We start from the raw sequence: 228,911 nt of genomic DNA on the forward strand, positions 1-228,911 counted from the left end.
CGCCGGATGGCTGCAGATGGCGGATGTGATCGCGCAGTTCGAGACCGCCGACGACGTGCGGCTCGCGCCAGCGGTCCGCGGACTTCTGAACGCGATCTGCGACGGCCTCGCGGAGCGGTTCCCGTATTCGCTCGAGGCCTGAGGGCTCGACTGGGGGATCCGGCGGGTTTACACCGCACGCGGTATCTGCGCAGGTCGCCGACTGTCATGATCGCGGCGTGACGTCTTTCAAACCGCTCGTCCTGGTCGCGGCAGCCCTGGTGCTCACCGGCTGTTCGCAGACCTCGACGGACGCGGTCGAGCCCGCGGGGAGCTCGGCCGCGGCGGGCGCCGATTCGGGTTCGGCGCCCGCGCCCGAGGCGGGGTCGGGCACGGGCGACGCATGCGCGCTCGTGCCCTCCGCCGATATCGCCGCGGCGCTCGGTGTCGATGCGATCGAGGGGGTCGCCGCGGAAGGTCAGCAGGGTCTGCAGCAGTGCACCTGGACGTACGCCGACACACATAGCGCAATCGCTCAATACACCGCCGACGCCGACGCCTTCCTGCCGGCCGAGCTCTATCCCCAAGGCGCGAACGCACAGCCGATCCCGGGTGTCACACGCGGCTGGGCCGATGCCTCCATCGGCACGATCCTCGTCGTCAAGGGCAACGAAGGGCTGCTGCTCGTCGACATCGATCCGGGCGGGTCTGGCGCCGACCCGGCGTTGTGGACGAGTCTCGGGCAGACCATCGCGGGCCGGTTCTGACGCTGTTCGCTGCGGGTTTCGGCGGATTCCGCATCCGGTTCGTATCGCGTCAGGTCCCCTGCGTGGCACGATTCCCCCGGAACAGGCAGAGGGGCGGATCGCGTGGGCGATGACGTCGAGGGCAGCGCCGAAGCGTGGCAATTCGCCACGGGCATCCTGCTGCGCGTCTTCGGCGGGGATGCGGCCGCCGAACTCGAGGGTGTCTCGGCGCGCTCGGAAGCGGCTACGCACCGCGCCGACCGCGCGCTCTTCCGGGTCGCCGCGACGATCGCCGCGGTGATCGCCTGCCGCTTCCCGGATGCGGCCGCGCACGCCCGTCGCGCACTGGACGAGAGCGATGGGTGCGCGCCGCCCGTCGTGCGCCTCGCGTCGGCGGCGCTGTTGGCCGCGGATGCCATGGCGGGCGCCGATCACGGTCAGCGCCCCGGCGTGGATGCGGCCGCCGTCGCCGCCGCCCTCACCGAGCCGGGCGAGGGCGCGCTGCTGACGCGATACCTGCTGGCCGAAGCGGCGCTCAGCTCGGGCGGCTTCGACGCCGCCGACGCGTTGATCCGCGGTGCGGAACTCGCCCCCGGACAGGTGACGACGGGCGACACCGAGCGGGCCGATCCGTCCGCGCTGGCCCTGCAGCTGCTCGCCGCGCGCAGCGGCGCGTTCCACGGGCGCCGCGACGAAGTGAGAGCGATCGCAGAGGGATTGTTCCGCAGCGCCTCGATCGTGCCGCCGCGGGCGCTCGTGGTGCTCCAGGCCATCGGCAGCTACGGGGCCGCGGTCGCCGGCGACCGGAACCGGTTCTTCACCCTCGCGGATGCGGTGATCGCGCGCACGCGCCGCGACGAGAACTATCTCTCCGTGGGCTCGTCGCTCTACGTGGCCTGGGGCTTCCGCGCGGTGGGGCAGTTGCAGCGTGCCGCGGCGTTGCTCGTGTCGGCAGCGGGCGCCGACCTGTCGCGCTGCAAGGTGTGGGACCGTGCCTTCGCCACGGAAGTGCTCGTCGAGGCGGCGCTGTCGCGGGGGGACACCTATCGCGCCGGCGTCCTGTTGCGTAGCAGCGGGGCTCTGGCCCGCCATCGCGTGGCGGCCTCGTCACTCATTCGCGCTCGTGGTGCGATCGCTCTGTCGCAGGGGCAGGCGGCGGATGCGGAGGCGCTGGCGGCGGCATCCGTGCGCATCGATGAAGCCGCGGGAGCGGCGACCGAGGTGCTGCGAGGCGAGCTCGTGCGTGCGGACGCGCTCGCCGCCGCCGAACCCGCGCCGGCGTTGGAGCTGTTGCTGCGCCTCGCGCGCCAGGCGGATGCCGTGGGCTACGAACGCCACCGCCTGCTCGCCGCCCGCCGCTGGCGCGAGCTTGCCGCGCGGGTCGGCGGCGCGCGGGGCGACCTGGCGGTCATGACCGAGAAACAGCGCGAGGTGGCGGTGCTTCTCGCGGAGGGAAACACGAACGCGGCGATCGCGCAGGTGCTCTACCTCTCGCCGCGCACCGTCCAGAGCCACGTCGAGGACATCCTGCGGATCACGGGAGCGCCGACGCGTGGTCGCGCGGCCGCCCTCCTCGGTCCGCGGCGAGGGCTGGATCTGGGGCAGCTGAGCCCGCGTCAGCGCCAGATCGCCGCGCTCGCCGCGGCGGGAAGCCGCAACGCCGAGATCGCCGCATCCGTCGGTCTCAGCGTGAAGACCGTCGAGCACCACCTCGCCGAGGCCCTGCATCGGCTCGGGCTCCCCTCGCGAGCGGGCCTCGCCACGGTCTCCTTCGAGCCGATGACCTCAACCGCGGTTGCCCCGGCGCCGTATCCCGGCACCGACCACCAGCGCCCCGCCCCCGAGGAGAGCGCCGAGCGCGCCTATCGCCGCACCTGACGCATCCGCTGCGCCGCTCGCAGCCAGTCGCTCCGGGCCGGTCGCAGCGCCCGCGGTCGGCGCCGTCGGGGAGGTGGGCTCGGTCGCCGCGTCGATCGCCAGAGCGATCGCGGTCGCCAGGATCGTGCCGTCAGAGGCAGACGCGGTGATCGTGTACGTCTGCGACGGCTGCGCGGCGAGCGGCGTCCCCGAGATCGTGCCGGTCGCGGCGTCGAGTGCGAGGCCCGCAGGGAGCGCGGGTGACACGGTGAACGTGGGCGCGATGTCGAACGCGGATGCGGTCACGGTCGCTGTGAACGGCGCGCCGACGGTCCCCGCGCCGCCGGTCGCCGCGGTGAGCGCGGCACGCGAGAGCAGGCCGACTGCGCCGGAGGCGCGGTTGCCGACCCAGACGCGGTTGCCGCTGGGGGAGACGAGCGCGGCGGCCGCATCCGTCGTATCGATGGCCGTCGTCTCGGTCACGCCGCCGGTCGCGACCTCGAGCGTCGACAGGTTGTTGGCGCCCACCACGAGCAGGTTCGTCCCGTCGGGCGAGAAGGCGGCCGCCGCCGCATCGTGCGGCACGGTCGCGGTGCGCACGATCGTGCCGTAGGTAGCGGATGAGGCGTCGATGTCGATGAGGAACACCCGCTGCGCGCTCGGCGCGGTCACCGCGGCCAGCGTGCCGGCGGGGTTCACTGCGATCTGACCGGCCGAGGCCGCGCCGGGTAGGAGGATCGTGGCGGATTGACCTGCCAGCGCGAAAGGATCGTTGAAGAGGTACACGACGCCGGCGCCCGCGGCGGTCCCCGCGACGAGAACGTTGTTGTCCGAACCGTTGCCTGGGCCCGCGGCGATGTCCGAGAGCGCGGAAGGGCGAGGGGTGCCCGGCGCGTCCGCGGCGAAGTCGATACCGCTCACGCTGCTCACGCCGATGTTGAAACGGAGGATCCGGGTGGGGTCGGCCGCCGAGGGCGCGGCCACCACGGTCTCGCCCGCGGCCGCGATCGAGAGTGCGCCGAGGCCCGTGCCCGGTAGGGCGATCTGAGAGGTCAGCGCACCCGAAGCGTCCAACCGCACCACCCATCCGGCCGTCGTGGACACATCGACCTCGGAGCCGTCGGGGCTGATCGCCACATCCGTCGGAAGGCCGAAACCCTCGACCGCGAAGTCGATCGAGTGCGCCACGACCGCGCTCGTAGCCGTGTCGAAGATCGCGAGGCGTGGCGAGCCGTCGACGATGTAACCGGTCGACCCGCCCGGGGAGAGTGCGAGACGCTGCACACTGCCACCCGTGCCGACGACGCCGGTGACGGTCTGCAGAGGTTCCGCAGCCTGGGCGGGCAGGGCGAGGAGTGTCGCAGCGCCCGCGGCGATCAGAGCGAGAGGGAGAAGACGGCGGCGCATGACGGTCCTTCGGTGTGGGGCCTCCCGGCACGGGGGAGCAACCGAAGTCTGGCGAGCGACCGTCGGGGGCGCCATAGGGGAATCGGCCCAGATGCGCCGATTCCCCCCTGACGCGCTCAGCGCGCGACCGGCTCCTTCTCCGCCTCGGCGACCGCGCGGCGCGTGCGCCGACGGGCCACGACGCGCCCACGCACCGAGAACACCAGGACGGCGGCGAGCAGCACGTAGAGCGTGATGGTGATCGGGCTGTGCACCAGCACCGAGAAGTCGCCGTTCGCGCTCATCGCCGCGTCCCGCAGGCTCGTCTCGGCCAGCGGGCCCAGCACCATCCCGATGATGAGCGGGGCGAGCGGGAAGTCCATCGCCCGCATCAGGAAGCCCAGGATGCCGATGCCGAGCAGCATGAGCAGATCGAACGTCGACCCGGAGGTGGCGTAGATGCCCAGCGCGCAGAACACCGTGATGCCGGCGTACAGGTAGGGGCGGGGGATCAACAGCAGCTTCGCCCACAGCATCGCGAACGGCAGGTTGAGGATCAGCAGCACGACCATCGCGATGAAGAAGCTCGCCAGAAGTGCCCAGACGAGCTCGGGGGCGCGGTCGAACAGCAGCGGTCCGGGCTGCAGGCCGTACTGGCGGAACGCGGCGAGCATGATCGCGGCCGTCGCGGAGATCGGCAGGCCCAGTGCGAGCAGGGCGCCCATCGCCATCCCCGTCGTGGCGTTTCCGGCCGCCTCCGGAGCCGCGAGACCGCGGATGGCCCCGCGCCCGAACTGCGGCTTCTTGCGCCGGGCGTCCAGCCGCTTCTCCAACCCGTAGGCGAGGAACGTCGGGATCTCGGATCCGCCCGCGGGCACGACGCCGAACGGCAGGCCGATCGCGGTGCCGCGCAGCCATGCCGGCGTCGCCTCCTTCAGCTCCTTCCGACTCAGCCACGGCCGACCGGTGGGCCTGATGATCTTCTTCGCGGTGTCGTGACGCGCGAGGCACGCGACGAAGATCACCTCGCCGAGCGCCAGGATGGCGACCGTCACGGTGACCAGCGAGATGCCGTCGAACAGCTGCGGCGACTCCATCGTGAAACGCGGTGCTCCCGAGACCCCGTCGATGCCGATCACGGCGATGCCGAGACCGATGAACAGCGACGTCAGTCCCTTGATGACGTTGTCCGTGACGACGGACGACGTCGCGGCGAACGCGAAGACGGCCAGGGCGAAGAACTCCGCCGGCCCGAACCTGCTCGAGAAGTCCGCGAGAGCGGGGGCGAGGAACACCACCACGATCGACGCGACGAAACCGCCGATGAAGGCACCGATGGCGGCGGTGGCCAGCGCCTGGGCGGCGCGGCCGTTCAGCGCCATCTTGTGACCCTCGAACGTGGAGGCGATGGCGGAGGCCTGCCCCGGAGTGTTCATGAGGATCCCCATGGTCGAATCGCCGAACAATCCGCCGAAGTAGACGCCGGCGAACATGATGAACGCCGCGGTGGGATCGAGCGAGAAGGTGATCGGCAGCAGGAGAGCGACGGCCATCGAGGAGCCGAGGCCGGGCAGGACGCCCACGGCGGTGCCGAGGAGGCAGCCGACGAGAACCCAGAGCAGATTCTCCGGGGTGAAGGCGCCCGCGAAGCCCTGTGCCAGAAGTTGCAGAGCATCCATGTCAGAACCCCCCGAGGATGCCGGACGGGAGCGGCATCCCGAGCAGCATGTCGAATCCGATGTAGGCGAGCGAGCTCACCGTCGCGCCGACCGCGAGCATCTGGATGGGCTTGGACGCCCCGAATCCGCGGGCGATGCACCAGAAGAGCAGGGTCGCCGCGATGATCCAACCGAGCAGATCGAGCAGCACGGCGAAGGCGAAGAACGAGACCAGCACCCACGCCAGCGAGCGGACGTCCACGCGTACCGGCCGCGGGGGCGGCGGATCATCGTCGCCGGCCTCGGCCGCCAGCAGCTCCGCCGTCAGGGGGTCGGGCATGGCCCGGATCTCCCGCACCGCCGTGATGGCGAGCGAGACAGTGAACACGTACAGGCCGGCGGTGACGATGCCGGGGAAGAACTGCGGCCCTGGGAAGGCAGCACCCTCGGGCACGCGCATCGTCAGGATGCCGATCAGGAGGTACGTCGCGAACGCCGCCACGATGACGGGCATCGTCAAGCCTTTCAGCAGTGCGGCGATGCCGGGGCCGGAGACGAGTCGCAGGCGTTCGCCGAGGACGGCGGAGGTGGCGGTGGGATTGGCGGGGAAGGTCACAGGCCCATCTCCTCGTAGAGCGTGCGGATGCGGGACTCCTCGTCGTCGAGGAAGCCGGTGAGCTCGTCCCCGGTGATGACGCGCTCGGTCCAGCGGTAGCGTTCGACGGCGTCCTGCCACTGGGTAGTTTCGACGGAGTCGAGGATGAGCTGCGTGAGCTGATCCACCTCGTCGTCGGTCAGCCCGGCGGGCGCGGCGAGCATGCGCCAGTTGGTGAGCGAGATGTCATAGCCCTGGTCGGCGGCGGTGGGGATGTCGATCCCCTCGATCGGCTCCTTGGCGACGAGGGCGAGCGCGCGCAGGCGCCCGGCCTCGATCTGGTCGATGTTGTCGGGGTATCCGCCCGCCGCGGCTTTCGCGGTGCCGTTGAGCAGCGCCTGGATCGCCTCGCCGCCGCCGTCGGACGAGATGTAGGTCGTCTCGACCGGGTCGATCCCCGCGGCGAGGGCGAGGTCGGTCACGACGAGCTGGTCGAACGAGCCGCCGCCCGTCCACGGCAGCGCCTTCGGGTTCTCCTGCCACGCCTCGACCAGGTCGTCGAGGCTCTCGTAGGGGGAGTCCGCCGGGACGACGATGACGTCGTACTCCTCGACGACGACGGCCAAGGGCGTGACGTCGGCGAGGGTCGCGGCGGAGTTGAACTGGATCGTCGCGGCCAGCAGCCCCGTGCCGCCGACGAGCAGATTGTTCGCCTGGCCGTTGAGCACCGACACGTTGCCGAGGGCGATCGTGCCGCCGGCTCCCGGCATGTTGACGACCTGCACGTTGTTGACGAGGCCGTTCGCCTTCTGCGCCTGCTGCAGCTCGCGCGCGACCCCGTCCCACCCGCCGCCGGCGGCGGCGGGGGCGACGATGGTCATCGAGGCGCTGATCTCCTGTCCGGCGGCCGCCGAGCTGATCGAGCCGAACGCGGCGACGCCGACCGCGGCGGCGGTCACGACGCCGCCGATCACGCGGCCGATCACATTCCTGGTGGTGGTCTTCGTCCGGGGGGCGGACTCGTCCGAGGGGGTGGTCATCATTGCTCCATTCGCGCGGACATCGTCGTCGCCGCGAGATCGACCTAGGATGGCAGCGCGCGAGACGGCCGGGCCGGTCGCGCCGATTTGTTCCCATAAACGCGCACGCGGCGACGTGGCCGCGCGGCGAGGAAGCGAGCACGATGGCGTTCGGGCACCGGCAGCGCGCCGTCCGGCTCGCCATGCTCGTGCTGCCCTCGGTCGTCACCCTGGCCGCCCTCGGCGTCACGACGACGGTCGCCCTCGCGCTGCAGGAGAGCCGCATCCGTGACGCGACGGCGGAGCGCGTGCAGGAGGTGGCCACGAGCCTCGCCGCCCTGAGCGAGGTGAGGAAGACCGTCGCATCCGTCTCCGACGCGGGATCACCGGATGACCTCGCCGATGCGGCGGATCTCGCTCCCGCAACAGCGGCCCTGCAGCCGATCGCGGAACTGGTCGCCCGCGCTGCGGGCGTGTACTACGTGGTCGTGACCGACGACGAGGGCGTGCGCATCACGCATCCGCTCGCGTCCGAGCGTGGCGTGCAGGTGTCGACCACGAACGCCTCGGTGCTCGCGGGCACCCCGTTCCTCGGTACCGAGACGGGGCCGTCGGGGCCGTCGCTGCGGGCGAAGGTTCCGGTCGTCGACGAGGGCCGCGTGGTGGGCATGGTCGCGGTCGGAGTGCTCGAGTCCGACATCGCCGCCGAACGCGAGCAGGCCCTGAGCGCACTGCTGCCGTGGGCCGTGGGGGCGCTCATCGTCGCGACCCTTGCCAGCTCCGCGCTCACGGCGGCGGTCGAGCGCCGCTTCCGCCGCCTCGACGAACTGGCCCTCGAACACGCGCAGATGGGGCGGACGGCGGCGGCGCTGCGCGAGCAGTCCCACGAATTCACGACGCGCCTGCACGTCGTGCACGGGCTCGTCTCCCGGGGTGATGCGGACGAGGCGCTCGCCTACATCGAGGATCTCGTGCCTGTCTCGGGCGGTCGGCACGATGAACAGGATGCGGGCATGCCGCTGCGCGATGCCGCCGTTCACGCCGTGCGTTCCGACGTGCTCGCCCACGGCGCGCAGGTCGAGTTCGACGTCGCCGTCGCGCGCGACATCGATGAAGAGGTCGTGACCGTGCTCACCAACCTCGGTCGCAACGCCGCGGAAGCGGGGGCCGGCCGCATCCGGTGCACGCTGCGTGAGCACGGCGACCTGCTCGCCGGGGCGGTGGAGGACGACGGACCGGGCGTGGACCCGCGCCAGGCGACGCGGATCTTCGCCCTCGGGTTCTCCTCGAAGTCGGATGCCTCGGGCAGTGGACGAGGCATCGGGCTCGACCTGGTGCGCCGACTGGTCACCGCGCGCGGGGGAACGATCGAAGTGGGCACCTCGACGCTCGGCGGCGCCCGGTTCTCCTTCGAGATGGCGAGGCGTCCGTGAACGGCAACATCCGGGTGCTCGTCGTCGACGACGACAGGGGAGCCCGCGCGCTGCACAGCCGCTTCGTCGCGGCGACGAGCGGTTTCACCGTCGTGGGCACCGCCGCGAGCGGGCGGGAGGCGCTGGGGTTCGCGGGCGACGCGGTCGATCTCATCCTGCTCGACATGCGACTTCCCGACATCAGCGGCATCGAGGTGCTGCACCGTCTCCGCACGATCGGCGGGTCGGAGGTGGACGTGATCGTCATCAGCTCCTCGCAGGACCAGACGACCGTGCGTCAAGCGCTCGCCGCGCACGTGGTCGGGTACCTGATCAAACCCTTCACCGAATCCGCGCTGCGCGCCCAGCTCGAGCAGTATCGGAACCGTCGTCAGCAGGCGCAGCAGGATGCGCGCGAGCGTCCGCTGAGCCAGGGCGAGATCGACCGGCTGCTGGCCACGGGAGGCATCCGCACCGGAACGCACGCCGCGGTGGCACCCGCTGCCGCCCTCGCACTGCCGAAGGGCCTGGCGCAGCCCACGCTCGATCGGGTGGCGGCGGCACTCGACCCCGTCGTCGCCCGGTCGGGAGCCGACGTCGCCACCGCGTGCGACCTGTCGCGAACCACGGCGCACCGCTATCTGACGCATCTCGTCGACCTCGGCCTCGTCGACCGCGCCCACCGCTACGGCAAGCGCGGCCGTCCCGAAGTCCTCTACCGGCTCGCACCGGCGCATGCGCCGGACGCGACGACCCGCTGAGAGTCCTCGCCCTCGACGGGCGAGTCGTGATTGTGTGGGCGCACGCGAACCCACGTCCGGAGGCAGCAATGAACGCTCGTCGAGGTCCCCACCGTCCGCCCGCCGGAAGCGATGACCGGCTGAGTATCAATCCCGTGTTCGTGCGGCCCGGGGAGGCCACGGAGTTCGACCGCTATCGGCTTCCGGCAGGACCGAGCCTTCCCGAGACGGCGTACCAGATCGTGCACGACGAGGCGATCCTCGACGGCAACTCGCGCCTGAACCTCGCCACCTTCGTCACGACGTGGATGGACGACCACGGGCAGCGGCTGTATCGCGAGGCCTTCGACAAGAACATGATCGACAAGGACGAGTACCCGGCGACCGCCGAGATCGAAGAGCGGTGCTGGCGGATGCTGGCCGACCTCTGGCACGCACCGGACGACGCCGACGCGATCGGCACCTCGACGATCGGCTCGTCGGAGGCTTGCATGCTCGGCGGGCTCGCGCTCAAGCGGCTGTGGCAGGAGCGTCGCAGGGTCGACGGCAAGCCGACCGATCGGCCCAACCTGGTCATGTCGGCTGCGGTCCAGGTGGTGTGGGAGAAGTTCTGCAACTACTGGGAGATCGAACCGCGGTACGTGCCGGTCTCCCCGGAACACCTTGTGCTGGACGGCGAAGGTCTGGAGCGGTACGTCGACGAGAACACGATCGGCGTCGTCGCGGTGCTGGGGCAGACCTTCACCGGGCTGTACGACCCGGTCGCGGCCATTGCGGCGAAGCTCGACGAGATCGAGGCCGCGACCGGTTTCGACGTCCGCATCCATGTCGACGGCGCCTCCGGAGCCATGATCGCCCCCTTCTGCCAGCCCGAGCTGGACTGGGACTTCCGCATCCCGCGCGTCAACTCGATCAGCACCTCGGGGCACAAGTACGGACTCGTCTATCCCGGAGTCGGCTGGGTCGTCTGGCGGGATCCGTCGGTGCTGCCGGAGAGCCTCGTGTTCCACGTCAGCTACCTCGGCGGCGACATGCCGACCCTCGCCCTCAACTTCTCCCGGCCGGGCGCGCAGGTGCTGCTGCAGTACTACCAGTTCCTCCGGCTCGGGCGTGAGGGCTACCGCGCCGTGCAGCAGAACTCGCTCGACGTGGCGCAGTTCCTCTCGGGTGAGATCGGACGGATGGGACCGTTCGATCTCGTGAGCCGAGGAGACACCATCCCGGTCTTCGCCTGGACCCTGAAGCCCGGCCACACGGACGTCTGGAACCTCTACGACCTGGCGGACCGCCTGCGGATGAAGGGGTGGCTCGTGCCGGCCTATCCGATGGCCGACGACATGAGCGACACGGTACTGCAGCGCATCGTGGTGAAGGTCGGTCTCAGCCGCGACCTCGCGGCGTCGCTCATCGAGGACATCCGCGCCGAGGTGGGCTTCCTCGACCGCCTCGATGCGCCGTTGCCCCGCGAGCGCACCACGGGTTCCGGTTTCCACCACTGAGACCAGGGCACGGATCACGGAAGACGGCGATTGGCGATCAATGATGGCAACCGGTTGCGGCAACCGATTGCATCGTCTATCGTGATGCGCAGCACACACGACGTGCCGCCGCGCCGGACATCCCGACGGCCGGTACGAGCCGCCGCGAGTGCCCTTCTCCAATGGTGTCCAGAAGGGACAGACAATGAAGTTCACAGCACGCGTGAGCGCGCTCGGCGCCCTGGGCGTCGCGGCCGCGCTCGCCATCGCCGGCTGCTCGGCCGGCGGCTCGACCCCCGCCAACTCCGGTGGCTCCGGCCACGGCGGCACCCTCACCCTCGGCATCATCGCCGAGCCGACTTCCTGGGATCCTTCGCAGGCTCATGTCGGGCACGGTCTACAGCCGTTCCAGGTGACCTACGACTCCTTGCTGCTGCGAGGACCGGACGGGACCCTACAGCCCATGCTCGCCACCTCATGGGAGTACAACGATGACAACACCGCGCTGACGCTCGACCTGCGCGACGACGTCACCTTCAGCGATGGCGCCGCCTTCGACGCGGAGGCCGTGAAGGCCAACCTCGAGAACTTCAAATCCGGCAACGGGCGTCAGGCATCCCAACTCGCGGCCCTGGCCAGTGTCGACGTCGTCGACGACGACACGGTCACCCTCAACCTCAGCCAGCCCGACCCCGCGCTCGAGTTCTATCTCTCGCAGGCCGCCGGGCTCATGGGCGGCCCCGGCTCGATCGGCACCGAGAGCATCATCTCCACGCCGGTCGGGTCCGGCCCCTACGTCATGGACACCGCGTCATCGGTGCCTGGCTCGCAACTCGTCTTCACGGCGCGGGAGGGCTACTGGAACCCCGACCTGCAGAAGTACGACAAGATCGTGCTGAAGTCCTACCAGGAGACGACCGCGCGACTGAACGCGATCCTCTCCGGCCAGGTCGATGCGACGATCCTCGACGCGCCGACCGCCGCCCAGGCGAAGTCGGCGAACCTCGCGCAGATCGAGGACTACCGCGTCGACTGGCAGGGCCTCGTGCTGATGGACCGCGACGGCTCCATCGTGCCGGCGCTCGCCGACAAGCGGGTGCGTCAGGCCATCAACTATGCGCTCGATCGAGACACGCTGCTCGATTCCATCCTCCTCGGGTACGGGAAGTCGACGGACCAGGTGTTCGGCCCGGACAGCGGTGCATACGTCGACGACCTTGACGGCACCTACGATTACGACCCCGCGAAGGCGAAGGAGCTTCTGGCGGACGCGGGTTATCCGGATGGCTTCGAGCTGCCGTTGCCCGCGATCCCCGGGTTCGAGACACCGCTCGCCGCTCTCACCCAGCAGCTCGCCGACGTCGGCATCCGCGTCCAGTCCGAGCCCGTCTCGACCTCGACGTTCCTCGCCGACCTCGCCGCGGGCAAGTTCCCGGCGGTGTACTTCAACTACTTCCAGGGCGAGCCCTGGGTCGCCATCAACCAGCTGATCTCGACGAACGCGCTCTACAACCCGTTCAAGACGACGACGCCGGAGCTGCAGCAGCTCATCGACGCGGTGCAGACGGGCGGCGCGGAGTCGTCCGAGCTGGCGAAGAAGGTCAACGAGTACGTCACGGATGAGGCATGGTTCGCGCCCGTCTACCGCATCGATCAGATCTACGTGTACAAGTCGGACGTGGTCTCGGTCGAGAAGCAGATCCAGTCCGCCGTGCCGGCGATCTACAACTACACCCCGGCTGGCTGACACCCGGATGCGGGGGCTCCGGCCCCCGCATCCATCCCCGGACATTGGAGTCTTCTCGATGATCTCCTTCATCATCCGACGGCTGATCTCAGGCGTGATCCTGCTGGTCGTCATCTGCGCGCTCGCCTACTCGCTGCTCTTCTTCAACGGCAGCAGCATCGCGCGCAACATCCTGGGCGACCAGGCGAGTCCCGAACAGGTGGCGCTCAAGGAGCAGCAGCTGGGCCTGGACCAGCCGCTGCCCGTCCGCTTCTTCCACTGGGCGACCGGTGCTCTGACCGGCGACCTCGGTCGGAGCTGGTTCGGCACGCTCACGGTGTCCGACGCCCTCGTCACCCGCGTGCCCGTGACGCTGACCCTCGTGATCTCATCGATCGTGCTCGTCGCGGTCTTCGCCACCATCCTGGGTACCGCGGCCGCGATCAAGCGCGGATGGGTCGACCGTCTGGTGCAGGTGGGGGCGATCGTCGGTGACGCGATCCCGGGCTTCGTGCTCGCCATCGCCCTGGTCACGATCTTCGCCGTGCAACTGAAGCTCTTTCCTGCCGTCAGCAGCATCAGCCCCGGCGCCGGCGTCGACGCATGGGTCGCTTCGCTCACCCTTCCGGTGGTCGCCATCGTGCTGAACTATGTGACCGCGAGCGCTCAACAGATCCGATCCGCCGTCATCGTCCAGCGCGAGCGGGACTTCGTGCGCACCCTCCGCAGCCGCGGATTGGGTGAGCGGGAGATCCTCCTCAAGCATGTCCTGCGAGGGGCGGCCCCCGCCGGGCTCACGGTGCTCAGCCTGCAATTCGTCGGGCTGCTAGGCGGAGCGGTCATCATCGAGCGCATCTTCGCCATCCCCGGCATCGGACAGCTCGCCGTGGACGCGACGGTGAACGGCGACATCCCCATCGTCATGGGCGTCGTGCTCTACACCGTTGTGATCGTCATCATCGTCAATCTGCTGGTCGATCTCGCCAACGGCTGGCTCAACCCGAAGGTGCGCACCTCATGAGCTCCACGGTCGCGATCGCACTCGCTCCGCATTCCCCTCGTCGGCGACCCGTCATCGTGCGGGTGCTCACCAATCCACTCGGCGCCGTATCGCTGGTCGTTCTCGTCGCCGTCACCGTTCTCGCGGTGCTCGCCGGAGTGCTCGCGCCGTACGGGCCGAACTTCGCCGAGGTCGGCAACACCCTCGCGCAGCCGGGTGCCGACCACCTGCTCGGCACCGACTCTGCCGGTCGCGACGTATACAGCCGCCTTCTCTGGGGTGCCCAGCTCACCCTCCTGTCGGCCTTGCTCTGCGCCGCGGTGGCGATCGCGATCGGCCTCCCGGCCGGTCTTCTCGCCGGCTACTACGGACGCTGGTTCGACACGGCGTCGAACTGGACGGCCAACCTGCTGCTGAGCCTGCCCGCCATCATCGTGCTGCTCTCGGTGCGCACGGCACTCGGGCCCTCCGTCTGGCTCGCGATGGTCGTCTTCGGCATCCTGATCTCTCCCGGCTACTACCGGCTGACCCGCACCGCCGTGCAGTCGGTTCGCAACGAGCTCTACGTGGATGCGGCCCGCGTGTCCGGCCTGAGTGATGCGCGGATCATCGGGCGCCACGTCATGTCCGTCGTGCGTGCGCCGATCATCATCCAGACCGCCTTGGTCGCCGGCGTCGCGATCGCGATCCAGTCGGGCGTCGAGTTCCTCGGTCTCGGCAATCCCCAGGAGGTCACCTGGGGAGCCATGCTCAGCGAGGGGTTCCGGAACATCTACATCGCGCCGGGCCTCATCGTCTGGCCCGCCGTCGCCATCGGCGTCACGGTCGGCGCGTTCGTGCTGCTGGGAAACGCGCTGCGCGATGCGCTCGAGGACGCCCCCAAGGTCAAGGTGAACCGCAAAGCCGTCGAAGCCGCGCTCCAGACGGGTATCGTGACGGATGCGGTCGCCGGCACGAACCTCGTCCTGCCGGCCCCGGAGACCCCGGAGGCGCCCGCCGCGGTGCCCACGACGGCCTCGGCATCCTCACCGGCGCCCGAGGTGCAGAGCGGGGCTCACCTGCTGGAGGTGCGTGACCTCGCGATCGGATACCCGACACCTTCCGGCACGATCACGCGCGTCGTCGAGGGCGTCACACTCCATGTCGATCGCGGGGAGGTGCTGAGCATCGTGGGCGAGTCCGGGTCGGGAAAGAGCCAGACCGCCTTCGCGATCCTCGGCCTGTTGCCCGATGCCGCACGTATCGTCGCCGGCTCGATCGTCATCGACGGCGTCGAGACGGTCACCTCCGGCAGCGGCGCGGTCTCGCAGAAGCGCATCGCCGCCCTCCGCGGGCGACGGGTCTCCTACATCCCGCAAGAGCCCATGTCCAACCTCGATCCGGCGTACACGATCGGTCACCAGCTGAGCCGCCCGATGGTCAAGCTCTTGGGCATCGGCAAGTCCGAGGCGAAGAAGCGCGTGCTCGAACTGCTCGAGCGGGTCGGCATCGCTGATCCCGCCCGCACCTTCGACCTGTACCCGCACGAGATCTCGGGCGGCATGGCCCAGCGCGTGCTCATCGCGGGAGCGGTGAGCTGCGGCCCGGACCTCATCATCGCGGACGAGCCCACGACGGCGCTGGATGTGACGGTTCAGGCGGAGGTGCTCGAACTCCTCCGCGAGATGCGGGACGAGCTCGGTGTGGCCATCGTTCTCGTCACCCACAACTTCGGCGTCGTCTCGGACCTGGCCGACCGGGTGGCGGTCATGCGACACGGGCGGTTGATCGAGACGGGTGCGGTGCGCGACGTGCTGCGCGCTCCGCGCGAGGAGTACACCCGCACCCTGCTGGACTCGATGCTCGAGGGCAAGGAGCCTCTCCAGATGCTGACGAAGGAGGCCCGCGGATGAGCGGCGCACTGTTGGAGGTCGACTCGCTCGTCGTCTCCTATCCGGGCAAGGGCTGGCGAAAGCCCGCGAGCGAGATCCTGCACGGCGTCTCGCTCGAGATCGCCGAGGGTCGCACGCTGGGTCTCGTCGGGGAGTCCGGGTCGGGCAAGACGACGATCGGCCGCGCCATCCTCGGGCTCGCGCCCGTGACAGCGGGATCCATCCGCTTCGAGGGAACCGAGATCTCCGCGGCCGGGCGTCGTCAGCGCCGCCGTCTGGCGCGCGACATCCAGGTCGTCTTCCAGGATCCGTACTCGTCTCTGAATCCGGCGATGGAGGTGGGGGACATCCTCGCCGAGCCCCTGGTCACCCAGGCGCTGAGTAGGCGCGAGAGCGCGTCGCGGGTGCGGACGCTGCTCGATCGTGTCGGCCTTCCCGCCGATGCCATCGGACGCCTGCCGCGCGAGTTCTCGGGCGGGCAGCGCCAGCGCATCGCCATCGCGCGCGCGCTTGCTCTTCAGCCGAAGCTCATCGTCTGCGACGAGCCGGTGAGCGCGCTCGATCTGACGACCCAGGCGAAGGTGCTGGATCTCTTCCTCGAAATCCAGCAGGACACGGGTGTGTCCTACCTCTTCGTCTCGCATGACCTCGATGTCGTTCGCCACATCAGCCACGACGTCGCGGTTCTGTACCGGGGCGACATCGTCGAACACGGCCCCGCCGCCCAGGTCACCACGGAGCCGTCGCATCCGTACACTCGACGCCTCCTGCTGGCTTCGCCCTCGCCGGATCCCGACGTTCAGCGCGAGCGGCGGGCACTCCGTCAGGCCGCGCGCGCGAGTGCGGATGCAGCATGATCCGCCGCTGGCCTAGGCTGAGGAACGGGGTGCCCAGATGAGCGCGCAGACAGAGGCTGACGAACCCCGTCCCGGGGGCCGCAGCACCGGTGCGCCGACGATCTACGACATCGCGAAGATCGCGGGGGTCGCTCCTTCCACGGTGTCGCGCGCGTTCAGCCAGCCCGCGCGCGTGAACACCAAGACGGCGGAGCGCATCCACGAGGCGGCGCGCGAGCTGGGCTTCCGACTCAATCCGCTGGCCCGCGCCCTCCCGACCGGGCGCACGCACACGCTGGCGCTGCTGGTGGCCGACATCACGAACCCTGTGGTGTTCGACATCATCCGCGGCGCGGCGCGCGAGGCGTCGGTCCACGACTACACGCTCATCATCTCCGAATCGGAGGAGTCGAGCGAGCGCGAGCTCGTCGACGCCCAGCGCCTGCTGCCCTCGGTGGACGGCATCATCCTCGCGACGACGCGACTCGACCCGCCCTCGATCCGCGCCCTCGCGAAGTCCAAGCGTCTGGTCACGATCAACCGCGACGTCGGCGAAGCGGTGGCGAGTGTGCTTCCCGATCTCAGCACCGGCGTCGACGAGGCGGTGGCGCATCTCGCCGGCCTCGGCCACGCGGTGATCGGCTACGTACCCGGTCCGACGTCATCCTGGATCAGCGAGCGTCGTGCCGCGGCGATCGCGCGGGCGGCGGATGCCCACGGCATCGAACTGGTCGAATTCGCGAACACGGTGCCCACCCGTGAGGGCGGCGCGGCGATCCTCGACGACCTTCTGGCATCGGCGGCCACGGCGATCATGGGCTACAACGACCTCATGATGTTGGGCGTGCTTCAAGCAGCGACCGCGCGAGGTGTGTCGATTCCGGGTGAGCTGAGTCTCGTGGGCTTCGACGACATCTTCGGAAGCGACTTCACCGTGCCCGCGCTGACGACTATCCGCTCACCGCTCGCCGAGGCGGGCAGACGCGCCGTGCGAGCCGTCCTCGGCCTCGAGGACCCCCACGATCTCCTTCCCACCGAGCTCGTCGTGCGCGACTCCACGGGCGCGCGCGCCTGACTCGTCCCCCCATCTCCGGTCGCCTCCGACACGACGGATGGCAACCGGTTGTACTCCGAGAGATTTCGAATGACAGACTTCACCGAGGATCGCCTGCTCCCTGTGGATCCGACGGCGCGCGCCATCGCCCGCGACCTCTACGCGTCGGTTCGCGAACTGCCGATCATCTCGCCCCACGGTCACGTGGACGCCGGGATGATCCGGCGCGACGACGCGTGGACGGACCCGACGCAGCTGCTGATCACATCGGACCACTACATGACACGGCTGCTCCATGCCGGCGGCGTGGGCTACGAAGCGCTCGGATTGCACACCGGGCGGAGTCCAGGCATCGAGGGGTGGCGTACCTTCGTCGACCACTGGCTCTCGTTCGCCGGAACGGCATCCGGCTACTGGATCGAGCAGACGCTGCGCTCGGTGTTCGGCATCGAGGAGCCGTTGTCACCCGAGAACGGCGACGCCGCGTACGCGCGGATCGCCCAGCGCCTCGCTGAGCCCCGGTTCGCTCCGCGTGCACTGTTCGAGGATTTCGACATCGATGCGCTCGCGACGACCGACGACCCGCTCGACGACCTCGCTGACCACGCCGCGCTCGCTGCGGATCCGTCCTTCCGCGGACGGGTCCTGCCGACCTTCCGTCCGGACCGCTACCTGGACCCTGAAGCTGCAGACTTCGAGGCGGCGGCGACCGCGCTCACCTCCACCGCCGGCGCGACCACGTTCGCCTCGTACCTCGAGGCGTTCCGGATGCGGCGCGAGCATTTCATCGCTCACGGTGCGGTCTCGGCGGACCACGGAGTGACGGAGCTGCTGACCATCGATCTCGGTGACGACGCGCCGGCCTTCTTCGATCGTGCGCTGCGCGGCAGTCTCTCGCCGTACGAGAGCCAGCTCTTCCGCGGGCACATGCTGCTCGAGATGGGGCGCATGAGCGCACGCGACGGACTGGTCATGACCATCCACCCGGGCGTGCGCCGCAACCATCACACGGGGGCGTTCCAGAGATTCGGCGCCGACCGCGGACACGACATCCCCCTTGCGACGCGGTTCACGGACGAGCTCCGACCGCTGCTGCAGGAGGTCGGTCTCGTTCCGGGTATGCACATCGTGCTCTTCGCCGTCGACGAGACGGCATACTCCCGCGAGATCGCCCCGCTGGCAGGCTTCTACCCCTCCGTGTTCATCGGCGCCCCATGGTGGTTCCTGGACGCGCCGGATGCGGGGATGCGCTTCCGGGAAGCGGTCACGGAGACAGCCGGATTCTCTCGGAACTCCGGCTTCATCGACGACACGCGCGCCTTCCTTTCGATCCCGGCGCGTCACGACATGTCGCGCCGGCTCGACGCGGCATTCCTGGCACGGCTCGTCGTGCAGGGGCGCGTGCGCCAGGCGGCCGCGTTCCAGATCATCCGGGATCAGGTCATCGCGCAGCCGCGGAAGGTGTTCAAGCTGTGAGCGTGCGTCTGAGCAGAGGCGCGACGGGCGCGCAGGCCAGGCCCGTCCGCATGGTGCATCTGGGGCTCGGCGCCTTCCACCGCGCACATCAGGCATGGTTCACCGCGATGGCGTCGGACGCGCCCGATTGGGGGATCGCCGCGTTCTCGGGGCGCCGCCCCGAGGCGGCCGATGTCCTCGCCGCGCAGGATGGCCTGTACACCTTGATCGAGCGCGCCGCAGAGGGGGATCGTGCTCGCATCATGGATCCGCTCTCTCGGGCGTACGACGGCGCCGATGTCGCGGCCCTCGCCGGGCTGGTCGCCAACCCGGGCGTGTCGATCGTGACGTTGACCATCACGGAGGTGGGATACGGTGCGAGCCGCACGAAGCTGACCGACACGCTACGTCAGGATCGCGACATCCTCCGGGCGCGGTTCGCCGACGCGCACCTGCGCGGTGACGCCGACCCTCGCACCGCTCTCGGACGGCTCGCCCTCGGGCTCGAAGCACGTCGGCGAGCGGACGGGGGCGGGATCACGATCGTCTCGTGCGACAACCTGCCCGACAACGGCGGCGTCACACGTGATGTGCTGCGGATGCTGCTGGAGCCGGCGGGCGGTGCTGCGCTGGATCAGTTCGACGAGCTCGTCGGTGTCGCGTCGGCATCCGTGGACCGCATCACGCCCCGCGCGACGGATGCAGACAGGGCGGACGCGCTGCGGCTCACCGGCTACTCGGACGCCGCACCGGTGGTCACAGAACCCTTCGCCGACTGGGTCATCGCGAACGCCTTCCAGGCTCCGCGCCCGGATTGGGAGTCCGCGGGTGTGCGGATCGTCGAGGACCTCGAGCCGTTCGAGCGGCGCAAGCTCTGGATGCTCAACGGTGCGCATACGCTGCTCGCCACCGCGGGTCGGGCGCGCGGCCACGAGACCGTCGATGCGGCGATGAACGACTCCGTCGTCAGCGGCTGGGTGGAGCAGCTGTGGGATGACGCGATCCGCCATCTTCCCGCCGAGCTCGACGCCGAGGAGTACCGCACCCGCCTGCGCTCGCGCTTCGCGAACGGCAGGATCCGGCACCTGCTCGATCAGATCGCGCTGGACACCGAGACGAAGCTGCGCATGCGCGTGATCCCCCTCGTCCGTGCGGAACGCGCCGAAGGTCGATATGCGGAAGCTGCGACTCGCGCGATCGCATCGTGGGTCGCTGCATCTGCGGCCGAGCACGATGCCGGGCCCGAGGGGGCGCGGGCGGCGCTGGCCACGCTCGATGCCGAGCTCGCGGACGACGAGACATACGTGGCGGTGCTCGCCGAGGTGGTACGCGAAGAGCGCGCCGCCGGGCAGGCCGCCGGAGCCCGGATGGTCGCTCGATGAGCGACGTTGTGACAACGACGAGAGGAAAGACGACATGCTGACACCGCGTTCGAGTCGAAGCCGCGACCTGCGGTCGCTGGATGGACTGTGGGCTTTCGCGCTCGACACCGAAGTGGGGGAGCGCCCGTGGGAGGCTCCGTTGCCCGTGACCCGCGTGGCGCCCGTGCCCGCCAGCTACAACGACATCTTCCTCGAGCCGGAGATCCGCAACCACGTGGGCGTGGTCTGGTATCAGCAGCGCATCGACGTTCCCGCAGGCTGGGAGGGGCGACGCATCGCGCTGCGGGTCGACGCCGCCACCCACACCGGCACCGTCTACGTCGACGGGCGCCGTCTCGCCCACCACGAAGGCGGCTACACGCCGTTCGAGGTGGAGCTGACAGAGGTCGTCGCCCCGGGGACGTCGGCGCTTGTGACGATCGCCGTCGACAACCGGCTCACGCAGGCCACCATCCCGCCCGGAGTCGTCGGAGAGGGACCGGACGGGCGCGAGACGCAGCGCTATCGGCACGACTTCTTCAACTACGCCGGCCTCGCCCGCAGCGTGCGGCTGATCTCGACGCCACGTGAGTACATCGCGGATATCGTCGCGGTCACCGACGTGCAGGGCTCCGACGCGAGCGTCGACTACACGGTGGCCGTCGCCGGCGGGCGATCCGAGGTGCACGTGGAGGTGGTCGACGAGGACGGCGTCGTCGTCGCGGCGTCCGAGGGAGCCAGCGGCCGTCTCGAGATCGCCGATGTGCATCTGTGGCAGCCGGGGGCCGCCTACCTGTACCGGATGCGTGTGCGTCTGGGGGACGACGGTGACGTCTACGAGCAGCCCATCGGCGTGCGCACCGTCGAAGTCGTCGGGCAGCGGTTCCTCATCAACGGCGCACCGTTCTACTTCACCGGGTTCGGCAAGCACGAGGATTCGCCCATCCGGGGCAAGGGGCATGACGCCGCCGTCCTGGTGCACGACTTCCAGCTCATGCGCTGGATCGGTGCGAACTCGTTCCGGACCTCTCACTATCCCTACGCCGAGGAGTGGCTGGACTACGCCGACCGGCACGGCATCGTCGTGATCGACGAGACGGCTGCGGTGGGTCTCAACATCAACATGGTGGCGGGATTCAACGGAGACCGGCCAGAGCCGACGTTCTCGCCGGACGCGATGAACGACCGCACGCAGGCCACGCACGCCGCCGCCATCCGGGAGCTGATCGCGCGCGACAAGAACCATCCCTGCGTCGTGATGTGGTGCATCGCCAACGAGCCGGCCTCGAGCGAGGAAGGCTCTCGCGGCTACTTCGAGCCCCTGGTCGCACTGACGCGTGAGCTCGATCCGACCCGCCCGGTGACCTTCGCGAACCAGGGTGCGGCGCGCTTCGACAACGACAAGATCGTCGACCTCTTCGACATCGTCTGCCTGAACCGCTACTACGGCTGGTACGAGATGACCGGCGACCTGAGCGCGGCGGAGCAGGCGCTCGAGACCGAGTTGCGTGGTTGGCAGAGCACCTGGGACAAGCCGATCATCATGACCGAGTACGGCGTGGACACGATGGCGGGCCTGCACTCCGCGCATCCCGGCCCGTGGAGCGAGGAGTACCAGATCGACTTCCTCGCGATGTACCACCGTGTCTTCGATCGCGTCCCGGCGGTCGTCGGAGAGCAGATCTGGAACTTCGCGGACTTCCAGACCACCAGTGGCGTGGTTCGCGTCGACGGCAACAAGAAGGGCGTGTTCACCCGCGATCGCCGCCCCAAATCGGTGGCGCGAAGCCTCCGGGAGCGGTGGACGGCCATCGGAACGACCCACGACAAGAAGGAGAGCGGCGCATGATCATCGAGAAGGCCGAAGTCATCGTCACCAGCCCCGACCGGAACTTCGTCACCCTGAAACTGACGACGGACGAGGGGATCACCGGTCTCGGCGATGCGACGCTGAACGGGCGCGAGCTCGCGGTCGTCGCCTACCTCCGCGATCATGTGGCGCAGTTGCTCATCGGACGCGATGCGTCGCGGATCGAGGACACCTGGCAGTTCCTGTACCGGTCGGCGTATTGGCGGCGCGGACCCGTCACCATGGCAGCCATCGCCGCGGTCGACATGGCGCTGTGGGACATCAAGGGCAAGCAGGCCGGGCTCCCCGTCTACCAGCTGCTCGGCGGCGCATCCCGCAACGGCCTGCTCGCCTACGGGCACGCCTCCGGAAAGACCACCGATGAGCTGTTCGACTCGGTGCGCGCGCACCAGGAGCAGGGTTACCGTGCCATCCGCATCCAGACCGGCGTCCCCGGCCTCACGTCGATCTACGGCATCGCCTCGAACGCCACGTACGAGGCGAACACCGGGGTGCGCTATGACCATGAGCCCGCTCAGCGCGGCGCGCTGCCCAACGAGGAGGACTGGGACACCCGCAGCTACCTGCGCCACGTGCCGACGGTGTTCGAAGCCGTCCGCAACGAGTTCGGCCCCGAGCTGCCGCTCCTGCACGACGCGCATCACCGCCTGACCCCGATCCAGGCCGCGAAGCTCGGCAAGTCGCTTGAGCCCTACGACCTGTTCTGGCTGGAGGACGTGTCCCCGGCCGAGAACCAGGAGGCGCTGCGTCTGGTGCGTCAGCACACGACGACGCCGCTGGCGATCGGAGAGATCTTCAACACCGTCTGGGACTACCAGCAGATCATCCGCGAGCAGCTCATCGACTACGTGCGCTCCGCCGTCACCCACACCGGGGGCATCAGCCACCTCAAGAAGGTGCTCGACTACGCAGCCCAGTACCAGATCAAGTCGGGGATGCACGGGCCCACCGACATCTCGCCGGTCGGGATGGCGGCCGCGATGCACCTCGGCCTGTCGATCCACAACTTCGGCATCCAGGAGTACATGAAGCACGGCGCGAAGACCGACGCGACCTTCGAGCAGTCCTTCACCTGGCAGGACGGCTTCCTGCACCCCGGTGACAAGCCGGGGCTCGGAGTGGAGCTGAACCTCGACGAGGCGGGGAAGTACCCGTACGAGCAGGCATACCTGCCGTACAACCGCCTCGCCGACGGCACCGTCCACGATTGGTGAGCAAGACTCCGCTCCCGCGGCGGATCTGCGTGATGGGGGTCTCCGGCGCGGGGAAGACGACCACGGCGATGGCGCTCGCGTCGCGCCTGGGTGCCGTCTTCCTCGACGCCGACGATCTGCATCCGGCGGCGAATGTCGCGAAGATGGCGGCGGGTGTCGCGCTCGACGACGAAGACCGCGCGCCGTGGTTGCGGGCGGTCGGGGAGACGGTGGCCGGGCACGAGCATGTCGTCGTCGCCTGCTCGGCGCTCAAGCACCGCTACCGCGACCTGCTTCGTGACACGGCGCCGGATCTCATCTTCGTGCTGCTCGTGCCGTCGGACGACGAGCTCGCCCGACGGCTCGCCGCGCGCGAAGGACACTTCATGCCGGCGAGTCTGCTGCGCTCGCAGCTCGCCACGCTCGAACCGCTGGGACCGGATGAGGCGGGCGTCACGGTGGACGTGTCGGGCGCCGGTCTCGACGCTCTCATCGCCGCCGTCGTCGATGGGCTGGGAGCGGCGGACTCGGGCGGGGTTACGCTCGGCGGGTGAGCGCGATCCTCGACGACCTCGTCTTCCGTCCGGCCCGTGTGGAGGACGTCGCCCGCATCCTCGCGTTCTGGGCGGAGGCCGCCGAGAACGACGCTCGCCCAGCCGACGACGCCGCGACGGTGGAGGCGCTGGTTCTCCGGGACGCAGCGGCTCTCGACATCGCCGTGCAGCAGGAGCGCGTGGTCGGCACGGTCATCTCCGGGTGGGACGGATGGCGCGCGCATCTCTATCGTCTCGCCGTCCACCCGGATCTGCGCGGCCGGGGAATCGCGGGTGAGCTGCTTCGTCGCGCCGAGGACCGGCTCGTCCGCCTGGGGGCGCGGCGGCTCGACGCCATGGTGCTGGAGCAGAACGGGCTGGGGCAGTCGTTCTGGGCCGCCACGGGATTCAGCCCTCAGGACGAGTGGCGGCGGTGGGTGCGCGCTGTCGAATGAGCACCCGTTCGCCGGGTGGGGTTCCGATCGGATGCTCACTCGGCAGACGGATGCGCGCTCGCGGAGGCCGGGCTCAGTCGCGCGCCGACGGGAGGAACACGATCTTCCCGTGCACGTCACCGACCTCCGCGCGTTCGTGCACCCGCGGCAGATCCTCGAGCGGAAGACGCTCGGCGATGTCCACGTGGAGCTCGCTGCGATCGATGAGCGACACCAGTCCCGCGAGCTCGTCGGCATCGGAACGGACGAAGATCGTCACGGCCCGGACACCGCGCGCCTCGTCACCCGGGGTCGGCACCGTCGGCGTGGTCGAGACCACGACGCCGCCGTCGCGCACCAGCGGGACGAGCGACGCGAAGCCCTCCGCCGTCACAGGTGCGAGGTTCAGCAGCACGTCGACCGGCTCGGTCACGGCGTCCCGCAGTGATGTGACGGTGTGATCCACGATCTCGTGGGCGCCCGCAGCCTCGACCCGGCCGCGGCTGCGGGCGCTCGCGGTGGCGATCACGTGCGCTCCGGCGCGTCGGGCGAGCTGGACGGCATAGCCGCCGACCGGCCCGCCGGCCCCGTTGATGAGCACGCGCTGCCCGGCGCCGAGACCTGCCCCCTCGAAGAGGGCCTGGGATGCGGTGAGTCCCACCGAGGGCAGGCCCGCCGCGTCCGCCAGCGAAATCGTGAGTGGGGCCTTCACGAGGACGGCTGCCGGTGCCACCACGTACTCGGCGGCCGCTCCGTCCGACTCCATGGGGATCAGTCCGATGACGCTGTCGCCGATCTCCAGATCGTCGACGCCCTCGCCCAGTGCATCGACGGTGCCTGCGACGTCGTACCCGGGGGTGTGCGGAAGCGAGATCGGGATGGGGAGGAAGCCGCCGCGCATGCCGCCGTCGGCCGGGTTGTAGGCGACGCCGGCGACGCGGATGCGTACCTGGCCGCGGGTGGGCGCGGGAACCGGCGCGTCCTCGTAGCGCAGCACCTCGGGGCCGCCCGTCTCGTGGAACCGTACTGCCTTCATGATCTCTCCTCAGATAAGTGCTTCGGATTCGAAGCATGCCGCCGACGATAACAGTGATTCGAGTTCGAAGCAACTGTTTCGAATCGGTAGCACTGTTACGCTCGCGACATGGGTTCTTCTCAGCCGGGTCCGAGTGCCGTCCAGCTCGCCGCATACTTCGGTCTGATCGAGGTCAGCAGCCTTCTGCGCCATGCCGTCGAGCAGCAGCTCAAAGAGGCGGCTGATCTGAGCTATGTCCAGTTCCAGCTGCTCGCGACGCTCGGTGATGCCCCGGACGGCTCCCTGCGGATGACGGATCTCGCCGACGGAGTCGTCTACAGCCGCAGCGGCCTGACCTACCAGGCTCAGGTTCTCGAGAAGCGAGGGCTCCTCGCCCGATCGACGTCGCCCGAGGATGAACGCAGCGTCGCGGTGACCCTGACCGCGGAGGGCCGGGAGGTGCTCGGACGGGTCTTCCCCGGGCACATCGCGATCCTGCAGGATCTCCTTTTCGCGCGGCTTTCGGCCGGCGACGTCGATGCCCTCGCTGACATCCTCGGCCGGGTGCGCGACCACATGAGGCACACGCCGCCGCGCTCGGCAGCCGCCCGGCGTCGGCGCGCAGCGACCGAGGGGGATGCCGCATGATCGAGGTCGATGCCGTGCGCGTCGTCTCCGGTGATGTCACGCTGCTCGACACGATCACCTGTCGTGTGGATGCGGGCTCGGCGCTGGCCGTGCGGGGCGGCAACGGTTCCGGGAAGACGACGCTCCTGCGTGTCCTGGCCGGGATGCAGGCGCCCTCCACCGGTTCGGCGCGCATCGCCGGCGTGGCCATCTCGCAGCGTGATCGCACCTACCGCCGGCGCGTCGCTGCGATGATCGGGCTGCCGCCCTTCGCGCCCGATCTCACCGTGCTCGAGCATGTCCGGCTCGTCGCGGTGACGTGGTTCACGCCGGACGAGGCCGATGCCCGTGCGCACGCTGTGCTCCGCGAGCTCGGGTTGCAGACGCTGCACGAGCGCTTCCCCCATGAGCTGTCGTCGGGGCAGACGCAGCTCTTCGGCCTGGCGCTCGTGCTCGTGCGTCCCGCCGAGGTGCTGATTCTCGACGAACCCGAGCAGCGCCTCGACCCCGAACACGTGGAGGCGGTCATCGCCGCCCTGCGGGCGCGGCGGGATGCGGGAGTCACTCTCGTCATCGCGACGCACCACCCGCGCCTGGCGGAGGTCGTCGCCGACGAGACGGTGCATCTGGAGCGCGTCGCGTGAGCGGCAGTGTGCGTACCGCCGTCGCCCTGTGGCGCCAGCGGGGCACCCGGAGCGGCGGGGAGCGGGCCTTCACGCTCTACCTGCTCGTCCTGGTCGCCCTCGTGGCGGTGGCGCCGGCCGTGCGTGCGGTCTGGCTGGGGGCGTCAGGGCCCGGTGGACTCGCGCTGTTCGCAGACCCGCGCGCACCGCGCGTGATCGCGCTGGCCGCCTCGGTGATCTGGGCCGCTGCGCTGGCAGGGGGCCCCTCGCGCGGTCCGGCTCTGCGCCCACTCGTTCTCGCATACGCGCTCGGTGCGAGCGCCCTTCCTCGATCGCGCGCCTTTCTCGGGCCGGTGCTGGCAGCGGGCCTCGTCTCGATCGGCCTGTGGACCGTGACGGCGGTGCTGGCGGGCGGGAGCCTCGCGGTGAACGGGATGGCTTCTGCTGCCGCTGTCATCGGGTTCGCGGCGACGGGTGCGCTGGGCGGCATGGTCACGATCTGTGCCTGGCTGCTCGGGCAGGCCCTGCCGCGCCTCGCCCTCCCGGCGGCGGGTCTCGTGCTCGGCCTGGGAGTGGTGGCGGTCGCCGTTCCCTCGGTGAGCATCGTGACGCCCATGGGCTGGGTCGAGGCCGCGTATCCGCTCGGCGGCGGGACGAACGGCCTCATCCCGCTGACGGCTCTCGCGCTCGCGCTCGCGGCGGTGGTCCCGTGGCTGCTGGACCGGCTGCACACGGACGAGCTGATCGCGCACGCCGCGCGTGCGGATGCGGCGCAGACGTCGGCGGCCGGGTTGGATCTCGGACAGGCAGCGGATGTCTACCGTGCCCGACCCGCGCACGGCCGGCGCCTTGGCGCCCTCGCTCCACGCGGGCCGCTGTGGTTGCTCATCCTGCGCCGGGACGCCGTCGGGTCCTTGCGCACACCGCTGCGGCTCGCGCTCGGTGCGGCGGGGCTGGTGCTCTCCGGAGTCTTGGCGGTGCTCGCGCTCGTCCCCGGCACGCCGACACTTCTGCTCGGCGCCGCCGCCGGAGTGCTCTCCTTCGCGGGCCTCGGCCCGGTGACCGACGGCATCCGTCATGCCGCGAGTGCTGCCGTCGATGTTCCGCTGTACGGGGTGGCTGACGCCTCGCTCGTCGCACTTCACGCGCTGTTCCCGCTCGTTGCCACCATGGCCCTGGCGACGATCGCCGCCGGGTTCGCCACGGCGGTCTCGGGAGTCGGGGCTGCGGTGGTGCTGGTGGTAGCACTCCTGGCGCTGATGACGCTCGCCCTTCGCCTCGCGAGCGCGCTGAAGGGGCCGATGCCGGTCGCGCTGCTCGCTCCCGTCTCGACGCCGATGGGTGACCCGATGGCGGGCGTGCGTCTCGTGTGGGCGCTGGATGCGGTCCTGCTCGCCGCGGCTTCGGGAGCGGCGATCGTGCTCCTTGCCGGGGCCCCGGTCGCCGCCTGCGCGGTGGCGGGCGTGATAGCCGTCATGATCGCGGTGCGCTGGCGCGGCCGGCGCTGAGCCCCGCCTCGCGGCGACTGCGCACCGCGTAGGCTCGAGAGCTATGGCTGCCGGCGCGACGATGTACACGTTCGATGTGACGCTGTCGGATGTGGACCGCGGGGTGTACGAGCAGTTCACGCTGCGGGCGGCCCGGCATCCCTCCGAGACGGACGCGTTCATGCTGACCCGTGTGCTCGCGTTCTGCCTGGAGCACGAGGAAGGCATCGCGTTCAGCGAGGGGATCTCACAGTCCGAAGAGCCCGCAGTGCTCGTGCGGGATGCGACGGGCGCGATCACGGCCTGGATCGAGGTGGGGGCGCCGGATGCGGCGCGGCTGCACTTCGGCAGCAAGCTCGCCGACCGGGTGGTCGTCTACACCCACCGTGACCCGGCGAAGGTCGCCGCTTCCTGGGGCGGCAAGAAGATCCACCGGGGCGACGCGATCCGCCTCATCAGCTTCACGCCCGGGTTCATCGACGAGGCGCGCCCTGCTCTCGAACGCCGCAACACCGCGACGGTCTCCATCGTGGAATCCCGGGTCTACCTGGAGCTGAACGGCACGTCCGTCGACGCCGAGGTACTCGCGCAGCCCGCGCAGTAGCACCGCTCAGCGCGCCGCGAGCACGCGGGCCAGGCGATCGGAGAGGCCCGGCGCGGAGTCGGGCGGCAGCGCCGCCACCGGCCACCACGCCACCGCATCCGATTCGTCGCTGACGACGAGCGGAGCGGTCGGGTCTGAAACACGGGCAACCACTCCGATGTCGAGGTGCGACGCGCACCGGCCGAATCCGCCGCCCAGCGTGTGATGATCCAGATCCGCCACCGCGATGCCCTGGAGCAGCGTGGGGGACACCCCGGTCTCCTCCTGCAGCTCGCGCAGCGCAGCGCCCTCCACAGAGGTGTCGCCCGCCTCGAGGTGCCCGCCGGGCTGCACCCAGAACCTGCCCTTGCCGTGGAAGCACAGCAGCACGTGTGCCGCATCCTCGTCGAACACGAAGGCGCTCGCGGTGACGTGTGTCGGTGGACCCGAGCGTTCGAGGGCTGCCTGGCCGTGATCGCGAAGCGCCTCGACGAAGCCCGCGTGCGCGGTCTCCTCCGCCCGGTCGCGGGCGCGCCATCGGTCGACGACGGTCGTGACGGATGCGAGGAGCGGACTCATCCCTCGACGGTAGGCGATCCGCGTACTCCTCGGCGCCGTCCGGGTCAAGGTTCGGTCGCCGTGCGCGGCGCGGGAGTAGGAAGGTCGGCGGCAGGGGCAGTGGTGCCGCCTGCGGAAGGAGTGCGTTATGTCGCAGCAGCCCACCGAGATCAGATCCCTCGTTCCCGCTCGCATGGACCGCCTGCCGTGGTCGAGATTCCACTGGATGATCGTGGTGGGCCTCGGCTTCTCCTGGATCCTCGACGGGCTCGAAGTGCAGATCGTCGCGGCGACCGGTTATGCGGCCACCCTCGGCATGGGCTCGTTCGAGGTGGGGCTTGCGGCCACGTTCTATCTGCTGGGCCAGGTCACCGGCGCTCTCGTCTTCGGACGCCTGACCGACAAGCTCGGGCGCAAGAACCTCTTCCTCATCTCCCTCGCGATCTATCTCGTCGGCAGCGCCGTGGCCGGTCTCGCCTTCGCGCCCTGGTTCTTCTACATCTGGCGCTTCGTCGCCGGCGCGGGGATCGGCGGGGAGTACGCGGCCATCAACTCGGCCATCGACGAGATCATCCCCGCGAAGTACCGCGGACGCGTCGACATCGCCATCAACGGCACCTACTGGGGTGGCGCGGCCCTCGGTGCCGTGGCCAGCTCCTTCTTCCTGAACCAGGACATCTTCGCGGAGGACTTCGGCTGGCGGCTGAGCTTCTTCGTGGGCCCCGTGCTGGGCATCCTCATCATCTGGCTGCGCCGCCACATTCCGGAGAGCCCGCGCTGGCAGATGACGCACGGGCGCGAGGAGGAGGCCGAGCGCGGGGTCGACGAGATCGAGGAGCGCATCCGCAAGGAGGGCAAGCAGATCCCGCCGGTCGATGAGAGCAAGGCGATCGTCGTGAAGGAGTACGGACGCGTGCCGTTCCTCGTGATCGCCAAGGTGCTCTTCCGGCAGTACCCGCGGCGCACCCTGGTCGGGGTGACGATGATGGTGACCCAGTCGTTCCTGTACAACGCGATCTTCTTCACCTACGCGCTCGTGCTCGAGAACTTCTACGACGTGCCGCCCGCATCCGCGTCGCAGTACTTCATCGTCTTCGCCCTGGGCAACCTCGCCGGTGCGCTCGTGCTGGGCCACTTCTTCGACACGTGGGGTCGGCGACGGATGCTGTTCGGCACGTACGTGCTGGCCGGCCTCATCCTGTTGGCGAGCGCGCTCCTGTTCCACGTCGGCGCCTTGGATGCGGTGACGCACACGATCTTCTGGTGCGCATCGTTCTTCTTCGCCTCGGCCGGCGCCTCGGCGGCCTACCTGACGGTGAGCGAGATCTTCCCACTGGAGCTGCGCAGCCAGGTGATCTCGTACGTCTTCTCGATCGGACAGCTCGTCGGAGCCGGCGCCCCCGCCCTCTACGGCGCCCTGATCGGAGACGGATCGGATCGCGGCCCGCTCTTCTGGGGGTACGTGCTCGGTTCGGCCGTGATGATGATCGGCGGTGTGGTGTGCGGCGTCTTCGGCGTCAGCGCCGCGGGAAAGTCGCTCGAGGACATCGCCGATCCGCTCTCGCTCGTCGACGCGAAGGGCGAAGAGCGATCGTGACGCGGGGTATTCAGCCGTCCTGGCGGCGCAGCGCCCGCAGGCGCGGGAAGCTGTCGCGCCAGGACGCGCGTGCAGCGGGGATGTCGCCGACGAGCACGATGGCAGCACGGGAGCGCGTGTCTCCCAGCGCGTAGCCTTCGGGGAGATCGTCCACGAGCTGCCCGGCTCGGGGTCCGCCGTCCAGCATGTACATCCCGGCAGGATAGCGCGCGGCGATATCGAGACGCCGAGGGGTTGCGCAAAACCGTGTGGTCGTTGTTAGTCCCCGGGTTGTGGTCGTCTCTCCGGTCGGCGAGGATGTTCGCTAGAGAGACTAGTAGTTAACCTGTGAGCGGAGCGACATGGCGGGCAGTACGGCGGAGCAACGCACCATCGATCCGGCCGTCTCGGCCATCGAACGACTGAGGCTCGCCGAGGCGAGTCTCAGTCGCCGTCGTCAGACCGCCTGCGGCCCGAGCGAGAACGCCCGCGCCGCGATGCGTCTCATCCTCGAGCGCGCGGATGCGAGGGAGGACCTCACTCCCGGTGACATCGCGGAGTACCTGGGCGTCTCGCCCGCAGCCGTCAGCGGCATCCTCGACAAACTCCATGCCGGCGGGCTCGTCACCTTCCGCACCAATCCCGATGATCGGCGCAGCAAGCTCGTCGTGCCGTTCGATCGCGACACCGACATCGACGACCTCGACCCTGTGGGTGCCCGCATCCGTCAGGCGGTCGGGGAGCTCGACCCGGACGTGTCGGCCGCCGTCGTGCAGCTGATGGAGAAGATCACGCAGGCTGTCGATGCGGAGTGTCGCTGACCGCCGGCTCGGGCGACAGCGTCAAGCCGTGCGGGCCGTTGGCCTCGGCCATCATGGCGTCCAGCCACTCCCGGTTCAGGGCGGGATTGCGACTGCCGTAGAACGAGAACACCAGGGAAATGCCCGGGTGCACCCAGAGGCTGCGGGTGCCGATGCCGCTCGTGTCGGCGAGGTGCAGGAGGAACGGCTCCCCGCGGCGCAGCTTGTTCATGAAGACGAGGCGCAGATGTGCGAGGGCCCGGTCATCGATGTCGAAAGACTGGCTCCCGCCGTCGTAAAGCAATTGGCCCATTGCCCTAAGGTAACCCGGGGATGGCGCTTAACTAATTCCCTTTAACTAGCTTAACTACTGTGGGTCTCGCGTCGGAACCGGCGCGGCAGCACGACCCAGAGCGCCACGACCAGCACAGCGCCCCCGATCAGGGCGACTGCTCCTGCCGTCCGGCCGAGCGCGACATCCACGATGAGAGCCGTGACGCCGACGCTGAGCAGGGCGATGACGGCGAGATCGATCGCGACGATCCGCGCAGCCATCCGCACGAGAGCCGGCTTCATCCGACGGGCGAACACACTCCGGTGCAGGGTGACAGGGGCCAGGGCGAGAAGGGTCGAGAGACCCGCGAGGACGACGAGCGAGATGTAGAGCGCGACCTGGAGAGCGTCGAGGTCGGTGAAGCGGGGCTGGAAGGCGACCGCGAGCAGGAACCCCGTGAGGATCTGCGTACCGGTCTGCATGACACGAAGCTCCTGCATGAGCTCGTCCCAGTTGCGGTCCGCCCGTTCGTTCGCGCTCTCGTCGCGGCCGTCACCCGGTACGGCATCCCGTGCGTCCTCCGACATGTCGCCTCCTGCCCGTATCCGTGACTAGCAGATCGGCCGCTTCCCTGCCAGGGGCGCCCGGATGTCGGAGGGTCGACGCAGACTCTCGGATGTGGAAGCTCACACGATGATCCAGCAGGTGCCCGATGGGGCTCCGCGGGCACTGTGGGTGCAGGTCGAACACGGTCTCCACGTCGCCAGCACCGCGTCCGCCTTCGTCGGCACCGTGACCGAGAAGGCGAACGGTTTCGAAGCCGTCGACGGGCTCGGCACCTGCCGAGGTGTCTTCGCGCGCCTCGACGACGCCAAGGCAGTGCTCGAGGCGGCGGCCTACGCCGACGCCATCATCTGAGGCGTCAGGCGATCGTCACCGCCGTGCCGTAGGCGCAGACCTCGACGCCGCCCGTGTCGCCGTAGTCGTTCGTCTCGAACCGGAACGCCACGACGGCATTGGCGCCCTTCTGCTGCGCCTCTGCGGCGAGGCGCGACAGCGCCTCGGTGCGGGTCTGCTGCAACAGCTCGGTGATGCCCTTCAGCTCGCCGCCGGCGAGGGCCTTGAACGAGGCGCCGATGTTCGAGCCGATGTGACGCGAGCGCACGGTGAGGCCGAAGACCTCGCCGTGAACATCGGTGATCGTGCGACCGGGGACGTCGTTCGTCGTGACGATGATCATGCGCCACACCCTAGGGCACGCCGTCCCGCCCCGACAGGGGTGTCGGCGCGGGCGCGCCCCGGGGTGAGGAGGGTGTGAGGATCCGAACGCCGACCGTTCGGATTCCGTAAGGGCGACGGGACGCGCCCTGGCGGAGGCGTTCGATCGACGAGTGCCCCGAGCGGGGCGCCCGCGCCGACCGCGCGGCATGTCCTCTGGAGAGTCCCCGTGCTCGATCTCGTCTACGTTCTCGCGACGCTCGCGCTGTTCGCGCTCGTCGCCCTCGTGCTCAAGGGCGTCGACGCCCTGCAGGCGCGCGACCGCGCGTCGACCCGCCCCGCCGCCGTCACCCGGAGCGAGCGCGCATGATCGTCGTCTCCCTCGTCGCCGCGGCCCTGGCGGTCGCGGCCGTCGTCTACCTCGTGATCGCGCTCGTGCGCCCGGAGAAGTTCTGATGGATGCGGAATCGATCACCTTCGGCATCCTCCAGATCGCGACCCTGCTGCTGGCGCTGGGGCTCGCCTACCGGCCGCTCGGCGATCTCGTCGCCTTCGTCTTCACCTCGCCCCGGCACGCCCGCATCGAACGCGGCGTCTATCGCGTGATCGGCGTCGACGCCGAGGCGGAGCAGAGCTGGCGGGCGTACGCCCGCGGCGTCCTGATCTTCTCCGCCGTCGGCGTGCTTCTGGTGTACGTCCTGCAGCGCACGCAGCAGTTCCTCCCCTACGCCCTGGGCCTTCCGGCGGTGCCGGAAGGGCTCGCGTTCAACACCGCCGTCTCCTTCGTCACCAACACGAACTGGCAGTCGTACTCGCCCGAGGCCACCCTCGGGTACACCGTGCAGTTCGCAGGACTGGCTGTGCAGAACTTCCTCTCGGCGGCCGTCGGGCTCGCCGTCGCCGTCGCCCTCGTGCGCGGTTTCGCGCGGCGTGGGTCCGGAACGATCGGCAACTTCTGGGTCGACCTCGTGCGCGGTGTCGGCCGCATCCTGCTGCCCCTCGCGATCGTCGCGGCGATCGTGCTGATCGTCGGCGGCGTCGTGCAGAACGTTTCGGGCTTCACCCCCGTCGACACCATCGGCGGGGCCGCGCAGAACCTGCCCGGCGGCCCGGTGGCCTCGCAGGAGGCCATCAAGGAGCTCGGCACCAACGGCGGCGGCTTCTTCAACGCCAACGCGGCGCATCCGTTCGAGAACCCGACACCGTGGACCAACCTCTTCGAGATCTTCCTGATGCTCGTGATCCCCGTCTCGCTGCCCCGCGCCTTCGGCCGTATGGTGGGCGACGACCGCCAGGGCTACGCGATCCTCGCGGTGATGGGGACCCTGTTCGCCGTCTCGCTCTCGCTGCTCACCTGGTTCGAGGTGCAGGGCTTCGGCAGTGCGCCGCAACTCGCCGGCGGCGCGATGGAAGGCAAAGAGACCCGGTTCGGCATCTGGGCCTCCACCCTCTTCGCCACCTCCACGACCGTCACCTCCACCGGTGCCGTCGACTCGATGCACGACTCCTTCACGGCAGGCGGCGGCGCCATGACCATGATCAACATGATGCTCGGCGAGGTTGCGCCCGGCGGTGTCGGATCGGGCCTGTACGGGATGCTGATCCTCGCCGTGATCGCGGTGTTCATCGGAGGACTCCTCGTGGGCCGCACCCCCGAATACCTCGGCAAGAGGATCGGTCCCGGTGAGATCAAACTCGCGAGCCTGTACATCCTCGTGACGCCCGTGCTCGTGCTCTCCGGCACCGCGCTGAGCTTCGCGCTGCCGGGCGTGCGCGACGACATCGCATCCACCTCGATCCTCAATCCCGGGCTGCACGGGTTCAGCGAGGTGCTCTATGCGTTCACCTCGGCGGCCAACAACAACGGCTCCGCGTTCGCGGGGCTCACCGCGAACACGCCCTGGCTGAACACCGCACTGGGAGTCGTGATGCTGCTCGGACGCTTCATCCCGATCGTGCTGGTGCTGGCGCTCGCGGGCTCCCTCGCCGCGCAGGAGCGCGTTCCCGGCACCTCCGGCACCCTTCCGACCCACCGGCCGCAGTTCGTCGGCCTTCTCGTGGTCGTGAGCGTGCTCGTCACCGCACTCACCTATTTCCCCGTTCTCACGCTGGGTCCCCTGGCGGAAGGGCTTCTGTGACCATGTCCCGACTTCCCGCATCCCCCGATCTCACCGGTCCGACCGAGCCCCCGGCCTCCGGCGGTGCGCAGGACCCCCGTCGCGCCTTCAGCGCCGCGCAGATCGCCGCGGCGCTGCCCGGCGCGCTCGCCAAGCTCAACCCGGCAGCGCTGTGGCGCAACCCGGTCATGTTCCTCGTGTGGGTCGGTGCCGCTCTCACGACCCTCATCGCGATCGCGGAGCCCCTCCTCGGCGGCCCCGGGAGCACCGGCGGCTCGCCCGTGCCGTTCGTGTTCACCTGGGGCATCGCGCTCTGGCTGTGGCTGACCGTGATCTTCGCGAACCTCGCCGAGGCCGTCGCCGAGGGGCGCGGCAAGGCGCAGGCGCAGGCGCTGCGTTCGACGCGCACGAGCACGATGGCCCGCCGGCTCCTCGCCTACGATCCCGAGCGCGACCGCACGGCCGAGAAGGCGGCGACGACCCAGGTGGCCTCGAGCGAGCTGACCCTCGGCGATGTCGTCGTGGTCGCCGCGGGCGAGCTCATCCCCGGCGACGGCGACATCGTGTGGGGGATCGCCACGGTCGACGAGTCGGCCATCACGGGCGAGTCCGCGCCGGTGGTCCGCGAATCCGGCGGCGACCGCAGCGCCGTCACCGGCGGCACGCGGGTGCTCAGCGACCGCATCGTCGTGCGCATCACCTCTCGCCCCGGAGAGACCTTCGTCGACCGCATGATCGCGCTCGTCGAGGGTGCCTCGCGGCAGAAGACCCCCAACGAGATCGCCCTGAACATCCTGCTCGCGAGCCTCTCGATCGTCTTCGTGATCGTCGTGCTGACGCTGAACCCGATCGCGTCATACGCCGCAGCCCCCGTCTCGGTGCCCGTTCTCGTGGCGCTGCTGGTCTGCCTCATCCCGACCACGATCGGAGCGCTCCTCTCGGCGATCGGAATCGCCGGCATGGACCGTCTCGTGCAGCGCAACGTGCTCGCGATGTCGGGTCGCGCGGTCGAGGCCGCCGGCGACGTGACGACGCTGTTGCTGGACAAGACCGGCACCATCACCTACGGCAACCGTCGCGCCACTGCGTTCGTCGCGCTGCGGCAGGTCGATGCCGAGGAGCTGGCCCGCACCGCTGCCCTCTCCTCGCTCGCCGACCCGACGCCCGAGGGCACCTCGGTCGTCGACCTCGCCCGCACGCAGGGGATCGACGCGGCCGAGCCCGAGGGGGCGGTCGTCGTCCCCTTCACCGCGCAGACCCGGATGAGCGGGCTCGACCTCCCTGACGGAACGCGCATCCGCAAGGGCGCCGGCTCCGCGATCACCGCGTGGGTCGAGGCGGAGGGGGTGGCGATCGCCACGGCGACCAGGGCGCAGCTGACCAGCGAGGTCGAGACGATCTCCTCCGCCGGCGGCACCCCGCTCGTCGTCGCCGTGGCGGATGCCGCCAGCACCCGCATCCTGGGTGTCATCCACCTCAAGGACATCGTCAAGGAGGGGCTGCGCGAACGGTTCGACGAGCTGCGGGCCATGGGCATCCGCACCGTGATGATCACGGGCGACAACCCGCTCACCGCCCGCGCGATCGCCGCCGAGGCCGGCGTCGACGACTACCTCGCCGAGGCCACCCCCGAGGACAAGGTGGCGCTCATCCGCAAGGAGCAGGCCGGCGGCAACCTCGTCGCCATGACCGGTGACGGCACGAACGACGCGCCCGCTCTCGCGCAGGCGGATGTGGGGGTTGCGATGAACACGGGCACGTCGGCCGCGAAGGAGGCGGGCAACATGGTCGACCTCGACAGCGACCCCACCAAGCTGATCGACATCGTGCGCATCGGCAAGCAGCTGCTCATCACCCGCGGTGCCCTCACCACGTTCTCGCTCGCGAACGACGTCGCCAAGTACTTCGCGATCATCCCGGCGATGTTCATGGGGGTATTCCCCGGCCTCGCGGCGCTGAACATCATGCAGCTCAGCTCGCCCGCATCCGCCGTCACGAGCGCGATCATCTTCAATGCGATCGTGATCGTCTTCCTCATCCCGCTGGCCCTGCGCGGCGTGAGGTACCGGCCGGCCTCCGCGTCGCAGGTGCTCAGCCGCAACCTCCTCATCTACGGGCTGGGCGGCGTGATCGCCCCGTTCGTCGGCATCAAGCTCATCGACCTGGTCGTGAGCCTCATCCCGGGCTTCTGAGCCCTTCCTGGAGACGACACCATGTCCCTTCGTTCCGCCCTCCGCCAGTCCGGCGTCGCCGTGCGTGCCCTGCTCGTGGCGACCCTCGTCCTCGGCGTCGGCTACACCGCCCTCCTCACGGGCATCGGCCAGCTCGCCCTGCCCACGCAGGCGAACGGTTCGCTCGTGACGGATGCCGCGGGCACGGTCGTCGGCAGCGCCCTGATCGGCCAGTCGTTCACGGATGCCGACGGCGCCGCTCTTCCGCAGTACTTCCAGTCGCGCCCGTCGGCCGCCGGCGACGGCTACGACGCGAGTGCCTCCTCCGGGTCCAACCTGGGTCCCGAGAACCCCGACCTGATCGCGTCGATCGCCGAGCGCCGACGGGCGGTCGCCGAGCTCGAGGGTGTCGACCCCGCATCCGTGCCGGTCGACGCGCTCACCGCATCGGGGTCCGGGCTCGACCCGCACATCAGCCCCGCCTACGCGGCGCTGCAGGTGGCCCGCGTGGCCCACGTGCGCGGCCTCGACGAGGCGGAGGTGCGTGCGCTCGTCGCAGCGCACACCACCGGCTCCGACCTCGGGTATCTGGGCGAGCCGCGGGTGAACGTGCTCGAGCTGAACCTCGCCCTCGACGCGCTGAAGCCGTGACCCGGCCATGAGCGGTCCTGCTCGCCTGTCACAGATCGACGCTCGCAGCTCGATCTGTGACAGGCGAGCGGGCGGGGGTCATGCTCCCCTGTCACAGATCCACGGCCAGGGCTCGATCTGTGACAGGGGAAGCGGCAGTTCGCCGAGCGCGGGGAGATCAGCAGGCGGCGCAGAGAAGATTAGGGTGAGGGCATGAAGCGCGGGAGGCTGCGCGTGCTGCTGGGCGCGGCGCCGGGCGTCGGCAAGACGTTCCAGATGCTGCGCGAGGGCGCGAGACTCGCCCAGGAGGGCGGCGACGTCCTCATCGCCGTCGTCGAGACCCACGGTCGGTCAGCCACCGCGCAGCAGGCCGAGGCGCTCGCGCAGATCCCGCGACGGCGGTGGGCGCACCGCGGCGTCGAGCTCGACGAGATGGACGTGGATGCGGTCATCGCGCGGCATCCCGACGTCGCCCTCATCGACGAGCTCGCCCACACGAACGCCCCGGGTTCGCGGAACGACAAGCGCTGGCAGGACGTCGAGGAGGTGCTGGCGGCCGGGATCGACGTGATCACCACGGTCAACGTGCAGCACATCGCCTCGCTCGGCGACGTGGTGGAGCAGATCACCGGCGTCGCACAGCGCGAGACCGTCCCCGACACCGTCGTGCGCGGCGCCGATCAGGTCGAGGTGGTCGACCTGGCGCCGCAGTCGCTGCGGGACCGCCTGTCGGCCGGACTCGTCTATCCCGCCGAACGCGTGGATGCGGCGCTGTCCAACTACTTCCGCCTCGGCAACCTCACGGCGCTGCGCGAGCTCGCGCTGCTGTGGCTCGCCGACGAGGTCGACAGCGCCCTCAAGGACTACCGGAGCGCGCACGACATCCGCGGCACGTGGCAGACGCGCGAGCGGGTGGTCGTCGCGCTCACCGGGGGTCCGGAGGGGGAGACGCTGCTTCGGCGAGGCGCCCGGATCGCGGCGCGCTCGGCCGGGGGGGAACTTCTGGCGGTGCACGTGTCCAGCGCGGAGGGCCTGCGCCGCGCGACGCCGGGCGCGCTCGCACGCCAGCGCGCGCTGGTCGAATCCCTCGGCGGCACGTACCACCAGCTCGTCGGCGATGACGTCCCCCGCGCCCTCGTCGACTTCGCCCGCTCCGTCAACGCGAGCCAGCTCGTCATCGGCGTCAGTCGACGCTCCCGGTGGGCTGCAGCGGTCACCGGTCCCGGCATCGGGGCCACCGTCATCCGGCTCTCGGGCGACATCGACGTGCACATCGTGAGCCACGCGGCCGCCGCCGGTGGACGGATGCGACTGCCCTCGGTGCAGCGGGGAGCGCTGAGCGTGAAGCGCCGCATCCTCGGCTTCGTGATCGCGCTGACCATGGGCCCGCTGCTGTCGGCGGTGCTGTTCGCCTTCCGCAGCGATGAGTCGATCACCTCCGATGTGCTCGCCTTCCAGCTGCTCGTCGTGGTGGTCGCCCTCGTGGGCGGCATCTGGCCGGCGCTGTTCGCCGCAGTCCTGTCGGGGCTGACGCTGGACTTCCTCTTCGTCGCGCCGACCTTCACCGTCTCGATCGCGCATCCCCTGCATGCGCTCGCCCTGGGTCTCTACGTCGTGATCGCGATCCTCGTCAGCTACATCGTCGACCAGGCGGCTCGACGCACGCGCCGTGCGGAACGAGCCGCGGCGGAGTCGGAGCTGCTGGCAACGGTGGCCGGTTCCGTGCTGCGCGGCGAGAGCGCGGTGCCCGCCCTCATCACGCGCACGCGCGAGGCGTTCGGCCTCGCGGGGGTGCGCCTGGTCGCCGCCGACGGCGAGGCCATCGCCACCGACGGCGAACCGGTGCGCGGTGGCGCGGTCACGATGCTGCCGGTCGGCGACGCGGTGCTCGAGCTGCACGGCCCCGGCCCGGATGCGTCGGCTCGGCGCCTGCTCGAGGTGATCGTCGCGCAGCTCGCCGCCGCCCTCGAGCACACCGGCCTGTCGGCGGCGGCGCGAGAGGTCGACGCGCTCGCCGCCACCGACCAGGTGCGCACGGCCCTGCTCTCCGCGGTCAGCCACGACCTCCGCCGTCCGCTGGCCGCTGCGGTCGCGGCCATCGGCGGCCTCCGCGCCGCGGGAGCGCACCTGAGCCCCGCCGATCGGCGCGAGCTGCTCGACACCGCCGAGGAGAGCCTCGCGACCCTGTCGACGCTCGTGACCGATCTGCTCGACGTGAGCCGCGTGGAGGCCGGCGTGCTCGCGGTCGCGCTCGCACCGGTGGATGCCGCGGGCTCGGTCCTCGCCGCCCTCGACGAGCTGGGGCTCGGCCCGGGCAGGGTCGAACTCGCGCTCGATCCTGCCCTGCCCGCGATCGCCGCGGATCCCGTGCTGCTGCAGCGGGTCATCGTGAACGTGCTCGCGAACGCCGCGCGCCACTCGCCGCCGGACGCCCGGGTGCGCGTGGCGACCAGCAGTCTCGGCGAGCGGGCGGAGATCCGCATCGTCGACCGGGGCGCTGGCGTGCCGGCCGAGCGCCGGGACGACATGTTCGCGCCCTTCCAGCGGTTGGGTGACACCGACAACACGGTCGGACTCGGTCTCGGGCTCGCACTCTCGCGCGGCTTCGCGGAGGGGATGGGCGGCACGCTGACCGCGGAGGACACCCCCGGCGGCGGCCTCACCATGGTCGTCTCGCTGCCGCTGTGGCCGGCGGATGCCGCATCCGAGGGGAGGATGGGCTCGTGAAGATCCTGGTCGCAGACGATGATCCGCAGCTCGTTCGGGCCCTGCGGATCACGCTCGCCGCGCACGGCTACGACGTCGTCGCCGCAGCCGACGGCGCGGCGGCGATCACGCTGGCCGCGCAGTCGCATCCCGACATCGTGCTGCTCGATCTCGGCATGCCGCATCTCGACGGCGTGCAGGTGATCGAGGCGTTGCGCGGGTGGACACGGGCGCCCATCATCGTCGTGTCCGGACGAACGGGTTCCGCCGACAAGGTGGACGCTCTGGATGCGGGTGCCGACGACTATGTGACCAAGCCGTTCCAGATCGACGAGCTGCTGGCGCGGCTGCGCGCGCTCGGACGGCGGGCCGCCGCATCCGTCGACGATCCTGTCGTGCGCTTCGGGGACGTCGAGTTGGACCTGGCGACCAAGACCGTCACGCGCGCGGGTGCGCGGGTGCACCTCACGCCGACGGAGTGGCGGATGCTGGAGTTCCTCGCGCGGCACCCCGGTGCTCTCGTGACGCGCCAGAGCCTGCTGAAGGAGATCTGGGCGAGCGAGAACGTCAACGACTCGGGGTATCTGCGCCTCTACATGTCGCAGCTGCGCAAGAAGCTGGAGGCGGACCCCGCCAGCCCGGTGCATCTGCTCACCGAGACCGGAATGGGATACCGCCTCCAGCTCTGAGGAAGGTGTCAGTCCTCGACGACGCGGACCGTGACCTCGATGTTGCCGCGGGTGGCGTTCGAGTAGGGGCAGACCTGGTGGGCGGCGTCGGCGAGGGCCTGCGCCTGGTCGGCGGGGAGGTCCGGGATGACGACCTCGAGCTCGACCGCCAGCTGGAAGCCGCCCTCGCCGTTGGGACCGATGCTGACGCGCGCACCGACGCTCGTGTCGTGGATGGCGACTTTCTGCATCCGGGCGACGGACTGCAGCGCGCTGTGGAAGCAGGCCGAGTAGCCGGCGGCGAACAGCAGCTCGGGGTTCAGGGCCTCGCCCGCCCCGCCCATCTCCTTGGGCACGCGCACGTCGGCGTCGAGGATGCCGTCGCTCGTGGTGACGTGGCCGTTGCGGCCGCCTCCGGTGGCGAGGGCTTCTGCGGTGTAGAGGACGTCCATGGGGGATACCTTTCGTTGGTTCTTCGGGGGAGGGGAGCTCAGTCGGCGTCGGCGTGCAGCGTGGCCGTGAGTGAGTGGAGCGCCGCGAGCAGCGCGCGGGCCGCATCGGGCTCGAGGCCGTAGCAGTTCCACATCTGGGACGGCAGCTCGGACATCTCTGAGCGCAGGGCTGTGCCGCGCTCGGTGGGTGCGACGGTCACGACGCGCGCGTCGGCGTCTTCGCGGGTCCTGGTGACGAGACCCGCCTTCTCGAGCCGCTTGAGAAGCGGCGACAGCGTGCCCGAGTCCAGGCCGAGGCCCTCGCCCAGCTGGCTGACGGTGCGCGGCCCGCGATCCCAGAGCTCCACGAGCACGAGGTACTGCGGGTAGGTGAGCTGCCACGGCTCGAGCAGGCGCCGGTACACCTGGGTCGTCGCTCTGCTCGCCGAGTACAGCGAGAAGCACAGCATCCGATCCAGCGCCGGTCCCGTCGTCTCCGTCATGGTAAAAGCATTGCACGCAATTCAGTTGTGCGCAATTCACTGCGCGTGCCGGCGTCTCCGCGTCGCGCGCCCCTGCCCGGAAGAGGCAGGGGCGCCTGCGAGTCTGTGACGGCGACGATGGCGGATGCAGCGGCGCTCTGATACCGTCGCACCGTGCTTACCTGTCGTTGTTGTCGCTGAGTGATCCCGTGCGCCCTCTCGCGCACCCTCACCGACAACCACCGACAACCCGCGGGCTCCCGCAGCCGGGCCCCGCCGCACCCAGGGATACCTCCATGCGTTACGCATCCAGCGTCGCCGCGCTCGTCGGCAACACCCCGCTCGTCAAGCTCAACCGCGTCACCGACGGCATCGCCGCCACGGTGCTCGCCAAGGTCGAGTACTTCAACCCCGGTGGCTCCGCGAAGGACCGCATCGCCAAGAACATCATCGACGCCGCCGAGCGGGACGGCTTCCTGCAGCCCGGCGGCACCATCGTCGAGCCGACCAGCGGCAACACCGGCGTCGGCCTGGCGCTGGTCGCCCTCGAGCGCGGCTACCGGATGATCTTCGTCGTGCCCGACAAGTTCGCCGGCGAGAAGGTCGCGGTGCTGCGGGCCTATGGCGCCGAGGTCGTGATGACGCCCACGTCGGTTCCGCCCGAGCATCCGGACTCGTACTACAGCGTGTCCGACCGGCTGGCGCGTGAGATCCCCGGTGCGTTCAAACCGAATCAGTTCGCCAACCAGAACGGCCCGCGCGGACACTTCGAGACGACGGGCCCTGAGATCTGGGCGGACACGGATGGCGCCGTCACCCACTTCGTCGCCGGCATCGGAACCGGCGGCACCATCAGCGGCACGGGCCGTTACCTCAAGCAGGCGTCCGACGGCCGCGTCACCGTGATCGGCGCCGACCCCGAGGGATCGATCTACTCGGGCGGCCCGCTGCACGGCTACCTCGTCGAGGGTGTCGGCGAGGATTTCTGGCCGGCCACCTTCGACCCCGCCGTCGTCGACCGCTATGAGCGCGTGGACGACGCCGAGGCGTTCGCGATGACGCGCCGCCTGGCCCGCGAGGAAGGTCTGCTCGTGGGTGGGTCGGGTGGGATGGCGGTGGTCGCCGCCCTCCGCGCCGCGCAGGAGCTCCCCGCCGATGCCCTCGTCGTCGTGGTGCTGCCCGATCATGGCCGCGGCTACCTCAGCAAGATCTTCGACGACGCGTGGATGACCGATCACGGATTCGCCGTCGAACAGACCACAAGCCGGCTCGCAGGGGCCCGCACCGACGAAGGAGCACACCGATGACCAACCCCGCAGCCCGCGCCTTCGCCAGCCTCGCGGTTCACGCAGGGCAGGATTTCGACCCCGCCACCGGTGCGGTCATCCCACCGATCCACATGAGCACCACGTTCGCGCAGGACGGCATCGGGGGTCTTCGCGGCGGCTACGAGTACGGCCGCAGCGGCAACCCCACCCGCACGGCTCTCGAGACGCAGCTCGCCGCGATCGAGCACGGTGAGCACGCACTGTCGTTCTCATCCGGACTCGCCGCCGAGGATGCACTGCTGCGTGCCGTGCTGAAACCGGGTGACGAGGTCCTCCTCGGCAGCGACGTCTACGGCGGCACCTACCGGCTGATCGCCCGTGTGCTCGGCCCGTGGGGTGTGACGCTCCGCGTGGTCGACATGAGCGATCTGGATGCCGTCGCCGCAGCTCTCGAGGAGCGACCGGCCCGCATCCTCTGGGTCGAGACCCCCTCGAACCCCTTGCTGAAAGTCAGCGACATCGCGGGGCTCGCGCGCCTCGGACACGCGGCGGGCGCGCTCGTCGTGGTCGACAACACGTTCGCGACCCCCGCGCTGCAGCAGCCGCTCGCCCTGGGCGCGGACGTGGTCGTGCACTCGACGACCAAGTATCTCGGCGGCCACTCCGACGTCGTGGGCGGCGCACTCATCACGAAGGATGCGGAGCTCGCCGAGGCGGCGCGCTTCCTCCAGTTCGCCGTCGGCGCGGTCTCGAGCCCCTTCGACGCCTGGCTGACCACCCGCGGCATCAAGACCCTCGGTGTGCGGATGCAGCGCCACAGCGAGAACGGGGATGTCGTCGCGAACTTCCTCGCCGGCCACGAGCGGGTCGCCGCCGTCTACTACCCCGGCCTGTCGACGCATCCCGGCCACGACCTCGCGCGCACCCAGATGAGCGGGTTCGGCGGCATCGTGTCGCTCGCGCTCGCCGACCAGGCGGCGGCCCGCCGCTTCGCCGAGTCCACGCGACTGTTCACGCTCGCCGAGTCGCTCGGCGGCGTCGAATCCCTCGTGAACTACCCCGACGCGATGACCCACGCCTCGGTGCGCGGGACCGAGCTGGCGGTCCCCGTCGAGGTCGTGCGCCTCTCGGTGGGCATCGAGGACGCGGCGGACCTTCTCGCCGATCTGGATGCGGCGCTCGCCGCGATCTGAGCGCGCACATCCCCTGACGGCGCGCACGCAATGCGCTGCATGACGCCCCATCCGGCGTCGCGCTGGGTACAGTAGTCGCGCAAAGCAGGTCGACCCGACGGCCTGAGGGGATCTATGAGATCGATGGTGCGCGGAGAATCCGTGTCGTCGAAGGCGTCGAGCGACGACGTGACCGGACGGAACCGGCGATGACCCCTGCCCGCACATACGCCGAAACCCGCGGCGGCGGTGCCCTCGGAAGTGCGCGACGTGTGGCACGGATCTGGTGGGGGACCCTCGCCAGCGGTCGCTTCTTCAGCGGATGGAGCGCCGCCGTCGCTCTTCTGATCGCAGTGACCGTGCTCGGCGCCTACCGTTCCGTGAGCTCGACGGTGGACTACCTGCCCGCCATCGGCATCTCGGTTCTCGTCTGGGCCGTTCTGGTCGTGCTCGTACTGCCGGTGGCGTGGGCCGAACGCCGGATACGACGCCGTCGTTGGCGGGCCGTCCTCGTGCTCGCCGCGGTGGTCGCCGTCGGGGCGGTGCGTCCCGTGCTCAACGACGCCGCCGGCTTCCTGCTGCTGCGCGAACCCAGCACGGGGTCCTGGGTCGAGCGCATCACCACGAATGTCGTCATCTGGCTGATCGTGCTCTCCCTCGTCGCCACGGCGACGGTGGCCTACGATGCCACCCGCGACGCGAGTGCGCGCCTGCGGGTCGCGCTGTCCGATCTCAGTGAGGCCGACCGTCGTGCCGACGCCTACGCGCGCCGTGCCCGCCTGCTGCTGCACGGGCAGATCGCAAAGCTCCACGCCGAGCTCGCGCAGCTCGTGGCGACGAGTCCCGGATTCGACGACGTCAGCGCATTCTCGCAGTCGGTCCGCGCGGTCAGCCACGATCTCGAGGACGAGGCGGCGCTGCCGCTGTCCGAGATCGCCGCAGGGACCGGTCCCGTGGAGGTGCCCACCGCTTCCCGTCGCCCGCTGTTGGCACGGCTGCGCCCGCCGAGCCCGGTGGTCGTCAGCATCGCCTACGCGGTCGGCAGCCTTCCGTACACGCTGACGACGGTGCCGACGGCGCTCGCCCTGTTCGCCGTCGTGCTCGTCTTCGCCTGCGGTTTCGTGGCGGACGCGGTCGCCCGCCGTTCGTCGCGGCGACGTTCGGCCACTGCGCGCGGCGGCGCGATCCTGTTCGCCTGGTTCGCGACCGGGGTGCTCTTCTCTTCGGCCGCGATCCTCCTGGCGCCTCAGACGCTGCCGACGGCGCTCGTTCCGATCCTCGCCTTCCCCCTGCTCGCGGCCATCATCGGTGTCTCCTCCGACGCCATCCACAGTGCGATCGTGCAGACGCGTCGGCTGTCGCGCGCTCTGGCCGCGCAGACGGATGCGGTGGCGGCGCGCACGACGCGCGCGCGTCTGGAGCTGCGCAGCGCGGCCGAGCAGTTGCACGGCCGCGTGCAGGGGCGGTGCGTGCTGTTCGCGGCGACGGTGGACGAGCGCGGGGCGACCGCCGAGGAGATCGATGCCTTCGCGGCGACGATCGCGCTGGCACTGGCGGAGATCGAGGGCTCGGCAGAGGCCGCACCGGCGCCGGTCGCGCCGTCGAACGCTCTCGCCCAGATGATCGAGACGTGGTCTCATGTTCTGGAGATCTCGAGCGACATCGATGACGAGGCGCGGATCGCCCTCGGGCGGGAGGACGTGACACGCCGTGTCGTCGACATCGCGAGCGAGGGCTTCCTCAATGCGGTCAAGCATTCGGGGGCGAGGCAGGCGACACTCGAGGTGACCCGCGGCGACCGGGATGCGGCTCCGGAACTCCGCGTCGAGGTGTCGTCGCCAGGACGCCTGGGCTCGGCGTTGTCGCTCAGCCCCGGCCGCGGCATCGCGAATCTGGGCGGCGCGCACCTCTTCCAGCGCGGCCGCGATGTCGTGCTCGAGGCGCGGGTGCCGTTGCCCGTCTCCTGAACCCGTGCAGGCAGGGAGCGGAGGGTGTGCTCAGGTGGGATGAGGTGCCGCCGGCAGTCGGAGCACCGCACGCAGGCCGCCGGATGCGGGCGAGACGAGCTCCAGCGTCCCGCCGTTGCGCTGCGCGAGGCGCTGCGCGATGGACAGGCCGAGGCCGACGCCCGGCGTGCCCGAGTGCTCGGCCTCGGCAGTCCGGAAGAAGCGGTCGAAGGCGCGGTCGCGGTCGGCGTCGCTCATGCCGGGCCCGCTGTCGCTGACCGAGATCTCGGTGACGTCGCCGTCTTCGCGGACGCGTACCAGCACGTCTCCGTCGGCCGGCGTGAACAGGATCGCATTCGTGAGCAGCGCTCCGAGTGAGCGATGGATGTCGGCGGGGACCCCGTGCACGTTCGTTCCGGCGTCGACGTCGATCTCGAGGCGCAGCCCCTTCTCGTCGGCCGCCGCGCCGTGCGAGGCGACGATCGCCGCGACCACGGAGCGGGTGGAGAGCGTGTGCTGTTCGCCGGGGCTCACAGGCGTCGCATGGGCGCCGCCGACCATCAGCAGGTCCTCCACGAGGTCCGACAGGCGCAGACCGTTCCGCCGGATGCGGGCGACCCAGTCGCGTTCGAGAGCGGTCAGCACGGGCGACTCTTCGAGAAGCTCGGCGTAGCCCAGCACGCTGGTCAAAGGCGTGCGAAGCTCGTGGCTCGTGGTCGAGATGAAATCGTCACGCTGCCGGCTGAGGTCGGCCCGCAGCTCGGTGGCCGCGGCGCGTTCGCGCTCGGCCTCGGCGTGGGCCTGGACCATGCGAACGGTGCTCGACACGTCGAGCACCTGGACCGCGAACAGTCCCGGATCGTTCTCGATCGGGTTGGCCACCAACCGCAGCGATATGTCTCCCTCCGTGTGCACACGCTCGACGCCGTCGCGACTGGCGTGGCGGGCGACGTGCTCGAGCGGTCCCTTCCACTGGTCACCGTCGAGTTCGAGGGCGATCATCGATCGGGCGGCGGGATTCGCCCACAACAGCCGGGTGCTCTCCCCGTCGCGGCGCGCCACGGCGAGACCCACCTCGGTCTCGACCAGCCCGCCCGAGAGCAGGTGGCTGGTGCGCGCTGCGGCGCGCGCCGTCTCCTGCTGTTCCGCGCGTGCGGTGAGCAACAGGAGGGAGACCGTCGCCAAGGCGATGAGGAAGATCTCGACGGTGATCGCGCGCTCGGCCGCGGAGAGCCCGAGGGCGAACGGCCCTCTCCCCGCCAGGGTGACCATGAGAATCGCGATGCCGGCGACCAGCACTTCGATGAGGGACACCGCGAAGGGCAGGCGTAGGCATCCCCACGCGATGATCATGAACGGCAGGAAGGTGAGCGGGATCTCCCCGCGGGGGAAGGCGACGAACGCGAGCACGCCCAGCAGGAGGGCGGGCTGCAGCACGGCCTCCCACCGCGGCAGCGGCACAGGGCCGGAGGACGGCGGGATGCAGGCGAACGGCGCGATCAGAAGCACGGCTGCCGCATGGGAGGGAAAGACGCTGAGCGCCGTCGCCGAGAAGTCGCCGTCGCCGAGCAGGGCGACCGTCACGGCCGCGATCAGAGCGGCCACGAGGGCACCGGTGACGCCGGCGACGACGAGGACGAGCGCCTCACGGGTGCGGCGCAGGACGAACGTGCGGGATCCTCGGTAGCCCCAGATCGCCAGCACGGCCAGTAGAGCCGCGATCTCCATGGCGTTCGCCAGCGCGTAGCCGACCGCCACCGCGAGCGAACGGCCGTACATGAGGTTGGGGATCACCGTCACGACGAGAACGAGCAGCACGACGGCCCCGCGCCGGCGCGGGGGATTGAGCAGCGCGAAGAGGGCGGCCGCTCCTGCGGCCGGCCACCACGCGGCGGCGCTGCCTCCCGGAGGCGTGAAGATCGTCCCCGTGAGGCCCAGGGCGGCGATGACCACCGCCGCGATCGGCCAACTCCACCACGGTGGGATCCGTACGCTCCGTGACGGGGCGCCGAGTGTCGCGAACGAGGCGCCAGCGTTCATACTGTGAACGTACCCTCTCGGCGGCGCCCGCCCCGTACACGAGTCAAGGGTGACGAGGAGGTGGCGGCCGTGGCGAGCATCCTGGTCGTCGAAGACGACGCCGACGTGGCGCAGCTGATCCAGCACCGCCTGGCGGCGTCAGGGCACGAGGTCGCCGTGGCTGCCGATGGTGAGCAGGGCCTCGTCGCCGCACGCGACGCGCGTCCCTCCCTCGTGATCCTCGACTGGATGATGCCGCACCGCACCGGTCTGGAGGTCTGCGCAGAACTTCGCGGTGATGCAACCTTCGCGAGCACCCGCATCATGATGCTCACCGCCCGGGCGCAGGACGAGGACATCGCTCGCGCGTTGTCTGCAGGGGCCGACGACTTCATGACGAAGCCCTTCTCGCCGCGCGAGCTCGTCGCGCGGGTGGGTGCCCTGCTCTCCTCGTGACGCGCCGCCGCCCTGCGTTCGCGCCGGTGCGGGTGCTCGCCGCCGGTGTGCTCGCTGTCGCACTCGCCGCCATGGCCGCGTGCGCGAGCGACCCGGTTTCGACCCCGAGCTCCGCGGCGGTGATGTGGTGGCCGCCCGCGGGAACGCCCGTCGACTATCAGCTCGGCGGTGCGTACCCGCCGGATCCGCGGGTGGGGATCGTCGTCCGTGACCGCACCGCCGCGCCGGCATCCGGGGTGTACTCGATCTGCTATCTCAACGGGTTTCAGACGCAGCCCGGCGAGCGCAGCGAGTGGCCCGACGACCTCGTCCTGCGGCAGGGGGGTGCGGACGTGATGGACCCGGACTGGCCCGACGAGGCGCTCCTCGACACCCGATCGGATGAGGACCGCCGAGCCATCGCGGCGCGCGTCGGTGAGTGGATCGACGGCTGTGCGGCGGCAGGTTACGCGGCGGTGGAGTTCGACAACCTCGACACCTACACCCGCTCCGGCGATCTCCTGCACGCCGACGACAACGTCGCGCTCGCGACGCTGCTCGTCGAGCGGGCTCATCGCGCGGGCCTGGCCGCGGGTCAGAAGAACGCGGCGGAGGATGCGGAGCGCCTGCGCGCCGAGGCCGGCTTCGACTTCGCCGTGGTGGAGGAATGCGCGTCCTACGACGAGTGCGCGGCCTACACAGACGTCTACGGCGACGCCGTGATCGCGATCGAGTACACGGACGCGATCGACCGGCCGTTCGACGAACTGTGCGCCGACCCGACGACGCCAGCGTCCCTCGTGCTGCGCGATCGCGACCTCACGACGCCGGGGGATGCGGACTACGCCTTCGAGATCTGCCCGCTCTGACGCGGCGCCTCACCCGCATCCGGTCATCAGGAGGAATCCCCTCAGCAGGTTGATTCCGCGCGAACGGTCCTGCTGAGGGGAGATCTCCTGATGCGCGTGAGCGCGAACTCAGTGCTCGTCGACCTCGGCCGTGGCGACGGGACGTCCCTGCACTCGTTCGCGATCGGCCTTCAGGCGGTCGCCTCGGGTCTTCAGCAGGCTCGCGACGGTGGCCACCGCGATCGTCGCGCCGATGAACAGCAGCGAGAACCAGATCGGGATGTCGGGGATCCAGTCGATGTGCCGGCCGCCGTTGATGAACGGCAGTTCGTTGACGTGGAGCGCGTGGAAGACGAGCTTCACGCCGATGAAGGCGAGGATGACGGCGAGGCCCTGCGCCAGGTACACCAGGCGCTCCAGCAGCCCGCCGATGAGGAAGAAGAGCTGGCGCAGGCCCATCAGGGCGAAGGCGTTGGCGGTGAAGACGATGTACGCCTCCTGCGTGAGCCCGTAGATCGCGGGGATCGAGTCGAGGGCGAAGACCAGGTCGATGAAGCCGACGGCGACGATGGTCAGAAGCATGGGGGTGACGAAGCGCTTGCCGTCGATCTTCACGGTCAGCCGGTCGCCGTGGTACTCATCGCGAACCGGAAGGATGCGGCGCATGAACCGCACGATCCGCCCGTTCGACGGGTCGGACTCGTGGCTCGAGAACGCCTGCTGCCAGGCCAGGTAGAGCAGGAAGGCTCCGAAGATGTAGAACACCCAGGAGAAGTTCTCGATGAGGGTGGCGCCCAGCGCGATGAAGGCGCCGCGCATGATGAGCGCGATCACGATGCCGATCATGAGCACCTTCTGCTGGTACTCCTTGGGCACGGCGAAACCCGTCATGATGATGAGGAAGACGAAGAGGTTGTCGATCGACAACGCCTTCTCCGTCAGGTACCCAGCGAAGTACTCGCCGCCGAAGCTCCAGCCCGAGACCATGCCGATCCCGACGCCGAACAACAGCGCCAGGCCGATGTAGAAGACCGACCAGACGGCGGACTCGCGGATGGTGGGGGCGTGCGGCTTGCGCACGTGCACGAAGAACTCGAAGACGAAGAAGGCGATCGTGATCGCGATCGTGATGAGCCAGATGGCAGGGGTGACGTTCACGGAGAACTCCAAGGGGTCGGCGTACGGTCATGACGCCAAGGTCTCCTCCGCCCCGATGCTGGTCGGGACCGGCGGCCCGGGATCCGACGTTGGATCCGTACTGACGAGCCGACCGCGAGCGGGAGTACTCCCCTTGCTTGAATGACAGAATACGGCATCCCGGGCACATCGAGCGCACGCCACCGGTAGCGTCGAATCTGTGACGCATCCCTACGACGAACGCGGCCGCGAGAGGCTCGATCGACCGGAGAGTCGCAAGTGGAGCCTGCATCCCGGCAAGATCGGCGCGTGGGTGGCGGAGATGGACTTCGGAACCGCGCCGGTGGTGAGTGCCGCGCTGCACCGCGCGGTCGAGGAGGAGACGCTCGGGTATCTCTCGCCGGCGCTCGCCGAGCGGATGGCGGCGGCGACGGCGGGATGGATGCGGCGCGCTTACGGCTGGAGCGTCGCGTCCGAGCGCGTGCACCCCGTGGCCGACGTGATGGCTGCGCTGGGCGTCGCGGTGCGCACGTTCGCACCCGCCGGATCGCCGGTCATCGTGCCCACGCCCGCCTATATGCCGTTCCTCACCTACCTGCCGGCGATCGGGCATCCGGTGATCCCGGTGCCGGGCCGCGTGGTGTCGGGGCGGTGGGAGCACGACATCGAGGGCATCGACGCCGCGTTCTCCGCCGGCGCGCGCACGCTCGTGCTGTGCAACCCGCACAACCCGACCGGCTCCGTCCTCACCCGTGAGGAACTCACCCGGATCGCCGAGGTGGTCGAGCGCCACGGCGGCCGGGTCTTCGCCGACGAGATCCACGCGCCGCTGCGGTACGGCGGTGTCGCCCATGTGCCGTACGCCTCCCTTTCCGAGGCCACCGCCGCGCACACCGTCACCGGCACGAGCGCGTCGAAGGCGTGGAACATTCCGGGGGTCAAGGCCGCCCAGCTCATCACGTCGAACCAGAACGACGACGACATCTACCGGCGCGTGGGTTTCGCCCACGTGCACGGCGCGTCCACTCTCGGTGTCGTCGCATCCATCGCGGCCTACGACGAAGGAGGGTCCTGGCTCGCCCAGACGATCGAGTACCTCGACGGCAATCGGATGCTGCTGGTGGCCCTGCTCGCCGAGCACCTGCCGGAGGTGCGGTACACGCCGCCCGAAGGCACCTACCTCGCATGGCTCGACGGGCGCGGCCTCGCGCTGCCGGCCGCGCCCGCCGACTTCTTCCGCGAGCGCGCGGGGGTCGTCCTGACAGACGGTGCGCTGTGCGCGGCTCCCGGATTCCTTCGGCTCGTGCTCGCGATGCCGCGGCCGCTGCTCGCGGACGCGGTCGCAGCCATGGGCGCGAGCGCGCGCGAGTAGACGGGTCCTCGCGGATACGCAACCCCCGTGGCATGCCCCCTGCGTCGACCTACCGTGATCGCAGCAGGAGGCGGTCATGAGTATCAAGGAGCACGACGATCTCCGCGACGACGCGGACTACTTCGAGGATGACGTGCGGCGGGAGTTCGAGGAGCGTTTCGGCGCTGCCGCGCCAGAGCCGGTGAGCCCGATCAGCAAGCCGATCCCCATCCCCAGTTTCCGGCCGCTGCGCAGGCGGTGAGAGAACGGGGTTCTCCGTCGTCGGCTGACGCCCGCGCCGCCCGCGCGTAGCATGGCGTTCTCACCTGCGGCGGAGGGACGGCCATGAATGCGATGACCGGCCTGCCCCTGGTGGGTGTCAGCATCGTGGCGACGTTCGTCGTCCTCGCGGCCTTCCTCTGGGTGAGAGGCCCCTCCTATCGCTCCGGGTCCTTCCTCGGGATCGCCACCGCCTCCGCGGTGTTCGCGGTCTTCTCCAGCCTGCTCTACGTGGTCTACTTCTCACTCGAGCAGGCGGTGTGGACCCTCGCCGCCGGTGACGCTGCCATGGTGCTGGCGCCGGCGATGCTGTGGGTGGCGGTCGGCGCCCTCAACGACAGGCGGCCATGGCGCCTGTGGGTCGTGCTCTCGGGCGGTGTCGCGATGTTCGTGTGCAGCATCCTGCTGTCCGAGACGGTCTCGTCGGGGATCAAGATCCTCCTGTTGATCGCGGGCTGCACGCTGACGGCGATCGAGGCTCGCATCGGCCGCGCGCGCGCCACGAGCGGCACGCTGGCGATCGCCGCGACGATGGTCGGCTACGCGCTCTACTCCGTCGGCCGCGCGATCTTCCTGGCGATCGACGGTCTGTACGACGGGATCTACGCCCAGTACTTCTCCACGGGCCCCACCACGATCGCGGGGGTGCTGGCGGTGATCCTCCTGGCCTTCAGCGTCCTCGCCGCCGCCCGAGACGAACGAGCCAGTCGTCGGGTCCAGCAAGTGGGAACGCTCGATCGACTGGCGGTGCGCGCCAGGGAGATGCTCGCCGAGCAGGGGTCCGTCTCCTGGCGGGTGGCGACCGTCGACGAGCTGGAGCTGATCCGCGAATCGTTCGGTGCGGAGTACATCGATGAAGTCAACACGGCTCTGGTCGCCGCCTGCACGCGGTCGGTCGCCGGCGATGCCGAGGTGGGACTCATCGGCCCGGGGCGGGTGGCCATGGTGTGCCCTGTCGCGGCGCGGGAGGTGCCGGCAGACGAGCTGCGTCAGCTGTTCGCGCAGAGCTCGGAACGCCTGCGCGAGACCTATGTGCCCGACCTCGAAGTGGCCGCAACGACGATCGAGTCCGCTGTCGTTCTGGACAGCGTCGTGGCGCACGGCTGAGTGCCGTGAGAACGGCCCCTCGCCGGCGATGGCGAGGGGCCGTTACGGAGTGCGAGCGCTCGGGCCTTCGCGGGGAGCGGGCGCTCGGAAGGAGTAAACCACGAGTGGTCGTCGGGGCGGAAGGGCGCGGCCGTGAGAATGCCCTCAGCGATGGTCGATGGGCACGGTGAGCGTCACGACAGCGCCCGACCCCGGCTCGCTGACGATGTCGATGGCGCCGCCGTGAGCGTGCGCGATCGCACGCGAGACGGCGAGTCCGAGCCCGAGGCCGGGTACCGCGTTGGCTCGCGCGTCGCGACCGCGATGGAAGGGCTCGAAGACCCTGGCGAGCTCAGACGGGCGGAAGCCGGGTCCTTCGTCGATCACCGTGATGTCGACCCGTCCCGCGGGGGCATCGGAGGTGAGCGCCACCGTGACGGTGGAACCGCGCGGACCGAACCTGAGAGCGTTGCCGATCAGGGCCTCGACGGCCATCCGCAGGCGGTTCGCGTCCGCGCTGACCGGAGTCGGGACGACGTCGACGAGGATGCGGATCTCGTGCGCGGACGCATCCGAGGCGCGTGCCGCGACCGCCTCCTCGACGATGAGGGCGGCATCGCAGGGGGTCAGCACCAGCCGCGGAGCGAGGTGTTCGATGAGCAGGAGCTCGTCCAGGCGATGGATGATCCGGTCGACGTTGCGACGCAGGATCTCGAGCCGCACCGCTGCGTTTGACTCGCCTTGCGCGATGTCGTCGGTGAGAAGTTCGAGGTGCCCCACGATCGGCGTCAGCGGGTTTCGCAGTTCGTGCGAGGTCGAGGCGAGGAAGTCATGCGGCAGCCGATCGTAGTGGGCCCGCCGTGATACGTCCCGCGTGAGAAGCGCCGTTCCCTCGAGGCCGGTCGTCGGCGACGTGATCCGATGTGACGACTTGCGCAGCGCTCGGCGGCGATCGACGGGCCCGGCCCAGACCGTGCGCTGCGCCTCGCGGCCTTCCGCCGCAGCGAGGATGACCGACTGATCCACCCGCAGGGGTGCATCGTCGATGTCGAATCCGGGTGGACTCTCGCGGAGGGAGCGCGCGAGATCGAGATCGTCCAGATCCACGCCCTGCAGCCGCGCGTAGCGGTGTGCGGCGGCGTTGGCCGCGCGCAGACGCCCCTCGGGGTCGAAGATCGCGATCCCGGTGTCGAGGTGGTCGAGCAGTCCGTCATCGACGGAGAAGCCCCCGCCTGCCGATGCGCCCATCGCGGCCTCTCTCCTTTGTCGCATTCTGCCCGTCGCCGGGGGTGGGTCGTGATCGGCGACGGAAAAGTACTCAGCCGCAACCTGCGGGAAAACATGCGTGGGTATCTTCGGGGAAGGCCGGCGGATGAGGGAGCTCCCGACTCTGATGCTCCGGCGTCTCGACGGTCCTCCGGCTCCAACCGTTCAGTCCTTGGGAGGACGCATGCAGGCACCGTACTCGCGCTCAGAATATCGTTCGAGCGTCGGATCCCGTGAGACGGCCCTGCGCGACCGCGACGCGAAAGCTCGTGCCCGTCGTCGCCGCCGCCTGCACCGGCAGCTCTCGCAGCGGCCGCATTGGACGCTCTACATCGGTGTCGCTCTGCTCGCCGCCGGTGTCGTCGCCCTCGTCGTCGCCGCGATGCTCACGCGCTGATCGCGAAATGCAGAACCCCCTCCTCGGCGATGCCGGGGAGGGGGTATGAGCATCTGGCCGCGGCCCCAGCTCGGGTGCGAGCGGTCGGGCCTTCGCGGGGAGCGACCACTCATGTGAATTCAATCACATGGAACACAGGCGATTCATGGATCTGAGCAATTCCGCTCAGGCGTGTCCGTTCTCATCCGCGGGCTCGCTGTCACCGGCGCCGTGCTCTGCATCGGCCGTCGTCTCGTCCGCACCGATCGCTGCGCTGAGCACGCCCTCCGGACGGATCAGCTCGCGCACCTCCGACATGAAGCTCGTGAGCTGCTGCTGCTGCCAGCGCAGCGCGCGCGTCCGGTCCTCCGCATCGCGCAGGACGGCGGTGGAGTGATCGATGACGGTGGAGACGATCTTGTGCGCCTTGGTACGCGCGCGATCGAGGTTCTCCTGTGCGCGCACATGTGCGTCCGCTTCGATCTGCGCGGCCTGAGCGCGCATCAGCTTCTCGTAGTCGTCCGCCTTCGCCGAGATGCGCTGCGCGTGCTCGAGGGAGGCGGCGACCTGATCGTTCGCGTCGGAGGTGATGCGTTCGGCGTGGGCGACCGCCTGGTTGTGCAGGACGAGGAACTCCTGTTGCGCGTCATCCTGACGGCGGGTCAGCGTCTCCTCGAACTCCAGCAGCCGTGCGTTCATCTCGCGGACGTCGCGCTCGGTGTCGCTGCGCAACTGCGCCGTCTCGCGCGTCACCATGGCACGCAGCGCAGCGGCGCCCTTCTCCGCCTCTGAACGGATCGTCTCGGCCTCTCGTTCCGCCTGCGCGAGCTTCTCGGCGGCGTGCGCCGCTTCGCGCTGGACGGTCGCCTCGTGCGCCGTGTACTCGGTATCGATCCGCAGACGCACCTGGTCGGCATCGTGCTGAGCCTGCGCCTGGATGCGGGAGATGTCCGCCTGGGCCTGGGCGCGTTGGGTTGCGACTTCTTCACGTGCGGCTTCGAGGAGGCGCTCGGCCTGCGCCGCGGCATTCTGCACGATGAGGCTCGCCTGCTCCTCTGCGACGCGCAGGACAGCCTCGAACTGATCGCGCGTCGACGGATCGGCGGACGCCTCCGCATCCGCCCCTTCTTCCCCGTCCGGACGCTCGACGAGTTGAGCGGTCAGGGCTGCGATGCGTGCTTCGGCCTCGGAGATCTGCGCTGTCGCCGTCTGAAGATCGGCCTCGAGACGCGCCGCCTGCTCGCGCTGCTCCTCGCGGACCCGGTTCACCGACTCCTCGGTCTCGGCGACGAGCCGCTCGATCTCCGCCCGCTGCTCCTCGCGCAGTCGGTCGAGGGTCTCCCGCTGGCGCGCCTCGGCCGTACCGAGCTCCGCCGTGGTGCGCTGCAGGCGGTCCGTCAGCTCGGAGATGGCCGCATCGACCTCATGACGGTCGTAGCCTCGGAATCCCACCGAGAACGTGTTGCCTTCGTCGCCCGGGGACGGGCGCATCAGTTCATCGAACGGGCTGGAGCCCGCCTGCGAGTCGTCGGGGGAATCTGGACGCGCGTCGGTCATGCCGTGCCTTCCGGAGGGTTCGAGTGTGTTCTTCTACTCTGCCCGTTCTCGTCCCTCGATGCGCGTGTGAATCTCCGCTGCGATCACCGGCGTCGCTTCAGAGCGTGGGGGCGAGCTCCTTGATCCACTGCGCCAGATCGGGGCCGAGATCGGGGCGGTCGAGGGCGAGCTGCACATTCGACTTGATGTAGTCGAGTCGGTCTCCCGTGTCATACCGGCGGCCGCGGAAAACGACGCCCAGAACCGGTCCACCGATGCTCTCGTCCTCGGCCAGCGCCTCCAGAGCATCGGTGAGCTGGATCTCACCGCCCTTGCCCGGTGCGGTTTCTTCGAGCACGTCGAAGATCTCGGGCTTGAGCACGTAGCGTCCGATGACGGCGAGGTTGCTCGGCGCATCGGCGGCCGACGGCTTCTCGACGAGGCCGGTGATGGTCACGACGTCGTCTTCGCCGGTGGGTACGACCGCCGCGCACCCGTAGAGGTGGATCTGCGATGGATCGACCTCCATGAGGGCGACAACGGTGGCCGAGTGTGACTGGGACACCTCGATCATGCGTGCGAGCAGCACGTCGCGAGCGTCGATCAGGTCGTCGCCGAGGAGGACGGCGAAGGTCTCGTGACCCACGTGTTTGCGGGCGCGCAGGACGGCGTGGCCGAGCCCGAGCGGGTCGCCCTGGCGCACGAAGTGCACATCGGCGAGCCGGCTGGCCTGCATGACCTTCTCCAGTTTGGCGGCGTCGCCCTTCCGCTCCAGCGTGTGCTCGAGCTCCGCGACGCGGTCGAAGTGGTTGGCCAAGGCGTTCTTGTTGCGTCCGACGATGACCAGCACGTCGTCGCTGCCCGCCGCCACCGCCTCCTCGACCACGTACTGGATCGCGGGCTTGTCGACCACCGGCAGCATCTCCTTCGGCATCGCCTTCGTCGCCGGCAGGAATCGGGTCCCGAGTCCCGCTGCGGGGATGACGGCCTTGATCGGTGCGTGTGCCATGCGCCGAACACTAGAGATGGTTGATGAACGGGGTGTTTCCGGTTGAGCAGTTCTCCGCATCCGCGCCACGGGTGAATCACCGGGCGAATTCACCACGTCCGCAGGGCGCGTACCGGGAACCGTCCCGCATGATGGCCTCGCAAGGTCCCCGCGAAGGCTCTTGCGCGGCGGGTCCCGGTCCCGAACAATCGGGGCCCGCCGTTCATCTCGGTTCGGGATGGATTGCGTCAGATCCTTGCCGGGACGGGGCGGGGGAGTATTCTTCCCCTGTACACCTCATGTGTCACGTCTGACGGGCTACCCCGACCCCTCTGAACGCGGCACGATCCGGGCTTGTGATGCCCGGGTGCCGTAGCGGAAGAGGAAGCGTCATGGACCTGATCGTCTGGGCACGCGACAACCCCGTTCTCGTCGTCACTGCCGTCGCGATCGCCGCCCTCATCGTGGTGGCGATACGGATGGCGCGCGTGCCCGACGGCGCCGATGAACCGCATCCGCCGGTCCCGAAACGTCCGGCCGCCGAGCGGGCGATGCCCCCGCGCGCGCCCTTCGCGAGATCGATGTCCGCGCCGGCGGCGCCGTCGGCGGCGGTCACCGGGCCGCCCGTTCCCCGCGCGGCCCCGCAGGCCTCCGCCGCGGGCTACGTCCCGCTCGAGGTCCCCGAACTCTGGGAGCCGCCGGTCGGGTACCTCGGCGCCGCGGGCTCGACGTCATTCGCGGACCCGCCCCGCCCCGCCTCTTCTGCTCAGCCGGGATCCCCCGCGAGATATCCGGCTCGCACCGCTCCGTTCGTGCAGCCCGCTCCGCGGGCTCAGACGCCCCCGCCCGCTCCTCGCGGGCCGTCCGCGCCGAACCGGACACCGCGGTGCTTCGACGATCTCCGCCACGGCGCTCTCGCGGGCCGCACGTTCGAGTCGCTTCAGCAGTTCGCCGTCGCAGCGGTCGTCGAGGCGGGGCATCCGGTCGTGCTGGTCGCGCGGATCTTCCGCGTGCCGACGTGGAAGCTCGAGATCTGGGTGGAGGCGGCCTTTCATCCTGCCCCCGCTGCGACCCGTCGCCCGTGGCGGGGCACGATGCCGGGCGCGGTGTGAGTCGCGCCGGGTGAATAGTCCTCGGGAAGGATGTGAAACATCCTTCCGACGGATGTGAGGGGCGGGGTGGGTTGCCAGGCTTGACTCATGACCACCGAGAACCTCCCAACGCTGACCCTCCACCCGCCGCAGCGCCGGAGTGGCGGCGGGACAGCGGTGGCGCTCGTCGTGCTCGGATGGATCGGTGTGATCGGACTGCTGGCGGTCGCCGCGGCGGCTCCCTTCGTCCTGGCCGGAGGGTGGATGCTCACGCAGGTGATGGGGCGCTGACGTCTCCCGCGGGGGCTCAGCTCAATCCGAGCCGTCTGACGGCCGCCTCCGCCTCCTTGCGCGACGCGACGCCCAGCTTGCGATAGGCGCTGCTCAGCTGCGTCTTGACGGTATTGGGGCTGACGAACAGCCGTTCTGCGATCTGGGCGGTGGTGGCGCCGGTGGCCAGCTCCCGGAGCACGGCGCGTTCCCGTGCCGTCAGCTGAGGTGCGGACGCGGCATCGAGGAAGCGGGCGGTGCGCTGCACGAGGACCGTGAGATCGTCGTCGCCCAGTGCTGCCGACTCGGTCAGCTGGAGGAAGTCGCGACGACCGACCGTCGACAGGCTTCCGGCGAGATCGTACTCACGGGCGAGGCGCACGGCGTGATGCATCGCGCCCGCGGCATTCTCGGGCTCTTTGAGATGCAGACATGCCGTCGCGGCCGTCATCAAGGTCTCGATCAGGAGTCGAGGGCTGGACCCCGCGTGCTCCACCAGCGGAGTGAGCGTGGCGAGGGCGCGACGATGCTGGCCGGATGCGGACTCCACCCGCGCCCGCGCGAGCGTGAGATGGCTCGGCTCTGCAGGCCACAGGTCGAAGCCGTCGACGCGCGACCCGCGGGCCAGCGCGTCCTCTGCCCGCTCGAGTACGGCCGTCGCGCGCAGGAGGTCTCCCCGTCGCAGCAGCAGGTCGATCCGCGCGCACGCCAGCAGCTCTCCGGCCAAGCCCGCCTCGCTCAGCGGACCCGGGTGCGCGGCGGCGGTGACGTCGATCTCGGTGAGCAGGGCGGACGCATCCTCCGCGGATGTGATCCGCGCTTTCGCGTGCAGCATGTGGGCCCAGTACTCCCCGAGCGTTGCCGGGTCGATCGCGGCGAGCGTGCGCTGCGCCGCGTCGGGGTGCAGCCGGTCGTGCTCGCGCAGCGCCTGGGCGATGCGGGCCGGCACCCCGTATTTCGCCGCGGCCCTTCCCAGCGAGTCGGGCGCGGCGATGCGCGACCAGTAGGTGGCCGCGGAGCTGTGTCCGGCGAGCGCGTGGATGCCGGCGAGTGAGGCCGATGCCGATGCGCGGATGAGGTCGTCCTCCTGCAGCACGGCGAGGTCGTACGCATCCTGGTACTCGGTGACCGCCTGCTCGATCTGTCCGGCGAATTCGCGGACCCGCGCCCACTGGGCATGCAGGTGCGGGAGGGCGGATTGGGCAGCCTCCGCGGCATCCGTCGAGGCGGTGCGGAGTGCGTCGCGAGCCCGCTCGACGTGAGCGATGGCCGCGGCGACGTGTCCGGCGCTGCGCGCCGCGGCCGCGCGGCTCGTGTGCTCGACGAGCACGTCGAGCAGAGCTGTCGGCCGCTCGAAGGTGGAGTGCCGGTAGCGGTGCACCCTACCTGCACCGTCGGAGAGGTGGCGCAGGTAGGTGCGCGCGGCGAGGTAGCGGGGTTGCGCCGCGAGCGTGGCGGCCGGGAGTCGTTCCAACGCGCCCAGAAGCACGGACGCGTCGTTGAGGATGAGCCCCGACCAGTGTTCGGCGATCAGCGCGGTCACGCGATCCCAATCTTCGTCGTCGACGGCGCTGTTCAGGGCGCGCTGCGGTTCACGGGTGACGTCGCTCACGATCTGCGTGGCCTCTCGGGTGTGCGGTGACGCGGGGATCGCGTTTCCTGCCAGGAGAGACGCGTCGCACGCGGTTTCGTGACGCGGTTTCCGAGAATCTTCGATCAGAACGGGAAGCAGAACCAGCCCCAGGGCCACGGGCACCCCGGCTCCGTCGGATCCGGGGGGCCGCTCGGTGAGGGAGACGGTGACGCGGTCGGCGACGGCGATGCGGTGGGTGAGGGTGACGGTGACGCGGTCGGCGACGGTGATGCGGTGGGCGACGGTGACGCGGTGGGTGACGGTGAAGGCGAAGGTGACGCGGTGGGCGAAGGCGAGGGTGACGCGGTGGGCGACGGTGAAGGCGAGGGCGACGCGGTGGGCGACGGTGAAGGCGAGGGCGACGCGGTGGGCGACGGCGAGCCTGTCGGCGAGGGCGAAGCCGTGGGAGTCGGCCTCGGCGCGGGGCTGATCGATGGCGAAGGGCGGATGGCGGCGACCGAGGGAACCGGTGCGGGGGCCTCGGGGACGTGAGGAGGCGTCGCGCGGGGGGTGCGCGTGGTCTGCGGCGTCGGCTCCGGCGTCGGCGCGTTCGTCGGGGTGGCGGACGCATCCGGGGTGGCGGCGATCTCGGGAGTCGAGATCTCCGGCGTCTCCGGTGTCGTCGTCGACGACTCGGCGGCGGTGTCCGCCGGTCCGATCGCGGCGGGAGCGGGCGGGACGAGCAAGCCTCCGAGACCGCCGGTCGCAGCCCATGCCACGCCGCCGGCCACGACGGCGACCGCGGAGACGGCGACGACGGTGGTGACCTGCCAGGAACTGCGTCCGGCTCCGCGTGGACGGAGGACGCCGAGCAGGCCGCCGCTTGCGTTCGATGCGGCCTGCCCGCTGCCCGCCGCCATGGCCACGGCGGCGGCCTGTGCGCCGCCCGACTGCGCCCACGCCGCGTAGCTGGCCGTCGCCGACGCACCCACGACGAGCGGGATGAGCACCAGGGCGAGTCGTGATGCGACATCGCGGGCCTCGCTCCAGGCGAGCGCGCATCCGGTGCAGGTGGCGAGGTGCGCGTCGACGCGTCGGGCGTCGCGTCGTGAGAGGGCACCGCGGGTGTGCGTGCCCAGCAGGGGGAGAGTCTCGTGGCAGTCCGGACCGCTCGGGTTGCGCAGCTGCGCGGTGACCCATGCATCCCGGAAGCCGCGGCGGGCGCGGATCACGAGGGCCGAGGCGGCGTTGGGGGCCAGGCCCATCAGGGGCGCGAACTGCCGCGGCTTGAGGCCGTCGACCTCGCTGTACCAGAGCGCTTCCTGCCATCTCGTGGGGAGGCTCCGAAACACATGGGCGGTCGTGCCGCGCTCGAGGGCGGACAGTGCGGAGTGCTCCGCGTCCACGGAGGCAGCACCGGCCGCATCCTCGAGATCCATCGCGTCCGCCTTGACCTGGCGGGACCCCCACTCGGCGGCGACGTTGCGCACGGCGGTCAGGAGGTACGGGCGGAAACCCATGACGGGGCCTTGGCCGCGCCCGATCGCGGCGAGGATGCGGGTGAAGGCCTCGGCGACGACGTCGTCGGGGTCGAGGGAGGTGAACGCGCGCGCGACGGCATGGGCGGCGGCGGAATGGCGCAGCCACAACTCTCCATAGGCGCGGGAGTCGTTCGCGCGGACGCGCTCGACGAGATCGTCGTCAGACAGCTCGGGCATCGGTCTTCGGGTCTCGGGGCTTTGTGAGAAAGCTCTCATCTTCGGGTCTTCTCAGACTAGGGCCTCGCCGAGCGATGGGTGGAGGTCCCACGCATTCTGTGCAGAATCGCCGATGGACTCGAAGTTGCGCAGATGACGCACGAGGTCGACGAACCCATCGTCGGTGAACGCGCGGCAGTCCAGGAGGCAGGGCTCGGCTCCCAAGACCGTCACCAAGATGCAGCGCCGCAGGCGCCGGCCCATCCCGGCATCGCCCACGCGCGGCACGCAGAAGCCCACCAGCCCCCGCCGCCAGATGGCTGTGTCCTGCCCGTGGTAGATGTGCACGAGGGGTCCGCGGATCACGATCCGATCGGGCACGATCCTCGCGGTGGAGTGAGTCGTTCGCCGCGGCATCCAGCGCAGCCATGCGCGACGGGGCGGAACGGTGAACTCGGTGTGCGCGGGGTGCATGTCTGAGAGATGCGGGAGCCGCCCGATCGTGACGCGCTTACACGAATTCTCTCAACCGAGGCCCGCCGCGCTGGATGTGGGCGCCGGTGTCGACCTCGGGGCGGCTGCGAGCTTGGGAGTCGGTTTCCAGGCCACCGCGCGGATGCCGACGCTCCACTTGGCGACCGCGACCAGTGGACCGGCGGTGTCGACGATGCCCGCGAAGGGCGTCACCAGGAGCACCAGGAGATGCTCGCGCGCCTTCGTGATCGGAGACATCCCGGTGTAGCGGAGGTTGTAGAAGAGACCGAGCTGCGTGCCGGCGAGCCACAGAGTGAGACCGACGACGGAGACGATCCCGTACACCGTGAGCTCGGGTGGCGCGAGATCGAGTGTCCCGGTCGCGACCGCTTCCGCGGCCGTCATGGTGACGAGCACGGCGTTGGACGCCAGCGCGAGCAGTGAGATGGGGAACCCGAGCGCGTACGTGAACACGCGCACCCGGATCACGACGGCGATGTGCGCGCGGTCGCGGCGTGACAGCCCTCTCCACTGCGGGCTGCGCTGCAGGTGGGACAGCGCCTGCAAGGCGCCGAACACCCAGCGCTCACGCTGCTTGTACGCCGCCTTCAGCGTGAACGGCGGTTGCTCGATCATCTCCGTGTGGTGCCAGCCGAAGACTCCGCGGCCGAATCGCAGGTAGGCGGACAGGCCGAACACCAGGTCTTCGGCGACGAGAGCGGCGCCGTCCAGCGTGCCGATGTCCCATCCGATCTCGTTCTCCAGATCCTGGCGCACGACGAGATTCGAGCCGTGCAGATGTAGTGGCGGAGGACTCGTCATCACGGCGTAGCATTCGTGGCACCCGAAGGGTCGATTCGATTCCATCGCCTTGTTGACGAGCGTGGCGCGGTCCCAGTCGAGACCGTAGGAGATCATGCCCTCCGAGATGCCGACCGGATGCTCGGCCAGCCGGTGGACCAGTCGGGCGAGGTTCATCGGGGTGAGGACGGACTCCTCGTCGAAGTGGACGACGTAGCAATCACGCGGATGGCGCCGGTGCTCGTCGACCATGAACTCCAGCGCACGCGCCTTCAACAGGGTGCCGCGACGCGTGCGGTAGTCCGCGGGCAGGAGGAAGGGGACGACGGGCACTTGCGCGTCGGCGTAGCGCTCCGCCAAGGCGGTGACCTCATGCGCGTCCTCGGTCACGATCTCGATCCACACGGCCGATCGGAGGCTGGGGAAGACCATGACACCCTCCAGCACCGTGTCGATGCCGCGCTGCACGACGGACAGCGCGCCGCCCTTCGTCGTGATCTGGATGAGGAACTGAGCCGTGCGCCCGCGCTCGGCGGCGGCGCGGAGCGCATGCGCCACGTCGGTGTCGGTGATCGTCCGCCGCGACACATGGGCGTGGGCGCTGGCGCGTACGACCATCCACCAGAAGTACAGGTAGGTGGCGACCAGCAGGAACATGGCCGCGAACAGGAACCACCCGAGCGGTGACAGGTCAGGGGCGAAGCGGATCATCGATGCATCTGGGCGCCCATGCCCGTTGCTGCGGCGTTCGTCAAGGGCCCCACGTGTGAACGAGCCGAAACGCAGACTGAGGGCATGGTCGGAATCGCTGTTCTCTTGGTCATCATCGGAATCGTTCTGCTGCTGCTGGGCGTGTTCGTGGAAGCGGTGAAATTCCTGCTCTGGATCGGGCTGATCATCCTCGTCATCGGGATCATCGCCGCGTTGATGCGCTTCATCCGCCGACAGAGTTAGTCTCCGCGCGACCTTCGAATCTATGCCGTGTGCGCGGACCCCTCGCCGGCGGTGAGTAGTTCTCCGTCTCGATCGGCGCGCCCGAACTGTCCCGCACCGCTCAGGAGGGGCAGAGCGTGATCCCGTCCGTGCGGTCTCCCGCGCGGGGTGTGCCGTTCAGCGCCGCGACGACGCGCACCGCGCGATCCCAGAACCGGGCGTAGTGCAGCGGGTCGGCGTTGATCTGCGTGGCGTGTGCGACCTGCGTGGGATCGAGTGCTCCCCGGTCCGGGACGCGCTCGGCCATCGCGCGGAAGAAGATCGTCGCCGCCGTGTACGGATCGAGACGCTCCTCGCGAGAGCCCCAGGAATCCTGCTGTTGGAACAGCCCGATCGACGTCGTGGGCGATCCGTCGGGATTGGTCACTCCGCTCGTCTCCCAGTCGCCGTAGTCGAGGTTCCGCAGCGATGATTCGCCCATCGCGGTCATGATCGCGATGGTCTGATCGCGCTCGTCGAAGCCGAGATCGCGCCCCGCCGCGAGGATCGTGCACGCGTTGGCGAGCTGGCCCGAACCGTAGCCCGCGATGCCCGGTTCGGCGATACCGGGCGGGCGGGGCGCGCCGTCGACACCGACGTCGATCCGATCGTCGGCATCGAAGACGCTGATCGCTGCGCCGCCGGCGACGATCAGCGCCCCGACCAGGACAAGGGGGGCCGCGACGAGAAGGACGACGGCCGCGATGAGCCCCCCGCGCATCCCCCGTCGCCGGGCGGAGCGGGCACGTCGATGACGAGGGCGTCGCCGGGTGGGCGGTCGGCGACGGGCGGCCGAGGGACGTCGGGACATCGCGGTCAGGGTAGAGGGCGCACCTGGAGTTTCCCCGGGGGGCTCAGCCCAGGGCCGCCGCCACGTCGTCCCACCACTGCGACGCCCGCGAGCGGTGCGCGTGGAACCGCTCGGCCGCCGTGCCGCGCAGGGACGCGGCACGAGAGATCAGGGAAGGCAGCAGAGCGGATGCGGCCGTGGCGTCGTCGATGTCGATCACGCCGTCCTGACCCCAGGGCTCGAGCGCTCCGGTGAGCTTGATGCGCGTGTACTCGTCTGCCGCGAGGGCGAGCACGGGCACCCCCGACGGTGCGGCGAAGACCACGGGGTGATAGCGCGAGCTGATGAGCAGGCGCGCGGAGCGCGCGAGCGACACGGCGTGTGCCGTGTCCGCCGTGGTCTCCAGCCTGCTGGGGGTGTGCAGATGGGCGCGGACGCGTTCGTGCACCACGACGTCTCCGCGCACGTCTCCGTCGGCGAGGGGGCCGAAGTGCGCGTGGAAGACGACCGGGGCGCCCGTGTGCTCGGCGGCGGTGTCGATCATTCGGGCCAGGGCCTGATCGACCGCATCCGTCGGGCGATGCGCGTACCAGCCGGACAGGCTCACGAGCAGCGGTCCGGATGTGGGCGCGACGGTGGGGGCGTCGAGGAAGGAGGCGTCGTCGACCTGCCGGCGGGGGTCGAGCCCCCAGGAGCGCACGAGCGTGCCTGTGGTGCCCTCGCGCACGCCGACCAGCGCGGCGGCAGCGAGCGCTGCACGCAGCCGGGCCTCGTCATCCGCGGTCAGATCGGGGCCGAAGGTCTGGCCGCTGAAGACCACCGGCAGCCCGCGTGCGGCCGCCATCCGGGTGAGCGTCGTGCGCTCGTAGATGTGCACCGGCCAGCGGGAGGCGAGATTGCCGCCGCCGGTGTGCAGCACGCCGGTGACCGTGCCCAGCGCGTCGAGGACGCCTCGGGCCGGATCGTCGGCGGCGAGGCCCGCGCGGCCGGCCGCCGCATCCGCCAACTGCTCGGCCCGGTGGGCCGCGGCGGCTGGATCGAGTCCCACGAAGCCCAGTCGGTCCACGGCGTCGATCCCGTACCGCTCGCGGGTCTCGGCGGGGGCGGATGAGATTCCGATCGTGTCGATGCCGCGACGACCGAGCTCGACCACGGCGGCGTCGAACATCGCCTCATCGCCGACATGGAACAGATCGTCGACGACGCCGACATCGCCGATGGCAAGAACGCTCACGCGGGCTCCGGGATCGTAGCGGGGGAAGGGGGGCGACTCAACGCTAGCCTGCCGTACAGACGTGTTCTCTACGATCGATTCGCTCGTGGTCGTGCGGCGACGGTGAAGGGAAGTGGGACGTGGGGATTCAGACGTCCATGGATGCGGTGCTGAGCGCTCCGACGATCGTCGACGCGCTGCGCCGCGCCGACGAGCTGGCGTTCGAGGCGGGCCGGGAGCCGGGTGTGCGGTCGCTGCGCCATCTGGCCGCGGCACTCGCGAGCGAGGATGACGTGCGCGCCCTCGCGGCGGTGCACGCGCTGGGAGCGATGACCGACGAGGAAGCCGGACGCATGCTGGCGGCGCTGCTGTCGGATCGTCGCGCGTACGTGCGTGAGCACGCGGCGTGGGCACTGTCGCAGGGACTGCCGCGACTCGACGCGGTCGGTCGCCTCATCGCGATGGTGGCCGCGGGCGGGTTCTCCGCCATGCTCGCGCAGCGCACCCTCGAGGGCTGGTCGGTTCCCTCCGGCGAGGTGCTGGGCGTCGCCCTCGAGGCGGCTCTCGTGTCCACCGACGACCCCGCCGCCCGGGCGCGTCTGGTCGAGACCCTCGGGCTCGTCCGCGCACCCCTGGCGACCAGACCGCTGATCTCGATCGCCCGCGACGAGGCGGAGGACGACGCGGTGCGAGAAGCCGCCATCGCCGCGCTCGGACAGCGGCCCGGACAGCCCGGAGTCGAGAGCACGCTCGACGAGCTCATGGCGACCACGGGTCGGCTGGCGTCCGTGGCGCGGCTGGCGCTGCTGGATCTCGTGCCGCCGCAGCCGGATGCGGCCGACGCACCCCGCACGATCGCGCAGTTGTTCCTGCACGCCGACATGGACGCGCAGCTGGCGACGGCGGGCGCCGGCGACAACGGCGGCATCGCGACTCTGCTCGTGCGGCTCGGCGACGCGCTGGTCGCCGACGACTCCGGGCTCGTGGAGCGCGTGATCACCCTCGGGCGCGGCAGCACCGACCAGGCCGCGAGCGATCTTCTCGACGTCGCGGGCACCCGTGGCGGGCACCGCTTCGGACGTGTGCCCATGGCATCCTCGCCGGTGCCCTCCGCTGCGGCGTGGGGGCTGCGCGTGCAGGCGCGTCGTGGCATCCGCCGGGTGCTGCGCGCCGCGGGGCGCGTGGACGTGCTGCACCTGCGCATGGCGGATGTGGGAAGCCTCGCGGCGGCCGATGTCGCCCGTGAGCTCGGCATCCCCACCGTGTTCACGCTGGCTCCCGACCCGCACTCCGTGATCACCTCGCTGGAGGAGTCGGGCCAGCTCACGCGGGAGGGGTTCGGCGAGGCGGACCTCCGCGAGCACTACTGGTTCCGTGCCCGACTCGTGCAGTCGCTGGCTGCAGGTGCCGAGCACACGGTCCTCTTTCCCCGTCCGACGCTCGCCGACGACATGAAGCGGCTCGTCGGCGTGGACATCACCACGCACGCCGAGCGGCACACCGTCGTCGCCGAGGGCGTCGATCTCGCCGTCGTCGATGACGCCGTCTCCCGTGTCGCGGCCTCTGGCGGGACGGGCGACGCGCCGGCAGGACTGGCCGAACTCGAGCGGATGCTGGCCGAGCTGCCCCCGGAGCGCCGTGGCCTGCCGCTGCTGGTCAGCGTGGGTCGCCTGCACCGCGTGAAGGGCATGGCATCGCTCGTCGAGGCGTGGCACGCCTCCGCGCTCGCCGAGCGTACGAACCTGCTGATCATCGGCGGCGACCTCACGCATCCGTCGGTCGACGAGCGGGAGCAGCTCGAGCGCATCGACGCCATCGTTCCGGCCGCTGAGCGCGCAGCGCGAGGCCTCCTGCTTCCCGGGCACCGCCCGAACGGGGTCACGGCGCTGTGGCTGGCGGCCGCCCGCCTCGGTCTGCCCGGCCTCGCCGCCCCTGCCGGGGTGTACGTCTGCGCGAGCATCAAGGAGGAGTTCGGCATCGCCCTGTTGGAGGCGATGGCGACGGGACTGGTCGTCGTGGCGCCGGACGCCGGCGGCCCCGCCACCTACGTCGAGCCCGGCCGCACCGGGTTCCTCGCGCCGACCTGGGACCGCGAGCGTTTCGTCGCCGCGATCACCGAGGCGCTCGCGCACGCGAGTGTCGACCCGGATGCTGTCGCCGAGCGCTCGCACGCGATGGTCGCCGAACGGTTCACGATCCAGGCGATGGCGGCGACGCTCGCTCCGTTGTACCAGGCCGTGGCCTCGCAGGACGCGGACCTCGCCCGTCTGGCGGTGCTGCCCTCGTGAGACTGCTCGTCATCAGCCCGGACTACGCCTCACACCTGCTGCCGCTCGCGACCCTCGCGACGGCGTGGCAGGACCGCGGGCACGAGGTCACCGTGGCGACGGGGCCCGCGACGGCACCCATCGTCGCGGATGCCGGTTTCGCGCACGTCGAGCTGTCGCTCGGACGGGGCGCGAACGCGGGAGTCATGCGTACCGCGCAGCAGCAGGCGGACGAGGCCTCCTCGCTCGAGGGGTTCTTCTCCGCGACGCGCCGCGGCATGGTCGAGACGCTCACTTACCAGGCCCGGGAACGGCTGACGGATCTCATGTGGGATCCGGTCGGCCGCGGCCGCCGGACGCTCGAGATCATCGACCGGGTTCGGCCCGACCGCATCCTCGTCGACCACCTGGCTTTCAGCGCGCGGATGGCCATGCAGGCCGCCGGCGTCGCATACGGGGACGTCGTGCTGGGCCACCCGACGGCGCTGCCGGTGCCGGGGGAGCTCTACGGCGTGCCGCCGTTCTGGCCCCGCGCTTTCGCCCCGGATGCGGAGAGTCTGGCGGCCCTGCGTTCGCTGGCGGCCCAGGTGTCGGAGCGATTCACCGCGCAGTGGAACGACGCCGCATCCGAGCTCGATCCCGCCGCTCCCGTCGTGGCCGACGCCTTCGCGTCGCACGGCGCCACGGTGCTCTACAACTACCCCGAGCAGCTCGCCGACGGCGACGGCCGGGCCATGGCCCCGGGAACCTTCCTCGGCTCGACGCTGCGCGAGGAGGCCGTGGATCCGTCGATCTCCCGCTGGATCGATGAGGGCGAGCCCTACGTGTACGTGAGCTTCGGCAGCTTCCTCTCGGTGCGCGACGATGTGCTGGCCCGCGTGGTCGAGGCGCTGCGCACGCTCGGCGTGCGCGCCGCGATCGCGACAGGCGCCGCCGACACCGCGGCGTGGGGCGACATCCCCGCCGACTGGCTCGTGCGCGAGTACCTGCCGCAGGTGCGCCTGCTGCGCTCCGCCGCGGCCGTGATCACCCACGGCGGCAACAACTCCGTCACCGAGGCCTGCGCGCAGGGTGTGCCGCTGGTGGTGCTGCCGTTCTCGACGGATCAGTTCGCGGGTGCTGCGGCGCTGGAGCGCACGGGGGTGGGCATCGCGTGCGATCCCAACCGCGTGACCGCGGCCGAGCTCGCAGACGCCGTCGCCCGGCAGCTGCGGCCGGATGCGGCGGTCCCGGCGCTGCGCGACCGGATGCGGCGCGACGGCCGCGACCGCCCCGGTCCGCTGCGGGCGTTCGACGCGCTGGCCTGAACCAGCGCCGGCCCGGATGCTCACGCGGGGTCGCCCCGAGCGAGCATCCGTTCGTCGAGTGCGCATCCGATCGAGTGCTCGTTCGGCGCGGGCGTGCTCGCTCTGCGAGCTGGACCTGTGCTGGTCAGGAGATGCCGACGAGGCGCGCGATGGCGCCGGGGTCGGCGGCTGCCGCCCGGTAGAGACCCATGCGGGCCTCGTTGGCCTCGTAGCCTGCGCCGACGCGCTGCTCGGCCGCGTGGTGCAGTGCGTAGACGCGTCCTGCGTGGCGGCGCGGCGGTTCGCCGAGCACGGCCTGATGGGTGAGGTACCAGGCAGCATCCTCGAAGCCCCATCCGCGGAACGCCTCGTCCTGGCCGCCGTGCGCGAACCATGTCTGCGGGGTCGCGACGTAGACGCCGGAGCAGGCGCCGTCGACGTACTGCTCGACGGTGCAGTCGATGAGCGGTGCACCGGCCGCGTACTCGGCCGAGCCGCTCGCGCCGAGCCAGCGGTACTCGTCGTAGGGCAGGTGCACGCGTCCGCTCGTGCGGGCGGCGGCGATCGCGGCGCGCAGCGGTTCCGCCTCGGGGAGGGTGTCGGCGTCGCCGATCACGACGACCGCATCCGGATGCGCGGTGCGCATCGCGAGGTTGCGGCAGGCGGCGAGGACGAACACGTCGTCATCGGTGTCGATCGTGCGCACCGACGCCTCGGGCAGATGGGTCTCGTACCAGCGGCGGACGAGGGCGAACGGTGCGCGGCGGGTCGGCGCGTCCCGCCAGGGGATCACGACCTCGACGGGGGGAACGAGAGCTGTGGACATCGCGCTCAGCATAAGTCCGTTCCGGGCTCCCGATGACCCCTTGCGCCTACCGGCCTCGCGCTCGCCCGGGCGCCGGCGTGGGTCGGCCGGCCCGGTGCCGGGCCGCATCCGCGGGTCGGAGAATCGGGAGGATGTCGGAGGATGCGGGCCGAAACCTCCGACGCGGGGCGTTTTCTCCGACCGGGCGGTCGGGATCGGGGTGCCCGGGACCCGGATAATCTGGAGGCGACGGCTGTGGGGGCCGTTTCGAAACCCTGGGGGGAAGATGTCACGCGTGCCCGTGCGCAAGCGGTTCGGTCTCTGGACAGTCGCCGGCGGAGCGCTGTTCGCTCTGCTGCTCATCATCAGCCTGTTCAGTACGGGGATCGGAGGGCTGCTGATCATGGCGGGGCTCATCGCCTTCGTCACCGGCCTCTATGTGGTGGTCACTCGGCGACCGAGTTGGGCCGGGCTGCCCGCGATGCGGCGCGTGGGCGCGGCCGTCGCGGCGGGCGGCCTCGTGGTGCTCATGGTCGGTGGGGCCGCATACGGCGCCATGAATCCGCGCGAGGTCTCGGTGACTCCCGTCGCGACGTCGAGTCCCACCTCTCACGGTGGTGCGCTGACCACACCGCGGCCCACGCCCTCGCGGACCGTCACATCCACACCGACACCCACAGCCACACCCACGCCGACTCCGACGCCCACCGAGGTCCCCGCCGACCCGGCACAGCCCGCTCCCGCGCCGGCACAGCCCGCTCCCGCGCCGGCACAGCCCGCACCCGCGCCGGCACAGCCGGCTCCCGCCGCTCCTCAGCCGGAGGCGCCGCCGGCTCCCGCTCCCGAACCGGCCGCGCCGGCCACCGTGCATCCTGGTGCCTTCTGCTCATCCGCCGGCGCGACGGGTGTGAGCAAGAACGGCGTGCCGATGGTGTGCACGACGACCGCTGAGGACTCGCGGCTGCGCTGGCGCGCTGCCTAGAGCCGTCGCCGGTCGCCGGCGACCGGCGCCAGCCGCATCCGTCCGTCGGAGAATCGTGCGAATGTCGGAGGATCCGGGCCGAAACCTCCGACGCGAGGTGTCTTCTCCGACCGCACGAGTCGCACGGACCGCTCCGACGGCACGAGCCGCGCGAACCGGCACAGCCCGGCACCGCCCGCACCCGGCCCGCACGCCGTCGCGCGGGGTCGGCGCGCCTCAGTCGCAGATGACCGTGACGCCGGCGGCGGCGAGGGCCGCGGCCAGATCGGCTGGCGGGGGCGCGTCGGTGATGAGGTAGTCGGCGCCCTCGAGGGCGGTCACCTGGGCGAACAGGCGGCGCCCGAGCTTGGTGGAGTCGGCGAGGATCGCGGTGCGATCGGCGCGCTGGATCATCTCGGCCATCATCGTCGAGTCGCCGAGGTTGGAGGCGGAGTATCCGGATGCGTCCACGGCCCCCACCGCGACAAAGGCGATGTCGGCGCGGATGTCCACATCGGGTCCGGCGGAGGTCATCGCGAGGCTCACAGGCCCGGTCGTCGCCTGGGTGATGGTGCGCACGGCTCCGCCGAAGACGTAGAGGTCACGGAACACGCTCGGCGGGATCTCCGCGGGGACCCGCAGGTTGTTCGTGGCGATCGTGAGGTCGCGGTGATTGCGCAGCGCCCGGACGAGGGCGAGCACCGTCGTGCCGCCGTTGATCATGAGCACCGCGCCGTCGTCGACGAGCTCGGCGGCGAGCTTGCCGATCTTCTCCTTCTCGGGCACCTGCATCCGTAGCCGCACATCCAGCCCGCGATCCCTGCCCGGCCCCTCCGATGCGCTCATCGCACCCCCGTGCGTGCGCACGAGCGCGCCCTGACGATCGAGCTCGTCCAGGTCGCGGCGGATGGTGTCGATCGAGACGCCGAAGTGCGCGGAGAGGTCGGCGACGGTGACCTGTCCGACCTCCTCCACGTAGGCGGCGAGATCCGCCTTGCGTCCGGCGGGCAGTCGGCGGGAGGTGCTTTTGCGCTGCGCGTCCATGGCCTCATATCTAGCACAGGACTGCACAAAACGGCGGAAGCGACCGCACGTATCCGCAAACTTCTGGACCCGGAGTCCAGCCCAACGGGTCGATGAACCCCGTCATTCAGGGGCTCTCGTGACCATTCCGTGTCTTGACGGGATGCAGGCAGCGCTGCATAATCTTGCTTAAACAGGCATGAAGCTGCAGAAATGAGCGGAATGCCGCACCATCTCGAAGAGGAGAGACATGTCCGCATTCCGGCGAGGACGCCGTACCGCAATCATGCTCATGGGCGTCGCGACAGCGGCGACCACGCTTCTGGCTCTGACGGGCTGCTCGTCGGGCGGCAGCGGTTCGGGCGACAGCGGCGGCGACGTCACGATCGAATTCGCGCAGTGGTGGGAGCCCGAACTCCCCGACGGCGAATTCCGCGCCCTCATGGACGAGTTCGAACAGGCCAACCCCGGCATCAAGGTCGACCTCGTCAGCGGCCCGTACGCATCGACGAAGGAACAGCTCTTCGCCGGCGCCGCATCCGGCACGATGCCCGACGTCGTCGGTCTCGACGGGGCGTGGGTCAACGACTTCGCCTCCAAGGGCGTCATCACCGACCTCGGTCCGCTGCTCAAGGACGCAGGCTTCGACGAGAGCGAGCTGGCCGCCCAGATCAAGGTCGACGACAAGACCTACATGATCCCGGTCGTCAACTTCGTCTACCCGATGTTCACGAACGACGCCCTGCTCTCGCAGGCGGGAGTCAGCGCCCCGCCGTCCACCCGCACCGAGTTCGAGGATGCGGCCACGAAGATCACCGCTCTCGGCGGCGACGTGCACGGCTGGGTGCTGCCGCTCTCGCTCGAGGCGCCGAACGGCGTGCAGAACGACGTCATGTCGTGGGTGTGGGCCTCGGGCGGAACGATGCTCGACGGCGGCAAGCCCGACCTCACCAACAAGGACGTCACGAGCGCTGTCGAGTACATCGGCGACCTGTGGAATGAGGGCGTGATCGCCCCCGGCAGCTTCACCATGAAGGAGCAGGACAAGGTCGAGGAGTTCACCAACGGCCGGGTCGGCATGATGATCGACTCGCTCGCGCACATCAACCTCATCCGCGAGAACAACCCCGACCTCAAATTCTCGATCTCGGCGATCCCCGCCAAGGACGGCTTCACGGGTGAGCGCGGCATCCCCTACGCCTCGTGGGGCATCGGCGTGGCCGAGAACTCGCAGCACAAGGATGCGGCGGCCAAGCTCGTGGCGTTCCTGATGAGCAAGGACACCAACTCGAAGCTGTCGACGATGGCGAAGGCCTTCCCCGGCAACACCGGTTCGGAGCCCGACTTCGTGAACGACGACGAGTTGTTCAAGACCGCGTTCGAGATCTACAAGGCCGGCTACCCGGCCAACGAGTTCACCGGCCTCCCCGTGGCCGAGGACCTCATGCGTCAGCTCGGCGAGCAGCTGCAGTCCGCCCTCGACGGACAGCAGTCCATCCCCGATGCGCTGAAGAAGGCGCAGGAGAGCTGGACGGCGGAGTTCTGATCCTTTTCCGCCACCGGGTGCCGCACCGCGCGGTGCGGCACCCGGATACGTCAGGAGTTGACCGAGCATGACACTCAGAACGCTGACCGCGCCGGACACGGAGACGCTCGTCACCGGCCGGCCGCCGGGCAAGAAGCGCCGTCAGTTGCGGCGCACGACGGAGTCGTACGGCTTCCTCGCCCCCACCCTCATCCTGCTGTTCATCCTGATGGTCGTGCCGATCGTCATGGTCGTCGGCTACTCGCTGCAGGACAGCGCGATCCTCGGGCCCCCGCCGGAGTTCGTCGGCATCCAGAACTACCTGACGGTCCTGGGCGACCCGGGCTTCTGGAAGGCGACGGGCAACACGATCTTCTTCAGCGTCGTCAGCGTCGCCGCCCACCTCGTGCTGGGTCTCGGCTTCGCGATGATGCTCAACAGTCGCCTGCTCGGCGCCGTCACGCGCACGGTCTTCCGCGCCCTCTACGTGCTGCCGTGGCTGTTCACCGCCGCCGTCATCGCGGTGCTGTGGCGGATGCTGCTCGCCCCCAACGGCGTCATCAACTTCCTGCTCAACACCAACATCGAGTGGCTCGCCTCGCCGCAGCTGGCGCTGGGCACCGTCACCTTCATCAACATCTGGGCGGGCTACCCGTTCTTCATGGTCAGCCTCCTCGCGGGACTGCAGGGCATCCCGCAGGATCTCTACGAGGCGGCCACCGTCGACGGCGCGACCGCCTGGCAGCGTTTCTGGAACGTCACGGTGCCGCAGCTGCGTCCGATCATCATCAGCCTCGTGCTGCTGGATCTCATCTGGACCTCGCAGCAGTTCGCGCTCATCTGGATGACCACCGGCGGTGGGCCGATCGATGTGACCGAGATGCTCAGCACGTTCACCTACAAGCTCGCCTTCGCCAAGTACGACTTCTCGCTGGCGGCCACATCCGCCGTGCTCGTGCTGCTGATGTCGATGGTGCTGGCCGTGTTCTACGTGCGCCACCAGAAGGTGAGGGACTGACATGTCGATGACCACTGCTTCGCGCACCCGTCTCGCCCGCACGCTGCTGCTCGTGGGCCTCGTGGCGGGCGCCGTCTTCGCCGCCGGTCCCGTGCTGTGGATGCTGTCGAGCTCGTTCAAGCCCAACACCCAGATCTTCGAGAGCCCGCCGCGCCTGGTGACCGACGCGTTCTCGTTCGACGCCTACGTCAAGATCTTCACCAACGCGGAGACGATGCGGTTCTTCCTGAACAGCTACATCGTCGCCGGTGCGGTCACGATCCTGACGCTGCTGGTCGCGATCCAGGCGGCGTACGCATTCAGCCGTTTCGACTTCCGCGGCAAGCGGGTGCTGAACGTCATCATCGTCAGCGTCCAGGCGGTGCCGCCGATCACGCTGCTGATCCCGTACTTCGGCCTGATGGTCGCCCTGGGCCTCTACAACACCTACCCGGGCCTCATCTTCACCTACATGGTGTTCACGCTGCCCTACGCGATCATCATGATGACCGGGTACTTCAACACCCTGCCGCGCGAACTCGACGAGGCCGTGCGCGTCGACGGAGCGGGCTCGTTCACCGCGCTCTGGCGTGTGCTGGTGCCGATCTCGGTGCCGGGCATCGTCTCGGTCGGCATCTACACGTTCATGATCGCGTGGAACGAGTACCTGTTCGCGCTGACCCTCACCCGCACCACCGACATGCGCACGGTGCCGATCGGCATCCAGTTGCTCATGGGCCAGCACTCGTACGAGTGGAACCAGATCATGGCGATGAGCATCCTCGGCTCGATCCCCGTGCTGATCCTCTTCCTCGTGCTGCAGCGCTTCTTCATCAGCGGCCTGACGGCCGGCTCGGTCAAGAGCTGACCCGCACCCTTCCCGTTTGTTCCCGACGTCCCGTCACCCATCCCACTCAAGGAGAATCCATCGTGCTGTACACCGGTAAGTCCATCCTCGACGTCGCCAACGAGCACAACTTCGCCATCCCCGCGTTCAACATCAGCGACTGGGCGATGTTCAACGGCGTCATGGACATCAGCGAGGAGAAGCAGGCCCCGGTGATCATCGCGATCCACCCGGATGAGGTCTCGCACATCACCACCGACCTGATCGCCGCCATGCACTCCCGCGCCCACCGCTCCTCGGTGCCCGTCGCGATCCACTGGGATCACGGCGGCAGCTACGAGCAGATGATCGTGGCCATCCAGTCCGGCTTCACCTCGGTGATGATCGACGCCTCGCTCCTGCCGTTCGAGGAGAACGTGGCCCTGACGCGGAAGGTCGTCGAGGCCGCGCACGCCGTCGGCATCCAGGTGGAGGGCGAGCTCGGCACGATCGGCGCGAACGACAGCTACGGCGAGTCGGGGGCGGCGGAGATCATCTACACGAACGTGGCGGACGCGGTGCGCTTCGTCGAGGAAACCGGCGTCGACAGCCTCGCGATCGCCATCGGCACCTCGCACGGCCTGTACCCGGCCGACAAGAACCCCGAGCTGCGCCACGACCTGCTCGAGGAGATCAAGGCGGCCGTGGGCATCCCGCTCGTGCTGCACGGCGGGTCGGCGAACCCGGACTCGGAGCTGCGCCGCGCGGTGGAGCTCGGAGTCAACAAGATCAACATCTCCAGCGACATCAAGGTCTCGTACCACAACAAGATGCGCGAGATCCTCGGCACCGATGAGCGACTGCGCGAGCCGAACGCCATCCAGCCGGGCGCGATCGCGGCGCTGAAGGTGACCGCAGCCGAGAAGATCGACCTGTTCGGGGCGACCGGCAAGGCCGCACTGTACTGACCGGCACAAGGCACGGGATTCACGAGAGAGGCGCCGTGGTGGGAAAGCTCGTTCTGGGGCTCGGTGGCACCGTCGACTACGAGGTGCGATGGGATGCGGCCGTGCTCGAGCAGCTGGCGCGCGCGTACCGCGTGCGTCGGGGCGAGCTGACCACCGCGGCGCCGATCGACGACGAGCGCTCGCTCGTCGTCACGGTGCTCGGCTTCCTGGCCGCCGGCGGCGGCGGAGAGCGGTTCGTGGCCGCATCCGAGATCGTGACGCGCTTCGCCGAACGCTTCGAGACGCGCGTGACGCTGGGCGGCACGGGCGTGCGGGCGGGGCTCGCGCTGGCGCGGCTGGGCATCCCCAGCGTGCAGCACCTCGTGAGCATCGACGACAACGTGCGGCGCCTGCTGCCGCCCGAGCTCTCCTACATCTGCTCGGCGACGCGGGACACCCTCGATCCGCACCTCATCGTGCAGTACCCCGCGGGCGCACGCGTCGCCCTCGTCGACGGTGAGGTGATCGCGCCGGCGCCGAACCGGATCATCTTCGCGAACGATGCGCCCAACCGCGAGATGGCGCTGGCGCCCGAGCTCGCCGACGCGCTCGCCGACGCCGACGCCTTCCTCATCTCCGGGTTCAACACGATGCAGGACCCGGCGCTTCTCTCCTCACGTCTCGACGACCTGCGGGCGGCGATGACCCGCCTGCCTGCCGAGGCCCTCGTCTACTACGAGGATGCGGGCTTCTACCGTCGGGAGTTCTCCGACATCGTCCGTGCGCGCCTCGGCGACGTCATCGACGTGCACGGCATGAACGAGGACGAGCTGCAGGAGTACGTCGGGCGCCCGGTATCGCTGACGGATGCCGCGGATGTCGCCGACGCGCTCGCCGCGGCCCAGCGCCTGATCGGCGCCCCCGCGCTCGTCGTGCACACGCGTTACTGGGCGATCGCGACGGGGCCGGAGGCCGGCCGACACCGCGGCGCGCTCGAGAACGCCGTGCGGCTCGCGGCAACCCGCTACCGCCTCGGCGATGCGGCCACCGCGCACGACATGGCCGCCACGGCCGGGTTCGACCGGCATCCGGACGGCGAACGGGTGGTGGCCGAGGTGGCGCGCCTGGTGCCCGGCGCGGTGGGCGTCGCCGCCTACCGCGCCGAGGTCGCCCACCCGACGACCATCGGCCTCGGTGACACGTTCGTCGGCGGGTTCCTGGCATGAGCGGGGTCGTCGGGACGGTTCACGCCCGGAGCGAGTGCGAAGGGTCTCGAGCGTGAGCATGATCGTGCGACTGCCATCGAACCGGCCCGCCCGGCGCTTCTACCGCGGCGGACGGCAGATCACCGACTTCCGCCGCGAGGCGCCCGCGGGCAGCCACGAGCCGGAGGACTGGGTCGCCTCGTGCACGACGGCGTTCGGCGAGCGTGAGGTCGGGCTGAGCCGGTTGCCCGGCGGCGCGCTGCTGCGCGAGGAGATCGCTGCCGATCCCGTGCGCTGGCTCGGCCACGCGCACGTCGCGCGGTGGGGCGCCGACCCGCAGCTGCTCGTGAAGCTTCTGGATGCGGGGCAGCGGCTGCCGGTGCACGCCCACCCCGACGACGCGTTCGCCGCGGAACGGCTGGGCCACGCGCACGGCAAGGCCGAAGGCTGGTACATCCTCCGCGGCGGCTGGGTGCACGTGGGGCTGCGTCGTCCCGTCGCGGCCAGCGAACTGCACGACCTCGTCGAGAATCAGGACACGGCGGCGCTGCTCGATCTGCTGCACACCGTGCCGGTGCAGCCGGGGGATGTGGTGTGGATCCCGCCCGGCGAGCTCCACGCGATCGGCGAGGGGGTGCTGCTGCTGGAGCTGCAGCAGCCCGAAGACCTCTCGATCCTGCTCGAGTGGCGCGGCTTCGAGCTCGATGGCGCCCGCGACGGGCATCTGGGCCTCGGCTTCGCCCGAGCGCTCGAGGCCGTGAACCTGAACCGCCGCGAGCCGGCCGAACTCGCGCGGCTCGTGCAGCACGCGCCGTTCACGGCACGCTCGGTATCTGTGTTCCCGCCCGAGGCCGACCCGTTCGTGCGGCTCGAGCGGCATCGGGTGACGGATGCGGGGCGTCTGGCCACGGGCTTCGCGGTGCTCGTGGTGACCCTTGGCGTGCTCGAGGTCGCCGGGGAGCGCGCGCCGGCGGGGAGCGTGTTCCTCGTGCCGGCCGCCGAGGGCGAGGTGTTGGTGGCCGGAGAGGGCGAGGTGCTCGTCGCCCGGCCGCCCGCGCCCTGACCGAGCGTGCCGATCCGCCGGTCCCGCATCCGGCGGTCGGAGAATCGCGCGAATGTCGGAGCATCGGGGCTGAAACCTCCGACTTCGGGCCTCATCTCCGACCTTCGTGAGCGGATGCGGGTGCCGCCGCATCCGTCCGTCGGGTGCGCACGCGCCCTAGGCTCTGGGCATGACGGATGCGCTGCTCGCCCACCTCGATGCCACCTCGACCGTGACCGTTGTCACGACGCGCCCTGACGGGGGTGCCGTGGCCACTCCGATCTGGGCCGTCGTCGTCGGCGACGCCGCCTACGTGCGCGCCGCGTACGGGGACCAGACGGCGTGGTTCCGCCGTGCGGTGTCGGGACGACCGGCCGCGTTCACGCTCGCCGACGGCGCGCGGGCCGAGCAGGACCCGGTGGCAGCGCTCGACGACCCGCGGGTCGCGGTGACGTTCGCGCGCGTGGCCGCGGACGACCCGGTGCAGGATGCGGTCTCCGCCGCCTACGCGGCGAAGTACGCGGCCGACTTCCCCGAGCACGTCCCGCCCGTGGTCAGCGCCGAGTCGCTCCGGCACACGCTCGTCGTCCGCCCCGCCTGAGCGGGAAGCGCCGCCTGACGTCCCGGGCTGGCCTCCGTCGCGTCGGAGATTCACGCGGATGTCGGAAGATCTGGGCCGAATCCTCCGATGTCGCGCGGTTTCTCCGACGAAACGACCGGAACGAGAGCGTGCGTCCCGGTCGCGTCAGCGGCGGTAGCGGGCCGCGGGGTGCCAGTCGGGAAGGCGCGGGCCGTCGGCGTCGGTGAGCATCTCGCGGAGCGTGCCGGTGCGGGGCGTCTCGGGCAGCAGGCCCCGGCGGCGCAGTTCGGGCATGAGCTGGTCGGTGAACTCCGTGTAGCCCTCGATACCGCCGTACCAGTTCTCGACGAGGAAGCCGTCGACATCCGTCTCGGCCACGAACGCCTCGACCTGGTCGGCGACCGAGGTGACGGTGCCGGTGAACTTCATGCCGCCGAACGTGGCCGGCAGCGAGTCGAGGATCTCGCCGATCGTCGGGCTCGTGCCGTCGGGGTTGCGCCACATGGCGAGCATCGTGTGGCCGACCTCCGTCGAGACGTCGTCGAGCGTCGCCTCGGGGTCGAGCTGGGCGAGGTCCACGCCGGACCACCCGAGAAAGAGTGCGGCCGTGGCCTCGCGGGTGGCGGTCGCGTTCAGCTCGGCGCGCAGGCGCTCGGCCTCTTCCTCGGTGTCGGCGATGATGAACGACGCGCCGTTGACGACCTTGATGGAGGATGCGGGGCGTCCCGCATCCACGGCCTTCTGACGCAGGCGCGCGATGCCGGCCGCGAGGCGCGCGGCGTTGCGGTCCTGCGTGAACACGCACTCGGCGTACTGCGCGGCGAAGGTCGTGCCCGCCTCGGAGGTGCCCGCCTGGAACAGGGTGGGCGTACGCTGCGGCGACGGCGTCGCGGGGAAGTAGCCGTCGAAGGTGAAGTACGTGCCGTCGCGGCGGATGCGGTGCACCTTGCTCGGATCGGCGAAGACCTTGTTCTTCTTGTCGGCGCGGACGGCGTCGTCTTCCCAGGCGCCCTCCCAGAGCTCCAGGTCGAGGTCGACGAACTCGGTCGCGGCGGCGTAGCGCTCGTCGTGCGGGGTGACCTGCGTGCGGCCGAGCAGTCGCACGAGCGCCTGCTGGTTGTCGCTCGTGACGATGTTCCATCCGATGCGACCACCGGTGAGGTGGTCGAGCGTCGTGAACGTGCGCGCGTTCAGCAGGGGCTGCTGCGCGGTGGTGGATGCGGTCGCGACGAAACCGATGCGCGGAGTCGCCGCGGCCAGCGCCGACATGATCGTGAGCGGGTCGTGCACGGGGAACTGCACAGCCTCGCGGATGACGGCCTCGGGCACCTCGCCGGCGTCGTTCATGGGGTAGCCGATGGCCTCGGCCATGAAGAAGAAGTCGAAGCCCGCCGCATCCAGCTTGGTGACCATGTCGGTCCAGAACTCGAGCGTGGCGAAGGCGGCGGTGTCGCCGCGTTCGTGGTGCCAGCTGTTGCCGATGAAGTTGGGGGTGAACTCCTCGAACGCGCCGAGGACGAGCTGTTTGGTGGGCATGCGGCCACGCTAGGAACGGCGTGTTTCGCGGGTGTGACCACCGTCCGCCGTCGATGTAACGATTCGTGTGAGTTATCGCTCAGGGTCGATGTCTGTGCCGGTGCCGTGGCGATGCGTCGCGCCGGCGGCGGTGATGAGCAGGACCTCGGTCGTGCCGGTCTGCGCGGCGGGCACCATCCAGGAGTGTGCGCCGCGCGCGTCGACCCAGAGGGTGTCGCCGGGGTGCAGCTCGACGTCGTCGTGGTCGGCGTAGCGGTAGATGAGAGAGCCGGAGAGCACGTGCACGATGTCTTCGCCGTCGTGCGCGTAGGTCACGTCCTCGTACCCGGCCGCCAGCTCGAACCGGTATGCCCCGAGCTGTCGCCCGCGCGCACCGGCGATCAGTTGGGTGTAGGTCTCGCCGTCTTCGCCGCTGCTTCTGTCGCTGTCTCGCATCGGGATGCGGGAGCCGCCGCCGGCGCGCACGACCTCCAGGCGGATGGGCTGCTCGGGCAGCAGCGCCGCGGCCGAGACGCCGAGGGCGCCGGCGAGGCTGTACAGCGAGGCGATGCTCGGCATCACCCGGCCGTTCTCGACGTTCGTCAGGAACGGCTGCGAGACCCCGGCGGCCGCCGCGAGAGCGCGCGTCGAGAGCTGACGGCGCGTGCGCTCCTCGCGCACGGCACGGCCGATCGCAGCGGCGGTGGGGGAGGGCTGCTCGCTCATGCGCCCCAGCCTAGGTGAGGCGGACCGTGCGATTCGTCAGCACTATCAGATCAGCGCACGGCGTAGAGCACGACATCGTCGAGGTAGCGCCAGACCGTGCCCGATTCCCGAAAGCCCGCGCTGCGCAGAGCTGCGAGGTGGAACTCCAGTGACACGGTCGGCGGGGCGACCCGCAGTTCTTCGCCCCAGACCCGCTCCCGTGCCGCGAACGCGTCGCGGTAGCGCTCGACGGATGCGGCTGCCGCCCACCAAGCGTCCCACGTGTCCACCTTCGACTCCGCGGCGTCGCCGGTGAAGGATGCGTGCTGCATCGCGGCGTCGTCTTTGGCCGCGATCGCGCGCAGCGTGGGCTCAGCGGCCGCATCGTACGAGAGATGGTCGCCGTTGAGCACGATGCCGCCGGGGCGCACCAGTTCGGCCAGCTCGCGATACACCCGCACGAGCGTCTCGGGCTGCAGCCAGTGCAGCGCGGTCGAACTGACGACGGCGTCGAAGGGTGCTGCGGCGACGGCGGGAGCCTGTGTCCACGCCGCATCCGCCAGATCGACCGCGACCACCTCGGCGTGCGTGTCGCCCGCGAAGGTGTCCGCGGCGATCTGCAGCAGGACGGGGTCCTTGTCGGCCACGACGAGGTGACCAGCGGGTACGTCGGCGCGCACGGCGTGCGCGAGAGACCCGGGCCCTGCGGCGAGGTCCAGGATGCGTGGTGCCGACGTGTCGTCGACGACGGCCGCCACGACGCGCGCGATGGTCTGGAATCGCTCGGCGCGGTGGCGGATGTACCCGGTCTGCTGCGCGTCCCAGCGGGCGAGCAACGTGCGGGCCTCGGTCAGTTCGGCGGAGGTTGCGGAGACGGTGGCGAGAGTCATGCGGGTTTCTTTCCGTGGAGGGGGTGTGCTGTGGGGGAGTGTCGGCGGAACGCGAGGGCGGTGTCGCCCTCGCCGGTCGGGAGCTCGAGGGTGCGGACGCGATAGAGGGGATCGATGACCGCGGCGGTGAGCACGGCTGCCGCGGAACCGGATGCCGCCACTCGCCCTTCGTCGAGTACGAGCACGTCGTCGCACACGTGCGCGGCGAGTTCGAGGTCGTGGAGGACGACGACGACCGTCTCGGCGACGCGCCGCAGGAGCGCGCCGATCTCGAGACGATGGTGGATGTCGAGGTGATTGGTCGGCTCGTCGAGCACGGCGTGTGATGCGCCGTGGGCGATTGCACGGGCCAGCCCCACGCGCTGCAGCTCGCCGCCGGATAGCTCGGCGACGCGTCGTCGTGCGTGCGGAAGAAGTCCGACCGCGTCGAGGGCGTTCACCACCCGGCGGTCCGTCTCGGCCGCACCGCGCACACGTGCCGACAGTGCGCCGAGTGCGACCTCGTCGCTGACGCGCACCGAGGGGTCGGGGTCGACGTGCTGACCGACGAAGGCGATCCGCTCTGCGGCCCACCGACGGGATCGGCGACGCAGCGCGGTGTCGTCCAGCGCGACGGTGCCGCTGCGCGGGATGTGGGCGCCGACCAGGCAGCGCACGAGAGTCGACTTGCCGCTGCCGTTCGGTCCGACGATGCCGGTGACCCGGCCGGTGCGAGCGGCCAGGTCGACGCCGTGCAGCACAGGGTGCCCGCCCAGCTCGACGACCAGGCTGCTCGCGGAGATCACGGCAGGTCCGCGAGGAGCTTGCTGAGCTCGGCCGGCCCGCGCGTCGAGAGCACCGACGGCGGGTCGGTGTAGGGGAACGCGAGGGCGACGACGCGGCCATCCTTCACGGCGGAGAGGCCCGAGACGCCGGGCGCGGAACGGAATGCGTCGATCGTGGCCTGCGGGTCGCCGCCGGAGTAGAGCAGCACGATGGTGTGCGGGTCGCGCGAGAGGAGGTCCTCCAGGCTCGCATCGAACACACGCTCCGGAGTGTCGGTGTAGACGTTCTGCAGCCCCGCTGCGGCGAACACGGGGGTGACCATACTGGGCCCGCCGTAGGGCGAGAGCGTCGTGCCGCCGGAGGACACGTAGATTGCGGCCGCGGTGCCCTGGTCGGCTACGTCGGTGCTGCCCAGGTCCGCCCGTGCGTCGGCGATGGCGGACGCGGCGAGCTCGGGCACGCCGAGCATGGCGCCGAATGTCGTCAGCTCGTCCCAGACGCGCTGGAAGGTCGCCGTCTGCGTGTACGCGGGCGGCGGGCTCTGGCAGTAGGCGCTGGGGCTGTAGACAGGAATGCCCGCCGCGGTGAGGGCGACCCGGTCGACAGCGCTTTCCGGGGCGATGACGAGGTCCGGTTGTGCCCCCAGGATGCTCTCCTGCGAGACGATCGAGCCACCGGTGGCGTTCTTCTGCGTCGAAAGCACGGAGAGCGTGTCGATCATCGCGACCGTGGCGGGTTGGTACAGATCCGCTTGCGGGGTGGCAGTGACGGCGACGACGCGGTCGACCGCATCCAGTGCCTCGAGCGTGGCGAGCGCATCGTTGTTGACCATGACGATGCGCTTCGGTGCGTGCGTGAGTGTCACGTCGGATCCGCAGTTGTCGATCGTCAGCGGGTACTGCGCGTCCGCCGTGGGGGAAGCGGGGGCATTCGACGCCGTGGATGCGCTCGTGCACGCGGTGAGGGATGAGGCCGCCACGACGACGGCGATCAGTCCCGCGATACGGGGAGGGTGGGCTTTCATGGGGTCCTTTCGGGTGGGGACGGGCTCAGCTGTGACTGCGTCGGAGCAGCAGAAGGAGGACGGGGGCGCCGAGGGCGCCCGTGATGACACCGACGGGGATCTCCTGCGGGGCGAAGGCGGTGCGCGCGACGGTGTCGGCTGCGACCAGAAGTGCGGCACCCATGGCTGCGGCGGCGGGGAGCGCGAAGCGGTGCCGCGCTCCCGTGAGCGCGCGGGCGGCGTGGGGGACGATGAGCCCGATGAAGCCGACGCCGCCGACACCGGAGACGACGACCCCCACCATCGCCGACGTTCCGGCCATGAAAGCGAACCGAGCGCGTTCAGGATCGAGGCCCACAGCTCGGGCCGAGTCGTCGCCGGAGGCGAGTGCGTCCAGACGCCCGGAGAGCAGGGAGAGCAGCAGAAGGCCCACGAGGGTGGCGATCGCTGCGGCGGTCAGAACCGTGGGCTGCACACTTGTGAGCGAACCCAGAAGCCAGAACAGCACGGATCGCGCCGCCTCGGGCGAGTCGGTCCAGAACAGCAGGAAACTCGTGACGGCTGTCAGCGCGTAGCCGACGGCGAGCCCTGACAGCACGAGTCGGGAGGGCCCGCGTGTTGCCGCGCTTCCCGCGATCACCAGCACCAGGACGGTCGCCAGCACAGCGCCGGCGAGGGCGGTGCCCGAAAGGGCGAGGCCGGTCGCGGCGCCCGCTACGAGGACCACGAGGGCGACGCCGGCGGATGCGCCCCCGTTGATGCCGAGCAGGTATGGATCGGCGAGCCCGTTGCGGGTGAGGGACTGCAGCACGACGCCCGCGACGGCCAGTGCTGCCCCGGCCACGACGGCCATCGCGATGCGGGGCGTCCGTGTCGTCCAGACGATCTGGTCGGCCATGGGCGGGATGTCGGCGGGCATCGCAGACCCGGTGACGTGTGCGGCGATGATGCGCACGATCACGGCGGGATCGACGGGCACCGGGCCGATGCCGAGCGCCACGATGGCGACGATCAATGCGGCGAGCCACAGCGCGCCCACGGTCGCAACGGCATGGCGGCGCGAGGTCGCCAGAGCCGCGAGGACGCGGCTGCGCGGGGGAGGCGCCGCGGTCGCGGTGGCGTCGAGCACGGAGATCCGCCTGTCTTATTGAGAACCGTTATCAACTATACGGGATGCGAGACAACGCTTCTGACCGCGCCGCATCCGTACACTCGACGCGTGATCGATCTCGCCGCCGACGAAGCGTTCCGGGCGCAGGAGTCGCGGATGCGGCTGCGGCACAGGAGGCAGCTGCTGTGGGCGCTGGTGGGGGTGTGCGTCGTGGCGAGCGGACTCATCTGGGCCCTGTGGGTGGTGCCGGTGTCGCAGTCGGTCGCGGCGGCGCGGCCGACGCCGCTGGGCCAGACGATGGAGCTTCCCGCCGAGGGCGTCACCGGGGTGTGGGCTTCGGGCACGGCCGCGTTGCTCGGTCTGGTGGAGTGTCGAGCCGAGACCGCCGACGGGAGTTCCCTGCGCACCTGGTCGGCACCGTCGCCGGGGTGGGAGGACACGCTGTGGTGGATGACCCCTCGGACCGGGTTCTCCCCGGCGCGCAGCATCGCGGATGCGGGCGGGGCCGCCGCATCCGTCACTTGTTCGTCGCAGCTCGACGCGTACGACGGGCAGTTCCTGCTGGCCGGCGACGTGACAGCCGCGGGCGGCGGCGTGGGCCTCGGACGGATGGGCAACATCGACTATCCCACCGGCACGCTCCTTGCGCTCGGGGCCGTGGGGCTGCCGCTGTTCGCATTCCTCATGACGATCGTGCTGCTCGTGCAAGGCCTGCGTACCCGCCTCTCGGGCCGATAGCCTCGATCGGTATGAGCGCCGTCACCTATGCCTGTATCGAGCCGGACTGCGGATGGCGGCAGGCCGTGTCTTCGCGCCGAGCGCGTTCGACGGATGCGGTGCGCGAACGCACCGTGCACGGTGGCGTCCACGGGCATGACCCGAGCTTCGCCGTGCGTGAGCGCTGGGCGTGGCTGTGGCCCCTGTTCGCGCTCAACCTCGTGTGGCTGGCCGTGAGCGTGTACGCGGCGGTGACTGGCGACTTCGCGGTGGGTGTCTTCGCGCCTCAGGTGGCGATGCTCCAGGCGTGGTGGATCGCCGCGATCGAGATCGTGATCATCGCGGTCGGTACCTTCTCCTACGCGTCGACCGTGCCCGCCGGCGCCTCCTTCTGGCGTCGCGCGTTCGCGGGACTCACGATGTCCGCCTTTCTCGCGATGGTCGGCAACGCCGTAGGCGTCCTGGCGCTCCTCGGCTGGATCTCGTCGGCATTGTGAGCGTTCCCCGCTTCGCATTGCTGTTGTTCATCGGCTCGATGTTCGCGTCGTCGCTGTGACAACCGAGTCCGCACCTGTCGTCGACGTGCGCCGCGTTGCATGCGGCACGGCCTACACGCGCGTGTCCTCCATCCGGGCGGAGGGGGAGCGCTCCTTCGTGCTCGTTGCGGGAATCGGCGTCGCGGCGACCTACTTCGAGCGCCTGGCTCCGCAGCTGAACGAGTTCGGCGCGGTGCACGCGCTCGACCTGCCCGGGTTCGGCGGCGTGCCGCATCCGGGATCCGCCATGTCGATCGCGCAGTACGCGGATGCGGTGGAGGCGGTGCTCGACGAGCTCGCCCTGGTGGACCCCGTGCTCGTCGGGCACTCGATGGGCACGCAGATTGTGAGCGAGGTCGCGCGGAGGCGGCCGGAGATCTCGACGCTCGTGCTCATCGGTCCGGTCGTCGACCCTGCCGCGCGTCGGCTCCCGCGTCTCGCGCTGCGGTTCCTGCGATCGACGTGGCACGAACCGCTCAAGATCAAGGTGCTGGCGCTCGGCGCCTACCTGCTGTGCGGCCCGCGATGGTTTCTGCGGGTGCTGCCGGAGATGATGCGGTTTCCGATAGAGGAGCTGTTCGCCGACATCCGCGCTCACACGCTCGTCATCCGCGGCGAGCACGACGACGTGGTGCCGCGCGCGTGGGTCGAGCGCGCGGCGCGTGAGATCCCGTTCGCGTCGACGTGGGAGATCGCAGGCGCGGCGCATTCCGTCATGCACGGGCATGCCGAGGGTGTCGCGCGGCTGTGCGTCGCGTTCGCGCGGACGCCCCGAGACACCGACGGCGAACTCAACCTCATGTCGGATGCGGAGGCAGAGGCGCCCGAGCCGCGCGCGGCGAGCGTGTCGGCCGCGTTCCGCGCGTTCACGGCGCGGTTCGTCGAGTTCGTCGGCGTGCTGCGCCGTGACGATCGCGAGGTCGCGCGCGGGAAGACCTCGCACGCTCGGATCATGAAGGAGCAGCAGGACTGAGGCGGCGACGTGGAGCTCGATGCGGGGGCGCTCCGCTCCACAATCTCACCGCGGACATTGCTCGTCGTGGGGCGGCGACAATACTGGGTGCATGTCTGCCTTCAACGACCTGCTCGGGCTCCTGCTCGGACCCTCTCGTGAGCCACGACGCGGAAAGAAGGAGGAGGAGCGCCTCGCCGCGCTACGGGCGCGGCGGACGCCGGAGGTCGTGACCGAGCTCGCCGACGACGAGGTGTTCGTGTTCGGCAGCAACGCGGCGGGCCAGCACGGTGCGGGTGCGGCGCGCGCCGCATTCGAGAACTTCGGTGCGGAATGGGGAGTGGGTGCCGGGCCGACGGGCCGCTCCTACGCGATCGACACGATGAGCGGCTTCGACACGATGCTCGAGCAGATCGTCGACTTCCTCGAGTACGCGCAGGCGCATCCCGACACGACGTTCCTCGTCACGCCGATCGGCACGGGCATCGCCGGGCACAAGGCCGAGAACGTCGCGCCGTTCTTCCAGGCGGCTCCGGAGAACGTGGTGCTGCCGCAGGTGTTCGTCGACGCGCTCGACGCGCAGTGAGCCTCCGCTTCTTCCGCCACCTCGGTGCGGGCCGCGCACGACGGGATGCGGCGGCGGGGCCGCTGTCGTGACAGCTGAGCCGCCCCGCCGGCGTTTCCGGCCGCCGCTCGTCGTGCTGGCGCGGCTGTTCGCGATGCAGGTGTGGGGCGTCATCCTGGTCGTGGTCGGCACCGTCATGCGCGTGCATCTCGCGGTCGTGTTCATGGCTTCCGTCCTCGTGCTCGTCAGCCTGCTGCGCGCCTGGTGGGAGCCGTCGCCGACGACCCGCTGGATGGCCTGGATCTCACCGCTCCTGCTGGTCGCGGCCGTCATCATCTGGCTCGTTGCGAGCTGAGCGCGGGCTGGCCGCATTCGTCGCCGTCGCCTTCCGCGGCTGACGCCGAAGGCGCACTCGCGCGGGCTGGTCGCATCCGTCGGTCGGAGGTTCGCGCGTTTGTCGGAGGATCCGCGCGGAATCCTCCGACCGGACGCCCTTTCTCCGACGGCCGGACGTGGGGACGCGGGCTGAGCGGGCCGGATGCGGGCTGCGCGACCGTTGCGCTCGGCGGCTCGCTGCGGCACGTTGGATGCATGCCGTTGCTCGCGCTGCTCATCTTCGCCATGATGGTGGTCGCTCTCATCGACGCCATCACGCGCCGAGACGATCAGATCCGGTTCCTGCCGAAGGTCGCGTGGATCTTCTTCATCGTGCTGCTGCCGCTCGTCGGTTGCCTCCTCTGGTTCACGCTCGGTCGTGAGTGGAGCGGAGGGCGCGAGGCCATGAGCTTCGGTGACCCGCGCCGCTGGTCGAAGGAAGAAGCGGCGCCCGCTCCGGCGCCGCGGCCGCGCGACACGCGCACGACGGAGCAGCAACTCGCCGACCTCGAGCGCGAGGAGCGTGCCGCGGCCCTCGAGGCAGAGATCCGGCGTCGGCGTGCCGCGAAGGACAGTGGCGCCACGGGCGCGTAAACGGCCCAAACTTCTTCTTCTTCCCGACGCGCGTTCCGGCTGAACTCCTGCAGAACCCGATGTGCCGCGCGGATTCATGGGCGGATTGGGCGGATCTGCAGGAGTTCGGGCGGATGCGGGGCGCCGCCGCCCGCACGACTCCGCCAAACGTCTGGTTCAGGCCCGTGAGGTTACGAGTGGCCACGGATTCGGCGGAGTCGTGCCGAACTCCTGCAGAACCTGTCGTTCGCTCCCTCCTGGCATCGGGCTGGGCTGGATGTGCAGGAGTTCGGTCGCGCTGGGCTTCGCGGGGCCGGCGGGGGCGACAAGGCAAGGAGGCGACAAGGCAGGCAGGGCTGGCAGAGCGGACTGGGCCCGATGGCGCTGACGAAGCCCGGCAGGGCTGGCGGGGTCCGATAGGGCTGACACAGCCCCGGGTTACTCCTGACTGACCGTGTAGGGGTGCTGAGGGACGTCGAGCGTGAAGGTCGTGTGTTCGCCGTGGACGCTGTCGATGTGGATGTGGCCGCCGTGCGCCGCCACGATCGCGCGCACGTTGGTCAGGCCGAGACCGAAGCCTTGGATCGCCTGGGTGCGTGCGTACGGCGCACGGTAGAAGCGGTCGAAGGCGCGACGCTGCTCGCTGGGCGTGATCCCGTGCCCGGAGTTGGTGACGGCGATCGTGACGCGGCGTCCGACGAGGCCGTAGCGGACGGTGACGACGGAACTCTGATCGCCGAACTTGATCGCGTTCGTCACCAGCTCGGCGATCGCGGTCGTCAACTGGTCGCCGTCCGCGAAGACGGGCAGGGTGTCGGGCCCGGTCGTCTGCACGACCACGTCGTGGCTGTCGGCGAGACGATGTGTTCTCTCCGCGGCGTCGCGGACGAGCGCCGCGGCGTCGTTGCTGGCCCAGTTCGGCGGCTTGGCGCCGTCGTTCGCAGACAGGAGGTCCCGCACCCGGTCGAGCAGGTCGTCTGTCTTGCGGGTGACGATGTCGATGTAGCCGTGCACCTTCGTGTCGGCGGGGTCGACCGCGTCGTCGATCAGGTCGAGGAAGCCCGTGATGCTCGTGATGGGGGTGCGCAACTCGTGCGAGACCGTGCGCAGGAAGTGCTCGCGCACCTCGATCGCGTCTGCCAGCTCGGTCACGTCGTAGGCGACGACGACGGTTCCGAGCAACATGCCGTCCTCGCGGTGCACGCGTCCCGACGAGGCGATGATCGCGACCTGCGAGTCGGGCGGCCCGATCCACTCCAGGTGGTCGGCGATCGTCTCCCCGCGCAGGGCACGCGGGATGATCTGCTCCTCGTCCGGGATGCGGGTGATGCGGTCCGCGGTGAAGGCGTGCTCGCCGCTGTAGGGCGGGGTGTCGAGTCGGAAGCCGGCGATCTCCGTCATCCGGCGTGCGGTGGTGTTCGCGACGTCCAGGCGGCCGTCGGCGTCGTAGAAGGCCACGCCGGCGCTGACGGTGTTCAGGATGCCGAGGGCGATCGCTTCCGCATCCCTCGCGTCGCGGAGCGCCTCGGACTGCGCGCGGGACGCCGCAGCCAGGCGCGCCCCATTGCGGCGCAGTTGGTTGGCGGCGATGTAGACGATGACCGCGATGCCGAGGACGAGGATGGGAAAGGTGACGACGTTCGCCCACTCAGCCGGGGTCGCGGGCCAGCGGGAGATGTAGACGAAGCGAAACGACGTGATGAAGGTTGCACCGACGACGGCGACGAGCATGCCGTACCACCGGAATCCGTAGGCCAACCACAGCAGCGGGAAGAGCGCGAGGATCGTGACCGCGGGGACCAGCGGAGCAAGCTCTGCGCGCAGGAACGCGACCGTGACGATGTCGAGCACGGCGATCGAGATCATCGCGGACGGATGCAGTCGCTCCCACGGCACGGTGACGGCCGCGCACGTGGCGATGACGGTGAGGACGAAGCCCGTGACCATGGGCCAGTGCGTCAGCAGGGAAGGGTCGACGAGCGCTGCGACGGCGCCGAGGAGGACAGTGCCGAGGGCGAAGGGCAGCTGGGTGCGCCCGAAGACGCGCATGCGGCCTCGGGGACTCGCCTCCATCTCGAACAACGGCATTGCTGCTCCTTGGATCACCCGATATGAGATGACCATGCCATTGCCGGGGCGCGTGCGCCACCACCGATGATCGAGGCCGCTTCTGCGTTAGGAGCGTTGCGGCTTCGGGTAGGCGGCCCGGAGGTAGTCGGACTGCAGGTAGTCGGAGACGCCGATCAGCAGGATGGCGAACACGATCTGCTCGCTGATCACCCACCACGGGTACAGCCCCGGGATCGCCGCGAGGACGAGGGCGACGATCGGGAAGATGCGACTGAACAGCTGCAGGCGACGGATCGCCCAGTACCAGCCGGCGCGCGCTCGCCAGAGGAAGTAGAAGAGTGTCGTGGTGATGCCGAGGACGACGAGGCACCGCATCCAGACGGCGAAGCCGACGTCTTCGCCGGATGCGGTGAGCCAGGCCGACGTGACGATGGTGGCGATGCCGAGCAGGAAGCACACGACGAGCAGGATCGTGATCGCCCGGAAGGCGCGGCGCACGCGGGGGTCGTCGGGGCGGTCGACACGGTAGCCCGCCATGCGGCCGCCCGCGAGGCGGTCGAGGCGGCGTAGGAAGGTCTCCATGCACCCAACCTTACGCCTTACTGAAGGTTGATGGGGAGCTGAGGTGCGGACTGGGTCTCACGCGCAGTTCTGCCAGGGAGGCGGGTCATCGTCATCGTCATCGTCGTAGCGCGATGGCACACCGAGCGGGATCTCGTCGGGTACGAAGTGCACCGTCGGCGCGGGCGGATGGTCGAGGTACGGGCGACCGAGCGGTGAGGTCCAGGCGAGGATGCCGTCACCGATCTGCGTGACCTTCCACGCGGTGAACTGCTTCATCGAGTGGTGTCTCTGGCACAGCCCCGCGAGGTTGTCGAGCCGGGTCTTGCCGCCGAGGGCGAAGTCGACGGTGTGGTCGTGCTCGCACCGGAGGGCCGGCACCCGGCATCCGGGAAAACGGCAGTGCGCGTCGCGGGCGCGCAGTCGGCGCCGGAGGTCGGGGGTGGGCTGGTAGCGGTCGGTCGCGAGGATCTCGCCGCTGACGGGGTGGGTCAGGATGCGGTCCCAGCCGGACTCCGCGCCGACCAACTGCCGGGCGGTCTCGGCGTCGACCGGGCTGCGACCGGCGAGATCGGCGGGGTGCTCGTGGGTTCCCGCGAGCGCGAGCACCGGCACGACCACCTGCACGTGCGCGCGGATCGCGCCGAGTGCGCCCGCGCGGTCGTCGGTGCGCGTGGGGTCTGCGCCCGGCTGGGCGGTGAGAAGCATGTCGGCGAAGATGTCGGCGCGCAGCTGATCCATCGTGCGGCCGTCGGAGGCCAGGATCTCGTCGGCCTCGGATGCGGGCCGCCCCGCCGCGCGGGACTCGCGCAGGCGCTCGACGGCCCGCATCCGCTCGTCTTGGAGAGCTGCGCCCTGCTGCGTGAGCCGGTTGTGGATGCCCTCGCCGAGGATGAGGGGAAGGACCGCCGTGAGCTCGCACATGCCGTCGTCGAGCGGGTCGACGGTGATGCTTCGCCCCTCGCGGGCTTCGACATGGCGTTCGGTGAGCGTGCGCGGGTGGAGGCGCTCGGCGAGCATGCGCAGGGCGGGGCGCACGCGCCCGACGGTGTCGTTCTCGCACTTGCGGAGGGCCGCCGCCTCGAACTCGGCACGCGACTCGCGGGGGAGATGCGCACCCGCGTCGGCAATGGCATGGACGTGCCCCATGGTGATGCGGCCGGCGGCGAGGGAATCGAGCGTGGCCGGATACTCGTGGGCGATCTCGGCAGCCTGCGTCATGCGACGCTGCATGGTGCGATCGGCGATGCGAAGCGGGGTGGCCAGCTCGGAGGCGATCGCGCGGTGTGCCATGTCGCTGGCCGCTGCACTGCGCGTCGCGCCGGACAACTGGCGGCAGGCGAGCTCTTCTGCGCGTGCGAGCTCTCGGGTCATGCGCGCCTGAAGGGCGGCGAGGTCGGCCTGAGTCTTCTCGACCGCCGCAGCGATCTCGGCGAGCGTCGCCGCATCCGCGTCGGAGAACCCGACGGGGCGATACTCGGTCGAAGACATGTTCGTATTCTATCGCTCTTCGGATCCTCTGTATAGTATAAATGTTCGAATCACGTCGAACTCGCGAAAGGGGGTCCAGCCCGCATCTTTTAGAACAGGTCGAGGATCATCGACACGAGTCCGAGCGCGATGAACGCGGCCGGCACGATCGTCGAGGCGACCGCTCCCCAGGACGGGCGGGCACGCAGGCGGCGACCGGGGATCGCGATGGCGGTTCCGGCATCCGCGTGCTCGTCGCGGTACAGCTCGGTGCGATCGCGCATCTTGCGTCCGACGAGGTCGACGAGCGAGATGAGCCGCGTGAAGCCGCGCGGAGTCGAGAGTCGCCAGGGGCGTCCGCTGTAGAGCACGAGCCAGCCGTCGAGCAGCTCGGCTTCGCAGTCGGATGCGAGATCGATCATCAGCGCCATGAGGTCGGGGGTGAAGATGTAGAGCGCGTCGGTCTCGTAGCCGCGCGGGCAGAAGAGGGTGAAGGCGCGATCGAAATCGCCCTCGAGGCTCAGCCTCTGCTCGCCGCGGAAGCGTCGACCGGCGGTGCGCAGGACGCGGGCGCGACGGTTCTGGAGCACGATGTGGGGTGTCTGTCGGTCGAGGGCGACGGCTGCGATGCCGTGGCGACGTCGGGTGCCCGCGACCTGCGGAGCGAGGGTCGCGGCGGTGAAGCGAGGGAGGGTGTTGTCGGGCGGTCCACCGCTCAGGACGTCGGTCGTGACGACGAACGCGTCGGTGCTGGCCATGACGGAGCCGGGCAGGTGCAGGCCGACCGTGCCGCGGTCGCTGTAGGTCAGGTGGTTCGCGCGGGCGGTGCGGAAGATGCGCGCGGGGCGCGCGGCGTTGCGCCAGATGATGGCGCCCAGCGCCAGCGCGTACAGGCCCGTGAAGACGAGGAAGCCGCCGTACACGACGTCGGACAGCGCGGCATCGAGCCCGAACGCCGGCATCATGACCTTCAGGAGGATCGCCTCGGCAGTGAGCAGTGCCGCGATCGTGAGGGCGACGGCCCACCAGCGCCGCCCGACGGGCACCCCGGTGCGTCGATAGAACTCGCTCACCTCGGGCAGCGAGACCGGTCCCGTCAGCCCCGCGAGATCGAGCTCGGGGGTGCGGCGCGCGGGCATGGTGTCAGTGTAAGGATGCGGATGCGGCGGTCAGATCCGTGCGAGCAGCCCGAGGAACTCGTCGGCCATCGCCACCTGCCTCGTGAGTCGCTCGCGACGCTCCGACGCCTCCTGCTGAATACTCGCGAGGCGACCCCGCAGCTCCGAGTCGTCGGGGTGGGAGGCGAGCGCGTCGACGACCTCGAGCAGCTCGCGCATCTCGTCGAGGGTGAATCCGAGGGGCTTCATGCGCCGGATGAGCAGGATGCGGGCGACGTCGTGCTCGGTGTAGAGCCGGAATCCGCCGTCGGTGCGCGCTGAGGGCGGCACGAGTCCGATCTCGTCGTAGTGGCGGAGCGTGCGGAACGACAGCTCGGTGCGCTCGGCGACCTCGCCGATGCGCATCGTGTGCTCGTCTGACAAGGCAGGCTCCTCGGGATTCGACAGAAACCTCACGTTACGTTAGGTTTGCGCAGGCGATGCGGTGTCCGCATCCCCTCCCATCTTCTCGCGTCGGGCAGCCGATGCGGTGTTCTCGGGCGCACTGTGCCCTCCAGACGAAGGAGCTGCGTTGACCGCTCTCACTCCCGCATCCACCTCGCCGCGCCATCGGATCGAACCCACGGTGCTGCAGGCCGTGCGCAGTCCGAAGCTGCTGACGCGGGAGGTGCTTGCGGGTCTTGTCGTCGCGCTGGCGCTGATCCCGGAGGCGATCGCGTTTTCGATCATCGCCGGCGTCGATCCGCGGGTGGGACTGTTCTCGTCGTTCGTGATGGCGGTGGCGATCGCTTTCGTCGGCGGACGGCCGGCCATGATCACGGCCGCCACCGGAGCCGTCGCGCTGGTGGTCGCGCCGGTGGTGCGCGATCACGGCGTCGACTATCTCATTGCGACGGTGCTGCTGGGCGGTGCGATACAGATCGTTCTCGCGGTGCTCGGCGTCGCGAAGCTCATGCGGTTCATTCCCCGCTCGGTGATGGTGGGCTTCGTCAATGCCCTGGCCATCCTGATCTTCACCGCGCAGCTACCGCAGCTGTTCGGCGACGGCATTCCGTGGATCGTCTATCCGCTGGTGCTCGCGGGTCTGGTCATCATGTTCGTGCTGCCGCGCTTCACGAAGGCGGTGCCGGCGCCGCTGGTTGCGATCGCGGTGGTGACGATCATCGTGCTGGCGGCCGGCCTGCACGTGCCGACGGTCGGAGACCAGGGCACGCTTCCCGACAGCCTGCCCGCGCTCTTCGTGCCGAACGTGCCGCTGAGCCTCGAGACGTTGCAGATCATCGCCCCGTACGCGCTGGCGCTGGCGGTCGTGGGTCTGCTCGAATCGCTCATGACGGCGAAGCTCGTCGATGAGATCACGGACACGCGTTCGTCGAAGACCAGGGAGGCGTGGGGTCAGGGCGTCGCCAACATCCTGTCGGGGGCGTTCGGTGGGATGGGTGGCTGCGCGATGATCGGCCAGACGATGATCAACGTGAAGGCGTCCGGTGCGCGGACGCGGATCTCGACCTTCCTCGCGGGCGTCTTCCTGCTTGCCCTGGTGCTGCTTCTCGGCGACGTGGTGGCGATCATCCCGATGGCGGCGCTGGTGGCCGTGATGATCGTGGTGTCGATCGCAACGTTCGATTGGCACAGCGTGCGGCCGCGCACGCTCGCGCGGATGCCGCTGAGTGAAACCCTGGTGATGATCATCACCGTTGCCATGACGGTGTGGACCCACAACCTCGCGATCGGCGTCGTGGCGGGCGTTCTGGTCGCGATGGTGTTGTTCGCCCGCCGGGTCGCGCACCTCGTCACGGTGACGCGCGTGGTGGACGCGGAGGCCGAGGTTCCGACCGTGCGCTACGCGGTCGACGGCGAGCTGTTCTTCGCGTCCAGCAACGACCTGACCACGCAGTTCTCGTACACCGACGACCCGGAGCGCGTCATCGTCGACATGAGCCGGTCGCATGTCTGGGACGCGTCCACGGTCGCGGCGCTGGACGCGGTCGCGACAAAGTACCACCGGCTCGGCAAGACCGTGGAGATCGAGGGGATGAACGCCGCCGCTTCCTCGTTCCACGGCCGGCTCACGGGGATGCTCGGCGCGGGGCACTGACGGCGACGGTCACGCCTTCGCGAGACCGGCGGGCGGGAGCATCGTCGCGAGCTCGAGGTTCAGCACCAGCGCGAGCGAGACAAGAGTGTGCAGTCGCGGATTCGCGGGGCTGCCCGGGTTGGACTCGCCCTTCTCCAGCTTCTGGTACGTGAACGTCGCCAGGCCCGCTGCGCGAGCGACCTGCTCCTGGCTCAGGCCCCGCGCGGCGCGCGCCGCCGAGAGATTGTCGCCCAGCATCCGGCAGTACTGCGTCCACTGCTCGGCGGTGGTGATCGTCATGGACCAACTCTGACCCATTCGCGCGGATGCGGATACTGCCTGTGGAGAAGGCTCCGGGGAGGCGTGTGCTGGCTCCCCTTTGCCTTGCGAGGGGGTGAGCGCGCAAAGGGGAGCCAGGCGTTGCGCCCCACGGAGACCGCAACGCGTCCCTGGATTCCCAGGTCCAGTGACCATCGCTGTGTCGCCGGACTGCCGCGACACCATGTTTACATGGTACATGGCGGTTCGATGGGCGCGGGGGTCATTCTCCGCCGCGGTCCCGCCGGGTGCGGGCGGTGTGCAGGATGTCGCCCAGGGCGTTCTGCAGGCGGTGGGCGCTCTCGGCGCTGAGGGTGAGACCGCGTTCCGCGTCGTCCTCGGGGCCGATCCACACCCAGAGTTCGGCGGCCGACTTCTCGAGCCCGACGATCAGATTCACGGTCGTGGCCTGAGGCACGTTGTGCGCGGGATCGTCGAGGCGCTCTACCGCGGGTACCGACCTCGCCTCGCTGCGGTGCGCCAGGCGGAGATCATCCGACAGGTCGTGATCCCCGGTGCACCATGCCGGGCACAGTTCGTCGTCGTCGCCGCCGAAGTAGTCGCGCATGGGGCGGTCGTCCTCTTTCGGGTCGGGTCGGGTCGGGCGACGGGGTCGCTCGTCGGCGCGGGAGTTCGCGGTGGCTCCGTGCTCGTCGTGCGCATTTGCCGTGCTCTTTCACACCATGTATACATGGTGTGAAAGAGCAGTTCTCGTGCGAGCTCGAATGGAGTCGCCATGGCCGGTGCGTCACGCAAGGTCGACGGGGCGCGGGTGCTTGCCGAATATGTTGGCATGACCTGGCGCCCGGTCGGTGATCGGGTGCGCTTATCTCACGACGTCGCGCTGGCGATGCGTGCGCGCGGAGTGACGATGGTGCGCGTGCGAGCGGGGTGGAACAGCGAGCGCGAGGTCTCGCTGCGTCGCTACCTCGACGCCGCGATCGTGCGCGGACGCAGCGAAGTCCGCTGATACGCGCTCGTGGGGCCCCTCCCGCGGGATGCGGGAAGGGCCCCACGAGGATCTGCTCAGCGGCGCCGAGCTCGACGAACCGCGCCCACGCCGATGGCGAGCGCGCCCAGTCCCGCGGCGAACAGCAGCACCACGGAGGCGATCTCGATTCCGGTGATCGGGAGCGTCTCCGACGCATCCGGAGCCGCCGCGACCGGAGTGGTCGGGTCGGTGCCGGTGACGGGTGCGCTGATGAGCACGTTGCTCCACCCGAGGATCGTGCCGTCCGCGGTGTAGACCGCGAGCCGGTGCACGCCCAACGGAAGGGATGCGGGTGTCACGAGCCGCATGGATCCGTCGGTGACCGTCGCGAGCCCGAGGGCCGTCGGCTGGGAGAAGAGGAAGGCCGACAGCTGGTCGCCCTCGTGTCCTTCCGGCACGCGCACGCTGATCGCCTGGCCCGGCACGAAGTTCTCGGGCGTCACCGTGATGAGGCCCTCGAGGGTGTCGGACAGGTCGCTCTCGACGGGGTTCCAGGCGGTGTTCTCACCGATCGTCACGGTCGCCTCGAAGGGCGTGCCGGAGCGGGTGCCGATCGCCTGGGTGAAGGCGAAGGCGTGTGCGCCGGAGCCCGCGACGGGCGCATCGAGGGTCGCCTTCCAGCTGCCGTCCTGCGCGACGACCGCCTCGCCGAGGCGCGCCTGGCCCGCCGTGACGGTGATCTTCGCGCCGGGGAAGCCGGTTCCGGTGAACTCGGTGATCTTCGCGTCGTGCGCGAGCACCGTGCCCGTGTCGGTCACGAGGGCGAAGTTCGGGCCCGTGCCGTCGATGTCGACGCGCTGGGTGAGGAACTCGCTCTGCGAGAGGGCGTGATCCACGATGCGGGTCTCGCCGACGCATCCGTTCCAGCCGTGGTCGGGCTCGGTGTCCCACGTGGACGTGCCGATGATCCACGGCATGAAGTCGGCCGCCATCATCCCGCCGACGTTCGACGCGTTGCGCAGCACCGGCACGCCGTCGACGTACATGATCACGGTGCGGGCGTCGGGGTCGTTGACGATCGCCACGTGGTGCCAGGAGCCGGGCATGATCTCGCCCGACCAGTTGGTGTACGAGTTGCCCGTCGTGGTGTCGCCCGCGGAGTACTGGTACTCGCGCAGGCTCGAGATGCCGAGCCAGGCGGCGCCGGCGCCGGGGTCCGCGGAATCGTGGATGCCGGTCCACTCGCGCGAGCCGCCGCGGGTGATCGCCGCACCCCAGCGGTTGGCGGTCTCGGTCCAGCTCTTGTCGAGCTGGAGGAAACTCTCCAGCGTGTAGCCGGTCGATGCAGTCAGGTCGGCGAAGGTCGCCGGTGCGCCGTATTCGGTCGACAGGAACGACAGGTTGTCGGGGCCGGAGGCGTTGCGGTAGACGTTACTGAAGCAGACCGCGCCGAAGTCGGAGGAGTAGTAGGCGTGATTCTCATGCGAAATCTTGACGTCGTCGAGGGCCTCGTTCGCGTCGGTCTGGTCGATCGCGTTGCGGTACATCGGGCTGTCGCCCGCGACGTCGGGGATCACCGAGTTCTCGTCGACGACGCCCTCGGGCACGCCGCCGAACCGCCAGTGCGCGACGGTGCCGTCGACCTGGACGTAGTCGTTGGAGGCTCCCGCGACGGCGCGAGCGGTGCCGCCGTTCGAGCCGTTCCAGCCCTTCGACACGATCGCCTTCGCTCGCGCCGAGAGGTCGACGTTGTCTTCTTCGGCCCCGTCGATCGTCCACCCGAAGCGGGAGCGGAAGTCGAGCGGCATGGTGAGGCTCTGCCCGGAGCCGGTCAGCACCGGAGCGTCGGTGGAGGTGACGGAGTTCGCGTGCTTCTTGGGCACCCACGGCGAGATCGTCGACAGGGTGATGTCGCCGCCCGAGAGGTTGAACTCGAACAGGCTCATGATGCCGTTTCCGCCGTCGGCGGCCATCTGGTAGTCGGTGAGCACCTGATACACCGGGTGACCGGCGTCGTTCGTGCGCGTCTGCGACGTGGAGCCGTGGAAGTGGCCGTTGACGGTGAGGATGATCTCGTCGTTGCCCTTGATGAGGCGGTTCCAGAGCTCCTCGCCCCACCACCAGGATGCCGGCGACACCTGGTCTTCGGCGATGCCGATGATCGCGTGGGAGGAGAGGATGACGGGGATGCCGGGGTGTGCGTCGAGCACGCCCTGCGCCCACGCGAAGGTGTCGTCGGAGGCGTTCCAGGCGATCGCGAGCGACATCCACGTGTGGCCTTCGGCCTCGAACAGGTAGGCCGAGGAGAGGCCGTTCTGGAAGGTGCCGATCAGACCGTCGCCCGCTTGGGCGCGCAGCTGGGATTCGCCGAAGCGGGCGAGGTAGTTGCCCGAGATGCCCACGGAGGAGCGGGCGTTCATGTCGCTCACGTCGTGGTTGCCGGGGAGCACGGAGTACTCCATGCCGCCGTCGGTGAGGATCTTCATGGCTTTGGCGGCCGCATCCCACTCGCCGCTCTGTCCTTGCTGGTCGACGACGTCGCCCACGTGCACCGTGAAGGGCATGTTGAGCTCGCGCTGGTTGTCGACGATCCACTGCGTCTGCACTTCGAAGGGGTTCGTGCCGTACTGGGGTACGAACTGCGATGCGCTGTAGCGGGAGTAGAACTGCGTGTCGGGCAGCACGGGCACGACGAAGCTGGAGCGGTCGCCGGCGCTGTCGGAGCCGGTCGCGCTCGGTGCGGTGGTGGTGCTGGGCGTCGCGGCGGATGCGGCCGTGCCGCCCAGCAGCACGGTGCCGGCGATGGCGGTGATCGTCGCGACCGTGACGGCGCGGCGGGTCGTTCGTGACATGAACGAGGACTCCTTGGTGGATGCGGCGGTGAGGGGCGCGGTGGAGCGGATCATCGTGCGTCTCCCGCCGTGAGTCCCGAGACCTCGATCTCGGAGAGGGTCATCCACGTGTTCGCGGACTTGTTGGTGATGATGACGCGCACGCCGGTGGCGATGACCGGTTCGTTCGTGACCTCGAGGCTGAGATCGGCGGTGGGGTTGGTGACCGGCCAGGCGGTGCCGGGCAGGTTCGCCCACCCGCCGGTGAGCGTGCGGTACTGCACCGTGACGGTGCCGATGTTCTGCTTGCCGGCGATGTCGAACACCGCGGCGCCGGTGACCTGCCGGGGCTCGTCGAGGTAGAAGGTGATCGTGTTCGGGTTGACGCGGTTGGCTGCGCCGCCCGATCGCCAGTCGGAGAAGCCCGAGACGTTACGCACTCCGTCGGTGAGCTGGAAGTTCGAGCCGTCCACGTGGGTGACGGTGTGGTGCACGCCGGCGCCGCGGAGGATGTTGGTGGCTGCGGCGGGGGTGACGGTGATGACGAGGTTCGCCGCGAACCCGCTCTTCGCGGAGGAGGGGACGGTCACCGTGCCGGGGGCTGCGAAGTCGGCGTCGGTGACGCGGGACCAGTCCCAGGTGACGGGTGCGTCGACGGTGGCCTCGGAGCCGGATACCCCGCGGACGACGGTGCGGGGTGCGCGCATCTGGAGCTCTTTGACGAGCACGCCGGCGAAGGTCGTGTACTGGGCGTCGGCGCCGTCGGAGAGCGAGCCGACGATGTAGCGGGCTTCGACGGGCACCTGCTCGCCGAAGTAGCCGATGCCGGTGCCGGTCACGGTGACGGTGCCGTCGGTGTTCCAGACGGCCTCATCGGGCCGGTCCCAGGTGAGGGTCGTCATCTCGAACCGGGTGCCCCAGCCGTAGACGGCACGCAGCAGGGTCGGCAGCTGGGGTGCGGCGCCGGGCTGGACGATGACCGTGTCTGAGGCGACGGTTGCGGTGAGGGGGTGGATCTTCCACTTCTGCACGGCGGCGCCGCTGGCGGTGTAGGTCTGCACCTCGGAGGCGTCGGCGGTCTTCCAGTTGTAGAGGTCGAGGGCCGCGACGGCGCCGTCCGCATCCCGCTGCACGTTCTGGAGCGAGACCTCGCCGTTTCCGGCGTCGACGGCGGTCCACTGCGCGTAGGGGTCGGTGGCGGCGTCGTCGATGGTGCGCTCTGTGAGCTGCAGGTAGCGGAAGTCGCTCGCGGCGTTGTCGCGGCGCGAGAGCACGCGGCCGTCCTGGGTGGAGATGACGTAGGTGTCGGCTCGCGCGGTGACGGGGGAGAACACGACGGCCTGCTTCTGCGTGAGGGCGGCGACGCCGGAGATCGTGAACACGGCGGCGGGGGCGGGGTAGGTCGCACCCGTCGGGCCGGTGGGCTGGGCGCCGGGGTTGCCGAGCTCGATGACCTTGCCGGGCGCGTAGGACGACTCGATGAGGCGCAGCTGGCCTTCGCCGACGAGGGCGGATGCGGGTGCGACGCGTGCGGTGGTCGTTGCCTGCGCCTGGGCGACGACGAGGCCGGTGGTGACGGCGGTGACGATGGAGTGCGCGGGCGCGGCGACGGTGATGGTGCCGGCTGCGGGAACGGGAGTCGCCGGTGCGGCGACGAGCTCGCCCGCTGCGCTCGTGGTGTGCACGGTGGTGGCCGCGGTGGTGTGATCGGCGAAGGAGCGCACGTCGATCTCGAGGGCGGTGTCTGAGCTGGAGGTGTTGGCGAAGACGACCGTCGCGGTGTCGCCGGCGAGGGCGATGAGCGTCGTGTCGTCGGCGGACGCGAGTAGCGGGGTTCCCGTTGCGATGAAGTCGGCGAAGTGTGCACGGACGGTGTTCGCGGCGGCGGGGAGGGTGTTGCCCGCGAGAGCCTGCGCGCCGGTGCGGGCGGTGGCGATGACGGATGCGGCGAGCTCGCTGGCCCGGCCGGGACCGGTCGCGGTCGGATCGATCGCGCCGGGGTCGATCGTGGGCCACGCGGGCGCCGCGACGGATGCGGCGGCGGGGTCGATGACCACCGTGCGCGAGGGCGTCTCGGCGACGGACGGCGCGGCCGCGGCGGCGGAGATCAGCGCGAGTGCGGTGGCCACGGCGGCCACGCTCCACGCGCGTCGGGACGGGTGCTTCATGAGCTGTGAAGATCCTTTCGGCGGCCTCGGGACGGGCCGAGAGAAGGTCTATCCGGGCGAGGGGCGTCGACGGTGTGCACTCGGTGAACCAGCTATGAACGCGGGTGCGCCGGGTTGAGAACGCGCACGCTCACCGCGCAGGGGACGGTGCCCGGTGCGCGCACGCGACCGCCCGGAGCTCACGAGTCATGACAATCAGCCATTCACCGGTGGCGCGAGCGGGCAGGTCGTGGCGCGCGAGGGGTCGCCGATCATGAGGTGTCCTCGCTCGCCGACCGTCTGAGTTCGTACGCGCGGGATCACGGCGAGCGGATGCGGGGGCTGGTCTCGCTGTTCGCGCACGATGTGGAGCTGATCGTCACCGGGCATCTCGAGGCGAATGCGGCATGCGTGGAACAGCGTTCGCTCTCCGCGCCGACGAGCGGGTGGTGTCGGCGGAGATCGCGGCGTCGTTCATCGCCCTCGTCGGTGCCGATGTGGACGCAGCGATCGAGCTGATCCGTGGCCTCCGGGGCTCGTGGCGACGGCTCCGCCCGTGGCGTGCTCGGAGCTGTTCGTTCGCACCGAGGATCGCGTCTTCGATGTCGGGGATGCGCTACCTCAGGGGGCCGCGATCATTCGAAAGCGCGGCAGGCTGAGGATCATGTAGCTCCTCGGTCTCCTAGAGAAGGCCCACCTTCGCAGCGAGCGATTCGGAGAGCTGGCGCGAGTAGGTCGCTGAGATGTGGTTGGTGTCGCGATAGGCGATGGTGTTGCCGATGACCAATGGGCACTGGCCGTCCGCGCAGAACCAGGATGTCAGGTCGATGTAGGTGACGTTTGCAGCCTTGGCGGCTCGCTCGGACGCGCTGTTGAGGATGCCGTTGCGTTGCAGTCTGGGCCAGGAGCAGGTGGCCATCGTGGCGTCCCGGGCGAGGAGGCATTCCTCGGGCGTCGACTGCACCCCCGGAACGTCGCTGAGTACCGCCACCTCAGCTCCGGACGCACTCAAGCGGGTGATGCTGGCGGCAAGACCTGCGGTCCAGAGCTGGCCCATGTCATCGATGCGGGAGTCGGTAAGGCGAGTGCCGTTGTCACTGATCGAGCCGGGCACAGACTGAGAGACGATCACCTTGTCAGCGTCGAGAGTGTTGATCTCGCCGATCGCCCACTCGCGCCAGGCGTCGCACTCGGTGTTCGGCTGCCCGTTCGAGGAGACGAGAGTCACGTTGGTGATCGTGCATCCGTGCTTGACCACCGGGAGCACTCGCCAGCCATGTGCTTTGCCGGCCGCGTCGAGCGCGGGGACCCAGTGGAGCGCATGGGAGTCGCCGACAATAACGAGCGTGCGGTCTGCGGCGCCGTCGCCGTATGTACAGATGTCGTTCGTGGTCTGTCCGGTCGATGCGCTGCATCCCACGAGCTCGTCAACATCATCGCCAACAGCGTCGACCGGCGGCGATAGCGGTGACGGAATGGGGGCGACGTCGCGGACCGCGACAACGGCTGCGGAGACCGCCTCTGCGACAGGATCGACCTGCGGGTCACCCGAGCCGGATCCGTTAGGCGCGGCTGAAAAGACCGGTGCAGGCTGAGCTTGGGCGGCGTCGAGCGCACGAGCGACCGACGCGTCACGAAGACTAGTGGACACGAGCAGAACCGCCAGGATGCAGAGAGTGATCGCCGCAGGCCACAGTGCCAGGCTGCGCGCCTTGAAGTCCTTGAACCACTCCGCACGCGTGAACGGCTGCTCGATGAAGCGGTAGCTGAGGTACGAGAGCCCGATCGAGAGCGCGACGAGCGTCAGTGCTCCCCACAATGGAAGTTCCGCGCCGACAGCCGCTGCGGCGAGGACGAGGATCGGCCAGTGCCAGAGGTAGATGGAGTAGGACCAGTTGCCGATCGCGCGCATCGGTGCCACGCGGAGAGCCACCGCGGCGCCCCCGGTCGGATGACCGATACCGCCTCCGATGATCAGCGCGGTCGCCAGAACGGGTAGGGCAACGGCCGATCCTGGGAACGGCGTCTGATCCGAGAACAGGAACGCGGCGGCAAGCACACCTACGACACCTACCCATGTGGCAGCCGCACGGACCGCCGCAGGTACCCGTTCGATGTGGCTCGAAGCGACGACCAGTGCTCCACCTAGCGCGAGCTCCCACGCGCGGGTGAGAGGCGAGAAGTACGCGAAAGTCGGGTTCGATGCAGTCTGAAAGACTGACCAGGCGAAGGAGCCCGCGATGATCACACAGAACACGATGAGAAGACGTGTCGTCGGCAGCGGCTTAAGACGCTGGCCCGGTCGCTTCTTCATCGTGAGGCCGAAGATGAGCAGGCCGACGAGGATCGGCCAGACGATGTAGAACTGTTCCTCGACGTTTAGTGACCAGTAGTGCTGCAAGGGTGACGGAGGGACGTCCGCTGAGAAGTAGTCGGTCCCTTGGAACGCGAAGTGGAAGTTGGCGAGGAAGAACGAAGCCCACAGAGAGTCGTTGACGACCTGCTCTGCTCGGACGTAGTTCATCACAGCCCAAGAGGCGAGCAGGGTGAGGAGGATAATCAGCGTGCCCATAGGCAAGATTCGGCGCGCGCGGGCGGCGTAGAAGGTGGCTAGTGATACCCCCCGCGCGTGCTCACCTCCGAGCAAAGACTGGGTGATCACGAAACCGGAGATGACGAAGAAGACGTCGACTCCGACGAACCCGCCCGGGAGCCACGGCAGCCCGGCGTGGTTCAAGATGACCAGCAGAACGGCGACCGCTCGTAGCCCTTGGATGTCCTGGCGGAAACGCGAGGCTGCAGGCCGCGGCATTGCCAGTTCCTGACGGCTAGTACTCTGAATTGCCAACGCTTCCCCCTGTGTTGAACCGAACGCTATCGGGGTACAGATACGTCATCGTTTCGGTGCTGTGAAGAGCTCGATGCCGTCTTGCAAAGCATCGACGTGTCCACTTCCCGCTCGATGCCCGCGGGGTGGTCTCGGAGCCCTACCCATCCGCGCCGGCCGGCTCGATGCCACCTCCTTGTCGAGGAGACTGGCTCTCGGGCTAGCCGTCATGCCATTGAGGCGGTCACTCGTCGTCGCTCGCGCACGGAGTGGCCGCGGCCTTGGCGAAGGCCGTCGTCTGGTATGCGAACTGATAGGCCCAGTCGCCGATGCTGAGGTGCTCATCGACACCGATGACTTGGACGTCGATGTCCGGGGCGCACCGCGCGAAGATGTACCGCGTCCGTGCCACGTGCGGGGTGAACGTAATGACGGCCACCTTGTGCACTTCGTGTGTGCGGGCGTAGTCCTCGAGCATCAGCGCCTCACCCTTGGTTGTCAGGGGTCTCGGTGACTCGCAGGTCACACTCTGCTGCGAACAGATCTGCATCTTCGAAGCCATCGCTTCATCGTGGCTGCCGGGCGGCGAGACGGAAACTAACAGGCCCCTCGCTTTCTCATCCGCGATGAGTTGCTGGGCGACTGAAATCCTCTGTGGCGTCGGAGGGCCGATCACGTAAATGAGATCGGCGTCGCCTGGGTCTCCCGGAGAGGGAAGAGCGAAGACGACGACTTCAGTGATAAGAAAAATGATGGCCAGCGCAGCGCAGGTCTTGATTGCAGCCGAGGCGCGGCGGCGAAGTGCCACGGCCCTTTCCCCGAACCGACGGCCGGATAGCCGGTCTGATCGCACGGGGTCACGCTACGAGCGATGCGTGAATGATCGGTTTCCAACGTGTTGCTGTTGCCATTGATGGCGCGGTTCGGCATTGCTTGGGAGCTCGGTGCGCCAGGCGCGTGCTGATATCGCGAACCTTCACACCTTGTACTTATCGCGCACCGAGATCAACTCGTCCGACGCGCCAAGAGAGATCGGATGCCGGTATCCACGAGGAGATCATCCCACCTCTGGTGACTACAACACGTGAACAGCGTCGCGATCAGCCGGTGAGGTAGCGGGCCAACATCTCCGCCGCGTAGGGGGCAGTGAAGCCGGCACCCTCAATCTTGCCGAGGTCGAGCATGCTGTTGCTGGGTCTAGGTGAGATTGGTCCCGTCGCGTTGGCGAAGTAGTCGGCGGTGGTGACGCCGGTGATGCGGTTGGGGTCGTGTCCGGTGAGGTGGAACACGGTGCGGGCGATGTCGGCCCAGGTGGTGGGTTCGCCGGTGTTAGTGACGTTGTACACGCCGTAGGGTGCGTGTGTCTCGAGCAGGTGCTCGATGGCGGATGCGATGGTGGTGGTGAAGGTGAGGCGTCCGGTCTGGTCGTCGACCACTTTGGGATTGATTCCGCGTTCGGCGAGGTTTGCCATGGTGCGGACGAAGTTGTTGCCGTCGCCGATGACCCAGCTGGTGCGGATGATGTAGTGGCGGGGTGTGGTGGCTGCGGCGGTGTCGCCGGCGGCTTTGGTCTGCCCGTACACGCCGAGAGGTGCGAGGGCATCCGTCTCCGTGTACGCGCCGGTTTTGGTGCCGTCGAACACGTAATCGCTGGAGACGTGTACGAGGGTGATGCCGTGTGCGGTGGCGATGCGGGCGAGGGCTGCGACCGCGGTCGCGTTCGCCGACCACGCATCGGTGCGGCCTTCGGGTGTTTCGGCTTTGTCGACGGCGGTGTAGGCGGACGCGTTGATGATGGTGTCGTAGTCGCGCCAGCGGCGGGCCGTGTGCAGGTCGGGGGATGTGATGTCGAGGTCGGCTCGGGTGGCGTACTCGAGGTGTGCGCCCTCGCCCAGGCGAGCGCGCAGGGCGCGTCCGAGTTGGCCGTTCGCGCCGAGCACGAGGGTCTTCTTGGGTGGGATGGGGATGACGTCTGCGAGGCGGGGGTGGTTCTTGTCCTTCTCGCTGATCTCCACCTGATCGAGGGGGATGGGCCATTCGATCGCGGCGGTCTCGTCGGCGAGGTTGAGGAACGAGTACGCGGCGGTGGGCGACCAGTGGTCGTTGACGAGGTAGGTGTACGCCGTGTCCGCTTCGAGGGTTTGATACGAGTTGCCCACGCCCCGCGGGACGAAGATCGCCTTCGAGGGGTCGAGTTCGGTCGTGTAGACCGCCCCGAAGGTGGGGCCTTCACGCAGGTCCACCCACGCGCCGAAGATGCGGCCGGTGGCGACGGAGACGAACTTGTCCCACGGTTCGGCGTGGATGCCGCGCGTGGTTCCTGCGGCGTCGTTGAAGGAGATGTTGTTCTGCACGGGACCGAAATCGGCAAGGCCCGCCGCCACCATCTTCTCGCGCTGCCAGTTCTCCTTGAACCAGCCACGCGAGTCACCATGCACCGGCAGGTCGAAGACCACGAGGCCCGGGATGCTGGTCTCGGTGACGGTGAGCTGCTTACCGAACTCCGTCATCGTCACTGTCCCTTGCTGGCGTAGAAGGCTTCGACGCCGTCTTTGGTGGGTGCCCACCATGCTTCGTTGTTGCGGTACCAGTCGATGGTGTTGGCGAGGCCGGTTTCGAAGTCGCTGTAGGCGGGGGCCCAGCCGAGTTCGGTGCGGAGTTTGGTGGAGTCGATCGCGTAGCGCAGGTCGTGGCCGGCGCGGTCGGTGACGTGGTCGTACGCGTCGGCGGGCTGTCCCATCTGGGTGAGGATGAGTTCGACGACGTCTTTGTTGTTCTTCTCGCCGTCGGCGCCGATGAGGTACGTCTCGCCGATGACGCCCTTGTCCAAGATGGTGAGCACGGCGGAGGAGTGGTCGTCGGCGTGGATCCAGTCGCGCACGTTCTCGCCCGCACCGTACAGCTTGGGGCGGATCCCGCGGATCACGTTCGTGATCTGACGGGGAATGAACTTCTCCACGTGCTGGTAAGGGCCGTAGTTGTTGGAGCAGTTGCTGATCGTGGCCCGCACCCCGAACGAACGCACCCACGCCCGCACCAACAGATCCGAACCCGCCTTGGTCGACGAGTACGGGGACGACGGGTTGTAAGGCGTGTTCTCGGTGAACCGGGCCGGGTCGTCGAGTTCCAGGTCGCCGTACACCTCATCAGTGGAGATGTGATGGAACCGCTTGTCGTGCTTACGGGCCGCTTCGAGCAGCGTGTACGTGCCGATGATGTTCGTGTCCAGGAACGGACGCGGATCATGCAGGCTGTTGTCGTTGTGAGACTCGGCCGCGTAATGCACCACCGCATCCACCTGACCGAACAACTCATCCACCAGCGCCGCATCCGCGATATCACCCACCACCAACCGCACCCGGTCCTCGGGGAGCCCCGCCAACGACGCCCGGTTACCCGCGTAGGTCATCTTGTCGAGCACGATCACCTCGTGATCCGTGTTCCCCACGACGTGGTGCACGAAGTTCGAACCAATGAACCCGGCACCGCCGGTCACCAATAGCTTCGACATCACTTGCCTCGCTTGATGAGTTCGAGAAGATACGCGCCGTATCCGGACTTCACCAGCTTGGTAGCGCGTGTCTCCAGATCCGCGTCGGACAGGAAGCCTTGGCGCCATGCCACCTCTTCGGGCAAACCAATCTTCATGCCCGTTCGTCTCTCCATCGTGCGCACGTACTCGCCCGCATCGAGCATCTGATCGAACGTGCCGGTGTCGAGCCACGCCGTCCCGCGCGGTAGGACTTCCACCTGCAGCTTGCCTGCCTCCAGATACGCCCTGTTCACGTCGGTGATCTCATACTCGCCCCGCGGCGACGGGGCGAGAGAACGGGCGATCTCGACCACGTCGTTGTCGTAGAAGTACAGCCCCGGCACCGCGTAGTTCGACTTCGGCTGCGCCGGCTTCTCCTCCAAGGACACCGCACGACCCGCCGCGTCGAACTCGACGACACCGTAAGCGGACGGCTCAGCCACCCAGTACGCGAACACCGCTCCGCCGTCGACGTCGTTGTACCTCTTCAGCTGCGAACCCAGCCCGGGCCCGTACAGCAGGTTGTCGCCGAGGACGAGAGCGACCTTCTCGCTGCCGACGTGCTCGGCGCCGATCGTGAACGCCTGCGCCAAGCCGTCCGGCGACGGCTGCACGGCGAACGTGATCGACACCCCGAACTGCGACCCATCGCCCAGCAATCGCTCGAAATGCGGTGCATCGTGCGGAGTCGTGATCACCAGAATGTCCTGGATACCCGCCAGCATCAACGTCGACAACGGGTAGTAGACCATGGGCTTGTCGTACACCGGCACCAGCTGCTTCGACACACCCAACGTGATCGGGTGCAACCGCGTTCCCGAGCCCCCGGCCAGGATTATTCCGCGCAAGCGCCTCCCCCTAAACTCCTGAAGTTTGTCGTCGAGCGGAGTGGGCAGACTCCCATCTCCAATGTCTGCTTCGGCTGAGCAATTCTGCTCAGCCGAAGGTGATTGAACTAAGGGCGTCCCATCCCCGAGTACGTCCACCCCGCGGCGCGCCAGGCAGCCGCATCGAGTCCGTTGCGGCCGTCTACGACGACCCGCCCCTCGGTGAGGGTCGACGCGTGCTCGGGGTCGAGCTCGCGACGGTACTCGTCCCACTCGGTGACCATGATGACCGCGTCGGCACCGCGCAGCGCTTCGTCGCGGTCCTCGACGTAATTCAGCTGCGGGTGCACACGACGGGCGTTCTCGATCGCCGCCGGGTCGGTCACGGTCACCCAGGCGCCGAGGCCGTGCAGGCGCACGGCGACGTCGAGCGCAGGCGAGTCGCGGATGTCGTCAGAGTGCGGCTTGAACGCCGCGCCGAGCACGGTGACGTTCTTCTTGAAGACTGAGCCGCCGAGCCCCTCGACCACGAGCTGTACAGCACGCTCGCGGCGGCGGAGGTTGATCTCGTCGACCTGGCGAAGGAACGCGACGGACTCGCCGCGGCCGAGCTCCTCGGCGCGCGCGCTGAACGCACGGATGTCCTTCGGAAGGCAGCCGCCGCCGAAGCCGATACCGGCACCGAGGAAGCGTCGCCCGATGCGAGCGTCGTGCCCGATGGCGTCGGCCAGCTGCGTCACGTCGGCGCCTGTCACCTCGGCGATCTCGGCCATGGCGTTGATGAAGCTGATCTTCGTGGCAAGGAACGCGTTCGCCGAGACCTTCACCAGCTCAGCCGTCGCGTAATCGGTGACGATGAAGGGCGTGCCCTTGGCGACGGAGGGGTGATAGACCTCGCGCAGGACGGATGCGGCACGCTCGCCCTCGTCACCGGCCGGCACGCCTGCGACGAGGCGGTCGGGGTCGACGGTGTCCTGCACCGCAAAGCCCTCGCGGAGGAACTCGGGGTTCCACACCAGCGTCGCGCCCGTGGCGGTCACCCGCGGCGCGAGCCCAGCAGCTGTGCCGACCGGCACCGTGGACTTGCCCGCCACGATGTCGCCTTCAGAGAGGTAGGGCAGCAGGCCGTCGACAGCGGCATTCACGTAGGTGAGGTCGGCTGCGTAGCCGTCCTTCTGCTGCGGGGTGCCCACACCGACGAAGTGAACCTTCGCCCCTTGCGCGGCCGCCATGTCGGTCGTGAAGCTCAGGTTTCCGGAGGCGATGCCCTCGGACAGGATCTCTTGCAGTCCGGGCTCGAAGAACGGAGCCTCCCCCTTCGACAACGCGTCGATCTTGCGTTGATCGACGTCGATTCCGACCACTTCATGGCCGATGGATGCCATTGCTGCCGCGTGGACGGCGCCCAAGTAGCCGCACCCGATGACCGAAAGCTTCATGAATCTCCCCAGCGGCCGCATCGCGGCCTCGTTCTGTTCCGACGTCGTCAGATCGATGAGATCGTTCGGCGAAGGGCCGACATGTCCAGTATGGCGTCACGATCACGGGCGCCCGTCCGTCTTCGCGCGGGCTCTTCTCCTCGCGAGAGACTCGTAGAGCGACCCATACTTCCGTCCAAGGTCCACCCAATTGCGCTGTGACAGATTCGGCCCGGGCGCGCCTTGTTCACGTAGTCGGCGCGCGACGCTCAGCGCGCTCTCCACGTCGGCGGAGCTCAGGCGATCTTCGTAGAGCAGGACCCACGCCTCGCCGACTTCTTGCTGAATTTGCCTAGTCGACGCGGTCGAAGGTGCGAGGACGGGCACGCCGAGCGTCAGCGCGAGAAAGATCGCTCCCGAGTTGTACAGCGTCGTGTACGGAAGTGCGACGAGCTCAGCGCGGCTGATCTCGTCGACGAGCTCGTCGTCGCCCAACTCCCGTAGCTCGAGTCGCACGAGGTCGTGCCCCGCAGCGGACCGTTCTATCTCCGCGCCGACCTCGGCGTTCCATGGCTTCCCTGCAATGACCACGGATGCGCCGTCGACGGCCGCTGCTGCATCGATCAGTGCCGGCACGTTCTTGTACGCACGGATGGAACCGAAGAACACGACCCTGCCGGGCACCGCGACGCGCACGTCACGTTTGCGGTAGCGCTGGCGGTAGTCGCCGTGAGCGATGACCATGACAGGGGCGGCGCCAAAGCCCGATAGCCGCTCCGTGTCGTTGAGCGCGACGAGTGAGGACGCCCTGCGGTGCAAGTCGCGAAGTGCCCAGCGCTCGAAGCGGGACGGACCTTCATGCGGCGCGAGGTTATGGATAGTCACGACAATGGGTGTTCGGCGTGCACGCAGCCTGAGAAGCATCGCCCCGAACGCGGCCCGCTTTGCGAGTCGCTTGCCCGCATTGCTGGCTCGTAGGAGATTCTCGGGCCATTGAAAGTGGATCACGTCATAGCGACCGAAGAGGGCGTGCTTCCAGGAGAACCAGTGCGAGTGAACACTCTCGGGGAGGTTGGTTACGTGTAGCTCGACAAACGGGTTGGTTCGATCGTTGGGCGGCTTCACGGTGTGCAGTACTTCGACCTGAACCACGCAGCCCCCTAACGACAATCGTTTCAACTTCGACGGCTCGAAGCGTAGCCGACAAGTGTGACGGCCGCGTGACCGACGGAAACGAGCAGGTAACTGTCCTTCGCTAGTATCAGGGGCCGCGGACGATCCTCGGCCGCGGGGAAGAGGGGGACAGCGCTTTGGTGGATGTCGGCGGCGTTGAAGTCTTCCATTGGAACCCTCGGCGCCCCCTTGTGCGGGGAAGGGTCGGCCAGTGGCTACCAAAAGGGCAAGGTACCAACAACTTCGGTGACATGATGGGCCCCGCGATCGTCAGGGCGCTCGCGCCCTCGGGGCGGACCGCGAAGGCGGAGGTTCGACTCCTCGCAGTCGGATCCATCCTTCACTTCGCACGCGACGCCGATATCGTCTGGGGAAGCGGTGTGAACGGAAAGGTCCCGACCTCGGAGATCGACGCGTCGAGTCTCGACATCAGGGCCGTTCGTGGCCCGCTCACGGCCGGAGTCCTCCGCTCGAAGGGAATGATCGTGCCTGATGTCTTCGGGGACCCGGGCCTTCTTCTGCCGGATCTGCTGGGAGTCCGACGGTCGGAGAACCCGACGAGACAACTGCTTGTCATTCCGAATCTTCACGACTGGCCGACCTGGCGTCGGAATCCAGCGGTCATCAGCCCTCGCTCGCCGTTTGAAGTGGTCGTGAGAGCAGTGGCCGAATCAACACACGTCGTCGCATCCTCGCTCCACGGGCTCGTCATGGCTGATGCACTCGGTGTCCCCGCGTCGCTGCTGCGTCCCTCGAAAGAGAACCTATTCAAGTACGAGGACTACTACGAGGGGACGGGCCGACGACTGCCGCGGGTCAGCGATTCGATCGAGGAAGCGGTGCGCAGACCCGGAGCGCCGCTCGAGTGGAATCCCGATGCGCTGAAGGCGGCGTTTCCTCGAGAACTGTGGGCAGCGTGACGGGGTTGCCTGTGACGCAGGCCGGCCCGTCGGGTGAATGTCGATCGCACTATTCGTATCAACGTAACCAATCAGCGGGGGAACAGTGCTGACAAGCGAAGACAAGAGCCATCTCCGATCTGTTCGCGACCTGACGGTCTCGACGCTCACGGAAGTCTTGGGTGGTGAACGGATTGTCGCAATCGTCGACGCACCCAACCAGCGCAACGTCGGGGACTCGCTCATCTGGGCGGGCGAGATGGAGTACGTCGAGCATTTGGGGCTGGACGTCCGATACGTCGCAGATCTCTGGACGTATGATCCCGCGGCGCTGCGGCGCGCCATGCCCAGGGGGGTGATCCTGCTGCATGGTGGCGGTAACTTCGGTGATCTCTGGCCCGGTCACCAGATTCTGCGCGAAATGGTGGTGACTGATCTTCCCGACTACCGCATCATCCAACTCCCGCAGTCGATTCAGTTCCGCGACGAGGAACGCGCCCGCGTCGCTAACGAGATCATCGGCGCACACCTTGACTTCACTGCCCTGATTCGCGACCAGGTCTCGCTTCAACGAGCCGCTCAGCATCTTCCTGACGTCGCGGTGCGTTTCTGCCCCGACATGGCGCTCGGCTGGGACGCGCCGCAGGTGTCGGTTGAGAAGAACGCCGCCAACGTGCTCGTCATCGCTCGCGCCGATATGGAAGCATCGTCCAACCTCGCTTCGGTCGGGGATGACTGGCTCACTGGGGTGAAGTCTCGCGTCACCGATTGGTGGCCGCGCGGGAAGTTCGTCCTCCCATGGCGGCTGGCTCGCAGTATGTCGCTCGTCTACCGCTTCTACGTCAAGGTCCGGAAACGTTGGCGGTGGCTCCCTGTCGGGTTGCCGGACAAGTTCGGTGCCTTCGCGATCAAGGAGATCAATCGCGTCAACATCGCTGGCGCAGTGGACATGTACGCGCGGGCGCGAGTCATCGTGGTAGACCGCCTCCATGCGCACGTCCTCGCGGTGCTTCTGGGCATCCCTCATGTCGTGATGGATAACAACTACCGGAAGATCAGTGCGATATACGAGGAGTACAGCGGTGAGTTCTCCACTGCTCACTACGCCACTGATCTCGCGTCCGCTCGGTTCGAAGCCGAACGTCTCTTGGAGTTGTGATGCTTGCATTTGTTACCTCGCTGAGGCATCCGCAGAACTCAGCTGATTATGGGCGGGTCGAGTTGCTTTTAGAGCAGACGCTCGCTTCGGTCGCGGCTCAGCACGGTGACGACTTCGTCGTCATCGTCGTGGGCAACAGGCGGCCCGCTTTCGAGCTACCTCGTAGGACCCACTTCGTAGAGGTCGACTTCCCAGCTCCGGCCCCGCCCACGGGGCCGCGGACAGACCGCGACGCCTTTGTGTGGGACAAGGGAACGAAGATCGGTGCGGGACTCATTGCCGCTCGGGAGTACAGCCCCGACTACGTGATGATCTTCGACGCGGACGACTACGTGAGCAACCGACTCGCTGCCTTTGTTGCGTCTGCGCCACCGTCTCCAGGGTGGGTAGTCTCGAGCGGATGGATGTACTCGTACACGCGAGAGGTCGCCAAGCCGATCAACGGCTTCAATCGCACGTGTGGGACATCGTTCATCATGAGCTTTGACGCATACCAGGTCCCCAACTTGCCCGAGGGAAGCACCCAGCGTGAGATCGCCGACGGTTTCGGTGAGCGGCTGTACAGCGTGCTGGGCGCGCACCGACACGCCAGAGAGTGGTTCGCCGAGCACTCCTTTGCCCCGGTTGACCTTCCATTCCGAGGCGCGGTGTACAACGTCGATACTGGCGAGAACCACTCTGGAAAGGCGCTGTCCGGGATCGCGTTCAACGCGGGCCGAGCCCTTGTTACGGAGTACGGCTTGCCTGTGCGTCTGTCTGCCATGAGACGACTGTGGAACGCGATCGGAGCGCGCGCGATTGCCGAGACTTTGGCCTCGAGATTGAGGAGGTTGGCGAGCCGATGATGCCGGATGCTGCAGGCGATCGTGGACGGACGGCCTGAGGGGATGAGCGACGACGGATTGCGACGCCGGGCGACACGGTCGATCGGCTGGGTGGTGGCTGAACGCTGGGGAGCCCGATTTCTATCTCTCGGCGTGCTGGCGATTCTGACGCGCCTTCTCGACCCCTCGCAGTTCGGCATCGTTTCGCTTGCGACATCCGTCCTCGCGATCTCCCAGGTCTTCGTCGATTCCGGCTTCGGCCGAACGCTGATCCAACGGAAGGAGCTCGGCGAGAAGGACGCCTCCACCGCGTTCTGGACGTCCCTCATCTTCTCGTTGGTTCTCGCCACCGCTCTCGTCCTGACGGCGCCCCTCATCGCGGGATGGTTCGGAGAACCTGCCCTAGCGCCGGTGCTGCAGGTGTTGAGCATCGCGCTTCCGCTGGCGGCGTTGTCTCAGATACCGGCGGCTCTGCTCGAACGCAACCTGGACTTCAAGCCGCTTTCGATCAGGCAGTTGATCGGATCGTTGGCGGGGGCCATCGTGTCGATTCCGGTGGCTCTCCTGGGTGGCGGCATCTGGGCGCTCGTGCTGCAGACGCTTGTGACCTCCGCCACGGCAGTCGTCGCTCTGTGGGCGTCGACGAGCTGGCGCCCGAAGTTCGAGTTCTCTTTCGCAGCGCTGCGTTCGATGTGGTCGACGGGTGTGGCAATTCTCGGTATCGACCTTATGGATGCCGTACAGGCCAACATTGACAAGATCGTCATCGGCGCCTTCTTCTCTTCTACCGAGCTGGGCTATTACTTCTTGGCACAACGGGTCGGAACGATTCTCATCGAGCTCGTGACATCGGTGATGGCGCGAGTATCGCTGGCCACCTTCTCTCGCGTGCAGGATGACAAGGTCAGGCTGGATCGGATCTTCCGTCAGATGACATTTGCCGCGGCCGCGGTGAGTGTCTTCGTCTTCGGCTTGGTTGCCGCGCTGGCACCACAGATCATCACCGGGATATTCGGATCGCAGTGGACACCTTCCGTGCCTATCGTCTGGATTCTGGCGGGCGGCTGGGCGCTGGGCGCGATCATGTACTTCGACCGAAACGTGCTTCTCGCCACCGGCAACGCGCGGGCAGCTCTGTCGCTCGCTCTGGTCCAGAACGTTGTGGGAACCGCGTTGGTCTTCGCGTTCGTGCCGTGGGGAGTCATGGGAGTCGCATTCTCGCGACTTGCTCGCTTCATCGTCTGGCCCCTTCGGTTGTGGGTCCTACGCGCGTTGACCCGGGTCGACGTGTGGAAGTACCTACTACAACTGATCAGATGTATCGCGGCGATGCTTCCGGTCCTCGGCGGCATCATCGCACTGCAGTACACCGCGTGGGCGTCACACGGTCATCTTTGGTTGTTTGCATTGCCATGCGCGCTCGTGGCGACGGTCGCGTACGGCGGCCTGCTCTGGTTGCTCGCGGGGGAGGAGAACCGATCGCTGCTTCGTCGCGTGACGGGGGATGTTCTAGCTCGGCTTCGTCGGCGTTAGCTCGCCACGTAGTTGATTCGCCGATGTAACGGCGGTGATCGACGTGGAGCGAACGTGGGGATTCCCAGACGCCGCGATGATGATCGCGCCGAATACCCAGGGGAAGGCGAACCAGATATTGTTCGTGGCGCCTGCGAGCACCGCAAAAGACAGGAAGAAGAGCGTGCTACCCGCGCGACGGCTCGAGAACCACCAGATCAACATGGCGAGGATGAAGCAAGCGCCGGCCAGGATTCCACCGTCGTAGAAGATGGCGATCCAGAGCGTCGGGAGGTACGCCCGAGCGTAGCTTGTGACGCCGGCGTCATGGACTTGGCTGTAGCCGTTGAATCCGAATCCTGTCCACCAGGAGTTCATCGTCGTGAGGTCGGAAAGCGCGCTATCGATAGTGAGAACCCTCGTGTAGCCGGTTCCCTGCTCGGTGTTCAGCAGTCCGGTGATGCGACCGAGCGTCGCATCGAACAGTGGGTCGCCTGATCTCGAGGTCGGCCCAGCATCCGTGTTGAGAACAGCCAGAATGAGTACTGCAATTACAAAGAGGATGCCGAAGGTCTGCGCGACAGGTCGTCGGTGCAAGAACTTGACGAGGCTTGCGCCGAGCAGGAGAGCGAACGCCACCCACGCGACCCGCGTGAACGTCAAGAAAACGCTCACTCCCGCCAGCGTGGCGAACAGCCAGTACAGCCCTTGGGGGATGGCACGCGACCAGACGTACACCGCTGCCATGGCGAGCGTGGCGAACGCGGCATACAGGTTGGGCTCCAGGAAGAGTCCCTTCGCGCGGAAGACCGAAGTCGCGTAGTCGGCCTCGACGAAGTTATTCAGTTGCCCGGAGCTCTGTGCGACGGCCCAACCCACCAGGTTGATCACCATCAGAATGATGAGGACCCAGACCAACGGCGCCAGCGATGACTGAATCATGTCTCGCAGCGAGTAGACGAGTACACACAGGATGATGTTCGCAGCGACCCAGGTCATGAGTCGCAGGCTCTGGGGCGGGTCAGGCGCTACGAACAGACTTGCGGCGAGGGTGAAGGCCCACCATAAAAGCACGAGAAGCAGGCCTAGGACGACACCCATCGATGGGCGGGTCGCGACCCTCGGCGTTCGCGTCCGAGCGAGCACGAGGAAAACCAGGATAGGCACCCCGAGATGCTCAGGGAGGAGACCGACGCCACCCGTCCCTACGCGCAGGGTTGGAACTGCCATGAGCGCCAAAGAGGCCACGAACAGAGCGCGTTGCCATCGGCTGGGTGCCACCCCGCTAGATCCCAAGGGCGCTCCTCATGTAGCTACGTGACTGTAAGACGGGATCGAATGCATGGTTCGCGAACGCCCGAGCTCGATCACGCACGGACTGCGGTGCGTTTGCGGCTCGTGTGAGTGCTTGCGCGAAGGCGGCGAGATCTCCGCTTGGGTAAGCGTACCCAGTGATCCCGTCCTGGACGATCTCCGCGATCCCCCCCTCATTCGGGCCCACAACGACGACCCCAGCTAGCTGAGCCTCAGCCGCGACTCGACCGAACGGCTCGTCAGCATTGGTGAGTGCCAACACGTCGATCGCCGACATTGTCTGCTCTCGTGGCACGCGGCCTTCAAATGTGAACTTCGCTCCGAGTTCATGTTCGGCGGTGCGAAGAACCTCTTCCAAGTAAGGCTGATTCGCCTCGGTGGCTAAACCACGAAGAACAACATGGGACACCCCGGCCGCCGCGGCGGCCCGCACAGCAAACTCAGTGCCTTTGTCGGGTGAGATCTGCCCGACGATACCGACAATGCCCGTTCCGGGAGGCTCGACGCCGGCTTGCGCCGATTCCACGGGGCGGTAGATGACAGCCTTCTCGACGGCATCGACCTGATCCGCAATGTACTCGCTGATGCAGATGGCGAGGTCGCACACCCGCATGAGGAAGAAGTAGGGGCGTCGGCGGGGATTCGTGCGGACGGCGTCATGGACATCCACCACGATCCGTCCGCCGCGAAGTGTGAAGATCGGCCGCAGCAGAGCGAAAAGCGGAAGGAGGTAGAAATCGAAAACGATGACGGTCTCGCGGTTCCACGCCGCGCGGGCGGCGCTCCCAACGAAGCCGAGCATCCTCGACAGGCGGCCGGAGCGGGCCTTCACTACCTCGACACTGGGACCAACGGAAGCTCTCCACGCGTTCGCCAGAGGAGGATTGGAGGTGACGAGATGCACCCGAACATCGGAGTTAGCGGCAAGCGTGAGGAGACTCAGTTCCGCACCCCACACGACAGATGATCCGGTGAAGAAGACGGCGCGTCTCTCCTTGGTCACTCGACCACCCCTCGCGAACCAATGGGTCGTGCCGGGACGCCTCCGACGATCGAATACGGTTCGACGTCTCCCGTGACCACCGCGCCTGCGGCGACGACCGCGCCTTTTCCGACAGTTACGCCGGCGAGGACGGTCACTCCCGACCCGATCCATACGTCGTCCTCGATGAGGACAGCTGCACGTAGCTCACCCTGATCGCGCACAGGCACGGTGGGGTCCTCGAAGATGTGATTCTCCGAGAAGATCGAAACTGACGGCCCGAGGAGGCAGTTCTGGCCGATCGTTACGCCGCCACCACCGTGAATGAAGTTGTTCAATCCGATGGATGTCCGGGCGCCGACGGTGATCCCGACGCCCAGGTTACGGAGAACGCCGGACGCGCGCAGAACGGCGTTCTCATCGACGGTGACGGAGTCGCCGAGGCGGATGCCTTCGAGTGATCGCGCATCGATGACGCATCGACGGCCGAGCACAGTGCCGCTGCCGAGCGACACCCGGTCTCGCCCTCGGAACTTCACGCCGCCTGCCACGTACACCCCGCGGAATCCACGCGTGAGCCCGCGTGCTCGCTGGAGCGCCTTCTCAACGACGAGGCCGAGCACGTCCTTGGTCATTGCGGCGGGATCCAGTCCCGCCTCGAGCCCGCGCTCTTTCGAGTACTTTTTGTCGATGAGTTTTCGAACGAAGGACACCATCCACTCCTCAGTTGAAGATCGCTGCGCGGGCACGACGCGCGTTGGACTCCCACGACACTGCGCTGGGTGACACGACCGTGTGCCGGACGCTGCGGCCGTTCTCATCGGCCATGACTCGGAGCGCCGCGGCGATACCTGCCGTGTCTTTGGGATCAAAGAGGGCCTCCGCGACACCGAGCTCGCGGAAAGCGGCGATGTCACTCGCGGCGCTCGGCGCGCCGAAATGCGCGGCCTCTATGAGAGGGAGACCGAACCCCTCGTCCAGTGATGGGAACACGAAGAAGTCGCACGCCCGGTACAGGCTGGCGAGTTCAGCATCGCTGATACCCCCCGTGAAACGGACGGCCCCACTTGTGTTGATCGCGGTGAATCTGCCATCCGGAGCTCCGACGATCCGCAGATCGTGCGTCTGCGCCAGACCGGAGAGTTCAAAGGCTTCGATAAGTCGTGAGAGATTCTTACGTACGTTGAGTCGTCCCACCGAGAGGATGAACGGTTTCTCGTACGACGAGGCGGGCGCATCGGCGACTCCTGCAGTCGCGAGCGCAACGGGGACTGCGAGCCCGATCGCGTGCGTCCTTGGCTCAGCGTTGGGGAAGAGACGGGCGATGCGGGATCGTTCGGCATCGGACGAGGTAAGCACGGCGTCAGCTTGCCGGAGCCCGAAACTGGCGAGAGATAGATACGCCTGCTCCGCCCGCGTGAACCACTCCGGATGCTCCTTGTACATCGCATCATGCAGGAACGTCGCTCGTCGAGCGTCGCCGGAACCCACGAGTGGAGTGAAATTCTGGGTAATGACGGCGTCGTATCCGGCGGCCTCTCGCCCGATTCGGATTGCCGCCCACAGTCCCTGATTGCTGAGATGGCTGCGTACGGGTTTCAGGTGAGACCCGATGGGCGGACTGAAACGAGGAAGGTGCGAGGGAAACGCGACGTCGAGAACATCACCCGGGAAGGCGCTTGCCCATCCACTGATCATGCCTAAGACGACGTTCTTGCCCGAGGGGGGGCCGTCGGCCAACCAGTAGCCGTCGAAGAGGATCCGGCGGCTCATGGACGTCCCGCGAGTTCCGCCAGCGCGTGTTCGTAGCGCTCGCACACGAGCTCCCATGTGTAGTGCGCTGCGCTGCGCTGCTTCGAGTTCTCGCGGGCAGCACGCTGTGCCTCGGGGTCCCCGATCATCCTGAGGACGGCTTCCGCGATCTTCTTCGGCACGGGATCGACGAAGGTGCCCTTGGCGCCGAGGACCTCCCGGTTGTACACGGTGTCTCGGGCGATGACGGGCGCGCCGCACGCCATCGCCTGCACGAGGGCGGGATTTGTTCCTCCCACGCTGTGCCCATGGAAGTAGACGCCGGCGTGCTGAAGCAGCGAGAACAGCAGGTTGTCGTCGCTCACGTGCCCGAGCCAGTGCACGTTCGGCATCTCCTCGTCGAGCTGCTTCGCCGCATCGTCCAGTTCGCCGCCGTAGCCGCTCGAACCCACAATCACCACGGGCCGCTCTCTCGCTATCGTCCGCGCCGCTTCGAGAAACTCAGGGATCGTGTTCTCCGGAACGAACCGTGCGACGACGAGTGCGTACTCACCGGGAGTCACGTCGAGCGGGGGAGGCGGCAGGTCGGAGGGCGTGCCCCCGTACGGGATGAACACTCCGTCCCGGTGGAACTCCGACCGCCAGCGATCCCCGATGGCGTGCGCGTCAAAGACAAGCTCGTCTCCAAACCGAGCTGTCATCTTCGCGCCGGCGCGGAACATGGTCTTAGCGGCCCGCCCCCACTTCTGACGGTCCCATTCGATGCCGTCGACGTTGACCAGAGTCGGGATCCCGCGAGCGCGCAGCAGTGGAAGGTAGAACCCGTTCGCCACGTTCATGACGAGCGCTACCGACGGGCGCCTGCGCATAACGGCGTCCATAGACGCGGTGAATCCATAGCTGAGCGTGCTCAGAGACTTCGACTCGACACCGCGTGTGATGCGTGAGCGGACACGAGGGTCTCGCCCCGGGTCTTCGGGCCTCGTGGTTCCGGGGCGTCCGTAGACCGTCACCGACCAACCAGCCTCTGCGAGATAGGGCGCAAGATGCCTCACTGCCGTCTCGAACCCGCCGTAGTAGCTCGGGTATCCCCGCGTCCCAATGATGGCGACTGACTTTCCCTGCACGTACATCCTCGCGTCTCGTTCGTCTTGGGTCCCGGCCAATCGACCGCGTGCGTTCAGTGCGCCGTCTCGCCGGGGGCGAGTGCGGCTTTGGCGGTCTTGGTGAGGATGACGAAGTCGCCGAGCAGCGACCAGTTCTCAACGTAGGAGAGGTCGAGGCGCACGGTCTCTTCCCACGAGAGGCTGGAGCGGCCGCTCACCTGCCAAAGGCCGGTGATGCCGGGCTTCACGAGGAAGCGGCGGTGCACGTGCGTGGCGTACTGCTCGACCTCGTTCGGCAGCGGCGGGCGGGGGCCGACGAGCGACATCGAACCGCCGATCACGTTGAACAGCTGCGGCAGCTCGTCGAGGCTGAACTTGCGCATGACGCGCCCGATGGGCGTGACGCGCGGGTCGTTCTTCATCTTGAACAGCACTTCGTTGCCCGAATCGATGCCCTCTTCGCGCCGCTGGCGCTGCAGGTTCTCGAGCAGCTCCTCGGCGTTGGTGACCATCGAGCGGAACTTGAGCATCGTGAACTCGCGACCGCCGCGTCCGATGCGCGTCTGGCGGAAGAGCACGGGGCCCTCCGACGACAGACGGATGCTCATGGCGAGGAAAGCGAGAACAGGACTGAGCAGGACCACGCCGATCGTGCTCGCGAGGATGTCGACCGTGCGCTTCAGGAAGAGCTGGCCCTTGCTGAAGCGCGGTGTCTCGACGTGGATCAGGGGGAGTCCGGCGACGGGGCGGGTGTGCAGGCGCGGGCCTGCGATATCGACGATGCTCGGCGCGAGCACCAGGTGCTGACGGCCGGCTTGCAGCCCCCAGGAGATCTCTTTGACTTTCGCGGGCGGCAGCTCGTCGGTGCTGGTGACCGCGACCGTGTCGGCGCCGGCGCGCTCCATGGCGCGGTCCACCGCGTTCACGCTGCCCATCATCGGGATGTCGGTTCCCGGAACGAGAGCGCCGACCTTGCCCGTGGGCGTGCACGCGCCGACCACCTTGTAGCCGGCGCTCGGCGTGCGGGCGAGCTCGCGAGCGATGTTCGCCACCGACTCGACGGAGCCGACCAGCAACACGCGGGCCGCGTATTCGCCGACCGACCGCTGCGCGATCAGCCACTGCCGCCACAGCCAGCGCACCGTGAGCAGCACGAGGATGCCGAGCGGAAGGCTGATGAGCAAGAACCCGCGCGCCAGGTCGATCTGGAAGAGGAACGCGATGATCGCGACGCCGCCGAACAAGCGCAGACTCGAATCCGCGACGCGTACGTACTCGGCTGAGCCGGTTCCGAACACGCGAGGGCTGCGGGAGTCGCTCCATGACAGGGCGCCCATCCACGCTATGACGAGAACCGCCGAGAACACCCAATAAGAGAGGTCGCTCCAACGGTGGTCGAGCGCGATGGTGACCTGGGCGTTGCCGAGGCCGAACCACGCGATCTGAGTGCCGTAGACCACCCACACGACCGCGAGCAGGTCGCTGATCCACAGGCGGCGCTGATAGCCGCGGCGCCAGTTCTTCGGCATCCGATCGGATGTCTGGATCGGGCCGGTCGTGAGAGCTTGGCGCGCCGCATCCGAGATCACGGGCTGCGGCGAGGTCGCGGGAGTCTTGGGAAGCAGGAAATGGTCGGGAAGAGACGGTGACGCGTTCTTCGCTATCCGCGACTCCGTCGTCGCGTCGACCTCGAAATCGGTCGACACATCCTCCCCCTTCATCAGTCGTGCCTTGCTGACGGGCCGCACGTTATCAGGTGAATGTGACGGTGATGTGTCGGGTGATTCATCTGGATTCATGTGGCGCGTCTCTGCGTGCGATGTTACGGTGACCGGTTCGTTGGACACAGTCCACCGAATGGGGGACAAGCACATACTCTCCTGATCCGACGGGGAATGGTGACGTGTTGCAATCTGCGCGGCGTGAGTATTTCTGCGTGCTGCGGGGCGTTTCGTCTCGCCTTCGGCTCGCTCAACGACCGGTGGGGCGACCGGCGGGAGGGAGGGCTTCGGCGAGGTGGGTGAGCTGGGTGGCGACCCATGACGCGTACTGCTCGTCGGCCCATCCACGCGCGTGCGTGAAGTGCAGATAGGTCGCCGGACCCGTCAGATGCCCCAGCACGTCCGCCGCCACGTCGACCGATGCCTCCGGGATGCGGCCGCGAGACGCGAACCAGCTCGCGCTCAACCGCATGTCGCGCTGGCGCCGCTGCTCGAGCTCGAGGTAGGCCGCGCGGGCTGCCGCATCCGCATCCGCCGCCGCCATCATTGCCTGCACGATCGCCGCCGAACGTCGGTTCGCCTCGGTGAGGAACGCGACATATCGCTCGAGTGCGGTCTCGAACTCCGGCTCGGCCATGATGTCGGCGATCAGCGGACGCTCGGTGAGCGAGTGCGTCCCCTCATCGCCGGCGAACGACGTCTCGAACGCGGCGATGAGCAGCGCGTGCTTCGGACCGTGCAACTGCACCGTCTGCGCCGAGACGCCCGCCTCGGCGGCGATGGCCTTCATCGACGTCGCCGCGTACCCGTCGCGGATGAACAGCCGCGCCGCCGCCGCCACGATGCCGGCCCTTGTCGCCGCCGCCTCGGCCTCGCGGCGGGGGGAGTGGTACGCGCGGGGCATCCTCAGACCGTACCGCCGCTCGCGGACGGACGTGCAGCGAGGAACACGACGCCGACGACGATCTGCGCCACGCACGATGACAGGAGCGCGATCGTGACGGTCGCCACGTCGCCTGTCGCCGACGCGATCCCGCCCGCGACTGCGACGACTGCGGCCAGCGCCAGCAGAGCCCACCGCGCCGCACCTGTCGCGATGCCGGCGCGCACGGCCCCCACGGCGCCGACGATCAGGAGCACGAGTTGCACGATCGCCAGGGTGAGCGGCAGCCAACCGAGAGATGCGTCCGCGCCGCCCGGCGCACCGTAGGTCATCACGTAGTAGACGAGCTGGTTCGTGAAGAACACGGCCCCGAAGCCGAGCAGCGCGAAGGTTCCCGGCACCCGGCTCCCCGTGATCCCGTTCGCCGCCATCGTGCCCAGTGCGAGCGGCAGCATCGCCCCGGCGAGGATCGCCGCGCTCGCCAGGAACAGCACGGTGAACAGAGGCAGGCTCGGGCCGGTCGGTTCGGTGCGGAGCCCGACCTCAGCCACGGTCGCCGCAGCCAGGAGCGCGCCGCCCACAGCGATCAGACCGCCGCCCCACCGTGCCCACGCCCTCGCATCCGTCTCAGCGAAGGCGGGATGCTTCGTGGTCGCCCGCGTGGTTACTGTGCTCATGATCGGTCCTCCCCGGATCTGTTGGTGTGCCTCAATATCCATTAGTGTGACGAACATGTCAATTACGAATCGGTCCGCGCTGCTCTGCGCGATGCCCGCCGTGGGTCACGTCGACCCGATGCTCGTCGTCGGACGGGAACTGCTGCGGCGCGGATGGCGCGTGCGGATGCTGACCGGCTCGCGCTACGCGGACCGCGTGCGGGCCGCGGGCGTCGATTTCGTCGCCCTCCCCGCCGAGGCTGACACGCTCGACTCCGTCGGCGCGTCCGGGCGCAACCGCGGCATCGCGACGATCAACGCGGGCGTCGAGGAGGCCTTCGTGCGCCCGGCCCTGCCCGCCGCACAGAAGCTCGACGCCCTCCTCGCGGAAGAGCCCGTCGACGTCGTCTTTCACGACATGACGTTCCTCGGCGTGCAGGGGCTGCTCGCACGCCCCGCATCCGAACGCCCGCTCGTCGTCATGTGCGGCGTCGGACCCGCCGGCTTCTCCAGCCGCGACTGCCCGCCGTACGGCCTCGGTATCGTGCCGGCGCGCTGGCGTGCCGTCGGACGGATGCGGGATGCGGTGCTCAACCGCTCGGCCCGCTGGGTGCTGTCGGGCGCCCACCGTGCGCTCGACGACCTGCTCGCCCGGCTCGACGCCCCGGGGCTCGACGGCGCCTTCTTCATGGACGTGCTCGCGCGCAGCGACCTGCTCGCACAGTTCACCGTCGCCGAGTTCGAGTACCCGCGCAGCGACGCCCCCGAGCACCTCCGCTTCTACGGGCCGATGGCGCCGCCCGCCGCATCCAGTGGATCCGCGGGGGAGCTCATCGACCGACTCGACCCCGACGTGCCCGTCGTGCACGTGACGCAGGGGACCGTCGCGAACACCGACTTCTCCGAGCTCATCGGGCCATCACTGCAGGCCCTCGCCGACCGCCCCGTGCAGGTGGTGCTCACCGCCGGCGGCCGGGCCGCATCCGATCTGCCGCCGCTGCCGCGCAACGCGTTCGCCGCGGACTACCTGCCCTACGACCGCCTGCTGCCGCGCACGAACGTCTTCGTCACGAACGGCGGATACGGGGGCCTGCACCAGGCCATGCGCCACGGCGTGCCGATCGTCGTGGCCGGCGACAGCGAGGACAAGGTGGAGACGTCGGCGCGCGTGCAGTTCTCCGGCGCCGGCCTCAGCCTCGGCACCGGCCGCCCGTCGCCGTCGCAGATCGCCCGCGCCGTCGACCGTGTGCTGGCCGATCCGCGGTACGCCGCCGCATCCCAGCGGATCGGCGAGCGGATCGCGATGGCGGGCGGTGCGCCGGCGCTCGTCGACGACGTGGAGGCGATGCTCTGGGGGTGATGCGGCGTTTCGTCTCGCCGGCGGCTCGCGGGACGACCGAAGAGGGTGGGCGGCGTTTCGTCTCGTGGGGCTGTCGAGGGGTTCGTGTGCCGCATGAAACCCCGAGACGCAACGCGTGAAGCGCGTCACATCTCGGTGCTTTCGGCGTCTTTCTCTATGACGACCTCGTGACCCGTGCGACACGCGGCGAGGATGCGTCGGGAGGAAGGGCCCTGCTGTGACCACCGTCGTCGATCCGACGCATCTCACGCCATCGCTCCAGGCCGCATTGCGCCGCGCAGTGGCGGCTGAGCGCGACGCCTCCGGGAGCCAGCGGCGCGTGGCGTTTCGCAACACGCGCGTTCTCCTCGGTGCGCTCCAGGCCGGGGGATTCGACCTGCATCACATGGCAGAGGTGATCGGCGTGACCGTGGAGAACGTGCGCGCCCGCGCGCAAAGGGGTGGAGTGCTCTCCGCCGCCTCGGCGGCGCATCTGACCGGACTGGACGGCGCGGAACTGGCGGAGCTCGTCAGCCGGAGGAGCGCGGATGCGACGCTCGGCACGGCGTACTCGGCGGATGACGTGGTCGCGGTGCTGCGGGAACGCGACGCGGGCGCGTAAGAACGCAGCTATCCGCGCGCGAGCCGCGCCGATGACGCGGCTCGCGCACGAGGACTCAATGCCGCCGGGAGTGAGTCCGGCGCCCGCGCAGGAGCAGCAGTCCGGTCGCCAGAGCCGCCGCGCCGGCGGCGATCAGCCCGAGAGGCGCCTCTCGTCCGGTGGAAGCCAGACGCTCGGGAGTAGCGGTGCCGGACTGCGGCGCGCTCGCTTCGGTCGGCGTAGACGGGCCAGCCTGGGTCGAGGGGTCGGTCGACGAGGACGGATCGGGCGTCGTGCACGCGACGAACTCGAAGCTCAGGGTGCCCCCGCCCTCCCTGTACTCACTCGTCGTGATCACGGCGCCGGCCGGACCCATCGACGAGCCCGCGCCGCCGCCACCACCACCGGGGCTGTCGTCGAACGTCGTACCTTCGGCTGCTGCCGCCGCGCCGCCGCCACCGCCGACGACACCGCCGCCGCCACCACCGCCCGCTCCCGCGAGAACCGCGTAGACGTCACCGCCCGCGCCGCCCACACCGCCCGCGGCTGCATGGCCGTCGGCTCCGATCGTGCTCGTCGGCACATTCGCGCCGCCCGCGCCGCCCGCATCCCCCGAGATTCCACCGGGACCGCCGCCCACCGGTATGCCGGAGGCTCCGTCCGTTCCCACCGCTCCCGCGCCGCCGCCGACGCCGCCGGTGGTGCCCCACGGGCTGTTGCCGCCGCCGCCGCCTCCGCCTGCGACGATGAGGAGCTCGCCGTTGAGACTGACACTGGTGCGGCCGCCGCCGCCGCCGGCGAACGCGGAACGCTCGCCGTTCACGATGAACGCGCCGCCCGTGCCGCCGCCGCCATAGCCGCCGTTGAGCTCACCCCATTCGTACGTGCCCGACCCACCGACATCGCCGACGAGCGTCGATCCGGCCGTCACCTCGATGGTCGCGGCCACGCGCGCGCCGCGCCCGCCCGGCATCCCATCCGTGGAGGATCCTCCCGCGGCGCCGTCAGCGATCACCTTCACCGAGCACATGCCGTCGGGCACGGGGACAGACACGGGGGCTCCCGTGAAGATCATTGCGGTGATGAGGGGCGCGGTGGGCGCGGCGAAGGACGCCGCGGCCCCGAAGCAGAGGGCGCCTCCCGTGACGAGGACGGCCGCGAGCGCGGACGCCGGGACGAGGATGGAGCGAGGAATGCGGTCAGACATGAGAAAACCTCCGGGAAGATGAGATACGGGTACGTGTCAGAGGAGGACTCGGGCGGCGGCGCCGTGTGACAAACCCGTCTTCGGCGTGTCGCGGGCGTCGATGGCCTCAGTCGAACGCCGCGGGGATGGCGGCGGCCACGCTCTTGCGTGCGCGCGACACCCGCTGCCGCACGGCGGCGGGTGTGATGCCGAGCACTGCGGCGACCTCCGTGGCCGAACGGCTCTCTACGACGGTCAGGACGAACGGCACGAGGAAGATCTCGGGCAGGCTGCGGATCTCCGCGATCACTCGTTCCATCACGAGGCGGGTGTCCACATTCGTCTCCACCGCGTCCGTCGCCGTGAAGGCGACGTCCTCGAGGGGCTGGCCAACGGCGAACAGGCGCGGTCGACGAGCATCCAGCACCGTGTTCCGTGCGATGACGTCCAGCCAGGCGCAGAGCGGTCCGCCATCGTAGGACCGCAGCGTGTCGATCGAGCGCCACGCGCGCAGCAGAACCGTCTGCGCGATGTCATCGGCATCCTGCGGGTCGGCCCCGAGCGAGATCGCGCGACGCCGGAGTCGTCCGGGATCGCCCACAATCATGGCCTCCAGGCGGGCCCGCCGATCCTTGCCATCCGAACGCACGGCGTCCCCTCGCTCCCCAATACCGCCGACTCCGGCAGTGCAGGAAGTAAAGCAGCGGGGGAGACGGCCGAGGGCGTCAACAGACCTGATTCACCTGTCCAATCACCCACTCGAGGCGGAGCGGGCGTGTCTGCGCTGTGCACAGGTGTCGAAGGACGATGGCAAGGTTGGTTAGGCTGTGCTTACCTGCTCGTCGCGGCGCGGCGACGGGGTCCCGAACGCACCACCCGAAAGGCGGCCGCATGCCCGCTCGCTCCCGTTCCCTCGCAGCCCTCGCCCTCGCCGCGGTCGCTGCCCTCGGCCTGGCCGGCTGCTCGGCCGCATCCGCTGAGCCCGCTGCATCCACTCCCGCCGCAGCCGCCACCCACGAGGTCACGCACGCCCGCGGAACGACCGAGGTGCCCGCCGCCCCGCAGCGGGTCGTGACGCTCGAGCCGCTCGAGCTCGACACCGCCGTCGCCCTCGGCATCACCCCCGTCGGAGCTGCCGTCGCGAGCAACGTCTCGGGCATCCCCGCCTACCTCGACGCCTCCGGTGTGGAGCCGGTCGGCACCGTGCCGGAGCCCGACCTGGAGGCGATCGCCGCCCTCAAGCCCGACCTCATCCTCGGCACCGAGGCGCGTCACTCGAAGCTGTACGACCAGCTCAGCGCCATCGCCCCGACCGTGTTCATCGCGACGCAGGCCGATCCGTGGCGCGACAACGCGCTGCTCATCGGCGACGCGCTCGGGCACAAGGACGAGGTCCAGACGCTCCTCGGCGACGTCGACGCGCGCTGCGACGAGATCGGCACGCAGCACGCCGTCGACGGCCAGACCGCGCAGCTGATCCGTCCCCGCGACGAGACGACGCTGAGCCTGTACGGTCCCACCTCCTTCGCGGGCAGCCTGCTCGAGTGCGTCGGCTTCACCATTCCCGACCAGGACTGGGCCGACGGCATCCAGGCCGACATCTCGCCGGAGAACATCCTGCAGGCGAAGGCCGACCACGTGTTCGTGACCGCCACCGACGTCGCCGACACCTCTCTCATCCCCGCCGCCATCGCGCAGAACGCCGCGGAGTTCCCCGACGTCACGCTCGTCGACACCAGCTACTGGGTCTCCGGCGTCGGCCCCAAGGGTGCGATGAAGGTGCTCGACGACATCGAGAAGTACCTCTCGAACGCTCGGTGACCCTCACCCTCGCAGCCCGCTCACGGCGGCGCGCACGGCCTCGAAGCCTGCGCGTCGCCGTGGGCGCGTTCGCGCTCGTGGGCGCCCTCGTCGCCGCCGTCCTGCTCTCGCTGGCGCTCGGGGCGAATCCCCTGTCGCCGCGCGTCGTCGTCGACACCCTCACCGGCGGCGGCACCCCCGAATCGCAGTACATCGTGTGGCAGCTGCGCGTGCCGCGCACCCTCGCCGGCATCGCCGCAGGTGCGGCTCTCGGCGTGGCGGGCGCCCTCATCCAGGCCTTCACGCGCAACCCGCTCGCCGATCCCGGCATCCTGGGCGTCAACGCGGGGGCGGCGTTCGCCGTCGCGCTCGGCGTCGCCTTGCTCGGGATGCGGGATCCCGCATCCTTCGTCTGGCTCGCCTTCGCCGGGGCTCTCGTCGTGACGCTCGGCGTGTACCTCATCGGGTCGTCGGGGCGCGGAGGTGCAGACCCGATCCGCCTCGCCCTCGCCGGCGTCGCGCTCGGCGCCGTGTTCTCGGGGCTCGTCACCGGGATGACGCTCAGCAACCCCGACGCCTTCGACGCCATGCGCAGCTGGCACGCCGGGAGCCTGCTCGGTGCCGGAACCGACGCGCTCGTCGCGATCGGCCCCTTCATCGCCGTGGGCCTGGTCGTCGCGTTCGCCGTCGCGCCGGGGCTCAACGCGCTGGCGCTCGGCGACGACGTGGCCCGGTCCCATGGCGCGAACGTGCGCCGCATCCGCGTTCTCGTCGTCATCGCCGTCACCCTGCTCGCGGGAGCGGCCACGGCGCTCGTCGGCCCGATCGCGTTCGTCGGGCTCATGGTGCCGCACGTCGCGCGGTGGGTGTTCGGCGTCGACCAGCGCGTCATCCTGGGCGTCTCGGTCGTGCTCGCACCGGTCGTCGTGCTCGCCGCCGACGTGCTCGGTCGCGTGCTCATCGCCCCCGCCGAGATGCCCGCCGGCATCGTCACCGCCTTCGTCGGCGCCCCTGTGCTCATCGCTCTTGCGATGCGCCGGCGTGTGAGCGGGCTCGGATGAGTGCGCTCGTGGATGCCGGCTACCGCCGGTTCGAGGTCGGGTTCGGCGCACTCCGCATCCGCCTGCGCGCGCGGAGCGTGACCGTAGGAATCGCGCTCGCCGCTGCCGTGATCGCGCTTGCCGTCGTCTCGCTCGGTCTCGGCTCGTACGCACTCGACCCGGCCCAGGTGCTCACCGCGTTCGCGGGCGGCGGGACGGACCTGGATCGCACCGTCGTGCTCGAGTGGCGGCTGCCGCGCACACTCGCGGCCGTCGCGCTGGGCGCGCTGCTGGCCGTGAGCGGCGCGCTCTTCCAGACCGTGACGCGCAATCCGCTCGCGAGCCCCGACATCCTGGGTCTGTCCAACGGTGCGTTCGCCGGCATGCTGCTGACCCTGACCCTCGTCTCGAGCAGCTGGCCCGCACTGACGATCGGTGCCGTCGTCGGCGGCGTGAGCGTCGCGCTCGTGATCGGCGCGCTCGCCCGACGCGGTGGCGTACAGGGATTCCGGCTCATCGTGATCGGCATCGGCATCTCGGCCATGCTCGCCTCGCTCAACACATGGATGCTGCTGCAGGTCGAGCTCGAGACCGCGATGTTCGCGTCGGCCTGGGGAGCCGGTTCGCTGAACGGCATCACCGCAGCGCCGCTCGGCGGTGCACTCGTCTGCGCCGTGCCGCTGCTCATCGGTGCCGCCGTCCTCGTGCCGCGCCTTCGCCAGCTCGACCTCGGCGATGACGTCGCCGCAGCGACCGGAGCCCGCCCCGCTCTCGTGCGCGGCGGGGCGCTGCTGCTGGGGGTCGGGCTCGTCTCGATCGCCACCGCCGTGGTCGGCCCCATCGCCTTCGTCGCGCTCGCGGCGCCACAGATCGCGCGGCGTCTCGCGCGCACGCCATACCTCTCACTCACGCTCGCCGGCCTTGTCGGCGCGCTGCTGCTGCTCACCTCCGACGTGATCGCGCAGCATCTGCTCCCCGTCGTGCTGCCCGCCGGTGTCATCACCGTCACGCTCGGCGGCATCTACCTCGTCATCACGATCATCCAGGAGATCCGTCGCCGTGCCTGAGTCCCCGCATCCGTCCGCCCCTCGCCTCGTAGCCGACGGGGTGAGCCTCGCGTACGACCGCCGGACGGTGGTGTCCGATCTCACCGTGCGCGTGCCCGACGGCTCGTTCACGGTGATCATCGGCCCCAACGCGTGCGGCAAGTCGACGCTGCTGCGGGGGCTCTCGCGCCTGCTCGCGCCGCAGTCCGGAAACGTCGTGCTCGACGGGCGCGCGATCTCCGCCTACCCCGCGAAGGAGGTCGCCCGGCGGCTGGGGCTCCTGCCGCAGACCGCGATCGCCCCGGAGGGGATCACGGTCGCCGACCTCGTCGCCCGCGGACGCTACCCGCACCAGGGCCTCATCCGTCGCTGGTCCGATGCGGACGAGCGCGCCGTCGACGAAGCGCTCGACGCGACGGGTATCCGCGAACTCGCCCCGCGCCCGGTCGACGAGCTCTCGGGCGGGCAGCGCCAGCGCGTCTGGGTGGCGATGGTGCTCGCGCAGCAGACCGACCTGCTGCTGCTCGACGAGCCCACCACCTTCCTCGACATCGCGCACCAGGTGGAGCTCATGGAGCTCTTCGGGCGGCTGAACCGCGCGGGCCGCACGATCGTGGCCGTGCTGCACGACCTGAACCACGCCGCCCGCTACGCCAGCCACATCGTCGCGATGCGCGACGGCGCCATCGTCGCCGAGGGGACACCCGCCGAGGTCGTGACCAGCGAGCGGGTCGAGCAGGTGTTCGGCCTGCCCAACATGGTGATCGCCGACCCGGTGACCGGTGGCCCCCTCGTCGTGCCGCTCGGGGGTGCATGATGCGATCTTGGGAGTACAGCGCCTTCGCCGTGACGGTCGCCGCCGCGCGCACGATCACGCCGGGATGGCGGCGGCTCACGCTTCGTGCGCCCGAGCTCCGCGACTTCGCCCCGTGGGGCCTCGACCAGCGGATCAAGCTCGTGCTGCCGCTGCCGGACGGGGGCCTCGCCGACTTCGGGCTCATGGCCGAGCCCACCCCGCATCCGTCCGACTGGTACGCCCGGTGGAAGGCGCTGCCCGAGACCGAGCGCAACGTGCTGCGCACGTACACGCCGTCGGCGATCCGGCCCGAGCAGGGCGAGATCGACGTGGATGTGCTGTTGCACGACCCGCCCGGTCCCGCATCCGCGTGGGCCGCGGGCGTGACTCCGGGGGAGCGCCTGTGGATCACCGGACCTGACCGGCGCAACGGCTGGACCGGCTACGGCCTGCACTGGCAGGCGCCGGCCGGGGCCACGCGGTGGTTGCTGGTGGGCGACGAGACCGCCTTCCCGGCGATCGCCAACATCCTGCGCACCCTGCCCCACGGCGGCCGCGCGGACGTGCTGCTGGAAGCGGCGGACGTGCGCGACGACATCGTGAGCCCCGTGGCACCGGAGGGCGCGCACGTGCGGCTCGTGCCGCGCGCCACCGTCGCCGGCGAAGCGCTCGAGGCGGCCGTCCGCGAGACGCCCGTGGCGGATGCCGAGTACGTGTGGCTGGCGGGCGAGGCTGGGGCTGTCACCCGCATCCGTCGCCACCTGACCGCCGAACGCGGGGTGCCGAAGGACCGCGTCTCGTTCCTCGGGTACTGGAAGCTCGGCGGGCCGCTCGTCGGGTAGCGCTGCGTCGAGGGCCGTCCTGACCGGGTGCCCTCGGGGCGCGAGTTGCGTCGCAGGTGCGCAGATGCGTCACCTTTGCGCAGGTGCGTCAGGTAATGACTGTGGCGGATGCGGAGGAGTGTGGCCTCCACCGGGTCGCCCGTGCGGATGCGGGTGCCGTTCACCGTGAGCGGGCGCCGCGCGGGCAGGATCGCCAGGGGCACCCGAACTCCTGCAGATCCGGCTCGGATGGGGTCGTCGGGCCGTGTGCGGGCCCGATATGCAGGAGTTCGGGCGCGGCTCAGCCAGAACCGGGCGTGCGGTGTGCGGGTGGGTGGCGCGCACTGGTGTGGCTGAGGTGTGCGCGCACTGTGCCCCGTGCGGCACGGCGCCCTGCTGTACCGGCCGCCTGATCGCCCGTCCGCGAGAGTCAGGGAACCGCGCGGACGGTGTCGCCGGCCCAGAGCCACACGGCGCCGGGCGTCGAGGCGAGGGCGGCGGGGCCGGCGGGGGCGTCGGCGAGGCAGGTATCGCCCACGAGGAGGCCCGCGCAGGAGGGATCGGTGCGCGCGGCGCGTGCGCCGTCGGCTGTCGCGACGACGGCCACCGCGCGTTCCGCGACGGCCTGCCACGCGCCGCCGTCCCACTGCTGCGCGACGCCCTCGCAAACGAGGGTGAGTGCGTCGGCGTCGCCCTGCGCGCCCCAGGGCGACGGGCACGGCGCCTCGACGCGGCCCGAGCCGGTCACGACGACCGCGGGTGCCGCGGGGTCGACATAGGTCGCCGCAGCGAGGGTGGCCGCATCCTGTTCCCAGAACCGCCCCTGCGTGAAAGTGCGCAGCCCCTGCGTCTCGCAGGTGGCACCCATACGTGCCACGATGCGCGCCTCCGTGCCGACGAACGCCTCGACGTGCAGGATCTCGCCGATGCCGAGATAGCGCGGGGTGACGTCGCTCCAGGTCCGACCTCCGTCGGTGGACCGCTCCAGCAGCGGCGGGAGAGTCCCACAGTCGCCCGCGGATGCGCGCCACATCGCCTGCTCGCCCACGGCGAGGAACCGCTCCTCCGCCCCGGGCGACGCTGCCGGTGCGGACGACGCCGACGCGGTCGGAGAGGGTGACGTCGATGGCGAGGCGGATGGCGCGGGGGACGGTGCCGTCGTGCGAAGCGGACGCGTCTCGGGCGGCGTGCGCGGCGTCAACGCGAACACCGCGAGCGCGATGGCGGCGACCGCCAGGACGGAAACGAGAACCCCCGTCAGCGCGCGACTGACGGGGGTGGAGCGATGAATCGGGCGACGACGTGAGGACATCGCACGAACGCCTCTCTGCTCAGGAGCCCTTCACGAGCTCGTCGAGGCCGGCGTCGTCCTCCGGCGCCTGCTTGCGTGCGTTCTTCTTCGGCGCCGGTGCCGGCTCCGGAGCCGTGCCGTACGTGCCGTAGCCGCCGTATCCGTAGCCATAGCCGTATCCGTACGCATCCGGCCCGCGGGTGGGGACCATGCTCATGACGATGCCGCCCACCTTCGCGTCGACCGTCTCGAGCGCCGTGAGCGCCGCGGTGAGCTGACCCGTCGTCGTGCGACCGGCGGCGACGACGAGGATCGCCGCCGTCGTCTCCCGCGAGAGGATCGCCGCATCGGTCACGGGCAGGAGCGGCGGAGCATCGAGGAGCACCACGTCGAAGTCGCGGCTGATCGCCTCGAGCAGCTGCGCCATCTGACGCGAGCCGAGCAGCTCGCTGGGGTTCGGCGGCACCTTGCCCGCCGGCAGCACGAACAGCGGACGCTTGCCCCACGGGAGCATCACGTCGCCGACCTTCGCGCGGCCGATCAGCACATCCGTGAGACCCGCTCCACCCTCGATGCCGAGGTACTCGGCCACCTTCGGCTTGCGCAGATCGGTGTCGATGAGCGCGACGCGCTTTCCCGCATCCGCCAGAGCGATCGCGAGGTTCACGGTCGTGGTGGACTTGCCCTCGCTCGGGATGGAGGAGGTGATCACGAAGGAGTGACCGCCGTCCATCTCGATGAACTGCAGGTTGGTGCGCAGGGCACGGAACGACTCCGAGCGCGTGTTGTACGGATCGGCCTGGATGATGATGGGCCGCTCCGCCGCCTTCGCGTCGAACGGGATCGCGCCGAGGATCGGGCGGTCGGTGATCTGGTTCACGTCGCGGATGGTGCGGATGCGGGTATCGAGGACGGTTCGCAGCACCGCGATGCCGATGCCGACGGCGAGTCCGATGAGCGCACCGAGGGCGAGGTTCAGGGGGACGTTCGGGCTGACCGGGACGTTCGTGGGGACCGCCGTGCTCGCCGTCGTGAGACGGACCGGGCTCTCGCCGCCGGTCGACGGCTCGATCTCCTGGACCGCGAGCGGCAGCTGGGCCGCCACGGCGTTGGCGATGTCGGCGGCCTGGACGGGATCGGCATCGGTCACGGCGATCGTGATGAAGGTGGTGTTGAGCACGCTGCTGACACTCACGCTCTTGGCCAGGGTGCCGGCGCTCATATCGAGGCCGAGATCGCGGATCACGGGATCGAGCACCAGCTGCTTCGTCGCGACGTTGACGTAGGTCGCCACGCGCTGCTGGGTGAAGTTCGAGCCCTGGGAGATCTCCTGCACGCTGCCGCTGGACTGGGTCGAGACGACCACCGAGGCCTGCGACTCGTAGAGGGGCGTGCGGGTGAGCGAGTATCCGGCGGCCGCCCCCAGCCCGACGAGAGTCGCGACGACGATGATCAGCCAGTTCTTCCGCAGAACCCGGATGTAGTCGCTGAGTTCCATGGTGCCTCTCAGATCGGGAGTATCGCGCACCATCCTGCCACAGGCCTTATTTCGGGCCGGTGAACGATAACGCTCATCGGACTTCCCGGACGCCTGCGACGCCGGGGGAAACTACTCAGCCGCGCACTCGTGTCGGCCGCGGCGGGGCTAGGTTCGTCACGGCGGTCTCCTGGGGGAGTCGCCTGTCTGGGAAGGGCGTGCGATGTCTCTCGCGAGTGCTGCCGCGTGGGCGGCTGCGGCGACACAGGGTCTGCCGTGGGTGTGGGGCGCGTTGGGCCTGGTCGGATTCGCCAGCCTGGTGACCATCGTCGTGCGCGGGCGTCGCGAACGAGAGTGACCTCGCCCCTCTCCGACCGACTGATCCGCCGTGCCCGTCGCGCCGGATCGACCACTGTCTCTCCGGTGGCGCGCGCGGCCGCATCCGAGGAGCGCGCGCTCTCGCGCATCATGGTCTCCGCGACCGCGCTGGTGGCGGGCTTGGGTGCGGTGCTCGCCAGCGTGCAGGCCGTGCTCGTGCTCGGGGTCGTCTCCGACGACATGCGCCAGCTCGCCCCCGACCCGCTCTCCGAGATCCTGCTGCGCTGGGCATACAACTTCACCGCCGTCGCGATCGTCGTCGGCGGGGCGTTTCTGCTGCATCCGGAACGGCGCGGCACGCGCGCGCGGTTCGTCATCGTGCTCTCGCTCGGCGTCGCCGGCGCTCTCACCCGATCCCTCCTGCAGGTGCTCAGCGGCGTGGTGGATACGGCGTCGGAGGGCGCCGTGCGTGTGGTCGTCCTGGAGACGGCGATGACGTTCTTGCTGGCGCTGCTCGCGCTCGCCAGCGGGCTCCAGTTCGCGGACGTGTGGCGGCGCGCGCGCGAGGCCGATCTGACCCGCATCGAGGCGCAGGAGCGAGCGCTGACCCTCATGGACGATGTGCGCGCCGAGGAGCTGCGGGTGCGCAAGGACGTCGCCGCCACGATCCACGGCTCCGTGCAGGGCACCTTCGTCGTGCTGGAGGCGGAGCTGCGCGACATCGCCGCCGCCACTCCCACGCCGCAGCGCATCGTCGCGGTGGCCGACACGCTCGCCCGTTTGCGCGAGCACGAACTGCGCACCCTGAGCGAGCGCCTGTACCCCGTCGATCTCGACCGGGGTCTGGCTCCCGCGGTGCGTGCGCTCGCGGCGCGTACTCCTGCGCACGTCGAGATCGTCGACGAGGCGTCGCCGTTGCTCGCCGTGCTGGGCGCGCGCATCGACAAGCGGATGCGGATCGTCGTCGTGCGGGTGTTGGAGGAGGGCCAGACGAATGCGCTGCGCCACGGGGGTGCGCGCCGCATCCGGATCGCCGCACGCGTGACGCGCGGTGTCCTGCTGCTCGAGGTCGTCAGCGACGGCGCCTCGCCCGCGGCGGACGCCCGGATGTCGGGACTCGCTCGCCTGCGCCAGCAGCTCGACGTCGTGGGGGGCACGCTCGAGCTCTCCGCCGGCGCGACGGGCGGCGCGGTTCTGCGTGCGCGGCTGCCCCTGATCTGAGCGGGCGACACCCTATCCGATGGGACGGAGCGGATGCGCGGCGTCTTCCCAGATGGGAAGTCGCTATGCGATCCCTAAGCTGAAGATGTGCGTCGTCGCATCGGCGCCGGTGATCCTATGGGGGAATCATGGTTCGTTCACGCCTGCTCGCCATCGCGCCGCTCACCGTCGCCGCGGCGCTCGCACTGGCCGCCTGCTCACCCGCCGACGCAGACAGGGGCGACGAGCGTCCCGAGTCTCCGCTGTCGGCCTACCTGTCCTCGATCTGGGGCGGTGACCTGTCTCCCGAGGAGCAGGAGGCGCGCTTCACGGAGCAGCAGAAGAAGTCCGAGGACCTCGTGGCGCAGTGCATGTCGGAGGAGGGCTTCGACTACACGCCCAACATCCAGTCGGTGTCTTTCAGCAGCGGCAGCGACGGCGAGTGGAAGCCGGACGACCGCGACTGGGTGACCCAGTACGGCTACGGCATGATCAACTACCCCGGCCGCGACGAGCCTGTGACGGACCAGGAGCAGTACGTCGACCCGAACCAGGACTACGTTTCGAGCCTTTCGGAGTCGGAGCAGGCCGCCTTCTACGAGGCGCTGTACGGCCCGTCTCCCACCGAGGAGGAACTGGGCGAAGACGGCTCTTACGAGTACGACTGGACGAAGGCCGGATGTCAGGGCTGGGCGCAGCACGAGTCCGGCGCCAACCCGATGATGGACGAAGAGTTCCAGGGCATCAACGACGCCATCAACGACTTCTACACGAAGATGGCCGATGACCCCGGCTTCGCGAAGATCGACGCGGACTGGGCGTCGTGCATGGCCGACGCCGGCCACTCCGGCTTCGCCAAGCAGGGCGATGCGCAGACGAGCATCTCCGACAAGCTGAACGAGTACTACAGCGGGCAGACCGCGTTCGTCGAGGACGACCCGAAGCTCAACGAGCTCGCCGAGGAGGAGATCGCGGTGGCGATCGCCGACCTCGACTGCCGTGAGAAGACGAACTACCGCGACGCGTATGAGAAGGTGCAGTTCGCGCTCGAGGAGCAGTTCATCGCCGACAACAAGGCCGACCTCGACGCCCTCAAGGCGGCCTCCGAGCAGGCGAGCTGACCGAGGTGGCACGCACCGACGTCGATCCCGCCCCCGACGACGCCTCGGACGGTTCCGCGCTCACGCGCGAGCTGCTCGGTGAGGATCCGGCTGCTGCCGCGACCGAGGCGGAGGATGCGGGTTCTCCCCGCGCGCGCTTCGCCGCCCTGCGCGGGTGGGGGCGCGTGTTCCGCGGCAACCGTCCCCTCTGGATCACCTCCGCCGTGGCGGTGGCGAGCCTCGTGATCGGACTGCTCGTGGGGACGTTCGTCGTCTCGCCGGTGGAAGCCGCATCCCGCGCAGACGCTCCCGAGCCCGGACTCATCACAGTCCCGGTGGAGTTCGGCGAGCTCAGCAACGATGTCACGATCCGTGCCGATGTCGGCTACGCGGATGCGGTGGAGGTGACCATCGACACGGCCACCCTGTCGGGGCCGGCCGTCGTCACCGGCCAGGTGCCCGAGGTGGGCGCGGAGCTGAACACCCTGTCGATCGCGCTGGAGGTCGCCGGACGCCCCGTGATCGTGCTGCCCGGCGACCTGCCCGCCTACCGGAGCCTGCGCTTCGGCGTCTCGGGTCCCGATGTCGTACAGCTCAAGAACGCGTTGCGCAGCGTCGGCATCGACGGGGGCGACCCCGCCTCGAACGTGTTCGACGCCCAGACGGCTGCCGGGATCACGGCGCTCTATGCCGCCGTCGGCTATCCGGCTCCCTCCGGGGATGAGGGCGCCGCCCAGGCCGTGAGCGCCGCCGAGGCCGGCGTGCGCTCGGCGCAGCAGGCCGTCGCCGCGGCCCGGGCCGACCTGGACAAGGCGCGATCGGGAGCCGACGTCGTCGCCGTCAAGACCGCCGACAACGCGGTCGCGGCAGCCCAGCGCGCCGTGAACGACGCGATCGCGGCGAACCGCCCCGCATCCGAGATCGCAGATCTGCAGGACACGCTCGCGCTGCGCCAGCTCGAGCGGCAGCAGTTGGATGCGCCCGCCGACACCTCCGCGCAGCGCGCAGCGGTCGACGCCGCGAACGCGCAGGTGCAGCAGGCGCAGCAGGACCTGCAGCGTGCCCGCGAGGGGTCCCTGGCCTTCCTGCCCTCATCCGAGGTGCTGTACCTGACGGGCTTGCCGCGCCGTGTCGACACGGTCAACGTCACCCGCGGGGCGGTGCTGCAGGGCGCCGCCATGACCGTGTCCGGGGCCAGCGTTCGCCTGACCGGATCGGCCGGCGAAGCGGATGCGGCCCTGCTGCAGGTGGGCGGCGAGGCGAGCTTCGAGCTGCCCGACGGAACGCCTCACCGCGCTGTCATCACCGCTCTCGCCCCCAGCACGAGCAAGGATTCGACGGGGCGCTGGTCGATCGAGCTGGAGCCCGACCCGCTGACACCCGAGCAGATCCAGCAGATGCAGGGCTCCAACGTGCGTGTCGCCATCCCCGTCGGCGCGACCGAGGGCGAGGTCCTCTCGGTGCCCGTCGCCGCCCTGACGGCGGGGCCCGGCGGCGAGGCGCGGGTCGAGGTCGTCGAAGGCGACCCCCGCGACCCCGACGCGAAGACCCGCCTGGTCACGGTGAAGACGGGCCTGGCGGCCAGCGGGGCGGTGGAGATCACCCCGCTCGAAGGCGCCGTCGACGAGGGCGACCTGGTCGTGGTCGGACGATGACGCAGGCCACGGCCGTGACGGATGCGGCCGCGATCGACGCGGTGTCCGAGGCGCCGCTCGTGCAGCTGCGCGACGTCACCCGGTCCTTCCCCGGCCCTCCGGAGGTGCAGGCGCTCAAGGGGATCAACCTCACCGTCGAGCGGGGCGACTACGTCTCCATCGTCGGACCCAGCGGCTCCGGCAAGTCCACGATGCTGAGCATCCTGGGTCTGCTCGACCGACCGAGCGTGGGGGAGTACCACCTCGACGGTGTGCTCACCTCATCCCTCGACGAGGACAGCAGAGCCGCCGTCCGGGCGCGCCGGATCGGGTTCGTGTTCCAGGCCTTCCACCTCATGTCGCGGCGCACGGTGCTCGACAACGTGCTGATGCCGATGCTCTACAGCGGCGTGCCGCGTGGCGAACGCGAAGACCGTGCTCGGGTGGCGCTCGAACGCGTCGGGCTGGGCGGGCGCACCGGCTTCCTGCCGGGGCTGCTGTCGGGCGGTGAGCGCCAGCGCGTCGCCGTGGCGCGCGCGGTCGTCAGCCGACCGAGCCTCCTGCTCGCCGACGAGCCCACGGGAAACCTCGATCGTCGCACCTCCGACGAGGTCATGGACCTCTTCGATGAACTGCGCGCCGACGGGCTCACCCTCATCGTCATCACGCACGACGACGCCGTCGCCGCGCGGGCGAACCGCCGGGTGCGGATCGCCGACGGCCGCTTGAGCGAGGTGGCATGAGACGCCGCCGCGCCGCCGCCCGCGAGCGCGTGGACCTCAGCGCCCTGGTGCCGCCGACGCCCCGCGTCGACCGGTTCACGTCGCAAGACCTCGTCGCCGAGGCGACCGCCGACATCGGTTCGCGGCCCGCGCGGCTGATCATGACCATCGCCGGTACCGTCCTCGGCATCGGCGCCCTCGTCGCGACCCTCGGATTCGCGCAGACGGCCGCGGGCCAGATCGCCCGCCAGTTCGACCAGGCCGCGGCCACGCGGGTGGAGATCACGCCGGCCGAGGCGCGCACGCAGTCCGGCGCCTCCGTCGCCACGGCGCGTCTGCCCTGGGACGGGGCAGAGCGTGTCGAGCGGCTCGCGGGTGTGGTCGCTGCGGCGACCCTCGCCGAGGTGACGCTGCCCGCGGGCGCCGCGATCACCGCGGTGCCCGTATACGACCCGTCGGCTGCATCCGCAGCTCCGGCACCCGTCGTGGCCTCATCCGCGGGACTGCTCGACGCGCTCGGCGGACGCGTCGCCGAGGGGCGGATGTTCGATGCCGGGCATGACGCGCGCGGCGACCGCGTCGCGGTGCTCGGAGCCCGCGAGGCCGATCGACTCGCCATCAACCGCGTCGACAGTCAACCCTCGATCTTCATCGACGGGATGGCGTATGCCGTCATCGGCATCGTCGACTCCTTCGAGCGGCGTGCCGATCTGCAGGACGCGGTCATCATCCCGGTGGGCACCGCGCGCGCCGACTTCGCGTTGGCGGCTCCCGGCAGCATCCAGGCGCGCGTCGATGTCGGGGCGGGTCCGCAGATCGGCGATCAGGCGCCCCTCGCCCTGGCCCCCGATGCCCCCGACCAGATCAAGGTGGCCGCCCCCAGCGGACGCAGCGACCTGAGCCAGAACGTGCAAGCCGACGTCAACGTCGTGTTCATCGCGCTCGGTGTCATCGTGCTGCTGGCGGGGGGACTCGGCATCGCCAATGTCACCCTGCTCTCTGTGATGGAGCGCACGCCCGAGATCGGGCTGCGCCGGGCGCTGGGCGCGACCCCGCGGCAGATCGCGGGGCAGTTCATCGCGGAGTCCGCGATCATCGGGATGCTCGGCGGGATCATGGGCTCGGCGGTGGCCGTGCTCTCGGTGGTCGTGGTGTCGGTGATCGCGGGGTGGAGCCCGGTGATCAACCCCCTGGTCGCCGTCGGCGGAGCCTTCCTCGGCGCCGTCGTGGGGCTCGCCGCCGGATGGCTGCCCGCGCGCCGCGCTGCCCGCATCGAACCCATCGCCGCCCTCCGGGGTTGACGCGGGCGGCCCGGACGGGGCGCGCGGTGAGCGCCGTGGCGGCCGTGTTCGCCGTCGCTTGACCCAGCCGTGTCCCGCATCCTGTGAGCCCGAACTCCTGCAGGATCGGCCATTCGGGGTCGGATGCGGCTCTGGTCGGCGGTTCTGCAGGAGTCTGGGTCGTGGCGCAGCGCGAAACCGGGGCGACACACACGCGGCGTAGCCTCCCGACATGCCCGCAGACACCTACCTCGCACAGGTCGGCAGCCAGCAGATCACGCTGCCGATCATCCCCGTCTCCGATGACCTGTCCATCGCGTTGATGATGGTGATCGATCACGGGGTGCGCTTCGCCGAGCTCGCCGGGCGCGAACTGGCCGAGCACTTCGCGGATGCGGGTGTCGATGTCGTCGTGGCCCCCGCGACGCTCGGGATCCCCGTGGCGATCGAGGTCACCCGCGCGCTCGGCCTCGACGACTACGTGATCCTGCAGAAGACCCGCAAGGTGCACCTCGGCGACGCGCTGGAGGAACCCGTGCACGCCATCACCAGCACGACCGGCGCGGCTCTGCTGCTGGATCGGGCACGCCTGTCGTCGGTCGCGGGCAAACGCGTGCTGTTCGTCGACGATGTGATCTCCAGCGGCTCCTCGTCCGGTGCCGCTCTGCGCCTGCTCGCCAGGGCCGGCGCCGAGATCGTCGGGATCGGCGCGCTGCTGGCAGAGGGGGAGGGGTGGCCCGCGGCGCTCGCGCCGTACGAGGATCGCGTCGCGGTGCTCGGTCGCATCCCGGTGTTCCCACGCACGTGAGCGCCGTCGACACCGTCATCGATGACGCCCTCATCGTCACGATGGATGGGGCCCGGCGCGTCCTGCGGGGATGGATCGCGATCCATGACGGCGTCGTCGACGCCGTGGGCACCGGGCCCGCGCCGGCGGCGCGCGAGAGGATCAACGCCCGCGGCGGCATCGTGCACCCGGGGTTCGTGAGCGCGCACACGCACTCCATGGATGCGGCCGCGGCCGGCTCGTTGGATGAATCCGTGCCGTTCTTCGACTGGTTGTTCGGCACGTACTACCGCACGGTGCTCGCTCTCACTCCGGCGGATGCGGCGCGCGCTGTGCGCAGCCTCGCGATGGATGCCGCGCGCGCCGGCATCACGACGGTGCTCGACTGCTGGGGAGTGGGTGACGTCGGCACGCGTCGCACCGACGAGGCCTTCGCCGCGAGCGCGGCGGCGGCGCGGGCGTCCGGGATCCGGTGGATCCTGGCGCCGATGGTCTCCGACCGCATCCCGGCGCAGTGGAGCCCGTGGCTCGACGCCGCCGAACATGCGGGCGGCTTCCGGCGGGAGGCTCTCGTCGCCCCGATCGAGACGGCGTTGCGCTTCGCCGCGTCGGCGCTGCGCGCTGCGGCGGGGCGGGTCTCGGTGTTCGCCTGCACGGAACTGCCCGAGATGGCCTCCGACGCACTGCTGGTGGGGCTGGGCGCTCTCGACGCGCCGGGGATCACGACGCATCTGTGCGCCTCCGATGCCGGGGCCGCCGGCATCGGAGGCCCCGACGGGGGCGCAGAGCGGGCGGTCGCCCGTCTGGAGCGTCTCGGCGTGCTCAGCCCGCGTCTGGTGGGCGCGCATCTGAGCGCGACGGACGCGGACGACAGGAGACGGCTCGCGTCCCACGGATGCGGCGGGGTGCACTGCGCGGCGTCGTCGATGTACGCCGGCTCTGGCCGCAGCGCCCTCGGGGAGCTGCGGGAGTCGGGCATCGGCATCGGCCTCGGCCTCGACAACCGCAGCCTGAACACCCCCGCGGACATGATCGCCGAGATGCGCCACGCGCTCGCCTTCGACCGTGCTGCCGGTACGGGCACGGAGCGGGTGACCGTCTCCGACCTGCTGGCTCACGCCACGATCGACGCGGCTCGGGTGCTGGGCATGGCGGGGGTCATCGGCTCGCTCGAGCCGGGTAAACGGGCCGATCTGGTCGTTCGCTCCGCCTCCGGCGGTCCGGAGATGTCGGCGGAGGCGCGGATCGTCCTGGCCTCTCGCGCGGACGACGTGCAGCTGGTGCTCGTTGACGGCGAGGCGGTGTTCGCGAGGTGAGCCGATCGCGCCCGGACCGTCGATGGTCCGGGCGCGACGTCTCAGAGCTCGACGGTCTCGTTCTCGCCCTCGACGCGGTGGCCGGTGAGGGCGGCGACAGCGCGGACGATCTTGCCGCCCGGTGCCGTCCAGTACTCCGCGCTGTCGGCGTGGAAACGCAGGAGACCCGCGGCGGGGTCCTCCGGGCCGCCCTCGAACCAGGCGTCGACGGCGGGGCTCCACAGCTGCTCGAGCTTCGCCCGGTCATCGACCATCGCGGCCGTCCCCGACAACGACACCCACGTGTCGTCGCTGCTGAACGAGACGTTCACGCGGGACTCGCGCGCGACGTTGACGGCGGCCGAGGTCCCCGTGCCGACGATGAACCACAGGTCGCCGTCGAACTCCGCCTCCTGCACGGTGAGCGGGTGCGCGACGAGCTTGCCGTCGGCCTCGGTGGTGGTGACCATGGCGAACCGGAACTTCTTGATCAGGCCGGCGAGTTCTTCGTGTGCGTTCTCGGACATGTCCGTCTCCTCCTCTGCGGATGCGTGTCGCCATCGTCGCCCGCCCGTCCCCGTCTGGTCGAGCGGCCCCCTTCCGGGGCGCGGGTGTGCTACACGGCGATGAGCGGATGCGGCGCGGGCGTGTTTGGGGCAGAATCCAGATGACGCCTACCCGACGCGTCGAACCGACGAGCGATGAACTGATCGACGTCCCGATGGGAGCCGATATCTCCGAGTCCGAATCCTCCGCCACGCCGTCGTTCGACGAGGCGCCGGTCGCCGCCGCGCCCGCATCCGGTGTCGGACTGCCGGTTCCCGTCTCCGCCGTCCCCGCGGACGCTGCCACGGGCGCGCTCGTGCAGGACTGGACCGCTCAGGTGACGTCGGTCGCCATCGTGCACCTCGACGCCGAGGGGCGGGTGGTGGGCTGGAACCCGGGTGCGATGAGATTGAAGGGGTACGCGCCCGAGCAGATCCTCGGTTCGTCCTTCACGCGCTTCTACCGTGAGGAGGACCGCCTGCGAGGTCTGCCGCTGCGCCTGCTCGCGATCGCTGCGACGCGCGGTTCGGTCGAGGACAACGGCTGGCGGGTGCGTGCCGACGGTTCGCTGTTCTGGGCGCACGTGATCATCACGGCGCTGCGCGATGACGCGGGCGAGGTCGCAGGTTTCGTGAAGATCGTCTCTGATCTCACCGCCGCCAAACAACGGGAGGACGCGGAGCTCGACTTCCTGCGCGCCTTCGCTCACGACTTCCTCTCGCCGATCACCGCCCTGCGCGGCTACGTGGACCTCATGACCGAGCCCGGTGGCACCACGGCGGCCGCGGTCGAGCGGATCTCCGCCGTCACCGATCACCTCGCCACGATGATCCAGGACCTCTCCGCGCGTCTCGTGCCCACCCGCGCGCGCCAGGCGCGGAGCCGGGCGGATGCCTCCGCCACGGTGCGGGAGGCGGCCGAGCTCGTGCTCCCCGGCGACGCGTACGGGCGCATCCGGTATCGCTCACCGCGCTCGGTCGCGGTGCAGGCGGACCCGGTGGCCCTGCGACGGGCGATCGCGAATCTCGTCGACAACGCGGCGAAGTACAGTGAGGGACCCATCGAGATCTCCGTCGAGGTCGACGGAGCCCAGGCGCGCATCGCGATCTCCGACCGAGGCCGCGGCATCGCCCCCGAGGACCTCGAGCGCATCTTCGATCCCCTCGAGCGCGGGCGGCTGTCGAACCCGGATGACGGCGGAACCGGAATCGGGCTCGCGAGCACGAAGGCGCTCATCGAAAGACAGGGTGGCGAGGTGCTGCTGTGCAGCACGGTGGGCAAAGGGACGACCGTGACGATCACGCTCCCGGTCGACGACGACGGCGGGCTCGCGTCGGACGATGCCTCCACCTCGACCGTGCGCGACATCCGAGCGGCCGGCGACCGGCGTGCCCCCGACGGCGGCGCAGTGCGCGACTGCGCGACGCGTCCCGCCGCGTAGAGATAGCTGTCGGTAATCGACTGATCGCCGTCAGGCATCTTCACTCCCGCGTAAAGCCCGCGTAACACCGGCTTCGTAGCGTGGCGGTGCACCCCCGGACTGCGCTGGACGGGTGCGAAGGAGAGCCACAATGACCTGGAACCACCCGTGGGCCGAGATCGTCCCCGGACCCGACGGGACCGCCCGTACCGTCCTGCCCGCCGCTCCGACGGACGCGGATGCGGTCCGCGACATGTTCGCGCAGCATCCCACCGGTATCGCTGCGATCTGCGCGCTCACGCCGGAGGGGCCGCAGGCGATGGTGGCGACCTCGTTCGCGCTCGGTATCTCCTTCGCCCCGCCCCTCGTGCTCTTCTCGGCTCAGCAGTCGTCACGCACGTGGCCGCTGATCGCCGGCGCCGCACACATCGGCGTCTCGGTGCTCGGGGAGGAGAACGCGGCGGCGGTGCGCACGCTCGCGTCGCGCTCGGGGGACCGGTTCGCCGGCCTCGTCACCGCGCAGACCGACGGGGGCGCCATCCTCATCGACGGTGCACGCATGTGGCTCGAGTGCCGGGTGCACAGCGACGAGCCCCTCGGCGATCACCGTCTCATCGTGCTGGAGGTGCTCGGCGGATCGAGTCATCGTGGCACGGCTCCGCTGATCTACCACGACGGGGGAGTGGGGAGCCTGGCAGCATCCTGAGACGGCTCGCGGGCCGGTCGTCTCGCGGTGAGGGGGGCGATCGGCATCCCGAGCCCCGCCCGCCCCACCGCGACACGACCGGCTCGACATCGAACCACTCGGACCGCTGCGCCAGCGTCGAAACGCGGCGCAGCGGTCCGAGTGCGGGTGCAGATCGTGGCCGGCCCCGACGTCTGCGCTTGTGCGGGAACCGACGAACACGTCACGACACGGAAGGCGTGTCGGGGAGAGAGACCGCCAACCCACCGCAGGGGTCTGTCTCCACCGGCACCCGTGTCGCACTCTCTGCGTCCACGTGCCCTACTCAACTCGCTTTCGCGGCGCGGATCGGCGCCGCAGACCGTGAATAAAGAACGAGCGATGCGAGCACCGTCCGCCGCATCGAACGAACGGCGAGGGGCCGCACCCGAAACGGATGCGGCCCCTCGTCGTGCGGAGAGTTCAGTAGCTGTTCACGCTCACCGCGGCGATCCCGCCGGCGATGGCGATGATGGCGATGATGAGGCCGAGACCGAAGAGCACGGCCCCGATGATGATGCCGACGAGGGCAGGCGTGTTCTTGTAGCCGGCCTTCTTCGACTGGTTGAAGGCGATGGCCGAGATGATGAGGCCGATGAGGTTGAAGAAGATCGCGACGACCAGGCCGACGACCCCGAGAGTCTTGCCCGGGTAGTCGACGCCGGGAGCGGGCTGCTGAGTCATGAAGAGTCCTTTTGCTCGAGACGGGTTGACCGCACCACTCTGGCAGAAGTCTGGGAGTCAGCACAGAGCACTTGACACATACGGGTGAAAACTCTCACCAAACGTCACGGATTCGCCGCGATGGCGAGCAGTCGTACCGTCTCGCCCAGAGCGGGCATGAGTTCGGACGCCATCTGCTCGTACACCTCCCACTCCCGCCGGTACGGGTCGACGACGTCGTCGAGTGAGGGATCGGCCGGTGCCTCGATCTCGCCGCGCACCGAGACGAGGTGGGCGAGCAGCGCATCCAGCCGCGCGCGCGGGTCAGAACCCGCTGTGTCCGCCACCGAACGGGCATCGTCGTCGGACACGTGCGCGGCCAAGCGAGCGAGTTCGCGCACGGTGAAGGTGCGCCGGGTCGCCGCGGGAGCGAGCTCCACCGCCGCTCGGCGGTGCTCCCGCGTCATCGCCAGCACGAGTGCGGGTGTGCGCAGATGGTTCTCGTTCAGCCAGCGTGCGCGGTGCGCGCCGATCAGGTCATCCGGAACGCCGTAGGCGTGGGCGAGCGCCGCCGCCTCTGGCGTCATGGGCTGGTCGACGAGTGCCTTCACCCCGGCGCTCGCCGCCGTGATGCCCCTCCCGCCCAGTTCGTCGCGGAGGATCACCTCGGCGAACGGCGAGCGGCAGATGTTGCCGGTGCACACCGTCAGAACCTCGAGCATCGCCGGTGTCTCCTGTCCGCCGGGCCCTGCCCGGTAACCTGGCCCCTGTGAGCGATCCTACCGAGCCCGACAGCGGCGAGTCCGGCGCCTATCGTTCCTCGCGCTTCGAGCGCGCTTCGGATGGAGCGTGGACCGCTCGCCGTCAGGATGCAGTCGTGAGCGCGGGACGGTTCGAGAATCTCGGTCTCGTCGAGGCGGAGTTCGATGAGCAGCCGGAGCCCGAGCGTCGCCCCCGGCGGCGGCGTCCGCGCGCACCGCGTGTCTGGCTGCAGGGCGGCAGCACGACGCAGCGCTGGAACTGGCTGCTGGTGGGCGGCGCGCTCATGGGGCTCGGCGCCGGTCTGCTGATTGCGACGGCGGCGTCGGCTGTGATCGGGGGAACACTGGGCGGATGGGTCGGCAGCCTCGTGCTGTGGGCCTCGATGATCGTCCCCGTCGTGTTCGCCTATTCGCGTTCGGTGCCGCGCGGGCTCCTGCGGTTCAGGGCGACGGACCTGCTCTTCGGGCTCTTTCTCGGGCTCGGTCTGCGCGTCGTCAGCGGCCTGCTCGAACAGGCGGAGCGCGGCTTCGCGTTCTGGCCCGCGCTGCCCACGACCGACGGCGGACTCTCGGGCGTGGATTGGCTCGTCGACGCGGTCGTTCCCGTCGTCGTCTCGCCCGTCGTGGAGGAGTTCTTCTTCCGTGGGTTCCTGCTCGTCGCGTTGTTCACCGTGTTCCGGCGCCTCACGAGGTCGCCGTCGGTCGCCGGAGCGGGGGCTGCGCTGATCAGCACGGGCATCTTCGTGCTGCTCCACCAGTTCACGGGGTCGCTGACCGCGGGCGCGTCGGGCGCCGCATCCATCGCGCTGTTCGGACTCGCCACAGCGGTGCTCGTGCTGGTCACGGGCCGGTTCTGGGCGGCGCTCATCGCCCACGTCGTCTTCAACGGCTCCTATGTGGCACTCGCGGTCGTCGGGACCCTCGCGGGGTTGAACGGGGGGATCGTCGCGGCCTGAACCGGCCGGGGTGAAGCGGCGGGTGAAACCCGGCGCAGGGGCGCTCCCGCCTCCGCGCTGCGCGGTTACCGTCTGTTTACCCGATCCTGGCTGCCGGAGATCGACGATCGGTCGTCCATCTCCGGCAGCGCCGCACCCTCACTGCCCCGGAGCCCTCTATGCCCCGCTCTTCCCGCGCCGCTGTGCGCCTGGCCATGCTCGGTATGACCCTCGTCCTCGCCGCAAGCGTCCTGCTCTGTGCGATCGCCCTCATGCGCGGCACTCTGCCGCTCTGATCTCAGCTGCCCAGGCTCGCGCCGAGGGCTGCGTCTGTGCGTCCCGGCACGATGAGGAACGAGGCGGATGCGGTCGGCGTGGCGAAGGTCATCAGATCGTCCGTCTCGTCGAGGCGATGCTGTGTGCGCACGAAATCATCGAGCTCGCGCTGGAAGCACATGAACAACAGTCCGTCGTCGGGAGACTGGCCGGGACCTGCGGCATTGCTGTACGCATAGCCGCGCCGGAGCATGAGGCGGCTGCCCGTGAACGACGGGTGGGCTGCGCGCACATGGGAGCGAGACGGCACGAGATAACTGCCGTCGGGACGCTTGGCCGTCAGATCCGCCTCGGCCGTGGGCCCGCCGCCCGACAGGGGGTCGCCGCTGGCGCGCACCCGGCCGACGACCGCATCCTGACGCTCGCCCGGCAGCGCACCGAACCCTGCGGTGTCGAGTCGGAGGCGCCGGATCACCGCGATCGTCCCACCCGCCGCGGGTCCGTCGGGGATCCACACGTTCTCGTCGAGCTCATCGTCGCCATGGGGCACGATGATCCCGTCGTGATAGCCGAGCGGATTGCGCACGATCGTGCCCTCGCCGGCACCTCGGACACAGGGCTGCGTCCACCGGCGGACGGCACCTCCGGCGGCGGCGAGGACATCGGCGATGCTCGGGTGCAGCGCGCCCGCATCCGACGCGTAGGCCGAGATCAGCAGGTCTCCGCCGCGCATGTCGTCGGCGAGTGACGCGTCGCTGGCGAAGCGTGGAAGCTCCGTCGCTCCAGGAAGCGAGGGGTCGATAGCGGCGACAAGCCGAGGACCGATACCGAGGGTGATCGTGAGGTCGCCGGGGCCGTCGGGCAGGACGATCCGCGCCGTCCCTGCGGGATCGGTGAGCGCGTCGACACGCTCGCCGATCGCGGCCAGCATCCCGAGCACCCCCGCTGCGGTGGCGATCTCGGGGATGTCCGCCACGACCACCAGCCCGTTGCGCTGGGGCGTGGTCGGCCGGACGATGCCCGCCTGCGTGCGCCCACGGGAGGGCACGGCAGCGGTCTCGGACGTCGAAGCGGCATCCGGAGCGGGCGCAGAGCTCTGGGCGAGCGCCCATCCGCCCGCTGCGCCGAGGGCGGCGCCGCCGAGTCCGATGCCGCCGCCCAGCAGCAGCGCGCGTCGGCTGATCCCGGATGCGGGTGTCTCGCTCACGGCGTCGCCCCCGTCGCCGCGGTGAACACATCGGGGAGCGAGACGCCACCGGCATCCGCGAAGGTGACGGTCGTCCACTCGGCGGCGCCGCCGAGGCGAACATCGAGTCTGCGCAGGAGCGAGGTGTCGTCGAGCCAGTAGCGGACCGTCGCCGAGGCGGGGTCGGCGGCCGGCGTCGCGGCGACCTGATCACTCTCCGGTCCGGCGTAGACCGTCAGTGTCTCGCCCTCGACCTCACGCGTGCCGAGCCAGAGGGCTCCGCCCTGCTGCAGGAGCAGCGGATTGTCCGGGCGATCGGCGCCGAGCTGCGCGATGACCGACAGCACGGCATCGCGCCGGGAGCCGCTGGGATCCAGCGCTCCGCCGGCCCAGGCCGTGTCGAGCCGATCGGTGTCGGGGATGGGCAGGGGCGCGGGGCTGTCGTCACCGGACGGCGTCGCGGCCGAAGCCGGATGCGTGCCCGCGACCTGCGTGTTCCACAGCAGCAGCTGCGGATCGACGCTCTGCCACCGGCCGTAGCCGATGACGGTGGCGTAGTCGTACCAGCCGTCGAAGTGCGCCTCGCTGCCCTTCTCGGTGAGCGTGAACGAGATCGCGCGCGCGCCGGTGTCTTGGTTCCGCAGCCGCATCGTTGCGAGATCCTGCGCCTCCTCGCTCGTGAGCGGACGCGCATCGCCGGCGGCGAAGTCGTCGGAGGACGCCGCCGTGCATCCCGTGAGGACTGCGATCCCGACGGCGGCGGCCGCCAGTGCGGCAGCGAGACGGCGTCTCATCCGCGCGCCCCGGCGGCGAGCAGATCGGCTGCCGGAAGCGTGTACCGGCTGAGGTCGGGGGCGCCGAGGGAGGCGGGAAGGGCGCGTGCGGGGGCCTCGGGGTCCGGAAGCTGGGGCTGCGACGGGGGCGGCGGCACGGCGCGGAAGCTGACACCGGGCGGTGCGACGGATGAGGGAAGCTCCGCCGAGGCCGCGGCCGGCTGGTCCACGCCGCTCGCACAGTCCGCGGCGAGGGTCGCGGGCAGGACCGTGACGGCGGCAGGGTCGACGCAGTTGCCCTGCGCGGGCGCCCGCGGGCCCGAGATGTTGGCGGTGTCGACGCCGTTGGCCTCGAAGGCGTTGCCGCTGAAGACGTTGCCCGCGGCGCGCAGATCCTCTGTGCCCGCCAGCAGGACACCCGCGCGCGCGTTGCCGGTGATGCGGTTGTCGCGGATGTCGTTGCGCGTGCCACCGCTGATCCCGATCCCGATCCCGAACCCCCCGTCGGCCTGCACGGGGGAGGTGGCTTCGACGTTGTCCGAGACGAGGTTGCCGACCACCGTGTTGCCCGACTGCGGGACGAAGGCCTCCTGGTAGTTGGAGATCAATGTCAGACCGACGCGGTTGCGGCTGAACCGGTTGCCCACGATGTAGACGCTGTCGGACGCGTTCGCGTTCTCGAAGCCGACGGCGTTGTTCTCAGCGATGTTGTCTCTGACGGTGATGTCGCAGTCGCGGCACTGTCCGACGTAGATGCCGCTGTCGGCGGAACCGGAGGCGTAGGAGTTCGAGATGACGCCGTGCTGGGCGTCGAAGGCGTACAGGCCGTACAGGCCGTTGTTGTAGGCCGTGACGTGATCGATCGAGAAGCGCTGCACGGGCGGGAACTTCTCGGGATCGAGGTGCGTGTACCCGCCGCCGCCGTGCGCCGTGGGGCCGTTCTCGTCGTGGAGTCCCGTGACGAGCACCCCGTAGAAGGTCGCGCCGGTGACGGTGAGGTTCTCGACGCTCACGCCGTCGGCGATCGCGACGATGCCGTAGGGGCGCTGCCCCTCGCCGTCGACGACGGTGTCGTTGCGATCGAGACCGCGCACGGTGACACCCGGCTTGTCGACGAGGACCTGCTCCGGGTAGACGCCCGGGGAGACGAGGATGAGCCCGCCCTCGGCGACCCGTGCCACAGCCTCGGAGATCGTGGGCGCATCCGCCGGCACGGCGACGGTCTCGAGCGTCGCGGGTTCGGCGGCGCAGGCGGCGAGGGCGGATGCGGCCAGGGCGAGGGCAGCGAGAGCGGCCGCGAGACGGCCCCTCGAGGAAGCAGGCATGACCGGATCCTAACCGCGCGCGGCACGCGGCAACGTCTCGGTACGGGGCGAGGGTGAAACCGCGGGTGAAATACCCCTTTTACGAGGCTCCGCCTGTGACGCGAACGAGAGCCTGAACTGTCCTCCTGCCCGACGGAGGACCGCTCGCCCTGCTCTCGTGCGCCCGCCGAGACTCTGCCGGAGGTCTGTCATGCCCACTATCCCTGCTCGCCCACGACACGCCCGCCGGCGGCTGATCGGCGCAGCGCTGGCGTGGACGCTCGCCCTCACCGGTGTCGGTCTCGCCGCCGCGGCACCCGCATCCGCAGCGCCGCAGGACGAGGTGCGTGGCACCGTCTTCCGCGACTTCAACGGCAACGGCTTCTTCGACACCGGCAACGCCGTGCGCACCGGCATCGCCAACGACCGCGGACTCGCAGGCGTCACGGTCACGGTCGTCGACGGCGCCGGCGCGCTGCTGGGCACGACGACCTCCGCCGCCGACGGCACCTACACGATCGATGCGTCCGGGGCGAGCGGTCCCGACGTGCGCGTGGAGTTCTCCGACTGGCCCACCGCGTACGAGCCGAGCGGCACGAGCACCGCCGGCAGCAACGGCACCAGCGTGCAGTTCGCGAAGGTCGGCCAGTCCGGCATCGACTTCGCCCTCAACCAGCCCGGCGACTACTCCCAGGCCAAGGCGCCGATCGTCACCACCATCCAGCGGGCGGGCTCTCCCTTCGCGTCTGAAGGCGGATCTCCTCTCGCCATCGACGGGGCCGCGATCACGGCGCTTCCCTACGACACGAACTACACGGGCGGGCAGCCGGGCGGCTTCCCCAACCTCACGACTCTCGCGACGTTCGGTGAGGTCGGGGCTGTCTCCAGCGTCGTCTACCAGCCGTCCTCGAACAGCGTCTTCGCCTTGGCGACGTACAAGCGGCAGAGCGGCCTCGGCTCGCTCGGTCTCGGTGGGATCTACCGGGTGAGCGATGTGCTCGGAGGCGACGGGAAGCCCTCGGATGCGGGTTCGGTCACGCCGTGGCTCGATCTCCGTACCCTCGGCATCGACCTCGGCACGGCCGCCAGTAACGCAGCGCGCGGCCTGAGCTCGGCGACCACCCCGACCCACGACGTCGACGGGTTCGAGAAGGCGGGCAAGATCGGTGTCGGCGGTGCGACGTTGTCCGCGGACGGTTCGACCCTGTACTTCGTCAACCTCAACGACAAGAAGCTGTACGCGATCGATGTCTCCGACCCGTCCGTCGTGCCCACCGGCTACGAGTCCTGGGATCTGGGTCTGGGTGTCGGCCAGCGGCCGTGGGCCGTGTCCGTGCACAACGGCTCGATCTACGTCGGCTATGTCGACTCGGGTGAAACCGCTGCCGGCCCTCAGCCCGGCATGGCGGCGGCGGCCGCGAACATGGCGCTTCACGTGATCTCGACCCCCGCCGCGAACCCCGGCGCCTGGACCAGCGTGCTCTCCTCCTCGCTCGGGTACACCAAGGGCAACGTGGCCGACGTCAACCTCGAGACGCAGGGCAAGCGTTGGAACACATGGACGGACACCTGGACCTGGAACGGCGGCGGCGTCGCGGGTCCGAACAACCAGAGCGACTGGCACATCTATCCGCAGCCCATCCTGTCGAGCCTGTACTTCGACGACGACGGCTACATGAACATCGGCATGCTGGACCGCACCGCGGTTCAGGGCGGGAACCGCAACTGGGGCACCGTCAGCACGAAGTCCTTCCAGAGCGCCTCCGGAGGCGACCTGCTGATCGCCGCTCCCAGCAGCTCCGGCTTCGTGATGGAGAACAACGGCACCGTGGGCACCCGCACCGCCGCGGTCGGCGCCGTCGAAGGCCCCGGTGGGCGCGAGTTCTATGACGACCGCCAGAGCCTCGGTACCGGTGGATACCACCGTGAGAACGCGCTCGGCTCCGTGATCGGCATGCGCGGCACGGGTGAGGTCGTCGCGACCACCTACGACCCGCTGGGCGGCATCCGGCTCTCCGGGCTGCAGTGGTTCAACCAGAACAACGGTCGCTCTGTCGCCGGCTACGAGCAGGCCGCCGACGGCGGCGGCACCTCCTCCGCTGACGGCACGTTCCAGAAGGGCGGCGGCCTCGGCGCTGTAGCGCTCGCCGCCCGTGAGGCACCGGTCGAGATCGGCAACCGGGTCTGGTTCGACGCCGACCAGGACGGCATCCAGGATGCCGACGAGCCCTCGATCGCGGGCGTGACGGTCGAACTGCGCGACAGCACCGGAACCGTGGTCGCCACGAAGGTCACCGACGAGAACGGCGAGTACTACTTCCGCTCCGACGCCGACGGCTTCGCCACCTCCGGCGACTACACGGTGACATTCGTGAAGCCCGCCTCCGGCAACATGGACCTGCGCGGCCCCAACGCGACGAGCTTCGGCGACGTTCGCTGGCAGGATGCGTCCTTCACGAAGACCGCCGTGGGCGGTGACCGCACCGTCGACTCCGATGCGAACGCATCCGGGGTGTCCTCGGTGACGATCGCCGGAGCCGGGTTCAACGACCACACGATCGACGCCGGATTCATCGCGAACGTGCCGTTCACGGTCGAGAAGGACATCGACGCCTCGGGAGGGGCAGCCACCGACGGGCAGGAGTTCACGATCGATCTCGCCGCCCGCGACTTCCGCGGCGGATCCCTCTCGCCCCCGCTCACCCAGAACAGCGTGACCCTCGAAGCGGGTGAGGTCTCCGGTACGTTCACCGTCCCCGTCGGAACCCGCATCAAGCTCTCCGAGAGCGACCCGAAGGTGAAGTCCTACGCGGTGACCGGGGCCGGCGCGGCGGATGCCGACGGCTATCGCGCGCTCACGGGCACCGGCACGACCCTCGCGCTCGTCGTGACGAACACCCTGTTCGCACCGGGCACGATCACGGTGACCAAGCAGGTCACGGGCGACTTCACGCTGGCCTCGGACCAGCTCGAGAACGCCGTCTTCACGGTCGCGTACTCGTCGGCCGCCGGCAGCGGAACGCTCGAGCTGAAGAGCGCAGCCTGGAAGGCGACGAGCCTTCCGCTGCCCTACGGCACGGTGGTGACCCTGAGTGAACCCACCATCACCGGCGTGGACCCCAGTGTCGCCTTCGCGACTCCCACGTGGAGCGCCGGCGACAAGGGCGACGGCACGGCCACGGTGACCGTCGGTGACGGTACCGACACCGCGCTCACGCTCACGAACCCCTCGACACGTCTCACCGGTACGTTCTCGGTCACGAAGGACGTCACGGGGCCTGCGGCCTCACGGGTGCCCGCGACGACGAGCTTCGTCGCGCAGTACTCCACCGACGGAGGAACGACCTGGACCGACCTCGCTGCGGTCGCCGACGGTGAGACCGTCGCGGGGCCCGCAGCGCTGCCCACCGGATCGACGGTTCTCGTGCGCGAGAAGACGCCGCCGACGCTGCCCGACGTGGCGTGGGGTGCGGTCGCCTTCTCCGGAACGGGCGTCGTGGACAACGGCGACGGCACCGCGAAGGTCATCATCGGTGACGGCACGACCGTGCAGGTGACCATGCAGAACCCGACCACGCCGCTCAACGGCCAGTTCTCCGTGACGAAGGACGTGACAGGACCGGGTGCGACCCTCCTCGACGCCGACACCACGTTCGACATCGACTACACCTGGTCGGGCGGGAACGGCACCCTCACGGTGCGCGACGGCGAGACGGCGACCTCGCCGGCCCTGCCGACGGGGACCGTCGTGACCGTGACCGAGGTCGCGCCGACGACCGGACTGCCCTCGGGCGCAGCCTGGGGCACGCCCACGCTGACGATCGGCGGCACTCCCGCGGCGAACGGCTCCACCATCACGATCGGCGACGCCACGACCATCGCCGTCGTCGTCACCAACCCCACCACCGTCACGCCCTCCGTCGAGATCCGCAAGGGAGACGGCGACCGGGTCACGGGCGCCATCGCCCATGAGGCCGACAGCGTCACGGACGGCCAGGTGTATGGCCCCGAAGAATCGCGCAGCGTCGTGTTCCGCGTCGTCAACACGGGCCCCGAGCCGCTGCGCAAGGTGGCGCTCACCGACGCCACGGTCGCCGGAGGCGCCGTGACCCAGCTGAGCTTCGCCTTCCCCGACGGATCCACGACGGCGGCCGACTACGACGCCGCCGCGGGAGTGTGGACGGCCGAATGGGCCAACACGTTCGCACCGGGCACGACCGAGTGGGCCGTCGGCGATGTGATCATCGGTACTGCCGTGCTGACGCCGGGCACCGGTGACGGTGCGCACCAGGACGTCGCCACGGTCTCCGCCGAGGGCGCGCTCTCCGGCCAGCCGGTCGACGACGAGAACGCATACAACGCCTTCACGGGGGCGATCCAGGTCATCAAGTACGACGGCAACCTGCCCGACCCGACGGTGAAGGACACGGCCGACGGCTGGATCGTGCCGGAGAAGCCGCTCCTCTCGCCCGCGCAGGACGCGAACACCGAGGACACCGCCGTGACCTACCCGGTGCTCACGCCGCAGAAGGTGCGGTGGGTGGTCACCAACACGGGTGACACCTGGCTGACCGATCTCTCGCTGGTCGACCTCACCCAGGACGGTCCCGCCGTGGGCGACGACTGGACGGCGGACCTGTCGGGCGTCGGAGGCCCTGCGGACTACTCGTTCACGAAGGACGGCAACTGGCAGGGGCTTCTCGCGCCCGGAGCCTCCTTCTTCGCCGAGGGCACGCTGACGCTGCCCGCGTCGACGACGCACGCCGACCAGGTCACAGTCGTGGGTACCGTCGTGGTGCCGGCGACGGATGCGGACGGCACACCCACCGATGAGCCGGCCAGCTCCGGCGGCACGCCGGTCACGGCGAAGCGCGACGACGGCACACCGTTCACCGTGACCGATGAGGACCCGTTCCACGCCAAGACCGGGGTCGGCCCCATCGTCGACATCCAGAAGGGTGACGGATCGGGAACGACCATCGCCCACGAGGCCGACACGATGACCGACGGCGAGGCCTACACGCCCGGTGAGACGCGCACGATCGTGTTCCGTTCCACCAACACCGGAGACGAACCCCTCGTCTCGGTCGAACTCGGCGACGTCACGATCGCCGGTGGCGCCGTGGTCTCGATGAGCTGGAACCTGCCCGACGGCACGCCGCTGCCGGCGACGCAGGACCCTGCCACCGGTGCCTGGTCGGCGTCGTGGGCAGGCCCTTGGCAGCCCGGCGACGTGATCACCGGCACGGCATCGCTGACCCTGGGTACGGCATCCGAGTCCCACGTGGACCGCGCGAGTGTCGACGCCGTCGGCCAGCTCTCCGGCATCCCGGTCGCGGACTCGAACGACTACAACGCCTTCACGGGTGCCATCCAGGTGATCAAGTACGACGGCAACAAGTCCGACCCGGCGATCACCGACGACGCGGGAGCGTGGGTCACGCCCACCAAGCCGCTCGCGGACCCCGCGCAGGACGCGAACGACGCCGACCACGCCGTCGAGTATCCCGTGGGTGTGGCCGAGCCGGTGCGCTGGGTGGTCACGAACGCGGGGACGACCTGGATGACCGACATCACGCTGACGGACACGACGGATGCGGGTCCCGCAATCGGCGCCGACTGGACGGCCGACCTGTCGGCGTTCGGCGGGCCGGCGGACTACTCGTTCGCCGAGAGCGGTCCGTGGCGCGGCCTTCTGCCGCCCGGCGCCTCGTTCTTCGCGCAGGGAACACTCACCCTGCCCGCGGAGCAGTCGCACGCAGACACGGTCGACGTCGCCGGTACCGTCGTGGTGCCCGCGGTCGGAACCGACGGGGTGACTCCCGACGGTCAACCGCTGATCGTGAACGGAGACGCGGTGCGCGCCACCGTGCCCGACCCGTCCGACCCGACCCAGCGCGTGCCGTTCGTGCTGACCGACGACGACCCCTTCCACGCCCGCACGGGTGTCGGCCCCTACGTCGACATCGAGAAGGGCGACGGCGAGGGCGCGACGATCGCGAACGACGCCGACACGATGGCCGACGGCCAGAGCTACGAGAACGGCGAGACCCGCACGATCGTGCTGACGGTGACCAACACCGGCGACGAGGACCTGCATCGCGTCGTGCTGCGTGACGAGAACCTCTCGGGTGCAGCCATCACGTCGCTGGTGTGGACGCTTCCCGACGGTTCGACGCTGCCGGCCACGCAGCAGGACTCCGTCTGGAGTGCGCGCTGGGAGCAGACGTTCTCCGATGACGCCGTGTGGCGCCCGGGCGAAGTCATCACCGGGTCCGCGACCCTCACGCTCGACGGGGGACAGCCTCACGTCGACCGCGCGGTGGTCGAGGCCGAGGGCGTCGCCAGCGGCATCCCGGTCACGGATCGTGACGACTACAACGCGTTCACGTCCGGCATCCAGGTGATCAAGTACGACGGCGACAAGGCCGATCCGGCGGTGAAGGATGCCTCGGGTGACTGGGTCGTGCCCGCGAAGCCGCTCGTCGACGCCGCCCAGGACGCCAACGACCGTAACCACGCGGTGAAGTACGAGGCGGGCAGCGTGCACAAGGTGCGCTGGGTGGTCACGAACACCGGTTCGACATGGCTGACGGCGATCGACCTGACCGACGTCACCGCGAACGGTCCCGACGTCGAGCGTTGGAGTGCTGACCTGTCGGCGTTCGGCGGTCCCGCGGCGTACGACTTCGTCGCGAGTGGAACCTGGCACGGGATGATCCCGCCCGGCGCGTCCTTCTTCGCCGAGGGGACGCTGCGCCTCGGCGAAGGAGTCACCCACGCGGACACGGTCACCGTCGGCGGCACTCCCGTCGTGCCGGCCACCGACAGCAACGGTGTGCCGACCGGACAGCCGCAGGTCGACGGGTCGGGTACGCCCGTCCCCGTGACCGATGCTTCGGGAGCCCCCGTGCGATTGACCGACAGTGATCCCTTCCACGCCTATGCGCCCGAAGCGCTGGCGGTGACCGGCCTGACCCTGTCGATCACGGGCGCGGTGCTCGCGGCGCTGCTGCTCATGACGATCGGTCTGATGATCGTGCTGGTCGGACGAGGTCGACGTCGGGTGGGCGCCTGATCCGCGCGTCGCCACTCCGCTGCGCGCGGGGTGGCGACGCGGAACCGATATGCCGCACACGGTGAGCGCACGCCCGCCCCTGTCCGCCGATGCGGACGGGGGCATCGGCGTGCCACCGTCCGCATCAGCGGGCCCACGCGCCGCTGGCGCCGTAGGGTGGAGTCGGCGGCGGGGTGCTCGACACCCGGGCACGTCGCCGGAGACGACCAGATGAGCCTGTCCGCTGTGCCACGCGCCGGTGTCGGCGTCCTTGCGCGATCCCGTCTGGTGGCCGTGCTCGATGACGCGGCGCCGCTGGTCGTCCTGCACGCGCCCATGGGCTATGGCAAGACCGTCGCGATGGCACAGTGGGCGCGCAGCACCGGGCGCAGCGGCGTCTGGATGCGGGTGCGCGACGGCGGCGGAGAACCGCGCCCCTTCGTGCAGCAGCTCGCCGCGCAGCTCGAGGATGCGGGTCTGCTCGACGACGGCAACCCGCTGCGCACCGCGGCGGAGACGCTCGCTGTCGACGACGACCCGTGGGGGCTGCTCGCCCGAGGGCTCCGGCGTCAGCCCGGGCCCCTCGCGGTCGCCCTCGATGACGGCGACCGGCTCTCCGAGGCCACCGTGCGGGGCCTGCTCGAGGTCCTCGCCGACGTGCCCGAGCTGCTCGTGCGGGTCACGGTGCGTCGTGCGTCCCTCTTCACCGAACCGAGCCTCGCGGTCCTCGTCGACGCTGTCATCGTGGGCAGGGGCGAGCTGGCCCTGACCGCATCCGAGGCGCTCGAGCTTGCCGGCGACGCCGCGGCCGCGGACCAGATCGTCGCAGCCGGTGGCGTGCCGGCCCTCGCACGCATGCTCACGCTCGGCGAGGTCGGCGCCGCGACGGGCGCGGACGTGGAGCAGGCCGCCCGTTCCTTGCTGCGACTTCGCGGGGGGAACTGGGACGACGCGTTCGTGAGGTTCCTCGAGACGGTGGCCATCGCCGATGCGCTCGACATCCGGCTGGCCGAGGCGATCTCCGGTCGATCCGACGCTCTGCGGTTCCTCGAGACGGCGGAGGCGGAGGGGCTCGGCTCCTGGGAGACGCCCGGACCGCGCGACTCCTCCGCCGTCTTCGTCTTCTCGCCGTTCCTTCGCCTCGCGGCGGAGGAGAGTCTGCGACGCGAGCGCTCGCGCCCGGAGGTGCGCGAGATCGTCCGTCGTGTCGCGCGCTGGGAACTCGAGCGGGGTCTCGCGTTCTCGTCGTTGCGGCGCGCGGTGGAGATCGATGACGCCGCTCTCATCGACGACGTCATCCGGCATCACTGGAACGAGCTGCTCACCTACCGGGGCCGGCTGACGGAGCTGTTCGCCCATGTGCCGCTGCTGTCGCTGCGCACGCGGCCGCTCGTCGCCATGGTGCTCGCCATCGTCGCGAACGCCAGCGGCAGCCAGCGCCTTCGTGCCCTCGAATACTTCGGCCTGGCCGTCTACGGCGCCCGGATGCAGCGGGCCACCGCGCCTCCCGTCGACCGCGTGCTGCTGCGTGCGATCGAGACCGCCTCCTACCGCGTCTCCGGGCGTTCCGGAGCGACAGCCGTGGCGCGTGACGGCTACCGTGCACTGCAGGAGATGGATGCGGCCGAGCGCGACCGGCTCGGACGCAACGAGCCCACCGTCTACAACCAGATCGGCACCTCGCTGTTCTACGGCGGACTCACGGCGGAAGCACTCGACTGCTTCCGCCGCTCGACGGCGGTCAGCGATGCGAAGGGCCTGTTCGCCGGCCTCCAGGGGCTCGCTCTCACGGCGGGCACGCTCGCCGTCGCGGGCGAGGTCCAGGACGCCCGCGAGGCCATCCAGGAGGCGCTCTCACGCACGTGGCCGGAGCGCTGGATCGACGGCTACCCGGGGAGCTTCCTCCAGCTGGCGCGCGGCTTCTGTGCCCTCGAAGACGGCGACCCGGATGCGGCGGACGCCGCCATCCGCCTCCTCGATCCGCATCGCGCGACGATCGAGCACTGGCCGCTGCTGACGCACGTCGACGTTCTCGTCGCCCTCGCGCGCGGGCGGGTCGGCGCGGCCCATGCCCTCCTGGCCAACGCGCTACGCACGCAGCAGGCCCGGCACGCGACGAGTGAGCTGACCCTGAGCAGGCTGCGCCACACGCGGGCGCTCGTGCTGCTCGCGGCGGGAGACGCCACCGGAGCCGAACGGGCCGTGACGAAGGAGAAGGAGCCCGTGCGGCGTGGGGTGAGCCTCGGGCGCATCGCGCTGGCCGCCGGCGACGTGGAGGGTGCCATGCGCGTGCTGCAGGCGTCGGCGGGCATGGCCGCATCCCCGCGTATCGACACCGAGCACCTCGCCCTCACCGTCGGCGCGCTCGCTCTGGCGGGCGGCGACAAGGACGGAACCAGGCGGATGCTGGCGCGCCTCACCGCGGTGCTCGAGCAGCGCGGTCTGTTGCTGCCGCTGGCGATGGTGCCGGCCAACGCGCTCGAGGCGATGGCCGACACCGCGGTCGATCCGCACACCCAGGAGCTGATCGCACGCGCGCAGCGGATCGGCATGGTCCCGGCGACTCGTCGTCGTGTGCAGTTGACCCCTCGCGAGATCGCGGTGGCCGACGAACTGACCCGCAGCGAGTCGGTGGCCGAGATCGCAGCGGCGCTGGTCGTGTCGCCGAATACCGTGAAGTCGCAGCTGCGCAGTCTGTACCGCAAGCTCGGTGTCAGCTCGCGTGCCGACGCCCTTCGTGCGCTCGCGGCGCTGGATCTTGCGGGGTCGGAGCACTGACGGGGCGGCGAGCGTAGGGAGCGACGAGCCGCAGCAGCACCAGCGCGAAGACCGCCACCGCAGCCGCGGTCACGTACAGCGCGACGTAATCGCCGCCGCGGCCGCCGAGCGGGTCGCCGCCCGTGGCCAGAAGCGCTGCGGCCGCCAGGGGGCCGACGACCTGCGGGATGGTCTCCGTCGCGTTAAGGACACCGAGATAGGCGCCCGTGCGTTCGGCGGGGATCGTGCGCAGCGCCAGCGCGAAGTCGACCGCGAAGAAGGTGCCCATGGCGAGTCCGCCCACGAGTGCGCTCGTCCACAGCTGGATCGGCGCCGCGGCGAACGCGCGTAGGAGAGCGGCCGCGATGAGACCGACGATGGCGGCCGCGAGGAACGGCCGATAGTCGCCGCGGCGACCGGCGAGCAGCCCCATCGTGACGGCTGCCACGACGATGGCCCCGCCGCCGAGCACGGTGGACAGCGAGGTGACGCTCGTGGCCGAGGCCTGATCGCGCAGCATGCGGTCCATCACGAAGTAGAGGGTGAAGGCGGTGGTGAGCGAGAACGCCGACTGCAGCAGGAGTCGTTGCACCCAGACGACGGCGAAGCCGGGAGCGATGGCGAAGCGAGATGCCCGCACCGGGCGCGCCCGCGCGTCGACGTTCCCGACGACGGCATCCGGGACGAACAGGACGCACAGGATGACCGCGATGACCGCAGCGGCGGGCATGATCGCCGACGCCAGCACCAGCTGGTCCGGGAGGGTCGCGGCGATGACCAGCGGGGGAACCGTGCCGAGGAATGCCGCGGCAGCGAAGATTCCGGAGGCGCCGGCCCGCCAACGCTCCTGGACCGTGTCCGCCAGTTGGGCGGCCGCGGTGGCCAGCACGGCGTTGTAGCAGATCTGCATCCCGACCCAGGCCGACACGAGGGTGAACAGATCGTTCGCACTCAGCAGCCACCACGTCGCCAGCGGGCCGGCGAGCGCGCCCGCCAGCATCCAGGGACGCCGTCGGCCCCACCGAGCGCGCGTGCGGTCCGAGAGGAACCCGAAGAGCGGGTTCGCCACGATCGCGGCGACGGCGCCGGCGGCGATGACCACCGCGAGCGTGCCAGCGCGCTCGGCGGCGGGGACCAGTGCTGCCACCCGCACCGGGAGCCCCACAACGGCGGGGGCGGTCAATGCTCCGAGAGCGGCGAGGTTCACGGCGGCGAGGAAGGGGACACTGCGCAACGCGCGGACGGGGGCGACGGCGTCGGGCATCACAGCCTTACGTTACGGAATGTCCGCGCACCCGGCCGCGTCGGGGGTCGATCTGTGGACGGCGGGTCCACGGATCTCACTGCCGGTCGGCCGCGCGCTCGGCCCGCCACGCGGGGAGGTAGCAGAGTGCCCCGAACACGCTGAAGGCTCCCGCGGCGGCGAAGGCGATGCCCGTACCGGTGTGCTCGGCCAGCACCGTCAAGGCGAGCAGGCCCGCGCTGTAGACGCCGCCGGAGACCATTGCGTTGGCGGAGAGCACACTGGCCCGCGTGCCCGTGTCGGCCTGGCGGTGAAGCAGCGTGTTGTGCATGGGGCTGGCGGCTCCGTGCGACAGGTACGCGGCGCCGTACGCGGCGAGCAGACCCACGGGTCCGGCGACGACGCCCATGACGACCACGAACACGCCGTTCAGGATGCGGGCGAGTGCCGCGGTGACCGCCACACCCCATCGTCTGGCCGCGCGCCCCGCCAGAAGCGAGCCGAGAGCGAAGAGCCCCCAGGCGGCGGCGGATGCGGGACCGAACAGTGCGCCCGCCGCGTCCTCGCCGCCGGCGAGTTCCGCCAGTCGCACAGGGGTGAGGGTCTCGAACGCGACCATGGCGACGGCCCAGAAGACCTCCACCGCCAGGAGCGCGCGCAGGACCGGGGATCGTCGAACCAGGCGCAGTGCCCCGCGCAGTCCCGACGCGCCGGTGGCCGCACCCCGCACCCGTCGGCGCGGGCGTGCCGGCTCGACCACGAGGATCGCTGTGACGACGACGCTCACGGCGGACAGCGCGAGGCTGACGAGGAACGGCAGCACGAGCGCCGACGTGCCGGAGAGCGGCGCCCAGGCCACGAGCAGTCCGCCGCCGAGCGCTCCCGCCGCGATCGAGACGCCGAGCACCGTGGCGGCGCGGGCGAGCCCCTGCTCCACGGGGGCGGCCGGATCGGAGGCGTGTGCCGCGTCGACGTACCAGGCCTCGAGCGGGCCGGAGTCGAGCGTGCGGAACACGCCCTGCAGGAGCATCGCTGCGGCGAAGGCCGCCACATCCTGCGCGAGCACGAACAGCACGGTCGACGCCAAGCCGATCAGAGCCGCGATCAGCAGCACCGGCCGCCGCCCCAGCGTGTCGGCGAGTCCGCCGGTCGGCAGCTCCAGCACGAGCGCGACGATCCCCTGCAGCGACAGGATCGCGCCGACCTCGACGAGACTGAGACCGCGCTCCAGTGGAAGCAGTGCGGTGAGTCCGAAGGTGACTCCGACCGGCAGCCAGCGCAGCGCCGTCAGCCACAGCAACCGACGCTGGGCGCCGGCGGCGTCGATCACGCGTCGTCCAGGTCGAGGGGGCGCGCGAACGAGCTGACGTGGATGCGGCGTGCCCGCGGGTCGGCTGCGCCCGCATCGCGGTAGCGCGCCACGAGTTCCGCCAGTTCGGCGGAGAAGGCGGCGGTCTGCTCGGGCGTCACGGTCAGGATGCCGTCCGACAGGCCCAGTACGTCGACCCATTCCGCGGGCCAGTGCTCGGCCGCATCCAGCCAGCGCTCGGCGCCCGACGCGAACTGACGCACGTAGTCGCGGCTCAGCCATGCCAGCGCGGTCCGGGCGTCCTCATCGCCGGCGAAGTCGGAATCGACCCACGAATGACGCTCGCTCGCCGCGCGCCACTCGCGGCGGCGCCCCTCGCCCTCCCCGGTGTCGGTCACGAGTCCCACGTCGCCGAGGGCACGCAGGTGGTAGCTCGTCGCACCGGAATTGGTGCCGAGGGCAGCCGCGAGCTCGGTCGCGGTGGCGGGGCCGTGGGTGCGCAGGCGACTCAGGATGCGCGAACGCAGCGGATGGGCGAGCGCGCGTACAGCGCGGCTGTCGAGGCGGATGGTGCTGTCGCTGCGGGGTTCGTCCATGCCCCGACTATAGGCATGCACATCTTCTATGCACAACTTCTATGCATTGCTCCGACCTCCGCGTAGAGAGCCGGATGCGGGGTCGACGACGTCGTCGTGCTAGGCTTCTCGTTTGGTGCCGCATCCCTGCTGGTCGGTGCCGCGAACGTGAGCCCTCCACTGGCGTCTTCTCGAAAGAAGCACCCCGGAGCGGGATTCACGAACCTCTCCGTTCGATCAAGAAAGCAGCACTAACGTGACGCGCACTTTCACCCCCAAGGCTGGCGAGATCCAGCGCGAGTGGCTGGTCATCGACGCGACCGATGTCGTCCTCGGACGCCTCGCCTCGCACGCGGCCACCCTTCTCCGCGGCAAGCACAAGCCCACCTTCGCCAACCACGTCGACACCGGTGACTTCGTCATCGTGATCAACGCCGACAAGGTGGCCCTCACCGGGCAGAAGCTCGAGCAGAAGAAGGCTTACCGCCACTCCGGTTACCCGGGCGGCCTCAAGTCCGTCACCTACTCGGAGCTGCTCGAGAAGAACCCCGTCCGCGCCGTGGAGAAGGCCATTCGCGGCATGCTCCCCAAGAACAGCCTGGGTCGCCAGCAGCTCTCGAAGCTCAAGGTCTACCGCGGTGCGGAGCACCCGCACGCCGCGCAGCAGCCCACGGCTTACGCCTTCGACCAGGTCGCCCAGTAAGCGCCGCTCAGACTAAGGACACTCTCGTGGCGAACATCGAAGAAACCACCAACTACTCGACCGAGACCCCGGCCGACCTCGAGGCTGCGGCCGTCGAGCGTCCCGTGCTCTCCGTCCCCGGCGCCGCCGTCGGTCGTCGCAAGCAGGCCATCGCCCGCGTGCGCATCGTTCCCGGCACCGGCAAGATCACGATCAACGGCCGCACGTTCGAGGACTACTTCCCGAACAAGCTGCACCAGCAGCTCGTGACCGACCCGTTCACGATCCTCAACCTCACCGACGCGTACGACGTGATCGCCCGCATCCACGGTGGTGGCCCGTCGGGTCAGGCCGGTGCGCTGCGTCTGGGCATCGCCCGCTCGCTCAACGGCATCGACGAGGAGAACAACCGCCCGACCCTCAAGAAGGCCGGCTTCCTCTCGCGCGACGCTCGTGTGAAGGAGCGCAAGAAGGCTGGTCTCAAGAAGGCCCGCAAGGCTCCTCAGTACTCGAAGCGCTGACACGCCGAATGGCGTTGTTCGGTACGGACGGCGTGCGGGGGCTGGCGAACGGCCCCCTCACCGCCGATCTGGCGCTTTCCCTGGCCCAGGCGACCGCTGTCGTCCTGGGCCAGGGCCGTTCCGCGGAAGCCCGACGTGCGGCGGGCAAGCGGCCCACCGCCGTCGTCGCGCGCGACCCGCGGATCTCGGGAGAGTTCCTCGCCGCGGCGGTCGCCGCAGGCCTCGCCTCCTCCGGAGTGGACGTGCTGGACGCGGGTGTGCTCCCCACGCCGGCGACGGCCTTCCTTATCGGCGACATCGACGCCGACTTCGGAGTGATGGTCTCGGCCTCGCACAACCCCGCTCCCGACAACGGGATCAAGATCTTCGCGCGCGGCGGCGTGAAGCTGCCCGATGCCGTCGAACAGCGCATCGAGTTCGCGCTCGCTGGTCCCAAGCTCCAGCCGACGGGTGCCGCGGTCGGCCGCATCCGTCGCTTCGCCGACGCGGAGGACCGCTACGTCGTGCACCTGCTGCAGTCGTTGCCGCACCGCTTGGACGGCCTGCACGTGGTGCTCGACTGCGCCCACGGTGCGGCAGCCGGCGTCTCTCCCGAGACGTTCCGCGATGCAGGAGCGCGCGTCACCGTGATCGGTGCCGATCCCGACGGACTCAACATCAACGACGGCGTCGGCTCGACGCACCTGGATCATCTGGCGGCGGAGGTGCTGCGGGCGGGTGCCGACCTCGGTATCGCGCACGACGGCGACGCCGATCGTTGTCTCGCCGTGGATGCGGCCGGACGCGTCATCGACGGCGATCAGATCATGGCGATCCTGGCCGTGTCGATGCGCGATCGCGGCGTGCTGCGCGACGACACCCTCGTCGCCACGGTCATGAGCAACCTCGGACTCCACCGCGCGATGGCCGCCAACGGCATCCGCGTGCTGCAGACGGCCGTCGGAGACCGTTACGTGCTGGAAGAGATGAACTCCGGCGGGTACGCGCTGGGCGGTGAGCAGTCGGGCCACGTGATCATGAGTGATTTCGCGACCACCGGCGACGGACTGCTGACCGGGCTGCACCTGATGTCGGAGATGGCACGCCAGGGTCGTTCTCTGGCCGAGCTCGCCTCGGTCATGACCGTCTTCCCGCAGGTTCTCATCAACGTCAAGGACGTCGACCGCACACGCGTCGCCGACTCCGGCGTCGCCGAGGCGGTTGCTGCGGCGGAGGCCGAGCTCGGGTCGAGTGGACGCGTGCTCCTGCGCGCGTCGGGGACGGAACAGCTCGTGCGCGTCATGGTCGAGGCGGAGGATGCCGGCCAGGCCCAGCAGATCGCGGAGCGGCTGGCAGCCGTCGTGCGCGAGCGTCTCGCGCTCTGAGGCGTCTCAGCCTCGCCGCACACGGGCGACGAGTTCGGCTCCGGGGTCGGTCGGCGTCAGCGCGAGGCGTCCGCCCAGTCCCTCCAACCGGTCCGTCAGACGGCGCAGACCGCTCGGGACGGCGGCGGGGTCGACTCCGACCCCGTCGTCGCGCACGCTGAGGGTCACCTCGTCGATCCCGACGTGCAGCACCGTGTCGATCCGCGCGGCCAGCCCGTGCCGGAGGGCGTTGGACACGCCCTCCTCCGCGACGCGCACGAGCGCGAGGCGACGAGCGAGGTCGAGGTCGGGATCGGCTCCCGCGGGGACGACGACGAAGGACGCATCGATCGCGGCCGGGATGCGGGAGACCAACGCGCGGAGAGCGGCGACCACGCCGCGGTCGATGCCCTCGGGGTAGAGAGTGGCGCTCACGGCGCGCAGCTCGTTCTCCCGCAGGGCGTCCAGCTCCGCGCGGATCCGGTCGATCCGGCTCCGCTGGAGGCCGTCGAGGCCGGAGGCCACCTCTCGCAGGTCGGCCTGCAGCATGACGACGCGGCCCTGCAGGGTGCCGTGGAGAGTATCCGCGATCTCCCTTCGGACGTGGAGCTCTTCATCCTGCAGTGCGGCCAACGCCGCGGTCGCCTGTGCGGCCTGCGCGAGCCGGGCGCGCTCCGACTCGCGCGCGCGGCGCCGGGAACCCACGCTCTGCAGGGCGAACACGAAGGTCACCGACATGAGGAGCGTCGCGATGGCCGCATCCGCGAGCGCGAGCGTCACGGAGGCGTAGATCCCGACGATGATCTGCGCGGCGGCGCGGCACGCCGCCGCGAAGCCCGCGCAGCCGACGAGCAGAGCGATGCGAACGAACCCTGTGCGGGAGATGAGGCGCGCGCGGGTCGCGGAAAGCACCGCGATCGCGACGCCGCAGAGGTTGATCGTCACCCGGATGATGAGGTCGACGAACGGCGATGCGTCGGTGCCGCGCAGGGATACGGCGTTGATTCCCAGCAGGAGCACGGCCTGGGAGCTGATCGCCAGGGAGAGGGCGCCGCCCAGGGTCATGGCCATGAAGAAGAACTGCCGCTGATCTGCGGCGCGATCCGCACGAGCGATGTCGCTCGGGGGATCTGCGTTCACGCGCTCTCCTCGAGGAAGATGCGCACGGCGCTCACACGCGGGTTGCGCTCCGCATCCCCGCCGAGCCCCAGGGCGCTGTAGACGGCGTTGACGTGGTTGTCGACAGAACGGTCGGCGAGATTGAGTCGGCGAGCGATGGCGGTGTTCGTCAGCCCCTCGGCCAGGAGCGTCAGCACCTCGAACTGGCGGGCGCTGAGGGCGGCGAGGCGGCCGCGCGGACGCGCGCGGCGACGCTCGACGAGTTCGCGATCGAGCACGCTGCGTCCCCCCGCGCTGGCGCGCAGGGCAGAGACGAGTGACGGCGCGGACAACGCGGAGGTCTTGGAGAGGTAGCTCCATCGGCGACGCTGCTCCTCCGGCACGTCGAGCAGAGTGTTGAGGCGGTCCACGGCCGACAGGAGCACGACCGACAGTGAACTCTGACGCTCCTGCAGCCGACGGCCCACCTCGATTCCGTCGCCGTCGGGAAGGGTGATGTCCAGCAGCGCGACATCGAGATCGCGGGGAAAGCGTGCGGTTTCGGCGGCAGAGCCGGCGGCGACGACGAGATCGAAATCGGGGACGGCGCGCAGGAGGCCCACGAGCATGTCGCGGTACAGAGGTTGGTCCTCGACGAGTGCGATGCGCAGTCTCGCCACGGGTGTTCCTTCGCAAACAGATGGGGGTTGCGCGCTGAGGGTGGGGGATGGGCGCCCCCGTATCTTATCGACTCACCGTGGCCCGTTCAGGCCGTATGACGGGGTTCTCCCACCGCACGGGTCAGGCCCATCAGCAGCGACCAGAACGCCAGCGCCGGCAGCTCCCAGGGAACCTCCTCGCCGTCGATGCCTTCGCGCAGCACCACGTCGTCGATGCCCTCGATGCCGACGAGGCGCTTGCTGGCCATGCCCTCGATGAGCGATGCTCCGGCCGCGGCGATCTGCAGCCAGGTGACTCCGGGAACCGGCTCCCGCTCGACGCGGGCGAGGACCCGTTGGTAGATGTCCGCGATCTCCGCCAGGAAGCGGGTCTCGCTCGCGGCGAGCGCACGGCGCACCTCCGCCTGCTGGTCGACGGGCAGCGAGCTGACCGACACGGAGAGGGCCATGTAGTTCTTCCACTCGGTGGAGGCCATCGTGTCGAGAACGTTCTGTCCGATGGCTCGGCGCACCGACTCCTGCAGAACCCGCTCGATGCCGACGGGGTCGGGCACACCGTGCGCGTCGACCAGGCGGTCCGCATACTGCTCGAAGACCGCGGTCGCGATCTGAACGGTGGCGGCGGAGTATCCGATCGGATGGGGGCCGCGCGGCTCGAGCAGGCGCAGCATGAGCGCGGCGAGCAGTTGGTCCTTGCCGCCGAACGCCGCGAAGGCCGAGCTTCGCGGCACACCGACGCGCCGGATGAGCTCCTCCATGTTCAGCTGGTGCAGTCCCACACTCACCGCGCCGTCCGCGAGGAGATCGGCGGCCGCATCCAGAACGCGACGGCGAAGCTCGTCACGAGGGATGCGTCGCGCGCGACCCGTCTGCGACGAATCGTTATGGACTCTGCGTCCAGAGTCTTGTTGTTCGTCCTGAGTTGGCATATTTTCGTTCCTACCGACGGAAGGTCCTGCTCTCGAGTTGACGGCGGCCGCCAATGGGGGGACGTCGGTACCGTGATCCGCGGGTCGGGGCAGATGACCCCCCGCGGATCACGGCGGTCAGTCTATGGTCGCCCCCGCGCCGGGGGCTATGGGCGTCAGCCCCAGGCCATGGCCTCGATGTAGCGCAGCAGCACGCCCTCCCGCAGCGCCCACGGGCTCACCTCGAGCTCGTCGATGTCGAGTGTGCGCATCGCGGTGTGCAGCACGACCGCCCCGGCCACGATCTGGAACGTGCGATCGGGGGTGATTCCGGGCAGCTCCTGGCGGGCGCTGGCGGGCAGGCGCGCCAGGCGCGGGATCCAGGAACCCAGCGCCTGACGCGGCAGCAGGAGCCGTTCGCTCCCGGACCATCCCGGCACGGGGTACCCGGCGAGGCGGGCGAGCGAGCGTATCGCCTTCGACGAGCCGGCCACGTGGTCGGGGCGCTGCAGCGCCTGGAATTCGGTGGCCACGGGAGCGAGCACCTCCGCGGCATGCGCGCGCAGGCGCTCCACCGCATCCTCTCCCGGAGGATCCTCGGGGAGGTAGCCCACCGTCATGCGGCCGGCGCCGAGGGGAACGGATGCGGCGCGCTCGGGAAGCTCGTCGGAACCGGCCGCGATCTCCAGCGAGCCGCCGCCGATGTCGAAGAGCAGAATCTGGCCCGCCGACCAGCCGAGCCAGCGCCGGACCGCGAGGAACGTGAAGCGCGCCTCATCCTCCCCTCCGAGGACTTGAAGCGGCTGGCCGAGCGCCTCCTCGATCCGGGCGATCACGAGCTCCCCGTTGGCGGCGTCGCGCACCGCGGAGGTCGCGGTCGCGAGCAACTCCGCGACGCCCTCGCGCCGCGCCGTCTCCCGTGCCTCGGCGACCGCATCCTCGAGAGCGCGAACGCCCTCCTCACTGATCGCGCCCGTGGGCGTGAGGTAGCGCATGAGGCGCAGGACGGTGCGGTGACTCGTCGTCGCGAGCGGCCTCCCGCCGGGGTGTGCATCCGCCACGAGCAGATGCACGGTGTTGGAACCGATGTCGAGAACTCCGAGCCGCACCCGATGAGAGTAGCGGCGTCCGGCTTTGCGCGCGCTGCGAGGGCGAACGCTCCGCCGCTGCGCCGCCACTACGATGGGCGGGTGCCAGAGGAGACCACCCCGCCGGCGGCGTCAGCCGAGTCCCTGTACCGCGAGATCGAGCGCGCCGACTGGGCCCGATTGGCCCGCGGCATGGACCAGCCGTTGACCGAGGCGGAGGTCGTGCAGCTGCGGGGTCTGGGCGACATGCTCGACGCCACCGAGGTGCGCGAGGTGTACGTGCCGCTGAGCCGGCTGCTGTCGCTGCGGGCATCCGCCACGAAGCGTCTCGGCGCGGAGGAGAGCACCTTCCTTGGCGAGCCCGACGAGACCACGCCGTTCGTGATCGGCGTGGCCGGCTCCGTCGCCGTCGGGAAATCCACGATCGCGCGACTGCTGCGTGAACTCGTCAGCCGGTGGCCGGGCACACCACGCGTGGAGCTCGTCACGACCGACGGCTTCCTGTACCCGAACGCGGAGCTGGAGCGGCGCGGACTGATGGATCGCAAGGGCTTCCCCGAGTCCTACGACCGCCGCGCGCTGATCGAGTTCCTCACGGCGGTCAAGTCGGGTGCCGCGGAGGTGCACGCGCCGTACTACTCGCACATGCGGTACGACATCGTCCCCGACGCGCACACCAGCGTGCACCGGCCGGACGTGGTGATCGTCGAAGGTCTCAACGTGCTGCAGCCGCCGCCCGTCCCGCACGACGTCGCGGTGAGCGACCTGTTCGACTTCTCGATCTACGTGGACGCCGACCCCGAGCACATCCAGCGCTGGTACACCGATCGGTTCCTGGCGCTGCGCGACGCCGCGTTCAGCAACCCGAACTCGTTCTTCCGGGTGCTCGCCGACATCTCGGACGAGGATGCGCGCGAGCGTGCCGCGTACTACTGGAACAGCATCAACCTGCCGAACCTCATCGAGAACGTGCTGCCCACGCGCCACCGTGCCTCTCTCGTGCTGCGCAAGGGCGCCTCCCACGCCGTCGAGACGGTGCTCCTGCGCAAGCTCTGACGCCCCACGGCGGCGCGCGGATTGCACGGCCCGGTGCCGGGCGGGTTCACGGCTGGGCCCAACTACGATGGAACCCATGTGTGGAATCGTCGGATATGTCGGCCCTCGGCCGAGCCAGGACATCCTGATCTCGGGTCTGGCCCGTCTCGAGTACCGCGGATACGACTCGGCCGGCATCGCGGTGATCGATGCCGACGGCGACCTCGGGATGCGCAAGCGCGCCGGCAAGCTCAGCGTGCTGCGCGACGACCTCGCACGCGTGCCCCTCGCGGACGGCACGACGGGCATCGGCCACACACGGTGGGCGACCCACGGCGGTCCGACGGATGCGAACGCGCACCCGCATCTGGCCGACGACGACAAGCTCGCCGTCATCCACAACGGCATCATCGAGAACTTCGCGGCCCTCAAGGCCGAACTCGTCAGCGAGGGCTACACCTTCCGCAGCGAGACCGACACCGAGGTCGCCGCGGTCCTGATCGGCCGCGAGTACGCGGCATCCGGCGACCTGATCGCCGCCTTCCGCGCGACCGTCGGTCGTTTCGAGGGCGCCTACACTCTGCTGGCGATGCACAAGGACCACCCGGGGCTCGTGGTCGCCGCCCGTCGCAACTCGCCGCTGGTGATCGGCCTCGGCGAGGGCGAGAACTTCCTCGGATCCGACGTTGCCGCCTTCGTCGAGTACACCCGTAACGCGCTGGCGATCGGCCAGGACGAGATCGTCGCCATCACGCCCCAGGGTGTCGAGGTCACGGACTTCGACGGCAACGTCGTGGAGCCCGAGCCGTTCGAAGTGACCTGGGATGCCGCCGCCGCCGAGAAGGGCGGATGGTCCTCGTTCATGGCGAAGGAGGTCTCGGAGGAGCCCGAGGCCGTCGCCAACACGATCCGCGGCCGCATCCGCGACGGCGTCGTCGTCGTCCCCGAGCTCGACGGACTGGACGAGCTCTTCGTCGACATCGACCGCGTGGTCATCATCGCGGCGGGTACGGCGGCGTACGCCGGGCAGACCGGCAAGTACGCGCTGGAATTGTGGACCCGCATCCCGGTCGACGTCGAACTCGCGCACGAGTTCCGCTACCGCGACCCCGTGATCGGCCCCCGCACGCTCGTCGTCTCGATCAGCCAGTCGGGCGAGACCATGGACACCCTCATGGCGGTCAAGTACGCCCGCGAACGCGGTGCACGCACGCTCTCCATCTGCAACACGCAGGGCGCCACCATCCCGCGCGAGTCGGACGCGATCGTCTACACGCACGCCGGCCCCGAGGTGGCCGTGGCCTCGACGAAGGCCTTCGTCGCGCAGATCACCGCGATCTACCTGCTCGCGCTGCACATCGCTCGCGTGCGCGGCTCACTGACGGGCGCCGAGATCGCCGACCACGTGCGCGAACTCGAGTCGGTGCCCGGCAAGATCAGCACCATCCTCGAGACGCAGCAGGAGCGCATCACGCAGCTCGCGCACTGGATGGCCGACACGCGCTCGGTGCTGTTCCTCGGCCGTCACGTCGGTTACCCGATCGCGCTGGAGGGGGCCCTCAAGCTCAAGGAGATCTCCTACATCCATGCAGAGGGCTTCGCCGCCGGCGAGCTCAAGCACGGGCCCATCGCGCTGATCGAGCCGGGCCAGCCGGTGTTCGTGATCGTGCCGTCGCCGCGGGAGTCCTCGGTGCTGCACGACAAGGTGGTCTCCAACATCCAGGAGATCCGTGCTCGTGGGGCCCGCGTCATCGTGATCGCGGAGGAGGGAGACGCGAGCGTCCTCCCGTTCTCCGACGAGGTGCTGCACATTCCGCTCGCCGGCCCTCTGTTCGAGGCGCTGCTGGCGGTCGTCCCGCTGCACATCTTCGCCATGGGCCTCGCCACGGCGAAGGGTCTGGATGTGGACCAGCCGCGCAACCTCGCCAAGTCGGTCACGGTCGAGTAAGAGTCACACTTCTGCGCAAGCGCGCCTGTGATCGACAGGTGCGCAAAGGCGACGCGACTCGGGCATCCGGGGCGCGGATAGGGTGGCGGATGCGGTGAGCGGCCGCATCCGGGAGGGCACATGATCGTCGGAATCGGCGTCGACCTGGTCGACGTGCCGCGGTTCGAGCGCACGCTCGCGCGCACGCCCGGTCTGCTGACCCGTCTCTTCTCGCCGGCCGAGCGCGTGCTGAAGCCGCGGTCGCTGGCTGCGCGCTACGCCGCCAAAGAAGCGTTGATCAAGGCACTCGGCGGCTCGGACGGCGTGCACTGGGTCGAGATCGAGGTGGCCTCGGAGCCGTCGGGCCGGCCGATCTTCGCGCTGACGGGATCGACGGCCGAGGTCGTCTCGGCACGCGGCATCGTGGCGCTGCACCTGTCGATGAGCCACGATGCCGGACTCGCGACCGCATACGTCGTCGCTGAGGCGGCGCCGGCATGATCTCGCGCGTCGCCGTCTACACCGGCTCCGCCCTCGGCGGCTCGCCCGCCTACGCCGCGGCGGCCGCCGCCGTGGGGGAGGCTCTCGCCGCATCCGGCATCGGACTCGTGTACGGCGGTGGGCGCGCCGGACTCATGGGGGTCGTCGCGGATGCGGCTCTCGCCGCCGGCGGCGAGGTGCACGGGGTGATCCCGCAGGCTCTGGTGGACGCGGAACTCGCGCACCCCGGCCTCACCCGGCTCGAGATCGTGGCCGACATGCACGCGCGCAAGACGCGGATGGCGGAGCTCGCCGACGCGTTCGTCGCCCTGCCGGGCGGCGCGGGGACGCTCGAGGAGCTCTTCGAGGCGTGGACCTGGCTGCAGCTGGGCCTGCACCGCAAACCGGTCTCGCTCTACGACGTCGACGGCTACTGGGCACCCCTGGGCGCGATGCTGGACGCCATGGTCGAGGCCGGCTTCCTGACCGCGGCCTTCCGCGACACCCTCGGAGTCGCCTCAGACCCGGCGGCGTTGCTCGCGGCGTTCGCGGCATGGGAGCCGCCCGCGCCCAAGTGGCGGCGCTGAACGTCCTGCGTCACCCGGTACCGTGGATGCGGCGACGGGAGGTCCCATGAGTGCGCTGCCGACCGGGGTCATGCGAGAAGCGGTCATCGATGTCGAGGCGATCGCCGACAATGTGCATCATCTGCGGCGATTGACGGGTGTCGAGGTCATCGCCGTCGTCAAGGCCGACGGCTACGGACACGGAGCCGCGCGGTCCGCAGCGGCGGCGCTGGCCGGTGGTGCGACGCGCATCGGTGTCGCCGACGTCGCCGAGGCGCTGGCCCTGCGCCGCGCCGGGATCGATGCGCCCATCCTGGCCTGGCTGCACGCCCCCGGTGCCTCCTTCGGCGAAGCGGTCGAGCGCGCCATCGAGCTGGGAATCTCGAACCTCGATCAGCTGAACGCGGCCGCCGCCGCCGGAAGCGGTGATCGACCCGCCGTGCTGCACCTCAAGCTCGAGACCGGACTGGGGCGCAACGGCGCCTCGCCCGCCGATTACGCCGCGTTGTTCGCGGAGGCCGCCCGGTGGGAGCGGCTGGGTCGGGTGCGCGTGATCGGCATCTTCAGCCACCTCTCCAACGCATCCGCCGAGGACGACCTGGCCGCGCTCGCACGCTTCGAGGAGGCGGTCGCCGCCGCATCCGTCGCGGGGCTGACTCCCCGCCTGCGGCACATCGCCGCCACCCACGCGGCGCTCGCCCTGCCCGAGACGCGCCTGAACTGCGTGCGCATCGGAATCGGCATCTACGGCCTGTCGCCCTTCGATGACCGTTCGTCCGCCGACCTGGGTCTGCGCCCCGCCATGACGCTGCGCGCCGCCGTCGCGGCCGTCAGGCGCGTCGGCGCGGGGCAGGGCGTCTCGTACGGCTACGACTACCGCACGGACGGCGACACGACGCTCGCGCTCGTGCCGTTGGGATACGCAGACGGGGTGCCGCGCCAGGCCTCCGGCGCGGGGCCCGTGCGCATTGCGGGCGAGCGTCATCGTGTCGCCGGACGCATCGCGATGGATCAGTTCGTCGTCGACGTCGGCGACGCCGAGGTGCAGGTCGGCGACGAGGTCGTGCTCTTCGGCGATCCCACCCTCGGCGTGCCCTCCGCGACCGACTGGGCGGTCGCCGCCGGCACCATCAACTACGAGATCGTCACGCGGATCGGCGCGCGCGTGCCGCGGCACCACATCGCCTCATGAGCGGGCATGAATCCGGCACCGCCGGTGTTCCACACGGCATGACGAACGAGGTCGGTGAGCTGGCGATGGATGAGTTGCTGGGCGAACGGGAGATCGTCTCGCCGCAGGACATGGAGCAGCTGGGGCGGCAGATCGGGGAACGTCTGCACGCGGGCGACGTCGTGGTGCTGACGGGGGCGCTGGGAGCGGGTAAGACCACTCTGACGCGGGGGATCGCGGCCGGTCTCGGTGTGCGTGGTCCGATCCAGAGCCCGACGTTCGTGATTGCCCGCACGCATCCCTCGCTCACCGGCGGAGCCCCCCTGGTTCACGTGGACGCGTACCGGTTGGGCTCAGCCGCCGAACTCGACGACCTCGACATCGACCTGCCGGGCTCGGTCGTCGTCGTGGAATGGGGCCACGGCCTCATCCAGGCGATCGCGGACTCGTGGTGGGAGGTCGAGCTCGACCGCGAGTGGGACGGTCGCGGGGTCGACAGCGCCTGCGGCACGTATCAGCGTCACAACGACGATCTGGATGCAGAGACGCCGCGTCTCGTGACGATCACGCACCACACGGTCTGAGCACCCCGGCGCTGCCGCATTACCCTGGAGGGGTGTTCCTCGGCATCGACACCTCGCTCGGAACGGCGCTCGCCGTCATCGATCCCGACGGCGTCGTGCGCGCCGAGGTCTCCAGCGACAACCCGCTCGGCCACGCCGAGGTCATCGGCGACCTGCTGCTCACGGTGACGGAGACCGCGCGCACCACGGCCGCGCACGGCTCGGGGCTGGGCGCTGCCGACGACGCGCGCATCACGCATGTCGTCGCAGGCATGGGTCCCGGTCCCTTCACGGGACTCCGGATCGGCATCGCCGCCGCGCGCGCGTTCGCCCTCGCCCGGGGCGTGCCGGTGGTGCCCGTCGCCAGCCACGACGCCGTCGCGCTGGGCGTCCTCCTCGCCGCGGCGATAGAGGATGCCGACGCCGGCACGTTCGCCGTCGTCACCGACGCGCGGCGTCGGGAGTTCGCGTACACGGTGTACCGCGGTCTCGACGACGACGGCCTGCCCGAGCGGCTCGCCGGCCCCGCCCTCAGCCCGCGTGACGAGCTGGACGACCGGCTCGCGGCGCTCGGCGCTGCGCGCATCGATGCGGGTGCGATCCCCGCGACGGTGCTTGCGCTGTGCGGCGCGCGGGCCGTCGCCGCCGGCCGCACGATCGCCGCGGACGAGCCGCTGTACCTGCGATCGCCCGATGTCACCAGCCCCCACGCTCCCAAGCGGGTGAGCTCGTGATCCGCCCGGCGACGCCCGCCGATCTCGATGCGATCATGCGCCTGGAGCGGGCGAGCTTTCCCACGGATGCGTGGAGCGACGCCATGATGCGCGAAGAGCTCGCCTCCCCGCACGGGCACTATGTCGCGCTCGAGCAAGGCGGTCGGCTGATCGGCTACGCGGGGCTGCGCGCGCCCGCGGGAGCGCGCGACGGCGACGTCCAGACGATCGCTCTGGACGAGTCGGCCCGCGGACGCGGATTCGGACGCGCGCTGCTGCGCACGCTCCTGTCGACGGCCCATGAACGACGCGTGCGCGAGGTGTTCCTCGACGTGCGCGACGACAACCCCGTCGCCCGGGGGTTGTACGCCTCGGAAGGGTTCGTGGAAGCCGGCCGGCGTCCGCGCTACTACCAGCCCGACGATGTCGACGCGATCGTCATGCGCGTGGACGTGCAGGCGTGGGCAGCGGCCCGCGGCGAGGATGCGGTGGCATCCGGTGTGAACGGAGGATGGTGCTCGTGAGCGGACCTCTCGTGCTCGGCATCGAGACAAGCTGCGACGAGACCGGAATCGGTATCGTCCGCGGCCGCGAGCTGCTGACGAACACGATCGCCAGCTCGATGGACGAGCACGCCCGCTACGGCGGCGTCGTTCCCGAGGTCGCCGCACGCGCTCACTTGGAGGCGCTGCAGCCCGCGATCCACGCGGCGCTCGCCGAGGCCGGAGTCGGCCTTCACGACCTGGATGCGGTCGCCGTCACCTCGGGTCCGGGGCTCGCCGGCGCGCTCATGGTGGGCGTGGGGGCCGCGAAGGCGCTCGCCGTGGGTCTCGGCAAGCCGCTCTACGCCGTCAACCACCTCGTCGGCCACATCGCGGCCGACATCCTCGATGCGGATGCGGCCCCCCTGGAGTACCCGACCGTCGCGCTGCTCGTCAGCGGCGGGCACACCTCCCTGCTGCTCGTGCGCGATCTCACCAGCGATGTGGAGCTGCTCGGCGAGACCGTCGACGACGCCGCGGGGGAGGCGTTCGACAAGGTCGCCCGCATCCTGGGCCTGCCCTACCCGGGAGGCCCGCAGATCGACCGCGCCGCCGCCGAAGGCGATCCGACCGCCATCCGTTTCCCCCGTGGACTCTCCCGCGCCTCCGACATGGCCGAGCATCGTTACGACTTCTCCTTCTCGGGCCTGAAGACGGCCGTGGCCCGCTACCTGGAGCAGACGCCGGACGCCTCCGTGCCCGACGTCGCGGCATCCTTCCGTGAGGCCGTCGTCGACGTGCTCGTGACGAAGGCGCTGGATGCGTGCGAACGCTACGGCGTGCCGCGGCTGCTGCTGGGAGGCGGCGTGATCGCCAACCGCCGGTTGCGCGACGTGGCTCTGGAGCGCGGCACCGCGGCCGGCGTCGCCGTCCGCATCCCGCCGCTGAGCCTGTGCACCGACAACGGTGCGATGATCGCGGCGCTGGCCGCCGAGCTCATCTCCGCGGGGCGTGCGCCGTCGACACTCCGTTTCGGCGCAGACTCGACGTTGCCGGTCACCGAGATCCAGGTCGCGGAGCAGCCGTGAACGGCGAGCGGGAGCAGGACGCGCCGGACGAGGCGGCGGGGCTCTCGTCGTCGTTCCCGCCCGACGACGCGGCCGCTCAGCCGCTGCTGGCCGCCGCTGCGGCCTTGGACCCCTCGCCGCAAGAGCCGGTCGTCGCGCGCGTCGAGTCGCCCTCGGACGACGTCATCGTGCCGACGCCGGCCGCCGATCTCCCGGGCATGCACCGCGGCGGCTTCACGCGCCCGCCCACGGCGCCCGTGGATGTGCGGGCGCAGGTCGCGCAGCATGAGGAGTTCCCGGCGACGACCGCGACCCTGCCGACGACGGATGCGGCGTCGCCCGCGAACTTCGCGACGCTCTCCCTCGGTTTCGCGGTGGTCGCCCTGGTCGTCGCCATCGTGGTCGGCTGGGGCTTCCCGATCGGCATCGGCGCGGTCGTGCTCGGGCTCATGTCGTTGCGCGGGCGCGTGGAGAGCCGCCCGATCGCGGCGTGGGGGGTCGCGCTCGGTGCGCTCTCGTTGCTCTACAGTGCGGGATGGCTCATGTACGCGGGCATCCAATCGGGATGGATCGGCTGATTCCCGGAGAGAGCGCTCCCCGATCCGAGCCGGCTTGATAGGTTCGCAGACATGGGGATCGAGTGGGGACGAATCAACCCTGTGGTCGTCGTGACGGCCGGGGTTCTGGCCTGCATGCTGGTGCCGAGCGCGGTGTTCCTCGCCGTGTCGGCGTTCCTCGCAGGCAATGCGCTGCTGGGGGCGGTGGCGGTCGTCGCGGCGGGCGGGATCGTGATCGCAGCCGCCGCCGCGTTCGTCTGCGCGGCGACCGTGTTCCGACGACGCGCGGCCGTCGGCGAGGGCTGATCAGACGCGGTCCGCGAGGATCGCCGTCCGCTTGTCGCCGATCCGCGTCAACAGCAGCGTGGCCGACGCGTCGCCTGTGAGCTTGAGTCGGGTGCGCAGCGTGGCCGGGTCCACGTCGACGCCGCGTTTCTTGATCTCGAGCGTGCCGATGCCGCGCTCACGGAGCGCCTTGGCGAGCTTCTTCTCGTCGGCGGGCAGCTGCTCGCGCACGCGGAAGCTCTGCACGAACGGGCTCGTGACCGGCTGGTCCGAGGTGAGGTAGGCGATGTGTTCGTCCAGAGTGCCCGCATCCAGCGACCGGGCGACGTCGCCGATCAGGCGGGAGCGGATGACGGCGCCGTCGGGCTCGTGCAGGAACGCGCCGAGCGGGCGGGGGGCGACGTCCTCGGCGTCGTGGCCGGACGTGAGCTCGTGCACCTCGTCGCCGCGGACGACGAGCGCTGCACGCCGGACGCCCTCGCGGGCGAGCTCCCGGGAGAAGATCACGAGCTCGATCGTGGATCCGTCCACACTGATCCACTGCGCCTCGACATCGTCGGGGATGTTGCCGCGATCGAAGCCGGGACCGAGCTTGATGCCGGTCGGGATGCGCTCGGCGACCTCGAATGCCCAGCTGAGCGCGGGGCTGTACTCGTCGGCCCGCAGGCGATCGTTGTGAGCGCCGCCGACCGGGCGCCTGGCGGGGTCGAGCCATACCGCATCCCGGTCGGTGAGGTCGACATCCTCCGCGCGGGCGTGCGAGACCGTGACCGTGTCGGCGAAAGGCGCCAGGTTGTACGCGGCGACCGCCGCGGTCGGCTCGTCGGCGTCTACGGCGGTGACCTCGAGTCCGAGGGCTGCGAACCCCAGGGCATCGCCGCCGATGCCGCATCCGAGATCCGCGATCCGGCGGCGTCCCGCATCCCGGAATCGACCGGCATGGCGGGCCGCCACACTGAGGCGCGTGGCCTGCTCGAGGCCCGCGGGAGTGAAGAGCATCCGCCCGGCGAACGGTCCGAACTTCGCCGCGGCGCGGGAGCGGAGCCGCGCCTGACCGACGACGGCCGAGACGAGGTCGGGCCCGTGTCCTGCGGCGCGGAGCCTGCTCACGGCCGCGGCGACCGCTGCCGTCGACTCGATCGGGCCCGTCTCATCCAGCAGGCGCAGGCCCTCGGGGGTGAGAAGGGCGCGTAGCTCGCTCATCTCCATCGCTCCAGCCTAGGTGCGACGTCGTGTTGGCACTCGCGTTGCACGAGTGCCAGGACGCCTCTAGACTTGCTATTAGCACTCTCGGTGTGAGGGTGCTAACTGAGTCTTCCGTTTCACGAAGCGAGAAAGAAGAGGTAGACCGTGTCGGTTTCCATCAAGCCGCTCGAGGACCGCATCGTCATCCAGCAGGTCGAGGCCGAGCAGACCACCGCTAGTGGCCTGGTCATCCCCGACACCGCCAAGGAGAAGCCCCAGGAGGGCGAGGTCGTGGCCGTGGGCCCCGGCCGCATCGACGACAACGGCAACCGTGTTCCGCTCGACGTCGCCGTCGGCGACCGCGTGATCTACAGCAAGTACGGCGGCACCGAGGTCAAGTTCGGTGCTGACGAGTACCTCGTGCTCTCCGCGCGCGACGTGCTCGCGGTCGTCGTTCGCTGACATCGCCTGCTCGAAGCCCCCGGCCGTTCGGTCGGGGGCTTCGTTCGTTGCGGGCGCGCCCCCACCCGCGCCACGGTTCTAGGCTGGGTCGGTGAATCCACGCACTCCCACCGAGCAGGGTCTCGCCGGCGGCCTGTACGCCTTCTCCGCATATCTGTTGTGGGGCGTACTGCCGCTGTACTTCCTGCTGCTCGCGCCCGTGGGCGCGTTCGAGATCGTGGCGTGGCGCATCCTGCTGTCGCTCGTCTTCTGCGCGCTCCTGATCGCGGTGACGCGCTCGTGGCGACGTCTCGCTGCGATCCTGCGCCAGGGTCGGCTCGTCGCCCTCACGGTGCTCGCCGGCATCCTGATCTACGTCAACTGGCAGACCTATCTGATCGGCACGCTCAGCGGCCACGTCATCGAGACGAGCCTCGGCTACTTCATCAACCCGATCGTCACGGTCCTGCTGGGCGTGCTCGTGCTTCGCGAGCGGCTGCGTCCGACGCAGTGGGTCGCGATCGGACTCGCCACCGCCGCGGTCGTCGTGATCGTGATCGGGTACGGCGCCATGCCGTGGATCGCCCTCATCCTCGCGTTCTCGTTCGGCTTCTACGGACTCGTGAAGAAGAAGATCGGCCCATCCGTGGATGCGGTCAGCGGGCTGACCCTGGAGTCGCTCTGGCTCACCCCTCTCGCCCTCGTGCAGCTGGTCGTGGTGGCGCTGACGACCGGGCTGGGCTTCGCGTCCGCCGGGGTGGGCACCACGGTGGCCCTGGCGCTGGCGGGGGTCGTGACGGCCGTTCCGCTGCTGCTGTTCGCCGCAGGGGCGCGCCGGGCGCCGTTGACGCTGCTGGGTATCGTCCAGTTCGTCGCGCCGGTGCTGCAGTTCCTCATCGGATGGTGGGTGCTGGACGAGCCGATGACGGCAGGACGCTGGGCGGGCTTCGCGCTCGTGTGGGCGGCTCTGATCCTGCTCAGTGCGGATTCGATCGTCGCCTCGCGTCGAGCGCGCAAGGGCGCAGGATTGCAGAACGCTCCGTCCGACGTGGCCGAATTGACGTAATGCGTCGAAAAGCGGCGTGATTCATAACGATTTCGTCGCGAAAGAGTGCGAGGACTGTGCGCGACGCGCGCCTACAACACACTCGTAACAATGCGCGGCTAGCTTCTGGCGCAACGCGGCGTCCAGGTCGCGCATTGAAGAGTGAAAGGACGGAACCACATGGTTCACTCCAAGAAGGCGTGGTTTGCCGCGACCGCCCTCGCGGGCGTCTCGGCGCTTGCGCTCGTCGGGTGTGCCGGCGGGGGCGAAGCAGCGCCCTCCGGCAGCTCAGACGCAGGTGGCGACTACACGGCGCAGAACTGCGCCGACGGCACCACGAGCGCTGACATCCTCAAGGTCGGCACCCTGCTGCCCACCACGGGAACCCTGGCATTCCTCGGCCCGCCCGAGATCGCCGGTGTCGGCCTGGCTGTCGACGACATCGTCGCCGCGGGCGACAAGGCATGCACGTTCTGGACCGACTCCGGTGACAGCAACGACATGACCGTCTCCTCCGCATCGGCCGACGAGCTCATCAACGCGAAGGTCTCGATCGTGATCGGCGCCGCATCCTCCTCGGTGTCGCTGAACGTCGTCGACAAGCTCACCAAGAGCGCGAGCCCGATCGTGCAGATCTCGCCCGCGAACACGGCGGCGACGCTCTCCGGGTACTCGCCCTTCTACTTCCGCACCGCTCCGCCGGACACGGTGCAGGGTTCCGCGCTGGGTCAGCTCATCACGAGCGACGGCAACGCGAACATCGCGTTCCTCGTCTTCAACGACGCGTACGGCACGGGCCTGCGCGACGTGATCGAGGAGACGGTCACCGGCGCGGGTGGATCGGTCACGTACGGCGCCAAGGGCGCGGGCCAGGAGTTCCCTCCCGGTCAGACCACCTTCTCGTCCGAGGTGACGGCGGCTCTGGCCACCAACCCCGACGCGATCGTGATCATCGCGTTCGATGAGACCAAGGCGATCATCCCCGAGCTCGTCTCGCAGGGCTGGGACATGTCCCGCACCTACTACACGGACGGCAACACGTCGGACTTCTCGAAGGACTTCGAGGCCGGAACGCTCGAGGGCGCCCAGGGCACGATCCCGGGTGCCAACCCCGCAGAGGACTTCAAGAAGAAGGCCTCCGCGTGGCACGAGTCGGTCGAGGGTTCGGCCCTGGACGACTATTCGTACTCGGCTGAATCGTACGACGCCGTCATCCTCTCGGCCCTTGCGGCCCTGAAGGGCGGCGCGACCGACTCCGCGACCATCCAGGCGAACCTGGCCGCCGTGTCGGGTGCGACGGGCGGCGAGGAGTGCTCGACGTACGCGGACTGCAAGGAGCTCATCGCCGGCGGTAAGGACATCCACTACACGGGTGTCGCCGGCACGGGACCGTTCAACGACAAGAACGACCCCTCGAGCGCCTTCATCGGCATCTACAAGTTCGACGGTGACAACAAGCCCGTCTGGCAGAGCGCTGTCGAGGGCAAGTCTTGATCTGACTGCTCATCCCCACGAACGCCCCCGGGTCCGCCCGGGGGCGTTCGTGCGTACGCGGCGGACACGCCCGTCGCCGTCCCGACCCGTTCCGCGCTCGCCGTCCGCCCGTCGTTCTCGCTCGCCTTTCGGTGCGGGGCCCGCGCGTTGGAGGGACTCGTGTTGCTCTTGCGGGGGCGTTCGGGGCGCGCTTCGGGTCTCTTGAGCACAGGGGTTTGGTGTTCGGGGGACTCGTGTTGTCGTTGCCGGGGTGTTCGAGGCCGTTTCGGGTCCCTTGAACAGGCGGGAACGGGGCGATGGGGCGGATGCGGGTGCGGGAGGCGGAACGGGGGAAGGGGGCGGATGCGGGTGCATCCGCCCCCTTCGGAGCGTTCCGGCGGCGTGTGGCGCCGCGCGGGGCCTCAGGCCTTGCCGGCGTCGGGCTCCACGCCCGGGTCCGACATGGGCTCGGCCCCCGGCGGGAGGTCCTCCGCTGCGCTCGAGCCGGCCGTGACCGACGTCGGAACCTGCTCGTCCGGCGTCACCGTGCCCGCGGGAGCCGGCTCTGCGGTGGCTGGCGCGACCGGCGCAGCGGCGGATGCAGGGGCAGACTTGTCCGCATCCACATCGGCTGCGAGCGTGCCGAGGTAGAGCTGGATGACCTTCGGGTCGTTGGCGAGCTCGCGTCCCGTGCCCGTATAGGCGTCTCGTCCCTGGTCGAGCACGTAGGCGCGGTCGCAGATCTGCAGGCATCGGCGCGCGTTCTGCTCGACCATGATCACGCTCACGCCCGCCTTGTTGATGCGGCGGGTGCGGATGAAGGTCTCGTCCTGGCGGACGGGCGACAGGCCCGCGGAGGGCTCGTCGAGCAGCAGCACCGACGGGTCCATCATGAGCGCGCGCGCCATCGCGACGGACTGGCGCTCACCGCCCGAGAGAGAGCCCGCGCGCTGATCGCGACGGTCGGCGAGCACCGGGAAGATCTCGAAGATCTTGTCGAGCTGCTCCCGGAACTTGCGCGGCTTCTGGTAGATGCCCATCTGCAGGTTCTCCTCGATCGTCAGCGAGGGGAACACGTTGTTCGTCTGCGGCACGAAGCCCACGCCGGTCGAGACCAGCTTGTTGGGCTTCCAGCCGGTGATGTCGGTCCCCTTCAGCGTGACGGAGCCGCTGCGGATCGAGACCTGGCCGAACACCGCCTTCAGGAACGTCGACTTGCCGGCGCCGTTGGGGCCGATGATGCCGATGAGCTCACCCGGGTGGGCGACGATGTTGACGCCGTTGAGGATGTTGACCCCCGGCAGGTAGCCGGCGTGCAGGTCCTTCGCGACGAGGACCGGTTCGGTCGCGTTCGTCATGAACGGTGCTCCTTTCCGAGCGCCTCGTCGATCTGCCGCTCGGCGGCCGCGTCGGCGGCCTCCGCCTCGGCTTCGAGCTGTTGGATGACCGAGGTGTCCAGCAGCGAGTCGTCGCCGAGGTCGGTGTCGTGGTGCGCACCGAGGTACGCATCGACGACCGCCTGCTGGTTCATGACCTCGCCCGCCGGGCCCTCGGCGACGATGGCGCCCTGCGCCATCACGACGACCCAGTCGGAGATGTGACGCACCATGTGCATGTCGTGCTCGACGAACAGCACCGTGGTGCCGTCGTCGCGCAGGGCCTGGATGTGGCCGAGCAGCGACTGCGTGAGCGCGGGGTTCACACCCGCCATGGGCTCGTCGAGCATGATCATCGTCGGGTCGCTCATGAGCGCGCGTGCCATCTCGAGCAGCTTCTTCTGTCCGCCCGAGAGGGAGCCCGCGAGGTCTTCCCGCTTCTCGTAGAGCTTGAAGCGCTGCAGGAGATCCATGGCCTTCTCGGTGATCTCCTTCTCCCGCTTGCGCCAGAGCGCGGGGATGAGGGCGACGGCCATGTTCTCGCCGGGCTGGTCTCGCGCGCCGAGCAGCATGTTGTCGAGCACCGTCATGCGCGAGAGCGCCTTCGTGAGCTGGAAGGTGCGCACCATGCCGCTGCGGGCGACCTTGGATGCGGCCGTGCTGCCCAGCGTCCGGCCGTCGAACGACCACCTGGCCGCCTTGTCGGCAGGCGGGCCGCCGAAGGCGCGCTTCGCGCTCGTCGGCTTGTCGAAGCCGGTGATGAGGTTGAAGAACGTGGTCTTGCCCGCGCCGTTGGGGCCGATGAGGGCCGTGATGGCGCCGCGCTGCACCTCGAGGTGGTCGACGTCGACGGCCGTCATGCCGCCGAAGCGGCGGATGATGTTGTCGACGACGAGGATCGGGTCGGGCTTGGAGGCGCCGGGCGCCTGCGCGACCTGCGACAGGCTCTCCTGTGCGGCCGCCTGGGCCGCCGTGATCGGCTCAGACATTGAAGCTCAGCTCCTTCTTGCTGCCGAGGATGCCCTGTGGTCGGAAGATCACCAGGAGCATCAGCGCGATGCCGATCACGATCCAGGAGAACTGATCGGTCTGCTGGGTGGACATGATCGAGTCGGGCACGACGATGTCGGTGATGCCCTGGATGAAGATGCGCACCGCGAAGAACAGGATCGAGCCCAGCACGGGGCCGAAGATGGTCGCGGCGCCGCCCAGCAGGAGCGCGGTCCAGATGAAGAACGTCGTCGAGCGTCCCAGCGCGTCCGGCTGGACGGACGACGGGAGGACGTAGATGATGCCGGCGAAGGCGCCGAGCACGCCGCCGAGCACCAGTGCCTGCATCTTGTAGGAGTAGGCGCTCTTGCCGAGGCTGCGCACCGCATCCTCGTCCTCGCGGATGCCCTTGAGCACACGGCCCCACGGGCTGCGCATGAGCAGCCACACCAGGACGAGGAAGACCGCCACGAGCGCCCAGGCCACGAGGCGGATCCACCATCCGCTCACGCCGTTGTTCTCGTACGTGAACCAGAGGATGGTGGTGGAACCGTCCGGCAGGAACGACAGCTCGTTGAACGGGTCGCGGTAGGTCGCCCCGGGGAGACCGTTCGAGCCGCCGGTGAGGGGGCCCATGATCGAGGAGCGTCCGACCATGCGCACGATCTCGGCGGCCGAGATCGTGACGATGGCGAGGTAGTCGCCGCGCAACTTCAGCGTGGGGATACCCAGGATGAGGCTGAAGACGACGACCACGATGATCGCGATCAGCAGCGACGGCCAGAATCCGAGGCCCGCGCCGATCGACACGGCGAAGCCGTAGGCGCCGAGCAGCATGAAGCCGGCCTGGCCCATGTTGAGCAGTCCCGTGTAGCCGAAGTGGATGTTCAGGCCGATGGCGGCGATGGCGAAGGCTGCCGTCGCGGGCGAGATGGCGCTTGCCGCCATCTGGGTGAGCAGGTTCAGGAATTCCATGTGTCAGCCCACCCGTTCCTTGCGACCGAACAGACCTTGAGGTCTCACCAGCAGCAGCAGGATCAGCAGCAGCAGGGCGGTCGCGTACTTGAAGTCGCCCGGCAGCCAGATGTTCGTCAACTCGACCGTCATGCCGATGATGAGGGCGCCGAAGAGGGCGCCGAAGGCGGTTCCGAGACCGCCGAGGGTCACCGCGGAGAAGAGCAGGAGCAGCAGCTGCATGCCCGTCATCCAGTTGATGCCGTTCAGAACGAGACCGAGCAGGATGCCGGCGAGGCCCGCCAGCGCCGCGGATGCGGTCCAGATCAGGCGGATCACCCCGTCGACGTTGATGCCGGATGCGGCGGCCAGCGCCGGGTTGTCGCTCACGGCGCGGGTCGCGCGTCCGACGCGGGTCTTGACCAGGAAGAGGCCCACCGCGACGAGGACGACGACGGCGATGCCCATCGCGATCAGCGAGTCCTGGCTGAGCGAGACCGGTCCGATCTGCACCGGCTTCGGGTTGGCCATGACGATGCGCACGGTCGATGCGCCGATGAAGAACTGGAACACGTACTGCAGTGCCAGCGACATACCGATCGTGACGATCATGAGCTGCGTCAGCGAGAGCCGCTTCTTGCGCAGCGGTTTCCAGATCGCGAGGTCCTGCGTGTAGCCGAACGCGGCGCACAGCACGATGACGATGAGGCCCGCGAGCCAGATGTTGAGCCCCAGCAGGTTCGCGAACACGAACGCGAGGAGGCCGCCGAGGGTCACGAGCTCGCCGTGCGCGAAGTTCGAGATGCCGGTCGTGCCGTAGATCAGAGAGAGTCCCACGGCTGCGAGCGCGAGGAGCAGTCCGAGTCGGAGGCCGGATGCCGCCTGCTGGGCGAGCCGGTCCCAGTTGAACCCGGTGTCCGCGCTCGCGCCGCTGGAGCCGCCGCCGTTGCCCGCGTCGCCGCCGGAGCTCTCGAGCGAGAAGAGCGCGGCGGTGTTGGCGCCGAGCGTCACGGTCCGAACCTGCGGCTCCTCGCTTCTCAGAGTGACACCCTCGGGCAGCGTGTCGGCGTCGACCGTGACCGAGTACTCGCCGGGCTGCTCGACGCTCAGCGACCAGCGGCCGTCGTCGTCGGTCTCGGTCGAGACGGTGCCGCCGGGGCCGGTGGCGGAGACCACGACCCCCTTGCCGGCGTCGCGCAGCGTGCCGGAGAGGCAGCCGACGGTGGCGCTGGGGGCGCAGACCTCGGTCTGCATCGCGCTCTCGTCATCGGTGGTCTCGGCGTGGGCCGCGGTGGGGATAAAGGTCAGCAGCGCGACGATGAGCGCGGCGAAGAGGAGAAGAATCCCGGGTAGGGATCGTCTCTCGGTCGCAGTGGTGGAGACCACGGAACCTCCAGTCGGGGACACGCACCCAGGATGCGGTCGGCATCGGCAATGACGACGACGCTACGAGCGTATTGTGTCGGTCGTGTTTCAGCGAGGACACGCCCCGGCCACGATCGCCTCGTCGACGGATTCCGTCACCGGGTGCCGTCTGAGCCTACGTAATCCGCAATCGGCCGTCCGGCTGTCGCTCGCCCCTGTGGATGCGCCGCGACGCGTGGACGTGCGCGCGCGATGGCGGGTGCGGGAACAATCCGCATCCGTGGCCGCTTACAATCGACAGACGACGGGAAACCCTCGCTCTGGCCGTGATCGGCCGGGGTTCGAGGCCTGCTCCCGCGTCTGACGTCTAAGGCGACCCGCCGCATCCGCGAGTGCCGGCGGGGGAGGAGAGCGCGATGGAAAACCACGACCCGTTCGGCTTCGTCGGACTGACCTATGACGACATCCTGCTGCTTCCCGGGCACACCGATGTCATCCCGAGCGAGGCCGACACGTCATCGCGCGTGACCCGCCGCATCACGGTGGCGACGCCGCTGATCTCCGCCGCGATGGACACCGTCACCGAGGCGCGCATGGCGATCGCGATCGCCCGCGAGGGAGGCCTCGGCATCCTGCACCGCAACGCCTCCATCGCTGATCAGGCCGCGATGGTCGACCGCGTCAAGCGCAGCGAGTCGGGCATGATCTCCGATCCGGTCACCACCACCCCGGATGCCACGGTCGAGGAGGTCGACGCCCTCTGCGCGCAGTACCGCATCTCGGGTCTGCCCGTCGTCGATGAAGAAGGGCACCTCGTCGGGATCATCACGAACCGCGACATGCGCTTCGTCTCCGGCTTCGAGCGCCGCACGACCTACGTCCGCGACGTGATGACGAGTGAGAACCTCATCACCGCTCCCGTCGGCGTGAGCGCCGGCGATGTGATTGCCGCGTTCGCGAAGCACCGGGTGGAGAAGCTGCCTCTCATCGACGAGGAGGGCAAGCTCGCCGGCCTCATCACGATCAAGGACTTCGACAAGAGCGAGAAGTATCCGCTCGCCACGAAGGACGACCAGGGGCGCCTGCGTGTCGGCGCCGCCATCGGCTTCTTCGGCGACGCCTGGGAGCGTGCCGAGGCGCTGCGCGACGCCGGTGTCGACGTGCTCGTCGTCGACACCGCCAACGGGCAGTCGGCCGGGGTCATCGACATGGTCCGTCGCATCAAGGCCGACCCGTCCTTCGCGGACATCGACGTGATCGGCGGCAACGTCGCGACGCGCGAGGGCGCGCAGGCGCTCATCGACGCCGGCGTGGATGCGGTCAAGGTGGGCGTGGGCCCGGGCTCGATCTGCACGACTCGTATCGTCGCGGGGGTCGGCGTGCCGCAGGTGACGGCGATCTGGGAGGCCTTCCAGGCCGCCCGCGAGGCGGGCGTGCCGGTGATCGCCGACGGCGGCCTGCAGTACTCGGGCGACATCGCGAAGGCGCTCGTCGCGGGCGCAGACACGGTGATGCTGGGCTCGCTGCTCGCCGGCACCGACGAGTCCCCGGGCGAGATCGTCTTCCAGGGCGGCAAGCAGTTCAAGCTGTACCGCGGCATGGGCTCGCTGGGTGCGCTGCAGACGCGCGGCAAGAAGACCTCGTACTCCAAGGACCGCTACTTCCAGGCCGATGTCCCGAACGACGACAAGCTGATCCCCGAGGGCATCGAGGGGCAGGTCGCCTACCGCGGGCCGCTGTCCGCCGTGGCCTACCAGCTGGTGGGAGGCCTGCGGCAGTCGATGTTCTACGTCGGTGCGCGCACCGTCGAGGAGCTCAAGGCGAAGGGTCGCTTCGTGCGGATCACGCCGGCAGGGCTCAAGGAGTCGCACCCGCACGACGTGCAGATCGTGGTCGAGGCCCCCAACTACAAGCGCTGACCGAACGCGCTCGGAACGCCGCATCCCGACCGGATGCGGCGTTCCGCGTCTCGGGGCTACGCTGACGCTCGTGATCCGGCGACGTCAGCACACCGAGGCGACTGTCTCGACGCGGCGGCTCGAGGCATACACCGACGGCGTGTTCGCGATCGCGGCGACGCTGCTGGTGCTCGATCTCACCGCTCGCACCTTCGACGGGGCGCGCTCCGATGCCGACCTGTGGGCGGCGCTTGTCGGCATGTCGCAGCCGTTCCTCACCTTCCTGGTCAGCTTCCTCATCCTGAGCCTGATGTGGCGGGCGCACGTCGAGCAGTTCGAGCACATCTCCCGCATCGACACGCTCGGTACGTGGATCAACGCGGCGCGCCTGTTCTTCATCGTGCTCGTTCCGTTCACGTCGACGATCAACAACGAGTTCAGCGATCTCGTGCTCGGGCGCATGCTGCTCCCGATCAACTTCTTCCTGGCCATCGGATGCAGCTGGGCGCAGTGGGCGTGGGCGATGCACACCCACGACCGGTCGATGCCCGATCTTCCGCTCGGCGAAGCCCGTGCGCAGGGCGGCGGGGCGTTGAGTGCCCTGATCATCTCGGCCGGTGTGGTCGCCCTCAGCCCGCTGGCCGGCTCGCTCGCCTTCCTGCTGTTCCTCGTCGACGGCCCGCTCACCCGCCTCCTGTCGCGTTCGCGCTCCACGACAGAAGGTGGCGCGCCACCGCCGGAGGACACCGCCGCCGCGTGACGGCGCGACCGAACTCCTGCAGAACCGCCTGATTGCCGTGGCCGGATGCCGGGAGGGCGGGATCTGCAGGAGTTCGGTCCGTGTTCAGACGCCGACCCCGACCTCAGCGCGAGCGGATGCGGACGCGGGCGCGATCTCGGCGCGGGGGCGCGGTGAGCGTCCGGCCGGCAGCCACAGCGCGGCGACGGCGGCGGCGACCAGCACGGCGGCGCCGACGTAGACCGCGGGGCGGGCCGCATCCACATAGGCGTCGGGCAGGAGCTGACCGCCCGCGCCCACGAAGATCGCGGTCATGACGGCGGTGCCCAGCGCCACCCCGATCTCGCGAAGCGTGGAGTTCACCCCGGATGCCTTGGCGTGATCGACGAGCCCGAGGGTGGCGAGCAGCGCCGTCGCGGACGGGGCGAACACGAGTCCCATGCCGATTCCGGCGAGCAGGAACGGGGCGACGAGCGAGGGATAGTCGAGCGAGGTGGAGAGCATCGCGGCGATCCACGCGAGGGCCGCCGCCTGGAAGGCGAGTCCGGCGACCAGGAGCGCCCTCGTGCCGATGCGACCCGAGAACACCCCCGCGAGCGGCGCCACGAACATCGGCGCGATCGTCCAGGGCGTCGTCTGCAGTGCCGCCTCGAGCGGAGAGGAGCCTTGCACGACCTGGAGGTACTGGATGAGGAGGAAGACCGCCCCGAACGTGCCGAAGCTGAACGCGAAGCCCACGACGTTGGTGAGGGTGAAGGAACGGTCGCGATAGAGCCGGAGCGGCATGAGCGGAGCCTTCACGCGCGACTGCCAGACGAGGAAGAACACGATGAGGGCGACGGCGACGGCGATCTCGGCCACGACGGATGCGGAGCCCCATCCGTCGTCGTTGCCGCGGACGATCGCGTGGACGACAGCGAGCACGCCCACGCCCGACACGAGGGTGCCGACGACGTCGATGCGGGCGCGCTCGCCGCGGTCGTTGCGGAGCGCGGAGAGGGCGAGCGGGATCGCGACGATGGCGACGGGCACGTTCAGCCAGAAGATGGCCTGCCAGTTCCAGCCCTCCATGACGGCGCCGCCCACGAGCGGTCCCACTGCGACGCCGAGCCCGGAGACCCCGCCCCAGATGCCGATGGCGAGCGGGCGGCGCTCCGGGGGCACCCCACCGGAGAGCAGGGCGAGGGAGAGGGGGAGCACGCCCGCGCCGCCGAAGCCCTGGACGGCTCTGGCGACGATGAGCTGCGTGGGGTCTGTGCTGAGGGCCGCAAGCACCGATCCGATACCGAAGACCGCGATCCCGACGAGGAAGACCGACCGTCGGCCGAGCCGGTCGCCGAGAGCGGCGGCCAGCAGGATCGTCGAGGCGAATGCGAGCGTGTACGCGTTGACGAACCACTGCAGCTGCTCGACGCTCGCGCCGAGCTCGGTATGCAGGACGGGCAGGGCATTGGTCATGACGAGGTTGTCGAGCGTCGCCATGAACATCGGGAGCGATGTCGCGGCGACGACGAGGGCGAACGGGCGGGAGGGACTCGACATGGAGAGTCGTCCTTTCGTGTTGTAATCGAATGATTACCAAGCTGAGGCGACTGTAGTTATCGACTGATAACATGTCAATATGGCCTCCGGAACGATGACGTCGAAGAAGCGCCTGAGTTCGGATGAGCGCCGGGCGCTGATCCTGACGGCGGCGATCGCCGTGTTCGGCGCCAAGGGGTATGTCGGCACGACGACGGATGACATCGCGCGCGCGGCCGACGTCTCGCAGCCCTACGTCGTGCGCCTGTTCGGCACCAAGGAACAGCTGTTCCTCGCCGCGCTGGACGAGACGCTCCGGCTGCTGTTCGAGGCCTTCGAGCGGGCGGCCGGCCCCGGCCTGGACGATGAGATCGAAGCCCGCATGGGGCACGAGTACATCGGTCTGCTCAGCGTGCGGGGCCTGCATCAGACCCTTTCGCACGCGTTCCTCCTCGGCTCCCACCCGGTCATCGGCCCGCGGGCGCGTGATGGGTTCGCCCGCGTATGGGCGTACCTGCGCGACCTCGGGTTCCCTGCGGAGCGCGCGCAGGCGTTTCTCGCGCAGGGGATGATGCTGAACACGATGATCGGACTCCGGCTCGCGGATGCGGCCGAGGTCGACCCCCGGATCGCCGACCTGTTCGGCGCCTGCTTCCCGACGGAGAAGGCGACCGTGCTCGCTCTCGCCCCGCGCGTGGACGAGCCGTGGTGACGTCCGCCGTGGCGGCTAGGCTGGTGGGGTGAGCATGGACATCGAGATCGGACGCGCCAAGCGGGCCCGGCGCGCATACACCTTCGACGACATCGCCGTGGTTCCCTCGCGTCGTACGCGCAACCCGGAGGATGTCTCGACCTCCTGGACGATCGACGCCTTCTCGTTCGACATCCCCGTGCTCGGTGCTCCCATGGACTCCGTGGTGAGCCCCCGCACCGCGATCATGCTCGGCCAGCTGGGCGGGCTGGGCGTGCTCGATCTCGAGGGCCTGTGGACGCGCTACGACGACCCGGAGCCCCTCCTGGCCGAGATCGCGACGCTCTCCTCCGTCGACGCGACCAGGCGGATGCAGGAGCTGTACGCCGAGCCGATCAAGCCCGAGCTCGTGCGCGACCGTCTCGCGGAGATCCGCGCCGCGGGCGTGACGGTGGCGGGCTCGCTGACGCCGCAGCGCACGCAAGACCTGTACGAGACCGTCGTCGCCGCAGGCGTCGACCTCTTCGTCATCCGCGGCACGACCGTCTCGGCCGAGCACGTGTCCTCCGTCGACCAGCCGTTGAACCTCAAGAAGTTCATCTACGATCTCGATGTCCCCGTCATCGTCGGCGGTGCGGCCACGTACACCGCAGCGCTGCACCTCATGCGCACGGGGGCGGCGGGTGTGCTGGTCGGCTTCGGCGGGGGAGCGGCATCGACCACGCGTGCCACGCTCGGCCTCCACGCTCCGATGGCCACCGCGGTTTCCGACGTGGCCGGCGCGCGCCGCGACTACCTGGACGAGTCCGGCGGTCGGTACGTCCACGTGATCGCCGACGGCGGCGTGGGCACGTCGGGAGACATCGTCAAGGCGCTCGCCATGGGCGCCGACGCCGTCATGCTCGGCGTCGCTCTCGCCCGGGCGACCGATGCGCCGGGCCAGGGCTTCCACTGGGGCCCGGAGGCGCACCACCCCAAGCTGCCGCGCGGCAATCGCGTCAAGGTCGACCAGGTCGCTTCGCTCGAAGAGGTGCTGTACGGGCCGGCGCCGGTCGCCGACGGCACCGCGAACCTCATCGGGGCGCTGCGCAAGTCGATGGCCACCACGGGATACTCCGACCTCAAGGAGTTCCAGCGGGTCGAGGTCGTCGTCGCCCCCTACGCGCGCTGAGGTCGGCCGTCCCATCGTGAGCTCCCCCACATCCGACGACCTTCCCGAGGTCTTCCCGCCGACCCTGCGCGAGGTCATGCTGCGCGGGCGGTGGATCGCGATGCTCTTGCTGTGCCTGGCCGTCGCAGCGGTGTTCGCGTGGCTCGGCCAATGGCAGCTCGCGCGAGCGATCGACACGGCGCCGCGGGAGGAGGGCGCGACCGAGCAGGTGATGCCGATCGCGGACGTCGCGGTTCCCGGGGAGTACCTGACCGATCCGCTCATCGGCCAGCGCGTCGAGGTGAGCGGCACGCTCGTGCCGAGCGACTTCATCGTCGTCGCCTCGCGCTACAACGGCGGCGTCGAGGGCTACTGGGTCACCGCGCACCTGCGCGCCGTCGATCCGGATGCGTCGCTGGCCGTCGCCGTGGGCTGGACCGCATCGCGGGACGACGCGGATGCGGTCGCCGAGGCGCTGGCGAAGAGCACCGACCCGAACCAGGTCATCACGCTCACGGGGCGGATCGTCGCCGACGAGGGCCCCGTGCCGCCGCCCAAGAGCGATCCGTGGGAGATCACGCGGATGTCGCCCGCCGCATTGCTGAGCCGCTGGCAGGACATCGGCGACACCGACGTCTACCGTCAGTTCGTCGTGGCGGACGATCCGATGGGCGGCCTCGCCGACATCGATTCGCCGGCGCCGGATGCGGGCTCCTCCGTGAACTGGCTCAACATCTTCTACGCCGCCGAATGGGTGATCTTCGCCGGCTTCGCGTTCTACCTCTGGTACCGCCTCGCGAAGGATGCCTGGGAGAAGGAGCTCGAGGAGCTCGCGGACGCCCAGGGCGTCGACGCCTGAGCTTCTGAGGCTCGGGCGAGCCCGCTGTGGCCCGACTAGACTGGATCCATGCCCGCCCCGAAACTCGCCACCTTCCCGGCGATCCGCAAGGCGCTGCGGTTCTATCAGATCTGCTCCGTGATCACCGGCGTCGGCCTGCTTCTGCTGGTCACCGAGATGATCCTGAAGTACACGCCGTCGCTCGCAGTCGAGCTGTTCCTGGGCGGATCGGGCGGATTCCTGTGGTTCGCGCCGGTCGTGCCGGGCCCCGAGGGCGACCTGATCTCCACCGGCGACGGCGTCAACCTGTCGCTCGGCATCCTCATCGTGCACGGCTGGTTCTACGTCGTCTACCTCATCGCCTGCTTCCGCGTGTGGAGCCTCATGCGGTGGCCGCTGTGGCGTCTGCTGCTGCTCGCCGCGGGCGGTGTCGTGCCCTTCCTCTCCTTCGTCATGGAGGCGATCGTCGCCCGTGACGTCAAGCGCTACCTCGCGGTCCGTGAAGCCGCCGAGGCCCCTCCCGCATCCGCCGCCGCGACAGAGAGCAGCCGTTGACCGAGCAGACCGATACCTCCCAGCGTCCCGTCCTGGTCGTCGATTTCGGCGCCCAGTACGCGCAGTTGATCGCCCGCCGCGTGCGCGAGGCCGGCGTCTACAGCGAGATCGTGCCGCACACCGCATCCGCCGCCGACATCGCGGCGAAGAACCCTGTCGGCATCATCCTCTCCGGCGGGCCGTCGTCGGTGTACGAGGAGGGTGCGCCCGCGCTGGACACGGAGGTCTTCGACCTCGGCGTGCCCACGCTCGGCATCTGCTACGGCTTCCAGGTCATGGCGCAGGCGCTGGGAGGCGAGGTCGCGAACACGGGGCTGCGCGAGTACGGCGCGACCGACGCGACGATCGTCACCGAGGGAACGCTGCTCGACGGCACCCCGGCCGAGCAGAACGTGTGGATGAGCCACGGCGACCAGGTCTCCCGTGCGCCCGAGGGCTTCGACGTGCTCGCGCGCACCGCGGCGACACCGGTCGCCGCCTTCGCGAACGACGCGCGTCGCTTCTACGGCGTGCAATGGCACCCCGAGGTCAAGCACTCCGACTACGGCCAGACCGTGCTCGAGAACTTCCTTCACAAGGCCGCCGGCCTCGGTGCCGACTGGAACAGCGGCAACGTCATCGCCGAGCAGGTCGAGAAGATCCGGGCGCAGGTCGGCGAGGGTCGGGTCATCTCGGCGCTGTCCGGTGGTGTCGACTCCGCCGTCTCGACGGCGCTCGTGCACAAGGCCGTGGGCGACAAGCTCACGGCGATCTTCGTCGACCACGGACTGCTGCGAAAGGGTGAGCGGGAGCAGGTCGAGAACGACTACGTCGCCTCGACGGGCGTGCGCCTGATCACCATCGACGCGCGCGAGCAGTTCCTCTCCGCGCTCGAGGGCGTGAGCGACCCCGAGCAGAAGCGCAAGATCATCGGGCGCGAGTTCATCCGTGCCTTCGAGGCGGCTGAGCACGACCTCGTCGCCGAGGCGGCCGCCGACGGTGAGCCGATCCGCTTCCTCGTACAGGGCACGCTCTACCCCGACGTCGTGGAGTCGGGCGGCGGCGCGGGCACGGCCAACATCAAGAGCCACCACAACGTGGGCGGTCTGCCGGAAGATCTGCAGTTCGAGCTCATCGAACCGCTGCGCACCCTCTTCAAGGACGAGGTGCGCCAGATCGGCCGCGACCTCGGACTTCCCGAGGCGATCGTTGCGCGCCAGCCCTTTCCGGGCCCCGGCCTCGGCATCCGCATCGTGGGTGAGGTCACCGCTGACCGTCTCGAGATTCTGCGGGACGCCGACGCCATCGCGCGTGCGGAGCTGACCAAGGCGGGCCTCGACGGCGAGATCTGGCAGTGCCCGGTCGTGCTGCTCGCGGACGTGCGCTCGGTCGGCGTCCAGGGCGACGGACGCACCTACGGACATCCGATCGTGCTGCGCCCCGTCTCCAGCGAGGACGCCATGACGGCGGACTGGACGCGGCTGCCGTACGACGTCCTGTCGAAGATCTCGAACCGGATCACGAACGAGGTGCGCGACGTGAACCGCGTCGTTCTCGACGTCACCTCCAAGCCCCCGGGGACCATCGAGTGGGAGTGAGCTCGGGGCGCTCGCTCTCCGGTTCGGCGTGCGGCGAGAGTTGATCGCCTCGTGAGCGGCGGGGGCATGTCCGACCGGGAGCCGGAGACGCTCGAGGGCGTGACCGCGCTCGTGCTCACATCGCGGCTGATCCCCGGGCTGGACGGCGGCTACACGGTCGCGACGCTCCAGCGGGCGCGGCTCCTCGCCGACGCGGGAGCCCGGGTTCACCTGCTCAGCGTCGACCCCGGGGCACCGACCGACCACGCTGCCCACCGCGAGGCGTTCGTCGCCGCCGGCGCCGCCGCATCCGTCGATGCCTTCCGCAACCTCTTCGACGACGCCGCGGCCGATCCCGGTTGGCTGATCGCCGCCGCGACGCCGGGCGCGCCCACCCCCGGCGTCGCGTACCGAGAGATCCCGGATGCGGCGGGTCGGCGTCTGCTCGCGCTGCCGGTGATCTCCGGAGACCCCGACTGGCACCTGACGCAGGCGGCGGTCGTCGTGCATGCACCCGATGGCGACCTGATTCTGGCCGGATTCGGGGGGCTCTACCGCGCGTGGCTCACCCATGTGGTCGCCGGGCTCACGCGTCCGATCGTCCTGTTCTGCGAGTCGCGCCAGCTCGGCGAACTGCTCGCGGCGGATCCGCCGCAGGGCGTGAGTATCGTGCACACGATTCACACCACGCACCTCTCATCGCCGTACGGCCCGGATGCGCCGGTCAACGACCTCTGGCGCCGGTGGTTCGCCGTCGCGGATCGCTTCGACGCGGTGCTGTGGCCCACCGCGCAACAGCGCGCCGACGCCGAAGAGCGCTTCGGCGCGCATCCGGGGGCGACCGTGCTGCCGAACGCGGCGCCTCCTGCCGTGGACGAGCCGGCGCCGGCCGATCCGCGCCGCGTCGTCATGCTCGGGCGTCTTGCGCCGGGCAAGCGCATCGATCACGCCATCCGGGCATGGCGCCGCGTGGTGGCCGCCGTCCCGGATGCGCGGCTCGAGATCTGGGGAGACGGGGCGCTGCGCGATGATCTGCAGCGCCTGATCGATGAGGGCGGGCTGGCCGCATCCGTGACGCTCGCGGGACGCAGTGACCGAGGTGCGGCGCTGTTCGACGGCGCGGCGCTCATGGTGCAGACGACGGCGTTCGAGGGGCAGGGACTGGCGGCACTCGAGGCCATGAGCCGCGGTGTTGCGGTGGTGTCGTACGACGTGCGGTACGGTCCGCGCGACCAGCTCGGCACCGGCGGCGGCATTCTCGTGCCGGACGGCGACGAGGACGCGTTCGCGGACGCGGTCATCGAGCTGCTGCAGAACCCGGCCGCGCGCGAGCGTGCGGCGCGGATCGCCCTCGCGCGCGCCGCCGACTTCGCGCCCTCCCGCGTCCGCGACGACCTCGTCGCGGTCGTCCGCCGCATCCTCGCGCCGCACTGAGCCGTCCGGGGGCGAGGCCGCAGGCCAGTGGTGTGTGTGGCGACGTGGGCCGGTCGCGCCTCCCGCTCGCCTGTCATAGATCGATGCGGGAGAGGCGATCTGTGACAGGGGAACGGGCCATCACCCGAAGGTCTCCGGACGGCGGGGGAGCCCGCCCGCCATGACGAAGGGCCGCCCAGAGGGACGGCCCTTCGATGCGCGGAAGCGCTAGTTGTTGCCGCGCAGGATCGCGATCATGCGCAGGATCTCCAGGTACAGCCAGACGACCGTCACCATGATGCCGAAGCCGCCCATCCAGGCGAACTGGCGGGGAGCGCCGTTGCGCACGCCCTGCTGGATCGAGTCGAAGTCGAGCACCAGCGAGTAGGCGGCGAGGATCACGACGAACACGCCGAGGATCAGTCCGAGCGGAACGCCGAAGATGAGCTGGCTGCGCAGGCCGAACATCTGCCCGGCGGGGAAGACGCCGAAGAGCATCAGCACGACGTTCAGCAGGCTGAACACGAGGTAGCCGACCATAGCGATGAGGAAGATCTTCGTGGCGCGCTTGGAGGCGCGGATCTTGCCGCTCGCGAAGAGGGCCAGCGTGACACCGACGACGGCGACGGTCGCGAGGGTGGCCTGGATGACGATGCCGGGCCACTGCACCTCGAAGAACGCCGAGATCGCGCCGACGAAGATCCCCTCGAACGCGGCGTACGCGAAGATGAGCGCGGGGCGCACCTTCTTGCGCGAGCCGAAGATCACCACGAGAGAGAGCACGAAGCCGACGAGGGCGCCGATGATCATCGGCGCGACGACGAGGGTCGTGGCCTCACGCGGCAGCAGCGTGCCGCCGAGAGTCACGAACCAGCCGGCCACGGCACCGATCAGGAGCACGGCGAACAGTGCCGCGGTCTTGTGGACGGTGTCCTCGACCGTCATGCGGCCGGTGTCGGCGGCGCCTGCCGGCGGGGCCGCGAACGCACCCTCAAGGCCGGCCTGCTGACCGGGCGTCACCGTCGACGCGGGGGGCGGGGTCAGACCGATCCCCGCCGCGTTGGAGCCACCGGGGTAGCTCTTGACGGCACGCGGGTCCTGGAATGCAGGGTTGTTGAACGCGGGGTTGGACGAAGCCATCGGCAGGGTCACACTCCAGTGTCAGGTGGCGGCACGGTGCCGCAGCACCCACGATATCCCAGTGTTTCCGCGGGTGGGGAGGGTATCGCTGTGAGTGAACTTTGAGCCGGGTACGAGCACGTCGCTGTCGACATGGGAGTCGAGCGGATGCGGTTAGCCTGGGCGCGATGTCTCCTCTCGTGATCGGCCACCGCGGTGCACCCGGCTATCTACCCGAGCACACCCGTTCGTCCTACGAACTCGCCATCGCGCAGGGGGTCGATGCGCTGGAGCCGGATGTGGTCGCCACAAGGGACGGCGTGCTGGTGATCCGGCACGAGAACGAGATCTCCGACACCACGGACGTCGCCGACCGCGCCGAGTTCGCCCATCTGAAGCGCACGAAACAGTTCGCCGGGCACTCGATGACCGGCTGGTTCACCGAGGACTTCACGTGGGACGAGCTGTCCACCCTGCGCTGCCGTGAGCGACTGCCCCGCATCCGAACGCAGAGCGCGGCGCACGACGACACGGAACCGGTCCTGCGACTGGTCGATCTGCTCGAGATCATCGGCGCCGCGTCCCGCCCGATCGGTCTCGTGCTCGAGATCAAGCACGCCGCCTACTTCCAGGCCATCGGGCTCGATCTCGTGCCGCTTCTGGAACACGACCTGCAGCAGGCCGGGTGGCTGGATGCGGGTGCGCCCCTGACCTTCGAGTCCTTCGAGCCGACCGTGCTCACGACGCTGCGCGAACGAGGCGTGCCGGGCACCTACATCCATCTCATCGAGGCTGAGGGTTCACCCGTCGACCTGCTCGTCGCCCTCGGCTCGGACGCCCCGACCTACCGAGACATCGTCTCGCCGCGAGGACTCGACGCCCTCGTCGGCAGGTTCGACGGCATCAGCCTCGACAAGAAGCTGATCCTCGTACCCAACGCCCTGGGACGCATCACCCGACCCGCTCCAGTGGTGGCCGAGGCGCAGCAACGCGGTCTTCGGGTGTTCACCTGGACGGCCCGTCCGGAGAACCGCTTCCTGTCGCGGCAGTTCCGCGTCGGCAGCGAACCGGCGCGTTTCGGCGACTATGAGGGCGAGTGGGACCTGCTGCGCCAGGCAGGTCTCGACGGGATCTTCGTCGATCACGCCGACCTCGGCGTCGCGTTCTTCCGGTGATCGAGAGTTTCCCCTGCGGGCGGCTCCGACCGCCCCCTAGTGTCGGAGCATGACCTCGACCGGCATCGTCGCGAGCGACGTCACCCGTTCCTTCGGCTCCGTGCAGGCGGTGAGGGGCGCCACGTTCGTCGCCGAGCCGGGGCGCGTGACCGGACTCGTGGGGCCGAACGGGGCGGGCAAGACCACGCTGCTGCTCATGCTCGCATCGCTGTTGCGTCCCGACTCGGGCACGATCAGCATCCACGGTGTCGATCCCGTCGAGGATCCCGCAGCGGCGCGGAGCATCCTCGGCTGGATGCCGGACGCCCTCGGCGCGTGGGGCGCGCTGACGGCCCGGGAGACGCTCGTCATGACGGGGCGGCTCTACGGGATGACCAAGGCGGATGCGGGCGCGCGCGCCGACGCCCTCCTCGACCATGTCGGTCTGGGGCCGCTTGCGGGCGCACCGGCCCGGGTCCTCTCTCGCGGACAGAAGCAGCGCCTCGGTCTCGCCCGAGCCCTGGTGCACGACCCGCAGGTGCTCCTCCTGGACGAGCCGGCATCCGGACTCGATCCGCAGGCGCGCATCGACCTGCGCCGACTGCTGCGCGGTTTCGCCGCTGCGGGGCGCACCGTCCTCGTCTCCAGCCATGTGCTCGCCGAACTCGAGGAACTGGTCGACGACGCCGTCTTCCTCCGCGACGGCACCTCCGTCGCCGCGCCGAGCGCGTCGGCAGCGGTGCGTCCGTGGCGCCTCCGCGTCTGGGGTGAGCCGCCGACGCCCGTCGCATTCGCCGCGGCACTCGGCCGCCGCCCGCAGGACATCGGCCGGGACCGGGATGCCTTCGTCGTCGGCTTCGCCGGCGAGGCGGACGCCGCCCAGGGGCTGCGGGCGATTCTGGATGCCGGCATCGCCGTGACCGAGTTCGCCCCGGCCGTCGGCCGCCTCGAGCAGGCCTTCATGGATCTCTCCGATCCGGCGAGTGCTCGCCCCGCATCCGAGGAGGAGGGCGCATGAACGCGTCGAGACTGTGGACCATCACCGTCCTGGAGCTGACCCAGCGCGTCCGTTCGGTGGCCTGGTACGTGCTGCTGGGCGTCTTCGCCGTCATCCTGCTGGGCGTGACCGTCCTGTCCTTCCTGGCCTTCGGGATGTGGTCGGGCACCGAGGGGCCCGGAGGGGCGATCTACTCGGTCATCGTCTACATGGTCATGCTCCTGGTGCTGCTGGTGGCTCCGACGGTCGCGGGAAACGCCGTCAACGGCGACCGGGAATCGGCGACCCTCGCGGCCGTCCAGGTGACCCGGGCGACCACGGCCGAGATCGTGTTCGGTAAGCTCCTCGCCGCCTGGATCACCGGCCTCGCGTTCCTCGCCGTCGCCGTCCCCTTCCTGATCGCCGCGACGGTCGCCGGCGGTGTCGCGCCCGCATCCCTCGCGGTGTCACTGCTGGTGCTGATCCTCGAGATCGGCATCTTCGCCGCGATCGGCGTGGGACTCAGCGCGCTGCTGGCGCGTCCCCTGTTCTCCGTGGCGTCGACCTACCTGGTCATGGCCGCCTTCGTCGTCGGGACACTCATCGTGTTCGGCCTGGGCGGCATCTCCACGCGCACCGAGGTGACGACCTCGTCCCGATGGGGCATGGAGTACGACATGAGCGGCGGGGCCGTCTCGTGCAGCCCGTGGGAGACGTACACGACAGAAGTGCCGCGCTTCGACAGGGTGTGGTGGGTTCTCGCCGCCAACCCGTTCGTCGTGATCGCCGATGCGACACCGACGGTCTACGACCGCAACGGCTATCCGCAGGACCTGTTCGGGCAGATCGCCTCGGGCGTCCGGATGGCGCAGATCCCGCCGGAGACGGAGGTGCGCAACGACGGCTGCGAGAACCCGCAGGAGTCCTACCCGAGCACCGAGGAGCAGACGGCGGGGCTCGCTCCCAGCTGGTTCGTCGGCCTGGGTGTCCAGCTGGTGGTCGCGGGCCTGCTGTTCTGGGGCGGTTATCGCCGCACACGGACGCCGGCGCGGTCGCTGCCCCCTGGCACGCGCGTCGCCTGAGCGGCGCGGGTGAGGGGCAAGTGGACACCCTGCGTTCACCGGCCCGTCGCCGACCGTGCGCCCTGGCGCCATCCGGTCTCGATGACCTGGGGTGACCCGCACCCTGCCCCAGGAGAGCCATGTCCCGCCTGTCCCCGCCCCTCGCCGTCGCCGCGGTCTGCGCGCTTGCCGCGACCGCTCTGATCGCCGCGCCGTCCGCCGCCCTCGCGGCTGACGCCGGCATCCGCATCAACGAGGTCGAGTCCGACGGCGGAACGCCGGGCGACTGGATCGAGTTCTTCAACGCCGGCTCGACGGCCGTCCAGCTCGACGGCTGGAGCGTGAAGGACAACAAGGACGAGAACGTCTGGGTGATCCCGGCGGGGACGACCCTCGCGCCCGGCGGCTTCCTCGTCATCGACGAGCTCAAGGGAGGTGCCGGCCAGTTCGACTTCGGACTCGGAAAGGACGACGCCGTGCGTCTGTTCGACGCGACGGGCGCTCTCGTCGACGAACGCGCATGGACGAGCCACGCGCCCACCACCTACGGTGTCCTCTCGTCGGGGTGGGGCGTCACGGCGCAGCCGACGAAGGGCGCCGCCAACGACGTCGTGGTCCCGGTGACTCCCGGCTCTGTGCGCCTGAGCGAGGTGGACTCTTCACCCGCCGACTGGGTGGAGCTCGTCAACCCCGGGGAGGCGGCCCTCGATATCTCGGGGTATGAGCTGCGTGACAACTCCGACGATCACAGCTGGCGTTTCGCGCCCGGAACGATGATCGCGGCCGGACAGTTCGTCGTGGTGGATGCGGACACCGTCGGTGTGGTGGGCGGCGTCACCGCGGCCTTCGGCACAGCGATCGGGATTGGCAGCACCGACGAGATCCGCCTGTTCGACCCCGCCGGCTCACTCATCGACCGCACGGGGGCGTGGCAGGGCCACGCGGCGCTGAACGGCTCGGAGGCGGATGCGACCCTGGCCCGCTGCGCCGGAGGCGACGCCGACTTCGTGCTCGCACACCCGACCCGAGGTGCGGCCAACTCCTGCGTCATGCCGGATGTGGCCATCAACGAGATCGAGTCGAACGGTGACGCGACCGACTGGGTCGAGGTCATCAACCACGCGCTGTCGCCGGTCGATATCTCGGGCTGGAGCGTCATGGACAACGACCCCGTCGGCCACGCCGGTGAGGCGACACCGCTGCCGGCGGGGACGGTGCTCGCCGCGGGCGCACGGTTCGTCTTCGACGGCGGCCGTGACTTCGTCTTCGGACTCGGCGACGGCGACACGGTGACGCTGCGGGACGCGGCCGGGCTCACGGTCGACGAGCACGTGTACGCCGCGCACGCGGACGGTGTGCTCGCCCGCTGCCCGGAGGCCACCGGGGACTTCACCGACGTCGCGACCTCCACGAAGGGCCTGCCCAACGCGTGCGGCAACCCCGTGCGTATCAACGAGGTCGAGTCGGACGGCGGCGCACCCGACGACTGGATCGAGCTCGTCAACCCGACGGGCGCGTCGCTCGACGTGAGCGGGATCGTCGTGAAGGACGACGATGACGCGCACGCCTACGCTCTGCCCGGAGGGAGCACGATCGCCGCGGGCGGGTATCTCGTGATCGACCGCGATCAGCTCGGCTTCGGTCTGGGAGGCGGCGACCGGGTGCGCCTGTTCGACGGCGCAGCGCTCATCGACGAGACGAGCTGGGGAGCGGGGCACGCTTCGACGACCTGGGGACGCTGCCCCGATGCGACGGGCGTGTTCGCGACCACATCCGAGGCCACGAAGGGCGCGGCGAACCTCTGCCCGGGTGCGCAGCCTGTCGGAGTGTGGCCTGGCTCCGCCGAGGTGCGCGTGCTGGATCCCGAACCGACCTTCCTCGAGGACAGCTCCGGCTTGGATGTGCAGGACACTCCGGACGGCGCGTACCTCTGGGCCGTCGACAACGGCACCGGCACGTTCTGGAAGCTCGCGATCGCGGCCGACGGCACCACGTCGTTCGCGCCCGGCTGGGACCGCGGCAAGCGGGCGCGATTCATCGCGGACGCAGGCTCGCCCGAGAAGGCAGGACCAGATGCCGAGGGCATCACCGTGGACGGGTCGGGGCGGGTCTTCCTCGCGTCCGAGCGCGACAACGCCGCCAAGGGCGTGAACCGCAACACGATCCTCCAGGTCGATCCCGCATCTCCCGGTCCCGACGTGGTCGCCACCGCGCAGTGGGAGCTGAACGACGTGGTGCCGGGCCTGGCCGCCGTGGCCGCGAACGTCGGGCTCGAGGCCGTGGAGTGGGTGTCGGACGAGGATCTCGTGGGTGCGCTGGTCAACACGACAGGTGCCGCCTATGACCCCGCTCTCTACCCGGGCCACGGCGACGGGCTCTTCTTCGTGGCGGTCGAGGACACCGGGCTCGTGCACGCGCTCGCGCTGCTGGCCGGCGGCGAGGCCCGCCTCGTGGCGACGATCGACCCCGGCCTGCCCGGCGTCATGGCGCTCGACTACGACACCGTGCTCGGCGCGCTGTGGGCCGTCTGCGACAACGGATGCGGCGGCACCGCCGCGCAGATCACGCTCAACGGGACCGCGTCGCCGCAGGTGGCGCACGTGGCTCGCCCTGCGGGCATGCCCGACCTGAACAACGAGGGCTTCGCGACCGCTCCGGCATCCCTCACCGTGGGCGGCGCGCGTCCGGCGTACTGGTTCGCCGACGGATTCGCGGCCGAGGCGCTGCGCATGGGTTCGCTCCCGGGCGGTTCCGAACCGACCGAGCCGGGCGGCCCGGGCACGCAGCCGAGTCTGCCGGGAACGGGTGGCGGCTCGCCGAGCGTCGGCGTCACGCCTCTCCCCGGTGATGCGCTCGCCGTCACCGGAACCGAGATGCCGTACGGCGCGCTCGCCGCCGGGATGCTGCTCACCCTGCTGGGTGCGGGAGCGGTTCTGGCGCGCCCCCGTCGCCGCGTGAGCTGAGTCTCGGCACGGTCGCCCCGGTGGATCGGTGACCGGGGCGACCGTCGGCGTGCGGCAGGCTAGAGGTATGGCGACGGTCCGGGCGTGGGCGGAGCGCCGCCAGATCGTCCTCTATCTTGCGGCCATCGCACTCGGCGCCGTCGTCGGTCTGACGGCGCCCGCGAGCGCGCCGGTGCTCGAAGCGGCCATCACCCCCGCGCTGGGAGTCCTCCTGTACGCCACGTTCCTCGCGGTGCCCTTCGCCCGCATCGGGCAGGCGTTGCGCGACGGACGTTTTCTCGCCGCGGTCCTCGTTCTGAACTTCGTGCTCGTGCCGAGCGTCGTCTTCGCGCTCTCGCGCGTCGTCGCGCACGATGCGGCCCTGCTCGCGGGCGTGCTGCTCGTGCTGCTGACCCCGTGCGTGGACTACGTGATCGTGTTCACCCACCTGGCAGGCGGGGCGCGGGCACGCCTGCTCGCGGCGACGCCGCTGCTCATGCTCGCCCAGCTCGTGCTGCTGCCGGGCTATCTCTGGGTCATGGCGGGTCCCGAGCTCGTCGCCGGGATCGAGCCCGGCCCGTTCGTCGAGGCCTTCGTGCTGCTCATCGTCCTGCCGCTCGCGCTCGCCGCAGCCACCCAGCTGCTCGCGCGGAGCCTCCGCCCCGTCCGCGTTCTCGAAACCGGTGTGCTCGGGGCGATGGTGCCGCTGATGATGCTCGTGCTCGCCGTCGTCGTGGGCTCGCAGGTGCACGCGGTGGGGGAGCGTCTCGCCGATCTCGCCTCCCTCGTTCCCCTGTTCGCCGCGTACGCCGCCATCGCCGCCGTCCTGGGGCTGCTCGTGGCGAAGATCGCTCGGATGCGGCGTCCCGAACGGATCGCGACGACGTTCAGCGCGGTGACCCGCAACTCCCTGGTGGTCCTTCCGCTCGCGCTGGCACTGCCCGCTTCCTTCTCGCTCGCGCCGCTCGTCGTCGTGACGCAGACCCTCGTCGAGCTCGTCGTGATGGTCGTCCTCGTGGCGCTGTTCCGGTCGCGAGCGGTCCGCGCGCACTGACCGCGACGGATTTCGCACGGTCGTCCTGCTGGTGCGGATGGGGGTCGGCGTGCTCGGATGAGAGCAGCGGCACGCCGCGCCCCCACCGCCCCGCCCCGCACGAGGAGTCGCCCTATGACCCGCATCGGCATCGTCTCGGAGGGCGACGGTGAGAACCGTGTCGCCGCGACGCCGCAGACCGTCGGCAAGCTGACCGCGCTCGGCTACGAGGTCGTCGTCGAAGAGGGGGCCGGGATTGGCGCGGCGTTCCCCGACACGTCCTACCGCGACGCCGGAGCGGCGATCGTGGACAGGGTCGCCGCCTGGGGCGCGGACATCGTGCTCGGCGTCGACGCGCCGCGAGATGACGAGATCGCGCGGCTGCGCTCGGGCGCGGTGCTCATCAGCCAGCTCGCCCCCGCACTGAACCCCGACCTGGTCGACCGGCTGGCGGCGCAGGGGGTGACGGCGCTCGCGATGGATGCGATCCCCCGCATCTCGCGCGCCCAGTCGATGGACGTGCTCAGCTCCATGGCCAACATCTCCGGCTACCGAGCCGTGGTCGAGGCGGCGAACGAGTTCGGTCGTTTCTTCACCGGTCAGGTGACCGCCGCGGGCAAGGTGCCGCCGGCCAAGGTGCTGGTCGCCGGCGCGGGGGTCGCGGGCCTCGCGGCCATCGGCACCGCATCCAGCCTCGGCGCGATCGTGCGCGCGACCGACCCGCGCCCCGAGGTCGCCGATCAGGTGCGTTCCATCGGTGGCGAGTACCTCCCGGTGACGGTGACCGCCCAGACCGTCTCGAGCGACGGCTATGCGCGCGCGACGAGCGAGGAGTACGACCGTGCCGCCGCCCAGCTGTACAGCGCGCAGGCGGCCGAGGTCGACATCGTCATCACGACCGCGCTCATCCCGGGGCGCGCCGCGCCGCGGCTCATCACGGCCGAGGATGTCGCACGGATGCGGCCCGGCAGCGTGATCGTCGACATGGCGGCGGGCCACGGTGGCAACGTCGAGGGCTCGGTCGCAGACCAGCGTGTCGTCACAGAGAACGGCGTCGTGATCCTCGGCTACACCGACCTGGCCGGGCGTCTGCCCGCGCAGTCGTCACAGCTGTACGGCACGAACGTGCTCAACCTGCTGCGCCTGCTCACGCCGGGCAAGGACGGCGTGCTCGTCCTGGATCTCGACGACGTCGTGCAGCGTTCCGTGACGGTCGCCGCAGGAGGCGACGTGCTCTGGCCGCCGCCGCCCGTCGCCGTCTCCGCGGCACCCTCCGCGCCTCCGGCGCCCGCCGCATCCGTCGCCGAACCGCCGCCGCGGCGCGGGCGCAAGCTCCTGCTGCTCGTGCTGGCCGCGCTCGCGCTGTTCGCCGTCGTGACCTTCGCTCCCGCCCCTCTGCCGCAGCACATGACCGTGCTCGCGCTGTCGATCGTCGTGGGCTATTACGTGATCGGCAAGGTGCATCACGCCCTGCACACCCCGCTCATGAGCGTGACCAACGCCATCTCGGGGATCATCGTCGTCGGCGCGCTCACCCAGCTCACGGTCCCCGAGCCGGTCATTCAGGTGCTCGCCGCGGCCGCCGTGCTGCTGGCCAGCATCAACGTCTTCGGCGGCTTCGCTGTCACCCGTCGCATGCTCGCGATGTTCTCGAAGGGGACGAACCGATGACCGCTACCGCTGTCGCCGGCGCCGCCTACCTCGTCGCGGCGCTCCTGTTCATCCTCAGCCTGGCGGGGCTGAGCCGTCACGAGACCGCGCGCGCCGGCGCCGCGTCAGGCATGGCCGGCATGGCGATCGCCCTGGTGGCGACGGTCGCCCTCACCGTTACGGGCGCGTTCTCGTCAGGTGCCGCCGCCCTCGGGCTTCCGCTGTTGGTCGGAGCGGTCGCGGTGGGAGCGGCGATCGGGCTCTGGCGCGCTCGGTCGGTCGAGATGACCGGCATGCCCGAGCTCATCGCCCTGCTGCACAGCTTCGTGGGTCTCGCGGCCGTGCTGGTGGGCTGGAACGGTCACCTGCACGACGGTGGGCTCACCGGCGCGCTGCGCGACATCCACCACGGCGAGGTCTTCGTCGGGGTGTTCATCGGCGGGGTCACCTTCACCGGTTCGCTCGTCGCGTACCTCAAACTGTCCGGTCGGATGCCGTCGAAGCCGCTCACGCTGCCGGGGCGCAACGCGCTCAACCTCGGCGCGCTGATCGTGTTCGCCGCCCTCACCATCTGGTACGTCGTCACCCCGACGCTCGGCCTGCTGATCGCGGTGACCGCCATCGCCCTGGCGCTCGGCTGGCACCTCGTCGCCTCCATCGGCGGCGGCGACATGCCCGTGGTCGTTTCGATGCTCAACAGCTACTCCGGCTGGGCCGCGGCCGCCGCGGGGTTCCTCCTCGACAACGACCTGCTGATCATCACGGGCGCACTCGTGGGATCCTCCGGCGCCTACCTCTCGTTCCTCATGTGCAAAGCGATGAACCGCTCACTGCTCGCCGTCATCGCGGGCGGCTTCGGGGCGCCGGCCGCATCCGGGCAGGCGGCCGAGGCCGGCGAGCACCGGGAGACGGATGCGGAGTCGGTGGCGGAGATGCTCGCCGACGCCGACAGTGTCGTGATCGTGCCGGGCTACGGCATGGCCGTCGCGCAGGCGCAGTATCCCGTCGCCGAGCTCGTCGAGCGGCTGCGGGCGAAGGGGGTCGAGGTGCGCTTCGGCATCCATCCGGTCGCCGGACGCCTGCCGGGGCACATGAACGTGCTGCTCGCGGAGGCGAAGGTGCCGTACGACATCGTGCTGGAGATGGACGAGATCAACGACGACCTGGCGCAGACCTCGGTCGTCCTCGTGATCGGCGCCAACGACACCGTGAACCCGTCGGCGGCCGAGGACCCCTCGAGCCCCATCGCGGGGATGCCGGTGATCCGGGCCTGGGAGGCACGCCAGGTCGTCGTCTTCAAGCGGTCGATGGCGTCCGGCTACGCGGGCGTCGAGAACCCGCTGTTCTTCCGCGAGAACACGCAGATGCTGTTCGGCGACGCGAAGCAGCGCGTGGAGGACATCCTGCGCGCGCTCTGATCACGCCTCCACGGGCCACGTGGGCAGGGGATCCGCGAACTGCTCCCAGGCCTCGGGGCCGGCATCCATCTCCGCATCCGTCAGAGCTGCGTCATCAAGCGCCCGCGCGACCGCTCCGGCGTTCAGATCGAGTCCCGTGAGGGCGATCTCCTGCCCGATGCAGCTGAAGGCGTCGCGCGTGGGGAGCGGGTCGAGCCACATGGCGGAGCCGACCTGCTCCCAGCGCGCGAGCATGCCCTGACGGGTCGCCAGGCGGCAGAAGCCGACCGAGCGCAGCACGAGGCCCCACCGGCGTGCGTCGATCTCGTCGTCGAGCGCGCGGACGAGGCGCTCCGGGTGGAAAGGGCGGAGCTGTTCGTAGCGGAAGGTCGTGACGCGACGATCCGTCATATGCGGATCGTGCTCATCGTTCAGCATCCGCACCCATCCCGCGCGCTCGCCCACGGGGAGCGATGTGTCCGTCGCGAGCGCCGCGCGGACGTCCTCGTGCGGGTCGCGCGTGAGGCGGATGCGGGCCAGGGGATTCAGATGCGAGGCGAGCGCCATGAGCATCGCGAGTCTCGGCGTCTCGAGGCCTTCCCAGTTGACGAACGCGATGACGTGCGCGCTCTCGATGAACGCCGCCGCCTGCCGCGCGCGGGCGCCGTGATCGCCGCGGTCGTCGCCCGGCGGGGCGTCTGCGCGCAGCGCGGAGCCGTCACGCAGGTCCTGGACCATGTGCGGAGCGTCGATGACGCACACCAGTGCGGGCGGTGTGTCGAACGCGCCGCTGAAGTGCAGCGGATCGAGGTCGGTGGCGCAGTCGAAGAGCGCGAGCTGATCGCTGCCTCCGGCCCAGAATCCCTGCGGACGGTGCGATGTCGTGTGCCGCGGGCCGCCGTAGGCCCAGACCAGACGCCGGCCGAGACTCGCGGCGGCGCGTTCGGCGAAGAGGTGGCGTTCGGGTGCGCACACCCCGGTGATGGCGACAGGGATCGATTCCATGCCGGTCCTCTCCAGTTGCTCGGGCGGAACACCCAGCATAACCTGTTGTTGAGAACCGTTATCAATAAGGAGTCGCTGTGAAAGTTCGTGCCTCGCTCAGGTCCCTGAAGAACCAGCCCGGCGCCCAGGTCGTGCGCCGACGCGGCAAGGTGTTCGTCATCAACAAGCTGAACCCCCGCTTCAAGGGGCGGCAGGGCTGACTCGGGGCGTCAGTACCCGACGGCCGCCAGGCCAGCGTTCGCCTGCTCTGGTGTGAAACCCTCGCCGTACTCGCTCGTGAGCTGGTCGTAGAGGCCATCTCTGCTGAAGGCCATCATGTCCAGGTACGACTGCGCCGCCTCCGCGGCCTCGGCGTTCCAGTCGACCTTGCCGGCCTGCTCGAGGCTCGCGATCGCGAACTCCGCATCCTCCGCGGGATAACCCTCGCCGTACTCGCTCGTCAGCTGCTTCAGGAGGCCCGCGCGGCTGAAGTGCATGAATCCGAGGTACTGCGCCGCCGAGCGCAGTGCATTCTGCTGTCCGATCGAGAGCGGGGGTTTCTCCTCGACGGTGAGCCGGACAGTCGTTCCTGCCGCCGCCTGGCTGCCGCCCGCCATACTCTGCGCGATGACCGGCATCGTGGGGTCTCCGCTGCCGAGATCGACGGTGAACCCGGCGGCTGACAATGCCGAGGTCGCCTCGCCACCGGACATCCCGACCACGTTCGGCACGGTGACAAGCGGCTCCGATGTCTTGGTGGGCTTCTCCGCATCGACCTCGGAGGTGAGGGGTTTTGACGCGACCGGCGTGATGTCCGATCGGCGTGACGAGCCCAAGGCGACCGAAAGTGATGAGATGACCACCACTCCGGCGGCGACGGCCACCGGAATGACGATGGCCTTTCGTGCGTACCAGCGGCGCGGAGCCGCTGCCGGTTCACCGGCCGCTCTTGGGATGTCGACGGTCTCATCGATGTGCGTGGGAGTTGCTGCGCCGGATACCGCCAGCCTTGTGTATTGCGTCCACGCGGTGCCGTCGTACCACCTCTCGAACCCTGGCGCCGTGGAGTCCGGGTACCATCCGGGTGCGTAAACGGGTCGCGCGTCGTGCATGTTTCCCCCATTCGCCGGAGGATCGGGTGTCCTCCGTGCTCCACGCGCCCGTTCCCCAACGAATGGCGCGTGTGCTCACGTTAGCGATCGGCTGCGGCGTGCGCTAGTGACGAATGAGGGAGGAAAAGGCGCGCCCCGGGAGCCGGATGGGCCGGCTCCGCCGAGCGCGCGGGCCCATCCGTGCTCGGCGGCAAGTCGACGCGACGGCGGGAGTCGAACCCGCAACGCTTCCGGGTATGAACCGGAGCCCGGGACCACCCGGATCGCCGCGATGCCACGACGGTAACCCGGGGCTCCGGCCCGCGCCAGTGCATGTCGCAAGATGACCCTGCGCGTCACCGTGTCACGGGATCGGGCGAGCAGCGCGGTCTTCGGCGCGGCCACGCTGCGACGTCTGCACGATCGGGGGGCGGCGGTGACTGCGTGAGGCGGATGCGGCGGCGCACCGGCGATCGGCCGTGCAGATCTCGCGGCGATGTCGCGTCGCGATGCGAGTCGCCACTGCGCAGAGGCGGTACGCGACCGCCGACCCGGGCGGGTGTCGGCGGTCGCGCCTAGACTTGAGGGGACATGACCGACGCCTCCACGCCCCTCATCATCGGCGGTGACGGCGCTCGCCCCGCCGGCGATTCCGCACGTCCCGACGCCGACCTCCTCGCCGGCCTCAACGGCCCGCAGCGGGAGGCCGTCATCTACCGCGGGCCTGCCCTGCTCATCGTCGCCGGTGCCGGTTCCGGCAAGACCCGCGTGCTCACCCACCGCATCGCCTCGCTGCTGCGCTCCCGCGAGGCATGGCCGAGTCAGATCCTCGCCATCACCTTCACGAACAAGGCGGCCGGCGAGATGCGCGAGCGCGTCGAGCAGCTCGTGGGCGACGGTGCTCGTGGCATGTGGATCTCGACCTTCCACTCCGCCTGCGTCCGCATCCTCCGCCGTGAGGCGCAGCAGTTCGGGTTCACCAGCTCGTTCACGATCTACGACTCCGGCGACTCGAGGGCGCTCATCAAGCGACTCGTCAAGGAACACGAGGCGGATGCGTTCGGTCTCACCCCCGCCGCCGTCCAGAGCCGTATCTCCAAACTCAAGAACGAACTGCAGGATGCGGAGGGCTACGCGCGCCAGGCGAACATGAGCGACCCCGCCGAGCGGGTGTTCGTCGAGGTCTTCGGCGACTATCAGCGCGCGCTCCGCCGGGCGAACGCGTTCGACTTCGACGACCTCATCGCGCAGACGGTCTTCCTCTTCCGCGCATTCCCGCAGGTGGCCGACACCTACCGCCGTCGGTTCCGCCACATCCTGGTCGACGAGTACCAGGACACCAACCACGCCCAGTACTCGCTCATCCGCGAACTCACCCGCCCGGTCTCGGGCGAGGGGGAGTCGTATTCCGCGGGGGGCATGATGATCTTCGAGCCCGACAAGGCGCCGGAGGTCGAGGCCGCATCCCTCACCGTCGTAGGCGACTCCGACCAGTCGATCTACGCCTTCCGCGGCGCCGACATCCGCAACATCAGCGAGTTCGAGCGCGACTTCCCGGGTGCGAAGGTCGTGCTGCTCGAGCAGAACTACCGCTCGACCCAGAACATCCTCTCGGCGGCCAACGCGGTCATCCGCAACAACTTCGACCGCCAGGACAAGAAGCTCTGGACGGATGTGGGCGCGGGTGAGCTCATCGTCGGCTTCACCGGCTACTCGCAGCACGACGAGGCCCAGTTCGTCGCCGACGAGATCGAGAAGATCCACCGGGCGGGCACGGCGTACTCCGACATCGCCGTCTTCTACCGCACCAACTCGCAATCCCGCGCGCTGGAAGAGATCTTCATCCGCTCCGCCCTGCCCTACAAGATCATGGGCGGCACGAAGTTCTACGAGCGCGCTGAGATCAAAGACGCGCTCGCCTACCTGATCGCCGTGGCCAACCCCGCCGACGAGATGGCGGTGCGCCGCATCCTGAACAAGCCGCGTCGCGGCATCGGCGACGTCACGGAGACGGCCATCGCGCGCTTCGCGGAGGACAACCAGATCACGTTCCGCGAGGCCCTCGCCTCGCCGGAGGCGCTGGGCGTCGGGCCCAAGATCCAGGCCGCGATCGCCCAGCTCGACCGGGTACTCACCGAGGCGACGGCGCTGCTGCTGCCCGAGGGACAGGATGCACCGCCCACCGCGGTCGCGGAGGCGCTCTCGCTGCTGCTGAGCAAGAGCGGCTACTCCGACGCGCTGCGTGCCAGCCGCGACCCGCAGGACGAAGCGCGCCTCGAGAACCTCGACGAGTTCGTCGCCGTGGCGCGCGAGTTCGCCCGCAACAACCCGCAAGGGACCATCAGCGACTTCCTCACCGAGGTCGCGCTCGTCGCCGACGCGGACGACCTCGACGATGCATCGGGGTCCGTCTCGCTCATGACGCTGCACACTGCGAAGGGTCTCGAGTTCGACGCCGTCTTCCTCACGGGTGTCGAAGAAGACCTGATCCCGCACCGCATCTCGGCCAACGAGCCGGGCGGCCCCGCCGAGGAGCGTCGCCTGTTCTACGTGGGCGTCACGCGGGCGCGCAAGCTCCTGCACCTCACCCTCGCGATGACCCGCGCGCAGTTCGGCGAGGTCACGGTCGCGATGCCGAGCCGCTTCCTGCAGGAGATCCCGGCCGAGCTCATCGACTGGCGCCAGTCGCCCGGCGACGTCAACTCGCGTGGCGGTGCGCAGTCGCGCGCCCTCAACGCCCGCCGGCCCGGTGGGTGGGGGTCGCGTCGCGAAGACAACCCGCCGCTGCTGCCCAAGTCGACCTCGCTCGAGCGCTTCGCGAACAAGATCCCCGCGAAGGTGCGCGACAACAGCGACCTCGAACTCGCGGCGGGCGACCGCATCCGACACGAGGACTTCGGTGAAGGACGCATCGACGCGGTCACGGGCGAGGGGGCCAAGCGCATCGCGCACGTGCGCTTCGACAGCGCCGGAGCCAAGAAGCTGCTGATCAAGATCGCGCCCATCGAGAAGATCTGAGTCACACCCCGGCGCATACCGCGCCGCGCGGTTAGGCTGGCCGAATGGCTCTCTTCTCGCGCCGACCCAAGCCCTCCGAAGAACCCGACCGGGATGCGGCCGCGTCCGCTGCGGCCGAGGCGGCACCCGAGGCGCCGACGGAGAACGTCCCCCACGTGCCGATCTCGGTCAGCACCTTCGGCGAGAACCGCACGCCGGACGCCGCTCCCGCCATGCCGGAGGGCGTCTCGGCCATGGCCGCCGCCAGGCCCCCGCACCTCGCATCGCCCGCTGCCGAGGCGTCGAAAGACCTCGAGACCGTGCCGGGCCTGCGAGACAACGTCCTGTTGCGCGACGCCCTCGCGGCGCTCCCCGAGAAGGCGCAGCCGGTCGAGCTGATGAACGTCGCACGTCAGCTGCTGCAGGGGCACGTCTACATCCGCGTGCAGGGCGACGCCCGCGAACTCCTCGCCAAGGGTGACAATCTGCCGACGTCGGTGATCACGTATCAGGAGCAGAAGTACATGCTCGTGTACTCCAGCGGCCGCGCGCTGCAGGATGCGGTGCGTGCCGACGGCGACGCGTCCACCTCGGCGCTGGCACAGCCTGTGATCAGCCTGCTGCGTCAGATCGTCGCGGGCGAGTTCGGCGGCATCGCCGTCGACCACGCGTCGCGCCCCGGATCCGCCATCCTGCCGAAGCCCCTGATCGAGAAGGCCCTCGCCGACCTCGACCCGCATCTGGCCGTGAAGACGCTGCTCGCCGCCGATCGCACCGACGAGACCGCGGGCGACGTCGCCGACGCGCTCACCTACGCACCGGTCTGGGTCGCCGCCCGGCGGGGCGAGGGCGACCGCATCGGCATCGCGGAGCTCCGCACGACCGAGGGCGAGCGCATCCTCGAGCTCTTCTCCCACCCGCTGGAGCTCGTCGCTCTCGGACGCGGAGACCAGCCGGCGAAGGTCACGCCCGAACAGCTCGCCCGGGCGCTGCGCTCCGACGACGGTATCTCCGGCGTCATCGTGAACCCCGCCGGCCCCTGGATCCGCCTCAGCCGCGCGCAGCTCGCGCCGGTGCTCGCCCTGGGCGCCTGACGTCCGCATCCGACGGGCGCATTCGGCGCGTACCCCGGGTTTGGGGCGCGGAATGTGCATCGGGGCGGGAATTCTGCGCCCCAACGCGCGAATCGCGCCCCGAACCCGGGGGTGTGCCGGGCGCGGAAGACAGCGCGAGGACGCGAGGCTCCCACGCGCGCAAGGGGATGCGCGGCGCACGTCCGCGCCCCTAGGGTCGGGGCATGGCGAGCGAACGCACCACCGTGATCGTCCCCGGCCCCGACGGCGACCGGGAGATCTCCGTCTCGAGTCCGTCCCGCGAGGTATGGCCGGCCGCGGGCATCACCAAGCGCGACCTCGTCGACTACATCCTGGCCGTTTCCGAGCCGTTCCTGCGCGCGAACGGGCACCGTCCGGTGTCGCTCGAGCGCTACCGCGACGGCATCGACGGCGAGTCCTTCTTCTCGAAGAACCCGCCCAAGGGCACCCCCGACTACGTCGACGCGGTCACCGTCACCTACAACAGCGGGCGCAGCCATCCGCAGGTCGTTCTCACGGAACCAGCGGCGCTGGTGTGGGCCGTGCAGATGAACACGGTCGTCTTCCACCCCTGGGCCTCGCTCGCCGCCGACCCGGATCGCCCGGTCGAGCTGCGGATCGACCTCGACCCTCAGCCGGGCACGGATTTCTCGGATGCGGCCGCGGTCGCGCCGCTCATGCGCGAGGTGCTGGCGGAGGCGGGTCTCGACTCCTGGATCAAGACGAGCGGCAACCGCGGCATCCACCTCTTCTGCCCGATCGAGCCCACGCACGAGTTCCTCGACGTGCGCCATGCGGCGATCGCCGCGGGCCGGGAGCTCGCCCGTCGGGAGCCTGAGCGGGTGACGATGAACTGGTGGAAGGAGGAGCGCGGACAGCGCATCTTCGTGGACTTCAACCAGACCAATCGCGACCGGACGATGGCCGGCGCGTACAGTCCGCGGGCGCTGCCCGATGCGACGGTGGCCACGCCCATCACCTGGGACGAGCTGCCCACTGTCGACCCCCACGCCTTCACCGTGCGCACCGTGCCGCGCCGCCTCGCGGAGATCGGCGACCCGTGGGAGCACATCGCCCGCAACCCCGGACGCATCGACACGCTGCTCGAGTGGTGGCAGCGCGACCTCGACGACGGCCTCGGCGAGTTGCCCTTCCCGCCCGAGTTCCCGAAGATGCCCGGAGAGCCGCCGCGCGTTCAGCCGAGCCGCGCGCGTTCGGAGGAGTGACCCGTCAGTCCAGCACGTCGCCGAGGTCGTAGGCCGAGACCTGCTCCAGTTGTGAGAAGGTGCAGGATGACGCCTCGCGGTCGGGACGCCAGCGCTCGAACTGCGCGGTGTGACGAAACCGCATCCCCTCGAGCTGGTCGTAGCGCACCTCGAGCACCCGCTCGGGACGCAGCCGCACGAACGACACGTCCTTGGATGCGGCGAATCGCGACCGCTCGGTCGCGCCCGTCACCGCCTCGCCCGTCTCGTCGCGCTCCACCAGCGGCGCCAGCTCGTCGACGAGCTCGCGGCGCCGCGCGTCGGTGAACGCCGACACGCCGCCCACGTTGCGCAGGCGTCCCTCTCGGTCGTAGAGCCCCACCAGCAGCGAGCCCACGCCGACGCCGCTCTTGTGCACGCGGTAGCCGAGTGCGACGACGTCGGCGGTGCGGGCGTGCTTGATCTTCAGCATCGTGCGCTTGTTCGGCTGGTAGGCGTCGTCGAGGCGCTTGGCGACGACGCCGTCCAGACCCGCGCCCTCGAACTCCGCGAGCCAGCGCCGCGCGGTCGCGGGATCGTCGGTCGTGCGGGTCAGGTGCACGGGAGGCTCGACACCCGCCAACAGGCTCTCGAGCTCGGCGCGACGCGCAGCGAACGGCACGTCGCGCAGGTCACGGTCGCCGCGAGCCAGCAGGTCGAAGGCGATGAGCAGGGCGGGCGTCTCGTCGGCCAACTTCGTGACGCGGGATGCGGCGGGGTGGATGCGCTGGCTCAGTGCCTCCCAGTCCAGCCGCTGCGCGCCCGCAGGTCCGGTCGGGATCACGATCTCGCCGTCGAGGAGGCACGGCTCGGGCAGCACCCGCGGAAGTGCCTCGACCAGTTCGGGGAAGTACCGGGTGAGCGGCTTCGCGCCCCGCGATCCCAGCTCCACGCTGTCCCCGTCCCACGCGGCGAGCACCCGGAAGCCGTCCCACTTGGGCTCGAAGCTCCAGCCGGCCGCATCCGGAACGTCCTTGACCGCTTTGGCGAGCATGGGAGCGGGGATCTCGTACCGCACGGCGCGCCTCAGGCCCTCGCGTCGCCCGCCGCGAGCCGCTGCTCGCGCTTCTTGGGTCTCGCCCATTTCGCCGGGCTATCGGGACCGTTCCAGACCTGGATGATCCCCCAGACGACCGCGGTCAGCGGGACGGCGAGCAGGGTGCCGAGGATGCCGCCGATCGCCGTGCCGCCGGCGAGCACGACCAGCACGACGAACGAGTGCAGCTTCATCGACCTGCCCATGAGTACCGGCTGCAGGAAATTGCCCTCGAGCTGGTTGACGGCGACCACGACACCCACGACGATCAACGCGATGACCGGTCCGTTGGCCACGAGCGCCACCAGGGCGGCCAGCGCACCGGCTGTCACGGCGCCGACGATCGGGATGAAGGCGAGCAGGAACACCAGGACCGCGAGCGGGATGGCGAGGGGCACCTGCAGGATGAGCAGGCCGATCAGGATGCCCACGGCATCGACGAAAGCGACCGCCGCCGTGCCGCGCACGTACGAGCCGAGCACCTGCACCGACTTGTCGCCGATGCGGCGCGCGCGCACGTAGGACGTGCCGTGGAACGGGCGCAGCAGGAACTCCCACATCCGCGGGCCGTCCTTCAGGAAGAAGAAGAGGATCACGACCATCAGGACCAGTCCCGTGACGAAGCTCGCGACGGCGCTGACGCCCGCGAGGGCACCGCTGCCGAACTGCGCACTCGTCACGAAGTCGCCGAGCTGCCCCATCCACTCATCGATCTGCGCCGACGTCGGGGCGAACGGCAGCGTGTTGACCCAGTCGAGCAGCTGCTGGAAGCCGCCCTGCGCCTGCGACGAGAGGTCGTCCCACTGGTCGCGGACCGCCCACACGATGATCCATCCGAGTCCGGTGAGCAGCACGACGACGGTGAGCAGCGTCAGGAGGGTCGCCAGGATCGAGGGCACGCCCCTGTGCCGCATCCAGGTCATGACCGGCGCGAAGGCCGAGGCGAAGATGAGGGCGAGGATGAGGGGGATGACGACGACCGTGACCTGGCGGATGCCCCAGATGGCTCCGGCCAGGATGGCGACGATCACGATGATCTGCAGCCCGCGGATCGCGAGGCGCCCGAACGCATCTCCCCAGAGGCTCCAGGGAGCCCGGTGTGCGGTGAGCTCGACCTCGCGGGAGGTGAGCGTCACCTCCTGCGGTGCGCGGCGGAACAGTCCCATGCGACGACCGTATCGGCCGCATCCGACCGGCGTCTGCGTCTTGACGCGCGGATGCCGGGGCGACAGTGCACTCAGACGAAGCCGCCGGTGCCCGTGATGTCGCGCCCGATCAGCAGGGCCTGCACGCTCTCGGTGCCCTCGTAGGTGTGGATGGCCTCGATGTCGGCCATGTGCTGGATCACGCGGTTCTCGAGCAGGATGCCGTTGCCGCCCATGAGGTCGCGAGCGGTCTGGGCGATGCGGCGCGCGGCGCGGGTGTTGTGGTACTTCGCGAGGGAGGCCTGTGTCGGTCGCAGTGCGCCCGCGGTCTCGAGATCCGCCATGCGTCGGCAGTAGAGCTGCATCGCCGTCAGCTCGTCGAGCATCTGCGTGAGCCGCTCCTGCACCATCTGGAACTTCATGAGGGGCTTGCCGAACTGCACGCGCTGCTGCGCGTACGAGAGTGCGGCCTCGTAACAGGCCGTGGCGTGCCCGAGCGCCGACCACGCCACGCCGGAGCGGGTGGAGTACAGCACCGTCGATGCGTCCTTGAAGCTGCGGGCACCGGGCAGCACCGCATCCGCCGGCAGACGCACGTCATCGAGCGCGATGTGCGCCTGATGGATGCCGCGCAGCGACGCCTTGCCGGCGATCACCGTGCCCGTGTAGCCCGGAGTCTCCTGCGGGACCAGGAAGCAGCGCACGGCGCCGTGCTCGGCGGCTTCGGCATCGTCCACCCGCGCCCAGACGAACGTGATGCCGCCGGATGCCCCGTTGCCGATCCACTTCTTGGCGCCGCGCAGGACCCATCCGTCGCCGTCGCGGCGGGCGACGGTCTCGAGCGAGACGGAGTCCGATCCGTGGTCGGGCTCCGTGAGCGCGAAGGAGCCCAGCACCTCGCCCCGAGCGAGCGGCTCGAGCCACCGCTCCTGCTGAGCGGCGGAGCCGAAGAGGGCGAGGGTGCGCAGGGCGAGGCCGCCCTGCACCGCGATGACCGTGCCGAGCGATCCGTCTCCCCGCGACACCTCCATGTTGACCAGGCCCGCGGCCAGCGGCGAGAAGCGCGTGAGAGAGGGGTGCTCGATGCCGTCGTTGTACAGATCGAGCTCGCCCAGGCGGGTGACGAGATCCAGCGGGTAGGAGCTGTCGTCCCAGGCGGACACCATCCGGTCGCCGACCTCGTCGACGTAACCCTTCGCGCGGTCCCAGACGGCGCGGTCGGCGGCGGGGATGTCGGCGAACACGGCGTAGTAGTCGGTGTCCAGCCGCGTGGTCACGTCGTAGGCGGCGGCGGTGTCGCCCGGCAGAGAGGTCATGCGCACACGATAGCCGCGTGGCACGCTGTGTCGCTAATTCTGGGACTCAGTCCCACCGTCTGGGTGCGCTGCCGTGACGCGTTAGCCTGAGCGGGTGCCGGCCCTCAGCGACCACCTGCGATCCGTTCCCCCCAGCGGCATCCGTCGCATCTTCGAGATCGCGCTCACCCTGGACGACGTCACCATGCTCGCGGTCGGCGAGCCCGATGTGCCCGTGGCAGCGCACATCATCGAGGCGGCCACGCGCGCCTGGGAGGCGGACGAGACCGACTACGTGGCCAATGCCGGCATCCCGGCGCTGCGTCAGGCGTTCGCCGAGCGCTTCACCGCGAACCACGGTGCCGCTCTGTCGCCGGAGCGGGTCTGGGTCACCGTGGGCGGCACGCAGGCGCTGCACCAGGCGATGGGACTGGTTCTCGGGCCGGGCGACGAGGTGCTCGTGCCCGACCCCGGATATACGACCTTCTCGATGAGTCCGCGGATGCTGAGCGCGGTACCGGTGCCGTACGCGTTGCGTCCGGAGGTCGACTTCCTGCCCGAGCTCGACCGCATCGAGGCGCTCATCACCCCGCGGACGCGGGCGATCGTGGTGAACTCGCCGTCGAACCCGCTCGGCACGGTCATCGACGGCGAGCTCGCGGAGGGGATCCTCGAGCTCGCGCGTCGTCGCGACCTGTGGATCATCAGCGACGAGGTGTACGCGGAACTCACGTGGGGAAACCCCCACGTGAGCCTGACCGCGCTCGACGCGCTGAGCGACGAGCCCCGGGTGCTGGGCGTGTTCTCGCTCTCGAAGTCGTACGCGATGACGGGGGTGCGCGTCGGCTTCCTCATCACCCCGCTCGGCATGGATCAGATCCTCCGCACGGTGCAGGAAGCCATGATCGCGTGTGTTGCCGTGCCCGATCAGCGCGCAGGCGTGGCGGCGCTCAGCGGCGACCAGAGCAACATCGCCCTCGCCCGCGCCCACTATCGCCAGAACCTGGATGCGGCGACCGCGCTGCTCGACGAGCGGGGCATCGCCTACCGGGTGCCCGACGGCGCGTTCTACCTGTGGATCGATCTCCGCCACGCGACCGGCGGCGACGTCGGGGCGTGGGCGGAGGAGTTCCTGCGCACCGAGCGCGTCGCTCTCGCGCCCGGATCCGCCTTCGGTGCTTCGGGCGAGGGATGGGTGCGCGTGTGCGCGGCCGCCTCGCGCGGCGACCTGCTTCACGGGCTGTCGCTGCTGCCCGCGCCCTGAGTCGCGCTCGGCTCACGCCGTATGCCGTGACACGTGCACGGCGGATGCGGGGTGGGATGCCGCATCCGACACGTCATGGGACTCCTGCACCACGGACCGTGCAGACGTCGCGCCGCGGCGCGGGCGGAAGTTCAGCGCAGGTCGTCGCGGAGGCGGCGGGCGACCTCCGCGGCCGGCATGCGGCGGGGGAAGACGGCCACGACGACGTCGTCGGCGGCGGCCGCGGGCCGCTCGCCGACCCCGAACTTGTCGAGGCAGTCGTCGAGGGCTCGGCGCAGCGCCGATGCGGGGACCTTCTTGGGTCCGCGCAGGAGCCGGCGGAGCACGTGGTTGTGCACGGCGGTGACGAGGGCCGCGAAGCTCACTGCGTCGAGAGGGTCGAGGCCGGGAAGCGCCGTGCGCAGGTACTCGTCGAAGAGCCGCTCGTACCGGAAGACGGTGACGATCTCGCGGTCGCGCAGCGCCGGCACATCGCGCACCACCGTGTAGCGGCGGCGAGCGAGCTCGGGGTCCGCCGCGAAGTGACGGTAGACCTGCATCGAGGCCTCGCAGACCGCCTCCCACGGATTCTCGTGCGGCCGGGCCAGATACATGCGCAGCTTGTCGAGCAGGAGCTCGTGATCGGCGAAGACGACATCGTCCTTCCCGCCGAACTGGCGGAAGAAGGTGGAGCGCGAGATGCCGGCGGCCTGGGCGATCTGGTCCACCGAGGTCGCCTCGAAACCCTGCCGCGCGAACAGGTCGAGGGCCGCGGCGACGACATCGTCACGCGCGGCTGAGGGGGAAGCTGTCTCACTCATCTGCGGAGCAAGCCTAGACCTGCTCCCGCGTCCGCCCGTCGACTCCGACGCCGTGTCAAGCCCCGCGGACATTCGCCGTCGGACGCGTTGACTGCGCCGCATGGACCCCCTCTGGAAGCAGCACGCTCGCACCGTTCCCACGACGCCGTTCGTCCCGGGCGAGCACGAGATCGTCGTGGTGGGAGCGGGTATCACCGGGCTCGCGACGGCGCTGCTGCTCGCCGAGTCGGGGCACGAGGTCGTGGTGCTCGAGGCGCGCGAGGTCGCCGGTCTCGCGACGGGCGCGAACACCGGGAAGGTGTCGCTGCTGCAGGGGACGCAGTTGTCCACGCTGCGCGCCCATCACTCGCCCTCTCTCGTGCGCGCGTACGTGCAGGCGAACCTCGACGGGCAGCTCTGGCTGCGAGCGTTCGCGGATCGTGCGGGCCTGCCGTACGAGGTGCGCACCGCCTTCACGTACGCACAGCACGACGCCGGTCGCTCCCGCGTGCGCGAGGAGTTCGAGGCCGCCCGGGAGGCCGGTTTGCCGGTGCGGTGGGGCGCGGCGGACGAACTCGCCCTGCCGTTCCCCGCCCGCTCCGCCGTCGCGTTGGACGGCCAGCTGGGGATGGACCCGGATGCGGCCGCGCACGCCCTCGCGCTCGCGTTCCTCGCTGCGGGTGGCACGCTGCACACCGGGGTGCGGGCGACGGGGGTCTCCACCTCCGGGAGGCCGACGGTGCACACGGCCCGAGGCGACATGACAGCCGAGAACATCGTGCTGGCGACGGGCGCCGCGGTGCTCGATCGCGGGCTGTACTTCGCCAAGGTCTCGGCGATGCGCTCGTATGCCGTGGCCTTCGCCGTGCCGGAGGAGGTGGCCCTCCCCGAGGGCATGTTCCTCTCCGCGGACGCCCCGAGCAGATCGGTACGCACAGTGTCCGAGCGCGATGGTCGGTGGGAGCAGACGCGGCTGATCGTCGGCGGCGGCGGCCACCCGGTCGGGCGCGCCGCATCCGAACGCGCCCGCGTCGCGGAGCTGATCGCCTGGACCCGGCGCCACGTGCCGGAGGCGGTGCCGACCCACCGCTGGTCGGCACAGGACTACACCTCCCACAACCTGATCCCCTTCGCCGGAGTCATGCCCCGCACCGGCGGCCGGGTGCGCTTCGCCACGGGTTACGCGAAGTGGGGCCTCACCAACGGCCCCGCGGCCGCTCTGCGGATCGCCGCGGAGATCGAGGGCCTCGGCGAGAGCGAGCGTGCCGACTGGATGCGCCGGCTCGGCACCCGCATCACCGTGCCGGCGGATCTCGCCAAGGGCGCGGCAGAGAATGCCAAGGTCGGCGGACAAGCGGTCCAGGGCTGGATCGGAGCGCTGGGGCATCCGCCCCGCGTCCCCTCGGAGGGCAAGGGCGTCGTCGGTGCGGATGCGGGACGCCCTGTCGGTGTTTCGAGGGTCGACGGCGAGATCCGCGCCGTATCCGCGGTCTGTCCGCATCTGGGAGGAGTGCTGAGCTGGAACGACGCGGAGTGCACGTGGGACTGCCCGCTGCACGCCTCACGCTTCGCGCCCGACGGGCGCCGGATCGAGGGTCCCGCACTGTCGGATCTGCGGCGCGTGCGCCCGCCTTCGTCTGCACAGGCATGAACGGAGCACTCCCGCACGGGGAGTAGGCTGGGGGACTGGTCGATATCTCGACGTCGAGACGTTTTGCGTCACCCTCCCTCGGACCAGCGAAGGAAGCCCAGTGGATCTGTACGAGTACCAGGCACGAGACCTTTTCGAGAAGTACGAGGTGCCGGTGCTCGCCGGCATCGTCGCGGACACCCCCGAGGAGGTGAAGGCGGCAGCCGAGAAGCTCGGCGGCGTCGTGGTGGTCAAGGCGCAGGTCAAGACGGGCGGCCGCGGCAAGGCGGGCGGCGTCAAGGTCGCGAAGACCCCCGACGAGGCGTACGAGGCGGCCAAGGCCATCCTCGGCCTCGACATCAAGGGCCACGTCGTCAAGCGCGTCATGGTCGCCGCGGGCGCATCCATCGAGAAGGAGTTCTACTTCTCGGTCCTGCTCGACCGGTCCAACCGTTCCTACCTGTCGCTGGCCAGCGTCGAGGGCGGCATGGAGATCGAGCAGCTCGCCGTCGAGAAGCCCGAGGCTCTCGCGCGCATCGACGTCAACGCACTCACCGGCATCGACCAGACCAAGGCCCTCGAGATCGCCCGCGCGGCGAACTTCCCCGAGGAGCTCGTCGAGAAGGTCGCCGACGTCTTCGTCAAGCTCTACGCGGTCTACACCGGCGAGGGTGCGACCCTCGTCGAGGTGAACCCCCTCATCCTCGACGGAGGCGGCAACATCATCGCCCTCGACGGCAAGGTCACCCTCGACGACAATGCGACCGAGGTGCGTCACCCCGAGCACGAAGAGCTCGAGGACAAGGATGCGGCAGACCCGCTGGAGGCCAAGGCCAAGGCTGCCGGTCTCAACTACGTCAAGCTCGACGGTCAGGTGGGCATCATCGGCAACGGAGCGGGCCTGGTCATGTCCACGCTCGACGTCGTCGCCTATGCCGGCGAGAACCACGGGGGCGTGAAGCCCGCGAACTTCCTCGACATCGGCGGCGGCGCCTCCGCCACCGTCATGGCGGCGGGCCTGGACGTCATCCTCGGCGACCCGCAGGTCAAGAGCGTCTTCGTCAACGTCTTCGGTGGCATCACCTCATGCGTCGCCGTGGCGGAGGGCATCGTCAAGGCGCTCGAGATCCTGGGCGACACCGCGACCAAGCCGCTCGTCGTGCGCCTGGACGGCAACCAGGTCGAAGAGGGCCGCGCGATCCTCGCCGCGGCGAACAACCCGCTCGTGACCCTCGCCGCAGGCATGGACGAGGGTGCCGACAAGGCCGCCGAGCTGGCCGCCGCCTGATCGCCCGCATCGGATAAGGACACAGACATGTCGATCTACCTCAACAAGGACTCCAAGGTCATCGTCCAGGGCATCACC

At 69.8% G+C, this 228,911-nt stretch carries 209 protein-coding genes, 1 tRNA gene and 2 pseudogenes (2 of these 212 cut by a window edge); 125 read left to right on the forward strand and 87 right to left on the reverse strand.

Going from position 1 to position 228,911, the window contains the following annotated elements:
* The 3 genes from SK224_RS12985 to SK224_RS12995 all read left to right on the forward strand — a co-directional run.
* Positions 1-142, forward strand: partial view of a hypothetical protein gene (locus tag SK224_RS12985; RefSeq protein ID WP_320435088.1) — the 3' portion only. The gene continues 314 nt to the left of window position 1, outside the view; 142 of the gene's 456 nt are visible here — the last part of the coding sequence; its start codon lies beyond the left edge, outside the window; the stop codon is at positions 140-142.
* A gap of 76 nt (positions 143-218) precedes the next feature.
* Positions 219-746: a hypothetical protein gene (locus SK224_RS12990; protein ID WP_320435089.1), complete on the forward strand. Its 528-nt coding sequence runs from the start codon at positions 219-221 to the stop codon at positions 744-746.
* Between the two features lie 102 nt (positions 747-848).
* Positions 849-2,603, forward strand: coding sequence for a helix-turn-helix transcriptional regulator (locus SK224_RS12995; RefSeq protein WP_320435090.1), 1,755 nt, complete (start codon positions 849-851; stop codon positions 2,601-2,603).
* Here SK224_RS12995 and SK224_RS13000 read toward each other — a convergent pair.
* The 4 genes from SK224_RS13000 to SK224_RS13015 all read right to left on the reverse strand — a co-directional run bounded on the left by SK224_RS13000 (position 2,511) and on the right by SK224_RS13015 (position 7,261).
* Complete coding sequence (locus SK224_RS13000) at positions 2,511-3,989, reverse strand: putative Ig domain-containing protein (RefSeq protein WP_320435091.1); 1,479 nt, start codon at positions 3,987-3,989, stop codon at positions 2,511-2,513. The two genes, SK224_RS12995 and SK224_RS13000, sit on opposite strands and share 93 nt — an antisense overlap.
* A 116-nt stretch (positions 3,990-4,105) precedes the next feature.
* Positions 4,106-5,647 (reverse strand): tripartite tricarboxylate transporter permease, encoded by a 1,542-nt coding sequence (locus tag SK224_RS13005; protein WP_320435092.1) that lies wholly within the window; start codon positions 5,645-5,647, stop codon positions 4,106-4,108.
* 1 nt (position 5,648) lies between these two features.
* The gene (locus tag SK224_RS13010; RefSeq protein WP_320435093.1) at positions 5,649-6,242 is read right to left on the reverse strand and encodes a tripartite tricarboxylate transporter TctB family protein; all 594 of its coding nucleotides are present in this window, start codon (positions 6,240-6,242) and stop codon (positions 5,649-5,651) included.
* A complete protein-coding gene (locus SK224_RS13015) occupies positions 6,239-7,261 on the reverse strand; it encodes a tripartite tricarboxylate transporter substrate binding protein (protein WP_320435094.1) in 1,023 nt (340 codons plus the stop codon). Before SK224_RS13015 ends, SK224_RS13010 begins: the two co-directional genes overlap by 4 nt.
* Positions 7,262-7,404: 143 nt before the next feature.
* On the opposite strand from SK224_RS13015, the gene SK224_RS13020 reads away from it, so the two are divergent.
* The 14 genes from SK224_RS13020 (at position 7,405) to SK224_RS13085 (ending at position 24,224) form a co-directional block, all read left to right on the forward strand.
* The gene (locus SK224_RS13020) at positions 7,405-8,673 is read left to right on the forward strand and encodes an ATP-binding protein (RefSeq protein WP_320435095.1); all 1,269 of its coding nucleotides are present in this window, start codon (positions 7,405-7,407) and stop codon (positions 8,671-8,673) included.
* Positions 8,670-9,413 carry a response regulator gene (locus tag SK224_RS13025; protein WP_320435096.1) on the forward strand — a complete coding sequence of 248 codons (744 nt, stop codon included), beginning with the start codon at positions 8,670-8,672 and terminating at the stop codon, positions 9,411-9,413. The genes SK224_RS13020 and SK224_RS13025 overlap by 4 nt, the downstream gene beginning before the upstream one ends.
* 68 nt (positions 9,414-9,481) lie before the next feature.
* The gene (locus tag SK224_RS13030) at positions 9,482-10,891 is read left to right on the forward strand and encodes a glutamate decarboxylase (RefSeq protein WP_320435097.1); all 1,410 of its coding nucleotides are present in this window, start codon (positions 9,482-9,484) and stop codon (positions 10,889-10,891) included.
* A gap of 184 nt (positions 10,892-11,075) precedes the next feature.
* On the forward strand, positions 11,076-12,617 hold the full coding sequence (locus SK224_RS13035; RefSeq protein ID WP_320435098.1) for an ABC transporter substrate-binding protein: 1,542 nt from the start codon (positions 11,076-11,078) through the stop codon (positions 12,615-12,617).
* A 58-nt stretch (positions 12,618-12,675) separates the two neighbouring features.
* Complete coding sequence (locus SK224_RS13040) at positions 12,676-13,617, forward strand: ABC transporter permease (RefSeq protein WP_320435099.1); 942 nt, start codon at positions 12,676-12,678, stop codon at positions 13,615-13,617.
* Complete coding sequence (locus tag SK224_RS13045; RefSeq protein ID WP_320435100.1) at positions 13,614-15,488, forward strand: dipeptide/oligopeptide/nickel ABC transporter permease/ATP-binding protein; 1,875 nt, start codon at positions 13,614-13,616, stop codon at positions 15,486-15,488. The genes SK224_RS13040 and SK224_RS13045 overlap by 4 nt, the downstream gene beginning before the upstream one ends.
* The gene (locus SK224_RS13050) at positions 15,485-16,324 is read left to right on the forward strand and encodes an ATP-binding cassette domain-containing protein (protein WP_320435101.1); all 840 of its coding nucleotides are present in this window, start codon (positions 15,485-15,487) and stop codon (positions 16,322-16,324) included. Before SK224_RS13045 ends, SK224_RS13050 begins: the two co-directional genes overlap by 4 nt.
* A 37-nt stretch (positions 16,325-16,361) precedes the next feature.
* Positions 16,362-17,378 (forward strand): LacI family DNA-binding transcriptional regulator, encoded by a 1,017-nt coding sequence (locus tag SK224_RS13055; protein WP_320435102.1) that lies wholly within the window; start codon positions 16,362-16,364, stop codon positions 17,376-17,378.
* 69 nt (positions 17,379-17,447) lie between these two features.
* Positions 17,448-18,833 carry a glucuronate isomerase gene (gene uxaC / locus SK224_RS13060; RefSeq protein WP_320435103.1) on the forward strand — a complete coding sequence of 462 codons (1,386 nt, stop codon included), beginning with the start codon at positions 17,448-17,450 and terminating at the stop codon, positions 18,831-18,833.
* Between the two features lie 2 nt (positions 18,834-18,835).
* A complete protein-coding gene (locus tag SK224_RS13065) occupies positions 18,836-20,194 on the forward strand; it encodes a mannitol dehydrogenase family protein (protein WP_320435104.1) in 1,359 nt (452 codons plus the stop codon).
* Positions 20,195-20,228: 34 nt separating this feature from the next.
* Positions 20,229-22,022 (forward strand): beta-glucuronidase, encoded by a 1,794-nt coding sequence (gene uidA / locus SK224_RS13070; protein ID WP_320435105.1) that lies wholly within the window; start codon positions 20,229-20,231, stop codon positions 22,020-22,022.
* Entirely contained in the window at positions 22,019-23,257 is a 1,239-nt protein-coding gene (gene manD, locus SK224_RS13075; protein ID WP_320435106.1) for a D-mannonate dehydratase ManD, read from the forward strand. The genes uidA and manD overlap by 4 nt, the downstream gene beginning before the upstream one ends.
* Positions 23,254-23,790, forward strand: coding sequence for a gluconokinase (locus tag SK224_RS13080; protein WP_320435107.1), 537 nt, complete (start codon positions 23,254-23,256; stop codon positions 23,788-23,790). The genes manD and SK224_RS13080 overlap by 4 nt, the downstream gene beginning before the upstream one ends.
* Positions 23,787-24,224, forward strand: coding sequence for a GNAT family N-acetyltransferase (locus SK224_RS13085; protein WP_320435108.1), 438 nt, complete (start codon positions 23,787-23,789; stop codon positions 24,222-24,224). The genes SK224_RS13080 and SK224_RS13085 overlap by 4 nt, the downstream gene beginning before the upstream one ends.
* A 73-nt stretch (positions 24,225-24,297) precedes the next feature.
* Here the strand turns inward: SK224_RS13085 and SK224_RS13090 are convergent, their stop codons facing one another.
* On the reverse strand, positions 24,298-25,239 hold the full coding sequence (locus SK224_RS13090) for an NADP-dependent oxidoreductase (protein ID WP_320435109.1): 942 nt from the start codon (positions 25,237-25,239) through the stop codon (positions 24,298-24,300).
* Between the two features lie 108 nt (positions 25,240-25,347).
* Here SK224_RS13090 and SK224_RS13095 point away from each other — a divergent pair, with 108 nt between their 5' ends.
* The 4 genes from SK224_RS13095 to SK224_RS13110 are packed head-to-tail and all read left to right on the forward strand — an operon-like array spanning position 25,348 to position 28,559.
* A complete protein-coding gene (locus SK224_RS13095) occupies positions 25,348-25,866 on the forward strand; it encodes a MarR family winged helix-turn-helix transcriptional regulator (RefSeq protein WP_320435110.1) in 519 nt (172 codons plus the stop codon).
* On the forward strand, positions 25,863-26,489 hold the full coding sequence (locus SK224_RS13100; RefSeq protein WP_320435111.1) for an ABC transporter ATP-binding protein: 627 nt from the start codon (positions 25,863-25,865) through the stop codon (positions 26,487-26,489). Before SK224_RS13095 ends, SK224_RS13100 begins: the two co-directional genes overlap by 4 nt.
* The gene (locus tag SK224_RS13105; protein ID WP_320435112.1) at positions 26,486-27,976 is read left to right on the forward strand and encodes a hypothetical protein; all 1,491 of its coding nucleotides are present in this window, start codon (positions 26,486-26,488) and stop codon (positions 27,974-27,976) included. The genes SK224_RS13100 and SK224_RS13105 overlap by 4 nt, the downstream gene beginning before the upstream one ends.
* Before the next feature lie 43 nt (positions 27,977-28,019).
* Positions 28,020-28,559 (forward strand): YaeQ family protein, encoded by a 540-nt coding sequence (locus tag SK224_RS13110; protein ID WP_320435113.1) that lies wholly within the window; start codon positions 28,020-28,022, stop codon positions 28,557-28,559.
* 6 nt (positions 28,560-28,565) lie between these two features.
* Here SK224_RS13110 and SK224_RS13115 read toward each other — a convergent pair whose 3' ends face one another.
* The gene (locus tag SK224_RS13115; protein ID WP_320435114.1) at positions 28,566-29,117 is read right to left on the reverse strand and encodes an NUDIX hydrolase; all 552 of its coding nucleotides are present in this window, start codon (positions 29,115-29,117) and stop codon (positions 28,566-28,568) included.
* A 127-nt stretch (positions 29,118-29,244) separates the two neighbouring features.
* Here SK224_RS13115 and SK224_RS13120 point away from each other — a divergent pair, with 127 nt between their 5' ends.
* Positions 29,245-30,693, forward strand: a complete 1,449-nt coding sequence (locus SK224_RS13120) for an MFS transporter (RefSeq protein ID WP_320435115.1) — start codon at positions 29,245-29,247, stop codon at positions 30,691-30,693.
* 10 nt (positions 30,694-30,703) lie between these two features.
* On the opposite strand, the gene SK224_RS13125 is transcribed toward SK224_RS13120, so the two are convergent.
* A complete protein-coding gene (locus SK224_RS13125) occupies positions 30,704-30,886 on the reverse strand; it encodes a hypothetical protein (protein ID WP_320435116.1) in 183 nt (60 codons plus the stop codon).
* Between the two features lie 148 nt (positions 30,887-31,034).
* Here SK224_RS13125 and SK224_RS13130 point away from each other — a divergent pair, with 148 nt between their 5' ends.
* Positions 31,035-31,493: a MarR family winged helix-turn-helix transcriptional regulator gene (locus SK224_RS13130; protein ID WP_320435117.1), complete on the forward strand. Its 459-nt coding sequence runs from the start codon at positions 31,035-31,037 to the stop codon at positions 31,491-31,493.
* Here the strand turns inward: SK224_RS13130 and SK224_RS13135 are convergent.
* Both SK224_RS13135 and SK224_RS13140 read right to left on the reverse strand, forming a co-directional pair.
* Positions 31,462-31,785 carry an ATP-dependent DNA ligase gene (locus SK224_RS13135; protein WP_320435118.1) on the reverse strand — a complete coding sequence of 108 codons (324 nt, stop codon included), beginning with the start codon at positions 31,783-31,785 and terminating at the stop codon, positions 31,462-31,464. The two genes, SK224_RS13130 and SK224_RS13135, sit on opposite strands and share 32 nt — an antisense overlap.
* 50 nt (positions 31,786-31,835) lie before the next feature.
* On the reverse strand, positions 31,836-32,333 hold the full coding sequence (locus SK224_RS13140; RefSeq protein ID WP_320435119.1) for a DUF6328 family protein: 498 nt from the start codon (positions 32,331-32,333) through the stop codon (positions 31,836-31,838).
* 106 nt (positions 32,334-32,439) lie between these two features.
* On the opposite strand from SK224_RS13140, the gene SK224_RS13145 reads away from it, so the two are divergent.
* On the forward strand, positions 32,440-32,664 hold the full coding sequence (locus tag SK224_RS13145; protein WP_320435120.1) for a hypothetical protein: 225 nt from the start codon (positions 32,440-32,442) through the stop codon (positions 32,662-32,664).
* 4 nt (positions 32,665-32,668) lie between these two features.
* Here SK224_RS13145 and SK224_RS13150 read toward each other — a convergent pair whose 3' ends face one another.
* Entirely contained in the window at positions 32,669-32,986 is a 318-nt protein-coding gene (locus tag SK224_RS13150) for a YbjQ family protein (protein ID WP_320435121.1), read from the reverse strand.
* Positions 32,987-33,193: 207 nt separating this feature from the next.
* Here SK224_RS13150 and SK224_RS13155 point away from each other — a divergent pair, with 207 nt between their 5' ends.
* The 7 genes from SK224_RS13155 to SK224_RS13185 all read left to right on the forward strand — a co-directional run bounded on the left by SK224_RS13155 (position 33,194) and on the right by SK224_RS13185 (position 41,277).
* The gene (locus SK224_RS13155; protein WP_320435122.1) at positions 33,194-33,334 is read left to right on the forward strand and encodes a hypothetical protein; all 141 of its coding nucleotides are present in this window, start codon (positions 33,194-33,196) and stop codon (positions 33,332-33,334) included.
* Positions 33,331-33,420 (forward strand): potassium-transporting ATPase subunit F, encoded by a 90-nt coding sequence (locus tag SK224_RS13160; RefSeq protein WP_320435123.1) that lies wholly within the window; start codon positions 33,331-33,333, stop codon positions 33,418-33,420. Before SK224_RS13155 ends, SK224_RS13160 begins: the two co-directional genes overlap by 4 nt.
* Positions 33,420-35,102: a potassium-transporting ATPase subunit KdpA gene (kdpA, locus tag SK224_RS13165; RefSeq protein WP_320435124.1), complete on the forward strand. Its 1,683-nt coding sequence runs from the start codon at positions 33,420-33,422 to the stop codon at positions 35,100-35,102. The genes SK224_RS13160 and kdpA overlap by 1 nt, the downstream gene beginning before the upstream one ends.
* A gap of 2 nt (positions 35,103-35,104) precedes the next feature.
* A complete protein-coding gene (gene kdpB / locus SK224_RS13170; RefSeq protein ID WP_320435640.1) occupies positions 35,105-37,273 on the forward strand; it encodes a potassium-transporting ATPase subunit KdpB in 2,169 nt (722 codons plus the stop codon).
* Between the two features lie 21 nt (positions 37,274-37,294).
* The gene (kdpC, locus tag SK224_RS13175; RefSeq protein WP_320435125.1) at positions 37,295-37,903 is read left to right on the forward strand and encodes a potassium-transporting ATPase subunit KdpC; all 609 of its coding nucleotides are present in this window, start codon (positions 37,295-37,297) and stop codon (positions 37,901-37,903) included.
* A 192-nt stretch (positions 37,904-38,095) separates the two neighbouring features.
* Positions 38,096-40,609 carry an ATP-binding protein gene (locus SK224_RS13180; protein WP_320435126.1) on the forward strand — a complete coding sequence of 838 codons (2,514 nt, stop codon included), beginning with the start codon at positions 38,096-38,098 and terminating at the stop codon, positions 40,607-40,609.
* Complete coding sequence (locus SK224_RS13185; RefSeq protein ID WP_320435127.1) at positions 40,606-41,277, forward strand: response regulator; 672 nt, start codon at positions 40,606-40,608, stop codon at positions 41,275-41,277. The genes SK224_RS13180 and SK224_RS13185 overlap by 4 nt, the downstream gene beginning before the upstream one ends.
* An 8-nt stretch (positions 41,278-41,285) precedes the next feature.
* On the opposite strand, the gene SK224_RS13190 is transcribed toward SK224_RS13185, so the two are convergent.
* Both SK224_RS13190 and SK224_RS13195 read right to left on the reverse strand, forming a co-directional pair.
* Positions 41,286-41,708 carry an organic hydroperoxide resistance protein gene (locus SK224_RS13190; protein ID WP_320435128.1) on the reverse strand — a complete coding sequence of 141 codons (423 nt, stop codon included), beginning with the start codon at positions 41,706-41,708 and terminating at the stop codon, positions 41,286-41,288.
* Positions 41,709-41,746: 38 nt separating this feature from the next.
* On the reverse strand, positions 41,747-42,190 hold the full coding sequence (locus SK224_RS13195) for a MarR family transcriptional regulator (protein WP_320435129.1): 444 nt from the start codon (positions 42,188-42,190) through the stop codon (positions 41,747-41,749).
* Between the two features lie 275 nt (positions 42,191-42,465).
* Here SK224_RS13195 and SK224_RS13200 point away from each other — a divergent pair, with 275 nt between their 5' ends.
* The 3 genes from SK224_RS13200 (at position 42,466) to SK224_RS13210 (ending at position 46,576) form a co-directional block, all read left to right on the forward strand.
* Entirely contained in the window at positions 42,466-43,476 is a 1,011-nt protein-coding gene (locus SK224_RS13200; RefSeq protein WP_320435130.1) for a pyridoxal-phosphate dependent enzyme, read from the forward strand.
* Positions 43,473-44,630, forward strand: coding sequence for a cystathionine gamma-synthase (locus SK224_RS13205; RefSeq protein WP_320435131.1), 1,158 nt, complete (start codon positions 43,473-43,475; stop codon positions 44,628-44,630). Before SK224_RS13200 ends, SK224_RS13205 begins: the two co-directional genes overlap by 4 nt.
* A gap of 251 nt (positions 44,631-44,881) precedes the next feature.
* Positions 44,882-46,576 carry a hypothetical protein gene (locus tag SK224_RS13210; protein WP_320435132.1) on the forward strand — a complete coding sequence of 565 codons (1,695 nt, stop codon included), beginning with the start codon at positions 44,882-44,884 and terminating at the stop codon, positions 46,574-46,576.
* Positions 46,577-46,606: 30 nt separating this feature from the next.
* Here the strand turns inward: SK224_RS13210 and SK224_RS13215 are convergent, their stop codons facing one another.
* Positions 46,607-48,595: an ATP-binding protein gene (locus SK224_RS13215; protein ID WP_320435133.1), complete on the reverse strand. Its 1,989-nt coding sequence runs from the start codon at positions 48,593-48,595 to the stop codon at positions 46,607-46,609.
* Positions 48,596-48,664: 69 nt separating this feature from the next.
* Between SK224_RS13215 and SK224_RS13220 the strand changes: the two genes are divergently transcribed.
* Positions 48,665-49,030: a response regulator transcription factor gene (locus tag SK224_RS13220; protein WP_320435134.1), complete on the forward strand. Its 366-nt coding sequence runs from the start codon at positions 48,665-48,667 to the stop codon at positions 49,028-49,030.
* Entirely contained in the window at positions 49,027-49,878 is an 852-nt protein-coding gene (locus tag SK224_RS13225) for an endo alpha-1,4 polygalactosaminidase (protein ID WP_320435135.1), read from the forward strand. Before SK224_RS13220 ends, SK224_RS13225 begins: the two co-directional genes overlap by 4 nt.
* A 108-nt stretch (positions 49,879-49,986) precedes the next feature.
* On the opposite strand, the gene SK224_RS13230 is transcribed toward SK224_RS13225, so the two are convergent.
* Positions 49,987-51,015 carry a TerC family protein gene (locus SK224_RS13230; protein WP_320435136.1) on the reverse strand — a complete coding sequence of 343 codons (1,029 nt, stop codon included), beginning with the start codon at positions 51,013-51,015 and terminating at the stop codon, positions 49,987-49,989.
* A 199-nt stretch (positions 51,016-51,214) separates the two neighbouring features.
* Between SK224_RS13230 and SK224_RS13235 the strand changes: the two genes are divergently transcribed.
* The 3 genes from SK224_RS13235 (at position 51,215) to SK224_RS13245 (ending at position 53,731) form a co-directional block, all read left to right on the forward strand.
* Positions 51,215-52,366, forward strand: a complete 1,152-nt coding sequence (locus SK224_RS13235) for a MalY/PatB family protein (protein ID WP_320435137.1) — start codon at positions 51,215-51,217, stop codon at positions 52,364-52,366.
* Between the two features lie 76 nt (positions 52,367-52,442).
* Positions 52,443-52,607: a hypothetical protein gene (locus tag SK224_RS13240; protein ID WP_320435138.1), complete on the forward strand. Its 165-nt coding sequence runs from the start codon at positions 52,443-52,445 to the stop codon at positions 52,605-52,607.
* Between the two features lie 83 nt (positions 52,608-52,690).
* Positions 52,691-53,731, forward strand: coding sequence for a hypothetical protein (locus tag SK224_RS13245; RefSeq protein ID WP_320435139.1), 1,041 nt, complete (start codon positions 52,691-52,693; stop codon positions 53,729-53,731).
* Positions 53,732-53,875: 144 nt separating this feature from the next.
* On the opposite strand, the gene SK224_RS13250 is transcribed toward SK224_RS13245, so the two are convergent.
* Positions 53,876-54,958 (reverse strand): HAMP domain-containing sensor histidine kinase, encoded by a 1,083-nt coding sequence (locus SK224_RS13250; protein WP_320435140.1) that lies wholly within the window; start codon positions 54,956-54,958, stop codon positions 53,876-53,878.
* A 202-nt stretch (positions 54,959-55,160) separates the two neighbouring features.
* Between SK224_RS13250 and SK224_RS13255 the strand changes: the two genes are divergently transcribed.
* On the forward strand, positions 55,161-55,373 hold the full coding sequence (locus SK224_RS13255; protein WP_320435141.1) for a hypothetical protein: 213 nt from the start codon (positions 55,161-55,163) through the stop codon (positions 55,371-55,373).
* A gap of 165 nt (positions 55,374-55,538) precedes the next feature.
* On the opposite strand, the gene SK224_RS13260 is transcribed toward SK224_RS13255, so the two are convergent.
* Positions 55,539-56,909 carry a cell division initiation protein gene (locus SK224_RS13260; protein WP_320435142.1) on the reverse strand — a complete coding sequence of 457 codons (1,371 nt, stop codon included), beginning with the start codon at positions 56,907-56,909 and terminating at the stop codon, positions 55,539-55,541.
* Between the two features lie 97 nt (positions 56,910-57,006).
* Positions 57,007-57,897, reverse strand: coding sequence for a UTP--glucose-1-phosphate uridylyltransferase GalU (gene galU / locus SK224_RS13265; protein ID WP_320435143.1), 891 nt, complete (start codon positions 57,895-57,897; stop codon positions 57,007-57,009).
* Positions 57,898-58,268: 371 nt separating this feature from the next.
* Between galU and SK224_RS13270 the strand changes: the two genes are divergently transcribed.
* Both SK224_RS13270 and SK224_RS13275 read left to right on the forward strand, forming a co-directional pair.
* Positions 58,269-58,988 (forward strand): hypothetical protein, encoded by a 720-nt coding sequence (locus SK224_RS13270; protein ID WP_320435144.1) that lies wholly within the window; start codon positions 58,269-58,271, stop codon positions 58,986-58,988.
* Positions 58,989-59,075: 87 nt separating this feature from the next.
* Positions 59,076-59,258, forward strand: a complete 183-nt coding sequence (locus SK224_RS13275; RefSeq protein WP_320435145.1) for a hypothetical protein — start codon at positions 59,076-59,078, stop codon at positions 59,256-59,258.
* A 16-nt stretch (positions 59,259-59,274) separates the two neighbouring features.
* Here SK224_RS13275 and SK224_RS13280 read toward each other — a convergent pair whose 3' ends face one another.
* From SK224_RS13280 to SK224_RS13295, 4 genes are all read right to left on the reverse strand, one after another.
* Positions 59,275-60,849: a LuxR C-terminal-related transcriptional regulator gene (locus tag SK224_RS13280; RefSeq protein WP_320435146.1), complete on the reverse strand. Its 1,575-nt coding sequence runs from the start codon at positions 60,847-60,849 to the stop codon at positions 59,275-59,277.
* Positions 60,850-60,953: 104 nt separating this feature from the next.
* Positions 60,954-62,528, reverse strand: coding sequence for a zf-HC2 domain-containing protein (locus SK224_RS13285; RefSeq protein ID WP_320435147.1), 1,575 nt, complete (start codon positions 62,526-62,528; stop codon positions 60,954-60,956).
* Between the two features lie 51 nt (positions 62,529-62,579).
* Positions 62,580-62,855 carry a hypothetical protein gene (locus SK224_RS13290; RefSeq protein WP_320435148.1) on the reverse strand — a complete coding sequence of 92 codons (276 nt, stop codon included), beginning with the start codon at positions 62,853-62,855 and terminating at the stop codon, positions 62,580-62,582.
* 177 nt (positions 62,856-63,032) lie between these two features.
* Positions 63,033-64,493: a glycosyltransferase family 2 protein gene (locus SK224_RS13295; RefSeq protein WP_320435149.1), complete on the reverse strand. Its 1,461-nt coding sequence runs from the start codon at positions 64,491-64,493 to the stop codon at positions 63,033-63,035.
* A gap of 84 nt (positions 64,494-64,577) precedes the next feature.
* Between SK224_RS13295 and SK224_RS13300 the strand changes: the two genes are divergently transcribed.
* Positions 64,578-64,736, forward strand: a complete 159-nt coding sequence (locus tag SK224_RS13300) for a hypothetical protein (protein ID WP_234073626.1) — start codon at positions 64,578-64,580, stop codon at positions 64,734-64,736.
* A 100-nt stretch (positions 64,737-64,836) separates the two neighbouring features.
* Here SK224_RS13300 and SK224_RS13305 read toward each other — a convergent pair whose 3' ends face one another.
* Both SK224_RS13305 and SK224_RS13310 read right to left on the reverse strand, forming a co-directional pair.
* Positions 64,837-65,565: a peptidase M23 gene (locus tag SK224_RS13305; protein WP_320435150.1), complete on the reverse strand. Its 729-nt coding sequence runs from the start codon at positions 65,563-65,565 to the stop codon at positions 64,837-64,839.
* Positions 65,566-65,608: 43 nt separating this feature from the next.
* Positions 65,609-66,778 (reverse strand): polysaccharide pyruvyl transferase family protein, encoded by a 1,170-nt coding sequence (locus SK224_RS13310; protein WP_320435151.1) that lies wholly within the window; start codon positions 66,776-66,778, stop codon positions 65,609-65,611.
* A 119-nt stretch (positions 66,779-66,897) separates the two neighbouring features.
* On the opposite strand from SK224_RS13310, the gene SK224_RS13315 reads away from it, so the two are divergent.
* Both SK224_RS13315 and SK224_RS13320 read left to right on the forward strand, forming a co-directional pair.
* Positions 66,898-69,045 (forward strand): glycosyltransferase, encoded by a 2,148-nt coding sequence (locus SK224_RS13315; RefSeq protein ID WP_320435152.1) that lies wholly within the window; start codon positions 66,898-66,900, stop codon positions 69,043-69,045.
* Positions 69,042-70,331 (forward strand): glycosyltransferase, encoded by a 1,290-nt coding sequence (locus tag SK224_RS13320; RefSeq protein WP_320435153.1) that lies wholly within the window; start codon positions 69,042-69,044, stop codon positions 70,329-70,331. The genes SK224_RS13315 and SK224_RS13320 overlap by 4 nt, the downstream gene beginning before the upstream one ends.
* 124 nt (positions 70,332-70,455) lie before the next feature.
* On the opposite strand, the gene SK224_RS13325 is transcribed toward SK224_RS13320, so the two are convergent.
* A complete protein-coding gene (locus tag SK224_RS13325) occupies positions 70,456-71,136 on the reverse strand; it encodes a hypothetical protein (protein ID WP_320435154.1) in 681 nt (226 codons plus the stop codon).
* Between the two features lie 274 nt (positions 71,137-71,410).
* Between SK224_RS13325 and SK224_RS13330 the strand changes: the two genes are divergently transcribed.
* Positions 71,411-72,097: a hypothetical protein gene (locus tag SK224_RS13330; protein ID WP_320435155.1), complete on the forward strand. Its 687-nt coding sequence runs from the start codon at positions 71,411-71,413 to the stop codon at positions 72,095-72,097.
* Between the two features lie 216 nt (positions 72,098-72,313).
* Here SK224_RS13330 and SK224_RS13335 read toward each other — a convergent pair whose 3' ends face one another.
* Entirely contained in the window at positions 72,314-73,120 is an 807-nt protein-coding gene (locus SK224_RS13335; RefSeq protein ID WP_320435156.1) for a DeoR/GlpR family DNA-binding transcription regulator, read from the reverse strand.
* A 229-nt stretch (positions 73,121-73,349) separates the two neighbouring features.
* Here SK224_RS13335 and SK224_RS13340 point away from each other — a divergent pair, with 229 nt between their 5' ends.
* The 7 genes from SK224_RS13340 (at position 73,350) to SK224_RS13370 (ending at position 80,242) form a co-directional block, all read left to right on the forward strand.
* Positions 73,350-74,645: a sugar ABC transporter substrate-binding protein gene (locus SK224_RS13340; protein WP_320435157.1), complete on the forward strand. Its 1,296-nt coding sequence runs from the start codon at positions 73,350-73,352 to the stop codon at positions 74,643-74,645.
* 67 nt (positions 74,646-74,712) lie between these two features.
* Positions 74,713-75,642 carry a sugar ABC transporter permease gene (locus SK224_RS13345; RefSeq protein ID WP_320435158.1) on the forward strand — a complete coding sequence of 310 codons (930 nt, stop codon included), beginning with the start codon at positions 74,713-74,715 and terminating at the stop codon, positions 75,640-75,642.
* 1 nt (position 75,643) lies between these two features.
* A complete protein-coding gene (locus tag SK224_RS13350; protein ID WP_274287317.1) occupies positions 75,644-76,489 on the forward strand; it encodes a carbohydrate ABC transporter permease in 846 nt (281 codons plus the stop codon).
* 62 nt (positions 76,490-76,551) lie between these two features.
* Positions 76,552-77,415, forward strand: a complete 864-nt coding sequence (locus SK224_RS13355) for a ketose-bisphosphate aldolase (protein ID WP_309733147.1) — start codon at positions 76,552-76,554, stop codon at positions 77,413-77,415.
* Between the two features lie 35 nt (positions 77,416-77,450).
* On the forward strand, positions 77,451-78,620 hold the full coding sequence (locus SK224_RS13360) for an ADP-dependent glucokinase/phosphofructokinase (protein WP_320435159.1): 1,170 nt from the start codon (positions 77,451-77,453) through the stop codon (positions 78,618-78,620).
* A 58-nt stretch (positions 78,621-78,678) separates the two neighbouring features.
* Positions 78,679-79,662 (forward strand): carbohydrate kinase, encoded by a 984-nt coding sequence (locus SK224_RS13365; RefSeq protein WP_320435641.1) that lies wholly within the window; start codon positions 78,679-78,681, stop codon positions 79,660-79,662.
* 169 nt (positions 79,663-79,831) lie between these two features.
* On the forward strand, positions 79,832-80,242 hold the full coding sequence (locus tag SK224_RS13370; protein WP_320435160.1) for a DUF2255 family protein: 411 nt from the start codon (positions 79,832-79,834) through the stop codon (positions 80,240-80,242).
* Between the two features lie 144 nt (positions 80,243-80,386).
* Here SK224_RS13370 and SK224_RS13375 read toward each other — a convergent pair whose 3' ends face one another.
* From SK224_RS13375 to SK224_RS13400, 6 genes are all read right to left on the reverse strand, one after another.
* Positions 80,387-81,757 carry an NtaA/DmoA family FMN-dependent monooxygenase gene (locus SK224_RS13375; protein WP_320435161.1) on the reverse strand — a complete coding sequence of 457 codons (1,371 nt, stop codon included), beginning with the start codon at positions 81,755-81,757 and terminating at the stop codon, positions 80,387-80,389.
* 72 nt (positions 81,758-81,829) lie between these two features.
* Positions 81,830-82,462 carry an XRE family transcriptional regulator gene (locus SK224_RS13380; RefSeq protein ID WP_320435162.1) on the reverse strand — a complete coding sequence of 211 codons (633 nt, stop codon included), beginning with the start codon at positions 82,460-82,462 and terminating at the stop codon, positions 81,830-81,832.
* A 50-nt stretch (positions 82,463-82,512) separates the two neighbouring features.
* Positions 82,513-83,331 (reverse strand): class I SAM-dependent methyltransferase, encoded by an 819-nt coding sequence (locus SK224_RS13385; RefSeq protein WP_137418969.1) that lies wholly within the window; start codon positions 83,329-83,331, stop codon positions 82,513-82,515.
* Positions 83,328-84,116, reverse strand: coding sequence for an ABC transporter ATP-binding protein (locus SK224_RS13390; protein WP_320435163.1), 789 nt, complete (start codon positions 84,114-84,116; stop codon positions 83,328-83,330). Before SK224_RS13390 ends, SK224_RS13385 begins: the two co-directional genes overlap by 4 nt.
* Positions 84,113-85,120, reverse strand: coding sequence for an ABC transporter substrate-binding protein (locus SK224_RS13395; RefSeq protein WP_320435164.1), 1,008 nt, complete (start codon positions 85,118-85,120; stop codon positions 84,113-84,115). The genes SK224_RS13390 and SK224_RS13395 overlap by 4 nt, the downstream gene beginning before the upstream one ends.
* 25 nt (positions 85,121-85,145) lie before the next feature.
* Positions 85,146-86,228, reverse strand: coding sequence for an iron ABC transporter permease (locus SK224_RS13400; RefSeq protein ID WP_320435165.1), 1,083 nt, complete (start codon positions 86,226-86,228; stop codon positions 85,146-85,148).
* Between the two features lie 90 nt (positions 86,229-86,318).
* On the opposite strand from SK224_RS13400, the gene SK224_RS13405 reads away from it, so the two are divergent.
* The 6 genes from SK224_RS13405 to SK224_RS13430 all read left to right on the forward strand — a co-directional run bounded on the left by SK224_RS13405 (position 86,319) and on the right by SK224_RS13430 (position 89,949).
* A complete protein-coding gene (locus tag SK224_RS13405) occupies positions 86,319-86,948 on the forward strand; it encodes a hypothetical protein (protein WP_320435166.1) in 630 nt (209 codons plus the stop codon).
* Positions 86,949-86,959: 11 nt separating this feature from the next.
* Positions 86,960-87,424: a hypothetical protein gene (locus tag SK224_RS13410; protein ID WP_320435167.1), complete on the forward strand. Its 465-nt coding sequence runs from the start codon at positions 86,960-86,962 to the stop codon at positions 87,422-87,424.
* 55 nt (positions 87,425-87,479) lie between these two features.
* Positions 87,480-88,436: an alpha/beta hydrolase gene (locus SK224_RS13415; RefSeq protein WP_320435168.1), complete on the forward strand. Its 957-nt coding sequence runs from the start codon at positions 87,480-87,482 to the stop codon at positions 88,434-88,436.
* A gap of 91 nt (positions 88,437-88,527) precedes the next feature.
* Positions 88,528-89,001, forward strand: coding sequence for a hypothetical protein (locus SK224_RS13420; protein WP_320435169.1), 474 nt, complete (start codon positions 88,528-88,530; stop codon positions 88,999-89,001).
* Between the two features lie 67 nt (positions 89,002-89,068).
* Positions 89,069-89,335: a hypothetical protein gene (locus SK224_RS13425; protein WP_320435170.1), complete on the forward strand. Its 267-nt coding sequence runs from the start codon at positions 89,069-89,071 to the stop codon at positions 89,333-89,335.
* 236 nt (positions 89,336-89,571) lie between these two features.
* A complete protein-coding gene (locus SK224_RS13430) occupies positions 89,572-89,949 on the forward strand; it encodes a PLD nuclease N-terminal domain-containing protein (protein WP_320435171.1) in 378 nt (125 codons plus the stop codon).
* Positions 89,950-90,366: 417 nt separating this feature from the next.
* On the opposite strand, the gene SK224_RS13435 is transcribed toward SK224_RS13430, so the two are convergent.
* The 5 genes from SK224_RS13435 to SK224_RS13455 all read right to left on the reverse strand — a co-directional run bounded on the left by SK224_RS13435 (position 90,367) and on the right by SK224_RS13455 (position 95,552).
* Complete coding sequence (locus tag SK224_RS13435) at positions 90,367-92,016, reverse strand: sensor histidine kinase (protein WP_320435172.1); 1,650 nt, start codon at positions 92,014-92,016, stop codon at positions 90,367-90,369.
* A gap of 87 nt (positions 92,017-92,103) precedes the next feature.
* Positions 92,104-92,580 (reverse strand): hypothetical protein, encoded by a 477-nt coding sequence (locus SK224_RS13440; RefSeq protein WP_320435173.1) that lies wholly within the window; start codon positions 92,578-92,580, stop codon positions 92,104-92,106.
* Positions 92,581-92,637: 57 nt separating this feature from the next.
* Positions 92,638-94,050, reverse strand: a complete 1,413-nt coding sequence (locus SK224_RS13445) for an HNH endonuclease signature motif containing protein (protein ID WP_320435174.1) — start codon at positions 94,048-94,050, stop codon at positions 92,638-92,640.
* A gap of 89 nt (positions 94,051-94,139) precedes the next feature.
* Entirely contained in the window at positions 94,140-95,168 is a 1,029-nt protein-coding gene (locus tag SK224_RS13450; RefSeq protein ID WP_320435175.1) for a hypothetical protein, read from the reverse strand.
* Between the two features lie 30 nt (positions 95,169-95,198).
* Positions 95,199-95,552, reverse strand: coding sequence for a MerR family transcriptional regulator (locus SK224_RS13455; RefSeq protein ID WP_413816802.1), 354 nt, complete (start codon positions 95,550-95,552; stop codon positions 95,199-95,201).
* 166 nt (positions 95,553-95,718) lie between these two features.
* Here SK224_RS13455 and SK224_RS13460 point away from each other — a divergent pair, with 166 nt between their 5' ends.
* The gene (locus SK224_RS13460) at positions 95,719-97,245 is read left to right on the forward strand and encodes a SulP family inorganic anion transporter (protein WP_320435177.1); all 1,527 of its coding nucleotides are present in this window, start codon (positions 95,719-95,721) and stop codon (positions 97,243-97,245) included.
* Positions 97,246-97,254: 9 nt separating this feature from the next.
* Here the strand turns inward: SK224_RS13460 and SK224_RS13465 are convergent, their stop codons facing one another.
* Together SK224_RS13465 and SK224_RS13470 are read right to left on the reverse strand one after the other, a co-directional pair.
* Entirely contained in the window at positions 97,255-97,524 is a 270-nt protein-coding gene (locus SK224_RS13465) for a helix-turn-helix transcriptional regulator (RefSeq protein ID WP_320435178.1), read from the reverse strand.
* A 241-nt stretch (positions 97,525-97,765) separates the two neighbouring features.
* A complete protein-coding gene (locus SK224_RS13470; RefSeq protein WP_320435179.1) occupies positions 97,766-98,110 on the reverse strand; it encodes a DUF6907 domain-containing protein in 345 nt (114 codons plus the stop codon).
* A 225-nt stretch (positions 98,111-98,335) separates the two neighbouring features.
* On the opposite strand from SK224_RS13470, the gene SK224_RS13475 reads away from it, so the two are divergent.
* Positions 98,336-98,512, forward strand: a complete 177-nt coding sequence (locus tag SK224_RS13475) for a hypothetical protein (RefSeq protein ID WP_320435180.1) — start codon at positions 98,336-98,338, stop codon at positions 98,510-98,512.
* 56 nt (positions 98,513-98,568) lie between these two features.
* Here SK224_RS13475 and SK224_RS13480 read toward each other — a convergent pair whose 3' ends face one another.
* The 9 genes from SK224_RS13480 to SK224_RS13520 all read right to left on the reverse strand — a co-directional run bounded on the left by SK224_RS13480 (position 98,569) and on the right by SK224_RS13520 (position 113,207).
* Complete coding sequence (locus SK224_RS13480; protein WP_320435181.1) at positions 98,569-101,379, reverse strand: LamG-like jellyroll fold domain-containing protein; 2,811 nt, start codon at positions 101,377-101,379, stop codon at positions 98,569-98,571.
* Positions 101,376-103,433: an RICIN domain-containing protein gene (locus SK224_RS13485; protein ID WP_320435182.1), complete on the reverse strand. Its 2,058-nt coding sequence runs from the start codon at positions 103,431-103,433 to the stop codon at positions 101,376-101,378. Before SK224_RS13485 ends, SK224_RS13480 begins: the two co-directional genes overlap by 4 nt.
* Positions 103,434-104,133: 700 nt before the next feature.
* Positions 104,134-106,263 carry an acyltransferase family protein gene (locus tag SK224_RS13490; RefSeq protein WP_320435183.1) on the reverse strand — a complete coding sequence of 710 codons (2,130 nt, stop codon included), beginning with the start codon at positions 106,261-106,263 and terminating at the stop codon, positions 104,134-104,136.
* 259 nt (positions 106,264-106,522) lie between these two features.
* Complete coding sequence (locus SK224_RS13495; RefSeq protein WP_320435184.1) at positions 106,523-107,086, reverse strand: hypothetical protein; 564 nt, start codon at positions 107,084-107,086, stop codon at positions 106,523-106,525.
* 292 nt (positions 107,087-107,378) lie between these two features.
* Positions 107,379-108,788, reverse strand: a complete 1,410-nt coding sequence (locus tag SK224_RS13500; protein ID WP_320435185.1) for a bifunctional dTDP-4-dehydrorhamnose 3,5-epimerase family protein/NAD(P)-dependent oxidoreductase — start codon at positions 108,786-108,788, stop codon at positions 107,379-107,381.
* Positions 108,789-108,790: 2 nt separating this feature from the next.
* Positions 108,791-109,789 (reverse strand): dTDP-glucose 4,6-dehydratase, encoded by a 999-nt coding sequence (rfbB, locus tag SK224_RS13505; protein WP_320435186.1) that lies wholly within the window; start codon positions 109,787-109,789, stop codon positions 108,791-108,793.
* Positions 109,789-110,658 (reverse strand): glucose-1-phosphate thymidylyltransferase RfbA, encoded by an 870-nt coding sequence (rfbA, locus tag SK224_RS13510; protein WP_320435187.1) that lies wholly within the window; start codon positions 110,656-110,658, stop codon positions 109,789-109,791. Before rfbA ends, rfbB begins: the two co-directional genes overlap by 1 nt.
* 107 nt (positions 110,659-110,765) lie before the next feature.
* On the reverse strand, positions 110,766-112,076 hold the full coding sequence (locus SK224_RS13515; protein ID WP_320435188.1) for a UDP-glucose/GDP-mannose dehydrogenase family protein: 1,311 nt from the start codon (positions 112,074-112,076) through the stop codon (positions 110,766-110,768).
* A gap of 102 nt (positions 112,077-112,178) precedes the next feature.
* The gene (locus tag SK224_RS13520) at positions 112,179-113,207 is read right to left on the reverse strand and encodes a hypothetical protein (RefSeq protein ID WP_320435189.1); all 1,029 of its coding nucleotides are present in this window, start codon (positions 113,205-113,207) and stop codon (positions 112,179-112,181) included.
* A 275-nt stretch (positions 113,208-113,482) separates the two neighbouring features.
* Between SK224_RS13520 and SK224_RS13525 the strand changes: the two genes are divergently transcribed.
* From SK224_RS13525 to SK224_RS13540, 4 genes are all read left to right on the forward strand, one after another.
* Positions 113,483-114,148 (forward strand): polysaccharide pyruvyl transferase family protein, encoded by a 666-nt coding sequence (locus SK224_RS13525; RefSeq protein ID WP_320435190.1) that lies wholly within the window; start codon positions 113,483-113,485, stop codon positions 114,146-114,148.
* A gap of 85 nt (positions 114,149-114,233) precedes the next feature.
* Positions 114,234-115,286, forward strand: coding sequence for a polysaccharide pyruvyl transferase family protein (locus SK224_RS13530; protein WP_320435191.1), 1,053 nt, complete (start codon positions 114,234-114,236; stop codon positions 115,284-115,286).
* The gene (locus SK224_RS13535) at positions 115,286-116,131 is read left to right on the forward strand and encodes a glycosyltransferase family A protein (protein ID WP_320435192.1); all 846 of its coding nucleotides are present in this window, start codon (positions 115,286-115,288) and stop codon (positions 116,129-116,131) included. Before SK224_RS13530 ends, SK224_RS13535 begins: the two co-directional genes overlap by 1 nt.
* Before the next feature lie 6 nt (positions 116,132-116,137).
* Positions 116,138-117,643: a lipopolysaccharide biosynthesis protein gene (locus SK224_RS13540; protein WP_320435193.1), complete on the forward strand. Its 1,506-nt coding sequence runs from the start codon at positions 116,138-116,140 to the stop codon at positions 117,641-117,643.
* Here the strand turns inward: SK224_RS13540 and SK224_RS13545 are convergent.
* The 8 genes from SK224_RS13545 to SK224_RS13580 all read right to left on the reverse strand — a co-directional run bounded on the left by SK224_RS13545 (position 117,620) and on the right by SK224_RS13580 (position 126,057).
* Positions 117,620-118,621: a hypothetical protein gene (locus tag SK224_RS13545; RefSeq protein WP_320435194.1), complete on the reverse strand. Its 1,002-nt coding sequence runs from the start codon at positions 118,619-118,621 to the stop codon at positions 117,620-117,622. The genes SK224_RS13540 and SK224_RS13545 overlap by 24 nt on opposite strands.
* 286 nt (positions 118,622-118,907) lie before the next feature.
* A complete protein-coding gene (locus SK224_RS13550) occupies positions 118,908-119,939 on the reverse strand; it encodes a glycosyltransferase family 4 protein (protein ID WP_320435195.1) in 1,032 nt (343 codons plus the stop codon).
* On the reverse strand, positions 119,936-120,631 hold the full coding sequence (locus SK224_RS13555) for an acyltransferase (protein WP_320435196.1): 696 nt from the start codon (positions 120,629-120,631) through the stop codon (positions 119,936-119,938). The genes SK224_RS13550 and SK224_RS13555 overlap by 4 nt, the downstream gene beginning before the upstream one ends.
* A gap of 10 nt (positions 120,632-120,641) precedes the next feature.
* A complete protein-coding gene (locus SK224_RS13560) occupies positions 120,642-121,691 on the reverse strand; it encodes a glycosyltransferase family 1 protein (protein WP_320435197.1) in 1,050 nt (349 codons plus the stop codon).
* A complete protein-coding gene (locus SK224_RS13565; RefSeq protein WP_320435198.1) occupies positions 121,688-122,803 on the reverse strand; it encodes a glycosyltransferase in 1,116 nt (371 codons plus the stop codon). Before SK224_RS13565 ends, SK224_RS13560 begins: the two co-directional genes overlap by 4 nt.
* A gap of 47 nt (positions 122,804-122,850) precedes the next feature.
* Positions 122,851-124,305, reverse strand: coding sequence for a sugar transferase (locus SK224_RS13570; protein WP_413816803.1), 1,455 nt, complete (start codon positions 124,303-124,305; stop codon positions 122,851-122,853).
* A gap of 442 nt (positions 124,306-124,747) precedes the next feature.
* Entirely contained in the window at positions 124,748-125,401 is a 654-nt protein-coding gene (locus SK224_RS13575; protein WP_320435200.1) for a helix-turn-helix domain-containing protein, read from the reverse strand.
* Positions 125,402-125,403: 2 nt separating this feature from the next.
* Positions 125,404-126,057 carry a hypothetical protein gene (locus tag SK224_RS13580; RefSeq protein ID WP_320435201.1) on the reverse strand — a complete coding sequence of 218 codons (654 nt, stop codon included), beginning with the start codon at positions 126,055-126,057 and terminating at the stop codon, positions 125,404-125,406.
* Positions 126,058-126,112: 55 nt separating this feature from the next.
* On the opposite strand from SK224_RS13580, the gene SK224_RS13585 reads away from it, so the two are divergent.
* Together SK224_RS13585 and SK224_RS13590 are read left to right on the forward strand one after the other, a co-directional pair.
* A complete protein-coding gene (locus SK224_RS13585; protein ID WP_320435202.1) occupies positions 126,113-127,396 on the forward strand; it encodes a glycosyltransferase in 1,284 nt (427 codons plus the stop codon).
* 217 nt (positions 127,397-127,613) lie between these two features.
* Entirely contained in the window at positions 127,614-127,997 is a 384-nt protein-coding gene (locus SK224_RS13590) for a hypothetical protein (RefSeq protein WP_320435203.1), read from the forward strand.
* A gap of 55 nt (positions 127,998-128,052) precedes the next feature.
* Here SK224_RS13590 and SK224_RS13595 read toward each other — a convergent pair whose 3' ends face one another.
* Positions 128,053-129,183: a hypothetical protein gene (locus tag SK224_RS13595; RefSeq protein WP_320435204.1), complete on the reverse strand. Its 1,131-nt coding sequence runs from the start codon at positions 129,181-129,183 to the stop codon at positions 128,053-128,055.
* A 106-nt stretch (positions 129,184-129,289) separates the two neighbouring features.
* Positions 129,290-129,769: a sigma-70 family RNA polymerase sigma factor gene (locus SK224_RS13600; protein ID WP_320435205.1), complete on the reverse strand. Its 480-nt coding sequence runs from the start codon at positions 129,767-129,769 to the stop codon at positions 129,290-129,292.
* Between the two features lie 284 nt (positions 129,770-130,053).
* On the opposite strand from SK224_RS13600, the gene SK224_RS13605 reads away from it, so the two are divergent.
* The 5 genes from SK224_RS13605 to SK224_RS13625 are packed head-to-tail and all read left to right on the forward strand — an operon-like array spanning position 130,054 to position 134,686.
* On the forward strand, positions 130,054-130,983 hold the full coding sequence (locus tag SK224_RS13605; protein ID WP_320435206.1) for an iron-siderophore ABC transporter substrate-binding protein: 930 nt from the start codon (positions 130,054-130,056) through the stop codon (positions 130,981-130,983).
* On the forward strand, positions 130,980-132,023 hold the full coding sequence (locus SK224_RS13610; protein ID WP_320435207.1) for a FecCD family ABC transporter permease: 1,044 nt from the start codon (positions 130,980-130,982) through the stop codon (positions 132,021-132,023). Before SK224_RS13605 ends, SK224_RS13610 begins: the two co-directional genes overlap by 4 nt.
* The gene (locus SK224_RS13615; protein ID WP_320435208.1) at positions 132,020-133,069 is read left to right on the forward strand and encodes a FecCD family ABC transporter permease; all 1,050 of its coding nucleotides are present in this window, start codon (positions 132,020-132,022) and stop codon (positions 133,067-133,069) included. Before SK224_RS13610 ends, SK224_RS13615 begins: the two co-directional genes overlap by 4 nt.
* Positions 133,062-133,865 carry an ABC transporter ATP-binding protein gene (locus tag SK224_RS13620; protein WP_320435209.1) on the forward strand — a complete coding sequence of 268 codons (804 nt, stop codon included), beginning with the start codon at positions 133,062-133,064 and terminating at the stop codon, positions 133,863-133,865. Before SK224_RS13615 ends, SK224_RS13620 begins: the two co-directional genes overlap by 8 nt.
* The gene (locus tag SK224_RS13625; protein ID WP_320435210.1) at positions 133,862-134,686 is read left to right on the forward strand and encodes a siderophore-interacting protein; all 825 of its coding nucleotides are present in this window, start codon (positions 133,862-133,864) and stop codon (positions 134,684-134,686) included. Before SK224_RS13620 ends, SK224_RS13625 begins: the two co-directional genes overlap by 4 nt.
* A gap of 409 nt (positions 134,687-135,095) precedes the next feature.
* On the opposite strand, the gene SK224_RS13630 is transcribed toward SK224_RS13625, so the two are convergent.
* Positions 135,096-135,977, reverse strand: coding sequence for a hypothetical protein (locus SK224_RS13630; RefSeq protein WP_320435211.1), 882 nt, complete (start codon positions 135,975-135,977; stop codon positions 135,096-135,098).
* Between the two features lie 19 nt (positions 135,978-135,996).
* Positions 135,997-137,454 (reverse strand): polysaccharide biosynthesis tyrosine autokinase, encoded by a 1,458-nt coding sequence (locus SK224_RS13635; RefSeq protein ID WP_320435212.1) that lies wholly within the window; start codon positions 137,452-137,454, stop codon positions 135,997-135,999.
* A gap of 202 nt (positions 137,455-137,656) precedes the next feature.
* Here SK224_RS13635 and SK224_RS13640 point away from each other — a divergent pair, with 202 nt between their 5' ends.
* The 8 genes from SK224_RS13640 (at position 137,657) to SK224_RS13675 (ending at position 145,790) form a co-directional block, all read left to right on the forward strand.
* Positions 137,657-137,791 (forward strand): hypothetical protein, encoded by a 135-nt coding sequence (locus tag SK224_RS13640; protein ID WP_320435213.1) that lies wholly within the window; start codon positions 137,657-137,659, stop codon positions 137,789-137,791.
* On the forward strand, positions 137,788-138,972 hold the full coding sequence (locus tag SK224_RS13645) for a hypothetical protein (RefSeq protein WP_320435214.1): 1,185 nt from the start codon (positions 137,788-137,790) through the stop codon (positions 138,970-138,972). The genes SK224_RS13640 and SK224_RS13645 overlap by 4 nt, the downstream gene beginning before the upstream one ends.
* Positions 138,973-139,100: 128 nt before the next feature.
* Positions 139,101-140,072 (forward strand): hypothetical protein, encoded by a 972-nt coding sequence (locus tag SK224_RS13650; protein ID WP_320435215.1) that lies wholly within the window; start codon positions 139,101-139,103, stop codon positions 140,070-140,072.
* 5 nt (positions 140,073-140,077) lie between these two features.
* Entirely contained in the window at positions 140,078-141,706 is a 1,629-nt protein-coding gene (locus SK224_RS13655) for a hypothetical protein (RefSeq protein ID WP_320435216.1), read from the forward strand.
* Positions 141,703-142,428 (forward strand): ABC transporter ATP-binding protein, encoded by a 726-nt coding sequence (locus SK224_RS13660; protein ID WP_320435217.1) that lies wholly within the window; start codon positions 141,703-141,705, stop codon positions 142,426-142,428. Before SK224_RS13655 ends, SK224_RS13660 begins: the two co-directional genes overlap by 4 nt.
* The gene (locus SK224_RS13665; protein ID WP_320435218.1) at positions 142,425-143,708 is read left to right on the forward strand and encodes an ABC transporter permease; all 1,284 of its coding nucleotides are present in this window, start codon (positions 142,425-142,427) and stop codon (positions 143,706-143,708) included. Before SK224_RS13660 ends, SK224_RS13665 begins: the two co-directional genes overlap by 4 nt.
* Positions 143,709-143,919: 211 nt before the next feature.
* Positions 143,920-144,495 (forward strand): phosphoribosyltransferase family protein, encoded by a 576-nt coding sequence (locus tag SK224_RS13670; RefSeq protein ID WP_320435219.1) that lies wholly within the window; start codon positions 143,920-143,922, stop codon positions 144,493-144,495.
* A complete protein-coding gene (locus tag SK224_RS13675; RefSeq protein WP_320435220.1) occupies positions 144,492-145,790 on the forward strand; it encodes an amidohydrolase family protein in 1,299 nt (432 codons plus the stop codon). The genes SK224_RS13670 and SK224_RS13675 overlap by 4 nt, the downstream gene beginning before the upstream one ends.
* Before the next feature lie 41 nt (positions 145,791-145,831).
* Here the strand turns inward: SK224_RS13675 and SK224_RS13680 are convergent, their stop codons facing one another.
* The gene (locus tag SK224_RS13680) at positions 145,832-146,296 is read right to left on the reverse strand and encodes a pyridoxamine 5'-phosphate oxidase family protein (RefSeq protein ID WP_320435221.1); all 465 of its coding nucleotides are present in this window, start codon (positions 146,294-146,296) and stop codon (positions 145,832-145,834) included.
* A 140-nt stretch (positions 146,297-146,436) separates the two neighbouring features.
* Here SK224_RS13680 and SK224_RS13685 point away from each other — a divergent pair, with 140 nt between their 5' ends.
* Both SK224_RS13685 and SK224_RS13690 read left to right on the forward strand, forming a co-directional pair.
* Complete coding sequence (locus SK224_RS13685; RefSeq protein ID WP_320435222.1) at positions 146,437-147,756, forward strand: PAS domain-containing sensor histidine kinase; 1,320 nt, start codon at positions 146,437-146,439, stop codon at positions 147,754-147,756.
* Positions 147,757-147,886: 130 nt separating this feature from the next.
* Positions 147,887-148,441 carry a flavin reductase family protein gene (locus SK224_RS13690; RefSeq protein WP_320435223.1) on the forward strand — a complete coding sequence of 185 codons (555 nt, stop codon included), beginning with the start codon at positions 147,887-147,889 and terminating at the stop codon, positions 148,439-148,441.
* A 441-nt stretch (positions 148,442-148,882) separates the two neighbouring features.
* On the opposite strand, the gene SK224_RS13695 is transcribed toward SK224_RS13690, so the two are convergent.
* Together SK224_RS13695 and SK224_RS13700 are read right to left on the reverse strand one after the other, a co-directional pair.
* A complete protein-coding gene (locus SK224_RS13695) occupies positions 148,883-149,143 on the reverse strand; it encodes a hypothetical protein (protein WP_320435224.1) in 261 nt (86 codons plus the stop codon).
* Positions 149,144-149,247: 104 nt separating this feature from the next.
* Entirely contained in the window at positions 149,248-149,844 is a 597-nt protein-coding gene (locus SK224_RS13700; protein WP_320435225.1) for a low molecular weight phosphatase family protein, read from the reverse strand.
* Positions 149,845-149,891: 47 nt separating this feature from the next.
* On the opposite strand from SK224_RS13700, the gene SK224_RS13705 reads away from it, so the two are divergent.
* The gene (locus SK224_RS13705) at positions 149,892-150,839 is read left to right on the forward strand and encodes a CPBP family intramembrane glutamic endopeptidase (RefSeq protein WP_320435226.1); all 948 of its coding nucleotides are present in this window, start codon (positions 149,892-149,894) and stop codon (positions 150,837-150,839) included.
* Positions 150,840-151,116: 277 nt separating this feature from the next.
* On the opposite strand, the gene SK224_RS13710 is transcribed toward SK224_RS13705, so the two are convergent.
* The 3 genes from SK224_RS13710 to SK224_RS13720 are packed head-to-tail and all read right to left on the reverse strand — an operon-like array spanning position 151,117 to position 154,378.
* On the reverse strand, positions 151,117-152,301 hold the full coding sequence (locus SK224_RS13710; RefSeq protein ID WP_320435227.1) for a Dyp-type peroxidase: 1,185 nt from the start codon (positions 152,299-152,301) through the stop codon (positions 151,117-151,119).
* Complete coding sequence (locus tag SK224_RS13715) at positions 152,298-153,074, reverse strand: hypothetical protein (protein ID WP_320435228.1); 777 nt, start codon at positions 153,072-153,074, stop codon at positions 152,298-152,300. Before SK224_RS13715 ends, SK224_RS13710 begins: the two co-directional genes overlap by 4 nt.
* Entirely contained in the window at positions 153,071-154,378 is a 1,308-nt protein-coding gene (locus SK224_RS13720; protein ID WP_320435229.1) for a nitrous oxide reductase family maturation protein NosD, read from the reverse strand. Before SK224_RS13720 ends, SK224_RS13715 begins: the two co-directional genes overlap by 4 nt.
* A 190-nt stretch (positions 154,379-154,568) precedes the next feature.
* On the opposite strand from SK224_RS13720, the gene SK224_RS13725 reads away from it, so the two are divergent.
* Together SK224_RS13725 and SK224_RS13730 are read left to right on the forward strand one after the other, a co-directional pair.
* Positions 154,569-161,435 carry an SdrD B-like domain-containing protein gene (locus SK224_RS13725; RefSeq protein ID WP_320435230.1) on the forward strand — a complete coding sequence of 2,289 codons (6,867 nt, stop codon included), beginning with the start codon at positions 154,569-154,571 and terminating at the stop codon, positions 161,433-161,435.
* Positions 161,436-161,645: 210 nt separating this feature from the next.
* Positions 161,646-164,192: a LuxR C-terminal-related transcriptional regulator gene (locus SK224_RS13730; protein ID WP_320435231.1), complete on the forward strand. Its 2,547-nt coding sequence runs from the start codon at positions 161,646-161,648 to the stop codon at positions 164,190-164,192.
* Here the strand turns inward: SK224_RS13730 and SK224_RS13735 are convergent.
* The 3 genes from SK224_RS13735 to SK224_RS13745 all read right to left on the reverse strand — a co-directional run bounded on the left by SK224_RS13735 (position 164,128) and on the right by SK224_RS13745 (position 167,319).
* Entirely contained in the window at positions 164,128-165,435 is a 1,308-nt protein-coding gene (locus SK224_RS13735) for an MFS transporter (protein WP_320435642.1), read from the reverse strand. The genes SK224_RS13730 and SK224_RS13735 overlap by 65 nt on opposite strands.
* 76 nt (positions 165,436-165,511) lie before the next feature.
* Positions 165,512-166,744 (reverse strand): MFS transporter, encoded by a 1,233-nt coding sequence (locus tag SK224_RS13740; RefSeq protein ID WP_320435232.1) that lies wholly within the window; start codon positions 166,742-166,744, stop codon positions 165,512-165,514.
* Positions 166,741-167,319: a helix-turn-helix domain-containing protein gene (locus SK224_RS13745; RefSeq protein WP_320435233.1), complete on the reverse strand. Its 579-nt coding sequence runs from the start codon at positions 167,317-167,319 to the stop codon at positions 166,741-166,743. Before SK224_RS13745 ends, SK224_RS13740 begins: the two co-directional genes overlap by 4 nt.
* A 235-nt stretch (positions 167,320-167,554) precedes the next feature.
* Here SK224_RS13745 and rplM point away from each other — a divergent pair, with 235 nt between their 5' ends.
* The 3 genes from rplM to glmM are packed head-to-tail and all read left to right on the forward strand — an operon-like array spanning position 167,555 to position 169,865.
* Complete coding sequence (gene rplM, locus SK224_RS13750; protein ID WP_137419039.1) at positions 167,555-168,001, forward strand: 50S ribosomal protein L13; 447 nt, start codon at positions 167,555-167,557, stop codon at positions 167,999-168,001.
* A gap of 26 nt (positions 168,002-168,027) precedes the next feature.
* On the forward strand, positions 168,028-168,501 hold the full coding sequence (rpsI, locus tag SK224_RS13755) for a 30S ribosomal protein S9 (protein WP_307319820.1): 474 nt from the start codon (positions 168,028-168,030) through the stop codon (positions 168,499-168,501).
* An 8-nt stretch (positions 168,502-168,509) separates the two neighbouring features.
* Complete coding sequence (gene glmM, locus SK224_RS13760) at positions 168,510-169,865, forward strand: phosphoglucosamine mutase (RefSeq protein WP_320435234.1); 1,356 nt, start codon at positions 168,510-168,512, stop codon at positions 169,863-169,865.
* Positions 169,866-169,871: 6 nt separating this feature from the next.
* Here the strand turns inward: glmM and SK224_RS13765 are convergent, their stop codons facing one another.
* The 4 genes from SK224_RS13765 to SK224_RS13780 all read right to left on the reverse strand — a co-directional run bounded on the left by SK224_RS13765 (position 169,872) and on the right by SK224_RS13780 (position 173,639).
* Positions 169,872-170,984 (reverse strand): sensor histidine kinase, encoded by a 1,113-nt coding sequence (locus SK224_RS13765; RefSeq protein WP_320435235.1) that lies wholly within the window; start codon positions 170,982-170,984, stop codon positions 169,872-169,874.
* The gene (locus tag SK224_RS13770; protein WP_320435236.1) at positions 170,981-171,622 is read right to left on the reverse strand and encodes a response regulator transcription factor; all 642 of its coding nucleotides are present in this window, start codon (positions 171,620-171,622) and stop codon (positions 170,981-170,983) included. The genes SK224_RS13765 and SK224_RS13770 overlap by 4 nt, the downstream gene beginning before the upstream one ends.
* A gap of 86 nt (positions 171,623-171,708) precedes the next feature.
* On the reverse strand, positions 171,709-172,551 hold the full coding sequence (locus SK224_RS13775; RefSeq protein ID WP_320435237.1) for a TetR family transcriptional regulator: 843 nt from the start codon (positions 172,549-172,551) through the stop codon (positions 171,709-171,711).
* A 155-nt stretch (positions 172,552-172,706) separates the two neighbouring features.
* Complete coding sequence (locus SK224_RS13780; protein ID WP_320435238.1) at positions 172,707-173,639, reverse strand: Ppx/GppA phosphatase family protein; 933 nt, start codon at positions 173,637-173,639, stop codon at positions 172,707-172,709.
* Positions 173,640-173,720: 81 nt separating this feature from the next.
* Between SK224_RS13780 and coaA the strand changes: the two genes are divergently transcribed.
* The 11 genes from coaA to SK224_RS13835 all read left to right on the forward strand — a co-directional run bounded on the left by coaA (position 173,721) and on the right by SK224_RS13835 (position 182,485).
* Positions 173,721-174,674, forward strand: coding sequence for a type I pantothenate kinase (coaA, locus tag SK224_RS13785; protein WP_320435239.1), 954 nt, complete (start codon positions 173,721-173,723; stop codon positions 174,672-174,674).
* A gap of 76 nt (positions 174,675-174,750) precedes the next feature.
* On the forward strand, positions 174,751-176,601 hold the full coding sequence (gene glmS / locus SK224_RS13790; RefSeq protein ID WP_320435240.1) for a glutamine--fructose-6-phosphate transaminase (isomerizing): 1,851 nt from the start codon (positions 174,751-174,753) through the stop codon (positions 176,599-176,601).
* Between the two features lie 120 nt (positions 176,602-176,721).
* Complete coding sequence (locus SK224_RS13795; RefSeq protein ID WP_320435241.1) at positions 176,722-177,081, forward strand: holo-ACP synthase; 360 nt, start codon at positions 176,722-176,724, stop codon at positions 177,079-177,081.
* Positions 177,078-177,647, forward strand: coding sequence for a TIGR00730 family Rossman fold protein (locus SK224_RS13800; protein ID WP_320435242.1), 570 nt, complete (start codon positions 177,078-177,080; stop codon positions 177,645-177,647). Before SK224_RS13795 ends, SK224_RS13800 begins: the two co-directional genes overlap by 4 nt.
* Positions 177,648-177,693: 46 nt before the next feature.
* A complete protein-coding gene (gene alr, locus SK224_RS13805) occupies positions 177,694-178,818 on the forward strand; it encodes an alanine racemase (protein WP_320435243.1) in 1,125 nt (374 codons plus the stop codon).
* Between the two features lie 38 nt (positions 178,819-178,856).
* Positions 178,857-179,381, forward strand: a complete 525-nt coding sequence (gene tsaE, locus SK224_RS13810) for a tRNA (adenosine(37)-N6)-threonylcarbamoyltransferase complex ATPase subunit type 1 TsaE (RefSeq protein ID WP_320435244.1) — start codon at positions 178,857-178,859, stop codon at positions 179,379-179,381.
* Between the two features lie 32 nt (positions 179,382-179,413).
* Positions 179,414-180,094, forward strand: coding sequence for a tRNA (adenosine(37)-N6)-threonylcarbamoyltransferase complex dimerization subunit type 1 TsaB (gene tsaB, locus SK224_RS13815; RefSeq protein ID WP_320435245.1), 681 nt, complete (start codon positions 179,414-179,416; stop codon positions 180,092-180,094).
* Complete coding sequence (gene rimI / locus SK224_RS13820; protein ID WP_320435246.1) at positions 180,091-180,597, forward strand: ribosomal protein S18-alanine N-acetyltransferase; 507 nt, start codon at positions 180,091-180,093, stop codon at positions 180,595-180,597. The genes tsaB and rimI overlap by 4 nt, the downstream gene beginning before the upstream one ends.
* Complete coding sequence (gene tsaD / locus SK224_RS13825) at positions 180,585-181,643, forward strand: tRNA (adenosine(37)-N6)-threonylcarbamoyltransferase complex transferase subunit TsaD (protein WP_320435247.1); 1,059 nt, start codon at positions 180,585-180,587, stop codon at positions 181,641-181,643. Before rimI ends, tsaD begins: the two co-directional genes overlap by 13 nt.
* The gene (locus tag SK224_RS13830; RefSeq protein ID WP_320435248.1) at positions 181,640-182,200 is read left to right on the forward strand and encodes a hypothetical protein; all 561 of its coding nucleotides are present in this window, start codon (positions 181,640-181,642) and stop codon (positions 182,198-182,200) included. Before tsaD ends, SK224_RS13830 begins: the two co-directional genes overlap by 4 nt.
* 51 nt (positions 182,201-182,251) lie before the next feature.
* The gene (locus tag SK224_RS13835) at positions 182,252-182,485 is read left to right on the forward strand and encodes a hypothetical protein (protein ID WP_320435249.1); all 234 of its coding nucleotides are present in this window, start codon (positions 182,252-182,254) and stop codon (positions 182,483-182,485) included.
* On the opposite strand, the gene SK224_RS13840 is transcribed toward SK224_RS13835, so the two are convergent.
* Positions 182,486-183,673, reverse strand: a complete 1,188-nt coding sequence (locus SK224_RS13840; RefSeq protein WP_320435250.1) for a THUMP-like domain-containing protein — start codon at positions 183,671-183,673, stop codon at positions 182,486-182,488. It lies immediately after the preceding gene.
* Between the two features lie 141 nt (positions 183,674-183,814).
* On the opposite strand from SK224_RS13840, the gene groES reads away from it, so the two are divergent.
* The 3 genes from groES (at position 183,815) to SK224_RS13855 (ending at position 186,629) form a co-directional block, all read left to right on the forward strand.
* The gene (gene groES, locus SK224_RS13845) at positions 183,815-184,111 is read left to right on the forward strand and encodes a co-chaperone GroES (RefSeq protein WP_047543013.1); all 297 of its coding nucleotides are present in this window, start codon (positions 183,815-183,817) and stop codon (positions 184,109-184,111) included.
* A 91-nt stretch (positions 184,112-184,202) separates the two neighbouring features.
* Complete coding sequence (gene rarD / locus SK224_RS13850) at positions 184,203-185,156, forward strand: EamA family transporter RarD (RefSeq protein ID WP_320435251.1); 954 nt, start codon at positions 184,203-184,205, stop codon at positions 185,154-185,156.
* A 159-nt stretch (positions 185,157-185,315) separates the two neighbouring features.
* Positions 185,316-186,629: an ABC transporter substrate-binding protein gene (locus SK224_RS13855; RefSeq protein WP_320435252.1), complete on the forward strand. Its 1,314-nt coding sequence runs from the start codon at positions 185,316-185,318 to the stop codon at positions 186,627-186,629.
* A 587-nt stretch (positions 186,630-187,216) separates the two neighbouring features.
* Here SK224_RS13855 and SK224_RS13860 read toward each other — a convergent pair.
* From SK224_RS13860 to SK224_RS13875, 4 genes and pseudogenes are all read right to left on the reverse strand, one after another.
* Positions 187,217-187,966: pseudogene (locus SK224_RS13860) on the reverse strand (ABC transporter ATP-binding protein); the annotation flags it as partial.
* Positions 187,963-188,973: an ABC transporter ATP-binding protein gene (locus SK224_RS13865; RefSeq protein WP_320435253.1), complete on the reverse strand. Its 1,011-nt coding sequence runs from the start codon at positions 188,971-188,973 to the stop codon at positions 187,963-187,965. The gene SK224_RS13865 and the pseudogene SK224_RS13860, both read right to left, overlap by 4 nt.
* The gene (locus SK224_RS13870) at positions 188,966-189,949 is read right to left on the reverse strand and encodes a branched-chain amino acid ABC transporter permease (protein ID WP_320435254.1); all 984 of its coding nucleotides are present in this window, start codon (positions 189,947-189,949) and stop codon (positions 188,966-188,968) included. Before SK224_RS13870 ends, SK224_RS13865 begins: the two co-directional genes overlap by 8 nt.
* A gap of 3 nt (positions 189,950-189,952) precedes the next feature.
* A complete protein-coding gene (locus SK224_RS13875; RefSeq protein WP_320435255.1) occupies positions 189,953-191,314 on the reverse strand; it encodes a branched-chain amino acid ABC transporter permease in 1,362 nt (453 codons plus the stop codon).
* Between the two features lie 395 nt (positions 191,315-191,709).
* Between SK224_RS13875 and guaB the strand changes: the two genes are divergently transcribed.
* Entirely contained in the window at positions 191,710-193,212 is a 1,503-nt protein-coding gene (gene guaB / locus SK224_RS13880; RefSeq protein WP_137416236.1) for an IMP dehydrogenase, read from the forward strand.
* A 70-nt stretch (positions 193,213-193,282) separates the two neighbouring features.
* Positions 193,283-193,951 (forward strand): TMEM175 family protein, encoded by a 669-nt coding sequence (locus tag SK224_RS13885; protein ID WP_320435256.1) that lies wholly within the window; start codon positions 193,283-193,285, stop codon positions 193,949-193,951.
* Positions 193,952-194,035: 84 nt separating this feature from the next.
* Here the strand turns inward: SK224_RS13885 and SK224_RS13890 are convergent, their stop codons facing one another.
* The gene (locus SK224_RS13890) at positions 194,036-195,472 is read right to left on the reverse strand and encodes a DHA2 family efflux MFS transporter permease subunit (protein ID WP_320435257.1); all 1,437 of its coding nucleotides are present in this window, start codon (positions 195,470-195,472) and stop codon (positions 194,036-194,038) included.
* Between the two features lie 79 nt (positions 195,473-195,551).
* Between SK224_RS13890 and SK224_RS13895 the strand changes: the two genes are divergently transcribed.
* From SK224_RS13895 to SK224_RS13920, 6 genes are all read left to right on the forward strand, one after another.
* The gene (locus tag SK224_RS13895) at positions 195,552-196,163 is read left to right on the forward strand and encodes a TetR/AcrR family transcriptional regulator (RefSeq protein ID WP_320435258.1); all 612 of its coding nucleotides are present in this window, start codon (positions 195,552-195,554) and stop codon (positions 196,161-196,163) included.
* A gap of 34 nt (positions 196,164-196,197) precedes the next feature.
* Positions 196,198-197,313, forward strand: a complete 1,116-nt coding sequence (locus SK224_RS13900) for a GuaB3 family IMP dehydrogenase-related protein (RefSeq protein WP_320435643.1) — start codon at positions 196,198-196,200, stop codon at positions 197,311-197,313.
* A gap of 13 nt (positions 197,314-197,326) precedes the next feature.
* Positions 197,327-198,151 carry an SURF1 family protein gene (locus SK224_RS13905; protein WP_320435644.1) on the forward strand — a complete coding sequence of 275 codons (825 nt, stop codon included), beginning with the start codon at positions 197,327-197,329 and terminating at the stop codon, positions 198,149-198,151.
* Positions 198,152-198,199: 48 nt separating this feature from the next.
* Positions 198,200-198,685 carry a DUF3817 domain-containing protein gene (locus tag SK224_RS13910; protein WP_320435259.1) on the forward strand — a complete coding sequence of 162 codons (486 nt, stop codon included), beginning with the start codon at positions 198,200-198,202 and terminating at the stop codon, positions 198,683-198,685.
* The gene (gene guaA / locus SK224_RS13915; protein ID WP_320435260.1) at positions 198,682-200,262 is read left to right on the forward strand and encodes a glutamine-hydrolyzing GMP synthase; all 1,581 of its coding nucleotides are present in this window, start codon (positions 198,682-198,684) and stop codon (positions 200,260-200,262) included. Before SK224_RS13910 ends, guaA begins: the two co-directional genes overlap by 4 nt.
* Positions 200,263-200,328: 66 nt before the next feature.
* Positions 200,329-201,675 (forward strand): glycosyltransferase, encoded by a 1,347-nt coding sequence (locus tag SK224_RS13920; protein ID WP_320435261.1) that lies wholly within the window; start codon positions 200,329-200,331, stop codon positions 201,673-201,675.
* A 207-nt stretch (positions 201,676-201,882) separates the two neighbouring features.
* On the opposite strand, the gene SK224_RS13925 is transcribed toward SK224_RS13920, so the two are convergent.
* On the reverse strand, positions 201,883-202,794 hold the full coding sequence (locus SK224_RS13925; RefSeq protein WP_137416242.1) for a Bax inhibitor-1/YccA family membrane protein: 912 nt from the start codon (positions 202,792-202,794) through the stop codon (positions 201,883-201,885).
* 167 nt (positions 202,795-202,961) lie between these two features.
* Between SK224_RS13925 and SK224_RS13930 the strand changes: the two genes are divergently transcribed.
* The 7 genes from SK224_RS13930 to pntB all read left to right on the forward strand — a co-directional run bounded on the left by SK224_RS13930 (position 202,962) and on the right by pntB (position 213,007).
* Positions 202,962-203,948, forward strand: coding sequence for a glycerophosphodiester phosphodiesterase family protein (locus SK224_RS13930; RefSeq protein WP_320435262.1), 987 nt, complete (start codon positions 202,962-202,964; stop codon positions 203,946-203,948).
* Positions 203,949-203,997: 49 nt separating this feature from the next.
* Positions 203,998-204,945: an ABC transporter ATP-binding protein gene (locus tag SK224_RS13935; RefSeq protein WP_320435263.1), complete on the forward strand. Its 948-nt coding sequence runs from the start codon at positions 203,998-204,000 to the stop codon at positions 204,943-204,945.
* Positions 204,942-205,985, forward strand: coding sequence for an ABC transporter permease (locus SK224_RS13940; RefSeq protein ID WP_320435264.1), 1,044 nt, complete (start codon positions 204,942-204,944; stop codon positions 205,983-205,985). The genes SK224_RS13935 and SK224_RS13940 overlap by 4 nt, the downstream gene beginning before the upstream one ends.
* A gap of 119 nt (positions 205,986-206,104) precedes the next feature.
* Positions 206,105-208,927 carry a lamin tail domain-containing protein gene (locus tag SK224_RS13945; protein ID WP_320435265.1) on the forward strand — a complete coding sequence of 941 codons (2,823 nt, stop codon included), beginning with the start codon at positions 206,105-206,107 and terminating at the stop codon, positions 208,925-208,927.
* Between the two features lie 67 nt (positions 208,928-208,994).
* The gene (locus SK224_RS13950) at positions 208,995-209,960 is read left to right on the forward strand and encodes an arsenic resistance protein (RefSeq protein WP_320435266.1); all 966 of its coding nucleotides are present in this window, start codon (positions 208,995-208,997) and stop codon (positions 209,958-209,960) included.
* A gap of 114 nt (positions 209,961-210,074) precedes the next feature.
* On the forward strand, positions 210,075-211,610 hold the full coding sequence (locus SK224_RS13955; protein WP_320435267.1) for a Re/Si-specific NAD(P)(+) transhydrogenase subunit alpha: 1,536 nt from the start codon (positions 210,075-210,077) through the stop codon (positions 211,608-211,610).
* Positions 211,607-213,007 (forward strand): Re/Si-specific NAD(P)(+) transhydrogenase subunit beta, encoded by a 1,401-nt coding sequence (gene pntB / locus SK224_RS13960; protein WP_320435268.1) that lies wholly within the window; start codon positions 211,607-211,609, stop codon positions 213,005-213,007. Before SK224_RS13955 ends, pntB begins: the two co-directional genes overlap by 4 nt.
* On the opposite strand, the gene SK224_RS13965 is transcribed toward pntB, so the two are convergent.
* Positions 213,008-213,991 (reverse strand): GTP-binding protein, encoded by a 984-nt coding sequence (locus SK224_RS13965; protein WP_320435269.1) that lies wholly within the window; start codon positions 213,989-213,991, stop codon positions 213,008-213,010.
* Positions 213,992-214,068: 77 nt separating this feature from the next.
* On the opposite strand from SK224_RS13965, the gene ykgO reads away from it, so the two are divergent.
* Entirely contained in the window at positions 214,069-214,191 is a 123-nt protein-coding gene (ykgO, locus tag SK224_RS13970) for a type B 50S ribosomal protein L36 (RefSeq protein ID WP_320435270.1), read from the forward strand.
* A gap of 9 nt (positions 214,192-214,200) precedes the next feature.
* Here ykgO and SK224_RS13975 read toward each other — a convergent pair whose 3' ends face one another.
* The 3 genes and pseudogenes from SK224_RS13975 to SK224_RS13980 form a co-directional block, all read right to left on the reverse strand.
* Positions 214,201-214,854: an Ltp family lipoprotein gene (locus tag SK224_RS13975; protein WP_320435271.1), complete on the reverse strand. Its 654-nt coding sequence runs from the start codon at positions 214,852-214,854 to the stop codon at positions 214,201-214,203.
* A 117-nt stretch (positions 214,855-214,971) separates the two neighbouring features.
* Positions 214,972-215,082 (reverse strand): annotated as a pseudogene (locus SK224_RS16790) (DUF2510 domain-containing protein); the annotation flags it as partial.
* A 198-nt stretch (positions 215,083-215,280) separates the two neighbouring features.
* A tRNA-Met gene (locus SK224_RS13980) sits at positions 215,281-215,353 on the reverse strand.
* Between the two features lie 299 nt (positions 215,354-215,652).
* On the opposite strand from SK224_RS13980, the gene SK224_RS13985 reads away from it, so the two are divergent.
* From SK224_RS13985 to ligD, 3 genes are all read left to right on the forward strand, one after another.
* The gene (locus SK224_RS13985; RefSeq protein WP_320435272.1) at positions 215,653-218,079 is read left to right on the forward strand and encodes an ATP-dependent helicase; all 2,427 of its coding nucleotides are present in this window, start codon (positions 215,653-215,655) and stop codon (positions 218,077-218,079) included.
* A 44-nt stretch (positions 218,080-218,123) separates the two neighbouring features.
* A complete protein-coding gene (locus SK224_RS13990; RefSeq protein WP_320435273.1) occupies positions 218,124-219,152 on the forward strand; it encodes an SseB family protein in 1,029 nt (342 codons plus the stop codon).
* Between the two features lie 203 nt (positions 219,153-219,355).
* A complete protein-coding gene (ligD, locus tag SK224_RS13995; RefSeq protein ID WP_320435274.1) occupies positions 219,356-220,378 on the forward strand; it encodes a non-homologous end-joining DNA ligase in 1,023 nt (340 codons plus the stop codon).
* Positions 220,379-220,382: 4 nt separating this feature from the next.
* Here the strand turns inward: ligD and SK224_RS14000 are convergent, their stop codons facing one another.
* The 3 genes from SK224_RS14000 to SK224_RS14010 all read right to left on the reverse strand — a co-directional run bounded on the left by SK224_RS14000 (position 220,383) and on the right by SK224_RS14010 (position 223,893).
* Positions 220,383-221,390, reverse strand: a complete 1,008-nt coding sequence (locus tag SK224_RS14000) for an ATP-dependent DNA ligase (RefSeq protein ID WP_320435645.1) — start codon at positions 221,388-221,390, stop codon at positions 220,383-220,385.
* A gap of 32 nt (positions 221,391-221,422) precedes the next feature.
* Positions 221,423-222,598, reverse strand: coding sequence for an AI-2E family transporter (locus SK224_RS14005; protein ID WP_320435275.1), 1,176 nt, complete (start codon positions 222,596-222,598; stop codon positions 221,423-221,425).
* 71 nt (positions 222,599-222,669) lie between these two features.
* Positions 222,670-223,893, reverse strand: a complete 1,224-nt coding sequence (locus tag SK224_RS14010) for an acyl-CoA dehydrogenase family protein (protein ID WP_320435276.1) — start codon at positions 223,891-223,893, stop codon at positions 222,670-222,672.
* Positions 223,894-223,987: 94 nt separating this feature from the next.
* Here SK224_RS14010 and SK224_RS14015 point away from each other — a divergent pair, with 94 nt between their 5' ends.
* The gene (locus SK224_RS14015) at positions 223,988-225,136 is read left to right on the forward strand and encodes a pyridoxal phosphate-dependent aminotransferase (RefSeq protein WP_320435277.1); all 1,149 of its coding nucleotides are present in this window, start codon (positions 223,988-223,990) and stop codon (positions 225,134-225,136) included.
* Between the two features lie 131 nt (positions 225,137-225,267).
* On the opposite strand, the gene SK224_RS14020 is transcribed toward SK224_RS14015, so the two are convergent.
* Positions 225,268-225,936, reverse strand: coding sequence for a helix-turn-helix domain-containing protein (locus SK224_RS14020; protein WP_320435278.1), 669 nt, complete (start codon positions 225,934-225,936; stop codon positions 225,268-225,270).
* A gap of 100 nt (positions 225,937-226,036) precedes the next feature.
* Here SK224_RS14020 and SK224_RS14025 point away from each other — a divergent pair, with 100 nt between their 5' ends.
* The 3 genes from SK224_RS14025 to sucD form a co-directional block, all read left to right on the forward strand.
* The gene (locus tag SK224_RS14025; RefSeq protein ID WP_320435279.1) at positions 226,037-227,566 is read left to right on the forward strand and encodes an FAD-dependent oxidoreductase; all 1,530 of its coding nucleotides are present in this window, start codon (positions 226,037-226,039) and stop codon (positions 227,564-227,566) included.
* Between the two features lie 100 nt (positions 227,567-227,666).
* A complete protein-coding gene (gene sucC / locus SK224_RS14030; RefSeq protein ID WP_320435280.1) occupies positions 227,667-228,833 on the forward strand; it encodes an ADP-forming succinate--CoA ligase subunit beta in 1,167 nt (388 codons plus the stop codon).
* Positions 228,834-228,860: 27 nt separating this feature from the next.
* Positions 228,861-228,911, forward strand: the beginning of a protein-coding gene (gene sucD / locus SK224_RS14035) for a succinate--CoA ligase subunit alpha (protein ID WP_320435281.1). Its footprint extends 852 nt past the window's final position; 51 of the gene's 903 nt are visible here — the first part of the coding sequence; the start codon lies at positions 228,861-228,863; its stop codon lies beyond the right edge, outside the window.

It is taken from the genome of Microbacterium sp. BG28, assembly GCF_034044005.1.
In the GTDB taxonomy this organism is placed as follows: Bacteria; Actinomycetota; Actinomycetes; order Actinomycetales; family Microbacteriaceae; genus Microbacterium.

Coding starts and splice junctions, on each gene's coding strand:
- SK224_RS14005 (WP_320435275.1), bottom strand. CDS start 222,598: ATGGGACTGTTCCGCCGCGCACCGCAGGAGGTGACGCTCACCTCCCGC.
- SK224_RS13115 (WP_320435114.1), bottom strand. CDS start 29,117: ATGAGTCCGCTCCTCGCATCCGTCACGACCGTCGTCGACCGATGGCGC.
- SK224_RS13195 (WP_320435129.1), bottom strand. CDS start 42,190: ATGACGGAGACGACGGGACCGGCGCTGGATCGGATGCTGTGCTTCTCG.
- SK224_RS13205 (WP_320435131.1), top strand. CDS start 43,473: ATGACCAACCCCGCAGCCCGCGCCTTCGCCAGCCTCGCGGTTCACGCA.
- SK224_RS13365 (WP_320435641.1), top strand. CDS start 78,679: ATGATCGTGCGACTGCCATCGAACCGGCCCGCCCGGCGCTTCTACCGC.
- galU (WP_320435143.1), bottom strand. CDS start 57,897: ATGGCACACGCACCGATCAAGGCCGTCATCCCCGCAGCGGGACTCGGG.
- SK224_RS13125 (WP_320435116.1), bottom strand. CDS start 30,886: ATGTACATGCTGGACGGCGGACCCCGAGCCGGGCAGCTCGTGGACGAT.
- SK224_RS13890 (WP_320435257.1), bottom strand. CDS start 195,472: ATGTCGAGTCCCTCCCGCCCGTTCGCCCTCGTCGTCGCCGCGACATCG.
- SK224_RS13935 (WP_320435263.1), top strand. CDS start 203,998: ATGACCTCGACCGGCATCGTCGCGAGCGACGTCACCCGTTCCTTCGGC.
- SK224_RS13605 (WP_320435206.1), top strand. CDS start 130,054: ATGCCCGCTCGCTCCCGTTCCCTCGCAGCCCTCGCCCTCGCCGCGGTC.
- SK224_RS13690 (WP_320435223.1), top strand. CDS start 147,887: ATGACCTGGAACCACCCGTGGGCCGAGATCGTCCCCGGACCCGACGGG.
- SK224_RS13370 (WP_320435160.1), top strand. CDS start 79,832: ATGACGGATGCGCTGCTCGCCCACCTCGATGCCACCTCGACCGTGACC.
- SK224_RS13040 (WP_320435099.1), top strand. CDS start 12,676: ATGATCTCCTTCATCATCCGACGGCTGATCTCAGGCGTGATCCTGCTG.
- SK224_RS13540 (WP_320435193.1), top strand. CDS start 116,138: ATGCTGCAGGCGATCGTGGACGGACGGCCTGAGGGGATGAGCGACGAC.
- SK224_RS13140 (WP_320435119.1), bottom strand. CDS start 32,333: ATGTCGGAGGACGCACGGGATGCCGTACCGGGTGACGGCCGCGACGAG.
- SK224_RS13395 (WP_320435164.1), bottom strand. CDS start 85,120: ATGAAAGCCCACCCTCCCCGTATCGCGGGACTGATCGCCGTCGTCGTG.
- SK224_RS13545 (WP_320435194.1), bottom strand. CDS start 118,621: ATGACCTGGGTCGCTGCGAACATCATCCTGTGTGTACTCGTCTACTCG.
- SK224_RS13580 (WP_320435201.1), bottom strand. CDS start 126,057: ATGAGCACAGTAACCACGCGGGCGACCACGAAGCATCCCGCCTTCGCT.
- SK224_RS13380 (WP_320435162.1), bottom strand. CDS start 82,462: ATGAGCGAGCAGCCCTCCCCCACCGCCGCTGCGATCGGCCGTGCCGTG.
- SK224_RS13305 (WP_320435150.1), bottom strand. CDS start 65,565: ATGTCCCGACGTCCCTCGGCCGCCCGTCGCCGACCGCCCACCCGGCGA.
- SK224_RS13190 (WP_320435128.1), bottom strand. CDS start 41,708: ATGGACGTCCTCTACACCGCAGAAGCCCTCGCCACCGGAGGCGGCCGC.
- SK224_RS13430 (WP_320435171.1), top strand. CDS start 89,572: ATGCCGTTGCTCGCGCTGCTCATCTTCGCCATGATGGTGGTCGCTCTC.
- SK224_RS13325 (WP_320435154.1), bottom strand. CDS start 71,136: ATGTCCACAGCTCTCGTTCCCCCCGTCGAGGTCGTGATCCCCTGGCGG.
- SK224_RS13015 (WP_320435094.1), bottom strand. CDS start 7,261: ATGACCACCCCCTCGGACGAGTCCGCCCCCCGGACGAAGACCACCACC.
- SK224_RS13535 (WP_320435192.1), top strand. CDS start 115,286: ATGCTTGCATTTGTTACCTCGCTGAGGCATCCGCAGAACTCAGCTGAT.
- SK224_RS13865 (WP_320435253.1), bottom strand. CDS start 188,973: ATGTCTGAGCCGATCACGGCGGCCCAGGCGGCCGCACAGGAGAGCCTG.
- SK224_RS13640 (WP_320435213.1), top strand. CDS start 137,657: ATGTCTCTCGCGAGTGCTGCCGCGTGGGCGGCTGCGGCGACACAGGGT.
- SK224_RS13445 (WP_320435174.1), bottom strand. CDS start 94,050: ATGTCTTCGACCGAGTATCGCCCCGTCGGGTTCTCCGACGCGGATGCG.
- SK224_RS13465 (WP_320435178.1), bottom strand. CDS start 97,524: ATGACGATCACCACCGCCGAGCAGTGGACGCAGTACTGCCGGATGCTG.
- SK224_RS13150 (WP_320435121.1), bottom strand. CDS start 32,986: ATGATCATCGTCACGACGAACGACGTCCCCGGTCGCACGATCACCGAT.
- SK224_RS13695 (WP_320435224.1), bottom strand. CDS start 149,143: ATGACTCAGCAGCCCGCTCCCGGCGTCGACTACCCGGGCAAGACTCTC.
- SK224_RS13295 (WP_320435149.1), bottom strand. CDS start 64,493: ATGATCCGCTTCGCCCCTGACCTGTCACCGCTCGGGTGGTTCCTGTTC.
- SK224_RS13625 (WP_320435210.1), top strand. CDS start 133,862: ATGATGCGATCTTGGGAGTACAGCGCCTTCGCCGTGACGGTCGCCGCC.
- SK224_RS13340 (WP_320435157.1), top strand. CDS start 73,350: ATGTCCGCATTCCGGCGAGGACGCCGTACCGCAATCATGCTCATGGGC.
- SK224_RS13020 (WP_320435095.1), top strand. CDS start 7,405: ATGGCGTTCGGGCACCGGCAGCGCGCCGTCCGGCTCGCCATGCTCGTG.
- tsaD (WP_320435247.1), top strand. CDS start 180,585: ATGGTGCTCGTGAGCGGACCTCTCGTGCTCGGCATCGAGACAAGCTGC.
- SK224_RS13680 (WP_320435221.1), bottom strand. CDS start 146,296: ATGTCCGAGAACGCACACGAAGAACTCGCCGGCCTGATCAAGAAGTTC.
- SK224_RS13200 (WP_320435130.1), top strand. CDS start 42,466: ATGCGTTACGCATCCAGCGTCGCCGCGCTCGTCGGCAACACCCCGCTC.
- SK224_RS13440 (WP_320435173.1), bottom strand. CDS start 92,580: ATGGAGACCTTCCTACGCCGCCTCGACCGCCTCGCGGGCGGCCGCATG.
- SK224_RS13090 (WP_320435109.1), bottom strand. CDS start 25,239: ATGAAGGCAGTACGGTTCCACGAGACGGGCGGCCCCGAGGTGCTGCGC.
- SK224_RS13745 (WP_320435233.1), bottom strand. CDS start 167,319: ATGGACGAACCCCGCAGCGACAGCACCATCCGCCTCGACAGCCGCGCT.
- SK224_RS13410 (WP_320435167.1), top strand. CDS start 86,960: ATGAGCGCCGTCACCTATGCCTGTATCGAGCCGGACTGCGGATGGCGG.
- SK224_RS13775 (WP_320435237.1), bottom strand. CDS start 172,551: ATGCCAACTCAGGACGAACAACAAGACTCTGGACGCAGAGTCCATAAC.
- SK224_RS13490 (WP_320435183.1), bottom strand. CDS start 106,263: ATGCCGCGGCCTGCAGCCTCGCGTTTCCGCCAGGACATCCAAGGGCTA.
- SK224_RS13525 (WP_320435190.1), top strand. CDS start 113,483: ATGGGCCCCGCGATCGTCAGGGCGCTCGCGCCCTCGGGGCGGACCGCG.
- SK224_RS14025 (WP_320435279.1), top strand. CDS start 226,037: ATGGACCCCCTCTGGAAGCAGCACGCTCGCACCGTTCCCACGACGCCG.
- SK224_RS13955 (WP_320435267.1), top strand. CDS start 210,075: ATGACCCGCATCGGCATCGTCTCGGAGGGCGACGGTGAGAACCGTGTC.
- SK224_RS13095 (WP_320435110.1), top strand. CDS start 25,348: ATGGGTTCTTCTCAGCCGGGTCCGAGTGCCGTCCAGCTCGCCGCATAC.
- SK224_RS13855 (WP_320435252.1), top strand. CDS start 185,316: ATGGTTCACTCCAAGAAGGCGTGGTTTGCCGCGACCGCCCTCGCGGGC.
- SK224_RS13345 (WP_320435158.1), top strand. CDS start 74,713: ATGACACTCAGAACGCTGACCGCGCCGGACACGGAGACGCTCGTCACC.
- kdpC (WP_320435125.1), top strand. CDS start 37,295: ATGTCCCTTCGTTCCGCCCTCCGCCAGTCCGGCGTCGCCGTGCGTGCC.
- SK224_RS13055 (WP_320435102.1), top strand. CDS start 16,362: ATGAGCGCGCAGACAGAGGCTGACGAACCCCGTCCCGGGGGCCGCAGC.
- uxaC (WP_320435103.1), top strand. CDS start 17,448: ATGACAGACTTCACCGAGGATCGCCTGCTCCCTGTGGATCCGACGGCG.
- kdpA (WP_320435124.1), top strand. CDS start 33,420: ATGGATGCGGAATCGATCACCTTCGGCATCCTCCAGATCGCGACCCTG.
- SK224_RS13630 (WP_320435211.1), bottom strand. CDS start 135,977: ATGTCCTCACGTCGTCGCCCGATTCATCGCTCCACCCCCGTCAGTCGC.
- alr (WP_320435243.1), top strand. CDS start 177,694: ATGAGTGCGCTGCCGACCGGGGTCATGCGAGAAGCGGTCATCGATGTC.
- SK224_RS13275 (WP_320435145.1), top strand. CDS start 59,076: ATGACCACCGAGAACCTCCCAACGCTGACCCTCCACCCGCCGCAGCGC.
- SK224_RS13245 (WP_320435139.1), top strand. CDS start 52,691: ATGAATGCGATGACCGGCCTGCCCCTGGTGGGTGTCAGCATCGTGGCG.
- SK224_RS13005 (WP_320435092.1), bottom strand. CDS start 5,647: ATGGATGCTCTGCAACTTCTGGCACAGGGCTTCGCGGGCGCCTTCACC.
- SK224_RS13895 (WP_320435258.1), top strand. CDS start 195,552: ATGGCCTCCGGAACGATGACGTCGAAGAAGCGCCTGAGTTCGGATGAG.
- SK224_RS13455 (WP_413816802.1), bottom strand. CDS start 95,552: ATGCGCATCGGCGAGGTCGCCGAGCGCACCGAGCTGTCGTTCCGCACG.
- SK224_RS13585 (WP_320435202.1), top strand. CDS start 126,113: ATGTCAATTACGAATCGGTCCGCGCTGCTCTGCGCGATGCCCGCCGTG.
- SK224_RS14000 (WP_320435645.1), bottom strand. CDS start 221,390: ATGCTCGCCAAAGCGGTCAAGGACGTTCCGGATGCGGCCGGCTGGAGC.
- SK224_RS13565 (WP_320435198.1), bottom strand. CDS start 122,803: ATGTACGTGCAGGGAAAGTCAGTCGCCATCATTGGGACGCGGGGATAC.
- glmS (WP_320435240.1), top strand. CDS start 174,751: ATGTGTGGAATCGTCGGATATGTCGGCCCTCGGCCGAGCCAGGACATC.
- SK224_RS13650 (WP_320435215.1), top strand. CDS start 139,101: ATGGTTCGTTCACGCCTGCTCGCCATCGCGCCGCTCACCGTCGCCGCG.
- SK224_RS13910 (WP_320435259.1), top strand. CDS start 198,200: ATGCCCGCCCCGAAACTCGCCACCTTCCCGGCGATCCGCAAGGCGCTG.
- SK224_RS13130 (WP_320435117.1), top strand. CDS start 31,035: ATGGCGGGCAGTACGGCGGAGCAACGCACCATCGATCCGGCCGTCTCG.
- SK224_RS13335 (WP_320435156.1), bottom strand. CDS start 73,120: ATGGACGCGCAGCGCAAAAGCACCTCCCGCCGACTGCCCGCCGGACGC.
- SK224_RS13685 (WP_320435222.1), top strand. CDS start 146,437: ATGACGCCTACCCGACGCGTCGAACCGACGAGCGATGAACTGATCGAC.
- SK224_RS13570 (WP_413816803.1), bottom strand. CDS start 124,305: ATGCCGAAGAACTGGCGCCGCGGCTATCAGCGCCGCCTGTGGATCAGC.
- SK224_RS13050 (WP_320435101.1), top strand. CDS start 15,485: ATGAGCGGCGCACTGTTGGAGGTCGACTCGCTCGTCGTCTCCTATCCG.
- pntB (WP_320435268.1), top strand. CDS start 211,607: ATGACCGCTACCGCTGTCGCCGGCGCCGCCTACCTCGTCGCGGCGCTC.
- SK224_RS13260 (WP_320435142.1), bottom strand. CDS start 56,909: ATGACCGACGCGCGTCCAGATTCCCCCGACGACTCGCAGGCGGGCTCC.
- SK224_RS13180 (WP_320435126.1), top strand. CDS start 38,096: ATGAAGCGCGGGAGGCTGCGCGTGCTGCTGGGCGCGGCGCCGGGCGTC.
- SK224_RS13660 (WP_320435217.1), top strand. CDS start 141,703: ATGACGCAGGCCACGGCCGTGACGGATGCGGCCGCGATCGACGCGGTG.
- SK224_RS13470 (WP_320435179.1), bottom strand. CDS start 98,110: ATGCGCGACTACTTCGGCGGCGACGACGACGAACTGTGCCCGGCATGG.
- SK224_RS13145 (WP_320435120.1), top strand. CDS start 32,440: ATGATCCAGCAGGTGCCCGATGGGGCTCCGCGGGCACTGTGGGTGCAG.
- SK224_RS13250 (WP_320435140.1), bottom strand. CDS start 54,958: ATGGGCGCATCGGCAGGCGGGGGCTTCTCCGTCGATGACGGACTGCTC.
- SK224_RS13720 (WP_320435229.1), bottom strand. CDS start 154,378: ATGCCTGCTTCCTCGAGGGGCCGTCTCGCGGCCGCTCTCGCTGCCCTC.
- SK224_RS14020 (WP_320435278.1), bottom strand. CDS start 225,936: ATGAGTGAGACAGCTTCCCCCTCAGCCGCGCGTGACGATGTCGTCGCC.
- tsaE (WP_320435244.1), top strand. CDS start 178,857: ATGACGAACGAGGTCGGTGAGCTGGCGATGGATGAGTTGCTGGGCGAA.
- ligD (WP_320435274.1), top strand. CDS start 219,356: ATGGCGAGCGAACGCACCACCGTGATCGTCCCCGGCCCCGACGGCGAC.
- SK224_RS13735 (WP_320435642.1), bottom strand. CDS start 165,435: ATGCCCGACGCCGTCGCCCCCGTCCGCGCGTTGCGCAGTGTCCCCTTC.
- kdpB (WP_320435640.1), top strand. CDS start 35,105: ATGTCCCGACTTCCCGCATCCCCCGATCTCACCGGTCCGACCGAGCCC.
- SK224_RS13575 (WP_320435200.1), bottom strand. CDS start 125,401: ATGCCCCGCGCGTACCACTCCCCCCGCCGCGAGGCCGAGGCGGCGGCG.
- SK224_RS13940 (WP_320435264.1), top strand. CDS start 204,942: ATGAACGCGTCGAGACTGTGGACCATCACCGTCCTGGAGCTGACCCAG.
- SK224_RS13670 (WP_320435219.1), top strand. CDS start 143,920: ATGCCCGCAGACACCTACCTCGCACAGGTCGGCAGCCAGCAGATCACG.
- SK224_RS13900 (WP_320435643.1), top strand. CDS start 196,198: ATGGACATCGAGATCGGACGCGCCAAGCGGGCCCGGCGCGCATACACC.
- SK224_RS13420 (WP_320435169.1), top strand. CDS start 88,528: ATGTCTGCCTTCAACGACCTGCTCGGGCTCCTGCTCGGACCCTCTCGT.
- SK224_RS13035 (WP_320435098.1), top strand. CDS start 11,076: ATGAAGTTCACAGCACGCGTGAGCGCGCTCGGCGCCCTGGGCGTCGCG.
- SK224_RS13615 (WP_320435208.1), top strand. CDS start 132,020: ATGAGTGCGCTCGTGGATGCCGGCTACCGCCGGTTCGAGGTCGGGTTC.
- SK224_RS13800 (WP_320435242.1), top strand. CDS start 177,078: ATGATCTCGCGCGTCGCCGTCTACACCGGCTCCGCCCTCGGCGGCTCG.
- SK224_RS13600 (WP_320435205.1), bottom strand. CDS start 129,769: ATGATTGTGGGCGATCCCGGACGACTCCGGCGTCGCGCGATCTCGCTC.
- SK224_RS13835 (WP_320435249.1), top strand. CDS start 182,252: ATGGGGATCGAGTGGGGACGAATCAACCCTGTGGTCGTCGTGACGGCC.
- SK224_RS13985 (WP_320435272.1), top strand. CDS start 215,653: ATGACCGACGCCTCCACGCCCCTCATCATCGGCGGTGACGGCGCTCGC.
- SK224_RS13965 (WP_320435269.1), bottom strand. CDS start 213,991: ATGGAATCGATCCCTGTCGCCATCACCGGGGTGTGCGCACCCGAACGC.
- SK224_RS13350 (WP_274287317.1), top strand. CDS start 75,644: ATGTCGATGACCACTGCTTCGCGCACCCGTCTCGCCCGCACGCTGCTG.
- SK224_RS13215 (WP_320435133.1), bottom strand. CDS start 48,595: ATGAACGCTGGCGCCTCGTTCGCGACACTCGGCGCCCCGTCACGGAGC.
- SK224_RS13560 (WP_320435197.1), bottom strand. CDS start 121,691: ATGAGCCGCCGGATCCTCTTCGACGGCTACTGGTTGGCCGACGGCCCC.
- glmM (WP_320435234.1), top strand. CDS start 168,510: ATGGCGTTGTTCGGTACGGACGGCGTGCGGGGGCTGGCGAACGGCCCC.
- SK224_RS13240 (WP_320435138.1), top strand. CDS start 52,443: ATGAGTATCAAGGAGCACGACGATCTCCGCGACGACGCGGACTACTTC.
- uidA (WP_320435105.1), top strand. CDS start 20,229: ATGCTGACACCGCGTTCGAGTCGAAGCCGCGACCTGCGGTCGCTGGAT.
- SK224_RS13475 (WP_320435180.1), top strand. CDS start 98,336: ATGACCTGGCGCCCGGTCGGTGATCGGGTGCGCTTATCTCACGACGTC.
- SK224_RS13925 (WP_137416242.1), bottom strand. CDS start 202,794: ATGGCTTCGTCCAACCCCGCGTTCAACAACCCTGCATTCCAGGACCCG.
- SK224_RS13110 (WP_320435113.1), top strand. CDS start 28,020: ATGGCTGCCGGCGCGACGATGTACACGTTCGATGTGACGCTGTCGGAT.
- SK224_RS13385 (WP_137418969.1), bottom strand. CDS start 83,331: ATGACTCTCGCCACCGTCTCCGCAACCTCCGCCGAACTGACCGAGGCC.
- SK224_RS13595 (WP_320435204.1), bottom strand. CDS start 129,183: ATGTCTGACCGCATTCCTCGCTCCATCCTCGTCCCGGCGTCCGCGCTC.
- SK224_RS13950 (WP_320435266.1), top strand. CDS start 208,995: ATGGCGACGGTCCGGGCGTGGGCGGAGCGCCGCCAGATCGTCCTCTAT.
- SK224_RS13135 (WP_320435118.1), bottom strand. CDS start 31,785: ATGGGCCAATTGCTTTACGACGGCGGGAGCCAGTCTTTCGACATCGAT.
- SK224_RS13300 (WP_234073626.1), top strand. CDS start 64,578: ATGGTCGGAATCGCTGTTCTCTTGGTCATCATCGGAATCGTTCTGCTG.
- SK224_RS13665 (WP_320435218.1), top strand. CDS start 142,425: ATGAGACGCCGCCGCGCCGCCGCCCGCGAGCGCGTGGACCTCAGCGCC.
- SK224_RS13795 (WP_320435241.1), top strand. CDS start 176,722: ATGATCGTCGGAATCGGCGTCGACCTGGTCGACGTGCCGCGGTTCGAG.
- SK224_RS13435 (WP_320435172.1), bottom strand. CDS start 92,016: ATGCCGTTGTTCGAGATGGAGGCGAGTCCCCGAGGCCGCATGCGCGTC.
- SK224_RS13030 (WP_320435097.1), top strand. CDS start 9,482: ATGAACGCTCGTCGAGGTCCCCACCGTCCGCCCGCCGGAAGCGATGAC.
- SK224_RS13000 (WP_320435091.1), bottom strand. CDS start 3,989: ATGCGCCGCCGTCTTCTCCCTCTCGCTCTGATCGCCGCGGGCGCTGCG.
- SK224_RS13930 (WP_320435262.1), top strand. CDS start 202,962: ATGTCTCCTCTCGTGATCGGCCACCGCGGTGCACCCGGCTATCTACCC.
- SK224_RS13375 (WP_320435161.1), bottom strand. CDS start 81,757: ATGCCCACCAAACAGCTCGTCCTCGGCGCGTTCGAGGAGTTCACCCCC.
- SK224_RS13715 (WP_320435228.1), bottom strand. CDS start 153,074: ATGAGACGCCGTCTCGCTGCCGCACTGGCGGCCGCCGCCGTCGGGATC.
- SK224_RS14010 (WP_320435276.1), bottom strand. CDS start 223,893: ATGACCTCTCTGCCGGGCGACACCGCCGCCGCCTACGACGTGACCACG.
- SK224_RS13160 (WP_320435123.1), top strand. CDS start 33,331: ATGATCGTCGTCTCCCTCGTCGCCGCGGCCCTGGCGGTCGCGGCCGTC.
- SK224_RS13480 (WP_320435181.1), bottom strand. CDS start 101,379: ATGATCCGCTCCACCGCGCCCCTCACCGCCGCATCCACCAAGGAGTCC.
- SK224_RS13990 (WP_320435273.1), top strand. CDS start 218,124: ATGGCTCTCTTCTCGCGCCGACCCAAGCCCTCCGAAGAACCCGACCGG.
- SK224_RS13100 (WP_320435111.1), top strand. CDS start 25,863: ATGATCGAGGTCGATGCCGTGCGCGTCGTCTCCGGTGATGTCACGCTG.
- SK224_RS13045 (WP_320435100.1), top strand. CDS start 13,614: ATGAGCTCCACGGTCGCGATCGCACTCGCTCCGCATTCCCCTCGTCGG.
- SK224_RS13450 (WP_320435175.1), bottom strand. CDS start 95,168: ATGCCCGCGCGCCGCACCCCCGAGCTCGATCTCGCGGGGCTGACGGGA.
- SK224_RS13920 (WP_320435261.1), top strand. CDS start 200,329: ATGTCCGACCGGGAGCCGGAGACGCTCGAGGGCGTGACCGCGCTCGTG.
- rfbB (WP_320435186.1), bottom strand. CDS start 109,789: ATGTCGAAGCTATTGGTGACCGGCGGTGCCGGGTTCATTGGTTCGAAC.
- SK224_RS13285 (WP_320435147.1), bottom strand. CDS start 62,528: ATGCCCGAGCTGTCTGACGACGATCTCGTCGAGCGCGTCCGCGCGAAC.
- SK224_RS13730 (WP_320435231.1), top strand. CDS start 161,646: ATGAGCCTGTCCGCTGTGCCACGCGCCGGTGTCGGCGTCCTTGCGCGA.
- SK224_RS13725 (WP_320435230.1), top strand. CDS start 154,569: ATGCCCACTATCCCTGCTCGCCCACGACACGCCCGCCGGCGGCTGATC.
- SK224_RS13870 (WP_320435254.1), bottom strand. CDS start 189,949: ATGGAATTCCTGAACCTGCTCACCCAGATGGCGGCAAGCGCCATCTCG.
- SK224_RS13945 (WP_320435265.1), top strand. CDS start 206,105: ATGTCCCGCCTGTCCCCGCCCCTCGCCGTCGCCGCGGTCTGCGCGCTT.
- SK224_RS13255 (WP_320435141.1), top strand. CDS start 55,161: ATGCAGGCACCGTACTCGCGCTCAGAATATCGTTCGAGCGTCGGATCC.
- SK224_RS13270 (WP_320435144.1), top strand. CDS start 58,269: ATGGACCTGATCGTCTGGGCACGCGACAACCCCGTTCTCGTCGTCACT.
- SK224_RS13515 (WP_320435188.1), bottom strand. CDS start 112,076: ATGAAGCTTTCGGTCATCGGGTGCGGCTACTTGGGCGCCGTCCACGCG.
- manD (WP_320435106.1), top strand. CDS start 22,019: ATGATCATCGAGAAGGCCGAAGTCATCGTCACCAGCCCCGACCGGAAC.
- SK224_RS13840 (WP_320435250.1), bottom strand. CDS start 183,673: ATGGAGATGAGCGAGCTACGCGCCCTTCTCACCCCCGAGGGCCTGCGC.
- SK224_RS13635 (WP_320435212.1), bottom strand. CDS start 137,454: ATGGAACTCAGCGACTACATCCGGGTTCTGCGGAAGAACTGGCTGATC.
- SK224_RS13500 (WP_320435185.1), bottom strand. CDS start 108,788: ATGACGGAGTTCGGTAAGCAGCTCACCGTCACCGAGACCAGCATCCCG.
- SK224_RS13700 (WP_320435225.1), bottom strand. CDS start 149,844: ATGCTCGAGGTTCTGACGGTGTGCACCGGCAACATCTGCCGCTCGCCG.
- SK224_RS13120 (WP_320435115.1), top strand. CDS start 29,245: ATGTCGCAGCAGCCCACCGAGATCAGATCCCTCGTTCCCGCTCGCATG.
- guaB (WP_137416236.1), top strand. CDS start 191,710: ATGGAAAACCACGACCCGTTCGGCTTCGTCGGACTGACCTATGACGAC.